The sequence below is a fragment of the Nocardiopsis sp. TSRI0078 genome, assembly GCF_001905145.1.
In the GTDB taxonomy this organism is placed as follows: domain Bacteria; phylum Actinomycetota; class Actinomycetes; order Streptosporangiales; family Streptosporangiaceae; genus Nocardiopsis.
In genome coordinates this window covers 1-205,698 of record NZ_LWLB01000037.1, presented here as the reverse complement: position 1 = coordinate 205,698, position 205,698 = coordinate 1, and the positions used below count along the sequence as shown (strand labels likewise).

The 205,698-nt window shown below is 73.0% G+C and carries 167 protein-coding genes and 6 pseudogenes; 83 read left to right on the top strand and 90 right to left on the bottom strand.

Going from position 1 to position 205,698, the window contains the following annotated elements:
• From A6A08_RS28080 to amiA, 5 genes and pseudogenes are all read right to left on the bottom strand, one after another.
• A pseudogene (locus tag A6A08_RS28080) lies at positions 1–988 on the bottom strand (hypothetical protein); the annotation flags it as partial.
• Positions 989–1,089: 101 nt separating this feature from the next.
• A complete protein-coding gene (locus A6A08_RS26690) occupies positions 1,090–2,436 on the bottom strand; it encodes a YcaO-like family protein (protein WP_073705417.1) in 1,347 nt (448 codons plus the stop codon).
• Positions 2,433–3,896: a CocE/NonD family hydrolase gene (locus A6A08_RS26685; protein WP_073705416.1), complete on the bottom strand. Its 1,464-nt coding sequence runs from the start codon at positions 3,894–3,896 to the stop codon at positions 2,433–2,435. Before A6A08_RS26685 ends, A6A08_RS26690 begins: the two co-directional genes overlap by 4 nt.
• The gene (locus A6A08_RS28415) at positions 3,893–4,183 is read right to left on the bottom strand and encodes a hypothetical protein (protein WP_199867056.1); all 291 of its coding nucleotides are present in this window, start codon (positions 4,181–4,183) and stop codon (positions 3,893–3,895) included. The genes A6A08_RS26685 and A6A08_RS28415 overlap by 4 nt, the downstream gene beginning before the upstream one ends.
• 614 nt (positions 4,184–4,797) lie before the next feature.
• Positions 4,798–4,914, bottom strand: coding sequence for a streptamidine family RiPP (amiA, locus tag A6A08_RS29040; protein ID WP_242422929.1), 117 nt, complete (start codon positions 4,912–4,914; stop codon positions 4,798–4,800).
• Positions 4,915–5,018: 104 nt separating this feature from the next.
• Between amiA and A6A08_RS26675 the strand changes: the two genes are divergently transcribed.
• Entirely contained in the window at positions 5,019–6,287 is a 1,269-nt protein-coding gene (locus tag A6A08_RS26675; RefSeq protein ID WP_073705414.1) for an MFS transporter, read from the top strand.
• 29 nt (positions 6,288–6,316) lie between these two features.
• Here A6A08_RS26675 and A6A08_RS26670 read toward each other — a convergent pair whose 3' ends face one another.
• Positions 6,317–7,087, bottom strand: a complete 771-nt coding sequence (locus A6A08_RS26670; protein ID WP_073705413.1) for a sugar phosphate isomerase/epimerase — start codon at positions 7,085–7,087, stop codon at positions 6,317–6,319.
• Positions 7,088–7,127: 40 nt separating this feature from the next.
• Entirely contained in the window at positions 7,128–8,387 is a 1,260-nt protein-coding gene (locus A6A08_RS26665) for an MFS transporter (RefSeq protein WP_073705412.1), read from the bottom strand.
• A gap of 69 nt (positions 8,388–8,456) precedes the next feature.
• Here A6A08_RS26665 and A6A08_RS26660 point away from each other — a divergent pair, with 69 nt between their 5' ends.
• Positions 8,457–9,416 carry a LysR family transcriptional regulator gene (locus tag A6A08_RS26660; RefSeq protein WP_073705411.1) on the top strand — a complete coding sequence of 320 codons (960 nt, stop codon included), beginning with the start codon at positions 8,457–8,459 and terminating at the stop codon, positions 9,414–9,416.
• Between the two features lie 242 nt (positions 9,417–9,658).
• Here A6A08_RS26660 and A6A08_RS26655 read toward each other — a convergent pair whose 3' ends face one another.
• The 6 genes from A6A08_RS26655 to A6A08_RS26630 all read right to left on the bottom strand — a co-directional run bounded on the left by A6A08_RS26655 (position 9,659) and on the right by A6A08_RS26630 (position 15,813).
• Positions 9,659–11,119 (bottom strand): aldehyde dehydrogenase family protein, encoded by a 1,461-nt coding sequence (locus A6A08_RS26655; protein WP_073705410.1) that lies wholly within the window; start codon positions 11,117–11,119, stop codon positions 9,659–9,661.
• Positions 11,120–11,217: 98 nt separating this feature from the next.
• Positions 11,218–12,021 carry an ABC transporter ATP-binding protein gene (locus A6A08_RS26650; RefSeq protein WP_073705409.1) on the bottom strand — a complete coding sequence of 268 codons (804 nt, stop codon included), beginning with the start codon at positions 12,019–12,021 and terminating at the stop codon, positions 11,218–11,220.
• A gap of 85 nt (positions 12,022–12,106) precedes the next feature.
• Entirely contained in the window at positions 12,107–12,934 is an 828-nt protein-coding gene (locus A6A08_RS26645; RefSeq protein ID WP_083609301.1) for an ABC transporter permease, read from the bottom strand.
• Positions 12,931–13,794 carry an ABC transporter permease gene (locus A6A08_RS26640; RefSeq protein ID WP_073705408.1) on the bottom strand — a complete coding sequence of 288 codons (864 nt, stop codon included), beginning with the start codon at positions 13,792–13,794 and terminating at the stop codon, positions 12,931–12,933. The genes A6A08_RS26645 and A6A08_RS26640 overlap by 4 nt, the downstream gene beginning before the upstream one ends.
• Positions 13,791–14,759, bottom strand: coding sequence for an ABC transporter substrate-binding protein (locus A6A08_RS26635; protein ID WP_073705407.1), 969 nt, complete (start codon positions 14,757–14,759; stop codon positions 13,791–13,793). Before A6A08_RS26635 ends, A6A08_RS26640 begins: the two co-directional genes overlap by 4 nt.
• Positions 14,760–14,850: 91 nt before the next feature.
• Positions 14,851–15,813 carry an ABC transporter substrate-binding protein gene (locus tag A6A08_RS26630; RefSeq protein ID WP_073705450.1) on the bottom strand — a complete coding sequence of 321 codons (963 nt, stop codon included), beginning with the start codon at positions 15,811–15,813 and terminating at the stop codon, positions 14,851–14,853.
• 706 nt (positions 15,814–16,519) lie between these two features.
• Here A6A08_RS26630 and A6A08_RS26625 point away from each other — a divergent pair.
• Entirely contained in the window at positions 16,520–17,224 is a 705-nt protein-coding gene (locus A6A08_RS26625; protein ID WP_073705406.1) for a GntR family transcriptional regulator, read from the top strand.
• Positions 17,225–17,332: 108 nt separating this feature from the next.
• Positions 17,333–18,280, top strand: coding sequence for a sucrase ferredoxin (locus A6A08_RS26620; protein ID WP_073705405.1), 948 nt, complete (start codon positions 17,333–17,335; stop codon positions 18,278–18,280).
• A gap of 121 nt (positions 18,281–18,401) precedes the next feature.
• On the opposite strand, the pseudogene A6A08_RS27230 reads toward A6A08_RS26620, so the two are convergent.
• Positions 18,402–18,701: pseudogene (locus A6A08_RS27230) on the bottom strand (VOC family protein); the annotation flags it as partial.
• Between the two features lie 76 nt (positions 18,702–18,777).
• A complete protein-coding gene (locus tag A6A08_RS26615) occupies positions 18,778–20,580 on the bottom strand; it encodes a serine/threonine-protein kinase (RefSeq protein WP_242422928.1) in 1,803 nt (600 codons plus the stop codon).
• A gap of 489 nt (positions 20,581–21,069) precedes the next feature.
• On the opposite strand from A6A08_RS26615, the gene A6A08_RS26610 reads away from it, so the two are divergent.
• The 3 genes from A6A08_RS26610 to A6A08_RS26600 all read left to right on the top strand — a co-directional run bounded on the left by A6A08_RS26610 (position 21,070) and on the right by A6A08_RS26600 (position 26,632).
• On the top strand, positions 21,070–24,096 hold the full coding sequence (locus A6A08_RS26610) for a glycosyl hydrolase (RefSeq protein ID WP_073705403.1): 3,027 nt from the start codon (positions 21,070–21,072) through the stop codon (positions 24,094–24,096).
• 161 nt (positions 24,097–24,257) lie between these two features.
• Complete coding sequence (locus A6A08_RS26605; protein ID WP_073705402.1) at positions 24,258–25,511, top strand: cytochrome P450; 1,254 nt, start codon at positions 24,258–24,260, stop codon at positions 25,509–25,511.
• Positions 25,512–25,525: 14 nt separating this feature from the next.
• Positions 25,526–26,632, top strand: coding sequence for an endo-1,4-beta-xylanase (locus tag A6A08_RS26600; protein ID WP_073705401.1), 1,107 nt, complete (start codon positions 25,526–25,528; stop codon positions 26,630–26,632).
• Between the two features lie 36 nt (positions 26,633–26,668).
• On the opposite strand, the gene A6A08_RS26595 is transcribed toward A6A08_RS26600, so the two are convergent.
• Positions 26,669–27,646, bottom strand: a complete 978-nt coding sequence (locus tag A6A08_RS26595) for an MBL fold metallo-hydrolase (RefSeq protein WP_073705400.1) — start codon at positions 27,644–27,646, stop codon at positions 26,669–26,671.
• Between the two features lie 119 nt (positions 27,647–27,765).
• Positions 27,766–28,614 (bottom strand): serine hydrolase, encoded by an 849-nt coding sequence (locus A6A08_RS26590; protein ID WP_073705399.1) that lies wholly within the window; start codon positions 28,612–28,614, stop codon positions 27,766–27,768.
• A gap of 44 nt (positions 28,615–28,658) precedes the next feature.
• Between A6A08_RS26590 and A6A08_RS26585 the strand changes: the two genes are divergently transcribed.
• The 4 genes from A6A08_RS26585 (at position 28,659) to A6A08_RS26570 (ending at position 32,878) form a co-directional block, all read left to right on the top strand.
• Entirely contained in the window at positions 28,659–29,633 is a 975-nt protein-coding gene (locus A6A08_RS26585; protein ID WP_073705398.1) for a LysR family transcriptional regulator, read from the top strand.
• A 189-nt stretch (positions 29,634–29,822) separates the two neighbouring features.
• Positions 29,823–30,752 (top strand): aminoglycoside phosphotransferase family protein, encoded by a 930-nt coding sequence (locus tag A6A08_RS26580; RefSeq protein WP_073705397.1) that lies wholly within the window; start codon positions 29,823–29,825, stop codon positions 30,750–30,752.
• A gap of 172 nt (positions 30,753–30,924) precedes the next feature.
• Positions 30,925–31,893, top strand: coding sequence for an alpha/beta hydrolase (locus tag A6A08_RS26575; protein WP_073705396.1), 969 nt, complete (start codon positions 30,925–30,927; stop codon positions 31,891–31,893).
• 19 nt (positions 31,894–31,912) lie between these two features.
• The gene (locus A6A08_RS26570) at positions 31,913–32,878 is read left to right on the top strand and encodes a helix-turn-helix domain-containing protein (RefSeq protein ID WP_073705395.1); all 966 of its coding nucleotides are present in this window, start codon (positions 31,913–31,915) and stop codon (positions 32,876–32,878) included.
• A gap of 250 nt (positions 32,879–33,128) precedes the next feature.
• Here the strand turns inward: A6A08_RS26570 and A6A08_RS26565 are convergent, their stop codons facing one another.
• Together A6A08_RS26565 and A6A08_RS26560 are read right to left on the bottom strand one after the other, a co-directional pair.
• Positions 33,129–33,830, bottom strand: a complete 702-nt coding sequence (locus A6A08_RS26565; RefSeq protein ID WP_073705394.1) for a pentapeptide repeat-containing protein — start codon at positions 33,828–33,830, stop codon at positions 33,129–33,131.
• Positions 33,831–33,905: 75 nt separating this feature from the next.
• Complete coding sequence (locus A6A08_RS26560; protein ID WP_073705393.1) at positions 33,906–35,477, bottom strand: PucR family transcriptional regulator; 1,572 nt, start codon at positions 35,475–35,477, stop codon at positions 33,906–33,908.
• A 260-nt stretch (positions 35,478–35,737) separates the two neighbouring features.
• Here A6A08_RS26560 and A6A08_RS26555 point away from each other — a divergent pair, with 260 nt between their 5' ends.
• From A6A08_RS26555 to A6A08_RS26535, 5 genes are all read left to right on the top strand, one after another.
• Complete coding sequence (locus A6A08_RS26555; protein ID WP_073705392.1) at positions 35,738–36,607, top strand: xanthine dehydrogenase family protein subunit M; 870 nt, start codon at positions 35,738–35,740, stop codon at positions 36,605–36,607.
• Entirely contained in the window at positions 36,598–37,113 is a 516-nt protein-coding gene (locus A6A08_RS26550) for a (2Fe-2S)-binding protein (protein ID WP_073705391.1), read from the top strand. The genes A6A08_RS26555 and A6A08_RS26550 overlap by 10 nt, the downstream gene beginning before the upstream one ends.
• Positions 37,110–38,492: an 8-oxoguanine deaminase gene (locus A6A08_RS26545; protein ID WP_073705390.1), complete on the top strand. Its 1,383-nt coding sequence runs from the start codon at positions 37,110–37,112 to the stop codon at positions 38,490–38,492. Before A6A08_RS26550 ends, A6A08_RS26545 begins: the two co-directional genes overlap by 4 nt.
• Positions 38,492–40,924, top strand: coding sequence for a xanthine dehydrogenase subunit D (pucD, locus tag A6A08_RS26540; RefSeq protein ID WP_073705389.1), 2,433 nt, complete (start codon positions 38,492–38,494; stop codon positions 40,922–40,924). Before A6A08_RS26545 ends, pucD begins: the two co-directional genes overlap by 1 nt.
• Before the next feature lie 197 nt (positions 40,925–41,121).
• A complete protein-coding gene (locus tag A6A08_RS26535) occupies positions 41,122–42,564 on the top strand; it encodes an NCS2 family permease (protein WP_073705388.1) in 1,443 nt (480 codons plus the stop codon).
• Positions 42,565–42,781: 217 nt separating this feature from the next.
• Here A6A08_RS26535 and A6A08_RS26530 read toward each other — a convergent pair.
• Positions 42,782–43,769, bottom strand: a pseudogene (locus A6A08_RS26530) (RNA-guided endonuclease InsQ/TnpB family protein).
• A gap of 243 nt (positions 43,770–44,012) precedes the next feature.
• On the opposite strand from A6A08_RS26530, the gene A6A08_RS26525 reads away from it, so the two are divergent.
• Positions 44,013–46,646, top strand: coding sequence for a molybdopterin-dependent oxidoreductase (locus A6A08_RS26525; RefSeq protein ID WP_073705387.1), 2,634 nt, complete (start codon positions 44,013–44,015; stop codon positions 46,644–46,646).
• On the top strand, positions 46,643–47,632 hold the full coding sequence (locus A6A08_RS26520; protein WP_073705386.1) for a xanthine dehydrogenase family protein subunit M: 990 nt from the start codon (positions 46,643–46,645) through the stop codon (positions 47,630–47,632). The genes A6A08_RS26525 and A6A08_RS26520 overlap by 4 nt, the downstream gene beginning before the upstream one ends.
• A gap of 53 nt (positions 47,633–47,685) precedes the next feature.
• Here A6A08_RS26520 and A6A08_RS26515 read toward each other — a convergent pair whose 3' ends face one another.
• The 4 genes from A6A08_RS26515 to A6A08_RS26500 all read right to left on the bottom strand — a co-directional run bounded on the left by A6A08_RS26515 (position 47,686) and on the right by A6A08_RS26500 (position 54,096).
• Entirely contained in the window at positions 47,686–48,636 is a 951-nt protein-coding gene (locus A6A08_RS26515) for a D-alanine--D-alanine ligase (RefSeq protein ID WP_073705385.1), read from the bottom strand.
• Positions 48,637–48,689: 53 nt separating this feature from the next.
• Positions 48,690–49,922, bottom strand: a complete 1,233-nt coding sequence (locus A6A08_RS26510) for a PLP-dependent aminotransferase family protein (protein ID WP_073705384.1) — start codon at positions 49,920–49,922, stop codon at positions 48,690–48,692.
• An 886-nt stretch (positions 49,923–50,808) separates the two neighbouring features.
• On the bottom strand, positions 50,809–52,107 hold the full coding sequence (locus tag A6A08_RS26505) for a GAF domain-containing protein (protein ID WP_073705383.1): 1,299 nt from the start codon (positions 52,105–52,107) through the stop codon (positions 50,809–50,811).
• A gap of 435 nt (positions 52,108–52,542) precedes the next feature.
• A complete protein-coding gene (locus tag A6A08_RS26500) occupies positions 52,543–54,096 on the bottom strand; it encodes a PucR family transcriptional regulator (protein ID WP_073705449.1) in 1,554 nt (517 codons plus the stop codon).
• 269 nt (positions 54,097–54,365) lie between these two features.
• Here A6A08_RS26500 and A6A08_RS26495 point away from each other — a divergent pair, with 269 nt between their 5' ends.
• The 5 genes and pseudogenes from A6A08_RS26495 (at position 54,366) to A6A08_RS29030 (ending at position 59,539) form a co-directional block, all read left to right on the top strand.
• On the top strand, positions 54,366–55,850 hold the full coding sequence (locus A6A08_RS26495) for a sodium:solute symporter (RefSeq protein ID WP_073705382.1): 1,485 nt from the start codon (positions 54,366–54,368) through the stop codon (positions 55,848–55,850).
• An 84-nt stretch (positions 55,851–55,934) separates the two neighbouring features.
• Positions 55,935–56,882, top strand: a complete 948-nt coding sequence (speB, locus tag A6A08_RS26490; RefSeq protein ID WP_073705381.1) for an agmatinase — start codon at positions 55,935–55,937, stop codon at positions 56,880–56,882.
• A gap of 4 nt (positions 56,883–56,886) precedes the next feature.
• On the top strand, positions 56,887–58,512 hold the full coding sequence (locus tag A6A08_RS26485) for a thiamine pyrophosphate-binding protein (protein WP_073705380.1): 1,626 nt from the start codon (positions 56,887–56,889) through the stop codon (positions 58,510–58,512).
• Positions 58,509–59,297: pseudogene (locus tag A6A08_RS29285) on the top strand (aldehyde dehydrogenase family protein); the annotation flags it as partial. The gene A6A08_RS26485 and the pseudogene A6A08_RS29285, both read left to right, overlap by 4 nt.
• A gap of 65 nt (positions 59,298–59,362) precedes the next feature.
• Entirely contained in the window at positions 59,363–59,539 is a 177-nt protein-coding gene (locus tag A6A08_RS29030; RefSeq protein ID WP_242422938.1) for a hypothetical protein, read from the top strand.
• Positions 59,540–59,591: 52 nt separating this feature from the next.
• Here A6A08_RS29030 and A6A08_RS26475 read toward each other — a convergent pair whose 3' ends face one another.
• The 4 genes from A6A08_RS26475 to A6A08_RS26460 all read right to left on the bottom strand — a co-directional run bounded on the left by A6A08_RS26475 (position 59,592) and on the right by A6A08_RS26460 (position 63,882).
• Positions 59,592–60,218, bottom strand: a complete 627-nt coding sequence (locus A6A08_RS26475; RefSeq protein WP_199867055.1) for a TetR/AcrR family transcriptional regulator — start codon at positions 60,216–60,218, stop codon at positions 59,592–59,594.
• A gap of 205 nt (positions 60,219–60,423) precedes the next feature.
• Positions 60,424–61,254 (bottom strand): dimethylargininase, encoded by an 831-nt coding sequence (gene ddaH / locus A6A08_RS26470; RefSeq protein WP_073705377.1) that lies wholly within the window; start codon positions 61,252–61,254, stop codon positions 60,424–60,426.
• Positions 61,255–61,439: 185 nt separating this feature from the next.
• Complete coding sequence (locus tag A6A08_RS26465; protein WP_073705376.1) at positions 61,440–62,744, bottom strand: PHB depolymerase family esterase; 1,305 nt, start codon at positions 62,742–62,744, stop codon at positions 61,440–61,442.
• 154 nt (positions 62,745–62,898) lie between these two features.
• Positions 62,899–63,882, bottom strand: coding sequence for a Ku protein (locus tag A6A08_RS26460; protein WP_073705375.1), 984 nt, complete (start codon positions 63,880–63,882; stop codon positions 62,899–62,901).
• A 185-nt stretch (positions 63,883–64,067) separates the two neighbouring features.
• Here A6A08_RS26460 and A6A08_RS26455 point away from each other — a divergent pair, with 185 nt between their 5' ends.
• Entirely contained in the window at positions 64,068–65,162 is a 1,095-nt protein-coding gene (locus tag A6A08_RS26455; protein WP_073705374.1) for a Zn-dependent alcohol dehydrogenase, read from the top strand.
• 73 nt (positions 65,163–65,235) lie between these two features.
• Here A6A08_RS26455 and A6A08_RS26450 read toward each other — a convergent pair whose 3' ends face one another.
• On the bottom strand, positions 65,236–66,081 hold the full coding sequence (locus A6A08_RS26450) for a hypothetical protein (protein ID WP_073705373.1): 846 nt from the start codon (positions 66,079–66,081) through the stop codon (positions 65,236–65,238).
• Positions 66,082–66,309: 228 nt separating this feature from the next.
• Here A6A08_RS26450 and A6A08_RS26445 point away from each other — a divergent pair, with 228 nt between their 5' ends.
• Positions 66,310–67,974: an FAD-binding dehydrogenase gene (locus A6A08_RS26445; RefSeq protein ID WP_073705372.1), complete on the top strand. Its 1,665-nt coding sequence runs from the start codon at positions 66,310–66,312 to the stop codon at positions 67,972–67,974.
• 74 nt (positions 67,975–68,048) lie between these two features.
• Here A6A08_RS26445 and A6A08_RS26440 read toward each other — a convergent pair whose 3' ends face one another.
• Complete coding sequence (locus A6A08_RS26440; protein WP_073705371.1) at positions 68,049–68,300, bottom strand: hypothetical protein; 252 nt, start codon at positions 68,298–68,300, stop codon at positions 68,049–68,051.
• 16 nt (positions 68,301–68,316) lie between these two features.
• Positions 68,317–69,225, bottom strand: coding sequence for an SPFH domain-containing protein (locus A6A08_RS26435; protein WP_073705370.1), 909 nt, complete (start codon positions 69,223–69,225; stop codon positions 68,317–68,319).
• Between the two features lie 107 nt (positions 69,226–69,332).
• Here A6A08_RS26435 and A6A08_RS26430 point away from each other — a divergent pair, with 107 nt between their 5' ends.
• Positions 69,333–69,830: a PH domain-containing protein gene (locus A6A08_RS26430; protein WP_073705369.1), complete on the top strand. Its 498-nt coding sequence runs from the start codon at positions 69,333–69,335 to the stop codon at positions 69,828–69,830.
• On the top strand, positions 69,827–71,626 hold the full coding sequence (locus A6A08_RS26425; protein WP_073705368.1) for a PH domain-containing protein: 1,800 nt from the start codon (positions 69,827–69,829) through the stop codon (positions 71,624–71,626). The genes A6A08_RS26430 and A6A08_RS26425 overlap by 4 nt, the downstream gene beginning before the upstream one ends.
• 65 nt (positions 71,627–71,691) lie before the next feature.
• Here A6A08_RS26425 and A6A08_RS26420 read toward each other — a convergent pair whose 3' ends face one another.
• On the bottom strand, positions 71,692–72,051 hold the full coding sequence (locus A6A08_RS26420; protein ID WP_073705367.1) for an STAS domain-containing protein: 360 nt from the start codon (positions 72,049–72,051) through the stop codon (positions 71,692–71,694).
• A 449-nt stretch (positions 72,052–72,500) separates the two neighbouring features.
• On the opposite strand from A6A08_RS26420, the gene A6A08_RS26415 reads away from it, so the two are divergent.
• Together A6A08_RS26415 and A6A08_RS26410 are read left to right on the top strand one after the other, a co-directional pair.
• Complete coding sequence (locus tag A6A08_RS26415) at positions 72,501–73,037, top strand: NUDIX hydrolase family protein (protein ID WP_073705366.1); 537 nt, start codon at positions 72,501–72,503, stop codon at positions 73,035–73,037.
• 109 nt (positions 73,038–73,146) lie between these two features.
• The gene (locus tag A6A08_RS26410) at positions 73,147–73,803 is read left to right on the top strand and encodes a nucleoside/nucleotide kinase family protein (RefSeq protein ID WP_073705365.1); all 657 of its coding nucleotides are present in this window, start codon (positions 73,147–73,149) and stop codon (positions 73,801–73,803) included.
• 83 nt (positions 73,804–73,886) lie between these two features.
• Here the strand turns inward: A6A08_RS26410 and A6A08_RS26405 are convergent, their stop codons facing one another.
• The 3 genes from A6A08_RS26405 to A6A08_RS26395 all read right to left on the bottom strand — a co-directional run bounded on the left by A6A08_RS26405 (position 73,887) and on the right by A6A08_RS26395 (position 77,282).
• Positions 73,887–75,101, bottom strand: coding sequence for an NAD(P)/FAD-dependent oxidoreductase (locus A6A08_RS26405; protein ID WP_073705364.1), 1,215 nt, complete (start codon positions 75,099–75,101; stop codon positions 73,887–73,889).
• A gap of 194 nt (positions 75,102–75,295) precedes the next feature.
• Complete coding sequence (locus A6A08_RS26400) at positions 75,296–76,237, bottom strand: 2-hydroxyacid dehydrogenase (protein ID WP_242422925.1); 942 nt, start codon at positions 76,235–76,237, stop codon at positions 75,296–75,298.
• 73 nt (positions 76,238–76,310) lie between these two features.
• Entirely contained in the window at positions 76,311–77,282 is a 972-nt protein-coding gene (locus A6A08_RS26395; RefSeq protein WP_073705363.1) for a pyruvate carboxyltransferase, read from the bottom strand.
• A gap of 385 nt (positions 77,283–77,667) precedes the next feature.
• Here A6A08_RS26395 and A6A08_RS26390 point away from each other — a divergent pair, with 385 nt between their 5' ends.
• The 3 genes from A6A08_RS26390 to ctaD all read left to right on the top strand — a co-directional run bounded on the left by A6A08_RS26390 (position 77,668) and on the right by ctaD (position 80,374).
• On the top strand, positions 77,668–78,246 hold the full coding sequence (locus A6A08_RS26390) for a pyridoxamine 5'-phosphate oxidase family protein (protein WP_073705362.1): 579 nt from the start codon (positions 77,668–77,670) through the stop codon (positions 78,244–78,246).
• A 177-nt stretch (positions 78,247–78,423) separates the two neighbouring features.
• Positions 78,424–78,633 carry a DUF3040 domain-containing protein gene (locus A6A08_RS26385; RefSeq protein ID WP_206780081.1) on the top strand — a complete coding sequence of 70 codons (210 nt, stop codon included), beginning with the start codon at positions 78,424–78,426 and terminating at the stop codon, positions 78,631–78,633.
• Between the two features lie 76 nt (positions 78,634–78,709).
• On the top strand, positions 78,710–80,374 hold the full coding sequence (ctaD, locus tag A6A08_RS26380) for a cytochrome c oxidase subunit I (protein WP_073705360.1): 1,665 nt from the start codon (positions 78,710–78,712) through the stop codon (positions 80,372–80,374).
• Between the two features lie 39 nt (positions 80,375–80,413).
• Here the strand turns inward: ctaD and A6A08_RS26375 are convergent, their stop codons facing one another.
• Positions 80,414–80,962 carry a transcriptional regulator gene (locus A6A08_RS26375; protein WP_073705359.1) on the bottom strand — a complete coding sequence of 183 codons (549 nt, stop codon included), beginning with the start codon at positions 80,960–80,962 and terminating at the stop codon, positions 80,414–80,416.
• Positions 80,963–81,036: 74 nt separating this feature from the next.
• Between A6A08_RS26375 and A6A08_RS26370 the strand changes: the two genes are divergently transcribed.
• Positions 81,037–82,311: an MFS transporter gene (locus tag A6A08_RS26370; protein ID WP_199867054.1), complete on the top strand. Its 1,275-nt coding sequence runs from the start codon at positions 81,037–81,039 to the stop codon at positions 82,309–82,311.
• 45 nt (positions 82,312–82,356) lie between these two features.
• Positions 82,357–83,118, top strand: a complete 762-nt coding sequence (locus tag A6A08_RS26365; protein WP_073705358.1) for a phosphotransferase — start codon at positions 82,357–82,359, stop codon at positions 83,116–83,118.
• On the opposite strand, the gene A6A08_RS26360 is transcribed toward A6A08_RS26365, so the two are convergent.
• A complete protein-coding gene (locus A6A08_RS26360) occupies positions 83,115–83,816 on the bottom strand; it encodes a class I SAM-dependent methyltransferase (RefSeq protein ID WP_073705357.1) in 702 nt (233 codons plus the stop codon). The genes A6A08_RS26365 and A6A08_RS26360 overlap by 4 nt on opposite strands.
• A gap of 459 nt (positions 83,817–84,275) precedes the next feature.
• On the opposite strand from A6A08_RS26360, the gene erm reads away from it, so the two are divergent.
• Entirely contained in the window at positions 84,276–85,100 is an 825-nt protein-coding gene (erm, locus tag A6A08_RS26355; protein WP_073705356.1) for an ErmE/ErmH/ErmO/ErmR family 23S rRNA (adenine(2058)-N(6))-methyltransferase, read from the top strand.
• 9 nt (positions 85,101–85,109) lie between these two features.
• The gene (locus A6A08_RS26350) at positions 85,110–85,583 is read left to right on the top strand and encodes a hypothetical protein (RefSeq protein WP_073705355.1); all 474 of its coding nucleotides are present in this window, start codon (positions 85,110–85,112) and stop codon (positions 85,581–85,583) included.
• Positions 85,584–85,610: 27 nt separating this feature from the next.
• Here the strand turns inward: A6A08_RS26350 and A6A08_RS26345 are convergent, their stop codons facing one another.
• A complete protein-coding gene (locus tag A6A08_RS26345; protein ID WP_073705354.1) occupies positions 85,611–86,300 on the bottom strand; it encodes a TetR/AcrR family transcriptional regulator in 690 nt (229 codons plus the stop codon).
• 131 nt (positions 86,301–86,431) lie between these two features.
• Here A6A08_RS26345 and A6A08_RS26340 point away from each other — a divergent pair, with 131 nt between their 5' ends.
• From A6A08_RS26340 to A6A08_RS26325, 4 genes are all read left to right on the top strand, one after another.
• Entirely contained in the window at positions 86,432–87,121 is a 690-nt protein-coding gene (locus tag A6A08_RS26340; protein ID WP_073705353.1) for a HEAT repeat domain-containing protein, read from the top strand.
• Positions 87,108–88,139 carry a HEAT repeat domain-containing protein gene (locus tag A6A08_RS26335; RefSeq protein ID WP_073705352.1) on the top strand — a complete coding sequence of 344 codons (1,032 nt, stop codon included), beginning with the start codon at positions 87,108–87,110 and terminating at the stop codon, positions 88,137–88,139. The genes A6A08_RS26340 and A6A08_RS26335 overlap by 14 nt, the downstream gene beginning before the upstream one ends.
• Before the next feature lie 286 nt (positions 88,140–88,425).
• Positions 88,426–89,253, top strand: a complete 828-nt coding sequence (locus A6A08_RS26330) for an ABC transporter ATP-binding protein (RefSeq protein ID WP_073705446.1) — start codon at positions 88,426–88,428, stop codon at positions 89,251–89,253.
• A complete protein-coding gene (locus tag A6A08_RS26325; protein ID WP_073705351.1) occupies positions 89,243–89,998 on the top strand; it encodes an ABC transporter permease in 756 nt (251 codons plus the stop codon). The genes A6A08_RS26330 and A6A08_RS26325 overlap by 11 nt, the downstream gene beginning before the upstream one ends.
• Before the next feature lie 12 nt (positions 89,999–90,010).
• Here the strand turns inward: A6A08_RS26325 and A6A08_RS26320 are convergent, their stop codons facing one another.
• From A6A08_RS26320 to treY, 4 genes are all read right to left on the bottom strand, one after another.
• Positions 90,011–90,835 carry an alpha/beta fold hydrolase gene (locus tag A6A08_RS26320; protein WP_073705350.1) on the bottom strand — a complete coding sequence of 275 codons (825 nt, stop codon included), beginning with the start codon at positions 90,833–90,835 and terminating at the stop codon, positions 90,011–90,013.
• 76 nt (positions 90,836–90,911) lie between these two features.
• A complete protein-coding gene (gene treZ / locus A6A08_RS26315) occupies positions 90,912–92,741 on the bottom strand; it encodes a malto-oligosyltrehalose trehalohydrolase (protein WP_073705349.1) in 1,830 nt (609 codons plus the stop codon).
• Positions 92,742–92,874: 133 nt separating this feature from the next.
• Positions 92,875–93,762: a putative RNA methyltransferase gene (locus A6A08_RS26310; RefSeq protein ID WP_083609300.1), complete on the bottom strand. Its 888-nt coding sequence runs from the start codon at positions 93,760–93,762 to the stop codon at positions 92,875–92,877.
• Between the two features lie 85 nt (positions 93,763–93,847).
• Positions 93,848–96,238: a malto-oligosyltrehalose synthase gene (gene treY, locus A6A08_RS26305; protein WP_073705348.1), complete on the bottom strand. Its 2,391-nt coding sequence runs from the start codon at positions 96,236–96,238 to the stop codon at positions 93,848–93,850.
• 220 nt (positions 96,239–96,458) lie between these two features.
• Between treY and pstS the strand changes: the two genes are divergently transcribed.
• Complete coding sequence (pstS, locus tag A6A08_RS26300; protein ID WP_073705347.1) at positions 96,459–97,604, top strand: phosphate ABC transporter substrate-binding protein PstS; 1,146 nt, start codon at positions 96,459–96,461, stop codon at positions 97,602–97,604.
• A gap of 41 nt (positions 97,605–97,645) precedes the next feature.
• Here the strand turns inward: pstS and A6A08_RS26295 are convergent, their stop codons facing one another.
• From A6A08_RS26295 to A6A08_RS26275, 5 genes are all read right to left on the bottom strand, one after another.
• Positions 97,646–99,244, bottom strand: a complete 1,599-nt coding sequence (locus tag A6A08_RS26295; protein WP_083609299.1) for a glycosyltransferase family 2 protein — start codon at positions 99,242–99,244, stop codon at positions 97,646–97,648.
• Positions 99,245–99,681: 437 nt separating this feature from the next.
• Positions 99,682–100,749 (bottom strand): IS110 family transposase, encoded by a 1,068-nt coding sequence (locus A6A08_RS26290; RefSeq protein WP_073705345.1) that lies wholly within the window; start codon positions 100,747–100,749, stop codon positions 99,682–99,684.
• Between the two features lie 606 nt (positions 100,750–101,355).
• Positions 101,356–102,348: a C40 family peptidase gene (locus tag A6A08_RS26285; protein ID WP_083609298.1), complete on the bottom strand. Its 993-nt coding sequence runs from the start codon at positions 102,346–102,348 to the stop codon at positions 101,356–101,358.
• A gap of 480 nt (positions 102,349–102,828) precedes the next feature.
• On the bottom strand, positions 102,829–104,727 hold the full coding sequence (locus tag A6A08_RS26280; RefSeq protein ID WP_073705343.1) for a S9 family peptidase: 1,899 nt from the start codon (positions 104,725–104,727) through the stop codon (positions 102,829–102,831).
• A 299-nt stretch (positions 104,728–105,026) separates the two neighbouring features.
• Positions 105,027–105,530 (bottom strand): Rv3235 family protein, encoded by a 504-nt coding sequence (locus tag A6A08_RS26275; protein ID WP_073705342.1) that lies wholly within the window; start codon positions 105,528–105,530, stop codon positions 105,027–105,029.
• Between the two features lie 153 nt (positions 105,531–105,683).
• Between A6A08_RS26275 and A6A08_RS26270 the strand changes: the two genes are divergently transcribed.
• The 5 genes from A6A08_RS26270 to A6A08_RS26250 all read left to right on the top strand — a co-directional run bounded on the left by A6A08_RS26270 (position 105,684) and on the right by A6A08_RS26250 (position 112,949).
• Positions 105,684–106,547, top strand: coding sequence for a glycerophosphodiester phosphodiesterase (locus A6A08_RS26270; protein WP_073705341.1), 864 nt, complete (start codon positions 105,684–105,686; stop codon positions 106,545–106,547).
• Positions 106,544–107,953, top strand: a complete 1,410-nt coding sequence (locus tag A6A08_RS26265) for an MFS transporter (RefSeq protein ID WP_073705340.1) — start codon at positions 106,544–106,546, stop codon at positions 107,951–107,953. Before A6A08_RS26270 ends, A6A08_RS26265 begins: the two co-directional genes overlap by 4 nt.
• Positions 107,954–108,257: 304 nt before the next feature.
• On the top strand, positions 108,258–111,260 hold the full coding sequence (locus tag A6A08_RS26260) for a DEAD/DEAH box helicase (RefSeq protein ID WP_073705444.1): 3,003 nt from the start codon (positions 108,258–108,260) through the stop codon (positions 111,258–111,260).
• The gene (locus tag A6A08_RS26255) at positions 111,257–111,985 is read left to right on the top strand and encodes a hypothetical protein (protein ID WP_073705339.1); all 729 of its coding nucleotides are present in this window, start codon (positions 111,257–111,259) and stop codon (positions 111,983–111,985) included. Before A6A08_RS26260 ends, A6A08_RS26255 begins: the two co-directional genes overlap by 4 nt.
• A gap of 127 nt (positions 111,986–112,112) precedes the next feature.
• A complete protein-coding gene (locus A6A08_RS26250; protein ID WP_073705338.1) occupies positions 112,113–112,949 on the top strand; it encodes an SAM-dependent methyltransferase in 837 nt (278 codons plus the stop codon).
• Positions 112,950–113,001: 52 nt separating this feature from the next.
• Here A6A08_RS26250 and pcaD read toward each other — a convergent pair whose 3' ends face one another.
• From pcaD to A6A08_RS26215, 7 genes are all read right to left on the bottom strand, one after another.
• Entirely contained in the window at positions 113,002–114,135 is a 1,134-nt protein-coding gene (gene pcaD / locus A6A08_RS26245; RefSeq protein ID WP_073705337.1) for a 3-oxoadipate enol-lactonase, read from the bottom strand.
• Positions 114,125–115,519, bottom strand: coding sequence for a 3-carboxy-cis,cis-muconate cycloisomerase (gene pcaB, locus A6A08_RS26240; RefSeq protein ID WP_073705336.1), 1,395 nt, complete (start codon positions 115,517–115,519; stop codon positions 114,125–114,127). The genes pcaD and pcaB overlap by 11 nt, the downstream gene beginning before the upstream one ends.
• 97 nt (positions 115,520–115,616) lie before the next feature.
• A complete protein-coding gene (gene pcaG / locus A6A08_RS26235) occupies positions 115,617–116,180 on the bottom strand; it encodes a protocatechuate 3,4-dioxygenase subunit alpha (RefSeq protein WP_073705335.1) in 564 nt (187 codons plus the stop codon).
• Entirely contained in the window at positions 116,177–116,941 is a 765-nt protein-coding gene (pcaH, locus tag A6A08_RS26230; protein ID WP_073705334.1) for a protocatechuate 3,4-dioxygenase subunit beta, read from the bottom strand. The genes pcaG and pcaH overlap by 4 nt, the downstream gene beginning before the upstream one ends.
• A gap of 236 nt (positions 116,942–117,177) precedes the next feature.
• Entirely contained in the window at positions 117,178–118,353 is a 1,176-nt protein-coding gene (locus tag A6A08_RS26225) for a thiolase family protein (RefSeq protein WP_073705333.1), read from the bottom strand.
• 102 nt (positions 118,354–118,455) lie between these two features.
• The gene (locus tag A6A08_RS26220; protein WP_073705332.1) at positions 118,456–119,211 is read right to left on the bottom strand and encodes a CoA-transferase subunit beta; all 756 of its coding nucleotides are present in this window, start codon (positions 119,209–119,211) and stop codon (positions 118,456–118,458) included.
• Positions 119,208–120,038 (bottom strand): CoA transferase subunit A, encoded by an 831-nt coding sequence (locus A6A08_RS26215; protein WP_073705331.1) that lies wholly within the window; start codon positions 120,036–120,038, stop codon positions 119,208–119,210. The genes A6A08_RS26220 and A6A08_RS26215 overlap by 4 nt, the downstream gene beginning before the upstream one ends.
• Positions 120,039–120,646: 608 nt before the next feature.
• On the opposite strand from A6A08_RS26215, the gene A6A08_RS26210 reads away from it, so the two are divergent.
• Together A6A08_RS26210 and A6A08_RS26205 are read left to right on the top strand one after the other, a co-directional pair.
• Positions 120,647–121,447 (top strand): IclR family transcriptional regulator, encoded by an 801-nt coding sequence (locus tag A6A08_RS26210; RefSeq protein WP_073705330.1) that lies wholly within the window; start codon positions 120,647–120,649, stop codon positions 121,445–121,447.
• Positions 121,448–121,598: 151 nt separating this feature from the next.
• Positions 121,599–122,480: an aldo/keto reductase gene (locus A6A08_RS26205; RefSeq protein ID WP_073705329.1), complete on the top strand. Its 882-nt coding sequence runs from the start codon at positions 121,599–121,601 to the stop codon at positions 122,478–122,480.
• Between the two features lie 648 nt (positions 122,481–123,128).
• Here A6A08_RS26205 and A6A08_RS26200 read toward each other — a convergent pair.
• Positions 123,129–123,650: a GNAT family N-acetyltransferase gene (locus A6A08_RS26200; RefSeq protein WP_073705328.1), complete on the bottom strand. Its 522-nt coding sequence runs from the start codon at positions 123,648–123,650 to the stop codon at positions 123,129–123,131.
• Positions 123,651–124,123: 473 nt separating this feature from the next.
• Between A6A08_RS26200 and A6A08_RS26195 the strand changes: the two genes are divergently transcribed.
• Together A6A08_RS26195 and A6A08_RS26190 are read left to right on the top strand one after the other, a co-directional pair.
• A complete protein-coding gene (locus tag A6A08_RS26195; RefSeq protein WP_073705327.1) occupies positions 124,124–125,950 on the top strand; it encodes a glycoside hydrolase family 13 protein in 1,827 nt (608 codons plus the stop codon).
• Between the two features lie 423 nt (positions 125,951–126,373).
• Positions 126,374–126,682, top strand: coding sequence for a hypothetical protein (locus A6A08_RS26190; protein WP_073705326.1), 309 nt, complete (start codon positions 126,374–126,376; stop codon positions 126,680–126,682).
• 474 nt (positions 126,683–127,156) lie between these two features.
• On the opposite strand, the gene A6A08_RS26185 is transcribed toward A6A08_RS26190, so the two are convergent.
• From A6A08_RS26185 to A6A08_RS26175, 3 genes are all read right to left on the bottom strand, one after another.
• Positions 127,157–127,915, bottom strand: a complete 759-nt coding sequence (locus A6A08_RS26185) for a thioesterase II family protein (protein ID WP_073705325.1) — start codon at positions 127,913–127,915, stop codon at positions 127,157–127,159.
• 1,011 nt (positions 127,916–128,926) lie between these two features.
• Positions 128,927–129,508: a dihydrofolate reductase family protein gene (locus A6A08_RS26180; RefSeq protein ID WP_073705324.1), complete on the bottom strand. Its 582-nt coding sequence runs from the start codon at positions 129,506–129,508 to the stop codon at positions 128,927–128,929.
• Positions 129,496–130,356: a metalloregulator ArsR/SmtB family transcription factor gene (locus A6A08_RS26175; protein WP_073705323.1), complete on the bottom strand. Its 861-nt coding sequence runs from the start codon at positions 130,354–130,356 to the stop codon at positions 129,496–129,498. Before A6A08_RS26175 ends, A6A08_RS26180 begins: the two co-directional genes overlap by 13 nt.
• 304 nt (positions 130,357–130,660) lie before the next feature.
• Here A6A08_RS26175 and A6A08_RS26170 point away from each other — a divergent pair, with 304 nt between their 5' ends.
• The gene (locus tag A6A08_RS26170; RefSeq protein ID WP_073705322.1) at positions 130,661–131,878 is read left to right on the top strand and encodes an MFS transporter; all 1,218 of its coding nucleotides are present in this window, start codon (positions 130,661–130,663) and stop codon (positions 131,876–131,878) included.
• Between the two features lie 55 nt (positions 131,879–131,933).
• On the opposite strand, the gene A6A08_RS26165 is transcribed toward A6A08_RS26170, so the two are convergent.
• Positions 131,934–132,230 carry a hypothetical protein gene (locus A6A08_RS26165; RefSeq protein WP_378699863.1) on the bottom strand — a complete coding sequence of 99 codons (297 nt, stop codon included), beginning with the start codon at positions 132,228–132,230 and terminating at the stop codon, positions 131,934–131,936.
• 32 nt (positions 132,231–132,262) lie between these two features.
• On the opposite strand from A6A08_RS26165, the gene A6A08_RS26160 reads away from it, so the two are divergent.
• Positions 132,263–132,898, top strand: a complete 636-nt coding sequence (locus A6A08_RS26160; RefSeq protein ID WP_073705320.1) for a hypothetical protein — start codon at positions 132,263–132,265, stop codon at positions 132,896–132,898.
• Between the two features lie 20 nt (positions 132,899–132,918).
• Here the strand turns inward: A6A08_RS26160 and A6A08_RS26155 are convergent, their stop codons facing one another.
• The 6 genes from A6A08_RS26155 to A6A08_RS26130 all read right to left on the bottom strand — a co-directional run bounded on the left by A6A08_RS26155 (position 132,919) and on the right by A6A08_RS26130 (position 139,647).
• Entirely contained in the window at positions 132,919–134,397 is a 1,479-nt protein-coding gene (locus tag A6A08_RS26155) for a BNR repeat-containing protein (RefSeq protein WP_083609297.1), read from the bottom strand.
• 22 nt (positions 134,398–134,419) lie between these two features.
• On the bottom strand, positions 134,420–134,737 hold the full coding sequence (locus tag A6A08_RS26150; protein ID WP_073705319.1) for an L-rhamnose mutarotase: 318 nt from the start codon (positions 134,735–134,737) through the stop codon (positions 134,420–134,422).
• Positions 134,738–134,914: 177 nt separating this feature from the next.
• A complete protein-coding gene (gene rhaS / locus A6A08_RS26145) occupies positions 134,915–135,979 on the bottom strand; it encodes a rhamnose ABC transporter substrate-binding protein (RefSeq protein WP_073705318.1) in 1,065 nt (354 codons plus the stop codon).
• Complete coding sequence (locus tag A6A08_RS26140) at positions 135,976–137,097, bottom strand: ABC transporter permease (protein WP_073705317.1); 1,122 nt, start codon at positions 137,095–137,097, stop codon at positions 135,976–135,978. Before A6A08_RS26140 ends, rhaS begins: the two co-directional genes overlap by 4 nt.
• The gene (locus A6A08_RS26135; protein WP_378699868.1) at positions 137,081–138,130 is read right to left on the bottom strand and encodes an ABC transporter permease; all 1,050 of its coding nucleotides are present in this window, start codon (positions 138,128–138,130) and stop codon (positions 137,081–137,083) included. The genes A6A08_RS26140 and A6A08_RS26135 overlap by 17 nt, the downstream gene beginning before the upstream one ends.
• Entirely contained in the window at positions 138,130–139,647 is a 1,518-nt protein-coding gene (locus tag A6A08_RS26130; RefSeq protein ID WP_073705316.1) for a sugar ABC transporter ATP-binding protein, read from the bottom strand. Before A6A08_RS26130 ends, A6A08_RS26135 begins: the two co-directional genes overlap by 1 nt.
• Positions 139,648–139,993: 346 nt before the next feature.
• Here A6A08_RS26130 and A6A08_RS26125 point away from each other — a divergent pair, with 346 nt between their 5' ends.
• Entirely contained in the window at positions 139,994–141,043 is a 1,050-nt protein-coding gene (locus A6A08_RS26125) for a LacI family DNA-binding transcriptional regulator (protein ID WP_073705315.1), read from the top strand.
• 471 nt (positions 141,044–141,514) lie between these two features.
• On the opposite strand, the gene A6A08_RS29280 is transcribed toward A6A08_RS26125, so the two are convergent.
• From A6A08_RS29280 to A6A08_RS28410, 5 genes and pseudogenes are all read right to left on the bottom strand, one after another.
• Positions 141,515–142,477 (bottom strand): LamG domain-containing protein, encoded by a 963-nt coding sequence (locus A6A08_RS29280; protein WP_338013144.1) that lies wholly within the window; start codon positions 142,475–142,477, stop codon positions 141,515–141,517.
• Between the two features lie 136 nt (positions 142,478–142,613).
• Positions 142,614–143,333 (bottom strand): annotated as a pseudogene (locus A6A08_RS29425) (LamG domain-containing protein); the annotation flags it as partial.
• 391 nt (positions 143,334–143,724) lie between these two features.
• Complete coding sequence (locus A6A08_RS26115; protein WP_073705314.1) at positions 143,725–144,366, bottom strand: hypothetical protein; 642 nt, start codon at positions 144,364–144,366, stop codon at positions 143,725–143,727.
• A gap of 144 nt (positions 144,367–144,510) precedes the next feature.
• Positions 144,511–144,822, bottom strand: coding sequence for a DUF6355 family natural product biosynthesis protein (locus A6A08_RS26110; protein ID WP_143181846.1), 312 nt, complete (start codon positions 144,820–144,822; stop codon positions 144,511–144,513).
• 46 nt (positions 144,823–144,868) lie between these two features.
• Entirely contained in the window at positions 144,869–145,315 is a 447-nt protein-coding gene (locus A6A08_RS28410; RefSeq protein ID WP_199867053.1) for a hypothetical protein, read from the bottom strand.
• 496 nt (positions 145,316–145,811) lie between these two features.
• On the opposite strand from A6A08_RS28410, the gene A6A08_RS26100 reads away from it, so the two are divergent.
• Positions 145,812–146,246 carry a GNAT family N-acetyltransferase gene (locus tag A6A08_RS26100; RefSeq protein ID WP_073705311.1) on the top strand — a complete coding sequence of 145 codons (435 nt, stop codon included), beginning with the start codon at positions 145,812–145,814 and terminating at the stop codon, positions 146,244–146,246.
• Between the two features lie 27 nt (positions 146,247–146,273).
• Here the strand turns inward: A6A08_RS26100 and A6A08_RS26095 are convergent, their stop codons facing one another.
• The 5 genes from A6A08_RS26095 to A6A08_RS26075 form a co-directional block, all read right to left on the bottom strand.
• Positions 146,274–148,073, bottom strand: a complete 1,800-nt coding sequence (locus tag A6A08_RS26095; protein WP_073705310.1) for an ABC transporter ATP-binding protein — start codon at positions 148,071–148,073, stop codon at positions 146,274–146,276.
• Positions 148,063–149,880: an ABC transporter ATP-binding protein gene (locus tag A6A08_RS26090; RefSeq protein ID WP_242422923.1), complete on the bottom strand. Its 1,818-nt coding sequence runs from the start codon at positions 149,878–149,880 to the stop codon at positions 148,063–148,065. Before A6A08_RS26090 ends, A6A08_RS26095 begins: the two co-directional genes overlap by 11 nt.
• Positions 149,881–150,642: 762 nt before the next feature.
• Positions 150,643–152,190, bottom strand: coding sequence for a tyrosinase family protein (locus A6A08_RS26085; protein ID WP_073705308.1), 1,548 nt, complete (start codon positions 152,188–152,190; stop codon positions 150,643–150,645).
• 251 nt (positions 152,191–152,441) lie between these two features.
• The gene (locus tag A6A08_RS26080; protein ID WP_083609296.1) at positions 152,442–153,365 is read right to left on the bottom strand and encodes an alpha/beta hydrolase fold domain-containing protein; all 924 of its coding nucleotides are present in this window, start codon (positions 153,363–153,365) and stop codon (positions 152,442–152,444) included.
• Between the two features lie 78 nt (positions 153,366–153,443).
• A complete protein-coding gene (locus A6A08_RS26075) occupies positions 153,444–155,687 on the bottom strand; it encodes a rhamnogalacturonan lyase (protein WP_143181845.1) in 2,244 nt (747 codons plus the stop codon).
• Between the two features lie 322 nt (positions 155,688–156,009).
• On the opposite strand from A6A08_RS26075, the gene A6A08_RS26070 reads away from it, so the two are divergent.
• Complete coding sequence (locus A6A08_RS26070; RefSeq protein ID WP_073705306.1) at positions 156,010–156,834, top strand: class I SAM-dependent methyltransferase; 825 nt, start codon at positions 156,010–156,012, stop codon at positions 156,832–156,834.
• A 70-nt stretch (positions 156,835–156,904) separates the two neighbouring features.
• Here the strand turns inward: A6A08_RS26070 and A6A08_RS26065 are convergent, their stop codons facing one another.
• Complete coding sequence (locus A6A08_RS26065) at positions 156,905–157,897, bottom strand: LacI family DNA-binding transcriptional regulator (RefSeq protein ID WP_083609308.1); 993 nt, start codon at positions 157,895–157,897, stop codon at positions 156,905–156,907.
• A gap of 205 nt (positions 157,898–158,102) precedes the next feature.
• On the opposite strand from A6A08_RS26065, the gene A6A08_RS26060 reads away from it, so the two are divergent.
• The 11 genes from A6A08_RS26060 to lanKC all read left to right on the top strand — a co-directional run bounded on the left by A6A08_RS26060 (position 158,103) and on the right by lanKC (position 171,525).
• Positions 158,103–159,383 carry an extracellular solute-binding protein gene (locus A6A08_RS26060; protein WP_073705304.1) on the top strand — a complete coding sequence of 427 codons (1,281 nt, stop codon included), beginning with the start codon at positions 158,103–158,105 and terminating at the stop codon, positions 159,381–159,383.
• A complete protein-coding gene (locus A6A08_RS26055; protein ID WP_073705303.1) occupies positions 159,380–160,402 on the top strand; it encodes a carbohydrate ABC transporter permease in 1,023 nt (340 codons plus the stop codon). The genes A6A08_RS26060 and A6A08_RS26055 overlap by 4 nt, the downstream gene beginning before the upstream one ends.
• Entirely contained in the window at positions 160,399–161,298 is a 900-nt protein-coding gene (locus A6A08_RS26050) for a carbohydrate ABC transporter permease (protein ID WP_083609295.1), read from the top strand. The genes A6A08_RS26055 and A6A08_RS26050 overlap by 4 nt, the downstream gene beginning before the upstream one ends.
• A 164-nt stretch (positions 161,299–161,462) precedes the next feature.
• Positions 161,463–162,092 carry a GTP cyclohydrolase II gene (gene ribA / locus A6A08_RS26045; protein ID WP_073705302.1) on the top strand — a complete coding sequence of 210 codons (630 nt, stop codon included), beginning with the start codon at positions 161,463–161,465 and terminating at the stop codon, positions 162,090–162,092.
• A gap of 5 nt (positions 162,093–162,097) precedes the next feature.
• A complete protein-coding gene (locus A6A08_RS26040; protein ID WP_242422922.1) occupies positions 162,098–162,826 on the top strand; it encodes a CDP-alcohol phosphatidyltransferase family protein in 729 nt (242 codons plus the stop codon).
• Positions 162,823–163,803, top strand: a complete 981-nt coding sequence (locus A6A08_RS26035) for a zinc-binding alcohol dehydrogenase (protein ID WP_073705300.1) — start codon at positions 162,823–162,825, stop codon at positions 163,801–163,803. Before A6A08_RS26040 ends, A6A08_RS26035 begins: the two co-directional genes overlap by 4 nt.
• Before the next feature lie 36 nt (positions 163,804–163,839).
• Entirely contained in the window at positions 163,840–164,223 is a 384-nt protein-coding gene (locus tag A6A08_RS26030) for a 6-carboxytetrahydropterin synthase (RefSeq protein ID WP_073705299.1), read from the top strand.
• A complete protein-coding gene (locus A6A08_RS26025) occupies positions 164,220–165,299 on the top strand; it encodes a glycosyltransferase family 4 protein (protein WP_073705298.1) in 1,080 nt (359 codons plus the stop codon). The genes A6A08_RS26030 and A6A08_RS26025 overlap by 4 nt, the downstream gene beginning before the upstream one ends.
• On the top strand, positions 165,296–166,084 hold the full coding sequence (locus tag A6A08_RS26020; protein WP_073705297.1) for a trans-aconitate 2-methyltransferase: 789 nt from the start codon (positions 165,296–165,298) through the stop codon (positions 166,082–166,084). The genes A6A08_RS26025 and A6A08_RS26020 overlap by 4 nt, the downstream gene beginning before the upstream one ends.
• Positions 166,085–166,223: 139 nt before the next feature.
• The gene (locus A6A08_RS26015) at positions 166,224–167,261 is read left to right on the top strand and encodes a lysylphosphatidylglycerol synthase transmembrane domain-containing protein (protein ID WP_242422921.1); all 1,038 of its coding nucleotides are present in this window, start codon (positions 166,224–166,226) and stop codon (positions 167,259–167,261) included.
• A 1,201-nt stretch (positions 167,262–168,462) separates the two neighbouring features.
• Complete coding sequence (gene lanKC / locus A6A08_RS29275) at positions 168,463–171,525, top strand: class III lanthionine synthetase LanKC (protein ID WP_338013143.1); 3,063 nt, start codon at positions 168,463–168,465, stop codon at positions 171,523–171,525.
• Here the strand turns inward: lanKC and A6A08_RS26000 are convergent.
• Positions 171,439–173,166: a SpoIIE family protein phosphatase gene (locus A6A08_RS26000; protein WP_073705296.1), complete on the bottom strand. Its 1,728-nt coding sequence runs from the start codon at positions 173,164–173,166 to the stop codon at positions 171,439–171,441. The two genes, lanKC and A6A08_RS26000, sit on opposite strands and share 87 nt — an antisense overlap.
• 355 nt (positions 173,167–173,521) lie before the next feature.
• Here A6A08_RS26000 and A6A08_RS25995 point away from each other — a divergent pair.
• Positions 173,522–173,734 (top strand): annotated as a pseudogene (locus A6A08_RS25995) (RidA family protein); the annotation flags it as partial.
• 143 nt (positions 173,735–173,877) lie between these two features.
• Here the strand turns inward: A6A08_RS25995 and A6A08_RS29010 are convergent.
• Positions 173,878–174,273 carry a S1 RNA-binding domain-containing protein gene (locus A6A08_RS29010; protein WP_242422917.1) on the bottom strand — a complete coding sequence of 132 codons (396 nt, stop codon included), beginning with the start codon at positions 174,271–174,273 and terminating at the stop codon, positions 173,878–173,880.
• A 589-nt stretch (positions 174,274–174,862) separates the two neighbouring features.
• Here A6A08_RS29010 and A6A08_RS25985 point away from each other — a divergent pair.
• Positions 174,863–175,165 (top strand): hypothetical protein, encoded by a 303-nt coding sequence (locus tag A6A08_RS25985; protein WP_073705295.1) that lies wholly within the window; start codon positions 174,863–174,865, stop codon positions 175,163–175,165.
• Between the two features lie 263 nt (positions 175,166–175,428).
• On the opposite strand, the gene A6A08_RS25980 is transcribed toward A6A08_RS25985, so the two are convergent.
• The gene (locus A6A08_RS25980) at positions 175,429–176,307 is read right to left on the bottom strand and encodes a LysR family transcriptional regulator (RefSeq protein ID WP_073705294.1); all 879 of its coding nucleotides are present in this window, start codon (positions 176,305–176,307) and stop codon (positions 175,429–175,431) included.
• A 90-nt stretch (positions 176,308–176,397) separates the two neighbouring features.
• Here A6A08_RS25980 and A6A08_RS25975 point away from each other — a divergent pair, with 90 nt between their 5' ends.
• A complete protein-coding gene (locus tag A6A08_RS25975) occupies positions 176,398–177,114 on the top strand; it encodes an SDR family oxidoreductase (RefSeq protein WP_073705293.1) in 717 nt (238 codons plus the stop codon).
• A gap of 949 nt (positions 177,115–178,063) precedes the next feature.
• On the opposite strand, the gene A6A08_RS25970 is transcribed toward A6A08_RS25975, so the two are convergent.
• The 3 genes from A6A08_RS25970 to A6A08_RS25960 form a co-directional block, all read right to left on the bottom strand.
• Positions 178,064–178,714: a hypothetical protein gene (locus A6A08_RS25970; protein WP_073705292.1), complete on the bottom strand. Its 651-nt coding sequence runs from the start codon at positions 178,712–178,714 to the stop codon at positions 178,064–178,066.
• Between the two features lie 151 nt (positions 178,715–178,865).
• Positions 178,866–179,579: a creatininase family protein gene (locus A6A08_RS25965; RefSeq protein WP_073705291.1), complete on the bottom strand. Its 714-nt coding sequence runs from the start codon at positions 179,577–179,579 to the stop codon at positions 178,866–178,868.
• 52 nt (positions 179,580–179,631) lie between these two features.
• A complete protein-coding gene (locus A6A08_RS25960; protein ID WP_083609307.1) occupies positions 179,632–180,153 on the bottom strand; it encodes a TetR family transcriptional regulator in 522 nt (173 codons plus the stop codon).
• 273 nt (positions 180,154–180,426) lie between these two features.
• On the opposite strand from A6A08_RS25960, the gene A6A08_RS25955 reads away from it, so the two are divergent.
• Positions 180,427–181,989 carry an MDR family MFS transporter gene (locus tag A6A08_RS25955; protein WP_242422931.1) on the top strand — a complete coding sequence of 521 codons (1,563 nt, stop codon included), beginning with the start codon at positions 180,427–180,429 and terminating at the stop codon, positions 181,987–181,989.
• Positions 181,990–182,163: 174 nt separating this feature from the next.
• Entirely contained in the window at positions 182,164–182,967 is an 804-nt protein-coding gene (locus A6A08_RS25950; protein ID WP_073705288.1) for an SAM-dependent methyltransferase, read from the top strand.
• Positions 182,968–183,046: 79 nt separating this feature from the next.
• Here A6A08_RS25950 and A6A08_RS25945 read toward each other — a convergent pair whose 3' ends face one another.
• Positions 183,047–184,291: a PP2C family protein-serine/threonine phosphatase gene (locus A6A08_RS25945; protein ID WP_199867052.1), complete on the bottom strand. Its 1,245-nt coding sequence runs from the start codon at positions 184,289–184,291 to the stop codon at positions 183,047–183,049.
• Positions 184,292–184,495: 204 nt separating this feature from the next.
• On the opposite strand from A6A08_RS25945, the gene A6A08_RS25940 reads away from it, so the two are divergent.
• The 4 genes from A6A08_RS25940 (at position 184,496) to A6A08_RS25925 (ending at position 188,397) form a co-directional block, all read left to right on the top strand.
• The gene (locus A6A08_RS25940; RefSeq protein ID WP_073705287.1) at positions 184,496–185,053 is read left to right on the top strand and encodes a dihydrofolate reductase family protein; all 558 of its coding nucleotides are present in this window, start codon (positions 184,496–184,498) and stop codon (positions 185,051–185,053) included.
• Positions 185,054–185,240: 187 nt separating this feature from the next.
• Complete coding sequence (locus A6A08_RS25935) at positions 185,241–185,531, top strand: hypothetical protein (protein WP_242422915.1); 291 nt, start codon at positions 185,241–185,243, stop codon at positions 185,529–185,531.
• 371 nt (positions 185,532–185,902) lie between these two features.
• Positions 185,903–186,850, top strand: a complete 948-nt coding sequence (bla, locus tag A6A08_RS25930; protein WP_073705285.1) for a class A beta-lactamase — start codon at positions 185,903–185,905, stop codon at positions 186,848–186,850.
• 341 nt (positions 186,851–187,191) lie between these two features.
• On the top strand, positions 187,192–188,397 hold the full coding sequence (locus tag A6A08_RS25925) for a zinc-dependent alcohol dehydrogenase (protein ID WP_073705284.1): 1,206 nt from the start codon (positions 187,192–187,194) through the stop codon (positions 188,395–188,397).
• A 254-nt stretch (positions 188,398–188,651) separates the two neighbouring features.
• On the opposite strand, the gene A6A08_RS25920 is transcribed toward A6A08_RS25925, so the two are convergent.
• The 4 genes from A6A08_RS25920 to A6A08_RS25905 all read right to left on the bottom strand — a co-directional run bounded on the left by A6A08_RS25920 (position 188,652) and on the right by A6A08_RS25905 (position 194,726).
• Positions 188,652–190,145 (bottom strand): rhamnulokinase family protein, encoded by a 1,494-nt coding sequence (locus tag A6A08_RS25920; protein WP_073705283.1) that lies wholly within the window; start codon positions 190,143–190,145, stop codon positions 188,652–188,654.
• Entirely contained in the window at positions 190,142–192,244 is a 2,103-nt protein-coding gene (locus A6A08_RS25915) for a bifunctional aldolase/short-chain dehydrogenase (protein WP_199867051.1), read from the bottom strand. Before A6A08_RS25915 ends, A6A08_RS25920 begins: the two co-directional genes overlap by 4 nt.
• The gene (rhaI, locus tag A6A08_RS25910) at positions 192,232–193,410 is read right to left on the bottom strand and encodes an L-rhamnose isomerase (RefSeq protein WP_073705281.1); all 1,179 of its coding nucleotides are present in this window, start codon (positions 193,408–193,410) and stop codon (positions 192,232–192,234) included. The genes A6A08_RS25915 and rhaI overlap by 13 nt, the downstream gene beginning before the upstream one ends.
• Before the next feature lie 698 nt (positions 193,411–194,108).
• On the bottom strand, positions 194,109–194,726 hold the full coding sequence (locus A6A08_RS25905; protein WP_242422913.1) for a LysE/ArgO family amino acid transporter: 618 nt from the start codon (positions 194,724–194,726) through the stop codon (positions 194,109–194,111).
• Positions 194,727–194,799: 73 nt separating this feature from the next.
• Between A6A08_RS25905 and A6A08_RS25900 the strand changes: the two genes are divergently transcribed.
• Both A6A08_RS25900 and A6A08_RS25895 read left to right on the top strand, forming a co-directional pair.
• Positions 194,800–195,696, top strand: coding sequence for a LysR family transcriptional regulator ArgP (locus A6A08_RS25900; protein WP_073705280.1), 897 nt, complete (start codon positions 194,800–194,802; stop codon positions 195,694–195,696).
• Positions 195,697–195,883: 187 nt separating this feature from the next.
• Positions 195,884–196,750, top strand: coding sequence for a TIGR03620 family F420-dependent LLM class oxidoreductase (locus A6A08_RS25895; protein ID WP_073705279.1), 867 nt, complete (start codon positions 195,884–195,886; stop codon positions 196,748–196,750).
• 118 nt (positions 196,751–196,868) lie between these two features.
• Here the strand turns inward: A6A08_RS25895 and A6A08_RS25890 are convergent, their stop codons facing one another.
• Positions 196,869–197,771, bottom strand: coding sequence for a serine hydrolase (locus A6A08_RS25890; RefSeq protein ID WP_073705278.1), 903 nt, complete (start codon positions 197,769–197,771; stop codon positions 196,869–196,871).
• Entirely contained in the window at positions 197,768–198,652 is an 885-nt protein-coding gene (locus A6A08_RS25885; RefSeq protein WP_073705277.1) for a LysR family transcriptional regulator, read from the bottom strand. The genes A6A08_RS25890 and A6A08_RS25885 overlap by 4 nt, the downstream gene beginning before the upstream one ends.
• Before the next feature lie 203 nt (positions 198,653–198,855).
• On the opposite strand from A6A08_RS25885, the gene bla (A6A08_RS25880) reads away from it, so the two are divergent.
• The 6 genes from bla (A6A08_RS25880) to A6A08_RS25855 all read left to right on the top strand — a co-directional run bounded on the left by bla (A6A08_RS25880) (position 198,856) and on the right by A6A08_RS25855 (position 203,743).
• A complete protein-coding gene (gene bla, locus A6A08_RS25880; RefSeq protein ID WP_073705276.1) occupies positions 198,856–199,782 on the top strand; it encodes a class A beta-lactamase in 927 nt (308 codons plus the stop codon).
• A 160-nt stretch (positions 199,783–199,942) separates the two neighbouring features.
• A complete protein-coding gene (locus A6A08_RS25875) occupies positions 199,943–200,293 on the top strand; it encodes a DUF3817 domain-containing protein (protein WP_073705275.1) in 351 nt (116 codons plus the stop codon).
• A gap of 142 nt (positions 200,294–200,435) precedes the next feature.
• Entirely contained in the window at positions 200,436–201,467 is a 1,032-nt protein-coding gene (locus A6A08_RS25870; protein ID WP_073705274.1) for a phosphatidylinositol-specific phospholipase C domain-containing protein, read from the top strand.
• A gap of 337 nt (positions 201,468–201,804) precedes the next feature.
• On the top strand, positions 201,805–202,614 hold the full coding sequence (locus A6A08_RS25865; RefSeq protein ID WP_073705436.1) for a peptidoglycan recognition family protein: 810 nt from the start codon (positions 201,805–201,807) through the stop codon (positions 202,612–202,614).
• A 67-nt stretch (positions 202,615–202,681) separates the two neighbouring features.
• The gene (locus A6A08_RS25860; protein ID WP_073705273.1) at positions 202,682–203,128 is read left to right on the top strand and encodes a MarR family winged helix-turn-helix transcriptional regulator; all 447 of its coding nucleotides are present in this window, start codon (positions 202,682–202,684) and stop codon (positions 203,126–203,128) included.
• 111 nt (positions 203,129–203,239) lie between these two features.
• Positions 203,240–203,743 (top strand): hypothetical protein, encoded by a 504-nt coding sequence (locus A6A08_RS25855; protein ID WP_073705272.1) that lies wholly within the window; start codon positions 203,240–203,242, stop codon positions 203,741–203,743.
• Between the two features lie 48 nt (positions 203,744–203,791).
• Here A6A08_RS25855 and A6A08_RS25850 read toward each other — a convergent pair.
• A partial coding sequence (locus tag A6A08_RS25850; protein ID WP_394328493.1) for an ATP-binding protein occupies positions 203,792–205,698 on the bottom strand: 1,907 nt, incomplete at its 5' end.

Below are 205,698 nucleotides of genomic sequence, written 5' to 3'. Positions count from 1 at the left end.
CGTCCGGTCGCGGTGGCGCGGACCGCCCCCGGGGCCGTGTGCCCGGGTACGGGGGCGGGGGGAGCCCGGGGCGCGCGCTCGGGCGGCCGAGGACCCTCTCCCACGCGGCGGTGTGGCGGGCCAGCAGGGCGCTCGCCGGGAAGCCGGGCACGGGCACGGGCAGAGGCCGACCGGAGCCGTCGGCGGGTCCGGCGGAGAAGGAGGAGAGCGCCGCATCCACCAGGTGCGCGGCGGCGCCGGACACCTCCGGAGGCGGCGGGCCCTCCCACTCGGCCGCGGGACCGGCCGCGGACCCGCCAGGGGCCGGCGCGGCCCTCCCGGTGGTGGGGGAGGGCCACACCGCCTCGCGCTCCCGGCCGGGGGCCCGGGCGTGCAGGTGGACGACGGCCAGGGGGTGCTCCGGCGCGGCACCGGGCCAGCGGACGGCCCCCTCGTGCCAGGGCAGGCGGGCGGACCTGGCCAGGGACGTGCCCGGGGCCAGCAGGGTGCGGGCGCGCAGCCCGCAGGCACGGGCGGCCGCGTGCAGGGCCGCGACCGCGTGTCCCAGGTCCAGCAGCACGATGGGCAGGGAGCGGGGGCCGTAGCGCCACACGGTCCGCGAGGGCACCAGGCTCAGCACCACGGCCGTCCCCTGGTGCGGGGAGGCGGCGGGTGCGTACAGAGCGTGGTCCAGCGCGTCGTAGCGCCAGACCGTCCCGGCGTGGAGCAGGTGGGCCTCCACCGGGTAGCGGCCCCCCGCCGAGGGGACCCGGCGCAGCCGCACCCCCCTCGTGCGGCGGCGGGGGTCGGCGGCCAGGGCCAGGTCGAGCAGCGGCCCCGGGCCGGGGCCGGGGGCGCGGGGCAGCTCCAGGGCGGGGCCCGGCCAGCGGCGGTGCTCGGGCGGGCGGTGGGACAGGCGCGTGGGGCCGGGGTCCTCGCCCCGCCAGGCGGCGTGCAGCGCCTCGGCCACGGGGTCGGGTGCGGTGGGCGGGAGGGGCGCGGGGTCCATGGGATTCACCGGGTTCGCGGGGCGGCGGGAATCGCGGGGGCGGTAGCGCGAACGTGCACGGAAGGGGCGGCGGCCGCGGGGGCGCACGCGCGGGCCCGGGGTCACAGGAACGGCGGCGGGGTCAGGACCACACCGGTGTCGGGGTCGGCCCAGCCGCGCTCGCGGGCCGCCTGCCGCCACCGGGGCAGGCCCAGGTAGCGAAAGGCCGCGGGGGCGTTGGGGACCAGTCCGGTGGCGCAGGTGCGCACGACCCGCCAGGGGGTGTGGGCGACGTCGGGCGTGGTCAGGTCCACCTCCACCACGCGGCACCCGTGCTCGGCCAGGCCGGCGCGCAGGTCGGCCTCGGTGGCCGAGGGCAGGTCGTCGACGCCGATGGTGCGCTCGGGGCGGGTGAAGCGGCGCAGGAACCCCTCCTGCACGCGCGGGTCGAGCCAGACCTGGACCTGGGCGCCCAGGTCGCGGACGCGTTCGAAGCGCTCCCCCGCCTGGTCGAGGTAGTCGCGCTCGGCCCGGAAGGGCAGGTAGAGCCCCCGGGCCAGGATTCCGGTGCGCACGGCCTCGAACACCCAGCCCCCGGCCTCGGTCAGCCCCAGGGTGAACACCCAGGTGTGGACGGCCTCCAGGACGGCCTTGACGCAGGCCTCGGCCGGGTCCAGGCGTGCGGCCCCTCCCCCGCCGACCACCCCGGTGTCGGGGTCCACGACCACGGCCGCCACACAGGCCACGGGGTGTTCGGTGGGCAGCCGCACCAGGTGAACGCGCAGGCGCGTGCCCGCGAGTTCGGCCGCCAGGCCGGGGACGGAGGCGGGGTCGATGGCGGTGGTGGGCCCGTCCAGGTGCCACCACAGTTCGAGGGCGTCGCGTTCGAGGAGTTCGAGCAGGCCGCGGCGTGCGGCGTCGGCGTGGTCGGCGCCGGTGGCGATCCCGGCGTAGTTGAGGTGGTGCAGGCGCGGCTGGTCGCGGCGCCGGCCGGTGTGGAAGTTGAGGTGGGCCCAGGAGGCGGGCACCCAGCAGTGGGCCCCGTCCTCGGTGCCGCGCACCCACAGCACCTCGGTGTCCTCGGTGAAGGGCCGGTAGGGGAAGCCGTCCTGCTCGTACTGCCAGGGGGCGAAGAAGGACAGCTCCGCGGGGCCGAGGTGGCGCTCACCCGCGGCGGTGAGCTCGGCGGGGGTCGCGCCGCGCAGGCCGGTGGGGACGCGGTTGCCGCAGTAGCGTTCGACGGCCTCGCCCAGGGCCGCGGTACGGGCGGAGTCGGTGTCGCCGAAGGCGGCTCCCATGCTGACCCGGTCGGCGGGCCAGGCGCCCAGGCGGCGGGCGTCGGCGACCTCGGCGGTCAGGCTCCGGTAGCGGGGCGGCATGCCGGGCAGCGGGTCGACGGGGACGAGGCGGCGCACGATGCCGCAGAGCGGGTCGATGAGCGCTTCGACGTCCAGGGCGGGGGCGGTCACGTGAGCTCCTCGGGGATGTCGCGGGGGTGGACGGAGTCGCTGCCGGGCGGGTACCAGGGCAGGCCCAGGCGCACCTGGTGGACGGTGCGGCGGCTGGGGAGCAGGTGCCGGGCGCGGACGGGGTCGGCGCCGGTGTGGGGGTTGCGGGCGTGTGCCGGCCAGTGGTGGCCGGCGATCTGGATCCGCAGGCGGGTTCCGGGGGCCAGGGCGGCGCCGACGGCGGGGGTCCGCAGGTGGAGGCGGCGCGGGCGGCCCGGGGCGTGGCGGTACCGGGCGATGGCGTGGGTGAGCGGGCGGGCGGGCCCGGACGTGCCGGGTGCCTCGGCCAGGACGCGCACGGACCAGTCGGCGTCGGGGGCGTCGGCGGTGACGCTCAGGTGCAGGTGCAGGGGGCCGCGCAGCTCTCCCGCGGGCAGGGGGCCGGTCCGTGCCTCGGCGGTGGATGTCGGGTGGGCGGTGGGCGTGTCGGAGCGCACCGGGCGGTGGGGGTCGGCGGTGAACTCCCCGCGGTCCAGGGGCGCGGGCACGCCGCGGGTGGGCGCGGCGCCGGCGTCCAGGCGCCGCCAGGCGCCGCGGGGGTCCACGGCGATGAGGGAGCGGCGGCCGGTGGGCGGTGCGGTGAGGGCCGCGCGGGCCCAGGCCAGGTAGCAGGCGCCGATCCGCCGCCCCGCCAGTGCGGTGCCCGGGGCCCGGGCGTCCAGGGTGTGTCCCCAGGGGCCCATGAGGAGGCGCACGGGTCCGCCCCAGGCGCGGGCCAGGTCCAGGGTGTGCGCGGCGAAGGGGTCCCCGGTGCCTCCGACCGCCAGCAGGGGGACGCGGGCGCGGGCGAGCTCCTCCCACAGCGGTGAGCGTTCGGGGGCCCGCCACAGTGCGTCCCAGCCGGGCGGGGCTGTGCCCAGGACGCGCCGGGGGATGTCGGTGGGCGGCAGGGCGGGCAGGTGCTCGCCGTGCTCCCGTGGGGGCCGGGGGCGTGCGGTGCCGCCGTGTTCGGTCCACCAGCCGACCCGGCAGGCCAGGCGGGCGGCTCCGCCCTTCTCCCGCGCGGTCTCGCCGGGGCCGAGGGCGGGCACGGCGGCCAGGACCCCGCGCACGGCCGGGTGGTGGGTGAGCGCGGTGGTCAGCGCGCAGTGGGCTCCGTAGGAGGCCCCGGCGAGCAGTACGCGCCCGTCGCAGGCACCGGTGTCCAGCAGGTGTTCCAGGACGGCGGTGCCGTCGGCGGCCTCGTGGCGGTAGGGCAGGAAGCGGCCCGTGGAGCCGTGGCGTCCGCGGACGTCGCCGACCAGGCACGCGAATCCGGCGCGCGCCCAGCCGGCGGCCTCGGGCAGCAGGGCGGCACGGTCGTAGGGGGTGCGGATGAGCACGGCCGGGCGCGGGGTGTGCGGGGCGCCGGTGCGGACCAGGGTGGCGGCCAGGGTGGTGCCGTCGGCGGTGGTGGTGTCCAGGTGTTCGGTGGTGGTCACGGCGCGCAGGTGGGGACGGGCAGGACCGGGTGGTCGTGGACGGCGCCGGAGTCGAGTTCCACGACGCGCAGGCGCCGGGTGCAGGGCAGGGCGCGGGGGGTAGGGTCCGCGTCGGGCGCGGGCGCGCCGGTGGCCCAGGCGCGCAGGTCGTGGACGGCCAGGGCGGTGATCAGGTGCACGTCGGCCGGGTCGAGGGCCTCCTGGCCGGTGACGGGTTCGGGGTCGTCCCAGTAGGCGCTCAGGTGGCGGTGTCCGGATCCGGCCGCGGCCAGGCGGCGGGCCCGCACGTGGGCGTGGGTGGGGTCCCCCGGTGCCGCGGTCAGGGGTTCGATCAGGGCGTGGCGGCCCTCGCGGCTGACGCGCAGGCAGGCGGTCCCGTGGCCGGGGAGGGTGTGCGGGTCGCTCCAGGCACGGGGAGCGGGGCCGTCGTGGATCCACAGCAGGGCGGCCAGGCCGCGGGCGGCCCCGGGCAGGCCGGCGGGGTCGAGCGGGCGGGGGTCGGCGCCCGCGCGGCGCAGGGCCGAGACGAGGGGGGCCGGATCGAGCGGGCGCGTGCCCGGTGGCGGGACGCCCGGGTGCCCGGTGGTGGCGGACGCGGTGAACAGGGTGCCGACGGGGGCCCGCTCGCGGGGCCAGGGGGTGCGGGCGCCGAGGTGGCCGGCGCGGGCGAAGGCCGTGAGGACGGGATCGGGCCGGCCTGTGCCGAGCGCGGTGCGGGCCGCGGCCAGGTCGGCGGTGTCCAGGGCGACGTCGAAGAGGGAGCCGTCGGCGGCGCGGAGCGCGGCCGTGCCGTCGGGGTGGGTGAACAGCGCCGCTCCGGGGCGCAGGCGGGAGGGGGTGATGGGTGCCTCCTGGGGGCGGGGCGGGGCCGCACCGGAAGGGGGCGGCCCCGCGTCGGGGGCTACTCGTTGTCGGTGTCGGAGGTGTCGAAGGGGTTCTCGACCAGGGCGTTGCTGTGGCTGGCGGAGTTGTGCGGCAGTTCGCGCTCCTGCTCGACGCGGACGAAGACGTTGTCCATCTCTGGTCCCTTTCTGTGTGGGGGTGCCGGCTGCCGACCGGACGGGACTAACATAATGAAAACCGTTTTCATTTTCTATACCAGGACAGGGTGACTCAGTTCACATGAATTCCGCTCCCCCGGGTTTTCGCCCGTACCTGCTCTCCCGCGCGGTGTCCACGGCCGGAACCCTCGTCGCCACCGTCGCCGTGCCGGTGCTCGTGTACCAGATGACCGGCTCGGCCGCCTGGACCTCGGCGGCCGCCGCCACGGGCGCACTGCCCTACCTGCTGTTCGGACTCCTGGCGGGCGCGGTCGCCGACCGCCTCGACCGCCGGCGCCTGATGGTGGCCTGCGACATGCTCACCGCCCTGGCCCTGGCCTCGGTCCCGGCGGCCTGGGCCCTGGGGTCGCTCACCCCCGCCCACGTCCTGGCCGCCTCGTTCGCGGTCCAGACCCTGTACGTGTTCTTCGACGCCGCGAACTTCGGCGCGCTGCCCGCCCTGGTCGGCAGGGACCGCCTGACCGAGTCCTACGCGCGCGTGTACGGCACCACCACGGCCGTGGAACTGGTGGTTCCGGCGCTGGCGGGCCTGGCGGTGGCGGTCTGGGCCCCCGCGCCGCTGGTCGCGCTCAACGCGCTGAGCGCGCTGGCCTCGGCGGCGCTGCTGCGCGCGATCACGGTGCCGCTGTCGCACCCGCGCCGGGGCGGGGCGGCCCGGGGGGTGCGCACCCTGGTGGAGGAGGTCCGCGAGGGACTGGGCTTCCTGTGGCGTGAACCCACCGTGCGGACGCTGACCCTGGTGGGCGCCACCCACTCCGCGGCCAGCGGCGCGTGGCTGGCGATGCTGGTGCCCTGGGCCGACCGGACGCTGGGGGTCGCGCCCAGCGGCGACCCCCGCCTGGCGGCCCTGTTCAGCTGCTGGGGGGTCGGTGCGCTGGCCGCCTCGGTGCTGGCGCCGAGGCTGGCCGGGGTACTGGGTGCGCCCAGGCTGGCACTGGGCGCCCTCGCGGTGTCCCTGCTGTGCGGGGTGATGGTGGTGCTGAGCACCCACTGGCTGTGGGCGGCGGTGTGCGCGGCGCTGTGGGGCGCGGCCTACTCGGTGGTGGTGATCAACGCGATCACCTATCGCCAGCGCATCAGCCCCGACCACCTGCAGTCGCGGGTGAGCACCACCGCGCGGATGCTCTCCTGGGGCGTGGGACAGCCCGTGGGAGCGGCGCTGGCCGGCGCGGTGGCGGTGACGGCGTGGGGGCCGCGCGGCGGCCTGGCCGCCGGGCTGGCGGTACTGGCGCTGGGCGTGGTGGTGGCGTGGGCGTCGCCGCTGCGCGCCGGGGCCGTCCGGGGCCCGGCCGCGGCCGAGGAGGCGGCCGCGGCCGGAGGGGGCGACTGAGGAGGCCCCCGGCACCGGCGGGGGACGGCTCAGGCGGTCTCGGCGATCCAGGACCGCAGGGAGGCGGCGTCGCGCAGGAAGGCCTCGGGAGAGTCGTCGGGGACGAACTCCAGGACCGCGTCGCGCCGGTCCCCGTCACGGGCCAGCAGCCCCAGGAGGGGCCGCCACAGGTCGGCGCGCTCGGCCAGGGGCAGGCGCTCGGTGAACCCGTCGGCTCCCCAGGAGAAGACGTGCACGTGGGCCAGGTCGGGCAGCAGGGCGCCCACCTGGGCCAGGCACTCGGCGGTGTCGGGCTCCTCGCGCGGCTGCCAGTGCGGGACCAGCCGGTGTCCGGTACCCGCCTGCGCGAGCAGGCGCGTGGCCGAGTCCAGGGTGTCGGTCAGCGAGTCCACGTGGTACTCCACCGTGACCGCGAGCCCGTGCTCGGCGGCCCGCGCGGCGCAGCGGCGCAGGTCGGCGGCCACACGCTCGCGGTCGGCCGGGGCGGCCTGGGCCGATCCCAGGACACCGGCCCACACGCGCACCCGCCGGGCGCCCAGGGCCGCCGCGGTCCCGAGGACGGGCGCGAGATCGTCGGGATCGCCGTGCCCGGCCTTGTAGTAGGACCCGTAGGTGCCGATGTCCAGCCCGGCGTCGGCGCAGAGCCCGCGCACACGCTCGGCCCGCGCGTACTCGCCGGGGCGCACGTGGACGTCGGCGCCCCACTCCAGCATGCCGAGGCGGGCCTGGGCGGCGAGGTCGACGACCTCCTCGCTGCTCAGGTGGCGGAAGGTGACCGAGGCCAGGCCGGGGACGATCATGGGGGCTCCTCCTGGAGGTAGGTGACAATGATTATCATAGTCACGCAGGGGTGGAGCCGGCCCCCGGCAGGGAGCGCAGGCGCAGGCCCACCAGCGCCGCGCTCGCGCACAGCCCCAGCGCGAAGACCACCGCGCCGCTCCAGCCCACGGTGTCGTAGACCAGGCCGCCCAGCCACCCGAACAGGCTGGAGCCCAGGTAGTAGGCCAGGGTGTAGACCGCCATGGCCTGGGCGCGCCCGGCCACCGCGCGGGCGCCCACCCAGGCCGAGGCGGTGGCGTGGGCGGAGAAGAAGGCGAACGTCAGCACCACCAGGGCAGCCAGCAGCCCGGGCAGGGCCGTGCTGAACAGCCCGCCCAGACCGGCGGCCATCAGCGCGGTGGAGGTGGCCAGCACGGCGTAGCCGCCCCGGCGGGCGACGGCGCCGCCGGCCACGGCCGAGCCCAGCATCCCCGCGGTGTAGGACAGGAAGAGCAGCGAGGCGGCGGCCTGGGACAGGGAGAAGGGCTCGCCCATGAGGCGAAAGCCCAACAGGTTGTAGACCGTCATGAAGGCGCCCATGAGCAGCAGGGCCTGGGCGTACAGGGCGGGCAGGCCGCGCGTGGCCAGGGCGGCGCGCAGGCGCCCGCCCATCCCGGGAGCGGCCGGCGCCGCCCCGGCCCGGGCCGCTCCGCCACCGGCGCCGGAGCGGCGCCGACCGCGGGGAAGCACCAGGGCGAACACGGCCAGTGCGGCCAGGCCCAGGAGGGTGTTGGCGGCGATCCCCCACTGCCAGCCGCCCAGGTCGGTGGCGAACCCGGCCAGCAGGCGCCCGCCCATACCGCCCAGCGGGTTGCCCGCGATGTACAGGCCCGTGGCGCGCGGGGCGTCGGAGGGGTGGATCTCCTCGGCCAGGTAGGCGACGGCGGCCGCGGGCACCCCGCCCAGTGCGGCACCCTGCAGGGCGCGCAGGCCCAGCAGCAGCCACAGTTCCCCAGCGAAGGGGGTCAGGCACCCCAGCACGGTCGCGGCCAGCAGGGAGACGGCGATGACCCGGGCGCGGCCGAAGCGGTCGGCGGCACCGCTCCACACCAGGGTGAAACCGGCCAGGCCGCCGGTGGCCAGGGAGACCGAGAGCGCGGCCTGGGAGGCCGAGGCGCCGAAGCCGTCGGCGATGGCCGGCAGGATCGGCTGGACCGACCACAGCTGGGCGAAGGTCGCCACGGCGGCGGCCACCAGCGCGACGACCGTGCGCCGGTAGGCGCTGGTGCCCGCACGGGGCCGGGTGTCGTGGTCGGGCGGCGAGGCGCTGGTCAGGGTCATGCCCCCACGCTAGGAAGACCCTTTTCATACGTCCAATACATGATTTCACGTTGCCCCATACTGAAATGCATGGAACGTGGAGAACGCCCCGACAGCACCGACGCGGACGCGCTGGCACGGGTACTGGCGCCGAGGCTGTGGATGGTGGCGGCGGTCGCCGCGACCGGACACATCACCCAGGCCGCCGAATCCCTGGGAATGCCCCAGCCCACCCTGAGCCGGGCGCTGGCCCGGGTGCAGGAGGAGCTGGGCATGGCCCTGGTGGAGCGCAGCGGGCGCGGGGTGCGCCCGACCCGGGCCGGACGGCTGCTGCTGCCGCACCTGGAGCGGGCGCTGCAGGACCTGCGCCAGGGGATGACGGAGCTGACGGGCGCCGAGGAGGGGCGGGTGGCGCTGACCTTCCTGCCCACTCTGGGGGTGGAGGTGGTCCCGGCCCTGCTGCGGGGCTTTCGGGCCGAGCACCCGGGGGTGCGCTTCTCCCTCACCCAGGAGCCCTGGGCCCAGTCGCTGCGCAGGCTCACGGCGGGCGGCGCCGACCTGGCGCTGACCTCGCCGCTGCCGTCGGGGCAGGGACTGGCGTCGGCGACGCTGCACACGCAGACGCTGCGGCTGGTGGTGCCCGAGGGACACCCGCTGGCACGGGAGCGGGAGCGGGGGGTGACGGGCGGCGCCGCGGCGCGCGAGGAGTTCGTCCTGCTCAAGCCGGGACGGGGCGTGCGCCACCTCACCGACCGGCTGAACGAGCGGGCCGGGTTCACACCCCGGGTGGCCTTCGAGGCCGACGACATCGCCACCGCGCGCGGGCTGGTGGCGGCGGGCCTGGGGGTGTCGGTCCTGCCCGCGCGGCCCAAGGGACCGCTGAGCGGGACGGTGGAGCTGCCGCTGCGTGGCGTGGACGCCCGTCGGCCCATCGGAGTGGTCTGGCCCGAGGAGGGTTCGGGCGGCGGGTACGAGCCCCCGGCGGTGGCGCTGTTCCGCGACTACGTGCGGCGGGTGGGCCCCAGCGTCATCCCCGACATGACCGGGTGAGGCGGGACCGGGCCATGCTCGCGGCCCCGGCCGTACACAGCGCCCGCGCCGTGGCCGTGGAGGCCGACCTGGAGCGCCCGGCCGCCCCCGCCCGAGTCCCCGGCACCGTCGAGGAGTCGGCCGGGCGGCGTAAGCGCACTGGTCATGCGCCCGCTGGGAGGCGACGGGGGACGTCTCCGTCCGGGGCCCGGGGGTCCCGCCGCACACACGGTACGCGTCCGGCGGGCCCCCGGGCCGCTCCCCTAGAAGGGGTAGCGCGCCGGGTCGGCCTGCATCGTCACCCACTGGGTCTCGGTGAAGGCCTCCAGGTTGGCGCGGGTCCCGCCGAACCGCGAACCCGTACCCGAGTCGCCCACTCCGCCGAACGGGGCGACGGCCTCGTCGTCCACGGTCTGGTCGTTGATGTGCACGATGCCGCTGGGCACCCGGTCGGCGATCTCCATCCCCCGCATCGGGTTGCTGGTCAGCACCCCCAGGGACAGCCCGTACTCGGTGGAGTTGGCCAGCTCCACCAGCTCGTCGATCGAGGAGAAGCGCACCACCGGGGCCACGGGGCCGAACACCTCCTCGGCGTAGGCCGGGGTCTGGGCCCGCACCCGGTCCAGGACGGTGGGCCGGTAGAACAGCCCCTCGTAGGTGCCGCCCGCGCGCAGCCGCGCACCCGCCTCCACGCTTCCCGTGACCAGAGCGTGGATCTTGTCGCGCTGCCCGGCGTCGATGACCGGCCCCAGTGCCGCGCCGTCGACCTCGGTGTCGCCCACGGTCAGCGCGTCGGCCCTGGCCGCCAGCCGCTCCACGTACTCGTCGGCCACGGCCTCGTGCACCAGGTGACGGCCGGTGGTCATGCAGATCTGCCCCTGGTGCAGGAACGACCCCCACGCGCCGATCGAGGACGCCGAGACCACGTCCACGTCGTCCAGGACCACCAGCGGCGAGTTGCCGCCCAACTCCAGGTGGGCGCGCTTGAGGTGGCGCCCGGCGGCCTCGCCCACCTTGCGCCCGGCCTGTGTGGAGCCGGTGAAGGAGATCACGCGCACGTGCGGGTCGGCGACCAGGGCCTCACCGGCCTCCGCCCCGCCCGGCAGTACCTGGAAGACGCCCTCGGGCACACCCGCACGGCGGAAGACCTCCGCCATGACCGCGCCGCCGCACACGGCCGTGCGCGGGTCCGGCTTGAGGATGACCGCGTTGCCCACGGCCAGCGCCGGGGCCACCGAGCGGATGCCCAGGATCAGGGGCACGTTGAACGGGGCGATCACCCCGACCACCCCGACCGGCACCTGGCGGGAGAAGCTCAGCCTCGGCTTGCCGGTGCGCAGGATCTCGCCGTGCGGCTGGGAGGCCAGGGCCGCCGCCTCGAAGCACTCCCCCGCCGCCACGTGCACCTGGAAGCCCGCCATCCCGGCCGCCGCCCCGCCCTCGCGGCGCAGCCAGCCCATGATCTCCTCGGAGTGGGCCTCCAGCAGGTCCCCGGCGCGGCGCAGCACGGCGGCGCGCTCCTCGAAGGAGGCGGCCGCCCACGCGCGCTGGGCCCGGGCGGCCCGGGCGCCCGCCTCGCGCACGTCCTCGGCGTCGGCGATGCCGGTGCGGCCCAGGACGGTTCCGGTGGAGGGCGAGACCACGGGGGCGTCGCCGCCCCTGGCCGGCGTCCAGGCCCCGGTGAAGACGGCGGAGGTGTAGTCCTCGGCGGCGATCAGGGTCACGGTGTCTCCTTCGACGGATTCGGTGCTCTCTGCGCGCACGGAGCGGAGGCGGGTGGCGCACGCGGGCCCGCCCCGTCCGCGGCGGTCGGTGTACTGGGCTAGGGCGCGACGGAGGCGGCGTCCTGGTCCGCCCCCGTGCCGTTCTTGGCCTGCTGGATCTGGGCGTAGACGCGGGCGCGCAGCTCGGTGAAGCGCTCGTCCTGGCGGGTGGTGAGCTGGTCGCGCTCGGTCGGCAGGTCGACGGTGATGTCGTCCTGTACCACGGTCGGAGAGGAGGACAGCACCAGCACCCGCTCCCCCAGGTAGACGGCCTCGTCGATGTCGTGGGTGACGAACAGCACGGTCACCCCCATGCGCTGCCAGATCTGGCGGATGAGGTCCTCCAGGTCGGCGCGGGTCTGGGCGTCCACGGCCGCGAAGGGTTCGTCCATCAGCAGGACCTGGGGCTCGTAGGCGATGGCCCGGGCGATGGCCACACGCTGCTGCATACCGCCCGAGAGCTGCCAGGGGTAGGCGTCGGCGAACCTGGTCAGCCCCACCGCCTCCAGCGACTCGTCGACCAGCTCGTCGCGCCGCCCGCGCGGGATCCGCTTCTCCTTCAGCGGCAGCTCGACGTTGGCGCGCACGCTCATCCAGGCGAAGAGGCTGCGCCCGTACTCCTGGAAGACCACGGCCATGCCCGGCGGCGGCGCGGTCACGCTCTGGCCGGCGAGCTCGACGGTGCCGCTGGTGGGCGGCATGAGCCCGGCGATGCACTTGAGCAGGGTGGTCTTGCCGCAACCGGAGGGGCCCACGAGGCAGACGAGTTCGCCCTCGCCGAGGTCGAAGGTCAGGTCGCGCACGGCCTCGACCGCGCTGGCTCCCCCGTTGTAGATCTTCTGCAGGCCGGTGACCTTGAGCATGGTGGGACGTTCTCCTTGGTGGTTCGTCGTGGCGCCCGGGCTCCCGGTGTACGCGCCCGCGCCGGCGCTGTTCGCGCTCATCGGCTCACTCCCCCCGGTTGGCGGCGCGCAGGCCGCGGTACCAGCCCAGGACGCGGCCCTCGGCGAGTTCGAACAGGGTCGACAGGACGAAGCCGACCAGTCCCAGCAGCACCATGCCCGCCCACATCTCGGGGATGGCGAAGGTGCGCTGGAACTGCACGATGGCGAAGCCCAGGCCGCTGGAGCTGGCGAACATCTCGCTGATGACCATCAGGATGATGGCCAGCGCCAGCGCCAGGCGCAGCCCGGCCATGATCTGCGGGCTGGCCGAGCGCAGCACGAGCACACGCAGCCTCGTGGTTCCGGTGATCCCGTAGCAGCGGGCGGTGTCGGCCAGGACGGGGTCCACCGCGCGCACCCCCTCGACGGTGTTGAGCAGGACGGGCCACACGCAGCCGGAGACGATGACCAGGACCTTCATGGAGTCGTCGATCCCGGCGAGCAGGATCATCAGCGGCACCAGGACGGGCGGCGGGATGGCCCGCAGGAACTCCAGGACCGGCTCGAACAGGGCGCGCACCCTGGTGGACAGCCCCAGCAGCACGCCCAGGCCCACACCCAGCACCGCGGAGACGGCGAAGCCGGCGGCCAGGCGGGCCAGGCTCGGCAGCACGTCCGCGAAGAAGCGCTCGGAGAACCACAGCTCGACGAACGCCGCGGCGATGAGGTCGGGGGTGGGCGTGTAGTAGCTGTCGGAGTTGGCGCTGGAGTAGGCGTAGAGGCCGATGAGCAGCGCGGGCAGCAGCAGCACGTGCACGACCTTGGTGCCCGCGCGCCGCACGGAGGCCCCGGCGCGGGACCCGGTGCTCGGGGCGGTGGACTGGCTGCTCATGCGGTGGCCTCCCCGCGGACGGACGTGTGCCAGCGCAGGACGCGGCGCTCCAGGGCGCGCACCCCGATGTTGATCAGCACGCCCAGGGCGCCGGTGGCGACGATGAGCGCGTAGACCGAGGAGACGGCGCCGCTGGACTGGGCGACGGCGATCTCGCGGCCGATGCCGGGAGAGCCGATGATCAGCTGGGCGGTGATGGACAGGATGAGGGCGACCGCGGCGGCCAGGCGCACCCCGGTCATCAGGTAGGGCAGCGTCGTGGGCCAGACCACGTGGCGGATCCGGGCCAGGCGGCCCAGCCCGTAGGAGCGGGCGGTCTGCTCGGCGACCGGGTCCACGTCGGCCACACCGTAGAGCACCTGGATGTAGATGAGCCAGAAGCAGGCGTAGACCACCAGGAGCAGGGTGGAGCGGATGTCGGTGCCGTACATCAGCACGGCCAGCGGGATGAGCGCCACCGACGGGATGGGGCGCAGGAAGTCCACCGTGGAGGTGGTGAAGGCGCGCACCCGCGGCAGGGCGCCCAGGGCGAAGCCGAGCACGACGGCGGCGACGAAGGCGATGGCCAGCCCCAGGGCCCACCCGAGGAGGGTGTCGCCGACCGCGGTCCAGAAGCCGGGTGTGGTGGCGCGCCGGGCCAGGGAGGCCAGGACCTCCGAGGCCGGGGGCAGGTAACGCGCGGAGACCAGGCCCGTGTGGGGCACGGCCTCCCACGTTCCCAGGAATGCCATGACGCCCACGGCGCCGAGGAGTGGTTTGCTGCTGCCCGTGCGGGCGGCCCCGCGCGGGCGGCGCCCCCCGGTTCCCTTGGAAGCCTCGGGGCGCCCGCGCGGGGGGCCTTGTGCGGTGGTTTCGGTCATCGGATGAAGGTGTCCAGGTCGAGTTCGGAGCCGATCAGGCCGTCGGTGACCATCAGTTCGGTGACGCTCTCCAGGGCACCGCGGTCGATCTCGGTCTCAAAGCGCGGCCAGCGCAGCTCGTCGATGATCTCGGGGTCGATCTCGGTGTAGGAGGTCAGGATCTGCTCGGTCTCGTCGGGGTTGGCCTCGGCGTGGGCCAGGGAGGCGTTCATGGCCTCGGTGAAGGCGTCGACCGTGTCGGGGTCGGAGGCGATGAGCTCGTCACTGGTGAAGTAGGTGGCGATGGACAGCTCGGGGTCGAGCTCGACGAAGTTCGCGGCGATGGGGGTGGCGCCCTGCTCCAGGGCGATGGTCAGGAAGGGTTCGACCACCCAGGCCGCGTCGACCTGGCCGTTGTCCATGGCGCCGACCATGTCGGGGAAGGCCAGTTCGACGAAGTCGATGTCGGTGGCGTCGCCGCCGTCCAGGCGTACCGAGTTCCGCACGGACGTGTCGCCGATGTTGCGCAGGTTGTCGATGGCCACGGTGGCGCCCTGTAGTTGGGCCGGGGCGGTGATGTCGCTGCCCTCGGGGACGACCAGGGCGCTGTAGTCGGTGTCGGCGTCGCCGGTGGTGGTCATGCCGTTGGCGACCACGGTCAGGGGCAGACCCTGTGCGCGGGCCACGATGAGGGAGACCACGTTGCCGAAGGCGAAGTCGAGTTCGCCGCTGACGATGCGGGGGACGGTGGTGGCGCCCCCGCCGCCGGTCTCGATGGTCACGTCCAGTCCCTGCTCCTCGAACAGGCCCTTCTCGACGCCGAGGTAGAGGGGGGCGACCGCGGTGATGGGCAGGACTCCGACCGTGACGGGGGTGAGCCCGCCCTCGGCCGTGCCGCCGCCGGTGTCGTTGCCGCAGGCCGTGGCGGCCAGGGTGAGCGCCGTACCGGCGGCCAGCGCTGCCAGGGCGGTTCGTGTCGCGGTCATGGTCTTCTCCTGCGAGGGAAACGGGGGATGGGGTGGAGTGCGCCGGGGACCGGCGGGGAGGGCGGGCGTCCTCCGGGCCCGGGGGACGGGGTCACTCCTGGGAGCCGTAGAGGGCGTCCAGTTCGGGCTCGGACTCGATGAGGCCGTCGGTGACCATCAGCTCGGCCAGGGTCCGCACCGACTCCTGGTTGATGTCGGCGGGGAAGCGGGGCAGGACCAGCTCGTCGATGACGCTCTGCTCGATCTCGGTGTAGGTGGAGATGATCCGGCGGACCTCGTCGGGGTTGTCCTGGGCGTAGGCCAGGGACTCCTCCAGGGCGGCGGTGATGTCGGCGAAGAGCTCGGGGTCCTCGGCCAGGCGCTGCTCGGAGGTGAAGTAGGCGGCCACCGACAGCTCGGGGTGGGTGTCGACGAAGTTGGAGGCGATCTCGCGGTGCCCGGCCTGGCGGATGATCGAGGCGAAGGGCTCCACCGCCCAGACCGCGTCGACCTGGCCGCTGTCCAGGGCGGCGGGCATGTCGGGGAAGGGCAGCTCGATGAACTCCACCGAGGCGGGGTCTCCCCCGGCCGCGCGCACGGACTGGCGCACGGTCGTGTCACCGATGTTCTTGAGGTTGTTGCTGGCCACGGTGAGGCCCTCCAGGTCGGAGGCGTCCTGGACGGGGCTGTCCTCGGGGACGAACACGCCGCCGAGGTCCGCGCCCTGCTCGCCGGTGGTGGTGACGCCGTTGGTGAGGGTGGTCAGGGGCAGGCCCTGATCGCGGGCGACGATGAGCGAGACGAGGTTGCTGAATCCCAGGTCGAACTCGCCGCTGACGACACCGGGCACGATGGCGGCGCCGCCGGAGCTGGACTCCAGCCGCAGGTCGATGCCGTGTTCCTCGAAGAAGCCCTGGTCCACGCCGAGGTAGACGGGGGCGACGTCGACGATGGGGATGACCCCCGCGGTGACCGTGGTCAGGCCACCGGAGTCGGAATCGGCCTCCGGTGAGCCGCACGCGGTGGCGGCCAGCAGTGCCGCGCCCGTGGTGAGGGCGGCCAACGTTCGGCGCATCAGGGACTCCAGCCGGTTCATGGGGCGCTACCGCCCGTTGTTGTACGTTTAGCGAACACGTGTTCTTCTGGCGAACATAAGTGATCCACTTCATCCGGTCAAGACAACGGAAGGGCACATTTCCAACTCGTGAACAGCCGGTGATGGGATGACCGTGCCTGGTCAGGACGCCTTCGGGGCCGCTTTGCCCTGCACGCGGAACCCCACTAGGCTCGGCCAGCGTTCGCGATATGAATGATCGTTCGCATAGTGAACGCCATGGGTGTCCGCACACCGGTCGGAGCGTTCAGGGCCCGCGGCGGGCACACGCACCGGCGCCGTCGGGGCGGGATCCGCCGGGCGGACGGGGGCGCGTCCGGTGCGCGCATGGAGAGGAGAGGGGGCCACCGCCTTCGGGCTTTCGCGCCCGCGGCCTCCGGCGTCATCGGCGCGCGGCCTCGACCCGGCCGTGGTCGGCCCGGACGCGGGCGCCTCGGCGGGGCGGCTCGACAAGGGGCGTGCCCGCCGTCCGGATCAGGACGGAACCCGGACAACGGGCACGGAAATCCCCTCGATTCCTCATCCTCGGACAGGGATTGTCCGGATGTCAACATTTGAACGTAGAAGTAAACCGGTGCCCGAGACGCCCCCCCCGCCTCCGGACGCACCCGTACACTCGACCCGGCGCCAGAGGGCACGGACCGGGGGCGGACTCGAAGGGAAAGCTATGCGCAGGGCGCGGCGGCGCGGACTGGCACACGAGGCGGCCGACCGCATCCGCGATGCCATCTTCGAGGGGCTGGTACAGCCCGGTGCGGCCCTGCGCGAGGTGGAGCTGGCCACCTCCCTGGAGGTCAGCCGCGGCTCGGTCCGCGAAGGACTGGCCATCCTGGAACGCGAGGGACTGGTACGCAGCGAGTGGCACCGCGGCGCCCGCGTGATCGACATGAGCCCCGCCGACGTGGACGAGGTCTACACGGTGCGTGCCGCACTGGAGCGTCTGGCCACCGGCACGGCGGCCGACCGTGCCACCCCCGAACGCCTGGCGGAACTGTCGGTCCTGACCGACGCGCTGGAGCGGGCCCTGGCCTCGGGCACCGACGCCCCCACCCTGCTCTCCCTGGACATGGCCTTCCACGACCGTGTCTACGAGATCGCGGGCAACGACCGCCTGACCCAGGCCTGGTACGGCGTGCGCTCCCAGGTGTACCTGTTCCAGCTGACCCGCATCCGCCTGGGCCACGCCCAGTACCGGTCGGTGGTGGTGGAGGAGCACCGCCAGATGGTGCGGATGCTGGAGCGGGGCGACACCCGCGCCCTGACCGAGGCGGCCGAGGAGCACGTGGACTCCGCACGGCGGGCGCTGGTACGGATGCTGGCCGCCCCCCGGCAGGAGCCCCGCGTGGAACGCCCCGGCGACGCCCCCGCCTGAATGCGGCAAGCACGGGATGGGTAGGCTAACCTAACCTTCACGACGCCGCGTCGCGCCCGTGCCCTGTCCACGGGCGCCGTGTACCCGCCACCCGATTGGACGTGATCCGTGCGCCTGCCCACCGCCCCGGACGGCAGCCGGGGATGCTCGGCCCTGGCCCGCTACACCGGCGAGCCGATCTCCGGAACGGCCGGACGCACCACAGGCTGGCTCCTGATCGAACACCCCGGCCCCTGGCGCCACCCCGCCTTCACCAGCCCCGGCCTGGACAAGGCCGTGGTCTCACGGCTGGCCGAGCGCATCACCGGCAGGGACATCAAACCCCAGCTCATCAAGCGCCCCGGCGACACCGGCCGCACCCGGACCGGGCGGCCCCCCAGGCGCGCCTACTTCGTGCACGTCAGCCGCACCGACCCGTGGGTGCGCCAGGTGGACTTCACCGATCTGGCCGAACTGCTGGAGTACGACACCACCGCCGTGGAGCGGCCCGAGCCCCCCTCGTTCGGCACCGCCGTGAACCACACCCTGTACCTGGTGTGCACGCACGCCAAGAAGGACCCGTGCTGCGCGGTGCTGGGCCGCCCGGTGGCCGCCGCGCTGAGCGGGGGCCGGGCCCAGGTGTGGGAGACCACGCACGTGGGCGGCGACCGCTTCGCCGCCAACCTGGTCGCCCTGCCCCAGGGGGCCTACTTCGGCCGCCTGGAGCCGGAGTCGGCACGGCGCACGGTCGCCGCCTTCGAGCGCGGCGTGGTGCTGCCCGAGAACTACCGGGGCCGGTGCAGCGACTCCTCGGCCGCGCAGGCCGCCGAGGCCGCGCTGCGCACCCGCCTGGGCGCGGTGGGCGTGGACGCGCTGACGCACCTGGACGAGGAGGAGACCGCCGAGGGGGTCCGGGTCACCCTGGGCCACGGCGGCGGCCTGTACACGGTGTCGGTGGCCGCGGTGGAGGGACCGGAGTGCCCGTCCACGTGCTCGGCGCTCTCCCCCACCCGCCCGGTGCACCACCGGGTGACCGAGATCCGCCGGGACCGCTCGGGCGCCTCCCTCCCCGGCTGAGGCGCGTCCTCAGGACCCGCTCTCCCCCATGGCCCGCACCTCCTGGTCGCTGCGCTCCACCGCAGAACTCGTTGCCCTCGGGGTGGTCGGCCAGGACGACGAACCCGTACCCGTCCCCGGTACGGAAGTCGGCCAGCCGCGTGGCGCCGAGCCCGACCAACCGCTCCACGTCCTCGTCGCGCCGCACCGCCGCCCCCAGGTCCAGGTGCACGCGGTTCTTGACCGCCTTGTCCTCGGGCACCCGCACGAAGAGCGGCCCCGGCCCCTCGGACGTGTGCACGGGCACCTCCTCGTCGCCCGGCAGGGCCCGGGGGTCCACCCGCCCCCGGAGTGCCCCCGACCAGAAGGACGCCAGGGCGTAGGGGTCGGCGCAGTCGAAGGTGACGTTGCGGATGTGGGTCGGCACAGGGTCTCCCGTCATCAGCGGCCCGGCCTCTTGCGGGCTCCCCGGGCATGCTCCCATTCCGGTCGGGCGCGAGGCGGCCCGGGCTCCGCCTCTAGCCCCAGAAACCGAAGCTGTACAGCAGCCCGTTGGTCGCCGCGACCGCCCCCAGCGCCAGCACCGCACCGGTGACGAAGGAGGCCCGCAGCGACCGCACCAGGTACTCCAGCGACACCAGGTTGTTGAAGATGAAATAGCCCAGCATGGTCGCGTGCCAGAAGGAGTCCATGCTCAACGGCTCGAAGGAGTAGGCCATCCCGTTCCACACACCGCTCTCGGCGGTGAACCACGACCACGCCAGCGCCGCGCCGTAACCCAGCGGGATCTGGATCAGCGGAATGATCAGCAGCGGCAGCAGCTTGACGAAACCCCACAGCCCCGGCTGGTCGGTGTGGCGCGCCTGTGCCTGCGCCCGGCGGGCCGCCTCCTGCTCGGCGCGCACGCGCTCGCGGTGGGCGCGCTCGGCCTCCTGGCGGCGGCGCTGCTCCAGCCGCTGCTCCTCCGCGCGCCTGTGCTGCTCCTGCTGGCGCTGCTGCTCCTCCATGCGGCGCCGGCGCTGTTCCTCCTGCCGGCGCAGCTGCTCCTGCTGCTGGTACGGGTCGGCGGCGGCCTCGGCGCGCGAGTCGCGCCGTGTGCCGTACAGATCGGCGTAGGGGTCCTCCCCGCCCGGGCCGCCCTCCTGCTGCCGGTAGGCGGAGACGGCCCCGTACCCGTGGGCGGTGGCGTCCTGACCGTACTGGGCGGTGGGCGGCACCTGCTGGGCGCCCGGGAACCTGGCCGTGGGCTGGTAGCCCTGCTGGTGGGCCTGCTCCCCCAGCACCGAGGTGGCGCCCTCCTCGGCCCCCGGCGCACCACCCGCCACCCGGGTGGGCCGGTCATCGTCCAACGCGTCCGACGCGGCGGCCCCCGCGGCCGCACCGCCCAGGGCGGTGGCCCCGCCCAGGGCCTCGGTGCGCTGGTGCGCTCCGGTGGCCCGCCCGTCGCCGGCCGAGACGGCCAGCGCCTTGTTGACCTTGGCGACCTGCTCCTGCACGCCCATCATCACGGCCGGGGGCAGCCAGGCCGGGCCCACGTGCACATCACCCAGGTAGTCCAGGATCTCCCCCGGCCCGGGACGCCCCTGCGGGTCCTTGGACAGGCACGCGGCGACCAGGTGGCGCAGCGACTCGGGAACGGCCGACAGGTCCGGCTCGTGGCTGATGATGCGCATCACCATGGTGGGCATGCTCCCCTCGCCGAAGGGACCGGTGCCCGTGGCGGCGTAGGCCAGCACGGCGCCGTAGGCGAACAGGTCGCCGGCGGGGGTGAGGGCCTCGCCCTGCACCTGCTCCGGGCTCATGAAACCGGGGGTGCCGATGACCGACTGCGTGGCCGCGGTCCCGTCGGTGGCGCGGGCGATGCCGAAGTCGATCACCCGGGGCCCGTCCTCGGCGAGCAGGACGTTCCCGGGCTTGAGGTCGCGGTGGATGAGGCCGACCCGGTGGATCTCGGCCAGCGCCTCGGCCAGGCCGGCGGCCAGTACGCGCACGCTGGCCTCGGGCAGCGGACCGTGCGCCCGCACCGCCTCGTCCAGGGGCAGGGAGGGCACGTAGGAGGTGACCAGCCAGGGCACCTGGTCGTCGGGGTCGGCGTCGATGACCGGAGCGGTGAAGGCGCCGCTGACCTGGCGGGCGGCGGTCACCTCGCGGGCGAAGCGCTGGCGGAAGGAGGTGTCGGCGGCCATGTGCGGGTGGATGCGCTTGATCGCCACCGCACGCCCCCCGGCCGAGCGACCGAAGAACACCTGACCCATACCGCCGGCTCCCAAGCGCCCGATCAGCCGGTACCGGCCGATGCGTTCGGGGTCAGTGCTCTCCAAGGGACCCAACGTCCTCATCCTCCGACTCTGCGCCTTGCTCTTGCACCCAGGAACCCCGTGAGCGGCGCCGACCGGTGGGAGTGGCCCCGCCGTCCCGCACCGAGGTACGGAGAAACCGCCGCGTCCGCTGCGGAGGAGCCCAGTCTAGGGGGTGGCGGGTCCCGCGGACGCGGTCGCCACGGGCCCGTGCTCCCGCCGCTGGTCCCAGACCCGGAACCTCGGGCCTTCCTCCACATGAGTGAAACGTTCTTATCCTGTAGCTGACCGCATACGCATGACGAACATCCACGTTTTCCCTGACAGAGGGGCAGTTTTCAAGAAAGCTTCCTAGATTCTCGTGAAAGCATTGATCAATCAGCGTGCTTGTTGGTAACTTCCCTGAAACGTTTTAACACGGTGGTGTCCCCCAGGGAACCGCCGACCATCCCCCGGGGGCGCCCCGCCCCCGCCCCTCTTCGGCACCGTGCCCACGGTGCGGAAAGGAAGACCATGCGCGAGACGACGAGCGCACATCCCGAGCGCTCCGGATTCACTCCCTCCCGCCGCTCCTTCATCGGCCTGGGCGCGGCGGTCGGCACGACGGCCGCCCTCCAGCCCGCCCTCGGCCTCCCGGCCGCCCACGCCGCGCCCTCCGACGGAGTGTTCGCCGCGGGCTTCGCCGCCCCCGCACGCACCGCCCAGGCCAGGTTCCGCTGGTGGTGGCCGCACGGCCTCGTCGACACCGCGGAGATCGAACGCGAGATCGACCAGGTGGCGGACGCCGGCTTCGGCGGCGTCGAGATCGCCGACGTCCACCACAGTTCCACCGAGCCGCTCGACCCCCGGGGACACGGCTGGGGCACCGCCCCCTGGCGGGAGGCGCTGGAGGCCGCGCTCGCCCGCGCCCACGAGCGCGACGTCACCGTCGACATCACCATCGGCCCCGCCTGGCCCGCGGCCCTGCCCACCATCACCCCCCAGGACACCGCGGCCGTGCGCGAACTCGCCCATGGCGTGCGCTTCCTGGCCGCGGGCGAGGAGTTCACCGGCGCGCTGCCCGAACCCGAGGTCTCCCCGGCCGAGGGGGTCGACGGACGCACGCTCCGCCACGTCCAGGCCCTGCGCCTGGCCGAGGGCGCCTCCGCGCAGGACACGCCCTGCGCCCTGGACCCCGCCACCCTGCAGGACCTCACCCCCTCCGTCCAAGGCGAGGAGCTGACCTGGACCGCTCCCGAGGGAGAGGACGCCACCTGGGCGCTCATCGCGTACTGGGAGCGCGGCTCCGGGCAGCGGCCCGAGCGCGGCCCGCACACCGAACCGGTGTCCTACGTGGTCGACCACTTCGGCGACGCCGGCACCCAGGCGGTCATCGACTTCTGGGAGGAGCGGATCCTCACCCCGAGGATCCGCTCCCTCCTGGAGGGTCCCGCGGGAGGAGCGATCTTCGAGGACTCCATCGAGATGGAGACCGACGCCACGCTGTGGACCCGCGACCTGCCCGCCGCGTTCGAACGCCACCACGGATACGACCCCACGCCCTACCTGCCGGTACTGGTCCGCGTCGACGAGGACAAGGTCTTCACCTTCGACCCGGTCACCGACCGCCGCGCCCTGGACGACTACAACGACCTCCTCTCCCAGCTCTACATCGACCACCACCTCACACCGCTGCGGGACTGGGCCCACGGGCTCGGGATGACGTACCGGATCCAGCCCTACGGCCTGCAGACCGACGCCGTGGCCAAGGCCGCCCTCGTGGACACCGCCGAGGGCGAGTCCCTGGGGTTCAATAACCTCGACGACTTCCGCTCCCTGGCCGGAGGCCGCGACCTCGCCGGGAAGAAGGTGCTCTCCAGCGAGGCCGGCGCGACCCACGGCGGCGCCCACAGCACCACCTGGGAACAGACGGTGCGCACCCTCGCACGCGAGTACGCCGCGGGCGTCAACCAGGCGGTCCTGCACGGCTTCTCCTACGCCGACGCCCCCGGCGCCCAATGGCCCGGCTTCGCCGCCTTCACCCCCTACGACGGCGGCATCGGATACGGCGAGTCCTGGGGGCCCCGCCAACCCACCTGGCAGCACGCACCCGACGTCGCCGGGTTCCTCGCCCGCGCCCAGCACACCCTCCAGTGGGGCACACCCTCGGTCGACGTCGCCTTCCTGCGCCAGAAGGGCTACGCGGGCTCGGGCTTCGGAGCCGCGCACTTCAGCAAGGAGGGGGTGCGCACCGGCTGGACCCACCAGTTCCTCAGCCCCCGGCTGCTGGAGATCACCGACCCGCACGTGGACGGCGGCAGACTCGCCCCCGACGGGCCGGCCTACAGCCTCCTCGTCTTCGAGGGCGACGCCTTCAACGGACGCGTCGCCACCCTGCCCGTCGAGACCGCCCGCAGGCTCCTCGGCTACGCCCGGTCCGGCCTGAGGATCCTCGTGGTGGGCGACTGGAGCGCACCCGAGGAACCCGGCATCGACCAGGAGGAGGCCCAGGAACTCACGGCCACCCTGCAGGAACTGCTCGCCCAGCCCACCGTGCACAGGGTCGACACGCGCGAACAGATCCCCCAGGGCCTGGACGCACTCGACGCGGCACCCGACGTGGTCTACGCCGAGGACTCGCCGCTGCTGCACACCAGGCGCCGGGGCGAGAACCTGGAGCTGTACTACCTCACCAACGGCTCCGACACCGACCCGGTCGACCACGACATCACCGTCTCCACCGGTGTCCGCGACGCCTACCCCTTCGCCCTGGACCTGTGGACCGGGCGGATCGAACCACTGCCCCTGCACCAGGCCGACCAGGGGCGCGTCAGCGTCCGTGTCCGCCTGGCCCCGGGCTCCTCCACCGTCCTGGCCCTGGCCACACCGCAGTGGACCACCCGCTTCTCCGACCCCGACGCCAAGATGCCACCGGGCCGGCTGAAGAAACTGCGCCTCGACCGCACCGACGCCGACACCGTGCGGCTGGCCGACGGCAGGGCCGTGATCCGGGCCGGCGAACCCGGCACCTACACCAGCACCTACGCCGACGGACGCACCGTCACCACCACCATCGACACGGTCGGCGCCCAGGTCGAACTGACCGGATGGCGAGTGGAGGTCGAGGACTGGCGGCCGGGAGGATCGACCACCGAGACCGAGGTCCACCTCCACGAGTACTCCCTCGACACGCTCGCGCCGTGGACGGACATCGACGGACTCGAAGAGGTCTCCGGCACGGGCCGCTACACCACGACCGTCGAACTGGGCGAGGCCTGGACCGGCGGACACGGCGCCCACCTGGACCTGGGAAGGGTGACCGACACCTACCGGGTCACGGTCAACGGCACGGAACTGCCGCCCTGCGACCAGCTCTCCCCCGTGGTCGACGTCGGCCCCTGGCTCACACGCGGGACCAACACCATCGAGATCGAGGTCGCCACCACCCTCCTCAACCGGATGCGGGCCTTTCGCCCCGACGTCTACGAGGACGCACGCCCCCAGGAGTACGGCCTCCTCGGACCCGTGCGGCTCCTGCCCTACGGCCAGGCCGAGCTGTAGGATCGCCGAGATGTAGGGTCCCGGCGGCCCGGGGCGCGTCCAACGCCCCGGGCCGCCGGGAAGTTCCCTGCTGGCCGCAGGCGGCCAAGTCCTCGACCTCCATGACCCCGCGGGGAACACGCGCCTAGTGTCGTTGGTACGCAGGGAGAGGACCCACGGCCATGCAGATTCTCGACGCCCTCCGCACCGACACCCGACTGCGCACCGCCCACGGACTCTCGTGGCTGGCCGCACAGGCACGGGACCACCCCAGCCGGCTCCTGCACCACCCCTGGCGCGACAACCCCTACCCCACCTACCGGCGGCTGCGCGACCAGGGTCCCTTCGCCACCAGCCGCCTGGGCTTTCGCACCGCGCACACCCACGAAGCGGTGAGCACGCTCCTGCGAGGCCGGGAGTTCGGCGTGGAGTCCCCCCGCCAAGGGGCACTGCCCGAACAGTTCGACGTCCTGGACCTGTCCTTCCTCATGAAGGACCCGCCCGAACACACCCGGCTGCGCCGGATCGCCCGGCCCGCCTTCAACCCGCGCCGGATGAGGCACTACCAGACCGAGATCGAGAAGATCACCCACACCCTGCTGGACGCGGCGGCCGCACGCGGCGACTTCGACCTCATGCGCGACTTCGCCCAGCCGCTGCCGATCGCGGTCATCAGCCGCCTGCTGGGCATCCCCGAGTCCGACGACGCCGAGTTCGTGCGCATCGGCCACACCGTCGGCAGCGCACTGGACGGCGCCCGCTCGGCGAGCCACCTGCGCAGGATCCGGCAGGCCACCGCACAATTGGACGCACTGTTCGAGCGGCTGCTGCACCAGCGGCGCACCGACCCCCGGGAGGACGTGATCTCCACTCTGGCCACCGAGACCGGCGACGGCCGCCTCACCGCCGCCGAGGCCAACACCATGTGCCGACTGCTCCTGGTCGCCGGGTTCGAGACCACGGTGAACCTCATCGGAAACGGGATGATGGCCCTGCTGCGCCACCGCGAGCAGTGGCGGCGCCTGGTGGCCGACCCCGAACTGGCCCAGGGCGCCGTGGAGGAGGCACTGCGCTTCGACTCCCCCGTGCAGATGACCACCCGCTGGGTCCAGGCCGACACCACCGTCCAGGGCCACCACCTCTCCAGGGGCGGCTACGCCCTGTGCCTGATCGGCTCGGCCAACCGCGACCCCGCACGCTTCACCGACCCCGACCGCTTCGACATCACACGCCCCGACGCCTCCGACCACCTGTCCTTCTCCGGCGGCGCCCACTACTGCCTGGGCGCCCCGCTCGCCCGCCTCGAGGGCGGGATCGCCCTGCGCGCCCTGGCCGAACGCATGCCCGACCTACGCCCCACCGCACGGCCCACCCGCCGGCGCACCAGCGTCGTACGCGCCCTGTCGGCCCTCCCCGTCACCACGGGACACCGGTAGAAGGGAGGGACCGGATGCGCGGCACACCCTCCGCCCGCCGACGGCACGCACCCGCCCGGGGACGCGAGGTCCTGCTGACGGCGGGGGTCCTGTGCGTGGTGGTCCTCGTGGTCACCGCGATCCTCGCGGTCGCCCTGCCCCGCCCCGAACAGGAGGGGCCCCGGGGAGAACTCCCCCGGCTGGCCCGCACACACGAGATCGACCTGGGAGTCGCGGTGGCGGTCAACCCGCTCACACACGACCCCGACTACCAGTCCGTGGTCACCGACAACTACACCTCCGTGACCGCCGAGAACGCCATGAAGTGGGAACACGTCCAACCCGAACGGCACCGGTTCGACTGGAGCGGCCCCGACGCCATCGTGGACTTCGCCGGGCGCCACGACCTCGACGTGCACGGACATACCCTGCTCTGGCACAACCAGCAGCCCTCGTGGCTCGCCCAGGGGGACTGGGACGCGCAGGAGCTGCGCGAGGTGATGCGCGAGCACATGGAGGCACTCCTGGGGCGCTACCAGGGACGCGTCACCTCCTGGGACGTGATCAACGAACCCTTCCAGGACAACGGCCCCCACCTGCGCGAGAACCTGTGGTACCAGGTCCTGGGCGAGGACTACATCGCCGAGGCCCTGTCCATGGCACACGAGATCGACCCCCGGGCCCGGCTGTACGTCAACGAGTTCGGCATCGAGGGCGGCAGTGCCAAGACCGACGCCATGTACTCCCTGGTGACCGACCTGCTCGACCGCGGAGTACCCCTGCACGGCATCGGCTTCCAGGGGCACTTCGTCCACGGCAACGTCCCCCCGGACCTGGCCGAGCACATGCGCCGCTTCTCCGACCTGGGGCTGGAGGTCAGCATCAGCGAACTGGACGTGCGCATCCCCGAACCCCCGCGGGAACAGGCCCTGCGGGAACAGGAGCAGGAGTACCGGCACGTGGTCCGGGCGTGCCTGGAGGTACCCCGGTGCGTGAGCGTGTCGGTGTGGGGGGTCAGCGACCAGCACTCCTGGATCCCCGAGTGGTTCCCCGGATACACCGCCGCACTGCCCTTCGACGAGGACTACGAACCCAAACCCGCCCTGGACGGCATGGTCGAGGCACTGTCCCGGCGCCCCTGAGGACGCCGGGAACACCCCCTTCCCAGGAACCCGGAACTAGAACGTGTAGGACGTCAGGTACTCGGGCACCACGACCCGGCTCCCGGGCGAGACCCGGCGCACCAGGGCGGTGAACTCCGCCACGCCCATGCCCTTCCCCGTGCCGTCCACCGGCGGGTTGACCAGCTCGCGCTCGAAGTGGTCCCAGTGCACCGGAACCACCGTCCCGGGCCGGTCCAGCGCCTCCAGCAACCGGGGCACGTACTCGTACGTGCTGGAGGTGGCGGGCAGCGCGACCATCGCCACGTCGGGCGCCAACCCGGCCACCTCGCGCTCGGCGAAGTCACTGGCGCCCATGAAGAACACCGAGGGACCCGACGGCGGGGTGACCTGGAAGGCCAGCGTGTCACCCTCGGGCAGGTCCGCGATGGTGGCGGGCTCCCGCGGCACCTCCACCCGCACACCCGCGAAGGCCACCGAGTGGTCGGCGTTGCGGCTGTGCCGGGAGGAGACGACCTCCACCACACACCCGTCGAAGTCCAGCACCTCCCCGCCGCGCACCGGGGCGACCTGCCCCACGGGAACCCCCATCGCCTGGGCCAGGTGGTACGTGGTCAGGGTGCCCACGATCCGGGCCCCGGTGGTGGTGGCGATGTGCGGCACGTCCGAGAAGTGGTCCCAGTGCGAATGGGTGACCAGGACCACGCCCCCGTCCCCGATGTCGGCGGTGTGCTCGTCGACCGCGGACGCGTCCACGGTCAGGGCCGTCCCGGGGTCGAACTCGCGGTCGGGGTCGAACAGGCCGGTGGTGAACCGGGTGAGGAAGGGGTCGACCAGCACCGACGACCGGCCGGGCATGTCGACACGCCAACCACTGGTGCCCAGCCAGCGGAAGACGGCCCTGCCGCCCCTCCCCCCGGAGGGCGCCCCCGATGCGGCGGTGGCGCCGGCGGGCGCCGCGGCACCCGCCAGCAAGGGGGTGAGCGCCCCGCCCGCGACCGCGCCCCGCAAGAATCCCCGTCGTCCGATCGTCATGTGCTGACCTCGTTCCCTGACTCGGTGGGTCCAACGGCGCACAGACAAGCACGGCCCCCGACAGAGCGTCCAATAAGCGGCACGACCAGCTCCGATAGGCGTTCGCCTATCGGAAGCGGTCAGCACCGCGCAGAGGTCCCCCCGGCTGTCCGGAAGCGGACACGCAACCGCTCCACGGCCTCACGCGCGGCCCGCCCCAGGGCCATGTCGGCCTCCAGGGCGGTGCGGTCGGGATCGGGGCCCACCGCGCACACCGCGACGGCGTAGCGCCCGCCGTCGGGGTACTCGACCACACCCGCCTCCATACGCAGCCCCGGCAGAGTCCCGGACTTGACCCCGACACGGACGTCGGGACCAAAACCCGAGGCGATACGGGTACGCACCAGCTGACGCGCCATGAGGTCGCGCACGAACGCACAGGCCCTCGGCGGAGCGGCCGCGTCGGTCCACACCAGCTGCAGGAGCCGGGTGATGTCGGCCAGGGTGCTGGAGGTGGTCCGTGAGGGGTCACGTGCCAGGAGGACGGCCGGATCGGTACCGGTGGCGTCGCTCTCGTCGAGCAGGGCGTGCAGCAGGGCACGGGGACCACCGGTGAAACGGGTGCGCTCCAGCCCCAGCTCCGCGGCGAGCAGCTGGACGGGCTCCACACCCACACGGTCCACGATCAGGTCGGCGGCGGTGTTGTCGCTGATGGTCATCGCCAGCAGGGCACAGTCACGCAGGGACAACTCGACGTCGTCGGCGAAGTCCGCGGTGCCCCAGCCCCCGAGCCGGGCGTCACGGCGCACCACCACCCGCTCGGTGGGATCCACGAGCCCGGTGGAGGCCTGACGGGCGAACTCCAGGACGATGAGGACCTTGGCCACGGAGGCCAGGACGACGGGATCCTCGGCCCCGTGGCCGACCTGACCGGTGCCGTCGACCTCACGCGCGTGGACACGGACGGCGGGGGCGCTGGTGGTGTTCACGGCGCTCACGCTAGCGCCCGCCGGCGGTGGTCTAGAGTCGGGCCGTGGATCTTGGACGGCACCTGCGGTACTTCCTGGTGGTGGCACGGGAGGAGCACTTCGGCGAGGCGGCCGCGGAACTGGGCATCGCCCAGCCCGCGCTGAGCCAGTCCGTGCGCCGCCTGGAGGAGGAACTGGGAGTGGCCCTGTTCGACCGCTCCCGCCGCCGCGTGGAACTGACCCCGGCCGGACGGCTGCTGGTCTCCCAGGCCCGCGACCTGGTGGCGGGCGAGGCACGCCTGCGCGAGACCATGCGACGGGTCCGCGACGGCGAACTGGGCACCCTGCGAGCCGCCGTACCGCCCGGCACACCGGCGGTCGCGCTGCGCGGCCTGGTGGAGCACATGGCCGAGCAGACACCGGGCCTGGAGGTGGACCTGTGCGAGATGGCCGGCACGGAACTGGTACGCGCCCTGAGCGGGGGATCGGTGGACACCGGACTGCTGACCGCGCCCTTCGAGGGAGCCGGACTCGTGGCCCAGCCGGTGCACCGCGCGGAAATGGGCGCGGTCCTGCCGCGCGGCGAGGCGCTGGCGCGCGACAGCGCCGTACACCTTCCGGACCTGGCGGGACGGGACCTGGTACTGCCCCCGCGCAGAGCCGCCCCGGTGTGGTTCGAACGCGTACTGGCGGTGTGCCGGGAGGGCGGCTGGATCCCCCCGCGCGTACGCGAGGCCGGCGACACCGAGTTCCTGCTGGGACTGGTGCTGGCCGGACGCGGAGTGGCCCTGGAGACGGCGGCGGTGGCCGCACGGGAGCCGCGCCTGGCCTGGCGGCCGCTGACCGGCACCCCGCTGCACCGGCGCACGGAGGCGGTACGCCCGGCCCAGGACGCCCACCCGGCCGCCGCGGCCTTCGCCGAGGCCGCCGCACGGGTCCTGTCCGACCCTCCCGGCAACAGCGGGTCGCTGACGGTCGGCGACGGACACCGCCCCTGGTCGCTGGTGTACGGGGAGGGCCCCATCACCCTGCCCGGATGACCCCGCCCCGGGGCCCGGGCCCGGCCGCGAGCCGCCCGGCACACCGGGAAACGGGTGCGCGGCACCGGACCACCGGTACCCTCGTGACCCGGACCAGGATCGGTGAGGTGTTCGGTATGCGCTAGACACGCGGCCCCCCGGCACTCCTTCGTCACCAGCGGTTCCCAGACGACGAAGGAGACGACGAACATGTCCCAGAACACGCCTCCGATCAGCGTGCCCGAGGAACTGGCCAGGTCGGTCGGCGACCTCTTCGGCCCCGAGTGGGTGGAGCGCCTGTCCCGCACGGCCGCCCGGCAGTGCGACCGCTGGAACCTGCGCCCCACCGGCGACCGCCCCCTGCACGGAGCGGTGTCCCTGGTCGTACCGGTACGGCGCGCCGACACGACCCCCGCCGTGCTCAAGGTGCTGCCCGTGGACCAGGAGAGCGAGGGCGAGCCCCGCGCGCTGCGCACGTGGGCGGGCCGCGGCGCGGTACGCCTGCTCGCACACGACCCCGCGAACGGGGCGATGCTCCTGGAGGCCCTGGACCCGGCCCGCTCCCTGGACGGCGTGGAGGTGGACCGGGCCCTGACCGTGATCGGCGGCCTGCTCACCCGGCTGAACGCCCATCCCGGCCCGGCCGGAACACGCACCCTGGGCCCGATCACCCACGCCCTCGTCGAACGCACCCGCCCCTTCCTCGCACACGAGCGCCTCGACCACCGGTTCCGGCTCCTGCTGGACCGCTGCTCGGCGACCGCCCGGGAGATGGCGTCCCAGCCGGGCGACCGGCTCCTGCACTGGGACCTGCACTTCCAGAACGTGCTGGCCCCGCTGCCGGGAACCGACCGGGAACCGTGGGTGGCCATCGACCCCAAACCCCTGGTCGGCGACCCCGGATACGAACTCCTGCCCGCGCTGCGCAACCGGTTCGCGGAGGAGGCCGCCCCGGGCGAGGAACCGCGGTCGGTGCGCCGCAGGTTCGACCTGCTGACCGAGGTCACCGGCCTGGACCGCGAACGGGCCCGCGCATGGACACTGGTCCGGGTCCTGGAGGACTGCGTGTGGCGCCTGGAGAGCGGCCGGTTCCGGACTCCGCACCCCCAGGTGGTGATCGGCGAGGCCGTGGCCGGCTGAGCACCGGACGGGGTCCGCAGGCGCCCGCGCCCTCCGGGCCCCGGCCCGCCGCACCTCCCCCGCACGAGGCCCCCCGCCGTGTGGCGGCACGCACCCGCCACACGGCGCTGCCCCGCCGACCCCCCACCCGGCCACAATGGTGACGCACCGCACACCCCACCAGGAGGCGCACATGCCGACCCCTCCCCCCTTCGACCCCGAACTGGCCGCGGTCCTGGCCGTGCTCCGCGACGAGATCCCCTCCCGACTCACCCCCGACATGATCCCGGACCTGCGCCGGCGGCGCGCCGCACAGGCCTTCGGCCCAGACGACGACCTCACCCTGGACGGCGCCTACACCGAGACCGGACACCACGCCCCCGGCCACGACGGCGCCGACGTGCCCCTGCTGCTGTGGCGGCCCACCGGAACCACCGCACCCGTGGGCACCCTGTACTGGATCCACGGCGGCGGCATGATCATGGGCACCCACCGGGGAGCGGAGATCCCCGCACTGCTGCAGACCGCGCACGAACTGGGCCTGGCCCTGGTGTCCGTGGACTACCGGCTCGCTCCCGAACACCCCCACCCCGCACCGGTGGAGGACTGCTACGCGGGCCTGACGTGGGCCGCCAAGCACGCCGACGACCTGGGCCTCGACCCCCGGCGCCTGGTGGTGGGCGGGGCGAGCGCCGGAGGCGGACTGGCCGCCGCCACCGCCCTGCTGGCCCGCGACCGGGGCGGCCCCGACCTGCTCGGCCAACTGCTCGTCTGCCCGATGCTCGACGACCGCAACGACTCGGTCTCGGCCCGGCAGATGGCCGGCACGGGCGTGTGGGACAAGGTCGCCAACGCCACCGGCTGGGGCGCACTGCTCGGCGAGGCGGCAGGCGGCCCGGACGTGCCCCCCTACGCCGCCCCCGCACGCGCACAGGACCTGTCGGGTCTACCCCCGGCCTTCCTGGACGTGGGTTCGGCGGAGACCTTCCGCGACGAGGTCGTGGACTACGCCTCCCGGATCTGGAAGGCGGGAGGCTCGGCCGAACTGCACGTGTGGCCGGGCGGCTTCCACGGCTTCGACAGCATGGCTCCCCAGGCCGCGCTCAGCCGCAGCGCCGCAGCGCAGCGCCTTCCGTGGCTGCGGCGGATCATCGGGGTCTGAACACGGGCACCATGAGGTCATGAGAGAGCTCCTGGGCAGGATCTCGGCACTGGACCCCGAGGCGGGCGCCGCCGTGAAGGTGATCGCCTACTTCGACGAACTGGCGGGAACGGGACTGGAACCGGTCGTGCGGGGCGCGGCCGTCCTGACCGGCGTCCCCGCCGGCTTCGTCGGCCCCGGGCGCGACCCGGCCCTGCGCGTCGCCCCGGACGGGTCGGTGGAGCGCGGCGCCCACGGCCCCGACCCCTCCTGGTGCTCGGTACGGGCGGGCGGCGGCGTGCTGTGGCTGGAACTCGCCGAGGAACCCGGCCCGGTGGAGGCGATGGTGCTGGAACGCGCGGCGGCGGCCGTGCGCGCCCGCATGGAGCGGACCGCGCCGATGGCGGGCGGGCGCGCGGCCCTGGCCGAGGCGCTGGTGGACCCCGGCCTCCCCGAGGAGCAGCGGGCGCGCGCGGCCCGCCGGTTCGGGATCGTGCCGGGCTCCCCGACCCGCGCGGTGGCGCTCCACGGCGGCGGAATCCGCGTCGTGGCCGCCGCCGAGGACCCGGGCGGCGAACGGGCGGGGGTGGGACCGGCCGTGGAGGCACTGGGGCTGCCGTCCTCGTGGGAGGACGCACGAAGGGCACTGCGCTTCACCGCCCGGGGCACGGGCACGGACCCGGGCCCCCGCGTGGTGTTCGCCGAGGACCTGGGCGGATTGTTGCTGCTGGCCGACACCGTGCGGCCGGGGGACCCGCCGGTACCCGACGTGGCGGCTCTGGAGCGGGTGGCCCGCGACGCCGCACCGCTGCTGGCGGCCCTGGAGGCGGTGGCCTCCTCCCCCAGTCTGCGGGCCGCCGCGGCCCGTGCGGGGGTGCATCACTCCACGCTGCAGGAGAGCGTGGGCCGGGCCGAGCGCCTGCTGGGCTGGCCGGTGCGCGAGGTGACGGGAAGGCTGCGCCTGCAGGTGGCTCTGGTACTGCGGCGGCTGCACCACCATCCCTGACGCTCGTGTCGGGGCGGTCGGCCGCCAGGCCCCTCCCCGCCCTGCCAGAGGCCGTGTGCGTTGACGCCATGGCCCGCATCTGCTGTTTCCGAGAACCCCGGACCAGCCACGGATGACGGAGTCGGGGACGAGGCCGGTGCCTTCCCGTGTTCTCCTCACGACATGTGCACACAGAAAAGAGAAGGCACCTTTACGGCGTAGATTCATTGCCGTGCCCGGAGCGCGGAGCCGGTACCGGGCACGGCGCCCGCTAGTCCACCACCGTGATGCCCAGGGCTGCCAGGATCGTGCCCGCCTGCGCGGGACTGACCCTGGCCCCCCGCAGGTACCCGGCCTGCTCCAGGGTGGGCTCCCCCAGGTCGGCGCCGCGCAGGTCGGCCCCCGCGAGCCGGGCGTTGACCAGGTTGGCCCCGCGCAGCCGCGAGTCCGCCCACACCGTGTCGCGCAGGTCGGCACTGGCCAGGTCGGCCTCGTCCATGCGCAGCCCCTCCAGGGTCCGCCCGCGCAGCGTGATGCCCTTGCAGCGGGCCAGCATCAGGTTGCAGTGGGCGAAGGTGTAGCCGATCCCCCGCAGGGAGGTCAGCCCCGCCCCGGTCATCCGGCAGCCGGTGAAGGCGGTGTCGGTGAGCAGCGCGCCCTGCCAGCGGGTGTTGGCCAGGTCCACCCGCTCGAAGCGGGTGTCGGTGCACTCGGCGTGCGCGAACACGGCGCCGGCCGCGCTGCCGCCGGTGAACCCCGCCCCCTCCAGGACGGCCCGGTCCAGCCGGGCCCCGTCCAGACGGCAGTCGTGGAAGGCGGCGTCGACCAGGTCGGCGCCGGACAGGTCCGCCCCGCTCAGGTCACAGCGGGTGAACACGCGCGGTCTGTCCGGGGGGCCGGCGAGGACGTCGCGCAGGTCGGCGTCGGACAGGTCCGCGTCCGTGGTCTCGGGGAGGGAGAGGTCTGTACTCATCGTGGGGACCCTAGCGGCAACCGGTGACACTTCCGCGCGCGGCACGCCCCCCGTTCCCGGCGACGCACCGGCCCCTCAGTCGCGGAGCTTGAGCGCCAGGAAGAGGTCCACCCGGTGTTCCAGGCTGCTCAGGTCCCGGCCGGTCAGGTCCTCCACCCGGCCGATCCGGTACCGCAGCGTGTTCACGTGCACGTGCATGGCGGCGGCGCAGCGCTGCCACGAACCCGAGTGGTCCAGGAACTGCTCCAGGGTCTGCACCAGCTCCGAGCGGTGGTCCCGGTCGTAGGCCAGCAGCGGGCCCAGCAGCCGCTCCCGGTAGGAGGACTGGACCTCCTCGGGGACCGAGGCCAGCAGCAGCTCGTGCGAGTCGATCTCGGCCCCGGCGATCACCCGGGAGCGGCCACCGCGCAGCTCGGCCAGGCGGCGGGCGTGGCGGGCCTCCACCGTGGCGCCGCGCAACTCGGGCACGCCCCGCACGGCCGAGCTGAGGCCGATGGCGAGCCGGTGGTCGAGCAGCCCTCCCTCCAGGACGCGGGCCCGGTGGAGCAGTTCGGCTCGGACCTCCTCGGCCCGGGCGCGGGCGTCGGCCTCCGAACCGCCGACGGGGACGACGGCCAGCGTGTCGTCGTCGCCGGTGACGACGGCTCCGGGGTGGTCGGCGAGCAGCTCGGTGACCACGCGCCGGGCCAGGTCGGGCACACGGGGCTCGGGCAGCATCACGGCGCTGACCACGACGTGGCCGTCCTCCCCGCCGCCGGACGGACCGGTGCCGCGCATGAGCTCGGTGACCTCGTCGAAGCGCTGGGCGGCCAGCAACCGGGAAAGCCCCTCCAGGTGGCGGGCGTCGGTCAGGGCGCGCTCCTCGGCGCGGCTGCGGGAGAGCACGGCGATGGAGGCCAGCTCGGCCACCGACTCGTGCACCTCCTCGGTCCAGGCGGTGTGGTCGCCCTCGCAGACCAGCAGCCAGGTGGCCAGGGGGTGGGACTCCTTGGTCTGGACGGGCAGGACCGTCAGCGTGCGTCCGCCCTCCCCGGGCGGGCGGACGGTGCACGGGAAGGACGGACGGGTCAGGACCCGGGCGGCGAGCCACTCGCGGTCGCCCTCGGGCAGGGGCTCGCCGGAGGCGGCGACGTGGCGTCCGGTGGAGGAGACGATCCATGCGGTCAGCCCGGCCTGTCCGGCGGCCTCGGCGAAGGCGCGGGGGAGGTCGGCGCCGGAGGCGACCTCCGCCATGAGGCGGCGGTGGCGGTCGCGGGTCTCGGCGATGGAGCTGAAGCGGTGCTGGGTCAGGGAGCGCAGCACCTCCTCGGTGACCGCGCCGAAGGAGGTCTCCGGGGGCACCTCCACCAGGGGCAGGTCGTGGGCGCGGCACGCCTCCACCAGGTCGGGCGGGACCTCGCCCAGGGCGGTCCCGGCTCCGAGGGCGACCGCCCCGGCGCCGGCGATGGAGGACACGAAGGCCTCGGAGTCCTCGGGGCGGGTGCGCCACATCATTCCGGTGAGGACGAACTCGCCGCCGCGCAGGTAGCGGGCGGGTTCGAGCAGATCGGTGGTGTAGGCCCACCGCAGTTCGCGGTGCGCGTGCTCCTCCCCCGTCAGAAACCTCAGGTGCAGCCGCCTGACCGCGAGCAGCTCACTGATCCGCATGGACGTCCCTCTTGTCGCTCGTGTGGTGCGCGGCGGCGACGGTGGTAGCCGTCACCGTCCCCGGGAACACCGCTTGTAGGAAACGCCCAACGATAACCGTTCGCCGAGCGGACACTTCATGTCTTCACTTGCTGGTAAGGATCGCGGTTCCAGTGGTGTACTTCACAGCACTACCCGACCAACCAGGGACAACGCGACTGACGAAGGACGCGCCGACCGCCTGCGAGCGGCGGCGAGAACGCGGCGACAAGAGGACCAGCATGGAGTTCCTGAGCCCCTCCACACTGGAGGAGGCACTCGAGGCGAAGAGCGCCCACCCCGACGCGGTACCCATCATGGGCGGCACGGACGTGATGGTGGAGCTCAACTTCGACAAGAGGCGCCCGCCCGCCCTGATCGACCTGGCCCGGATCCCGGAGCTGGCCGAGTACGGGCCCGACGGCGACCGTACCCGCCTGGGTGCGGGCGTGCCCTACACCAAGGTGATCGAGCACCTGTCGGGAACGGCTCCGGCCCTGGCGAAGGCCTCCCGCTCGGTGGCCTCCCCGCAGATCCGCAACCGGGGCACCGTGGGCGGCAACCTGGGCGGGGCCTCGCCCGCCGGCGACGCGCACCCGTCGCTGCTGGCCACCGACGCGGCCGTGGAGCTGGCGTCGGTGCGCGGCAGGCGCCGGGTGCCCGTGCGCGAGTTCTTCCTGTCGCTGCGCAAGACGGCCAGGCGCGACGACGAGCTGATCACGGCGGTGCTGCTGCCGGAGCCGTCGGGCCCCCAGCAGTTCGCCAAGATCGGCACGCGCAACGCGATGGTCATCGCGGTGACCTCCTTCGCGCTGGCCCTGGACGGCGAGCGCCGGTCCGTGGGCACGGGACTGGGGTCGGCCGGGCCCACGCCGCTGCGCGCCGAGGCGGCCGAGGAGTTCCTGGCCCAGGAGTTCGACTGGGAGAACGGCCGGTCGCCCTCGGAGGCCACCGTGCGCCGGTTCGGAGAACTGGTGGCCGCGGCGGCCCGCCCCATCGACGACCAGCGGGGCAGCGCCGAGTACCGCAAGCACGCGCTCTCGGTGATGGCGCGCCGCGCGCTGAGCTGGTCGGTCACCGACTACCGGAAGGGAGTCACGCGATGCGCGTGAGTTTCAACGTCAACGGCGAGGACGTGACCGCCGACGATGTGTGGCCGGGCGAGAGCCTGCTGTACGTGCTGCGCGAGCGGCTGGGGCTGCCGGGCAGCAAGAACGCCTGCGAGCAGGGCGAGTGCGGTTCCTGCACGGTCTACTTCGACGGTGTGACGGCGTGTTCGTGCATGATCGCCGCCGGGCAGGCGCAGGGACGGACCGTGCGCACCGTGGAGGGCCTGGCCGAGGGCACGGGCAAGGGCACCGAGCGGGCGCTGGGCACGGTCCAGGAGGCCTTCGTGGAGGCGGGCGCCGTCCAGTGCGGCTTCTGCACGCCGGGCCTGCTGGTGCAGACCGACGACCTGCTGGAGCGCACGGTGGGCGCGGGGATGCCCGCGCCGGGCGACGCCGAGATCCGGGAGGCGCTGGCGGGCAACCTCTGCCGCTGCACCGGATACGAGAAGATCATCGACGCGGTGCACCTGGCCGCCGAGCGCCGCGCCGAGGCCGGGAGCGGAGCATGAACGGAACCAGTACCGCCCCCGCGGCCGGCGGGGCCTTCGCCATCGAGGGCGCCCACGTGGTCACCGTGGACGGCGCCGAGTACGCCGACGGGCACGTGGTGGTCCGCGACGGCCGGATCGCCGCCGTGGGCGCGGGGCCCGCCCCCGGCGCCGAGGGCGTCGAGCGTGTGGACGGGCGCGGGTGCATGGTCACCCCTGGCCTGGTCAACACCCACAACCACCTCTACCAGTGGGCGACACAGGGACTGTTCGCCGACGGCACGCTCTTCGAGTGGCTGGTGGGCTCCTACGAGATCTGGGGCCGCCTGAACGCCGAGGTGGTCTCGGGGACCACCTCGGCCGGGCTGGCCCACCTGGCCCTGTCGGGGTGCACGACCGCCTCCGACCACCACTACGTCTACCCCTCCGGCCGGGGCGACATCGTGGCCGCGGAGGTGGAGGCCGCCCGCGAGGTGGGCGTGCGCCTGGACCTGGCCCGCGGGTCGATGGACCGGGGCCAGAGCCAGGGCGGGCTGCCGCCGGACGCCGTCGTGGAGTCGCTGGAGCAGGCCCTGGCGGGCACGGCGTCGGCGATCGAGACCCACCACGACCCCTCCCCCGAGGCCATGACACGGGTGGCGGTGGCGCCGTGCTCGCCGTTCTCGGTCTCGCGCGGGCTGATGGTGGAGGCCGCGGCGCTGGCCCGGGACAAGGGCGTACGGCTGCACACCCACCTGGCCGAGACCCTCGACGAGGAGGAGCAGTGCCTGGCCGAGTTCGGCTGCACCCCCGTGGAGTACGCCGAGAAGCTCGGCTGGCTGGGCCGTGACGTGTGGTTCGCGCACGCGGTGCACCTGTCCGACGAGGCGATCGGGCGGATCGCGGCCACGGGCACCGGGGTGGCGCACTGCCCCACCTCCAACGCCCGCCTGGGCGCGGGGATCTGCCGGGTCACCGAACTGCTGGACGCGGGCGTGAGCGTGGGGCTGGGCGTGGACGGGCCGGCCTCCAGCGAGCTGACCCCGCTGGCCGGTGAGATGCACCAGGCGCTGCTGATGGCCCGCGCCCGCAAGGGCCCCCAGGCCCTGACCGCCCGCCAGGCGCTGGAGATGGCCACCCTGGGCGGCGCCCGGGTGCTGGGCCGCGACGCCGAACTGGGTTCCCTGACGGTCGGCAAGCTCGCCGACATCGCCCTGTGGCGGATGGACGGATTCGGCTACGACGTGATCGAGGATCCGGTGGTGGCGGCGGTCTTCGGCCCCACACCGCCCCTGGAGCGGCTCTGGGTCGGCGGGAGCACCGTCGTCGACCGGGGGGAGCTGCGCACCCTGTCCGCAGAGACCGCCGCCGCGCGCGGCCGCGCGGCGCACCGAACCCTGACCCAGGAGGTGAGCCGCTGATGGCGGTGACGACCCGTACCGTGACGGACCTGTCCAGCACCACCAAGGACGGGGTGGGCGCCAGCCCGCGCCGCCCCGACGGAACCCTGAAGGTCACCGGCGAGTTCGCCTACTCCTCGGACATGTGGATGGAGGACATGCTGTGGGGGGCGACCCTGCGCAGCCCCCATCCGCACGCGAGGATCCTGGGCATCGACATCACCGAGGCGCTGAAGGTGCCGGGGGTGCAGGCGGTGCTCACCCACGAGGACGTGCCCGGCGAGAAGCACTACGGGCTGGAGCACCAGGACCAGCCGGTGCTGGCCTTCGACAAGGTGCGCTACAAGGGCGAGGCGGTGGCCGTGGTGGCCGCCGACCACCCCGAGACGGCCCGGCGGGCGATGGAGCGCATCCGGGTGGACTACGAGGTGCTGGAGCCGATCAGCGACTCCCGCAGGGCGGCGCTGGACCCCGACTGCCCGCTGGTGCACGAGCCGGGCACGATCCCCGAGCACCCCGAGTACAACCAGCGCGGCAACCGGCTGCGCTACCAGCCGGTCCGCACGGGCGCCTTCACCGGGGCGGCGGGGTCGGTCGAGCGCGAGAGCGGGATCCTGGAGCGGCTGCGCGCCGAGGCCGACGCGGTGGTCTCCTCCGAGTACGAGGTCGGCATGCAGGACCAGGCCTTCCTCGGCCCGGAGTCGGGCATGGCCGTTCCGGCCGAGGACGGCGGCGTGGACCTGTACGTGGCCACGCAGTGGCTGCACGTGGACCAGCGCCAGATCGCCCCCGCGCTGGGACTGCCCCAGGACAAGGTGCGCCTGACCCTGGCGGGCGTGGGCGGCGCCTTCGGCGCCCGCGAGGACCTGTCGATGCAGATCCACGCGTGCCTGCTGGCGCTGCACACCGGCAAGCCGGTCAAGTTCGTGTACAACCGCGAGGAGTCCTTCTACGGGCACGTGCACCGGCACCCGGCGAAGATGCGCTACGAGCACGGTGCGCGCGCGGACGGCACGCTGCTGTACGCCACGGCGGAGATCATCGTGGACGGCGGCGCGTACGCGTCGGCGACCCCGGCCGTGGTGGGTGTGGCCTCCTCCCTGGGCATCGGCCCCTACGAGGTGCCGAACGTGCTGGTGGACGCCTACGGGGTGTACACCAACAACCCGCCGTGCGGGGCGATGCGCGGTTTCGGCGCGGTGCAGGCCTGCTTCGCCTACGAGTCGCAGATGGACCGGCTCGCCGAGGAGCTGGGCATGCACCCGGTCGACCTGCGGATCAAGAACGCCATGTCGCAGGGCTCGCGGATCATCACGGGCCAGGAGATCGACATGCCGCTGCCCATGGCGGAGATGCTGGAGCGCTGCCGCGACCTGCCGATGCCGCCCGAGCGCGGCGAGCTGGCCGACCCCGCCGACCTGCGCACGCTGCCGGGCGGGGTGGCGGGCACCACGCATGGTGAGGGCGTGGTGCGCGGTGTGGGCTACGGCCTGGGCCTGAAGAACCTGTGCTTCTCGGAGGGGTTCGACGACTACTCCACCGCCCGGGTGCGGCTGGAGGTCATGGGCGGCGAGCCGGTGGTGCTGGTGCACACGGCCGCGGCCGAGGTCGGCCAGGGGCTGGTGACCGTCAAGGGCCAGATCGCCCGGACCGAGCTCGGCGTGGAGAAGGTGGTCATCGCCCCCTCCGACACCCAGGTGGGGTCGGCGGGCTCCTCGTCGGCCTCGCGCCAGTCGTACATGACCGGCGGCGCGGTCCGGACGGCGTGCGCGTCGGTGCGCGCGGAGGTGTTCGCGCTGGCGCGCGAGCGCGGACTCGTTCCCGAGGGGATCGCGGACACCGACCTGTCGCTATCCGGCGGCAAGGTGGTCTCGGCCACGGCCGGCGCACTGGTGTCGCTGGCGGACCTGCTGGGCGACTCGGCGCAGGGCGGCACGGTGGTCGAGCAGACCCGGGAGTACCACCACCGGCCCACCGAGATGCTGGACCCGAAGCTGGGCCAGGGCGCCTCGCACACCCAGTTCGGGATGTGCGTGCACCGGGCCGTGGTGGACGTGGACGTGGAGCTGGGCCTGGTGAAGGTGGTGGCTCTGGACGCGGTGCAGGACGTGGGCAAGGTGATGCACCCCCAGCAGCTGCTCGGACAGATCCAGGGCGGTTCCACCCAGGGGCTGGGTCTGGCCCTGATGGAGGAGGTCCAGGTCGCGGACGGGCAGATCCGCAACCCGTCGTTCACCGACTACCTGATCCCGACGATCCTGGACACGCCGCCGATGCGGATCGAGGTGCTGGAGCACCCGGACCCGCACTCGCCCTACGGGCTGCGGGGCGCGGGTGAGCCGCCGACGCTGTCGTCGACCCCGGCGATCGTGGCCGCGGTGCGCGCGGCGACGGGGAGGGCGCTGACGCACGCGCCGGTGCGCCCGGAGGACATCGTGGGCATCGACCTGTAGCCGCGGGGGCGGGCCAGGCCCGCCCCCTCCATGAACCGCCCGCCCCGGATCCGCCGGCGCCCTCGGCGCCGGGGCGGGTGTCCTTGCGGAACCTTGCGGAACAGCGTCGTCCCGCACAACCCTGATTGATCACCCGGAGTATCAACCCCCTTGCTCATGGCGATCTTCGCCATGCTCATCTCCCTCCAGGAGGGGACATGACCCAACTCAAGGACACCGGCCCCCGTACCGGGGACCGGTCCCCCACGGATCGATCCTGGCTCGACCGCTTCTTCTTCATCAGCGAGCGCGGCTCCACCCTCGGACGGGAGGTCCGCGGCGGACTCACCACGTTCATGGCGATGGCCTACATCATCGTCCTGAACCCGGTGATCCTCGGCGGGGTCCCCGACGTCAACGGGGACTTCCTGTCCCCGGCCCAGCTGACCACCATGACCGCCCTGGCCGCGGGGCTGGTCACCATCATGATGGGGGTGGTCGGCCGCGCGCCGATCGCCTGCGCCGCCGCCCTCGGGGTGATGGCGGTGGTGGCCTACCAGGCCGCCCCGGTCATGTCGTGGCCCGAGGTGATGGGCCTGGTCGTGTGGCAGGGCGTGGTCATCGTCCTCATGGTGGTGACCGGAGTGCGCACCGCCGTGATGAACGCGCTGCCGCACAACCTCAAGATGGCGATCGGGGTGGGCATCGGCCTGTTCGTGTCCCTGATCGGCCTGGCCAACGCCGGCTTCGTCAGCGGCGGCGACGGCAGCAGCCTGTTGCAGCTCGGCGCGTCGGGCGACGGCGGGAACCTCGCCGGCTGGCCGATCCTGGTGTTCGTGTGCGGCCTGGTGCTGGCGAGCGTGCTGCTGGTGCGCGGAGCGCCCGGCGCGATCTTCTACGGCATCGTCGGTGCCACGGTGCTGGCGGTCGTGGTCCACCAGGTGGCGGGCCTCGGCGGCGAGGACTGGGGCGGACGCGCGCCGGAGCTGTCCGGCAGCCCCGTGGCCGTGCCCGACTTCGGGCTGCTGTTCCAGGTCGACTTCTTCGGCGCCTGGACCACCGCCGGGCCGACCACCGCCGGGGTCATCCTGTTCACCCTGGTGCTGGCCGGGTTCTTCGACGCGGTGGGCACCATCCTGGCGATCGGGGCCAAGGCCGGCATCGCCAGGGCCGACGGGAGCATGCCCCGGGTCAACCAGATCCTGGCCACAGACGGGACCGGAGCCGTGGTCGGCGGCCTGACCAGTTCCTCGGCCACCCTGGTGTTCGTGGAGTCCACCGCCGGGGTGAGCGAGGGGGCCCGGACCGGGCTGTCCAGTGTGGTCACCGGGCTGCTGTTCCTCACCGCGATCGTGTTCGCGCCGGTGTTCTCCATCGTGCCCTCCCAGGCGGCGTCGGTGGCGATGGTGATGGTGGGAGCACTGATGATGGCGCAGGTCCGCGGGATCGACTGGTCGGACATGACCGTGGCCGTCCCGGCGTTCCTGACCATCGTGATGATGCCGTTCGCCTACGACATCGCCACCGGTATCGGCATCGGGATCATCGCCTACACCGTGCTGCGCTCGGCACAGGGCCGCTTCGGTGAGGTCGGCTGGCTGATGTGGGTGCTCAGCGCCGTGTTCGCGTTCCACTTCTCCATGCACGCCCTCGGGCTCTAGCGCCCGGGCCCGTGCGGACGGGGAGGCCGGGTCGCCGAGGGGCGGCCCGGCCTCCCCGTCCGCCGGTGCGGGTAACGACACTGTGGCCCCCGGCCAGCTACGGAGCCGTTCCCGTCCACCTCAGAGTGGGCGACGGAGGCCGCGGCCGACGGCTCCCCGGCGACAGGTGCTCACTTGACTTCCTCTTCTGCCTGGAGGCAGGAGACCGCGGAACCGCCTACCGGTGGTTCGGGGCCCGGGCCCCGTCACGGGTCGCCCCGTGGCCTTCCTGTTTCACCGCCGGTCGCCCCGTCCGGGAGGACTCCCGTTGAGGTCTCACACCAGCTCCGCAGGCAACCACCGCCAGCCCGGCGGCTTCGAGACTCTTCGCCGCGTTCGCATCCCGGTCATGGGTGGCCCCGCACCCGGGGTCGAGCACGCCCGGGAGGAGGGAAAGAACCGGTCCACCGCCACCAGGTCCCGCACGTACCAGGCGCACTTGTGGGCCAGCATCGACCGCAGCTCCCGCCAGGCCGCATCCGAGATCGCGCGGGCCAGGGTGCGGTTCTTCAGCAGGGCGCGCACGGTCAGGTCCTCGATCACGACCACGTGGTTCTCGCGGACGAGTCGAGACGTGAGCCGGTGCAGGAAATCCCGGCGTCCACACCGACCGCCGCACGCGGGGCCGGGGCGGTCTCGATCGTGTCCTCGCACAGCAGCGAGACGAACCAGCGCCCGGCCGCATCGCGCGAGACCGTCACCGTGGACGGCCGTGCCCCCTCGGGCAGAGGGCGCGACCACACGATGTCCAACGGGTCGGCCATCTTGGCCGGCCTCCGCTGCCCGTCGCGGTAGCGGAACGCGCTGGCGGTGTACTCCGCCGACGCCTTCGCTTTCTTGCGCGACTTGAACCGCGGGTACCGGGCGCGCTTGCCGAAGAAGTCGCGGAAGGCGGTGTGCAGGTGCCGCAGACCCTGTTGGAGGGGGACGCAGGAGACCTCGTTGAGGAAGGCCAGGTCCGGTGTCTTCTTCCAGGCGGTGAGCATCGCCAAGGTGTCGGTGTAGGAGATCCGCCGTTGCTCGGTGTGCCAGGCGTTGGTGCGTTCGGCGAGGGCACGGTCGCAGACCGGGCGCACGCACCCCGAACGTGCGCGACAGCTGCGCCGTCTGCACGGGGCGGGGTAGAAGCGGTACCTGAACGCCCGCTTCACGGTCCTGCTCGCCATGGGTCACACCGTAGCGGCCGCCCTGGCATGTTGTGAGCAGAACCCGACAGAAAGCGACAGGCAAGCCCAACAACCAGATGACGGCCGCGGCCGCGCCATCCACGCAGGCGGGTGCGGCGGGGACCGGTGCGCACGCCGACGGGTCTTCGGCGCATGCGGCCGCACACGTCGGAAACCTCGTTGACAGTCCCGTGACGGCGCACCTAAGTTGTCACCGTCAACTTCGTATCGAGGAAAGCTCCCATGAACGTTCGACTGAACGGCTCCTCCTCCCCCACCCCCGACTCCCCCGGCACCACCGCGGCCGAGCACATCCGCGACCGGCTCGGCCTGACCGGAACCAAGATCGCCTGCGGCACGGGGGTCTGCGGCGCCTGCACCGTCCTGGTGGACGGCGCCCCCACCGCCTCGTGCCTGCTGCCCGCCGAACGCCTGGCCGGCAGCTCCGTCACCACCGTGGAGGGACTGGGCGGGGACCACCCCGTGCAGCGCGCCTTCGCCGCCCACGACGCGCTCCAGTGCGGCTACTGCACGCCGGGGTTCGTGGTGGAGGCCTCCGCCTTCGCCGACGCCTGGCGCGCCGAGCACGGCGACGTCCGCCCGGACCGCGAGCGCATCGCCGACGCCCTGTCAGGGCACCTGTGCCGCTGCGGCGCCTACGAGGGGATCTTCGCCGCCGTGGCCGCCGCCTGCGCCGGGGAGTTCGACACCGAACCGGACCGCGACCCCCCGCGCGCGGACGCCCTGGACAAGGTCACCGGCCGGGCCCGCTTCAGCGGCGACCTGGCTCCCGAGGGCACCTGGGAGGGGGTGATCGTGCGCTCGGCCCACGCCCACGCACGGGTGCGGTCCGTCCACCCCGGCGGGGCGCGGAGCGAGACCATGCCCCAGCCCGCGGACGGACGGCCGGTGTTCACGGACCTGCTGGGCGAGGAGCGCCTGGTGCGCTACGTCGGCCAGCCGATCGCCGCCGTGGCCGCGCCCACCGCCGCCCTGGCCCGGGCCGCCGCCGAAGCGGTGCGGGTGGACTACGATCCCCTGCCCGCCGTACTGGACGCGGACGAGGCGCGCTCTGAGGACGCCCCGCAGGTGTACACCACGCGCGCCCAGCGCCGGGCCGCCCCCTCCTACGGCGAGGCCCCCACTCCCCCGTCCTCCTGGCGGGGCAACGTACACGGCCCGGCCTCCACCAGCTGGCGCGGTGCCACCGCCGTACGGCGCCTGCGCAGGGCCGGCGAGCGCGACGACCCGCGCCTGGTGGCCCAGGAGTACTCCACCGCCGTCCAGCTGCACACCCCGTTGGAGCCCCACGTGTGCGTGGCCTCCTGGGAGCGCGACGGCACGCTGACCCTGCGCGTGTCCACCCAGACGGTGGCCAAGGTCGCCCGGAAGGCCGCCGAGCGCTGGGAACTGCCGCCGGAGAAGGTGCGCGTGGTCAGCGAGTACGTCGGCGGCGGTTTCGGCGCCAAGAACGGCCTGTCGGCGGACGTGGTGGCCGCCGCGGAGCTGTCCCGGCTCGCCCACTCCCCGGTGCGCGTGTCCTTCGACCGCGCCGAGGAACTGACCGACGCCGGGCACCGCGCCGCCACGCGCACCCGTGTGGCGCTGCTGGCCGACCGGAACGGCGACCTGGCGGCGATGAGCGTGGACTCCCACGGGGACGGCGGCGTCGCGGTGGGCTCCACCACGGCCACGCTCGCGATGCTGGTCTACGGGCGCTCCCCGCGCAGGACGCGCGACTTCGACGTCGTCACCCACCGCCCGCCCGGACAGCCCATGCGCGCCCCCGGCGGCGCACCGCTGGCCTGGGCGCTGGAGCAGGCCGTGGACACGATGGCCGGGCGGCTGGGGGAGGACCCCCTGTCGCTGCGCCGCCGCTGGGACGGCAACCCCAAGCGACGGGCGCTGTACGAGCGGGTGGCCGCCCTGGACCTGTGGCGCGAGCGCCCGCGCGGGGCGCGCACCGGCCGGTTCCGGCGCGGGGTCGGCCTCGCTTCCTCCAACTGGCTCTACCTCATGGGGCCCAAGGCGCAGGTGGAGCTGTCGGTGCGCGACGGCGGCGTGGTGGTGCGCTCGGCCACCCAGGACATCGGCACCGGGATCCGCACGGTCCTGGGCGAGGTGGTCGCCGACCGCCTGGGAGTGCCCGCCTCCGACCTGCGTGTGGAGATCGGCGACAGCTCCTCGGTGCACGGCACCGGCTCCTTCGGCAGCCGCACCACCACCTCCATGGGGCCGGCCGCGGCCGAGGCCGCCGACCGGCTGCGCGCCGCACTGCGCGAGCACGAGCCCCGGGTCCCCGAGTCGGGGCCGGTCCCCGAGCACGCCCTCAAGGACGCGCTGGCCGCGGCCGAGGGTGTCCGGGTGGTCGGTGAGCGCGGCCGCGACCGCTGGGGGGCGCTGTCCCCGGACATGGACGACCTGGCCGTGGGCCGGGGCATGAGCGGCGCCGTGCACGTGATGGAGGTGGAGGTGGACACCCTGCTGGGCCGGGTGCGCCCCACACGGTGCTGGGCGGGGCTGGCCGTCGGACGCGTGTACTCCGAACGGCTGGCCCGCAACCAGTGCGAGGGCGCCGTGGTGCAGGGGGTGGGGTACGCGCTCTTCGAGGAGCGCCGCCACGACCCGGCCACCGGGGTGGTACTCACCGACAACCTGGAGGACTACCGGATCCCGGGCATGGGCGACGTCCCCGAGACCGAGGTGTACTTCCACCAGGAGGGGTTCGAACACGCCGCGGGCGCCGGGATCGGCCTGGGCGAGGTCTCGGTGGTGGGCGTGGCCGCGGCCGTGGCCAACGCCGTGCACGACGCCACCGGCTGGCGCCCCCACGACCTGCCCATCCGACCGGACCGACTGATCGGGGGACTCCGATGACCGCCACCGCACGACCCGAGGAGCTGGACGGGGCCCTGTCCCGGCTGGACGGAACGGGCGCCCTCGCGCGCGCGGGGGGCACCGACCTGACGGCGTGCCTGGCCGCGGGGGTCCTGGCCCCCGCGCCCGTGGTGGACCTGTCCGGTCTGGACGAGCTGCGCGGGGTGGAGTGGCGCCCCGACGGCTCGGCCCGGGTGGGCGCGCTGACCAGCGTGGGCGAGCTCCACACGGACCCCGGGCTGGCCGGGGCCTATCCGGCGCTGGCCCGCACCGCCCGGGAGCTGGCCACGCCGCAGGTGCGCACCACCGCGACCCTGGGCGGCAACCTGCTCCAGCGCAACCGGTGCTGGTACCTGCGCAATCCGGCCTTCGACTGCTTCCAGACGGGCGGGGACTCCTGCCCGGCGCGCGGGGGAGACCACCTGTACGGGGTGGTCGTGGACCAGGGGCCGTGCGTGGCGCCGCACCCGTCGTCGCTGGCGGTGGCGCTGCTGGCCCACGACGCGACGGTGCTGGTGGCCGACGGCCGACGGACGGAGATGGCGGTGGCGGACCTGTACGACGCCGCCGACCCGACCCGCGACCACGTGCTGGAGCCGGGCCGGGTGCTGGTGTCGGTGGCGCTGCCGGCCCCGGTGCCGGGCGAGCGGGCCGCCTACCGCCGGGCGACCGGACGCTCCCGTGCGGAGTGGCCGCTGGTGGAGGCGGTGGCCCGCCTGGCCCCCGCGGACGGGGGCTCGGGCCCGGTGTCCTCGGCGGCGGTGGCCGTGGGCGGGGTCGCGCGTACCCCGTTGCGGCTGCCGGAGGTGGAGGCCGCCCTGGTGGGCGCGCGCCCCGGGAGTCCGCTGGGCACGGGCGTGGAGGAGGCGCTGGAGGGCCTGGCCGGCCTGTGCTCCCCGCTGCCCGCGACCGGGTACAAGGTGGACCTGCTGCGCGCCACCGTGCGCGACGTCCTCGAACGGGCCCTGGACGCACCGGAGGCGTAGGGCGTGGAGCTGTACGGGGGCCGCCGGACGAAGGCGGCCCCCGCGCGCGTCCCCTAACCGCGCAGCAGTGCCTGGTGGGCCAGTTCCCGGCACACGACCGCGAAGTCCAGTCCGGCGGCGGCCGCCGCCATCGGGAACGTGGAGGTCTCGGTCAGGCCCGGGGCCACGTTGGCCTCCAGGAAGGTGACCCGGCCGTCGGCCTCCACGATGACGTCGGTGCGGGAGAAGTCCCGCAGGCCCAGGGCGCGGTGCGCGGTCAGCGCCGCCTCGGTGGCGGCGGCGACGGCGTCGGCCTCCAGGCGCGCCGGGCAGAAGAACTCGGTGCGCCCGGCGGTGTAGCGGGCGGCGTAGTCGTAGACCCCGCCGTCGGGCACGATCTCCACCGGCGGCAGCGCCACCGGGCCCTCACCGGTGTCCAGGACCCCCACGGCCAGTTCGGTGCCCTGCACCTGCTCCTCGACCAGGGCCGAGTCGCTGTAGGCGAAGCAGGACACCAGCGCGGACGACAGGTCCTGCACCGAGGTGACCGGGGTGGCGCCGAACGCGGAGCCGCCCCGGTCGGGCTTGACGAACAGGGGAAGGCCCAGCCGGTCGGCCAGCCGCTCCACCAGCGCCGGAGCGCCGAGGTCGTGGAAGGCCGACTTGGGCAGCACGGTGCCGCGCGGCACCCGCACGCCCCTCTCGGCCAGCAGCGCCTTGGCGGCGGGCTTGGAGTAGGCCAGGCGGCAGGCGCCGGGGCGGGCGCCCACGTAGGGCGCTCCGACCAGTTCCAGGACCTCCCGGATGGCGCCGTCCTCACCCGCCGACCCGTGCAGGACGGGGAAGACCACCTGCGGCGGGTCCTGGGAGAGGCGCTCCAGCAGGCCGGAGCCGACGTCGGCGACCTGGACCTCCACGCCCAGGCGGCGCAGCGCCTCGGCGACGCTGCGGCCGGAGTGGACGCTCACCTCGTGTTCGGGGGACAGGCCCCCGGCGAGAACGAGAACCCGGTCAAGGTCTGCCACGGCGCGGACCTCCTTCTGTGCTGCTGTCATGATGAAGTGCCCTCGCGAGGGTGTCAGGGCAGGTCGGCGGCGGGGGTCTGCGTACCCTCGGAGTTCGGGGCCAGGGTGGTGCCGAACGTATCACGCAGGTCGACCTCCCCCTCGATGGCTCCGACCAGGCGGCGCACGCCCTCGCGGATCTGCTCGGGTGTGGGGTAGCAGAAGCTCAGGCGCATGTTGGCCCGGCCGCGCCCGTCGGCGTAGAAGCCGGTGCCGGGGACGTAGGCGACCCGCTCGGTGACGGCGCGGGGCAGCATGGCCTTGGAGTCGATGCCCTCGGGCAGGGTGGCCCAGACGAAGAATCCGCCCTCGGGGCGGGTCCAGGTGCAGCCCTGCGGCATCATCGCCGTCAGCGCGTTGAGCATCGCGTCGCGGCGCTCTCCGTACATGGTGTTGAACGCCTTGATCTGCTCGCGCCAGGGGAAGGTGTCGAGGTAGCGGCGCACCACCAGCTGGTTGAAGGTGGAGTGGCTGAGCATCGCCGACTCGGCCGCCAGGACGAGCTTGGCCCGCACGGCGGCCGGGGCGAGCGCCCAGCCGATGCGCAGGCCCGGGGAGAGCGTCTTGGACAGCGAGCCCAGGTAGACGACGTTGCCCTCGCTCTGGGAGTAGAGGGTGGGCTCGGGGTCGCCGTCGTAGCGCAGCAGGCCGTAGGGGTTGTCCTCGACGATGAGCACGTCGTGGCGCTCACAGGCGTCGACCACCCTGGCGCGGCGCTCGGCCGACATGGTGATCCCGGCCGGGTTCTGGAAGTTGGGGACGGTGTAGAAGAACTTCACCGGCCGCCCGTCCAGCTCGGCGCGGACCAGCGCCTCCTCCAGCTCCTCGGGGATCACGCCCTGCTCGTCCATGCCCACGTGGCGGATGTCGGCCTGGAAGGCGGAGAAGGTGTTGATCGCGGTGACGTAGGTGGGGGCCTCGGTCAGGACGATGTCGCCGGGGTCGACGAAGACGCGGGTGATGAGGTCCAGCGCCTGCTGGGAGCCGACGGTGACGATGACGTCGTCGGGGCTGGCGGTGATGCCCTCCAGCGTCATGTAGTCGCAGAGCTGCTCGCGCAGGACGGGGTCGCCCTGGGCCGATCCGTACTGGAGCGCGGCCGCGCCCTCCTCGGCGACGACGTCCTTGACCAGTTCGCCGATCTGGTCCAGCGGCAGCGCCGCGACGTTGGGCATGCCTCCGGCCAGGGAGACCACCTCCGGGCGGGACGCCACCGCGAAGAGTGCCCGGACCTCCGATGCGACCATGCCCTGTGCTCGGCGTGCGTAGCGGCCGACGTGCGGGTCGATACGCGAGCCCTGTTGGCCGGGCTGCTGCTCTCGGTGGTCAGCGGACACGGTCCACCTCCGAAGGAAGGACGGTCTGTGGGGTCGACGGGATGTCGGCCGGGAACTTGCCGGTCCCGGGTTCGACGTCCTTGTCGCCCCCGTGGTTCACGCGGTGCCCCGTCCGCGTACGGGCCGCGGAGGGCCGGGGCGGTCGGATCGTCCGGGCCGCGGGCGAACGCGGCCCGGTAAATGCACAGAGTCTAGCCCAGCGGACGGACGCGGACACGGGGGGCTCCCTCCCCGTGCCGTTCACCACACCGGTCACGTCCGCCCCCTTCACCCCGTTTCATCCGGGGTACCCACCCTCCGCGGGCGACTCACGCGGCGGTGGCCAGAACACGGACCGTGTCTTTCCCGCTCGGCGCGCCCGCGTCCGGGGAGCGGCTGCCGGAGGGCCCCGCGGGATCGCCGGCCCGGGGGCCGCGCGGGCTCCGTCCTCCTGGGGGCCTCGCCCCGGGGCGTGTCCCGCCCCGGGGCGGTGCGCGGGGACGGGCCCCCACCCGTCTCCGCGCAACGCTGCGCCCCGGAGGTGTCTCTCCTCCGGGACGCACCGCCAGCGCAGTGGCCGCAGGGTTCCCCCGAATCCCGTGGGCGGCCACTCCCAGCCCCCGTGGCACCTCTTCCGTCTCTCCCCCGGGACCCCCCTCAAGGTCCGAAGGCCGTGAACGTGCCACATTCCCACCGGTGGCCGACCCGTCGTGCCCTCTCTCGCCCGACGACCGCCACCGGTGCGGGGCCGCGCACACTCAGTCCATCGCACGGGCGGCCGGACGGCAATGGTTGCACTAGGTTGCGGCACCGTCTCCTAGAGCCATGGCGCGGTTCCGCCGCGGAGCGCCTCGCGCAGCGCCCGCACACCCGGGGCCACCGAGCCGGGCAGCAGGCCCTCCGGGTGTTCGGGCCCGGACACCCGGACCCGCACCTCCTCGCTGAACCGGTAGGGCCGGCTCTCGATGATGCCGCCCAGGTGGCGGCGCACGCGGGAGAGCTCGGCGCGCACCGTCACCATGTGCCCGTCCGCGCCGAACACGTCCTGGGACAGCTGTGCGCCCGTGCGCCCCTCCCGGTGCACGGCCAACAGCAGCAGCAGTTCCGCGTGGCGGGGGGTGAGTCGGTGCGCCCACTCCCCGCTGGGGCCGGACACCACCATGGTCGGCGGGGACCCGGCCAGGTCGAGGGTGACCGTGGAGGGCGCGGACCGCTCCACCGGCCGGGGCCGGACCAGCCAGCCGCCGGGCAGGGGTTCCAGGGCACACTCCCCCAGCGCGGGCAGCCAGGCCGTGCCCACCTCCCGGTACTTGGGCAGCAGCACCCGCCGGACCGGCTCCATGTGGACCGCGGCCGCGGTCCACCCGGCGTCGTCCACCACCAGCGCGCGCTCGTTCATCCCGGCCAGCAGGGGCGCGGCCACCGAGCGCAGCCGTTCCAGGTGGGTGTGGTGGATGCTCTGCAGGTGCGCCTCGGCCAGCTGGGCCACCGCGCTGACCAGCGCCAGGGTGGAGGGGTGGATGGTGGACACCGGGCCGGTGACGTCGACGGCGCCGAGCAGGCGCCCGTCGCGGGGGTCGTGGATGGGGGCGCAGGCGCAGGTGAGGGCGTGCAGGCTCCGGACGAAGTGCTCGGCGGAGTAGACCTGCACGGGCCGGCCCACGGCCAGGGCGGTGCCGATGGCGTTGGTGCCGGCGCTGCCCTCGTTCCAGAAGGCGCCCTCCACCAGCCCCACCCGGTCGCCGACGGCACGGATGCGGCGGGACCCGTCCCGCCACAGGACCTGTCCGGAGGCGTCGGTGACCAGCATGATGTGGTCGGCCTCGTCGGCGACCGAGACGAGTGAGCGGCGGATCAGCGGCAGGACCTCGGCGATCGGGGAGGCCTCGCGGTGGTGCTGGAGCTCCTCCAGGCGCGTCATCCGGGGCGGCGGCGCGCTGTCGGGGTCGATTCCGAAGCGGCGCGTACGCCCCCAGGAGTCCTCGATGACCGGGCGCAGCGGGGCGGGCGCCGGACGTCCGGAGAACGCGGCCTCGTGCACCCGCCGGAGCAGGAGGGCGTGCTTGCGGGCGTCGGCCCCCGTGGGCAGGGCCGTGTCCAGCGGAGGAAACGACATGTGGCCCCCAGACCTCGGTTTCACAGCGGCGTTCACGGATCTCCTGCTTCGGCTTCGACGGGGCCGGGGAATAGGGGCATACGCTTCCTTTCGTGAGCCGGGAACGTCCCCGCTTCCGCCTCTCCACCGGATTATGCCCCACTCCGTCCGCCGATCCGACGGTGTTCTCGGTACCGGATACCAACGGAAAGCGAAAAGGGACCCCGCGTCCCGGTACGGAAGCCGCACGGCCCGCCCCGGCGCGGAACGGAGGCGGAGGAATGTTCACCCCGCCTTGTCCGCAGGAATCAGCCGCAGTGCGGCCGGAGTCGTGAAATAGGCCGTTATCATCCGATCAGCGCACCCGCCGGACAAGAAAGGCGGTGGTACGACATCGGGCACACGTATACGCAGTCAGTAAACTTTCACCGGATAACGGACGGATCCGTGCCTGGTTCAGTCGCCGGAGCTCCGGCGGGTCAGTGCGAACCACAGGCGCATGCGCTGCTCGGCGTCGGCCAGGTCCACTCCCAGGTCCCGTTCGATCCGGCCGATCCGGTAGCGGACGCTGTTGCGGTGGGCGCCCAGGTCGGCGGCGGCCCGGTCCCAGTTGCCGTGCCGGGTGAGCCAGGTCCGCAGGGTGCGGCGCAGGACGCGGGCGGAGTCGGTCTCCTCGGCCAGGGGGCCCAGGACACGGCGGGCCAGGTCGTCGGCGGCGGGCGCCAGGAAGGCCTCGAAGGGGTCGGTGCCCTCCTCCAGCAGCGGTCCGCCGACCGCGCGGGTACGGGCGAGCAGGGCCGCGGCCCTGCGGTCCGCGCCGGTCAGCTCCTCCGGCGGCACCGGTCCGCTCAGGGCGGCGGTCCAGCCGTGGGCGAGCAGCCGGTCCAGGTGGTCGCGGTGGGCCGCGTCGCCCCGGTCGGCGAGGACGGCGCGCAGCCGGTCGGAGTCCGCCTCCAGCAGACGGGTGCCCAGGGGCAGCGTGGTGGGCGGGGCGGGTCGTCCCCGTCCGGACGGGCGGGCGTGCAGGACCCGGTAGGCGCCGGGGCCGCGCCCGCCGGTCCCCGGGGACGCGGGGCCCCCGTCCCCGGGGGCGGCGAGCCCGGCCAGCAGCGGCGCGGTCTCCTCGGTGATCCCTCCCTCCAGGAGCAGCCCGGTGAGCAGGCGCTCCGGAACGGGCGGGGCGCTCCCCCGGGAGGTGCGTGCGAGCAGCTCCAGCAGGGCGGTCGCGGTACGCAGTACGGCACGGTCGGTGATGCCCAGCGGCTCGGCCCTGCCGACCAGGACCACACCGTGCTCCTCCGGTGGCGTGCCCACCGTGTGCAGGAAGACCTCGTCCCCCTCGGAGCGGGCCTTGGCACTGCGCGGCCCCCGGGGCCGGGTGAGCCGGTCGGTGAGCTCGCGCAGCTCCGGATCCAGCTCCCGCGGCGCGCCCGTGGTGCGGTGGGAGCCCTCCGGCACGGAGGCGGACGGGCGGACCAGGGCCGCCCAGCCGTGGAGGACCTCGGCGAGCACGCGCAGGACCCGGTCCACCGGTGCGTCGTCGGTGACGGCGAGCGCCAGGGCCTGGTGCGCCTCACCGAGCCGGCGCAGGTCGCGCAGGTGCAGCTCCTCCAGCTCGGCGCCGACGGCCTGGCTGACGGCCGCGAAGGGCGTGGGCCGGGGCACCTCGACCAGGGGCAGACCCCGTACACGGCACTGCTCGACCAGCCCGGCCGGGACGGTGTCGTGTACCGGGGTGACGCCGAAGCCGATCGCGCTGACCCCGGCCGCGGCCAGGGAGTCCACGTAGTCGCGCAGCCCGTCGCGGGCGCCGGGCAGGTTGACGCCCGCGGTGAGCAGCAGCTCCCCTCCGCGCAGGTAGGCGGCCGGGTCGACCAGCTCGCTGACCACCGCCCAGCCGATCCCCGGGTCGCCCGCCGCCACGACCGTGCCCAAGCCCAGGTCACGGCGGCCCACGACGGTGCTCAGCGGCACGGTGCGGCCGTCCGCCCGGGTCACGATCCCGCCCATGGCCTCCTCCTCGTCCGCGTCCCCGCCCGTGGCCCACACCTTCCCCCGCTAGGCGGGGCCGGACGAGGCCGACGCCCTCCCGAGCCTTCGCACGGGGGTGCGACGACCGCACTTCATGGATATCTCATCCATACGAAGAAGCGAAACTGTGCGATTCGTCCACTGGAGCGTGCCCTGGTGCCTGCCTAACCTGACCGGAGTTCGTGTGACCTGCGCCAACGTCGTCGCCGCTCACTCCCCACACGCACCCTCGTTCGTTCAGGAGCACCATGCACATCGACCTCGTGGTGATCGCCGCCTACCTGCTGGGCATGGTCGGCCTGGGCTGGTGGGGCATGCGCCGCACACGCGACAGGTCCGACTACCTGGTGGCCGGCCGCCGCCTGGGTCCGCTGATGTACGCGGGCACCATGGCCGCGGTCGTCCTGGGCGGCGCCTCCACCGTCGGCGGCATCGGCCTGGGCTACACCTACGGCATCTCGGGCGCCTGGCTGGTCGTGGCCATCGGCGTCGGCCTCCTCACCCTGCACCTGTTCTTCGCCAAGCGCATCTCCCGGCTGCGGGTCTACACCGTCTCCGAGATGCTGGACCTGCGCTACGGCGGCAACTCCCGGGTGGTCTCGGGCCTGGTCATGTGGGGCTACACCTTCATGCTGACGGTGCCCTCCACCCTGGCCTTCTCCACCATCTTCAGCGGCCTGTTCGACCTGCCGCGCACGGTGGCGATCATCCTGGGCGGCTCCATCGTGGTGCTCTACTCCACGATGGGCGGCATGTGGTCGGTGACCATGACCGACATGGCCCAGTTCGCGGTCAAGACCGTCGGACTCGTGCTCATCCTGACCCCGGTCGCGATCTGGTCGGCGGGCGGCTTCTCCGGGATGCGCGAGTCGCTGGCCCCCTCCTACTTCAGCCCCACCGCCATCGGCGGCGAGACGATCCTGACCTACTTCGTCATCTACTCCCTGGGCCTGCTCATCGGCCAGGACATCTGGCAGCGCGTCTTCACCGGCCGCAACGACAAGGTGGCCCGGACCGGAGGCGTCGGCGCCGGCGTGTACTGCCTGGTCTACGGCGTGTGCGGCGCGCTCATCGGCACCGCCGCCGCCGTGCTCTTCCCGGACCTGGCCAACCCCGACGACGCGTTCACGCTCATGGTGGACGCCACCCTGCCCGTGGGCGTGGCGGGCCTGGTCATCGCCGCCGCCCTGTCCGCGGTGATGTCCACCGCCAGCGGCGCCCTCATCGCCTGCTCCACGGTGACCTCCACCGACCTGTGGCCGCAGGTGCGACGGCTGTTGGGCCGCGGCTCCGCCCCGGGCGCCGGCCGCGGAGGCGACGAGGTCTCCGCCAACCGCGTCTTCACCCTGGTCCTGGGCATCGCCGCCATCGGCGTGGCCCTGGCGGTGGAGGACGTGGTCGCCGCGCTGACCCTGGCCTACAACCTGCTCGTGGGCGGCCTGCTCGTCGCCATCCTCGGCGGCCTGGTGTGGAAGCGCGGCACCCGCGCGGGCGCCCTCGCCTCCATGCTCGCCGGCTCGGTGGCCGTCATCGTCACCATGGCCCTGACCGGCCTGCTCGCCAACGAGCCGATCTACGTGGGCCTGGGCACCGCCCTGGTGGTCTACGTGGCCGTGAGCCTGCTGACCCCGCCCACCGACCCGGCCGTGCTCACCGCCTGGCAGAACCGCCTGCGGGGCGGGGACGCCGGCGAGGATCCGGACACCGAGCCCGCGGGCGCCACCGGCGCCTGACCAGGGAACCCACGGCCGCGGCGTGAGGAGCCGGCCGTGCGGCACCACCGACAGCACCGACCGAGAGAGGGACACCACCACCCGATGAACGCACCGATCGGACCCACCGACTCCAGCCTCGTACCGCGCTTCGCCGGACCGGCGACCTTCGCCCGGCTGCCCCGCATCGACCAGGTGGAGCGGGCCGACATCGCCGTGGTCGGCGTCCCCTTCGACACCGGCGTCTCCTACCGCCCCGGCGCGCGCTTCGGGCCCTCCTCCATCCGCGAGGCCAGCCGCCTGCTGCGCCCCTACAACCCGGGCCTGGACGTGTCCCCGTTCGCCACCGCGCAGGTGGTCGACGGCGGCGACATCGCGGTCAACCCCTACTCCGTCGGCGACGCCGTGGAGACCCTGGACGAGGCCGCCTCCCAGTTCGTGCGGGCCGGCACACGCCTGGTCACCCTGGGCGGCGACCACACCATCGCGCTGCCGCTGCTGCGCTCGCTGTACCGCCGGCACGGACCGATCGCCATGCTGCACTTCGACGCCCACCTGGACACCTGGGACACCTACTTCGGCGAGCCCTACACCCACGGCACCCCGTTCCGCCGGGCCGTGGAGGAGGGCATCCTCGACACCGAGGCCATCTGCCACGTGGGCACCCGCGGCCCGCTGTACGGCAAGAGGGACCTGGAGGACGACCGCCGGTTCGGGTTCGGCATCGTCACCTCCGCCGACGTCATGCGCAAGGGCGTGGACGAGATCGCCGACGCGCTGCGCCAGCGCATCGGCGACCGCCCGCTGTACGTGTCGGTGGACATCGACGTGCTCGACCCCGCGCACGCGCCCGGCACCGGCACCCCCGAGGCGGGCGGCCTGACCAGCCGCGAGCTGCTGGAGATCCTGCGCGGGCTGTCCACCTGCAACCTGGTGGGCGCCGACGTGGTGGAGGTCGCACCGGCCTACGACCACGCCCAGATCACGGCCACCGCCGCCTCGCACGTGGCCTACGACCTGGTCAGCGTCCTGGCGCTGAACCACGGGTCCTGAGCCCGTGGACGCGCGGCGATGCGGCGGTGACCTGGTCACCGAGACCCTGACCGCCCTGGGGGCACGGGTGGCCTTCGGCATCCCCGGACAGCACGCCCTGGGGCTGTTCGACGCACTGCGGCGGGCGCCCCGGCTGCGGTTCGTGTCCAGCCGGGTGGAGAACAACGCCGCCTTCGCCGCCGACGGGTACGCCCGCCGCACCGGCGAGGTGGCGCCCCTGCTGGTCTCCACCGGACCGGGCGCGCTGCTCACCCTGGCCTCCCTCCAGGAGTCCAGGGCGGCCGGCGCACCGGTGCTGGTGGTCAGCAGCCAGGTCCCGCGCGCGGGGCTGGGCGGCGGACGCCACGGATACCTGCACGAGCTGCCCGACCAGTCCGCCAGTTTCACGGGCGTCACCAAGTCGGTGTTCACGGTGCGGCACACCTCGCAGATCCCCTCGGCGCTGGCCGAGGCCTGGCGCACGGCCGCCAGTGCCCCGGCGGGCCCGGTGCTGGTGGAGATCCCGCAGGACGTGCTGCTGGAGACGGTCGTGACACCGCCCGTGGTGGACGTGGACCCCGTCCCGGAACCGCTGGTGCCCCGCGCCGAGGTGGTGGCCGAGGCCGCCCGCCTGCTGGACGGCGCCCGGCGCCCCGTCGTCCTGGCGGGCGGCGGCGTGAGCCGTTCGGGCGGGCAGGCGGCGCTGCTGGAGCTGGCCGAGGCGCTCCAGGCGCCGGTGGCCACCACCTTCGGGGGCAAGGACGCCTTCCCGTGGGACCACCCGCTCTCGCTCCAGTCCTGGATCGAGGACCGGCACACCACCGACTACCTGGAGGGCGCGGACGTGCTCCTGGTGGTGGGCTCGGGGCTGGGCGAGCTGTCCAGCAACTACCACACCCTCGCGCCGAGGGGCCGCGTGGTGCAGGTGGAGGCCGACCTCGGCAAGCTGGAGTCCAACCACCCGGCGCTGGGTGTGCACGGCGACGCCGCGCTGACCCTGGCCGCCCTGGCCCGGAGGGCGGGGCGCCGCTCCACAGACCCCGACGCGGCCGCCGAGGCGGCGAGGGTGAGGGCCGACGTGGCCGCCCGTCTGGACGCCCAGGACCTGGACGCGGAGCGGGCGGTGCTGGCGGCGGTGCGCGAGGCGCTGCCCTACGACGCCCCCAGCTTCTGGGACATGACCATGCTGGCCTACTGGGCGTGGTCGGCGTGGGACCCGCGCGGGGGCCAGGTGCACTCGGCGCAGGGTTCGGGCGGCCTGGGGTACGGGCTGCCCGCCGCCCTGGGCGCGGCGGCGGCCGGAAGCGGTCCCGTGCTGGCGGTCTCCGGCGACGGCGGCGCCATGTACTCGATCGCCGAACTGGCCACCGCACGCCAGCACGGCCTGGACGTGACGTGGCTCATCGTCGACGACGGCGGCTACGGCGTCCTGCGCGAGTACATGGAGGCCTCCTTCGGGGAGGCCACCCACACCGAACTGGCCCGCCCCGACTTCGCGGCGCTGGCCGCCGCCTTCGGGGTGCCCGCCACGGTGACCGGCCCCGAGCGGCTGCGCGAGGACCTTGCCGCGGCCCTGGCCGAGCCCGGCCCCAGCGTGGTCGTGCTGCCCATGGTGCTGGGACTGTTCGCCCCCACGCACCTGGACGGATGACCGCCGGGGGCCCGCGGGTCCCCGACGGCCGTCCCCGCTCCCGGGCACGAGGTGTCCGGGAGCACCACACCCCTCCCGTGTCCGCCGCAGGCCCCGGCCCGGCGGGCGCGGGAATCCACTCCCCGCGCCCGGAGCCCCCGGGCTCCACGTCCGGGTCCGCGCGCCAACGGCGCCGCGCGGGCCCGGGCGCCCGTCCCCCGACGACAAGCCTCCCGTGGCCGGCCACGGGAGCCTCCTCCCCGGAGCAAGCCGTGCCCACGCCCCTGGGTCCGGAGCCGACCGCCCCGAACGCACCGCACAAGCCGAGGCCGAACCGGGTGCAGGGCACCGCCGTGGTGGGCTGCCCGGCGCTGATCCTCGCGGGCACCTTGCCGTCCGACACCGTCAACGCCTCCGCCATGCTCATCGTGCTGCCCACCTCTTCCGTGGACGGTCATCCTCATGCTGGGCCGCCTGTTCCGGCGCGGGTCTTCGACGACGCCGACCCGGCCCGTACCGCCTCCGGCCTGGTGGCGGGCGCCTTCCTCAACGCGGGCCAGGGCTGCACCGCGGCCACCCGCGTACTCGTGCACGAGGAGATCCACGACGCTTTCGTGGCCGAGCCGTCCCGGCAGGCCACCGCACAGGTCACCGGAAGATCCTCCGAGGAGGCCGACGACTTCGGTCCGCTCGACAACGCCGACCAGTTCGCCCGCGTCAACGGACTACTGGAGCGCCTGCCCGGGCACGCGGTGGTGGAGCCCGACGGGCACCGGGTGGGAGAGGAGGGCTTCTTCCTGGCGCCGACCGTGGTGTCGGGGCTGCGCGCCGACGACGAGATCGTACGCGAGGAGGTCTTCGGCCCGTCACCGTGCAGCGGTTCTCCGACGAGGAGGAGGCCGTGCGCCTGGCCAACGGGGTCGACCAGAGGCTCGCCTCGGAGATGCCGCACGGCGAGTTCAAGCACTCCGGGTACGGCAAGGACCTGTCGGCCTACAGCCTGGAGGACTACACCCGCGTCAAGCACATGAGGAGCGCCCTGCGCTGAGGCGCATGCGCCCTGCGCCGGGGCACGGGCGTCCCGCGGCGGCCGGAACGGGTCAGGCGCCGCCGGCCCCGCGGCGGGTGCGCAGGTGGGACCAGGTCAGCTCGGTGACGTGTCCGGCCATGGCCTCGGGGGACTCCTCGGGGTGCTCCAGGAGCCAGTCGGCGAAGGCGTCGGCGGTACTGACCGCGACGCGCGCCAGCAGCTGGGCGTCCCTGGCGTCGAGGCCGCCGTAGTCGCCGCGCGTGCAGGCGGTGATGAGCCCGGCGACCTCGGCCACGACCCGGTCGCGCAGCCGGGCGGTCTCCTCCGCGAGGGGTCCGCCGCGCAGGGCGGCCCGCCGGTACAGCACGGTCCAGCTCTCCCGGTTGCCGGTGACGAAGGCGAAGAAGGCGTGCATGCCCCGGCGCAGGGGGTCCTCCCCCGCCGGGGCGTGCGGGTCGTGCACGGCGGCGCGCACGGCCTCGACGAGCCGGTCGGTCTCCCGGCGCACGCAGGCGGTGAAGATCCCCTCCTTGGAACCCAGGTACTGGTACACCGTGGGTTTGGAGGTCCCGGCCGCCGCGGCGATCTCCTCCATGCTGACCGTGTGGTAGTCACCGCGCGAGAACACGGTGACGGCGGCGTCGATCATCTGCTGTTCCCTGATTCGACGCGGGGGTCTGCTTTGTCTGGTCTTCACGGTTCCAGACTTTATTGCGGCGAAGGCGTACGGCCAGGGGCCGTCGTCACAAGCATGCTCCTTCCCCGCGCTCCCCGGGCTTTCGCACTTGTGTGACCTGTGGCTACCTGCGGTTCTCCCCTGCCCCGGAGTGGCGTTTCCCACATCCGTCCCCCTGCGCTGGTCGTATTCCGCACGAATGTGCGCGAATGGCGGCCGCCTTTCCTCAGACGTCCGCGTCGCGCAGTACCAGGGTGCAGCACTTGGCGCCGCCTCCGGCCCTGCGCAGTTCGTCCAGTTCGACGGGGTGGACGGTGTAGCCGAGGGCGCGCAGCCGGCCGGCCAGGTCGGTGGCCTCGGCGGCGATGACGACGTCGTGTCCGTCGCACACGGCGTTGAGGCCGAGCACGGAGGCGTCCTCCTCGGTGGCCAGGAGCGCGTCGGGGTAGAGCGCGCGCAGCACCCGCCGGCTTCCGGCGGAGAAGGCCCCGGGGTAGTAGGCGACCTGCTCCCCGGAGAGCGCGAACAGCGCGGTGTCCAGGTGGTAGAAGCGCGGGTCGGTCAACTGGAGGGTGACGACGGGGCGGCCGAGGAAGCGCTCGGCCTCCTGGTGCGCGGCCGCCTCGGTGCGAAAGCCCGTGGCGGCCAGGATCACGTCGTCCATGGTGACGAAGTCGCCCTCGCCCTCGTTGACGTGCTTGGGCTCGCGGGCCTCGGTGTAGCCCGCCTTGCGGAACCAGTCCAGGTAGGCCGGACCCTCGGGGGTGCGCTCGGCGCTGGCGAAGCGCGCGCCGTAGACCCTGCCGTCCACGACCAGGCCGCCGTTGGCGGCGAAGACCATGTCGGGAAGGCCCTCGACGGGGGTGATCTCGCTGACCCGGTGCCCCAGGGAGAGGTAGAGGTCGCGCAGTCGCTCCCACTGCCGGATGGCCCGTGCGCGGTCGACCCCCGCGTCGGGGTCCATCCAGGGGTTGATCGCGTACTCGACCGCGAAGTGGGTGGGCCGGCACATGAGGTAGTGCCGTGGAACCGGTGCCGAACCGACCGGCCGAGCCATGGAACCTCCCTGCACCGCGCGAAACGCTGGTCGACCCTCCGTGGTGCGCATGTCCACCACACCGTGGCCTCCACGCGGACGAAGGGAAGATACCCGCACCCGGGACCGGTCAACAGGGCGCTCCGCGGGGTTCGCGTGAACGGGGGCGGCGCGGCTCCTCCCGGGGGAGCCGCGCCGCGCCGGGGTCAGCCCGCGGAGCAGGCCGAGCCGTTGAGGGTGAATCCGGTCGGCCGGCCCGCGTCGCCGGTGTGGGTGGCCTGGTAGCCGATGCTCACACTGGCGTCGGGGGCGATGGTGGCGTTGTAGGAGACGTTGGCGGCGGTGACCGTGCCGCCGTCGGAACTGTAGGCGGCGTTCCAGCCGGAGGTGATGGCCTGGCCGTCGGGGAGGGTGAAGTCCAGGGACCAGCCGTCGAGGGGGGCGGTGCCGGTGTTGGTGATGGTCAGGGACGTGGTCAGGCCGGTGTTCCAGGCGTTGGTGGTGGCGGTGACGCTGCAGTCGCCGGTGCCCGGCTCGGGGTCGGGATCGGGGCCCGGGTCGGAGCCGGAGTCCTCATCAAGGCCGAAGAAGGTGATCGCGCGGGCCGCCATACCGCTCTCGAACAGGTTGTGGCCGGTGCCCTGCAGGCTGACGGCCTCCACGGGAGCCTGGTCGCCGGTGGCACCGTAGCGGGTGCGGGTCCAGCCGGGCCGGGGCTGGTCGGTGCTGTCCGGGGTCTGGCTGAGGCCGTGGACGTTGGTCCACTGCTTGATCTCCTCGACGAAGTTCACGTAGTCCAGGGTGTCGTCCTCGGTTCCGTGCCACAGCTGCATGCGCGGCCGGGGGCCGGTGTAGCCCGGGTAGGAGGCGCGGACCAGGTCGCCCCACTCCTGCGGGGTGCGGCTGATCGTGCCGGTGGAGCAGGCGTTGTTCCAGCCGGAGCCGTCGGTGGTGGCGAAGCAGCCGAACGGCACCCCGCTGAACGCCGCGCCGGCGGCGAACACGTCGGGGTAGTTGGCCAGCATGACGTTGGTCATCATGGCGCCGGAGGAGACTCCGGTGACGAACACGCGCTCGGCGTCGGCGTCGTGGGTGCGAAGGACGTGGTCGACCATCGAGTGGATGCCCACCGGGTCGCTGCCGCCGCCCCGGCTCAGCGCCTCGGGCGAGGACACGTCGAAGCACTGGCTGCTCCGCGTGACGGACGGGTAGATGACGATGAAGCCGTACTGGTCGGCCAGGGAGGCGTACTCGGTGTTCTGGTGGAAGACCGGTCCGGTCCCGGTGCACCAGTGCTGGGCCACCAGGACCGGGGGGTCCTCGGTGACACCGTCCGGTACGTAGAGGTACATCCGCAGGCCGCTGGGGTTGGGGCCGAAGTCGGTGACCTCGGTCAGGGTGGCGGCCGAGGCCGGGGGCGCGGTGATCAGGAGTGCTGCAAGCATGGGCAGGACGACGGCACCGAGTGTGCCGATCGCCCTGGTGACGATGTGCGTGCGTTCGTTGGTCACGTTCCGGGCCTTTTCCGACGGGGGGTCAGGGGGCGTTTTCTCGGGGCAACGGTCGGCGGCGGTTGTGGGAGCGCTCCCAAGCACTATCGGCTCGGCGGCGGGATCCGTCAACCCCCCGCTGCCGTCCCCGCTCGCGGCGCGGCCGAGGGGGACCTCAGGGACGGCGGCCGTCGGCACCGGTCAGCCCGACGGCCTCCTCCAGCTCGTCCCTGCTCATCTTCGACCGGCCCGGCACGTCCAGCTCCGAGGCCCGCTGGAGGAGTTCGCGCTTGGTGACCCGGCCCTCGGGCCTCCTCTCGACCCTGGCGCCACGCGCGCGCGTCCGCTCCCGCGTGACGCGCGACCGCGTACCCCTGCCGCGCTGTTCCGGCAGGCTCTGGCGCAGGGCCTCGTCGAGCCCGGACGCCTCCTCCGGGGGCGCGGCCTGCTCGGGGCGGTGGGTGAACGTGCCGCCCTTGGCCTTGGCCCGCACCAGGTCGGTCAGGCGCCGGCCGTAGCTGTCCTCGTAGTCCCGCGGGTCCCACTCGGTCGAGAGCGCGCTGACCAGTTCCCTGGCCAGTTCGAGTTCGCTCTTGGTCAGCGCCGCGTGGGCCACGGGCGGCATCACGTCGTCGGGCTCGCGGACCTCGTCCGGCCACCACAGGGTGGAGGCCGACAGCACGCCCCGGTTCGGTTCGATCAGGACGGGGGACTCGCGGTCGCGCAGGACGACGGTGGCCACGCCCGAGCGGCGGGTCTGCTCCAGGGCCGTGTACAGCAGCTGGTAGGGCTTGGCGTCGGCCGCCGCCCTGGGGGCGACGTAGTAGGTGGAGGCGTACCACAGCGCGTCCACGGCGCCCTGTGACAGGAAGCCCGTCAGCCCCATGGTGCGCGAGCCGTGCGGGAGGATCTCCTCCAGCTCCTCCGGTTCCAGGACCACGTACTCGTCCTCGGGCCCCGTCCTGGCCCCGCGCACGACGTCCTCGCTCGCGACCTCCTCACCGGTGCGCTCGTTGACGCGGACGTAGCGGATGCGGTCGGCGGTACCGCGTTCGAACTGGTGCAGCACGGGCCCCCTGCGTTCGCGCGCGCTGTAGAGACGCACGCCGATCGGGACCCTGCCGAACATCAGTGTTCCCACCCAAACCGGATTGACCATAACCCCCTCCTTCGCCTCCCATCATCACCGCCACCAGGCAAAATGTCTGTCCAGAACAGCAAAAGCCCGAAAAAGGCGAAGCGCCCGGGGCCATCCGGCGAAGCACGGATCCGTGCGCCCCCGACTCTTGACCGACCGGTCGGTATTGCTACTGTCACGGCAAGTCCCCGATTGGAGTTCCTCCCATGAGTACGACCGTCAAGGCCGCCGTCTTCTCCGAGCAGGGCGCCCCTCCGCAGATCCGGGACCTGGTCCTGCCCGATCCCGGCCCCGGCCAGGTGCGGGTGCGCCTGGCCGCCGCGGGCGTGTGCCACTCCGACCTGTCCCTGTCCAACGGCACCCTGGCCCAGAAGTGGCCCGCCGTGCTCGGCCACGAGGGCGCCGGAACCGTGGACGCCGTGGGTGAGGGCGTCACCGGCCTGGTGCCCGGCCAGCAGGTGATCCTGAACTGGGCGCCGCCCTGCCGCGAGTGCTGGTTCTGCGACCAGGGCGAGCCCCACCTGTGCGAGCACGCGCTGGACCGCGCGGCACAGCCCTACGCCGAGCTCTCCGACGGCACCCCCGTCTACCCGGGGCTGGGCTGCGGCGCGTTCGCCGAGGCCACCGTGGTGCCCGCCCACGCCGTCGTACCGCTGCCCGCCGGGATCGATCCGGCGGTGGCCGCGGTCCTGGGCTGCGCGGTGCTCACCGGCTGGGGGGCCGTCAACAACTCGGCGGGGGTGCGCGAGGGCCAGTCGGCCGTGGTCCTGGGCCTGGGCGGGGTCGGCCTGTCGGTGCTCCAGGCGGCGCGCCTGGCCGGGGCCGACCCGGTGATCGCCGTGGACGTCTCCCCCGACAAGGAGGAGCTGGCCCGGTCCCTGGGCGCCACCGACTTCCTGGTCGCCGACGACTCGCTGACCAAGTCCGTGCGCAAGCTGACGGGAGGCCGTGGCGCCGACCACGCCTTCGAGGTGGTCGGCTCGGCCAGGGTGGTGCGCTCGGCCTGGAGCGCGTCCCGGCGCGGAGGCACGATCACGGTGGTGGGCGTGGGCAGGATGGACGACGAGGTGTCGTTCAACGCCCTGGAGCTGTTCCACCAGGCCCGTACGCTGCGCGGGTGCGTCTACGGCACCAGCGACCCGTCCCGTGACATCCCGCTCATCGCCGAGCAGGTGCGCTCGGGGGAGTTGAAGCTGTCGGCGATGGTCACCGACGAGATCCCGCTGGAGGGCGTGCCGGAGGCCTTCGAGCGCATGGCCCGGGGGCAGGGCGGCCGGTCCCTGGTACGCTTCGGCGGCTGAACGCGGCGGGCTCCGGCGGTGCCGCGCGACGCGGCACCGCCGGAGCCCGTCCCCCGCGCGGGGCCCGGAGCGGTCAGCGCCCCGGCCGCCGCACGGGGTCGCCCCCGGCGTCGAGCATGGTGACCTCCATCGGTCTCGCCGCATGGGAGAGCCGGCGCCGTTGCCGGCGCAGCAAACGGCCGTAGAAGTAGGCGAACACACACCAGATGGCCACGGGCACGAGCAGGGAGCCCGAGGTCAGGAAGGCGTGGGACAGCGTCAACATCAGTCCGTACACGGCCATGGTGAACATCTGCTGGAAACCGTTCCCCCACTGCTGCCCGCCCAGGAGCAGCGCGATGGTGACGGCCGCGGCCAGCGGTCCGACAAGCACCGTGACCAGCGGATAGACGACCACGAAGAACACGGCCGTGGTGCACAGGCCGCCCAGGGCGGTGTACCACACCATCCAGCGCACCTCTGCGTCGGTCAGGTCGGCGAGCTGGATCCCTCCCATGGCCGGTTCGGCCGGCCTGGCGCCCTCCAGGTGCCTGGCCACCAGCAGGGCCGCAACGAACAGCGCGGCCCACACCAGGACCACGGCCGTTCCGATCCAGGACACGGGATCGTCCGCCAGCGGGGAGGGTACGTCGGGGTCGTATGCCTGCAGCCGGGGCGGGGTGATGCCGATGTCGGCCGGGGTGAGGACCCGGGCGGTGCCCACGAAGGCCGCGGCCGCGAGGACCTCGACGAAGGACAGGCAGGCCCCCAGGTGGTGGAGGCGCATCAGGGGCGAGGGGCGACCGGGCTCCGTCGGCTCGCCCAGGCGCCGGGCCAGGGGACGCGTCAGCAGGGGCTGGGCCATCAGGAACACCAGGGTCACGAACCCGATCAGGGTGGCGACCGGCCCGGGGTCGAGGGTCGGGGGATGGAAGTACACGGGGGAATCCTCTTCGGTCGACACGGTGTCACCAGCGCGAACGGGGCCGGGCGGGCTCCTGTGCGCGAGGGTCGCACGATTCTGTCCGACACCGGATTATTTGTCATCCGGTGACAAACAGTGTGTCGTGCGGCACACGTTCCCCTTGTCGGGCCGGGCGGGCGGGGGCACAGTCGTCACCACCGCGCACACCGTGCCCCGGGCACGGCCGACTGAGGGGAAGACCGTATGGGCAACGGAGACGACCACGCCGACGCGATCGTCGTCGGCGCCGGGCTGGCGGGCCTGGCCGCGGCCGCCGAACTGGCCGACGCGGGCAAGCATGTGATCCTGCTCGACCAGGAGCCCGAGCAGTCCCTGGGCGGCCAGGCGTTCTGGTCCTTCGGCGGGCTGTTCCTCGTGGACTCCCCCGAGCAGCGCCGCATGGGCGTCAGGGACTCGGCCGAGCTGGCCCTGCAGGACTGGATGGGCACCGCCGGGTTCGACCGCCCCGAGGACGCCTGGCCCCGCCGGTGGGCCGAGGCCTACGTGGACTTCGCCGCCGGTGAGAAGCGCTCCTGGCTGCACCAGCAGGGGCTGCGGTTCTTCCCCCTCGTGGGCTGGGCCGAGCGCGGCGGCTACCTGGCCGACGGGCACGGCAACTCCGTGCCCCGCTTCCACATCACCTGGGGTACCGGCCCCGGCGTGGTCGCGCCCTTCGAGAGGCGGGTGCGCGCCGCGGCCGAGCGCGGGCTGGTCTCGATGCGCTTCCGCCACCGGGTGGACGGGCTGGTGGTCACCGACGGAACGGTCACCGGCGTGCGCGGTTCCGTCCTGGCTCCCAGCGGCACCGAGCGGGGGCGGGCCAGCAGCCGCGAGGTGGTCGGCGACTTCGAGGTGTCCGCGCAGGCGGTCATCGTCACGTCCGGCGGGATCGGCGCCAACCACGACCTGGTGCGCCGCAACTGGCCCGAACGCCTGGGCACCCCGCCCGAGCACATGCTCTCGGGCGTACCCGAGCACGTGGACGGGCGCATGCTCGCCATCACCCGGGAGGCGGGCGGACAGGTCATCAACCCCGACCGCATGTGGCACTACACCGAGGGCATCCGGAACTGGGACCCGATCTGGTCCCGGCACGGCATCCGCATCCTGCCGGGTCCGTCCTCGCTGTGGCTGGACGCGACCGGCAAACGGCTCCCCGCGCCCTACTTCCCCGGCTTCGACACCCTGGGCACCCTGGAGCACATCATGAGGAGCGGCCACGAGTACACGTGGTTCGTGCTCTCGCAGAAGATCATCGAGAAGGAGTTCGCGCTGTCGGGCTCGGAGCAGAACCCCGACCTGACCGGCAAGGACATCGGCCTGGTCCTCAAGCGCGTGCTTCCCGGCGCACCGGGGCCGGTGGAGGCCTTCAAGCGCAACGGCGCGGACTTCGCGGTCGCCGACAGGCTGCCCGAGCTGATCGGGAAAATGCGCGAGATCGCGGGCGACGGGGTACTGGACGCCGACACCGTCACCCGCGAGGTGGTGGCCCGCGACCGGGAGATGGCCAACACCTTCACCAAGGACCTGCAGGTGACGGCCATCCACGGTGCGCGCAACTACCGGGGCGACCGCCTGGCGCGGGTGGCGGCCCCGCACCAGATCCTGGACCCCAAGGCGGGCCCGTTGATCGCGGTGCGCCTGCACATCCTCACCCGCAAGACCCTGGGCGGACTGCACACCGACCTGGACGCGCGGGTGCTGCGCGAGGACGGCACCCCGCTCCCGGGGGTGTACGCCGCGGGCGAGGTCGCCGGGTTCGGCGGCGGCGGGGTGCACGGCTACCGGGCGCTGGAGGGCACCTTCCTGGGCGGGTGCCTGTTCTCCGGCCGCACCGCCGGCCGGGCCGCCGCGGCCGCCCTGGGGTAGCCGGGCGCTCCCCCGCCGGGCCGTGGGGACGGATCCCTCCCCCGGGACCCACCCCCACGGCCCGTCCCGCCCCCTCACTCCGGCGGGGTGTCCTCCTCCCGGCCCGCCCCCCGGTCCGGCGCCTGCTCCGGCCCCGGCCTGCGAGGCCGCCCCCGGCGGGGGATCGCCCGGGCCTCCTTGGGCATGCGTCCCGCCTCGTCCAGCGCGCGGCGCAGGAGGAACTCGATCTGTGCGTTGGTGCTGCGCAACTCCTGCCCGGCCCACCGCGCGAGCGCGTCGTGGACGGCGGGGTCGAGCCGCAGCAGCACCTTCTTGCGCTCGGGCACGGCCACCTCACGCGGATTACTGGTACAGGGTCCCTGCGTTGACGACGGGCGTGGCGGGGCGGTCGGAGCACAGCACCACCAGCAGGTTGCTGACCATGGCGGCCTTGCGCTCCTCGTCCAGTTCCACCACCTCCTCCTCCGACAGGCGCACGAGCGCGCGGTCGACCATCCCGACGGCTCCCTCGACGATCTCCTGGCGGGCGGCGATCAGCGCGCTGGCCTGCTGCCTTTGGAGCATGGCCTGGGCGACCTCCGAGGCGTAGGCCAGGTGGGTGAAGCGCGACTCCACGATCCGCACCCCCGCGGCCTCGACCCGCTCGCCGACCTCCTGGGACAGCTGCTCGGTGATCAGGTCGGCGCTGCCGCGCAGGGACCGGCTGGTGTCGGCGTCGTAGGAGTCGTAGGGGTAGTTGCCCGCGATGTGGCGCACGGCGGCCTCGGTCTGGATGGAGACGAACTCGACGAAGTCGTCCACCTCGAAGGAGGCGCGGGCGGTGTCCTCGACCTGCCACACGATGACGGCGGCGATCTCGATGGGGCTGCCGGAGGCGTCGTTGACCTTCATGACCGAGGTCTCGTGGTTGCGGATGCGGGTGGAGACGCCCTTGCGCACGGTGAAGGGGTTGACCCAGCGCAGTCCGTCGGTGCGGACGCTGCCCACGTAGCGGCCGAAGAGCTGGACGACCTTGGCCTCGTTGGGCGCGACCATCTCCAGGCCGATGAAGAGCAGGAAGCCGGTCGCGGCGAGGACCACGCCGACGGCCACGAGGGGCACCGGCAGCCCGATGAGGGGCGACAGGGCAACGCCTGCGCCGACGAGGAACAGCAGGATGCTGACCACGGCCATCAGCATGCCGTTGACGCTGGTCGCGGGGTGTTCTCGGTACTGGGGCGTGTGGGCCGGGGGCTGGCCGGTAGCGGTCATGTCGTCTTCCGTTCTCTTCGTAATGATGACTCGAGAATAGCATTGTGATATCACTTTTGACAGCCGACGGCACGCCGGACCCCGAACGAGAAGGAAACGTGGACACGATGAGCGCCGACACCCCCCGACTGCGCCCGCCCCGACACCGTGTGGACACACGTGCGGTGTGGTGGTGGACGACCCGGTCGCTGGCCGTGGTCGTCGTCCTCACCGCGATCCCCGTGGTGCCCGCGCTCTTCTGGGAGCCGCCGCGCTTTTGGCTCCTGCTCGCCGCCACCGTGATCGGCGGGTTCGGACTGCTGGTCACCGTGGTCATGCCGCAGTGGCGCTACCGGGTCCACCGCTGGGAGGTCACCGACACCGCCGTCTACACCTCCAGCGGGTGGCTCTGGCAGGAGTGGCGCGTGGCCCCGATGTCGCGCATCCAGACCGTGGACACCGCGCGCGGTCCGCTGCAGCGGATGTTCGGACTCTCCAGCGTGACCGTGACCACCGCGTCGGCGGCCGGCCCGATCGAGATCGCCGGACTCGACCACGCGCTGGCCACACAGGTGGCCGACCAGCTCACCGACACCACACAGGCGACCCCGGGAGACGCGACATGAACCCTCCGGACGAACACCGCCCCGCGGCCGGGGAGGTCCCCCCGGCCGACCCCTCCGACGCACGCGGGGAGCAGGAGGCGGCCGCGCCCGCGGAGGAGGGCACCACCCCCTCCACCGCGGACTGGCAGCGGCTGCACCCGATCAGCGTGTGGGCCAGCACGGTCGTCGCGGGCGTCTTCCTCATCCCCTCCGCGGTCGTGGGCACCGTCGTCCTCGTCGTCGCGGGACAACCCCTGTGGGCCCTGGCCCCGGTCCCGGGCGCGCTGGCGCTCCTGGCGTTCATGACCTACCTCGACATGCTGCGCCTGCGCGCGACCCGCTACCGCGTCACCGCCGAGCGCATGGAGATGCGCTCGGGCATCATCGCCAAGGCCTACCGGTCCATCCCCCGCGAGCGCGTGCGCAGCGTGGACGTGGCGGCGCCCGTCTACGTACGGGTCTTCGGCCTGTGCTCGGTCACCGTCGGGACCGGCGAGAAGGTGGGGGCCGGCGCCGACCAGCTCCAGTTGCTCTACGTCACCGCCGAGCAGGGCGAATGGCTGCGCCGCGACCTGCTGTACCGGGGCGCGCCCAGGGCCGCGGGCCCCTCCGGGGGCTCCGCCGACGGAGCCCCCGGCGCGGGCGGGGAGGACGGGACCGAACTGGCCAGGCTCGACCGCCGCTGGTTCGCCTACGCCCCCGCGACCACCGCCACCATGGGCGTGGGCCTGGGCGCCATCACCGGCCTGCTGGGGCTCAACGCCCAGACCGGCGGGGCGGGGTGGGACTGGATCTCCGACCAGGCCGGGCTGCCCAGCATCTCGGAGATGTCCTCGTTCGTGATGGCGCGGCTCGTGCTCGTGGTGCCCCTGACACTGCTGGGGCTGCTGGTCTCCGGCGTGCTCATCCTGACCGCCGTGGCGGTGGAGACCTGGTGGGACTATCGCCTCACCCGGGAGGCCGACGGTACCGTGCGGCTGCGCAGGGGGCTGCTGACCAGCGTGTCGCTGTCGGTGGAGGGGCGCCGCCTCAACGGCGTCACCCTGCACGAACCGTTCGTGCTGCGCCGCGCGGGCGGGGCGGACGTGCGCGCGGTGGCGACCGGCCTGGCCGCCGCGGACGAGAAGAAGACCAGCGCCAAGAGCCGCCTGTCCCCGCCCATGCCGCGGAGCCGGGCGCTCGAACTGGCCGCCGACCTGATGCGCACCCCGGACTCGCCCCTGGAGGTCCCGCTGGTGCGGCACCCCCGGGCGGCGCTGCGCCGCCGCTTCACCCGGGCCACCGTCGTCACCGTGCTGGGCGCGGTGCTCGCCGGGACGCTGTCCTGGCTGCACACGCTGGCCAGCGAGGCCTGGTGGGATGTGGTGCACGAGGCGGAGCGGGAGTTCGTCCCCGTGCCGCTGGCCACGAGCACGGTGGAGGCCACCCCGGCCTGGGGATGGGCGGTGCTGGCGGTGCTGATCGCGGCGGTGGCGTTCTGGTACGCGGTCGGCTCCTACCGGGGTCTGGGCCACGGACTGCACCCGCGCTACCTCGTCGTGCGCCAGGGGATGGCGGTACGCGACACCGTGACGCTGGAGCGGTCGGCGGTGATCGGCTGGCGGATCACCCGGTCGCCGTTCCAGCGCAGGCTCGGCCTGGCGGACGTGGCGGCCACCACGGCCGCGGGGCAGGGGTCCTACGCGGCCAGGGACGTGGGCCTGGGCCAGGGCCTGTCCTGGGCCGGCGAGGCGGTACCGGAGCTGCTGGAGCCCTTCCTGGCGCGCGGAGACGGGCGGGGGGACGCGACCGCGGGCGAGGAGCCGTCCCGCGACTGAGGGCGCGGGGCCCGCTCAGGTCCTCGGCGGCCCCGGCGCCCGCCCGGGGGTGGGCGCCGGGGCCGCTAAGGACGTTCGGGAACCGTGTTGCGGATGGGGTCTCCGTCGACCCGCAGGCCGCTGGTGTGCGTGAGCGCCATCTCCAGGAGGGGATAGGTCTCGAACACACGGTCCATACCGAGGGCCTCGAGCACGCGCGCGGCGATGGGCGAGGGTTCGGCGAGGACCACGTGCCGCCCCTCCCGGGTGAGGCTCCTGTAGACCGACACCAGGGCCCTGACCCCGCTGGCGTCGAAGAAGTCGAGCCCGGACATGTCCACCACCAGGCAGTCGCACCGCGAGTCGTGCGCGGCCTGGAGCAGCCGGTCGCGCATACGGTCGGCGGTGGCGAGGTCGATCTCACCGTGGACGGGCACCACCGTCACACCCGTACAGGGAAAGCGCTCCTGGGCCGAGAACCGGGCATCCTTCGCCACTCGGGCCACCTCTCACCGAACGTAATCTTTTCACTACGCAACCGCGTACGAGATCGTAACCTCTCCAGAGAGGCCATGGGAGGCTTTCCGTGAGAAAAACCGGCGAAATCTCGCCGATGCGGCCTTGGGGCGGTCCCGTCCCACCCCCGGCGGGTGATCGGGGCGCCCCGAGGCCGGGCCCGCGCCCGGTGGCCCCCGCTCCCTGTTCTCGGACACTCCCGGAGCCGCACCCTCACCGTGCTTTACGGGCCCGTGTGCGGTAGGAAGCGGTACAGGCGGCACCTCGTGTCCGCGCCCCGTGGGCCGGTCCCGCCGGGCCGACCTCCAGGACAGCTAGAGAAGGGAGGGAGCGGCGGCCACGCCCCGGCCGACGGCCGGGACGCCCCGCCGCGTACCCGATGACCGAAACCGCCGACACCCAGCCCGGCTGGTTCTCCCCCGAGGAGTTGGAGAACATCCGCAGCCGCATGCCCATCCTCTACGTCCAGGCCGTACCCGTACGGGTGGACGAGGTGGGCCAGGTGACCCACGTCGGCCTGCTCATGCGGGCCACTCCCGAAGGCAGCTTCCACCGGTCGGTGGTCTCGGGCCGGGTGCTCTACCACGAGCGGGTGCGCGACGCCCTGCTGCGGCACCTGGAGAAGGACCTGGGGCCGGTGGCCCTGCCGCACGTCCCCGCCTCCCCGCAGCCGTTCACGATCGCCGAGTACTTCCCCACGCCGGGGGTCACCTCCTTCCACGACACGCGCCAGCACGCGGTCGCGATGGCCTACGTCGTGCCGGTCTCGGGTGACTGCCAGCCGCGCCAGGACGCGCTGGACCTCGTGTGGCTCACGCCGGAGGAGGCGGTGAGCCCGCAGATGCGCGAGGAGATGACGGGCGGCGAGGACACGCTGCTGCGCCAGGCGCTGGCCTACGTGGGCCACGCTCCCTAGACGTGCGGGCACACCCGGCGGCGGTGCGCGCACCGCCGCCGGGCCCGCGCGGTGCCGGTCGGGCCGCGCGCCCCGGCGCCGTGGTGGCCGGGCGCGTAAGCTCGTCCCCATGCCCGAACCGCTTGTCCACGACGCCGTCGAACTGGCTCGGGGGGCGGCCGCCGACGGGGCCCGCCGCGCAGTACTGGGCCTGGCCGGAGCCCCCGGAGCCGGAAAGTCCACACTCGCCCGCCACCTGGTGGCCGGGGTCGACCGGGAACTGGGCCCGGGTGCGGCCGGATACCTGCCCATGGACGGCTTCCACCTGTCCAACGCCCAGCTCGACCGGCTGGGCCGGCGCGACCGCAAGGGCGCCCCGGACACCTTCGACGCGCACGGTTACGTGGCGCTGGTGCGCCGCCTGCTGGAGGAGGCCGACCACCCCGTCTACGTGCCCGACTACGACCGCCGGCTGCACGAACCCGTCGCCGCGCGCCACGTGATCGCCCCGCACACCCGCCTGGTGGTGACCGAGGGCAACTACCTGGCCAGTGACGAGGAGCCCTGGGCGCGACTGCGCGGGCTGTTCGCGCAGCTGTGGTACGTGGAGGCCGACGACGAACTGCGTGAGCGCAGGCTGCACCGGCGCCAGACGGCGGGCGGGGCGACCGACGAGGCCGCCCGCCTGTGGGTGGAGCGCAGCGACCGCCCCAACGGGGAGCTGGTCAAGCGCTTCCGGGACAACTGCACGCGCGTGGTCGACCCGGGGCGCCTCGCGGAGGGCTGAGGGCACGGGCCCGCCCGGAGCCGCCTCCGGGGCCGCGGCCCCGGAGGCGGCTCCGGGCGCACTGTCGCGGTGGGCCCCTCCCCTCAGGCGACGCGGGCGTACTGGGCCCGGCCGCTCCTGCGGGTGAAGCGGCGGGCCGCAGCGCGCGTCAGGAACAGGTTCAGGCTCGCCTGCCCCTCCCCGCCGCCGCGCAGGCCCCCGTAGGCGGAGGCCACGATGTACTCCTTGTACCGGGCGGCGACCCGGCCGGTCAGGACGAACGGGCGGGGGCTGTCGTCGGCGCGCACGAACTGGACGAGTCCGTCGCGGCGTCCCAGGCTGACGCACTGGAACAGGTAGCCGAACGGGGCGGTGTCGGGCTCGCGCCCGGCCAGGCGCGCGGTGATCGCGTCGGCGGCGCTCCACCCCATGGGCAGGCCCATGGCGCACGACATCCGCAGCTCCCGCCCCCGTACCCCGGTCGCGTGTGCGGCGTCGCCGACCGCGTACACGTCGGGGTGGGAGACCGAGCGCTGGGTGGCGTCCACCAGGACGCGGCCGTCGCCGTCCACGGCGAGTCCGGCGTCGGCCGCCAGGGACGGAACGGCGAAGCCGACGTTGCACACCACGAGGTCGGCGGGGACGCGGTCGCCGCCTTCCAGCACGAGCCCGTCGGCGTCCACGGCGGCCACGGAGGTGTCCTCGCTCAGGTCCACGCCCAGGCGGTGCAGGGTGCGGCGTACGTGCGCCCCGCCCCGGGGACCGGTGCCGGGGGCGGCCCGGCCGCGGGTGAGGAGGTGGAGGCGCAGGCCGGGGTGGCTCTCGGCGAGTTCGGTGGCCACCTCCAGGCCGGTGAGGCCGCCTCCGACCACGGCCACCCGCTCGGGGCGCTCGTCGGCGACGCGCCGGGCGAGCGCCCGGGCCCGGTCGAGGCCGGCCACGGTCGCGGCGTACTCGCCGGCCCCCGCTACTCCGCCGGATCCGGCGGTGCTGCCCAGGGCGAGGACGAGGGTGTCGTAGGGGATACGGCGCGGGGTGCCGCCCACGCGCACGGTGACGACCCCGTCACCGGTGTCCAGTCCCTCGGCCCGGCCGACGACGAGGCCGACGCGGTCGTCGAGGGAGTCGGCCAGCGGGTGCACGCCGACGTCCTGTCCGGCGGCGACCTGGTGCAGGCGGACGCGCTCGACGAAGTCGGCGGTGGCGTTGACGAGCGTGACGCGGGCGTCGACCCGGTCGCGCCGGGCGTTGTGGGCGGCGCGCCGTGCCGCGGCGAGCCCCGCGTACCCCGCGCCGAGGACGACGATGTCGTGTGTCATGGAGGATCCCTTACCGTGTCGTGGACCGTCACGGCACATGACGGGGGAAGGGCCCCCGAGCGTGACATGTCCGTCCGTGGCGGCTCATCCCCCGTCCGGGTGGGGGGCTCCCCGCGTACGCCCGTGTGCCCCTCCGTGCCGCGGGACGGGCGGAACGGCGGCCGGCGGACCCGCACGGGTGCCCGGCCCCGGAGTCACACGATCCGGTGGGGCGGCTCCTGGCCCGCCGCGAAGGCCGCGACGACGGCCGCCCACTCCTGCCGGCGGCGCTCCTGGCACTCGCGGGTCCTGGCGGCGAAGCGGGAGCTGAGCACCAGGTTGTCCAGGCGGGGGTAGGGGTTGCGCTCGCCGACCAGGTCCAGGCCCGCGCCCAGGATGCGCCCCTCCTGGAGGGCTTCCGCCAGGGCGTCGGAGTCGAGGACCCCGTCGGGTGAGATGCTCACCAGGACCGCCGAGGGCTTCATCAGGGACAGCTCCCGCTCGCCCAGCAGACGCCGGGAGCCGGCGTTGAGCGGCAGGGTGAGGAAGACGGCGTCGGACACCGACAGGAGCTTGGTCATCTCCACCGGGGTCGAGCCCTCCACCCGGCGGGGGCTGCGGTTGACGTGCAGCACCTCCATCCCCAGGCCGCGCACCATGCGCGCCACCCCCGAGCCGATGTGCCCCATGCCCACGATCCCGGCGACCTTGCCGGAGAGCTCCATGCTCTCCTGCCCCGCGCACAGCATGTCGCCGCCGTGGACGCGCTCGTGGACCGGCACGATGTTCTTGGCGACCGCCGTCATCAGGGCGACGGCGTGCTCCGCCACCGCGTCGCCGGTGTAGTCGGCGGTGTTGCACACGACGACACCGCGCTCGCGGCAGTGGTCCAGGTCCACGTACTCCACGGCCGTGGTGGTGGCCACGACCAGCTCCAGCTCGGGCAGCAGGCGCAGCCTCTCCGCGTCCAGGTCCATGTAGGTGGTGACCAGGATCTGCGTGTCCGGGCGGCGCCGGAACTCCTGGGCCGGATCCAGGTTCCCGCTGGAGTCCTGGACCCAGTGCGCCTCCACATCACCGGACAGGCGGTCCAGGACCTCCGTGGGGATGGTGGGCTGTCGGTCGTTGAGCACGAGGCAGCGCTTGGGCCGGGTCAAACCGTTCCTCCGTGGTGGTGGTGCGGGCGCGGGCGGGCTCCGGCTTCCGCGGTCGGGCACGCCGACCGGGCCGTCAGTCCCTCCCCAGGATCTCGCCGACGTCCTTGTAGCGTTTCCAGGCCAGGCCCCGCAGGAACTCCTCGGAGCCCTCGCCGTGGGCCTCCCACACGTCGGGGGCCCACTCCTGTTCCAGGTTGTGCCGGCCGGTCAGCGGATACAGGTGCTGGAAGGGCGGCGGCTGGGGCATCTCCGCCGCCACGCGCTCGGCCAGGGAGGCCAGCCGGGGACGGTCCACCTCACCGACCAGGGCCAGGGCCTCGGCCAGGTCGGTGTTGCCGCCGCCCAGTCCGTAACCGTTGAGGGAGCCGTCGACGAGGTCGAAGCCCTCCTCCAGCGCGATCCGGGAGTTGGCGACCGCGTGGCCGAGGTTGTCGTGGGCGTGGAAGCCCGCCATGCCGGGCCAGGCCGCCCGCACTCCGGCGAACAGTTCGGCGGCCGCCTCGGGCAGCAGTGCACCGCGCGAGTCGGCCAGGTAGAGCCACTCGGCGATGCCCGACCGGTCGACGCGCTCGACCGCGGCGACCAGTTCCTCGGGTTCGTAGGCCGTGATGCTGATGAGGTTGAGCGAACAGGCCACCCCGGTGGCGCACACCGCCTCCGCTGCGGCGAGGACGTGGTCCACCCGTTCCACGAAGCAGGTCAGCCGCACCACGTCGAGCACCTCCGCGCGCGGGCGCAGCAGTTCGGTGACCTCCCGGGGGCTCCTGCCCTTCACGGCGAGCATGGCGACCACGCGGGTCCGCCCGGTGTCCTCACCGATCTGCCGCAGCAGGTCGGGCGGGCACTGGAGCACGGGTTCGAGCGCGGGGTCGTCGCTGATGTAGCCGACCTCCACGTAGGGCACGCCCACCTCACCGAGGACTTTGACGTGCTCGCGCACGGTGGCGTCGGTGAACCGCCAGCCGTTGAGGTAGCCGCCGTCGCGCAGGGTGACGTCGAGGATCTGTGGTCGCCGGAGTCCGGTGGCGGTGCGTCGAGCGGGCAAGTGTGCCTCCTGACAAGCGCCGGAATTCGCTTAGAGTAATGTGGCCACTACATACAGTCGCCAAACATCCGACCTTAACAGGAACCCGCCCCTTTCCCACCGATGTCGGTGCATGTGGCCCCTTCCTCCCCGCCTACACGTCTTCGGTGCTCTCACGGGCGGGACCGCTCCCCCGCTCCACTCGGGGCGGCCGCACGTGCCGTACCGGGGGGCGCGAGAAGCCCGTGCCCCCGCGTTCGGTTTGAGTCGTGGGCCCTGTCGGGTAGTCGGGGGACGGGGACCTCCGCCGCCCGACGGCACGGGCGGCCGGGCCACGCCCTCGGGCCCGCCACCAGCGATGACGGCGGAGGCAGAGAACGGGGGCACTCTTCTCGGGGGGCTTGTCATGGCCAGAGCAACGAGCGGCGCCGGAGCGGCGGGCAGGAGGCGGGAGGACCCGGCCACGGGACCGGTCGCACCGCCGCAACAGCGGGGAGCGCCCGACGAGTACGCGGGAACCGACCGCCTCGCCGACGAGCAGGAACTCCTGGAGGGGGCCGACCTCATCGAGGGCGACGAGGGGGCCAGCTTCACCGTCCTGGAACGGCAGACCTGTTTCAACCTGCTGAACACGCGCGACATCGGGCGCGTGGCCTTCACGATCCAGGGGGACGCCGCCCCGACGGTCCTGCCGGTGAACTACGCCATGGTCGACGAGGGCATCGTGTTCCGCTCCACCCTGGCGGGAGCCATCATGCGCCACGCGCGCGGATACGCCGCCTTCCAGGTCGACAGCCTGGACGAGGAGAGCCGCCAGGGGTGGAGCGTGCTCGCCGGCGGACGCTGCGAGTGGATCCGCGACGCCGACGAGCTGGCCCGCATCCCCCAGGGCCGCCTCCCCCTGCCCTGGGCCGAGGGCGCCCGCGACCAGGTCCTGAAGATCATCCCGGGCAGGCTGAGCGGAAGGCAGATCAGCAGGCACTGAGACCGGGGCGGCCCGGCCACCGCCGACGGACGGGCCGCCCCGGTCCCCCGCCGCGCCCATCCGCCTGCGGACGATTCGGTGGACACGGAGCAATGGACACCGAGAGAAGCGGTTCATAACTTAGGGTGTTCGCGCGAGGACGTGTCGGCGACAAGGGACCGGAAAGGCAGCATGTTCATGCCCAACGACGATGACGAGGTACGCCTGCGCGCGATCGAGGCGCACCTCGCCGCGGAGGACCCGGACTCCGCCCGGCGGCTGGAGGGCTACGCGGCGCGGATCGACGGCGCGCACCGCGCCGTGGGCTCCCCGCCCAACGGCGCGCTGCTGCTGATCTGGACGGGCATGATCGCCATCGCCCTCCTTCTCGTCATCGCCTCCCGGTGACCCCCCACGCACGGCCCGACCGCCGCGGTCGGCCCGCCACGCCCACACCGTCCGCACACGGACGAACGGAGGTCCGATGACCCGGACGCGAGAAGAGGCCGTGTCCGAGATCGCCGCGGAAGGGTCCGCGGCCGAGCCCGCGCAGGCCGGGGGCGGGATCGTCACGCGCTGGCTCTCCTCGACCGACCACAAGATCGTCGGCTACCTCTACATCATCACCTCCTTCGGCTTCTTCCTCGCCGGCGGGGTCATGGCGATGCTCATGCGCGCCGAACTGCTCTGGCCGGGGATGCAGGTCGTCGACACCGAGGGCTACAACGCCCTGTTCACCATGCACGGCACGGTGATGATGCTGCTGTTCGCGACGCCTTTGTTCGTCGGCTTCGGCAACGTGATCGTGCCGCTGCAGATCGGTTCGCCGGACGTGGCCTTCCCCCGGCTGAACATGCTCGGCTACTGGCTGTTCCTGTTCGGCGGCCTGATGGTGATGGGCGGGTTCCTGACCAACAACGGCGCGGCGAGCTTCGGCTGGTTCGCCTACACCCCGCTGTCAGGACCCGCGTACTCACCGGGGATGGGCGGCAACCTGTGGGTGATGGGACTGATCGTGTCGGGCCTGGGCACGATCCTGGCCTCGGTCAACTTCATCACCACGATCACCATGATGCGGGCCCCTGGGATGACCATGTTCCGGATGCCCATCTTCACCTGGAACATCCTGCTCACCTCGGTGCTGGTGCTGTTGGCCTTCCCGGTGCTCACCGCCGCGCTGGTGGCCCTGGGCGCCGACCGGATGGTGGGTACGCAGGTCTACAACCCCGAGCACGGCGGGGCGATCCTGTGGCAGCACCTGTTCTGGTTCTTCGGCCACCCCGAGGTCTACATCGTGGCACTGCCGTTCTTCGGCATCATCACCGAGGTGATCCCGGTCTTCTCGCGCAAGGCGCTGTTCGGTTACAAGGGCATGGTGGCGGCGACGATCGCCATCACCGGCCTGTCCATGACGGTGTGGGCCCACCACATGTTCGCCACCGGCGCGGTGCTGCTGCCGTTCTTCTCGTTCCTGTCCTTCCTGATCGCGGTGCCCACCGGCATCAAGTTCTTCAACTGGATCGGCACGATGTGGCGGGGCCAGCTCGTCTTCCCCAGTCCGATGCTGTTCGCGATGGGGTTCCTGGTGACCTTCCTCTTCGGCGGTCTGACGGGTGTGCTGCTGGCCTCGCCGCCCATCGACTTCCACGTCACCGACTCCTACTTCGTCGTCGGGCACTTCCACTACGTGCTGTTCGGCACGGTGGTCTTCGCGATGTTCGCGGGCTTCTACTACTGGTGGCCCAAGTTCACCGGGCGCTTCCTCAGCGAGGCCCTCGGCAAGTGGCACTTCTGGACCCTCTTCTTCGGCTTCCACGCGACTTTCGGCATCCAGCACCACCTGGGGGCGCAGGGGATGCCGCGCCGCTACGCCGACTACCTGCCCACCGACGGGTTCACCTGGATGAACATGCTGTCCAGCGTCGGATCGTTCGTCCTGGGGGCCTCGACCCTGGTGTTCCTCTGGAACGTGTGGTACTCCGCCCAGCACGCGGACCCGGTGGGGAGTGACGACCCCTGGGGTTACGGCAACTCCCTGGAGTGGGCGACCTCCTGCCCGCCGCCGCGGCACAACTTCACCTCGCTTCCGCGTATCCGCAGCGACCGCCCGGCCTTCGACCTCTCCCATCCCCGAGGACGGCAGGCGTAGGTCCGGTCGCGGCCTCCGGCGGCCCGCCCGGGGAGGACGTCAGTCGGCGGGGCGGTGCAGGAGGAACACCCCGGCGTAGCGGGGCTGGTCCGAGCGCTGGTCGTCGGTGGCCACGTACTCGTCCAGGACGGCGAGGATGCGGCGGTCCAGCTCCCGTACGTGTTCGTCGGACAGGTGCAGCACGAAGCGCGCGTAGGCCCGCACCGACTCCGGACCGGCCTCGTCCAGCTCCTGCTGGAAGGCCTCCACGGGTGCGGCGGAGACGGTGTCGGTGCCCGTGGGGGAACCGTCCAGCCACCAGGTCTGCCCGGTGGAACGGTAGGGCTTCTCCAGGGCGCCTCCGACGCCGGTGCGCACGGGGGCAGGCGAGAGCAGGCCGGCGTCCACGAGCCGGCGCACGTGGTACAGGACCGTTCCCGGGGTGGTCTCCAGCCGGTCGGCGAGCTCCTTGTTGGTCAGCTCCTGGGACAGGCAGAGCCGCAGGATGCGCACCCGCATCGGGTGGGCGAGGGCCTTGGCCTCCCGGACCGTGGCCGGACGTCGTGTGCGGGCACGGGGCACTGCCCCGCCCTGTTCCGGTTCACCCATGGCCCGAGCGTAACAACGATCGAGTTCTCCCGAATCGATTGAGTTTTCTCAATCGATCTGTCACTCTCAATCGCATGAAGAACCACACCCCCCGACACGTCGACTCCGCCCCGAGGTCCCCCACCGCGCCGCTGGGCGCCGCCTTCTGGAACCTGTGGGCCTCCTCGGCGCTGTCCAACCTCGCCGACGGCGTCCTGAAGGTGGTGCTGCCCCTAGTGGCGCTGCGCTTCACCGACTCCCCCCTCCTCATCGCCGGGGTGACGTTCGCGCTGACCGTCCCCTGGCTGTTCTTCTCGCTCCCGGCCGGGGCCCTGGCCGACCGGCTCGACCGCCGCCGGGTGATGCTCGGCGCCAACCTCGCCCGAGGACTGCTGCTCGGTGCCCTGGCGCTGGCGCTGGCCCTGAACCTGGGATCGATCTGGCTGCTCTACGCGGTGGCGCTGTGCGTCGGGATCACCGAGACCCTCTACGACACCTCGGCCCAGTCGCTCCTGCCCCAGGTGGTCGGCCGCGACCGGCTCCCGCGCGCCAACGGGCGGCTGCACGCCGCCGAACTGACCGCCAACCAGTTCCTCGGCCCTCCCCTGGGCGGCCTGCTGGTGGCGCTGGGCACGATGGTGTCGTTCACCGCCCCGGCGGCGCTGTGGCTGGTCGCGGTGGGGGCGCTGCTGCTGGTGCGCGGCCGGTTCCGGACCGAGCGGTCCTCGTCCACCACCATGCGCGCCGACATCGCCGAGGGGCTGCGCTTCCTGTGGCGCCACCGGATCCTGCGCTCGTTCGCCGTCATGGTGGGAGTGAGCAACTTCGGCACCAACGCCGCCTTCACCGTCCTGGTGCTCTTCGCGGTCGGCCCCGGCTCGCCCATGGGGCTGTCCGAACCCGCCTACGGCCTGCTGATGACCGCCGTCGCCGCGGGCAGCGTGGTCGGCGCCCTGGCCGCCGGACGGATCGAGGGGCTGCTGGGTCGGACCTGGACGCTGCGGGCCTCGGTGCTCACCTTCGGCGTGCTCGTCGGCGTCCCGGCGGTGACCGCCGACCCCTACCTGGTCGCGGGCGGCTTCTTCCTGGGCGGACTGGGCATCGCGGGGTGGAACGTCATCACGGTGTCCCTGCGCCAGCGGATCACCCCCGACCACCTGCTCGGCCGTGTCAACAGCGGGTACCGGCTGCTCGCCTGGGGCACCATGCCGCTGGGCGCGGCGGCGGGCGGGGTCATCGCCGAGCTCCTCGGCCTGACCGCGGTGTTCGCCGCCATGGGGCTGCTGTGCCTGACCCTGCTCGCCGGGCTGGTCCGGATGGACGACACCCGGCTTGCGGCCGCCGAGGGCGAGGCCGGGGGCGGCCGGTAGAAAACCGGTGGACTCCCCGCGCGCCCCGGTGGACCCTGGTGAATCATGACGGACACCGACGAAGAGGTCCTGGAGGGCGGCAACGTCGCCGACCGGGTGGTACGTGTGGGCCGGACCGTACGCAAGCCGTGGCTCCGGTCCTCCCCCTCGGTGACGGCCCTGCTGGAGTACCTGCGCCGGTGCGGTTACGATGCCTCGCCCGCACCGCTCGGCAGGGACCGACAGGGCCGTCAGACGCTCGAATACGCCCCCGGGACGATGGCCGACCGGATGGCGCCCATGACGGAGGAGGAGCTGCACCGTCTGGGCGGGACCATCCGTCGCCTCCACGACCTGACCGCCGCCTACCGGCCCGGTGAGGAACCGGTGTGGGAGGTGCCCATCCCGCACGAGCGCGAGGAACTGGTCTGCCACAACGACCTGGCGCCGTGGAACCTGGTGCGGGACGGCGACGCCTGGACGTTCATCGACTGGGACTGCGCCGGGCCGGGCACGCGCATGGGCGACCTGGGCTACGCGGCGCACGGTTTCGTGCCGCTGCACGAGGGCGGCGATCCCGAGCACGACGCGTGGCGGCTGCGCGCCCTGGCCGACGGCTACGGGTGCGGCGCCGACCAGCGCCGGGAACTGCCCGACGCGGTCCTGCAGCGGGTGCGCGGCATGTACGACCTGCTGGTGGAGGGGGCGCGGACGGGCCGCCAACCGTGGGCGCGGCTGCACGCGGAGGGGCACGCCGACCACTGGGGACCCGCGTCGCGGTACGTGGAGCGCAACCGCGGCGTGTGGCTGGCGGCGCTGCTGCGCTAGACGGGCGCGATCCAGACGAAGGCGGCCGAGATGGGATGTCCGCGAAACCTCTCCCACTTGGGCTTGGCCGCCACCCAGGTGTCGTCCACGGTGGCCTCGGACAGTTCGGCGAGGGTCCACCCGGCGGCCGTGGCGGTGCGCACGTGGTCGCTGATGAGGTGGACGTGGGTGGCGATGGCGATGTCCTCCCCGGATGCGTCGGTGTAGTGGGTGGGCATCCCCGAGACCATCGAGAACTGCGGGTGGTAGGCGACCAGCACACAGGTGCCGCCCGGTCTGACGAGTCGGCGCGCCTCGGCGTAGAAGGGCGCCAGGTCGGGCAGGTGCTCGTCGATGAGCGAGGCGATGGCCAGGTCGTAGGAGGCGCCGGGCAGGCCGGTGTCACGCACGTCGCCCCGGGTGAGGCTGTCATGGGCGCCGCGCTCGTGGGCCAGCGCCAGCATCCCGGAGCTGAGGTCGACCCCGTCGACGCGCTCGACGCCCCGGCCGCGCAGCCAGGCGCCGGTGCGGCCGGTGCCGCAGCCCAGGTCGGCGGCGCGGGTGACGGTCCGCCAGTCGGGAACGGTGAGCCCGTCGAGCAGGGCCAGGTCCATGGCGTCCAGGACGGAGTCCTCGTAGGTGCTCGACCAGCCGTCGTAGCCGGTGGCCACGTCGACGGTGCGGTAGTGGCGGGTGTCGAAGTCCGCGAAGACAGGCATGGGGGCGAGTATGCCGTGGTCGACGGTGTACGTGCGAACCGTTTTCCGACCGCCCCGCCCCGTCGGAAAACCCGTTGCCCGCGCTCCCGGAGGGCCTCTAGGTTGGCCGCCATGTGCTGCTTCTGCGCCGTCACCGGCCGGGCGTTCGCCTGGCCGGTGAGCGCCCACACCCATGTCCTTCGGCCCCGGTCCGCGCGCCTGGACCGGTAGTCGGCCCAGCCGCCGCGTTCCCCGGCCGCCGCGCCGCCGCACCGCCCCACGGTGACGGCGCCGCGGCGGCGACCGTGGTGCCCGCGGCGACCGCTTCCGTGTGACCCGCCGGTCCAGGCCCAGTCGCGTCCTCTCCCTCCCCCGGACGGGCTGCCCGGACCTCCTCGCTGTCGCGCGCGCCGTGTGGCGCGCCCGTTCGTGCCGCCCGTCCTCGTCGGCCGCCTTCCCGCGGCTGGAACGGACACCGCTGTGGCACGTACCGCGCGTTCTCCTCACACGGGTACCGGTGGCGACCGGCGCCGCCTCTCCCAGAACTTCCTGACCGACCCCTCCTGGGCCCGCCGCGTGGTGCGGACGGCCGGGGTGGGCCCCGACGACCTGGTGGTGGAGGTGGGTCCGGGGGACGGCGCCCTTACCCGCTTCCTCGCCCCGGCCGTCCGCCGGGTGGTCGCCTACGAGATCGATCCCCGGCTGGCCGAGCGGCTCTCGGAGCGCTACCGCGACCCCGCGAGCGGGGTGCGGGTGGTGCGGGCGGACTTCATCCGCGCGCGTCCGCCGCGCGGGGAGTTCCACGTGGTGGGCAACATCCCCTACGCGCGCACCGCCGACATCGTGCGGTGGTGCCTGGACGCGCACGGCCTGGCCTCGGCCACGCTCGTCACCCAGTTGGAGTACGCGCGCAAGCGCACCGGCGGGTTCGGGCGGTGGAGCCGGTTGACGGTGCTGACCTGGCCGGAGTGGTCGTGGTCGCTGGCCGGGCGGATCGACAGGCGGCGGTTTTGGCCGGTGCCCCGGGTGGACGCGGGACTGCTGGTGCTGCGCAGGCGCCGGACACCCCTGGTGCCCCCGGAACGGATGGGCGGCTACCGGCGCATGGTGGAGTCGGGCTTCGGCGGTGCGGGAGGGTCGCTGGGCGCTTCGCTGCGCCGTACTCGTCCCGCCCGGCGGGTGGACCGGGCCCTGGCGCGGGCCGGAATCGCGCCGGGCACCCCCGTGGGCCATGTGAGCCCGCAGCAGTGGCTGGAGGTGTTCGACGTGCTGGAGGGCGAAGGCGCAGCGGGTTCCCGTCGCTAGTATGTCCCTATGCGCGGTCACCCCTCCCTCCTCCTGGGCCTCCCCCTCCTCCTCACCGTCGTGGCGTGCGGCTCGCAGACGGTGTCCTCCGAGGATCCGGTGCCCTCGGACGGGGAGGCGGCGTTCGGGGAGTCGTACCGCGTCGCGTACCCGGTCGGCGCCTACGAACACGAGTTCTCGGGCGAGGCCGACGTCGTCTACACCGTCGAGGACGTCTCCTCCCCCGAGCCCGGACGGGTGGACTTCACCCTGGAGGTGGAGGTGCCGCAGCTGGGACGGGTCCTCGGGTTCGGCGACCTGCGGGTCGTGTGCGAGGCCGGGGGAACCGAGGCCGACGCCAGGGGCGAGGACCGGCCGGGCGAGACCGAGGCGGGCACCCACAGCTTCCCGCTGTGGTGCGAGGTCCCGGAGGAGACCGGGTCGCTGCGGATCGTGGTCGACGACGGCAACGAGGAGATGGTGTTCGCCGGTCCGGTCGGCTGACCGGACCGGCCCCGGGCGCTTCCGTGCTCAGTCCGCTCCGCCCTCCCCCGTCGACGCGTCCGGCCCGCCGGTGGACGCCCCCCGTCCTGTGGAGCCCGTCCTCTCGACCATCTCCAGCAGGCGGCCCAGTCCCTCCTCGAACTCGGCGTCCCAGTCGACCGGAAGGTCCAGCACCTCCCCGAGCCGGTGGTGCGCGGGCAGTTCCCGGGGGGACAACTGCTCACGGCGTCGCCGTGTACCGAGGTTGCCCTCGCCGAAGCGGCCGCTGACCTCGGAGACCGCGAAGCCCAGCACGAACGTGCTGACCATCCGTTCCAGGCCGGCCACCTGTTCACCCGGCACGCCCGCGTCCAGGAGCACTCCGTAGAGCGGGTCCACGACGCGCACCGCCTCCGGGAGCACGACGGGCCTGGTCAGCAGCAGGGGGAACGTCCGGGGGTACCGGCGCGCCACCGCGCGAGCGCCCCGCGCGCACACCAGTAGCCGCTCGCGCCATCCGAGCTCGGGGTCAGGCCGAGGCACCTCCGCCAGAACGCGGCCGACGAGTCCGTCGAGGAGGTCGTCCTTGCTCCCGAAGTACCTGTACAGGGCCATGGGGGTGAGGCCGACACCCGTCGCGATCGCGCGCATCGACACCGCCGGCAGCCCGTGCTCCTCCGAGAGGCGGAGGGCGACCTCCAGGATGTCCGACCGCCTTTCCTGCCTCACGTTTCCCATGGCATTAGTGTACAGCGTATATCCTTATTGTGTACGCGGCACGGAGACCCTGGCGCAGGACATGCTGAAAGAGTTGCCGGCCAGCATCGCCCACACGCTTGACATTGACACTGTGACAAGGTCTTGGCTGGATGCCGGAGGTGGTTCCCATCAACACACCGCATACGAACCCACCGGACACGCACCTGGTCGACGCTCTGTCCGCCAGCGCCCCGCCGACGCGTCTCAAGGCCGTCCTCGCGGTCGGCACCCGTCCCGACCCCGCCCTGGTCGACGCCCTCATGGCGCGGTGCGCGGTCGAACCCGACTTCTTCGTGCGCGACATGCTCACGTGGGCGCTGACCCGTCTCCCCCCGGACATCACCGTGCCCAGGCTGCGCGCGCAGCTGCGTTCGGAGCACGCTCAGGCCCGGAGCCAGGCATTGCACACACTGTCCAAGATCGGGGACGCCGGCGCATGGCCCGCGATCACGCGGTCCCTGCTGCGCGACTCCGACGACGAGGTCGCCCGGAGCGCATGGCGTGCCGCCGTCGCCCTCGTGCCCGAGGGGCAGGAGAAGGACCTGGCCGAGGAACTGGCCACGCAGCTCGGCCGCGGCGACCGGAGAGTGCGGCTCAGTCTGAGCCGCGCCCTCGTCGCACTCGGAGAAGCGGCCGAGCCGGTGCTCCGGGCGGCGACGGGAAGCGAGGACCCGGGCGTCCACGCGCATGCGAGCGCCACGGAGCGGCTCCTGCGCGACCCCGACGCCGGTCTCGGGCCCGCCGTCGACGAGGCGAGACGATTCGTCGCGCTCGGTGGGGAACAGCATGCTGATCGGTGAGGTGGCGCGCCGCTCGGGTGTGAGCACCAGGATGCTCAGGCACTACGACGCCCTCGGGCTGGTGCGGCCGACCGGCCGTACCGTGGGCGGCTACCGCGAATACGCCGACGAGGACATCCGGCGGATCTTCCACGTGGAGAGCCTGCGAACCCTGGGCCTGTCACTGCGCCGGATAGGACGCGTCCTGGAGGATCCCGGCTTCGCACCGTCCGCGCTCATCGGCGACCTCATCCGGGAAACCGAAGGGCGGCTGAGCCGGGAGCGGGAGCTGCTCACGAGGCTCCGCGCGGTCGACGCCTCAGAGCCCGCCGGCTGGGAGGACGTCCTGCGCATCGTCGAACTCCTGCACGGGCTCGGCTCGCCGAGCGCCGCACGGCGGCAGCAGACCGTACTGGCCCCGACCACGGATGTGCCCGCCCGGCTGCTGGCCGAGACGGTTCTGGCCGAATCCGATCCGAACGTCGCCGGGGCCCTGCGGTGGGCACTCGCGCGGGCGGACCACGGCGTTGCGGCGAGCCTGGCACCAGGCCTGGCCTCAAAGGACGCCGACGTCCGGCGGCGCGCGGTGCTGGCACTCGCCGAGATCCCCGGTGACGAGGCGGCCGCGCTGCTCGCGGACGCGCTCCAGGACCCGGACACGGTGGTCCGCGGGCACGCCGCCCTGGCGCTGGGAGCGCGTGGGATGCCTGAAACGGTGCCGGTACTCGTCGGTATGGTGGTCGATGGCGCGAACGACGTCGAGGCGGCCGAGGTCCTGGGGACGCTGGCACAGGTTCCGGACAGGGCGGACCGGATCAGGAACGCGCTGGTCGACGAGCTCGCCGCGCCTCACGGAGGTTCCGCGGTGCGGATGCGGCTGGTCCAGGCGCTCGCCGAGATGCCGGGTGCCGTCGCACTGGAAGCCCTACGGCGCTTGGCCGGTGACGACGACCGAGCCGTGGCCCGTACCGCGTCGTCCTTCGCGAGGATGATCGAAGAGCGTGCCCGCGACGGCGCCCGGGACATCGCGGATCCGTGAACCGCGACACGGGTGAGCGGACTCCGGGCCGGGACGAGGCCCACCCGCCGCCGGACTCCTGACGGGACCGCCAAGAGCCGACCGACGTCACCGGCGCCCCGGGCAGGGCCGCAGCGGCCTCCCCTCCCCCGCCCTCGTGCGGCACCGCCGGCAGTCCGTGCTCCTCCGGGAGGCGGAGGCGACCCCCAGAACACCCGAACGCCTTTCTTGCCCCACGCCCCCCATGGCGTTAGTATACAGCGTATATTTTGTTTGTGTACGCTGCATAGAAAGGCTGATGGAGAACATGCTGGAAGCGTTATGCCTGGACAGGGCGTTCGGCTCCGTCCACGCCCTGGACCAGTTCACCCTGGTCGCCGAATCCGGTGAGATCGTCGGGCTCGTCGGACACAACGGGGCCGGGAAGACCACGTTCGCCAACGTCGTCTCAGGAATACTGCGCCCCGACGGCGGACGGATCCGCGTCAACGGAAAGGCTCCCCGTGCCGCACGACGGCTCCTCGGCCTGGCCCCCCAGCACCTCGCGCTGTACCCGACCGTCACGCCCCGGGAGACCCTGCGCCTGTTCGGCGGCCTGTACGGCCTGCGCCGTCGGGACCTCGCCCTCGCCATCGACGAGACCGCCGAGTCGCTCCGCCTCACCGGATTCCTCGACCGCAGGGTGGGGGTGCTCTCCGGAGGCCAGCAGCGCCGCGTCCAGGCGGCCGCCGCCATGGTCCACCGTCCCTCGCTCCTGCTCCTGGACGAACCCACCGCCGGTGTCGACCCCGGGACCCGCCGGTCCCTCCTCGAGGCGGTGCGCGCCCGGGCCGAGCAGGGCACGGCGGTCGTCTACACCACCCACTACCTGCCCGAACTCACCGAACTGGGCGCCAGCATCGCCGTGGCGCGCCACGGTCGGGTCATCGCCCGGGGCGGGGCCTCGGAGGTTCTCGGCGACCTGCCCGGAGAGGTACGCCTGTCCTTCGACGACGAGGAGGTGCGCGTACCCACCACCGACCCCGCCGCCACCCTGGCCCGGATCCTCACCAGCACCGCCAGACCCGTCCGCGGCGTGGACCTGAGGCAGCCCACCCTGGACGACCTCTACCGGGCGGTGGCCCATGCGGACTGACACCGCCCGCCGGCTGGCGCTGCTGGTCCGCCACAACACGGTGCTCCGCCTCCGCGACCCCGGACACCTGGTCAGCTACCTGGTCATGCCGATGGTGCTCATGCTCGTCTTCAGCCCGCTCTACCAGGCGGCGCTGCCGGACGGCGGACGGGCCCAGGCCGTCATCGGCATGCTGGTGATGTTCTCGGTACTCTCACTCTCGGTCGTGGGCACCGCCCTGCTGACCGAGCGCACGTGGCGCACCTGGAACCGGTTGCGCGCGAGTCCGGCCTCGGTCGTCGAGATGCTCGTGGGCAAGGCGCTGCCCGTCTTCGTGCTCCTGGTCCTCCAGCAGGGGCTGCTGCTGCTCTTCGGCTCCCGGGTCGTGGGTATGCCGGTCACCGGAACGTTCGCGCTGATCCTGCTGTCGGTCTGCGTGTGGTCCTTCGCCCTCCTGGCGGTCGGCGTCGCGCTGGCCGGTTTCGTGCGCAGCCACGGAGAGCTCGCCGCCGTCAGCGACGTCGGTGCCCTGGCCGTGAGCGCCCTGGGCGGAGCACTCGCGCCGATCTCCATGATGCCCGCATGGGCCCAGGCCCTCGCCCCGCTCTCCCCCGGTCACTGGGCGATGGCCATGCTCGGGGCCGCCGTCGCCGGGGACACCGGCACCGCGCTCCGGGCGGCCCTCGTCCTCGTCCTCGTCGGAGTGGCCGCGGGCGCTCTGGCCTGTGTCCGCGTCAACCGGGGCTTCGGCGACCTGAGGGGTTAGAGGGACGCGTCCTCAGCGCAGGAAGTCCAGGAGGGCGGCGGTGAGTTCGGCCGGCGCGTCCTCCTGGACGAGGTGCCCGGCCCCGGCCAGCATGTGCAGCCGCGCACCGGGGATCGCCTCGGCGAGGCGCCGACCGCGTTCGGGCGGCAGCCAGGTGTCCTCCTGGCCCCACAGCACCAGCACCGGCAGGTCGAGGGCGGCGTACCCGTCCTCGACCTCGGCGGTGTGGCGCTCGTCGGCCTGGGCGATCTGTCGGTAAAACGCGGCTCGGCCGTCCGCGCCGAGCCAGGGTCGCACGAGCGCGTCCAGAGTGTGGGCACGCGGTTCGCGGTGCGCGGCCGAGGAGACGTAGGCGCGCACCAGGGCCTCGTGCAGGTGCGGGGGCAGCGCCGCGAACACGCCGGCGTTGGCGTTGACCAGGCGGAAGAAGTCGCTGCCCCAGGGTCGCACGCTGACCGCGTCGACCAGGGCCAGGCGCTCGTAGGCCACCTTGTCCAGGACCGCCGCGCGCAGGGCGACCGCGCCACCGAAGTCGTGCGCCACCACGGCGGGGCGCTCCAGCCCCCAGTGGTCCAGGAGCGCGGTGAAGGCGCCCTGCTGGGCGGCCAGGGACACGTCCTGCCCGTCGTACTTGGCCGAGGCCCCGTAGCCGGGCATGTCCCACACGTGGACGGTGTACCGGGAGCCGAGGGCGCGGGCGACGTGGCGCCAGACGTAGGAGGAGAACGGCGTGCCGTGCATGAGCACGAGCGGGGCGCCCTCCCCGAAGCGGGCCCAGCGCAAGGTCCCGTTGTGCGCCTCGAAGCTCTGGTCGAGTGTCCAGTCGTCGGCGTTCAAGAGGCCCCTTTCGTTGAGTCGCGGCGGCGCCAGAGTAGGGGACGGTGGTGACGGTCGGGGCGTCCCCGGTCCCCGGTCACACGCGCAGGACGGCGAAGGACTCCCCGGGTACGCCGACGGTGGTCCCGTCGGTCCTCGGCCGACCGCTGGCGAGCAGGAGTTCGCGCGGGGCGGCGTCCAGTTCCACCTCGGCGTCGTCGGCGTCCAGGTTGCACACCACCCGCAGGCCGCCCCGGACCAGGACGAGCCGGCGGCCGCCGCCACCGGCCACGACCGCGCAGCGGTCCAGGCGCGGGTCGGACAGTTCCGGTTCCCTCCTGCGCAGGGCGATGAGCGCCCGGTAGGTGTCCAGGACCCGTGCGTGGGGCCGGCCCCGGATCTGGGACCAGTCCAGGACCGCGCTGTCGCGGGTGGCCGGGTCCACGGGGTCGGGGATCTCCTCCTCCGCCCATCCCAGTGCGGCGAACTCGCGGCGGCGGCCGTCGCGCACCCCTTCGACGAGGCCGGGATCGGTGAAGGAGGCGAAGAAGGGCCAGGGCGTGGTGGCCGCCCACTCCTCCCCCATGAAGATCATGGGGGTGTGGGGCGAGCACAGCACGAGGGCGGCGCCGCACATGAGCAGGCCGGGCGGGACGTGCTCGCCCATGCGGTCTCCACGGGCGCGGTTGCCGATCTGGTCGTGGTTGCTCAGGTAGGCCAGGAAGCGGCTTCCGGGCACGCGCGCGGTGTCCACGGGCGCGCCGTGGGTGCGGCCCCGGAAGCCGGAGTAGGTGCCCGCGTGCCAGAAGGCGCGGGTGAGGGTGGTGGGCAGCGCCTCGGGGGCGGCGAAGTCGGCGTAGTAGCCGTGGGTCTCGCCGGTGAGGGCGACGTGCAGCGCGTGGTGGAGGTCGTCCGACCACTGGGCGGTCATGCCCAGGCCGCCCGACTCGCGCGGCAGGACGGTGCGGGGGTCGTTGCGGTCTGACTCGGCGATGAGGGACAGGGGGCGGCCCAGGGCGGCGGCCAGGGCGTCGACCTCCTCGGAGAGCCCGGCGAGCAGCGGGGTGGCCCGGTCGTCGCGCAGGGCGTGTACGGCGTCCAGGCGCAGCCCGTCCAGGTGGTAGTGGCGCAGCCAGTCCAGGGCGTTGTCGATGACCATGCGGCGTACCGGGTCGGAGTCGGGCCCGTCCAGGTTGAGGGAGGGGCCCCAGGCGTTCTCGCCGGAGAAGTAGGGGCCGAAGCGGGGCAGGTAGGCACCGGAGGGGCCGAGGTGGTTGTAGACCACGTCGAGCAGCACGGCCAGGCCGCGGGCGTGGCAGGCGTCGACGAGGGCCTTGAGGGCGTCGGGGCCGCCGTAGGGCTCGTGGACGGCCGCCCACAGGACGCCGTCGTAGCCCCAGCCGTGGGTGCCGTCGAAGGCGTTGACCGGCATGAGTTCGACGTGGGTGACGCCGAGGCCGACCAGGTGGTCGAGCCGGTCGGCGACGGCCCCGAGGGTGCCCTGGGGGGTGAAGGTGCCCACGTGGAGCTCGTAGACGACGGCGCCGGCCAGGGGTCGCCCGGTCCATGCGGTGTCGGTCCAGGTGAAGGCGGCGTGGTCGTGGACGCGGCTGGGGCCGTGGACCCCGTGGGGCTGGTGGAGCGAGCGCGGGTCGGGCAGGGGCCGGGGGTCCTCGTCCAGGAGGTAGGAGTACTCGGTGCCGTGTCCGGCCCCCTCGACATGGGCGCGCCACCAGCCGTCGTCGCCGAGCCGCATGGGAAGGTCCCGGCTCCCCGGGCCCTCCGGGCCGTCGGTGCCGTGCAGGCGCAGGCGCACGCGTTCGCGGTGGGGAGCCCAGACGGCGAAGTCGCCGTTGACGCCGCGCCCCGGGACGGCGGGCGCGGCGAGGGCGTCGGGCGTGGTGGTGATGGTCTCCGGTTCGCTCACGGAGGGTGCTTACCCTGCTCCCGCGTCCGCCATCCGCGGCCGTCCCCGATGCACCGCTTGTCCGTCTTGTGGGCCTTCCGGGCTTTCGCCGCTCACAGGGGCGGCGGCGCTCCGGGCCCTCGTCCGGCGGCCCTCAGGAACGCGGCCGGTAGGTGTGCAGGCGCACCGACGCGGTGACGGACACCGGAGCGGGCAGGGCCGCGATGCGCGAGCGCAGGTCCTGCGGGGCGATGTGCCGGGCGCTCGGCCCCATGCCGACGACGGTCGCGGCGTCCTCGTGGCCGAGTTCCATGGAAAAGCACAGGTCCTCGGTGCCGGCCGGGGCGAAGTGCCCGTGCAGGGAGTCGGCGAGGCGCTCCTCCTTGCGCGGGTCCACCTCCAGCAGGCCCAGCGCCTCACGGAGTTCGGTGAGGTGGTCGGCGGCCGGGACGGCCACCAGCAGCACGCCGTCGGCGCGCAGCACCCTGCGGAACTCGGCGGCGCCCCGCGGCGCGAACACGTTGAGCAGGGCGTCCGCCGAGGCGTCGCGCATCGGCAGTCCCCGCCAGGCGTCGGCCGTCACGGCACCGCCGCGCTCGTGGACCCGGGCCGCCTTGCGGGCGGCGAACTTGGACACGTCGACGGTCAGCCCCACGGCGTGCGGCAGGGCCTCCAGCACACGGGCCAGGTGGCGGCCGGTTCCGCCGCCGATGTCGGCGACCAGCGGTGCGGACGCGGTGAGTTCGCGGGTCAGGGCGGCGGCCAGCGCGTCGGAGATCCGGTCGTGGTGCCCCGCCTCCTGGAACCTCAGGCGGTCGGCGACCATCTCCCTGCTGTCGCCGGTCCCGGGCGGTGTGGCCCCGGTGAGCAGGCTGGCGTACCCCTCGCGAGCCACGTTGAAGCTGTGCCCGCCGGCGCAGGTGAGCCCGCGCTCGTCGAGGCCGAGTCCGCGCCCGCAGGCGGGGCAGGCCAGGGCGGCCGCCACGGAGTCGGGCATCCGCAGCCTGGGGCCGGTGTGGTGTGGGGTGTTCGCGCGCGTCATGATCGCGGTCAGCCTACCCGCGCGGACGCCCCGGCGGTCCGGCGTTCCCGCCCCCTCCTTCCGGCCGCCCTGTCCCGCTCGCCCCTCACTCCCTGGTCAGGACCGCCACCGGGTAGCGGTCGAGCACCTCGCCCAGGTGCGCCAGGGTCAGCCCGTCGGCGCGCTCCGGCGCGATGACACGTCCGGTGAGCCGGTCGGTCCACGTCCCCGGTCCCGAGGGCAGCGCCAGCGCGGTGTCCGCCCATCCCCCGGCCTCGGCCAGGGTCAGCGGCAGCCGTGTGGCGACCACCGCCAGGTCGGGGTGGCCGGCGCCCCGCGAGGTGCGCGCGAAGGCCAGGGCGTGGCGGTCGGCCGGTCCCGACGCGGCGAGCGGCAGATACCCTTCCGGGCGCAGTTCCCGGCGGACACGCAGGCAGGTGCGGACCAGGTGGAGCTTGGCCGCGCCGGTGGCGTCCACCGGCGGGCGCCACCCCTCCTCGAGACGGGCCAGCAGGTCGGTGCGGGCCTGGTAGTCGACGGGCCTGCGGTTGTCGGGGTCGACCAGGGACAGGTCCCACAGCTCGGTGCCCTGGTAGAGGTCCGGGACGCCCGGTCCCAGGAGCTGCAGGGCCTTCTGTCCCAGGGAGTTGCTCCATCCGGCCTCGCGCACCGACCCCACCACCGACAGGACCTCCCCCCGCAGGGCCGTGTCGCCCAGGACCCGGGCGGGCCAGGCGCGGACGCGGTCCTCGAAGTCGGTGTCCGGTTCGGTCCAGGAGGTTCCCAGGCGCGCCTCCCTGGCCGCCTTGAGCAGGTACTCGGTCAGGCGCTCCTCCCCGATCGGCCAGGCCCCGACCAGGGTCTGCCAGCCCAGCAGGTTGAGCGCGGGCTCGGGCAGGGCGCACCGCTCGGTCCAGCGGCGCACGGCCTCGGCGAAGGGCTCCGCCACCTCGGAGAGGGCGGCCAGGCGGGCACGCACGTCCTCCGAGCGCTTGGTGTCGTGCGTGGACAGGGTGGTCATGGTGTGCGGCCGGGAGGCCTCGCGGCGGGCCGCGCCGTCGTGGAACTCGTCCGGGGTGAGGGCGAAGTCGGCGGGGTCGCCGCCCACCTCGTTGAGGGCGACGAACCGGGTGGCCCGATAGAACGCGGTGTTCTCCGTACCCATGGCCACGACCATCCCGCTGGTCTGCTGGATGCGCCGCGCGGCCTCTCCGCGGGGGTCGTCGCGCACCCGCCGGTCGATGGCCTCCAGGTCGAAGGCCAGGTCGGGACGGCGCTCGGTGGCGGTCTCCACCGCCCGGGCCCAGTCCCGCCCGCCCTCGGGCAGGTAGGAGCGGTACACGTCGAAGGCGCACAGGAGCTCGGTGACGGCCTCCTCCCGCCGGAGCACCGCCTCGGTGGAGGGTGTCTCGTGCCCCTCGTGCGGCCGGGGCGGAAGCAGGGCGGCGATGCGCAGCACCTCGGCGCGCAGCAGTTCGGCGGCGGCGTGGCGGCGGGCCCGCACGTCGGCCTCCGCGACGTCCGCCTCCACCCCCTGGTCCAGTGCCAGGGTGGTCAGGTCGGCCTCCCCGGAGGGGTCGACGAACACCCCGCCGAGCTCGCGCAGGGCGTCGTATCCGGTGGTCCCGGCGACCGGCCAGGACTGCGGCAGGCTCTCTCCGGGCGCGAGGATCTTCTCCACCACCACCCAGCCGCCGAAGTGCTCGGCGAGCCTGCGCAGGTAGCCGCCGGGGTCGGTGAGCCCGTCCACGTGGTCCACCCGCAGCCCGTCGAGCTGGCCCAGCCGCGCCCAGCGCAGGACCTCGGCGTGGGTCGCGTCGAAGACCCCGGGGTCCTCCACCCGTACGGCGGCCAGTTCGCTGACGTCGAAGAAGCGGCGGTAGGTGAGTTCACTGTCGCCGCGCCGCCAGGACACCAGCCGGTAGTGCTGGCGCTCGTGCACCCGCTCGACCGGGTCGCCGGGGGCGTGGGTGCCCGGGGCGAGCGGGTAGCGCTTGTCGTGGTAGACCAGGCAGCCGTCGGCCAGGGTGAGCTCCGCCAGGGCGGCCCGTCCGCCGTCGCCGTCGTCGCCCAGCACGGGGACGAGGATCGGCCCGGCGTCGAAGTCGATGTCGAAGCAGCGCGCGTACACCGACTCCCGGCCGCGCGCGAGGACGTCCCACCACCAGGGGTTGGCGTCCGCCCGCACCACGGACACGTGGTTGGGCACGATGTCCACGACCACGCCCAGGCCCCGCTCGTGCGCCTTGACGGCCAGGGCCTCGCGGGCGGCGTCCCCGCCCAGGGCGGGCGAGACCCGGGTGTGGTCGACCACGTCGTAGCCGTGCTGGGAGCCCGGCGCCGCGGCGAGCACCGGGGACAGGTAGAGCGCGCCGGCTCCGAGCCGGTCCAGGTAGTCGAGCAGGCCGGCCGCGTCGTCCAGGGTGAACCCCGGACGCAGCTGCAGGCGGTAGGTTGACGTTGGAGCGGCGGCCGTGGACGTGTTGTTCGTGCTCATCACGCAGCTACCCGTGCCCGTCCCGTCCGCGTGTCATGCACTCCGGCACCGGTCCCGATGAGCGCCGTCCCACACGGGGCCGCCTTGGGGGTGGTGGTCCGGCGATGGTTAAATTCTTCGGCGGTGCTCCATCACCAGCGACGACGCGCCCGTTCGGGGGCGCGCGGCGGTGAACACAGGCCGAGGACCACCGACACCGACGAAGGGGATAGAAGCAGTCGTGCTCCCGTCCAACAAGCGCACCAAGACCGGCGCCCCGCGCCACGGCGGCGTCTACCGGGGCGCGGCGTCGGCCGCGCTGGCCGGTCTGCTGCTGGCCGTGACCTCCTGCGGCAGCGACCAGGCCGTTCCGGACAGCGCCGCGCCGGAGGTTCCCGAGGACCTGGAGTGCTTCTCCGGCAGTCTGTCCGGGGCCGGCTCCAGCGCCCAGGAGAACGCGATGACGACCTGGATCGCGGGCTACCAGTCGGCGTGCGAGGACTCGCGCGTCTACTACAACTCGATCGGTTCGGGCGGCGGGCGCAGCCAGTTCATCGACGGTGCGGTGGCCTTCGCCGGGACCGACGCGGCTCTGGACCCGGAGGAGAACGCCGACGCCCGGGAGCGGTGCGGCGGTTCGGACACCCTCAACCTTCCCTCGTACGTGGTGCCGATCGCCCTGGTGTTCAACCTGGAGGGCGTGGAGTCGCTGAACCTGCGCCCGGAGACGCTGGCGAAGATCTTCAACCAGGAGATCACCCGTTGGAACGACCCGGAGATCGCCGAGTCCAACCCGGACACGGACCTGCCGGACATGGCGATCACCCCGGTCAACCGCTCCGACGACTCGGGCACCACCGAGAACTTCACCAACTACCTGCACCAGGCGGCGCCGGAGGCGTGGCCGCACGAGGCGGGCGGCCAGTGGCCGATCACCTCCTATGAGTCGGCCCAGGGCAACAGCGGTATCGCCGACACGGTCAAGCGGGCCAAGGGGGCGATCGGCTACGTGGAGATGTCGCACACGCACGGCATGTCCACGGTGGACCTCGGCGTCGGCGGCGAGTTCGTGGAGATCTCCCCGGAGGCCGCCGCGAAGGTCGTGGCCGACTCCCCGCAGCGCGAGGAGAACCCCAGCGAGTACGACCTGGCGCTGGAACTGGACTACGGCACGACCGAGTCGGGCACCTATCCGCTGGTCCTGGTCAGCTACGAGGTCGTGTGCATGGACTACCCCGACGACAAGACGGCGCAGAGGGTCAAGGCGTTCATGAAGTACGTGGTGAGCCCCGAGGGCCAGCAGGCCGTCTCGGAGGAGACGGGGTCCGCGCCGGTCAGCGACGACCTGCGCGGGAAGCTGCTGGAGTCGATCGAGGTCATCAGCTGACCCGGGTGTCCGCGCGGCGGTGAGCGGTGGGGGCGGCCGGGCTACCGTTCCCGGCTCCTCCCCCTCCGGAGCCGGCGGCGGGCCCGCTCCCACCCCGCGCGCAGCCAGCCGCCGGAACGCGCGCCCCCACGGCGGTCCGCGTCCTCGCGGGCGTCGCACCTCCCCGGCGGCGGTAGCGGCGCGGCGATCTCCACCGGGCCCGGCCCGACACGCGGAGGCGGTGGCACCGACCGGTACAGCGACAGGTCGGTCAGCGTCTCCTCTCCCGCGTGGATGCGGTAGCGGCCGTGCAGTTCGGCGACCACGTCCCCCAGGTCCTCGCCCTCCTCGCACACCCGTATGGCCCGGGCCAGCGCTCGGGTGCGCCACAGCCGCACCCCGGCGTCGCGTGTGGGCGAGGTGGAGGAGAAGAGTTCGGTGAGGCCGGCGCGGGCGCGCTCGGCGCTGGCCAGCAGCCGGGACACGGCGACCTGGCCCAGCCCCCAGGAGACCGGGACCTGCAGCAGGAACGGCGAGGGAAAGCCGGTGCGGGGTGCGGAGTCGGCGAAGGAGACGCGGGGTTCGCTCAGGTAGTTGGCCTGGACCAGGCGCAGGTCCAGGCGGAGGCCGTCGACGGAGCGCCGGTCCTGCCCGGCGCCCTCCCAGTCGGCGACCAGGGTGACGGTCAGGTCGGTCTCGGCGCTGGCCAGCAGCCGGTCCACGCAGGCGCGGACCAGGTCGTAGGGGGCGCCGGAGACGTCGACGACGGTGCGCACGAGCGGGATGCGGCGCCGGTGGGCGGGTACACGCTCACGGTAGGCGTGCGGGTGCGGCATGGACTCGGCGAGCACCTTGGTGCGGAAGCGCTCGGAGGGCAGCCGGGTGCGTGCGGTGCCCGCGCGGCCCACGTGCCAGCCGGTGGCTGCGGGTTCGGGCAGCATGACGGCGCCCGCCTGCCAGAGCCGGTAGCCGAACTCGGTGTCCTGGCCCAGGTCGAGGCCGGGGTCGACTCCCCCGGTGGCCTCGTAGAGGCTGCGCCGCACGGCCGCCGCGGCGCCGAGGTAGGCGTGGAAGCCCAGGTGGTCGGCGTCGCGCAGACCGTCACTCTCCGTGAGGAGGCGGTGGATCCACTCGTGGTGCCGACCGGCGTCCAGGGCCCGGTGGAGTGCGCCGGTGCGGGCCAGGGCCAGGATCTCGGCGGGGTCGGCGGGGCCGGTGTCGGCGAAGCGGATCCGGCCGAGGGTGACCGCCTCGGCGTGCACGTGCTGCCAGCGGGCCTGGGCCTCGACGAACTCGGGGCACACGACCATGTCGGCGTCCATCCACAGCAGGACGTCGCCGGTACTGGAGTGGGCTCCGTAGGCGCGGGCGTATCCGGCGCCCCAGCCGCCGTCGGGCGCGGTGAGGAGGCGGCAGTGCGCCGGGCGCAGCGCGGGCAGCCGCAGGGGCGGGGAGGAGCGGTCGTCCACGACCACGACCTCCATCAGGTCCTGGGGGTAGGTCTGCGCGGCCAGGGAGGCCAGGGCCAGGTCGAGGCGCCGCTGTCCGCCGTGTGCCGGGATGACGACGCTGACGCGCAGGTCGGGGGTCCAGCGCCCGATTCCGGGCGGTGTCAGCACACTCCAGTCGTTGCGGAAGACGCGGGTGCGGACGCGTTCCACCCGGCCACGGTGAGACACCCCGTCAACGTGAGACCCTACGTGCTTATTCAGTGACACACAGTCACCATACTCCCGTTTGACTGCGCCGTGGAGGCCTTCGTACATGTGTCACGAAACGGTCGTCGAACGTCCCCGGTCCGGAAAACAGCACTGGTCGACAGTACTCCCTCCACGGGCCCCCGCCCCTGCCGGAACGGTCCGGTGGGTCCAGGCCTCCTACCTTCCAGGAGAAGGCGTGGTGGGGCTCGTCCATGCCGCAGCCGGTCGTCTCACTCAAGTTGGAGCGGTTGACCGTCACCCGGGAGGCTCCGCACCGCACCGGGGTGCCGTCCATCAACCGCGGTCTCTCGTGCCAGGCGGGTACGGCCCGGACCAGCCACATCGCCGCGGCGGACGGCGTCGGAGCCAGGACGCGCAGGTGGACTCTCCTATGTCTGTCAAGTAGGTAGCGGCAAGGCGCGGGCTGCGTTCAGGTGCCGGTAGATCTGTCTGGCGAGGTAGCGCTTGAGGCAGCGTTGGATCTCTTTCGTGGTGCGTCCTTCAGTGCGGCGTCGCTGAACGTACTCGCGGGTGGCGGGGTCGTGGGTCATACGGGTGATGGTCGCGATGTGCAGGGCGCGATTCAGGCGTCTGTCGCCGCCCCTGTTGAGTCGGTGGCGGACCGTGTTGCCTGACGATGCGGGAATCGGGTTCGCGCCGGCCAGGCAGGCGAAGGCAGCCTCTGAGCGCACCCGGCCGTGGTGCGACCAGGCGGTCAGGCAGACCGCTGCGGTGATCGGCCCGACTCCGGTCTTGTCCAGCAGCCTGGCCGCGGGGGTGGCGCGTACCAGGGTGTCGATCGAATCGTGGTTGGTGGCGAGCTCTTCGTCGAGAGCGACGATCCGCCTGGCCAGACGCACCGCCTCGGCGCGGGAGGTCGCGGCGGCCAGCGGCTCCTCGCGGATGCGCCAGCGGGAGAACTCGACGATCTGCCGGTTGCTCAGCGGGCGTCGGGCCTCAGCGCCGAGGTCCACAGCCCGCACGAGCGCGGTGAGCGCGTTGACGGCCGCGGTGCGTTCGCCGGTCATGTGGTCTCTGGCAGCGACCAGCACCCGCAGTGCGGCGCGTTCACCCTCACCGCGGCGCGGGTGCCTCAGTTGGTTCTCCTCCAGTGGCAAAGCGACCTCGGCGATCCTGCGCGCGTCCAAGGGGTCGGACTTGCCGACCCCGCGGTGGGCGCGGGCGTTCATGCGCGGCGCCTCCAGGACCTCGTATCCGGCCCCGGCCACGGCACGGGTGAGCTGGGCGCCGTAGGTGGCGGTGCCCTCGATCACCCACAGGGTGGCAAGGTCGCCGCCGGTGCGGCGGGCGGCCCAGGCGATCGCGCGGGCCATGCCCGCCTCGCTCGTGGGGAATCGGGCCGAGTCGACCTGCTGCCCGGTGGCGGTCAGGACCGCCAGGACGTGGTTGCGGGCGTGGGTGTCCACGCCGATGACGAACGGGTGGTTGTGCGCGACGATGCTCACGGCGGTCGGAAGTCCTTCCTGATCCAGGAACACGGTCCGGCCGCACGCGGCCGGCGCCGGCTTGGGGGAAGTCACTTCGGGGCAGCACTGTGACGGGCCACGACTCGACGGTCGGGCAATCTCCTGATCAGGACACCGAGGTGGGCCAGGGCGGCGCCGGCCGCTCCGGCTCCAGGACGGACAAGTCCACCGAAGGGCACCCAGGCAGGGCCAGCGATTGTATGAGTCACAACCTGGGCCGGAGCGACCGACATCTACTCTGACCGGCCAGTCCCAGACCAGCCACCCCAAGACTCACAGCGGTTGTACTCGTACCGGCAGGCCGGGCGAGGGAACAGGTGCCCGATCCTGCGGGGGGCGGTGCGCATCCAATGGCGTTCGGAACCACAACGGAGCAGGACTTGGGCGATGGCCAGGCACACCTGTTCGGCGTCGGTGGGCAGCCGGGACGGCCCCGGCGGGCGGTTTGGTTCCGCGCAGGGGCCACATGGCCGCCCAGATGGACGCGGAGTGCGGTCAGAAGGGCGTCAAGGTCAGTCCTCACACACCGGTCCTCGACGCCCTTCGCCATGCCCGCAGCCGGTTCAGGGAGTTCCCACCAACGATCTAGCCGACGCGGACCGCCACGGTGAAGACACCGTCCCAGTACGCCGCCAGGGAGACCTCCTCCAGCGGCTTGGACGGGTTGGATCCGTGGATCATGTTGCCGTTGCCGGAGTAGATCCCCACGTGGCTGGGGGAGGACTCGCTGTAGAAGAACAGCAGGTCTCCGGGCTGCACCTGGTCACGGGAGACGCGCGTACCGGCGTTGACCTGGTCGTAGGTGGTGCGGGGCAGGCTGACCCCGGCCTGGGCCCACGCGGCCTGGACCAGCCCGGAGCAGTCGTAGCCGTCGGGTCCGGTGCCGCCCCAGACGTAGGGCTTGCCGATCTGGGCGCGGGCGAAGTCCAGGACGGCCTGCACGTCGCCGGACACCGCGGCCGTGCCGCCACCGCCCGAGGAGGCCTCGGAGGCGGTCGGGTCCTGCCCGCCCATGCTCTCCAGGACCTCGGCCTGCTCCTCCAGGGCGGTCTCGCCCTCCTCCTGGGCCTTCTCGGCCTCGGTCAGCGCCTCGGCCGCGTCCTCCTCGGCCGCCGCGGCCTGGTCGCGCAGCTCCTCGGCGCGCTCCACCTCCGCGGTGTAGCCGGCCAGGACCTCGTCCTGGCCCTCGGAGAGGAAGTTCAGGTCGGCGATGTTCTGCAGGGACGCGTCCGGGGCGCCCTCGAACAGGACCGTGAAGAGGCTGTGGGTGGAGCCGGTGTAGGCGGTCTGGGCGATCCCGGCGACCTTGTCCGACTTGGACTCCAGTTCCTGCTGGGCCGTGTCGAGGCGCTCCTCGATGTCCTCCAGCTCGGCCTGGGCGGCCTCGTGGTCCTCCCCGGCCTGGTTGTAGGCCTCGTTGAGCTCCGAGAGCTCCTCCTGGAGCTGCTCGTAGCGCTCCTCGGCCTCCCCCCGGGTGGGTTCGGCGAGGGCGACGCCCGAGGACAGGACGACCGCACCCAGGGTGGCGCAACCGGCCGTCGCGATACGGCGCATGCTGGATTCGGGATTGCGAGTCAAGGGACCGACTGCCTTCCTCCCCATCACCCGTCTACCGGCGCAGGGCATCCCTGAGGCACGCCTGGGACAGGCGTGTGGGGATGTGGTGGGAGGGGGATCCCGGCTGGCGGCGTGCAAGAGGGGCCGCGTGAGATGCGCCGGTGCTTCTGCGACGGCCTCTGCTCCTGGGAAAGGACTGCTGACGAGCAGAGTGCGACGGAAACCGGACGCCGTCACCCTTGTGGTGACTAACGGGGGCGTTCCGGCCTGAGGGAACACTAATCCACCACAAGGGTCTGACGCGACCCTTTCGTTACCTTCTCTTGGGCAACCTTCTGAACTGCGACTCCATGGCAAGAGGCCCGGAAAGCCGCTCAGTGCGCCGAAACGGGGACTTATTCTCCCCGGTCAGACCACCCCAAAACAGGGTCAAGTCCTCCGGAAAAGTGATACGCATCACAGGAAGCGGAGGAAGGGGCGCACCCCTCCCCCCGGCACGCCTCACAGGTGGCGCTGCCACCAGTCCAGGATCGCCTCGAACCGGGCGACCCGGTGGCTGGGCAGCCCCGAGCGCGACAGCTCGTGCCCCTCCCCGGGGAAGAGCAGCATCTCCGTCTCGTGCCCGCGCCGCTTCAGTGCCACGAACAGGCGCTGCGCCTGCTCCAGTGGACAGCGCCAGTCCTCCTCCGAGTGGATGATGAGGAAGGGGATGCCGATCTGGTCAGCGTAGGTGAGCGGGCTCTCCTCGGCCCAGGTCTCCGGCGGCCCGTACAGCGGTTCGGGGAAGTACGCACCGATGTCGGAGGAGCCGTGGAAGCTCTCGATCGCGTTGACCGCGCGCTCGCTGATCGCCGCCCTGAAGCGGTCGCCGTGGTGGGCGGAGATCCAGGTGGCCATGAAACCGCCGTGCGAGCCGCCCATGACGCCCACCCGGGAGGAGTCGAGCCGTTCGTCCTTGAGCGCCTCATCCAGGAAGGCCAGGACGTCGGTGGCGGTGGTCCGCCCCACCGAGCCGATGACGGCCCGGCCGTGCTCGTGCCCGTAGCCGGAGGATCCGCGCGGGTTGCACATGACCACCGCGTATCCGGCCGCCGCGTGGACCTGGGCCTCGTCGAAGAGCTGGGGGCCGTACTGCGTGAACGGGCCGCCGTGGATCATCAGCACCACCGGGTGCGGGCCCTCTCCCTCGGGGAGCGCGACCCATCCGTGCACGGGCCACCCGTCGGCCGTGGTCGCCGTCAGCTCCGTCACCGGCAGCGGGTCCAGGGCGCCGGCGAACTCCGTGAGCGCCCGCGTGCCTGTGTCGGTGACCAGGACCAGCTCACCGCTGCTGCGCCCGTCGGCGACCACCGCGACGGTGACCCCGCCGGCGCTGTCGAAGGACTGGACCTGCACCCCGCCGCCGATGACGGTCTCGGGTTCGCCTCCCCCGAAGGGCACCAGGACCAGGTCCACCGCTCCCCTGTTCTCCGCCAGGCCGAGCAGCCCCCGGGCGGTGGCCTTGGGCCCCGCGGACATCCTGGGGTCCTGGGCGGGCGTCAGCCGGACGGGTGCGGCCGAGGCGTCGGCGGGAACCGACCACAGGGCGGTGGTCCGCCCCACGAAGTCGTCCAGGCCGGGGCCGAGCTCGTCGCCGCGGAAGTAGACGGTGGCGCCGTCCTCGGAGAAGACGCCCTCCTCGGCGTCCAGGGTCCCGGCGGTGACCCGGCGCGGCTCGGCGCCCTCCTCCGGCGCGCACGCCCACAGGTCGGTGACCAGGTCGGTGTCGCGGGTCGCGTGCCGCCCGGCGGAGAAGACCAGCTCGCCGCCGTCGGGGCGCCAGGCCACGGCCCGGTGGTCGACGTCGCCCCGGGTCACCTGGACCGGCTCTCCCACCTCACCGGAGGGGTCGACCGGCGCGGACACGAACACGTGCGAACGCCGGTCGTTGGTGAACCCGAGGCCGTCCAGCCGGTACTTGAGCCGGGTGATGCGCCGGGGCGGCTCCTTGCCCGGTTCGACGTCCACGTACCGGTCGGGTTCGGGGACCCGCGCGGTGTAGGCGATCCGGGTGGAGTCGGGGCTCCAGCGCGGGACGCCCGCGCCCAGCGGGTGGAAGGTGGTCTGCCAGGGCTCGCCGCCGTCGGCGGGCAGGACGTGGATCTGGGGGCGCTTGTTCTCGTCGGGGCGCAGGAAGGCGATCCACCGCCCGTCGGGAGAGAAGACCGGGCCGCTGTCCCTGGTCCCCCGGGTGAGCCGGGCGGGCGGGGCCGAGCCGTCGGTGGGGACCGACCACAGGGAGCCGAGGTAGGCGTCCTCCTCCAGGTCCGGCCGGGCCAGGGCGAAGACCGCCCGGCCGCCGTCAGGTGACAGGGTCGGCGCGCTGAGGCTGTGCAGGTGGACGATGTCGTCAGGTTTCATACACGGATGGCCGCCCCGGCGCGGGAAGCGCCGTGACCGCCCTCTCCTTTTCCTTCGGCGGTGGAACCGTCGTTCGGGGCCACCGCGTGCCAGGCACGGCGGGGCCACGTCGGGTGCCGCCGTTCGAACGCGGGACGCACCCGGTCCGGAGAGCGCCCCAGACGGACCCTATCCAGGCCTCTTATCGGAAATCCAGGCGCTTTTCCGACAAAGGGACAAAGGTCGGCGGACGAACACGGCTCCGGCGGAGGCGCGGGGGCCGGCCCGGCACCGGGCGACACCGGACCGGCCCCGCCCGGTCACCGCGCCGACTCGACCGGAAGGCCGCAGCGGCGGCGGCCGACGCCGTCGGTCTCCAGGTGCGTGCACACCCACCGGCCCTCCTCGCGCCGGGCGCGGAAGGCGAACACCCGCGAGCGCCGGTCGCAGCGGATCACGGCGCTGGCCTCCACCCCCTCGGCGTCGGGGCGCTGGTGGAACACCCGTGTCAGCCGGGGGGCGAGTTCGCAGGAGACCGTGCCGCGCATGCTGCGCAGCTCCTCGCGGACCGACACGGTCACATGGTCGCGCAGCACCTCGGTGGCGCGGCGGCCCACCAGGACCTCCGCCATGCGCTGGGCCAGCAGGTGCACGTCGCCGGGGGTCCGGTGGCCCGCCAGCACGGGGAGGCCGCGCCGGCGCGCGAGGGTGGGACGCGGGGGCACAGGGGTGCGCGCGAGGGTGCGGGCCGGGCGGTGGTGCGCGGACGCGGCACGGGCGCAGAGGGGGCGGGGGCAGGAGTGACAGGCGGGGGTGTGCGACATGAACAGGTCCCTTCCGGGAGGATGACGGTCGCCTTCACCCCTACACAGAGGCCGCACCCCCTCCCCCGTGCCACCTGGCATTCCAGGTTTTCGGTATCTGTCCGCGGATATGCCGACGGGCACATCGCGTGCCGTACCCGGCATACTGCAGACGTGACTGACGCCTACCTCTCCTCTTCCGTACCCGTGGCCCTCGCCCACCGAGGCGGGTGGCTCATCGACGACCAGGGCGAGCGCCGGACCGAACTGGAGAACACGGCCACCGCCTTCCAGTACGCCATCGACCTCGGCTACACGTACCTGGAGACGGACGTGCACGCCACCAGCGACGGCGTCCTCATGGCCTTCCACGACCCCACCCTGGACCGCGCCACCGACATGGCCGGCGCCATCGGCGGCCTGCCCCACCGGGAGGTCGCCCGCGCCCGCGTGGCCGGGCGCGAGCCGGTCCCGCTGCTGGAGGACCTGCTCGGTTCCTGGCCCGAGGCGCGGTTCAACATCGACCTGAAGGCCGACGCGGCCGTCCGGCCGCTGGCGGAGGTGCTGCGCCGCACCAACGCCTGGAACCGCGTGTGCGTGGGCTCCTTCAGCCAGTCCCGCCTGGACCGGGCACGGCGGCTCCTCGACCGCCCCATCGCCACCTCCTGCGGCCCCCTGGACGTGCTCCGGCTGCGTGCGGCCTCCCTGTCACCGCTGCTGCGCGCCCTGGCCGGCCGGGTCCCGGTGTGCGCCCAGATCCCCCTGTGGCACGGCTCCTTCCCCGTGCTCAGCCGGGACCTGGTCCACACCGCGCACCGGCTGGGCCTGCAGGTGCACGTGTGGACCATCAACGAGCCCCCGGTGATGGAGCGCCTGCTCGACGCGGGCGTGGACGGCATCGTCACCGACGACACCGTCGCGCTCAAGCGGCTCCTGGTGCGGCGCGGCCGGTGGACGGGCCGCACCTCACCCGCCCGGGCCGCCCGGGCCGCCGGGGCCGCCGGAGCCGGCAACGACAGTCCCCTCCAGAACGGATGACCTCCCCCATGACCGCTCCCACGGAGGCGGGCGCCCCCTCCACCGACCCCCGCCAGCGCAGACGCGAACAGCGCGGGTGGTACGTCTACGACTGGGCCAACTCGGTGTTCATCACCTCGGTGGTGACCGTGCTCATCGGCCCGTACCTGAGCAACCTGGCGTGCGTGTCGGCCGGGGCCGAGGACGCCGGGGCCTGCCTGGACCCGTCGCTGGCCCTCACCCCGCTCGGGCTGGACGTCCTCGCCCTCCACCCCAACGCGCTCTACCCGGCCCTGACCACGGTGGCGATCCTGCTGCAGATCGTGCTCCTGCCCACCGTGGGGGCGATGGTCGACCACTCCCGGCACAAGAAGCGGTGGCTGTTCTGGCTGGCCCTCGGCGGGTCGCTGTGCACCGCGGGACTGTACTTCGCCACCGACGGCTACCTGGTGGCGTCGCTGCTCTTCGTGCTGGCCAACCTGCTGTACGGCCTCTCGATCGTGGTCTACAACGCGTTCCTGCCCGAGATCGCCACCGCCGACGAGCGCGACCGGGTGTCGGTCACCGGCTGGGGCATCGGCTATCTGGGCGGCGCCCTGCTGCTGGCCGTCCACCTGGGCCTGGTGGTCAACGCGGACTCGCTGGGCGTCGGCGCGGACGGGGCCGCGCGGATCGCGTTCGCCTCCGTCGGCCTCTGGTGGGCCGGGTTCACCGTCATGGCGATCAGACCGCTGCGCAACCGCTACGGCGCCCTGGCCGCGCGCTCGGGGGGCCGTCCGAGGGTGGGGCCGTCACTGCGCCAGTTCGGGCGCACGCTCAAGGACATGCGCCGGTACCCCAACACCGTCCTCTTCCTCCTGGCGTTCATCTTCTTCAACGACGGCGTGCAGGCGGCCATCCGCTACGCGGCGCCCTTCGCCACCCAGGACCTGGGGCTGGAGCAGGACGCGCTGATCATCACCATCCTCATCATCCAGTTCGTGGCCTTCGGCGGCGCCTTCCTGACGGGCCGGGTGGCCCGCCACCTGGGGTCGAAGAACACCGTGATGGCCACGCTCGTGGTGTGGGGTGCGCTGGTGGCGGCGGCCTACTTCCTCCCGGCGGGGAACGTGCCTTTGTTCATCACCATGGGCGTGGGCATCGGCCTGGTGCTGGGCGGCACCCAGTCCCTGGCCCGGTCGCTGTACTCCCAGCTCATCCCCAAGGGCCGGGAGGCGGAGTACTTCAGCCTGTTCCAGATCTCGGACAAGGGGTCGAGCTTCCTGGGGTCGCTGACCGTGACCGTCGCGGTCTCCCTGACCGGCGGCTACCGGGTGGCGATCCTGTCGCTGATCGTGTTCTTCCTCGTCGGCGGGCTGCTGCTGTGGCGCACGCGCATGCGCGAGGGCATCGTCGCCGTGGGCAACGAGGTGCCGCGCAACCTCTAGGTCGTGTTTTCTGCATCATTTTCGGGCTCGCGTCCACCAGGCTGCCTCCCGCCGCACTCGTGAAGCACAACCAGGCTGAACTTCGCACCTCGCCTCGCGAGAGGGGGCCGGGCCCCCGCTGTGCGATCCTGCCGAGCCTGCGAGGCGGCGCACAGGAGGGGCGACGGCCGCTCACCGACCCGAAAGCCTTCGAAAAAACACTCCCTAGCGCGGTGTTTCCGCCGGGGCGCCCGGGCGCCGTGACGGTCCGTCGCCGGCTCCGGTCATACTGGGGCCGGTGATCGGCGAGGACGCGGGAGGTGCGGTGCGGGTTCTGCACGGCGTGTGGACCGGGGACGCGCTGACGGTGTGGGCCGAGACGGCCCCCGCCGCCGGGCCCCGGGCAAAGGACGCGGACGTCCGGGTGCGCCCTCACCCGTTCGCGCTGGACGCCCGCGGCCTGCACGCCCTCCTGACGGCCTCGGGCGGCGCCCCGACCGCGGCGCCCCGGGCGGGACACCTGGAACTGACCCTGCCCGGCGAGGTCCACGCCCCGTTCGCCTCCACCGATGCCCCCGGCTGCGCACCGGCGGCCCTGCACCCCTGGAGCGTGCCCGCGCTGCGGCTGGACGCCGCCTCCGCGGAGTCCCTCCTGGCCTGTGCCCCTCCCCCCGAGGCCCGGCTCGGCCCCTCCCTGGCCCACCTGCGGGCGGTCCGCGACTTCGCCGAGCAGGTGGTCGCCTCCGGATGCGTGCTGCCCGACCTGGTGGGCGACCCGCCCCGGGCGCGCTGGCGCCCCGCGCCCCTGGACTGGGCCGAGGAGCACCTGGCCGCGCTCACCGCCGCCCTGCCGCCCTCCGCGCGCGCCCACCTGCCCGGAGAGCCCCCGGACGCGGTCGCCCGCGCCTGCGTGCTCGCGCCCCTGGAACTGCTCACCGACGCGGTGGCCCGCCGCACGGCCCGCGCACCCCACCGCGACGCGGCCCCGGGCCCCGGCGCGATCGGGGAGTCCTCCCCCGGCCGGCGGCTGGCCGACGCGCTCACCGGCGAGCACCCCGGGGTCGACGCCGACACCGCCGCACGGCTGCGCGGCCCGCTGCGCGAGTGGCGCTCCCGGGTGCGCGGCGCGGGGCGGGCGGCGCTGCTGTTCCTGCTGCGCGAACCCGACCGCGACGGGCCGTGGACGGTCGAGTTCTGGGTGCGCTCGGTCACCGATCCCGGCCTGCGCCTGCCCCTGGAACAGGTGTGGCAGGGCGAGGGCGCCGCCTGGTTGCCCGCCGACGTGGGCACCACCGCACTGGCCGACCTGCGCCGGGCCGCCCGCCACCACCCGCCGCTGCGCCGCGCGCTGCGCGACCTGGCCCCGACCCGGATGCTGCTCAGCACCGAGGACGCCCAGGAGTTCGTGGCCGAGGCGGCGCCCCGGCTGAGCGGGGCGGGTTTCGCGGTGGTCCTCCCCGAGTGGCGGGCCAGGCCGGCCCTGGGTCTGCGCGTGACGGTCGAGGAGGCGCCCCGCAGGCGCGGAGGCAAAGGCGTGGGCCCCTCGGACCTGGTCAACGTGTCCTTCGAGGCCCTGCTCCGGGGCCGCGACGGCGAGGAGGCCGAACCGCTCACCGAGGACGAACTGGCCGAGCTGGCCGAGCTCGCCCGCCTCAAGCGCTCCCTGGTCCGGGTGCGCGGCCGGTGGATGGAGGTGGATCCCGAGCGGGTCGGCGCCACCCTGGACCTGCTCAAACGGCGCGGCGGCCACTGGATGCGCACCGACGAGGCCCTGCGCACGGCCATCGGCGCGCAGGACACGGCGCCCCTGCCCGTCACGGACGTGGTCGCCTCCGGGCCGCTGGGCGCGCTGTTGGACGGGGGCGCCAAGGCCGAGCCGCGCCCCCTCGGGAACCCGCCGGGGTTCCGGGGCACGCTGCGCCCCTACCAGGACCGGGGTGCGGCGTGGCTGCGCTTCCTGGGCGAACTGGGCCTGGGCGCGGTGCTGGCCGACGACATGGGGCTGGGCAAGACCGTGCAGCTGCTGGCCCTGCTCACCGAGGAGCGCGCGAAGGACGCCCCGCCGGGGCCGACCCTGCTGGTGTGCCCGGTCTCGCTGGTGGGCAACTGGCGGCGCGAGGCCGAGAAGTTCGCGCCCTCGCTGAGGGTGCACGTGCAGCACGGCCAGGACCGCCCCTCCGGCAACGCGCTGGCCCGCCTGGTGGGGTCGTGCGACCTGGTGGTCACCACCTACGGGGTGGTCGCCCGCGACGCCGAGGAGCTGTCGGGCATGCCCTGGCACCGGGTGGTGTGCGACGAGGCGCAGGCCCTCAAGAACCACGGCACGCGCCAGGCCCGGGCGGTGCGGTCGCTGCCCGCCACCACCCGGATCGCGCTCACCGGCACACCGGTGGAGAACAACCTGGGCGAGCTGTGGTCGGTCATGGAGTTCGCCAACCCGGGACTGCTGGGGTCGGCCTCGGCCTTCGAGCAGGCGGTCGGCGGCGAGGACGGTCCCGACACCGGCCTCGTGCGCCGCATGACCGGTCCGTTCGTGCTGCGCCGCCTCAAGACCGACCGGTCGATCATCGCCGACCTGCCCGAGAAGCTGGAGATGCGCACCTGGTGCACGCTCACCCCCGAACAGGCCTCGCTGTACAAGGCGGTGGTGGACGACATGGGCGAGCGCATGGCCGAGGCCACCGAGAAGGAGCGCAAGGGGCTGGTGCTGGCGACGATGACGCGGCTCAAGCAGATCTGCAACCATCCGGCCCAGTTCCTGGGGGACGGCTCGGCGCTGTCGGGGCGCTCGGGCAAGCTGGAACGGCTGGAGGCGATCCTGGGTGAGGCCGTCGCCGAGGGGGACAAGGCCCTGTGCTTCACCCAGTACGCGCGCTTCGGCGAGCGGTTGGCCCCCTATCTGCGCTCGCGGCTGGGGGTGCCGGTGCTGTGGCTGCACGGGGGCACCCCGCGGGCGGACCGGGAGGAGATGACCCGGCGCTTCCAGACCCTGGACGGTCCGGCGGTGTTCCTGCTCTCGCTCAAGGCCGCCGGGACGGGGCTGAACCTGACCGCGGCCAACCACGTGGTGCACGTGGACCGCTGGTGGAACCCGGCGGTGGAGGACCAGGCCACCGACCGTGCCTTCCGGATCGGTCAGCGGCGGGACGTGCAGGTGCGCAAGCTGGTGTGCGTGGGCACCGTCGAGGAGCGGGTGGACGAGATGATCGAACGCAAGAGCGCACTGGCCGACAGCGCCGTGGCCACCGGTGAGACGTGGCTGACCGGGCTCTCGGTGGAGGACCTGCGCGAGGTCGTGCGGCTGTCCCCGGAGGCGGTGGCCGGATGAGCACGTGGTCCTCCCTGTTCGCCGAGGCCCTGGGAGAGCCCGGGCGGACCTCCGGGGCCGTCCGGGTCGAGCGGCTGGCCGTGCGCCCGGGCGAGGTCGCGGGGCGGGTGCGCGGCCCGGGCGTGCACGAGGTGAGCCTGATCCGCACGGTCGTCCCCGAGGCCGAGTGGGAACGCCTGTGCGCGGCGCTGGCCTCGCAGCCGGTGTTCCGTGCCCGGGTGCTGGCCGGCGAACTGCCGGTGGCGGCGGCCCGCGTGTTCTCGCTGCTGGGGTGGGATCTGGTGCCGCGCGGGTGGGACGACCTGGTGGCGACGTGCTCCTGCGACCGGTGGGACTCCAGGTGCGCGCACCTGGCGGCGGCCGTGGCGGAGCTGGGCGCCGAGGCCGACCGCGACCCGTTCGCGCTGACCCGTTGGCTGGGTCGGGAGCGGCGTGCTCTCATGGCGCAGGTCAGAGCGTTTTCCACGACCGCAGCAAAAGGACCTTCGGGCGAAGAGGCGACATTCGGGGAAAACGGTGATGCGTCAGCATTCGAAATCGGTACCGAGTCCCCTTCCCCGCCGGACGCGGCGGCCCCGTCCTCGGCCGCCGCGTTCTGGGCCGCGCCCTCCCTTCCCGACCCGCCGAGCCCGCCCGACGGTGCCGGAGAGCGCGTCAGAGCCGCGGCCCCCGGGGTGATGGCCGATGATCTGCCTGGTTTCGGACACCCGCGGCCAGGACTCTAATGTGAACATGCGGCAACCGAATACGCACTTTGGACTTTGTCGACGAAAACTCCGGTAAGAGTGCGCGGGAACGGTTACCATTCGGCCAGAGAAAGCTCCTCCCCACTGCTCCGAATGGGTGTCCTCTATGACCGATCACTTTCCTCCCAACATCGACATGGAAACCCCCAGCATCGCACGCATGTACGACTACCTGTTGGGGGGCAAGGACAACTTCGAGGCGGACCGCAAGGCCTGTGAGGCGCTCGCGGACGGCATACCCGAACTGGTCGCCTTCGCCAACGACAACCGCGCCTACCTCTCACGCGCGGTCGAGTACGTCGCCGCCCAGGGGGTGGAGCAGTTCCTCGACCTGGGGGCCGGTCTGCCCACCGCCAACAACACCCACCACGCGGCCCAGCAGGCCAACCCCCGGGCCCGGGTCCTCTACGTCGACCACGACCCCATCGTGCTCGCGCACGGTCGGGCGCTGATCAGCGACAGCGCCGACACCGCCTTCCTGCTGGCCGACATCCGCGACACCGACGAGATCCTCGGGGCCCCCGAGACCGCCAGGCTCATCGACACGGACCAGCCCGTGTGCGTGATGTTGGTGTCGCTCCTGCACTGCCTGCCCGACGACAGCGACCCGTTCGGTATGGTGCGCTCGCTCATGGGCCGCCTGGCGCCGGGCTCGTGCGTCATCTTCTCCCACATCGTCTCCGACGACCCCGGCTCCGCCGTCTGGATGACCGACAAGATCCTGTCCTTCGGCACCCCCTGGGGACGGGTGCGCAGCCCCGAGGAGGCCTCCGTGGTCTTCGAGGGCCTGGAGCTGGCCAGTCCCTGGCTCGACGGGCGCGACGAGGGTCCCCGCGCGGTGGACTGCGCCACCTGGCGGATGCCCGGGGCCGAGCCCCGGTTCCGCCCGGAGGACCCCGAGGTGAAGCTGTGGGAGCTGGGGGGCGTCGCGTTCAAGCGCTGACCCGAAGGTTCCGGGGTGCCCGGCCCCAGAACCGGGCCGGGCACCGGAGGCCTCAGGCCTGTTCGGCGAAGACCTCCTGGGCGATGCCGAACGCCTTGTTCGCGGCGGGCACCCCGCAGTAGATCGCGGCCTGCAGGAACACCTCGCCGATCTCGTCCCGGCTCAGCCCGTTGCGCAGCGCCGCGCGCACGTGCATGGCCAGCTCGGCCCAGTGGCCGTGCGCGACCAGCGCGGTGAGCACCATGCAGCTGCGGGTGCGCCGGTCCAGACCCGGGCGGGTCCAGATCTCTCCCCAGGCGTAGCGGGTGATGAGGTCCTGGAACGGCTCGGTGAACGCGCTCTTGCGCGCCTCGGCCCGGTCCACGTGTTCGTCGCCCAGTACGGCGCGGCGCACCCGCATCCCCGAGGCGTGGCGGTCGGCGGACGCGAAGTGCTGGGTGAGCAGCGTGTTCACCTTCGTGCTCTGCTGCCAGGACAGCAGGTGCGCGGCCTCCTCCAGCACGGCCAGGCGCGCCCCGGGGACGCGCTCGGCGATCAGCTCGGCGTTCCCGGCGGGCGGCGTCGCCGGGTCGTCGGCTCCGGCGATCACCAGCGTGGGCGCCGTGATCCGGTGCAGGTCCTCGCGCACGTCGTAGGTCTCGATGGCCCCGCAGCAGCCCGCGTAGCCCTCCGCCGCCGTGGAGGCGATCTGCCCGCGCAGCAGGGAGACCTCCTGGGGGCGGGCCTTGGCGAAGTCCGGGGTGAACCAGCGCTCCACCACCGAGTCCGCCACGGCTCCGGTGCCCTCGGCGCGCACCAGGTCGGCGCGGTCCCGCCAGTTCCGGGCCGGGCCCATGTACGGGGCGGTGGCCAGCAGGGCCAGGCGGTCGATGCGCTCGGGGTGGTGGATGGCGAGCCACTGGCCGACCATGCCGCCGATGGACAGCCCCGCGTAGTGGGCGCGCTCGATACCCAGCCGGTCCATCAGCGCGATGACGTCGCCGCTCAGGTCGGCCATGGTGTAGGGGCCCTCGGGGACGGGCGAGTCCCCGTGTCCGCGGTGGTCGAAGCGGATCACCCGGAAGACGGTCGAGAGCGCCTCGACCTGCGGTTCCCACATCCGCGTGGTGGTGCCGAGGGAGCCTCCGAGCAGCAGGGGCGGCGCGTCGGCCGGTCCGCTCTCGGTGTGGTGGAGGTCAACGCTCATCGGGTGTCTGTACTCCTTCTTCGCTGTCGGTGTGTTCCGCGCGGCCTGTCCTACCCGTTCTCGCCCCGGTGACCCGGTCGGTGAGGACCGCGGCCGAGCCCAGGTATCCCGCCGGGTCGAGCAGGTCGCGGATCCGCTCGGGGGTGCGGGTGCCGCCGAGGCGTTCGGTGAGGACCTCGGCCAGGTCCCGTCCGGAGTCGACGGCCTCCCGGCAGGCGTCGGTGACCAGGCGGTGGGCGTCCATGCGGCCGAGCTCGGGCGCCAGGTCGGTGGTGACGCGCTCGGACAGGGCCAGGCCGCCGGTGGCGTCCAGGTTGGCCCGCATCCGCGCGGTGTCGACGTGCAGCCGGTCCGCGCTGGTGCGCAGCCAGGCCACGGCGGCTCCGGTGCGGCGCAGCAGGTCGGTCAGGGGCAGCCACTCGGCGTGCCAGCTCCCGGCGGCCCGCTGGTGCTCCTGGATCTGGGCGGCGAACAGGTTCGCGACGAGTCCGGGGGCCTGGCGTGCGCAGGCCAGGGCGCTGACGGCGGCGACGGGGTTGCGCTTGTGCGGCATGGTGGAGGAGCCGCCGACGCCGGGGCCGCCCTCCTCGACGAGCTCGCCGACCTCGGTCTGGGCCAGCAGCACGATGTCCTGGGCGGCGGTGCCGACGGCGCCGCAGACCCGGCCCAGGGCGGCGGCCAGCTCGGCGATCCGGCCGCGGTCGGTGTGCCAGGGCAGGACGGGCTCGGCCAGATCCAGGCGCGCGGCCAGGGCCGCGGTGACGGCGGGGCCGTCCCGGCCGAGGGAGGCCAGGGTGCCGACGGCGCCACCGAACTGGACGGCCAGGCGTCCTCGCAGTACGAGGCCGAGCTGGTCGGCGGCCTCCGACAATCCGTTGGCCCATCCGGCGGCGACCGCGCCGAAGGTGGTGGGCAGGGCCTGCTGGAGCAGGGTGCGGCCGGGCATGGGCGTGGTGCGGTGCGCCCCCGCGAGGCCGCGCAGGTGGTCGGCGAGGGCGCGCAGGTCCGACTCCAGTGCGCCGCCCGCGCGCCGGGCCAGCAGCATGGCGCCGGTGTCCATGACGTCCTGGCTGGTGGCGCCCCGGTGCACGTGGCGGGCCGCGTCGGGGTCGCTCTCGCGCACCCGCGCGGTGAGCTCCCTGACCAGGGGGATGACCGGGTTGCCGCCGCCGGCCGCGGCACGGCCCAGGCCGGCCGGGTCGTAGCGGTGGGCGGCGCAGGCGGCGGCGATGGACTCGGCCCGCTCCGGTGCCAGGGACCCCGTGTCGGCGAGGGCGCGTGCCAGTGCGGCCTCCACGTCGAGCAGGGCCTGGAGCCAGGCGGTGTCGTCGGTGAGTCCGGCTACGGGGCCGTGGTCGAAGACGCCGTCGAACAGGCCGGTCATGGGTTCCCCTCCGGGTCGTGGGCCGCCGGGCTGGTGTCGTGGCCGGAAGGGTCCACCAGCCCGGCCTCCGTGCGGACGGTCCTGTGTCCGCGGCACGCTAGATGTCGAAGAAGACGGTCTCCCCCTCGCCCTGGAGGCGGATGTCGAAACGGTACCCGTCCCCCTCACGGCGGGCGACGAGGGTGGCGCGGGCCCGCGGATCCTCGATGCCGGCCAGTACCGGGTCGGCGGCGTTGGCGGCCTCCTCCTCGGGAAAGTACAGGCGGGTGACGACCCTGTTCAGCATGCCGCGCGCGAACACCGAGACGTCGATGTGCGGGGCCTGGTCGCCGTGCGGGCCCGGGACGGCGCCGGGCTTGAGGGTGAGGATCCCGTAGCCGCCGTCGGCGTCGGTGGGGCAGCGGCCGAAGGCGCGGAAGCCGGGGTAGCTCCTGGCCCCGCGCGGGTCGTCGGGGTGGTCGAAGCGGCCGTCCGGGTCGGCCTGCCAGGTCTCGATGACGGCGTCGGGGACGACCTCGCCCGCGCCGTCGTAGACGGTCCCGCGGATCCACACCGCGCCAGGTGCGCCCTCGGCCACGGCGTAGGGGCCGTCGGGCCAGGGCAGGCCGATGTGCAGGTAGGGGCCGACCGTCTGGGCCGGGGTGGTGGGGTACGTGCTCACTCGTCGTCCTCCAGGATCTCTTCCTCGGACTCGAACGGGGTCTGTTCGCGTCCGCGCAGCACGATGTCCCAGCGGTAGGCCAGCGCCCACGAGGGTTCGGTGGTGTCGTGGTCGTAGCTGGACAGCATGCGCTCGCGGGCCTTGGGGTCGGGCACCGAGTTCCACATGGGGTCCTGGAAGAACAGCGGGTCGTCGGGGAAGTACATCTGGGTGACGAGACGCTGGGTGAAGGCCCTCCCGAACAGGGAGAAGTGGATGTGCGCGGGCCGCCAGGCGTTCTGGTGGTTGCCCCACGGGTAGGCGCCCGGGCGGATGGTGACGAACCGGTAGCGCCCCTCGGCGTCGGTCATGGTGCGGCCGACCCCGGTGAAGTTGGGGTCGAGCGGGGCGGGCCAGGTGTCGCGGGCGTGGCGGTAGCGTCCGCCCGCGTTGGCCTGCCAGACCTCCACCAGGGTGTCGGGGACGGGCTCGCCGTCGCTGTCGCGGACCTGGCCGTGCACGATGATGCGCTGCCCCTGGGGCTCCTCCTCGTGCTGACGGGTGAGGTCGTGGTCCAGCTCGCCGAGCCGGTCCTGGCCCAGGACCGGCGAGGTGATCTCGGTGAGCATGTGCGGGAGCAGGGTGAGCGGGCGCTTGGGGTGGCGCAGGGCCGTGCTCTTGTAGCCGGGGAAGTCCAGCGGGGGGTGGGTGTCGTGGTCACGGACGTAGCCGGGCACGTACAGACCGGACTGCGTGCGCTCCGCGTCGGGTGGGGTGGACATGACGGTGTTCCTTCGCTCGTACGGTACCGGCTCCCGGTGGCCCCCGAAGTGGTCCGGGCTCGTGCGGCCCCTGGTCCGGGCGGTCCCTCGGGTCTCGCCGGACGGGGAGGCGGGCGGTGCTGGCGCGGTCCCGCCTCCCCCGGGCCCTCGTTGCTGTTGTGTGGTGGCCCCCGCCTTCCGGCGGTACCGGTCCGGGCACCGCCGGGAGGCCCCCGTCCGCCGGGGTGGCGGGGCGGCTAGGCCTGGAGGACGACGGCCAGGCCCTGGCCGACCCCGATGCACAGCGCGGCCAATCCCCAGCCCCCGCCGCGTCGGCGCAGCTCGTGGGCGAGTGAACCGAGGATACGGGCACCGGAGGCGCCCAGCGGGTGGCCGATGGCGATGGCGCCGCCGTTGGGGTTGACGATGCCGGGGTCCAGCCCTCTCCAGCTGCGGACGCAGGCCAGGGACTGGGCGGCGAAGGCCTCGTTGAGCTCGACGGCGGACAGGTCGCCCCAGCCGATCCCGGCGCGTTCGAGGGCGATCTCGGCGGCGCGGACGGGACCGATGCCGAACACGTCGGGGTCGACTCCGGCGGCGCCGCGCCCGGCGATGCGGGCGATGGGCTCCAGGCCGACGGCCTCGGCGGCGGCGCGGTCGCCCAGCAGCAGGGCGGCGGCGCCGTCGTTGAGGGGCGAGGCGTTCCCGGCGGTGATGGTGCCCTCGGCGCGGAACGCGGGCTTGAGCCCGGCGAGCTTGTCGGCGGAGGTCTCACGGATGGACTCGTCGCGCTCCAGGTGCGCGTCGGGGACCTGGACGATCTCGTCGTCGAAGACCCCCTTGGCCCAGGCCTCGGCGGCCTTGGCGTGGCTGGCCAGGGCGAAGGCGTCCTGGTCCGCGCGGGTGATCCCGTGCTGCTCGGCCAGTCCCTCGGTGCCCTCGCCCAGGGAGACGGTCCACCTCCCGGGCATGCGGGGGTTGACCATGCGCCAGCCCAGGGTGGTGGAGTGCAGGGTGGCGTCGGTGGCGGGGAAGCCCTTGGCCGGCTTGGGCATCACCCAGGGGGCCCGGCTCATGGACTCCACTCCCCCGGCCACGGCCAGGGAGGCGTCGCCGACCTGGATGGCGCGGCTGGCCTGGATGGCGGCCTCCATGCCGGATCCGCAGAGCCGGTTGACGGTGACGCCGGGCACCGAGGTCGGCAGCCCGGCCAGCAGGGCGGCCATGCGGGCGACGTTGCGGTTCTCCTCGCCCGCTCCGTTGGCGTTGCCGAGGGCGACCTCGTCGACGGCGGCGGGGTCCAGGCCGGGCGCGCGTTCGACGAGGGCGCCGACGACGTGGGCGGCCAGGTCGTCGGGGCGGACCTTGGACAGGCCGCCGCCGTACTTGCCGAAGGGGGTGCGGACGGCGTCGAGGATGTGGACGTCGGTCACCGTGGGCCTCCTGGGTGTGGTGCGGCCGGAACGGGTCCGGCCGCGGACGGACTGGAACCTAACACTGTTAGGTAACTGTAGGCCGCGGGTCTCCCCGCGCCCTCAGGAGCCCCCGGTCAGGGAGCGCACCACCGACAGCTCGGCCTCGGTGGGCTCGGGGGTGACGGAGAGGTCCCCGGCCACCGCGAGGTCCCATCCGGTCGCCTCCCGGACCGCGTCCGCCTCCACCCCCGGGTGCACTCCGGTCAGGACGAGCTCGCGGGTGTCGGGGTCGGGTTCGAGCACGCCGAGGTCGGTGATCACCCGCATCGGGCCGGCACCGCGCAGCCCCAGGCGCTCGCGGTCGCCGGGACCCGAGCCGTGGCCGACCGAGGTGACGAAGTCGACCCTGTCCACGAAGGCACGGCGGCTGTGGCGCATGATCACGGTGACCTCGCGGCAGGAGGCGGCGATCTCGGGTGCTCCCCCCGCCCCGGGCAGCCGCACCTTGGGGTCGGTGTAGTCGCCGATGACGGTGGTGTTGATGTTGGCGTACCGGTCGATCTGGGCGGCGCCGAGGAAGCCGACGTCGATCCGCCCCGCCTGGAGCCAGTAGTTGAAGACCTCGGGGACCGAGACCACGGTGTCGGCGGTATCGGCGAGGATCCCGTCGCCGATGGACAGCGGCAGGTGGTCCGGGACGGTGCCGAGTGTGCCGGACTCGTAGATCATCCACAGCCCCGGCGCGTGCGTGCGGCGGGCCACGTTGGCGGCGGTGCTGGGCAGCCCGATGCCGACGAAGCACGACATCCGGTCGCGCAGCGAGCGGGCCGCGGTGACGGTCATGATCTCGTCGGAGGTCCAGGTCACGGTGGTCACAGGCCCCTCCCAGCGGGCTCGGGGGTGGCCGGAGCGGCGGTGAGCTCCTCCAGCCATGCGGTGAAGGCCTCGCGGTCGCGGCCGATGGCGTCCCAGGCGCGGTAGGCCTCGTTGTCGCGCTCGTAGTAGCCGTGGGCGTAGGAGGGCGCCGCGCCGCCGGGGGCGACGCTGACCCGGTCCACGACGCGCCCGGGCAGGATCACCTGGCCGGGGACGGGGTCGAGGGTGTCCACGACCTCCTCGACGGTGACCAGGGCGCGGTCGGCGGCCAGGACGGCCTCCTTCTGGATGCCGGTGATGCCCCACAGCTGCACGTTGCCGTCGCGGTCGGCGCGCTGGGCGTGCACGACGGCGACGTCGGGGTTGAGCGCGGGCACGGCGGCCAGCTCCTGCCCGGTGAAGGGGCAGGTGACGGTCCTGATGTTGGGGTTGTTGTCGACCAGGTCGGTGCCGCTGTAGCCGCGCAGGATGGCGAAGGGCAGGCCGGAGGCGCCCGCGACGTAGCGGTTGGCCATCCCGGCGTGGCTGTGCTCCTCGATCTCCAGGGGCACGGGCCACGAGGAGGTGACGGCGTCGCGGAAGCGGTGCAGCGAGCCGACGCCCGGGTTGCCGCCCCAGGAGAAGACGAGCTTGGCGGCGCACCCGGCGCCGATGAGCTGGTCGTAGACGATGTCGGGCGTCATGCGCACCAGCGTGAGGTCACGCAGGCCCTGGCGGATGATCTCGTGCCCCGCCGCCACGGGGATGAGATGGGTGAACCCCTCCAGGGCGACGGTGTCGCCGTCGTGGACGAGCTCGCGTACCGCCTCGTCCAGGGGCACGATCATGGGGCACTCCCGTTCGGATAGCGAATGCATGTTCTCACAGCGAACATCTTGGCTATGACGTTAGCGCCGATCCCGGGCATGGTCAAGGCACGTGTACACGCGCCGCGCGCGGGTGAGGCACGAGCCCGGCCCCGGAAGGGGCCCTCCGTCCCGGCGTCGCGCACGGGGCCTCCCGCCGTGCGCACGCGTAAGGCTCCCCGCCGGCGTGCGGTCGGCGCGCGCGGCGGCTCGGCGGCCGGGGCACCGGGTCGAGGACCGGGAGAGTCCCCGGACCGGTGAGGACAAGGGCGCGGTCACCGCCGAACAGGGCCTCGGGGCCGTCGTCGACGCGCTCGCCCCCACGCCGGGGCCGCGCGAAGGGGTGAGGCCCCCGGCGGTCCCGGGTAGGGGCGACCAGGCACCGTGGCCGGGCGGCCCCGAGAGCGCTGCCGCGCGCGTCCCGGCACGCAGCGGCCCGCATCGCCGGACGGTGCGGTGGGAACAGGGCGGGCTCCTGCCGAAGAGCGCGGAACGCACGCGAACCGGCTTTGCCACAACGCCTGTGCGGTATGAGAACCTTTCCGGGGGCTGCGGCCATCCGCCCCCGCACCCGAGACCAGGAAGAACAGATGCCGACCGAAGAAGATGCCCGCGGCGCCCACTTCGTGCAGTCCCTGGAGCGCGGTCTGACGGTCATCCGCGCCTTCTCCGCCGAACGGCGCTCCATGACGCTCAGCGAGGTCGCGCGCGAGACCGACCTGACCCGCGCCGCCGCCCGCCGCTTCCTGCTCACGCTGGTCGACCTGGGGTACGTGCGCACCGACGGCAGGCTGTTCTCGCTCACCCCGCGCGTGCTGGAACTGGGTTACGCCTACGTCGCCTCCGCCGGGCTCCCCGACGTGGCCCAGCCCCACCTGGAGGACCTGTCCGCACGTGTGCACGAGTCCGCCTCGGTGTCGGTGCTGGAGGGCGACGACGTGCTCTACGTGGCGCGCGTGGCGACCTCGCGGATCATGGCGGTGTCCATCCGGGTCGGCACCCGCTTCCCCGCCTCGGCCACCTCGATGGGCCGGGTGCTGCTGGCCGGCCGCGACGACCGTGAGCTGGACGCCTACCTGGGGCGGGCGAAGCTCGAACCGCTGACCAGGTTCACCATCACCGACCCCGCCGAGCTGCGCGCCGAGCTGGAGCGGGTGCGCGAACAGGGGTACGCCATCGTCGACCAGGAACTGGAGGAGGGGCTGCGCTCGCTGGCCGCCCCCGTCCGCGACGGGTCGGGCAGGGTGATCGCGGCCGCGAACGTGTCCGCGCACGCCAACCGGTCCTCGATAGAGGACGTGCGCCGCGACCTGCTGCCCGCCCTGTTGGAGACCACCGCGCGCATCGAGGCCGACCTGGCCTCCGTCGCCCGCCGCGACGCGGGCATGTGACACACCGGGTGCCTTGCGGGTGCCCGCACCTCCTGAGATCCTGCCCGCGACACCGGCCGGGGCACGGCTCCGCGCACGCGGGGACCGAGCGACGGCCCCTCCACCCGCACGTTCTGAGCAAGCGGCCCCAGCGCCGTCCGAAAGGGACACCGTGACCGACCTACACGCCACACCACGCATCGCCGAACTCTCGGGGACCTTCTCCCTCGGCGGCGACCTGCCGGTCCATCGCCTGGGCTTCGGGGCGATGCGCATCGTCGGCGAGGGGGTGTGGGGACCGCCCCGCGACCGGGACGAGGCGCTGGCGGTGCTGCGGCGCACGGTCGAGCTGGGCGTGACCTTCATCGACACCGCCGACTCCTACGGGCCGCAGATCAGCGAACAGCTGATCCGGGAGGCGCTCTACCCCTACACCGACGACCTGGTCATCGGCACCAAGGCGGGCTTCGCGCGCACCGGCCCGGCCCAGTGGCACAAGCTTGGACGCCCCGAGTACCTCAAGCAGCAGGTGGAGCTGAGCCTGCGCAACCTGGGCCTGGAGCGGATCGACCTGCTCCAGCTGCACCGCATCGACCCGTCGGTGCCGCTGGCCGACCAGCTCGGCGCCCTGGTGGAGCTGCGCGAGGAGGGCAAGATCCGGCACATCGGGCTGAGCGAGGTGACGGTGGACGAGCTGTCCGCCGCCCGCGCGATCACCCCCGTGGCGTCGGTGCAGAACCAGTACGCGCCGTCCTTCCGCCAGTCCGAGGACGTGCTGGAGCAGTGCGAGAAGGACGGGATCGCGTTCCTGCCGTGGGCACCGGTCGGACGCGGTGAGCTGGCGGGCCCGGACTCGCCGCTGGCCGCGATGGCCGCCGAGCGCGGGATCACCCCGGTGCAGCTGTCCCTGGCGTGGCTGCTGCACCGCTCGCCGGTGATGCTGCCGATCCCGGGCACGTCCCGGGTGGCGCACCTGGAGGAGAACACGGCCGCCGCCGCGGTGCGCCTGTCGGAGGAGGAGACCGAGCGCATCAGCCAGTTCCTCGGCACCTGACTCCTCGCTGTCCGAGGTGGGCTGACCGTTCCCCGGCGCCGCGTTCCGGCACGGGACCGCGGCGCTCCTGCCCTACGGGCACCAGGCGGTCCGCCGTGTCGGCCTCCGGGGCGCAAAGGACGCGCGGTGCCCTCCCACGGAGCACCGGGGCCGCGAGGGCCCGGTGCCACATCCGGTAGGCGGCGGCGACGGCCCGCGCGCAGCGCTCGGCGGTGGCCCCGTCCAGGGGGTCTCCGCCGGCCGGCAGCCGGTGGTACGGCGGCGCCGAGACCGCCCGGGCCACCTCGCGGGCCTCCCGGCCGGGCCCGCCGGTGGACGAGTACCCGCTCTTCGACGTGGTCGACGTGCTGGTCGAGGCCGCGGGGAGAGCGGCCGCACGGTCGTCCAGGCCGCGACCAACCGGCTGCCGCGGCGTCCCATCGCCGCCACGGTGGTCGTCCGCGCGCGACGAGGCGCGGCTGTGCGAGGATCCGGGCGCGGTCGGGTGGGAGCCGACCGCGAAGACAGGTGGGACGGCCGGACGCGGTGAGCCACCGGGAGGCCCCGTATCCGCGCTTTCCGTACCACCGGCAGGAGGGGTTCGCCCGGCCCGGCCCGCCGCTGTTCGCAGCCGGTCGGACCCCGGGCCCCGGCACGCGGGCGGGCCGGTCAGGCAGGACGCATGCGAAAGACCTGTAGCCGCATGTCGTAGTACTTCTCGGTCTCGCCGACCCACTCCATGCCCAGTTTGCGCGCAACCGCGATCGCCCGCTCGTTGTCGGGGCGCGCGACCGCGAAGACCTCCTCGATCCCCTGTTTGAACGCCCAGCCGATGAGCGCCTGGCTCGCCTCGGTGGCGTATCCCTGCCCCCACACGTCCGGGCGCAGCGCCCAGGTCAGCTCGAAGTCCTCCTCGAAGGGCGGGAGCAGCTTCAGCGACAGCCCTCCCACCAGCTCTCCGTCCTCCTCGCGGACGATGGCCCAGCGGCCCGCGGGAGGGACGAGGTTGGGTCCGGCCTCGATCCAGGCGTGCAGCACCGAGCGCATCGCGTCGGTGTCGTTCACCGGACGCCACTCCGGCGTCAGCCAGTGCGCGACCTCGCCGGCCCCGTAGATCTTCAGGGCCGCCTCGGCGTCGTCCAGCTGCCACTCCCGGATGAGGAGTCGGTCGGTCGGCAACTCAAGGCTCATCTCCCCACGGTAACCCGGGACAAATCGCCTGGACAGGGGTGAAGGTCAACAGCCTGAACGCCCTGCGGAACAGGCGCTCCAGCCCCATCCGAAACATGAGCGAGTCACTCCCCGGCCGATGCGTCACGACTCCTTTACATCAGGTGTCCGAACCATTATGGTTTCCCTCACTATTGGGAGCGCTCCCAGCATCCATCGCGCAGGAGCGCCCCCCGTAGCCGGAAGGTCCACGTCCGTGCGAGCTGCTCCCGGCTCCGGAACCGACGGCCTCCCCGCCCACGGGGACGGGCGGCGAGGTTCCCGTCCCGGACCGGGGACCGCTCCGCACGGCCGGGGCACCGGGGACGGGCTGGTGGAAAAGGATTCGCGGCGCCCGACTCCCGTTGCGATACTGGCCAGCCCGGACCGGGCCCCGCCACCTCCGCGGCGGGGCCCGGCCACGTGCGCAGACCACCAGCCCGAGGAGCCGCCCGGTGAAGTTCGTCCACGATCCCCACCACGACGGGTCGCCCGACCACGTCGGAGTCGAGGACGGACGGGCGAGGCTGCGCGTGCGCGTTCCCGGGGGCGCCGACGCGGTGTACGCCCGGGTGGTGGAGGACGGCGAGGCCGACATGCTCCCGGCCGAGCCGGTACGGACCTCGGACGAGGCGGTCTGGTTCGAGGTGACCGTGCCGCTGCGCCCGGTGGTGACCAACTACCGGTTCGCCATCGTGCGCGGCACCCGGTACACGTGGCTCGACCAGGAGAGCGCCCACGGACACGAGGTGACCGACGCCGGGGACTTCCGCCTGATCACCGGCCCGCAGCCGCCCGCGTGGGTTCCGGGCACAAGCGTCTACCAGGTCTTCCCGGACCGTTTCGCCCGTGGCGACGACTCCGTCGATCCCCCGGCCGAGCACCCCGACTGGGCGCTGCCCCGCTCCTGGGACGACGAGCCCTCCGGCTTCGGTGAGACCGCGGCCCGCGAGTACTTCGGCGGCACACTGGACGGGGTGCGCCGCCACCTGGACCACCTGTCCGAGCTGGGCGTGGAGGTGGTCTACCTGACCCCGGTCTTCCCCGCGCGCTCCACGCACCGCTACGACGCCTCCACGTTCTCGGAGGTGGACCCGCTGCTGGGCGGCGACCGGGCGCTGCGCGCACTGACGCGGGACGCGCACGAGCGCGGTATGCGGGTGATGGGCGACCTGACCACCAACCACACCGGGGACGCGCACGAGTGGTTCCTGGCCGCGCGGAAGGACCCCCGTTCCGCGGAGGCCGGGTTCTACCTCTTCACCGACCACCCGGACGGCTACGTGAGCTGGCTGGGCGTGCCCAGCCTGCCCAAGCTGGACTACTCCTCGGCCGAACTGCGGCGCAGGGTCTACGGCGCCGACGACTCGGTACTCGTGGACAGGCTGACCGGGGCGGACCCCCTGGACGGCTGGCGCATCGACGTGGCGAACATGACCGGGCGCAACGGCGCGCAGGACCTGAACCGGGAGGTCTCGGGCGAGATCGCCGCGCGGATGCGCGAGGTGGACGCCGAACGCGGCGGGGACGGATCGTGGCTGCTGGCCGAGCACTTCCACGACGCGGGACCGGACACCCACCACGACGGGTGGCACGGGGTCATGAACTACGCCGGGTTCACCCGGCCGGTGTGGAGCTGGCTGAACACCGGGCCCGAGGGGGTGCGGTACCTGCGCACGGACTCGCCGCTGCCCCGGACCGGGGCCGAGGAGGCGGTGCGGGCGATGCGCGCGACCAACGCCGGGCTGCCCTGGCGGGTGCTGACGCACAGCGTGAACGCGCTGAGCACGCACGACTCGGCCAGGTTCCGGACCGTGGCGGGCGGCGCCGGGAGGCAGGAGGTCGGGGTGGCGGCGCAGGTGACGCTGCCCGGCGTGCCGTTCCTGTTCGCCGGCGACGAGATCGGCATGGAGGGCTTGGACGGGGAGAACGCCCGCAGGCCCATGCCCTGGCACCGGCCCGGGGAGTGGGACCGGCGGACGCTGGACGCCCACACGCGGCTGCTGGCCCTGCGCCGGGAGCTGCCCGCGCTGCAGACCGGGGGCCTGCGCTGGCTGGACGCGGGGCCGCACCACATGACGTTCCTCCGGACGCTCGGCGGCCAGGTCGTGCTCGTGCACCTGGCCGACGGCCCGCACGAGCCGCTGTCCGCGGCTCTCGGGGACCTGGACGTCTCCGGTCTGGAGGTGGCCGCCCGGGGTGGCGGGGCGCGGGCGCGCCTGGACGGGCGGGTGGAACTGGCGTCGGACGGCCCCGGCTACGTCATCGCGCTCGGAACCTGACCGGAACCCGGCCCGCACACGGCTCCGCCGCACGAACGACCAAGGGCAGGGGAGGTCTCTTGACCGGCTCCACCAGTCGACACAGGACCTGTCTGGAGGAGCTGTTCGGACTCACCGGCCGTCGCGCGCTGGTGGCGGGAGGAAGCTCGGGCATCGGCCGCGGTGTCGCGGATGCCCTGCGACCCCTTGCGGTCCTCCAGCCGCTTGCGTCCCGGTCGAGTCGGTGGAGGCCCGCTGACCCCCGGGGGCGGCCCGGGGACCACCGCCGTGGTCCATGGCGCGCGTCGACTCACCTCCCAGACACCAGGGCGCTACGTTTTGCGAATGCCCGATCACTTGCGGTTGCGAAGCGGCGTGAACCGGGCTCTCACCCGGGCCCGGAACGGTGTCTTGCACCCGGCGAGGAAAACCCTGAGGAGATCCATGGCAGACCCCTTCGAACACGCACGCGCGCTTCGCGCCATGGTCTCCCTCGCCGTGTGCGTGGGGCTGGTCGCCACCGGCTGCGCGACCACCGATGACGGCGACGGCTCCGGGTCGGCCGAGACCTCGGGGTCGACCCCGGCGACCACCACCGGCGCCGGTGGTGCGAACACCGCCGAGGTGGTCGTGCTGTCGGTCGCCGCGCTCGCCGCCACCGCTTACGTGTTCGCCCTGAGACGGGAAGGTGCCACCGCCTCTGAGGCAGTCGACCACTTCCCGGACGACAGGGACCCCACCTCCCTTCCCTGAGCCGAACGCCCCGGAAGGAGCCCCTCCTCCCTCGGTCCGTTCAGCGATCCGACGCCGCCCGGTACCGATCCGCTCCCATCGGCCTCCATCGCACCTGGAACGAAACACGTGCGGGCACGCACCCGGCGAGCGTGGGCCCTTCCCACCATGCCCACCCCAGACCCGGCGTAGTCCCGGGCCTGGGAGATGCGACCCGTGACCGTCCTGTTCGACGGGGTGGTCGGGAGCGCGGACCGGGTCAACGACCTCGGTCGTCCACGGCCGGGGAGCCGAGCGTGCACCGACCAGCACCGCGGTGGCCCCCGAGGGGGCAGGGGGGCGTCCCCTGGTACCGCTGGGACGTTCACCGCACCCGCCTGGAAGACGACCGCGGGTCGAGGGCGCGACCCACGTCAGCGATCCCGCGTACGCGGGCATGGGCGTCCAGGCCTGGTCGACGCCGTCGGGACAGGCCGACCCCGGCTCCCGGGCCGGCTACGCACCCCGGGCCAGGGCGGTGTGGACGTCCTTGGTGATCCGGGTGGCCACGTCGCCGGTCCGGCCGACGAAGTAGAAGTGCTCACCGGGCAGCACGTGCCGCTCGACCGGTCCCTCGGTGTGCTCCTGCCAGGCGGCGAGGCGCTCCGGCGGGAAACCGGGGTCGTCCCGCCCACCGAAGACCGACAGCGGCACCCGCAGCGGCGGGGCGGCGGGATCCGGGCACCAGGTGTCGACCAGCCCCAGGTCGGCGCGGAACAGCGGCTCCACGGTGCGCCACTGGTCGGGGTCGGCCAGCGCGCTGGCGGGGATCCCGCCCATGCGGGCCACACCCTCGCGCAGGCGTTGCGAGGACAGCAGGTGGCGGGGCTCGTCCCGCTCGGGCCCGGGCGCCGGGCTCCACGCGGACACCCCGAGCCAGGCGGGCCGGTCCGGGCCCCGGGCTGCCAGCAGGTGGGTCAGTTCGTAGGCCAGGAGAGCGCCCATGCTGTGGCCGAAGAGCCCGAAGGGGCGGTCCAGTTCGGGGATGAGGGCCTCGTGCAGGTGGCGGGCCAGTGCGCGGGCCTCCCGGAAGGGCTCGGACCGCTTCGGACGCCCTCGCCCCGGTGCCTCCACCAGGCACACCTCCCAGTCGGACGGGAAGTGGCGCAACCACGGGCGGTAGCTCCGGGACGACCCGCCCGCGTGGTGCAGCAGGAAGAGCCGGAAACGGGCGTGGGGGACGGGTCGGGGCCGGATGAGGACGCCCTCGTGCACTGCTCTCTTCCTCACTGTCCGTATCCGTCAGGGGCCGTGGAGCCATCGGAACAGGGCAAACTTACCAGTCAGTAGTACCGACGGGTAACAACGGTGTCCCCCTTGTACCCGCCTCCGGGCCTGACGCCCGCGTGGCCCCCTCCGGGAGACTCCGCCGCACGGACCCGTGTGATGGCCACGAAGCCGTCCGCGCCTTCTTCGTTGCCCGCGGGCCAGACCTGTGACGATGCGCCACCATGCCGACATTCGCAAACCGAGGCGATCCACCGCAGTCCTTTTCGAAGCCAGTCAGTGGTGGACGCACGCACTTCCCGGCCCACGACCACCCGGCTCGGACAATGTCGGACGGCACGGAACCGCGACTACGAAGTTTCTTCCCTTTTGCCTGGAACATCCGGCAGTATCTCGTTAATAGGTGTATGTCCTGTTTCCTGGCTCACCTCACCAAGTCACGTACGCCTGGTCGCGTAGGGTCACAGGCTCCACCGAAATACACGAGGAGAGCACATGGACCCGATCCGCACCACGACGTCCACCGCCGCGACCTTGGCCTGCGGCGCCACTCTCGCCCTGGGCACGGCCGCACCGCCTTCGCCGAGGACCCGGTCCGCCGCCACCGCCGGATGTGGACTGCGGCGACATCCCGAAGAGCAGCTTCGAGGCCAGCGAGGGCGGCCCGCACCGTTTCGACGCCGACGACGGCATCGGCTGCGAGGAGGGTGAAGGCGCCACCTCTCCGAGCACGACTGCGCCGGCCCTCCTCACCCGGGTCGCGTAGCAACCCATGTGTTGACCGGGGATGATCGGAGTCCAGAACCACCCGAAACGGGCACGAACCACGCGACGGGACCAGACCAGCGCGAACACCGAAACCGATCTACTTCCTGACCAGCGGAAACACGGGGAAGGAGGATGGTCGGTCCGGGATCCGGCACTCCGACCGAGCGCCGGATCCCGATCACGCTTCGCCCTCGCCGCGGGCGCTGCGCGGTCCGGCCGGAGGCCCGGCGGTCATCCGGCGGAGGGCCTACCGGCCGGGGCGGGACGGTAGCAGAGGCGGACCACGCCCGAAGGGAAGGTCGTGGTGGCGGTGAGCTCCAGCCGGACGGGGCCGATGTCGTCGAAGATCCGCGACCCGGTCGCCCACAGGTAGGGGCTGACATTGAACCAGAACTCGTCGACCAGACCGTGGGCGATGAGGTCGCGGGCCAGTTCGCCGGCGCAGGGGACGATCAGGTTGCCGTCGTGTTCGTCCTTGAGTGCCCGCACGGCGTCGTCGAGGTCTCCGTCGAGCAGGGTGGAGTTCCACTCCAGCGGTGCGCTCAGTGTCCGGGAGGCGACGTACTTGGGCATGCCGTTCATCCGGGCCGCATACGCCTCGAACCCCGGAACGTCGGCGAGCTCGGGCCAGGCCTTGGACAGCCCCTCGTAGGTCTTGCGTCCGAGCACCATGGCGTCGGCCGCCTGCCACATCTCACGCCCGGCCCGCATGCTGTCGGGGTCGGTGACCAGCCACCCGCCGTGCGACTCGGGCGCCGGTGCCTCGAAGGCGCCGTTGACGGTCATGCCGGTGTTGATGATCAGACGTCCCACGAGATGCTCCTAGCGGTGCTGTTGGAGTCGTGTGTTTGCGCGGTGAGGGCCGCCGCGAGCTTGTCGAGGCTCTGGCCGAAGCCGATCTCGATACCTGCGATGAAGTCCGCGGAGTCGACCGTGCTGTCGGTGATCCGGTAATGGACGTCGAGGTCCGTGCCGGTGTCGGCGGGCCGGAGGCCGAGGTCGACGTGGGCGGTGAAGGCGGGGCCGCCGTCGGCGAGCACGGGGGAGAGCCGGTAGGCGAGGCGCTCCCCGGGACGCACCTCGTCGACGACTCCCTCCGCGTGCCCGGCGACCGGGTCGGAGCCTTCGGTGTCCTCGGCGTCGCGGTACTCGAGGACGATCCGCCCACCCGGTCGCGCCTCGAAGACGAGCTCGCAGACGCGCAGGTCGTCGGGTGTCCACCATCGGGTGAGCAGGAGGGCCTCGGTCAGGTGGTTCCACACCAGCCCGGGGCTGCCGGGCAGCGACCGCCGGAATCTGAACGAGCGGGCGTCGGCCCACCCCGGCTCCGTGGCGGCGAGCCGTTCCGTGTGCAGGCTGAGTCCGTAGCGGTCGTAGGTGGCGTGCGAGCCCTCGGCCCGGTCCGCGGTTGCGGCGAGCCGGTCGAGTTCGGCGGCCAGGTCCCGCAGGGGAGCGGACCGGAGCGCGTAGATACGGCGCCGGCCGGAGCGCTGACAGGTGAGGAGGCCGGCGCGCTCGAGGGTTTGCAGGTGCTTGGTCGTCTGCGGTTGGCGTGCTCCGGTGAGCTGGGCGAGGACGCCGACCGAGCGGGGCCGCTCGGCCAACAGGCTCACGAGCCGCCAGCGGGCCGGGTCGGCCAGCGCGGAGAGGAGTACGTCCATGGAGAGAAATATTCTCCATGGAGAATATTCGTGTCAAGGAATATCTTGGTCCGTTCGGGCGGATCCGGGGTCCGCCGGCCATACGGCGGTCTGCTCCTCGCCGTCCTTGGTGGCCGTCGGGCGCCGCGCCGCCCGACGGGCTGAGATACGCACGCGACTCAGGATCATCGATCTCCGAGGCTCTTCGTGAGCACACAAGACCAGCGCCAGAACCCGTGTTCGTGCTCGTCGACGGGAAAACCACTCGCCGAATCCGGCCGCGTACCGGCACACTGGGTGGCTTCTCGCCCATGGAGGAGGTTCGATCGGTCCGCGTGTACCGCCCCCGTCCCTACGCCACCGGGGGTTCCGGCTCTTCCTGGTCGGCAGGTGCGCCGGCGAACTCGGTTCGGAGATGTTCCCCGTCGCCATGGTGGGCCTGGTCCTGGCCGGGCACGGCCCCCTCGTCCTCGGCCTGGTCCTGGGCGCGCGCGGCGTCGCGGGATCCCTGTGCGTCCTGCTCGCGGGTGCCCTGCTCAGCAGGGTCCGCAAGTCCACCGCGCTGGCCGTCGACGGTCTGGTCCAGGCCGCGGTCATGCTCGTCCTCGCCCTCGGCCCCGACACGGCCGCCTGGCTCCTCGGAACGGCACTGCTCAGCGGCGCCGCCGGCTCCGTGAGCGAGCCCGCCGCCGGCTCGGCCGTGCCCCTGCTGGTTCCCGGGGGACACCTCCAGGAGGCCAACGCCCTGCGCAGCGTCGTGGGCCGCACCATGGGCGTCACCGGCCCCGCGGCGGCCGGTGTCCTGCTCACCGCCCTGGAGGCGCGGACGGTCCTCCTCGTCATCGCCGGAGCCTTCGCCGCCGGCGCCGCCGCACTGCTGCGCGTCCGCGAGGAGGCGCCCGGCCCCGACCGGGCCGCGCAGCCGATGGGCGTGAACCTCCGCGCCGGGCTCCGCGAGGTGGTACGGCGACCCTGGGTGCTGGCGATCATCGCGGTGGCCACCGTGCAGGCCCCGGCCACGCTCGCCCCCGGGTTCACCCTGCTGCCGATCGTGGTCGCCGACGCCTACGCCGAACCCGTCTACGGGCTGGCGCTGTCGTGCATGTCGGCGGGCCAGCTCCTGGGCGGGCTGGTCGCCGCCCGCTGGAGCCCCGCGCGCCCCGGCCTGGTGTCCCTGGCGGGGGTGCTGGCCTACCCGCTGGTCCTGCTGGGGCTGGCCGCGACCGTGCCCGCCTGGCTGCTGCTGACCGGTTACACCGCCACCGGCACGGGTTTCATGCTCTTCGGCGTGTACTGGTACACCGCCCTGCAGCGTGCCATCCCGCGGGACCTGATCAGCGTGGTCATCGGCTTCGACCAGGTGGGCAGCTTCGGACTCGAACCGGTCGGCTACGCGGTGGCCGGCACCCTGGCCGAGACGGTCGGCCCGCGCCCCGTGCTGGTGGGCGCCGCCGTGGTCGGTCTGCTCACCACGCTCGTCCCGCTGGCCGTGCCGGGGGTCGCCCGCCTGGCCGACTCCCCCGCCGCGGCGGCCGTGCGCTGACCCCCGCGCGGGGCCCGGATCGGCCGGAGGCGGCCGGCGCCCTTCGCGGCGGCCCTCAGGCCGAGTGGTCGACGCGTCCGCGCAGCCATCCCAGGGCGGCCGCCGCGGAGTCGCGCACTCCCCCGGCCGCCCCGCGCAGGCGGCGGCGCCACGCGGGCACCGCGGGAACCTCCTCCGTCTCCACCGGCAACGCCGACCCCGAGTCCTCGGCCAGGGCGACGCGCTCGCGCAGACGCTCCCTGACCTGCTCGGGCGTGTAGGCACGGCGCTGCCGCTGGTCCCGGACGATCACCGCACCGGTTGCCGCGACACCCACGAAAGCGGCCACTCCAAGGGCCTTCCACCAACGCATGTGCCTAGGCTAGCGGTGTGGCAGACACGAGCATGTCCCTGAGCGAGGCGCTGGAACTCACCCGGACCGGTGACGTCTGGGTCTTTCGAGGCACCAGCGTGGCGGACCGCGCCATCCAGATCACCACCAACAGCCCCGTCAACCACGTCGGCATGTCCATCGTGGTCGACGACCTGCCACCGCTGATGTGGCACGCCGAACTCGGCCGCTCCCTGCCCGACGCGTGGACCGGAAGGCACCAGCGCGGCGTGCAGCTGCACGACCTGCGCGACGCCGTCATGGTCTGGGGGCGCAGGTACGGCCAGCGCGGCTGGCTGCGCCAACTCGACCCCGAGGCGGACGGCGCGATGGAGGACGCGGCCCTGCGCACCGTCGCCCGGCTCGACGGCACCCCCTTCCCCTCCACCGCCCAGCTGGCCGCCCGCTGGGCGCGCGGGCGCCTGCCCCTGCGGCGCCTGCCCTTCGGCGGCCGGTCGCGCAAGCACGTCCTGGAGACCGCCTACTGCGCGGAGGTCATCGCCCTGACCTACGAGGCGATGGGGCTGTTGCCCGGTGGGAACCGCCCCGGGTACTACGACCCGGGACGGTTCTGGAGCGGTGACGACCTGCGTCTGGAGGGCGGGGCGTCCCTGGGCGGGGAGATCCGCGTGGACCTGCCCGCCGACTGAGCGGCGCCGCCCCTCGCCGGTCAGCCGAGCCGGAAGTCGGCCACCCGGATCGGCGTGGAGGGGCCTGGCCCGGCCTCCTGGTAGAAGACGGACAGCACCCCCTCCGAGGCCACCCGGGACTCGTCCACCAGTACCTCGCCGAAGGCGTCGATGTCCGAGCCGTCGTGGACCATGGTCCACTCGCTCCATCCGGTGTCGGCGGTGGCGGCCATGATGCGGCCGAAGGGCATGACCACGTAGGCCGTGTCGTCGGCGGTGAGCACCAGCCGGGAGCGGCCGAAGGCGTTCAGCGGCTCGGGCAGTTCCACCTTGTGCCACGTCCCCGCGTCGTCCCGGTGCAGGTGGAAGGTGCGCCCCTGCCGCCTGCGGTCGTCGACGAAGTCGGTCGAGCAGTGCCCGAAGCGCCCGGGCCGGTAGCTGATGACCACGTGCGGATTGCCCGCCGAGTCGACCGCCTGGGACTCCTGGTTCATGAGCGCGTAGTTCGGCGGCAGGGGGTCGACGACGTGACCGCGGGTGTCCACGGACACCCGGTGCGGGGTCCCGGTCACCGCGGCGACGGCGCCGCCGCCGGTGCGCCAGGTGCGTCCCCCGTCGTCGCTGTAGACGTATCCGGTGTCGTGGTTGGACAGCCCGCCCGGGTGGCAGAGGACGTCTCCTCCGGCCGCTGCCTCGCGCCAGGTGAAGGAGGCGTGCAGCCGCCCGTCGTCGCCGTACCCGATCCCGTGCAGGTACATGTTGCGGCTGTCGCTCACCGCCCCGTTGGCCTCGTAGGTTCCCTCCGGCGAGGACCAGGCGCCCAGGTGGGTCCACTCCCCGCCGGAGTACTCGGCGAGCTCCTGCGTCCCGTCGCCCGATCCGCCGGTGCGGTAGGCGAACTGGAGTCCGCCGTCCGGTGTGGGGACGAAGCGGGGGTAGGTCATCGCGCCGACGTCCAGGCCCGCCAGGTCGCGCCGGACCGGTTCGAAGGAGTCGGCGCGCCAGGGCGCCTCACCCGTGACCAGGCCCGGGGCCGACCTCGTGTAGAAGACCGGGGTGTTGTGGGTGTCCATTCCCACGTGCAGGCGCCCGTCCTCGGCGGAGACGCCCAGGGAGATGGAGTTGTGCGAGTCGTCGACCGTGAGCCGGTGGGGCAGGCGGACGGTCCGCCACTCGCCGCCGCCTCTGTCGAGGGAGCGGCGCGCGAGGATGGCGTGGCGGTCCTCGGTGTACCAGGCGGCGTACTGGAAGCCGCCGTGGGTGAGGATGCCCGACTGCTGGTAGGAGCCGTTGTTGACCAGGCCGTCGTAGGAGACGAAGTACAGGGCGTTCTCGTCCAGGGTCCGGCCGCCCAGGGGCGTGGCCGAGGGAGCGCCGGCCACGGCGGCCGTGTCGGTGGGTACGGCGGCGGCCGCGGTGGCGGCGCCCGGGCCGACGAGCGCGGCGGACAGTGCCAGCGCCAGCGCGCCGGGCACGGTGGTGGTCAGGGTACGCAGCGGTGAGCGGGGGGTGGGGGGCAAGGCGGTACCTCTCCGGTGGGGGTCAGGCCAGGTGGAAGATCTCGGTCAGCGGGACCATGCCCTCGTCCGGGCGGCCGGGCAGGTTCTCGAAGAAGGGCGCCATCTCGGCCTGCCAGCGGTCGTTGACCTCGGTCCTGGCCATCTCCTCCCGGGCACGGTCGAAGTCCTCGGTCTCCAGGTAGCCGACGACCATGCCCTCCTCGGTGCAGAACAGCGAGTAGTTGTGCCAGCCGGTGGCGCTGAGGGCCTCGCGCATCTCCGGCCAGACCTCGGCGTGGCGCTCCCGGTACTCGGCGAGGCGTTCCTTCTTGACCTTGAGGATGAAGCAGACGCGCTGCACGGGCGTCCTCCTGATACGTCGGATGTGATGCGTGGGATGGTCGGGACCGGCCAGAGCACTACGGACCGGGTCGGGAGCGGGCAGAGCGATACGCAACTCATGCGGACGGGGCGGGCGGGGTGTCCCCGGCCCGCCCCGCACACGTCGGGGCCGTGCGCCGGCCCGGGGCGGTCCGGATCAGAAGTCGAAGTCGTCCACGTTCTCGGCGTCGAAGACCTGCGGCGGGCCGAGCACGATCTCCCGGTCGGTCTCGAACGTGAACTCTCCCAGGTCACCGGCCGTGAAGGTCTCGCCCTCGGCACCGGTGATCTGCCCGGCCTTGAGCGCCGCGCCGGTGTACCCGGCCAGGTAGCCCAGGTCGTGCGGGTTCCACAGGGCGAACTGGTCGACGGTTCCGTCGTGCACGAACTCGCGCATCTGGTTGGGGGTGCCCAGGCCGGTGACGGCGACGTCCCCCTTGTACTCGGAGTCGCTGACGTAGCGGGCCGCCGCCGCGATCCCGACCGTGGTCGGCGAGACCACGCCGTCCAGGTCGGGGTGGGACTGCATGAGGCCCTGCATCTCCTGGAAGGACTCCAGGTCGTCGTCGTTGCCGTAGACGGTGTCGACCAGCTCCAGGTCGGCGTACTCCTCCTCCTTGAGCACCTCCTCCATCGCCGCGATCCAGGCGTTCTGGTTGGTGGCGTTGGGGGTGGCCGACAGCACCGCGAAGGTGCCCTCGCCGCCCAGGTCCTCGGAGATCATCTCGACCAGGGTCCGGCCGATGAGCTCGGTGGAGGACTGGTTGACGAACACGTCGGTGCAGTTGGCGTCGGAGTCGTAGCCGACGATGACCGCGCCGTTGTCGCGGGCCTCGTTGAGCGCCGGGCAGACCGCGTCGGGGTCGTTGGCGGCGATGACGATGGCGTCGCTGCCCGCCTGGCTGGCGGCGTTGATGTACTCCACCTGGGAGTCGGCCGTGGCCTCGGTGCCGCCGCGCTCGGTGGCCGTTCCGCCGACCTCCTCGACGGCCTCGGTGCCGCCCTGGTTGACGATCTCGAAGAACGGGTTGTTGAGCTGCTTGGGCAGGAAGTCGATCTTGAGACCCTCGGGGATCTCGGCGTTCGGGTCGGCGGTGCCGGTCGGGCCCGCGTTGTCCTCCTCCTGCGCGTCCTCGATGGTGGTGCCGCCGCATGCGGCGGTCATCAGCACGGCGAACGCGGACGCGGCCAGGAACAGGTGGCGTGGACGGGGTTCGGTCATGGTGCTTCTCCCTTGGTGGGGGCGGACGCGGCGGACGGCGCGGGCGCCGCTGCGGGGGACCCGGGGTCGGGTGCGCGCCTGGCGCGGACCCGGGCCACGAGGTTGGGGGTGACGACGGAGGCGATGAGGATCAGGCCGGTGACGATCTGCAGGACCTCGCTGCTGATGCCGAACAGCTGGAGGGCGTTGCGGATGGCGCCGAGCAGCACCACGCCGCTCATCACGCCGAGGACCGAGCCGATCCCGCCGAAGATGGACACGCCGCCGAGCAGGACGGCGGCCACCACCTGCAGCTCCAGGCCGAAGGCGGTGTCGGCGCGCGAGGTGCCGTACTGCAGGGTCCAGAAGACCCCGGCGCCGGAGGCGACCACGCCGCTGAGCGTGAACAGCCAGAACTTGGTCCAGCGCACCGGCACCCCGGCGAAGCGGGCGGCCTCGTCGTTGTTGCCGATGTCGAACAGGGACCGGCCGAAGGCGGTGGCGTGCAGCAGCACCCCGAAAAGCACGGCCAGGGCCAGGATCGCCACGGCGATCCACGGCAGGCCCTCGACGCCCAGGAAGGGCGCGCGGGCGCCGCTGATCCAGCTCTGGGGGTAGCTGGCCACGGCGCGGTCGCCGAGCAGCACGTAGGCCAGGCCCCGGTACAGGGCCATGGTGCCGATGGTCACGGCCAGGGACGGCAGTCCGCACACGGTGACCAGGAACCCGTTGAGGGCCCCCAGGGCCGCGCCGACGGCCAGGCAGATCCACAGGGCCGTCTCGATGGGCACCCCGGCCTCCCAGAGCACGCCCAGGGTGGCGCTGGTCAGCGCCAGCGTGCTGGCCACCGACAGGTCGATCTCGCCGGTGATGACGATGAGCGTCATCGGCAGGGCCATCAGGGCGATGGCGGCCACGCTCAGCACCAGGAAGTCGATGTTGCGCGCGGTGGCGAACATGTCCACGAGCAGCCCGGCCGCCAGCAGGGTGACCACGAGCGCTCCCACGACCGGCGCCTCGCGGGCCGAGAGCAGCGACCGGATCCGGTTCGCGGGACGTTCCCGCTCCCGGCTCGGGGCCTCCTTGGGGCCCCGGTCCGGAGCGGGCGCGGTGACGGTACGTTCAGGCGCCACGGGCACCTCCTCCTCGAAGCCTGCGCGCGGTACGCAGCGCGAGCAGCCGGTCCAGCCCGATGGCGGCCAGGATGAGCGCACCCACCACGGCCTGGTGCCAGAACTGGTTGATCTGCCAGATGGGCAGGGCGGCGGTGATGGTCGTGAGCAGGACCGCGCCGAGCGCGGCGCCGTAGACGGTGCCCACGCCGCCCGCGATGGCCACGCCGCCGACCACGGCCGCGGCGACGACCTGGAGTTCCATGCCGGTGCCCACGGTGGAGTCGACGGTGCCGTAGCGGGCGGCGAACAGCACGCCGGCCAGCCCGGCCAGGGCGCCGTTGGCGGCGAAGGCCAGGGTGATCCGGCGCGCCGCGGGGATGCCCGACAGCCGTGCGGCGTCGGGGTTGGAGCCGATGGCGTACAGCTCCCGCCCCGAGCGGTAGCGGGCGAGGTAGAAGCCCACGGCGGCGACCACGGCGATGGCGACCGCGGCGGGCAGGGGCACTCCCAGGACGCCGAAGCGGCCCAGGAGCAGGAAGGTGTCGGGCATGTCGTGGGCGTTGACCTGTTCGCCCCCCGCCCACCAGTGGTTGAGGCCGCGGTAGGCGTACAGGGTGCCCAGGGTGACGACCAGGGCGGGGACCTGGACGGTGGTGACCAGCAGGCCGTTGAGCAGCCCCGCGACCAGGCCGATGAGTACCCCGGCGAGCATCGCGACGGGGACGGGCAGGCCGGGGAAGGTCACGAAGAGCAGGCCGGTTCCGAAGGCCGACAGCCCCATGACCGAGCCGACCGACAGGTCGACGTTGCGGGTGATGAGGACGAGGGCCTGGCCGACTGCGAGGACGGACAGGACGGTGGCGCCCAGGAACAGGTCGCGTACGCCCTGGCTGGACAGGAACCCCGGGTTGTACGCCCAGGTGGCGGCGACGAGGATCACCACGGCCAGGAGCACGCCGAGTTCGCGGAACTGGATCCTGCGGCGCGCGGGGCGGGCCCCGGCCCGGGGCGGCGCTTTGGCGGCGGAGGTCTCGGGGGCGGCGCTGGGTGCGTTCATCAGGCGGCCTCGCTCGGTCGCTGTCCGGTGGCCGCGTACATGACCGACTCCTCGTCGGCCCCGTCGCGGTCGAGTTCGGCGGTGACCCGGCCCTCGTGCATGACCAGGACCCGGTCGGCCATCCCCAGGACCTCGGGGAGTTCGCTGGAGACCATGACGATGGCCAGCCCCTGGCCCGCCAGGGTGGAGAGCAGGCGGTGGACCTCGGCCTTGGTGCCCACGTCGATGCCGCGCGTGGGCTCGTCCACGAACAGCACGCGGGGCTCGGTGGAGAGCCACTTGGCCAGGACGACCTTCTGCTGGTTGCCGCCGGAGAGGGTGGAGACCGAGTCGGCGAGCCCGCCGAACTTGAGGTTGAGGCGCTCACCCCACTCCCGGGCCGAGTCGCGTTCGGCGCTCCGGCGCAGCAGTCCGAGCCGGCTGAGCGGCCGCCGGCGGGTGGCGGTGGCGTTGCGCTCGATGGAGGACTCCATGACCAGACCCTGCTGGCGGCGGTCCTCGGGGACCAGGGCCACTCCGGCGGCCATGGCGGCCCTGGGCCTGGCGGGGGGCAGGGGCCTGCCCTCCACGCGCACGGTGCCCGCGTCGTAGCGGTCCACGCCGAACACGGCGCGGATGACCTCGCTGCGTCCGGCTCCGACCAGTCCGGCCAGGGCGACGATCTCCCCGGCGCGCACCTTGAAGGACACGTCGGTGAACACGCCGTGGCGGGTCAGGCCGTCGACCTCCAGGACGGTCTCGCCGCGCTCGGCGTCCTCCTTGGGGTAGAGGCTGGCGACCTCGCGGCCGACCATGCGCCGCACCACGGTGTCCACGTCCAGGTCGGCTGTGGGGTCGCAGGAGACGAACGCGCCGTCGCGGACCACGGTGATGCGGTCGCACAGGGCGAAGACCTCGTCGAAGCGGTGGGAGATGAACAGCAGCGCCGCACCGGAGTCGCGCAGTGTGCGGGCCACGGTGAACAGGCGCTCGGCCTCCACGCCGGACAGGGCGGCGGTGGGCTCGTCCATGACCAGGACCCGGGCCTGGCGGGTGAGGGCCTTGGCGATCTCCACGAGCTGCTGGTCGGCGATGGAGAGTCCGCGCGCGGGACGGTCGGGGTCCATGTGGACTCCGAGGCGTGTGAAGACCTCCTCGGTGTCCCGGCGCATGCGCCCGCGGTCGATGGTGCGCAGGCGGGTGCGGGGCTGGCGGCCGATGAAGATGTTCTCGGCCACCGACAGGTCGGGGAACAGGGTGGGTTCCTGGTAGATGACCGCGACCCCGGCGCGCTGGGCGTCCACGGGCGCGGCGAACTCGGTGGGACGTCCGTCCACCAGCACCTGCCCGCCGTCAGGCCGGTGCACCCCGGCGATGGTCTTGACCAGGGTGGACTTGCCCGCCCCGTTCTCACCGACCAGCGCGTGGATCTCTCCGGAGCGCAGTTCCAGGGACAGCCCCCGCAGGGCCCTGACGCTCCCGAAGGACTTGGTGACGTCGATCAGGGCGAGGGGTGGGGGGACCTCTGCTGGGTCCACGTGCGCCCTCCTTCTCCGGTACCGGTTCGGCCTTGTTGCCGAACCTGGCAAAAACGTTTTAATATGAAGTGGATGTTAAGTGCCACACATCCTACCGTCAAGAGGATCACCAAGAATTCGCAGGTATCGCACCGGTAACGGACGTGGTGTCGGGCCGGAGCGAGCCGCACACGAGGGGTCGTCACGCCTGTGGTTCGCGAAAGTTATTGACACGTTTCAATCGGGGTGTGAGCATGAGGCACCCGGCCCCGGGACCGTGTACGCGCCCTGAGGATCACGGCCGGGTCAGTACGATGCGACGCGTTGTCACCCGACCGCCCGTCCGCACACGCCCGGGAGAAGCCCCTTGTCCAGCAGGTCCCGATCCGCCCGCCGCGTCGTGGGTATCACCGAGGTCGCCCGGCACGCCGGGGTCTCCCCCGGCACCGTGTCCAACGTCCTCAACCGCCCCGAGCGCGTCGCCGAGGCCACCCGGCTCAGGGTCGAGGCGGCCATCGCCGAACTCGACTACGTCCGCAACTCCTCCGGCAGCAGCCTGAGGTCGGGGCGCAGCGCGTCGGTGGGGCTGCTCGTCCTGGACGTCACCAACCCCTTCTTCACCGAGGTGGCGCGCGGCGTGGAGGACGAGGCGGCCGAGTCGGGGCTGGCCGTGGTGCTGCTCAACTCCGCCGAGGCCCGCGAGCGCCAGCAGCGCAACGTGCGCCTGCTCGCCGAGCAGCGCGCGGCCGGGGCCGTGGTGATGCCCGTCGACGACGACCTCTCGGATCTCGTGTGGCTGAGCCGTCAGGGCACCTCCTGGGTGGCCCTGGACCGGGGCGACGTCGCCGAGGACGTCGGGTGCAGCGTCAGCGTGGACAACCACGCCGGGGGCATGGCCGCCGGACGGCACCTGGTCGGGCTGGGACACGAGCAGGTCACCTTCCTGACCGGACCCTTCGCGATCGAACAGGTGCGTCGCCGCCACGAGGGGCTGCGCGCCGCCTTCGAAGAGGCCGGGATGGACCCCGACGCAGCGGTGCGGGTGGTCGAGCTGCCCCTGCTCAACCCCGCGCAGGGCGAGCGGGCCGTGGACAAGATCCTGGCCGGCGGGCCGCGGCAGCGCCCGCAGGCGGTGTTCTGCGCGAACGACCAGTTGGCGCTCGGCGTGATGAAGGGCCTGGGCCGGCGCGGCCTGCGCGTGCCCGACGACATGTCGGTGGTCGGCTACGACAACGTCGACCTCGCCGACCTGGTCCATCCCGGGCTGACCACCGTGGCCCAGCCCAAGTACGCACTGGGGAGGGCGGCGATGCGGCTGCTGGACTCGGAGCTGAACGAGGCCGAACACGTCCACGAGCGGGTGCTGTTCACGCCCGAGTTGGTGGTGCGGGGTTCCACGGCCGTCTACCGGCCCTGAGGCCCGGGGCGGGCCCCGTGCCGGTCCGGGTTCCCGTTCCGGCCCGGACGCCGCCCCGGGTTCGTCCGGCCCAGGCCCCGCGCTCCAGCAGCGTGACGGAGAGGACCCCCGCTCCAGCAGGTGGAGCGGGGGCGCGTGTTCAGGAAGGGACGAGGGTGGGAGGTGCTACCTCCGGCCGGGCACCGGAGTGACCGGAAAGGTCCGCTCGCGACGGTCGAAGCCGAGGTGGCCCGCTTCCCGGTTCTGGCCGCCCCGAACATCCGCCCCGTCCTGGCGCTCACAGACCTCGACACGGTGAGGCGGGTTCTCACTGTGATGCGCCTTGCGCCAGGCGTTCGGCGGCCTCTCCCGTGGCTTCGCGGAGCGGTCTGGCCGCGATGGCGCCGCGACGCAGCAACCGACGGCCGCGCCGGACCGAGGCCCGGCACGGCCGTCGTCACCTCACACGGCCCGCTCCTCGCCAGTCCTCGGTCAGCCCCGTATGTTGGGGAACTCACCCATGTACACCTGGGACAGGTCCCGGTCCTTGAGGACGCCCTGGTAGGCGTGGACGTCGTCGATGTCGCCGGTCCAGTGATGGGTGTTGGAGCCGCCGTGCTGGGCGCTGCCGATCCGGAGCGGGCCCTCGGCGTGCCAGGCGTGGTCCACCGCCACACGGGACTCCTCGAAGCCGTTGACGTAGAGCACCAGTTCACCGCTGGTGTGGTCGTAGACCCCCGCCAGGTGGGTCCACTCCCCCAGGCGGGCGGCCGTGCTGGAGTAGGCGTAGGTCCACCCGGTCGATCCGGAGGTGGGGGCGTCGTCGTGGGGGGCCGTCTTGAACACCCACGCCCCCCGGGACCCCTGGTAGCCCAGGTGGAAGGCGCTCTGGAACTCGCCGACCTGGCTGAGGGCGGTGGTGTCGACGCCCTCGCCGGTCTCGTCCAGGCGCACCCAGGCCGCGACGGTGAAGCTGCGGTCGGTGCGCAGGACGGGCCCGGGCGCCTCGATGTACTCGTCGGCGCCGTCCAACCGCACTCCGGGAGAGAAGGTGATGTCGTTCTCGGCGGTGTTCCACGCGGTGCGGGGGTCACCGTGCAGGGTGGCGTCGATTCCGTGGTCGGTGGCATCGGCCACGGTCGTGCCGTCCCACTCGTCGAGCTTCCACCGGCCCTCGGTCGCGATCGGGCGGTTGGCCAGGCGCCACACCTCGGAATCGGTCTCGGAGTCGGTCACGGTCTCGTCCGGGACGATGCGGTCCCACACCCGGATGTCGTCGAGGGCGCCGGGCCAGTGGTGGTCACCCGTGCCCTGGGACAGGGCGCGTCCGATGGCGAGGGGCCCCTGGGCGTTCCACGGCCCGGAGTGGGTGTCCGTTCCCTGTTCGACGCCGTCGACGTACAGGGTGATCTCGCCGGTCTCGTCGTCGTGGGTGCCCAGCAGGTGGGTCCACACCCCGACCTCGGCGGAGGCGGTGGAGGTGGCCGCGGTCCACTCCCGGGAACCGTCCCGGTACCCGTCCTCGGGGGGACATCTTGAACACCCACTGGCCGGTGTCGCCCTGGTAGCCCAGGTGGAAGGCGCTCTGCTGCGTGCCCTCCTGGGCGACGGCGATGTGGTCGTCGTGGGCGCGGTCCAGCTTGACCCACGCCGAGACGGAGAAGGACCCGGAGGTGTCCACGGTGGAGTGGTCGGCGGTGATCTCGTCGTGGGGGCCCGGATCGCCGTCGGCGCGGCCGCTGGTGTGCACGGCGGTGCCCTCGAGGCGCGGGGTGGGGTTGGTGTCGGGGTTCTCGGTCGCCCCGACCCGGCCGCGGACCCACTCCACACCGTCGGACAGGGTGGCGCCCTGGCCGGGGTTGGCGATGTCGGCGGCGCGGTCGCCCTGGCCCTCGTCGAAGGCGAAGTGGGCCACCGGATCGCTGGGCGGGGCGACCAGGAAGGAGTAGGCGAGTACGCAGTCGGAGGAGTTGCCGAAGGCGTCCACGGTGCGCGCGTAGATCCAGTTGGGTCCCGCCTGACGCGGGGTGAGGGTCACCGTCACCGGCCCGCCGGGTTCCTCGGGGGCGAGTTCGTGGACGCAGGAGCTGCCGTTGAGGGCGTAGAAGTAGCTCTGGACGTCCTCGTCCCCGTTGCTGGAGAAGGTGAACTCCCCGGGCTGGCCGGGTGAACCGTGGAACTCGTCCCCGGCGGGGTAGTCGGTGGAGGTGACCTCGGGGCCCTCTCCGGCGAGGGCGGGTGTGGACAGGGCAGGCAGCAGGAGCACCGACGCCAGAAGGGCGGCGACGCGTGCCCGAGCACGGCGGGGCATGGCAGGTCTTCCTAGCCCAGGGTGGGGGATCACCTGTCGGGGACCGCGCCGTCGGGACACGGTCGGTGGCTGCCCTGGGACGGGAGGTGAGGCTAACAGGCGTAGGAGAACATCTCCCGAGTAACCCACATCACATCAAGACGCACGCATCGGAGACGACATGGGCACGAACACACCCAGACAGAACCTCGGTTCACCATGGCCACATTCGGCCATGAACTTGACGTTTGGTTCCACGGCGGCTGTCACCAGCACGAACACGCGGCACGGCACCGGAGGCACGCTGTGAGCTCCTCCGGCGCCACCGGGTCCTCCACCGTGCTCGCTGCCACATGCCTCACCACTCCCCCTGCGAGGGGCCCGAACCCTCCCCACGCGGGGAAGCGGGGACTCAGAACGGGTACGCCGCCACCCTGCGCAGCAGCTCGCCGGGATCGACCGTGGAGTTGACCCCGGCCACGACCTCCTCGCTCAGGGGCCGCCCCTCGAAGACGGCGCGCACGGAATCAAGACTGAGGGAGCACTCGTAGTAGTCCTGGAAGTGCTCGTGGTGGTACGCAGCGGGATTCTCATCGCACAGACCGCCCAGCAGCCACCCGGAACCGTCGTCCCGCCCCCCGTCGACCCCGGTGCGCCAGGAGGCGTCCCCGGGCAGACGCCACAACAGGGCGCTCACCGACGACTCGTCGCCGCCGTGGAAGTCGGGATCGGCCAGGAAGGGCGCGAACTCCGCGGGCAGGGCGTCGACCGTCCCCGGCCAGAACTCCTCGTCGTTGGCGTAGGGGCTCGTCTGCGACTCGTGGTCGAAGCAGCGGATGACACCGGCCGTGTCCGAGAGCGCGACGGCGTACTCGTCGCCTCCTCCGTTGCTCATCGTCCCCAGGTCCCACCCCGGCCGCCAGTCGGAGAGGAAGTCGTACTTGCGGTGGCGACCGTCGGGATTGATGAGGAACTCCAGCAGCGCCGTCCTGCGGGACAGGTCACGCGCGGTGGCCGGGTCGGGCAGGTGGCGGGCGGTCTCGGGTGCGTTCATGGGTGTATCGAAGCACGCACCCGTGACAGAGGCCGACCGCGCGTCGCACCGGCGGCCGCGCGGAAGGGGCCCGCGCGGCCGCCCCGATCCCCCGTCAGGGTCCGGACGCGGGCGACATCCCCCTTGGCCCGGCGGGACCGCGGGTCACCGCGGCGGAATGGTCACGGGAGAACAGCCGACCCCGCCGATGTAGTGGGAGCCCCTGATGAACCAGGTGTCCCCGAGGACGGTGTCGCCCGGAGCCACGCACTGGTAGCTCTTGCCCCCGAACACGTCGGTGGTCTCGATGCGGACGGTGGTGTTCCCGCAGTGGCGGTAGACGGCCTTCCCGTTGTCGTTGTCGTTGTAACCGCACGCCAGGGCCGAGGCGGGCGAGGCCATGGTCGCGGTGAGCAATCCCGCCGCGACCGCTCCCCCCGCCAGGACCGACACGTATCGTCGCCACTTACCAGACACAGGCACCCCCGAAGAACAGTGATCATTACCGAGAGCGACAGTACATTCACCCGTGAGCACGGCGCGTTCGTTGGCCGCTTTCGGCCACACGCCATCCGCCGGGTTTGGGGCCCGCCCGGGAGAGCCTCCCGCCTCCGGCCCCGGCCGCCTTCGGCGCGTCGCCGTGCCAGCTCGCGGCGGCGGGCGTTCGGGGGCGGCGGTCGACGGCCCACACGAGCAGGGCGAAACCCGCCGCGATTCCGAGCATGGTGACCCCTCCCCGCGGCCAGTAGATGTGGCTGTCGAGGAGGGACACAGCAGAGGCCAGCAGCAGAACCGAGCCGTAGAGCGTCGTCGGCCCGTGCCGCAGGCAGGCCGCGACGCCCAGGGCGAGGACCCCGGCCAGGAAGGCGTAGGTGCCGACGTGGCCCAACTCGTTGCCGATGCCGTACAGCGGCCGGACCAGCGGCTCCTGGTCACCCTCCACCGCCCACACGAGGGCCCCGGTGGACACCCCCGCGACGGTGTCCAACGCGGTGTAGAAGACCGCGTAGAGGAAGGAGCAGATCCAGACGAGGACGACGGCGGCACCGGGGGCGTCGCGTCCGGGGCCCCCACAGGGGCAGGAGCAGGCCGACGGCCAGCAGGGGGAAGAGCGGGAGCAGGCCGATGTGGAGCCAGGTCCACAGGTCGGCGGTCTGATCGGTGAGGTGGTGGGGGTGGAACAGGCCCAGGACGGCGAGGAGGAGGGGGACGGCGCAGACGAGCGCGATTCTCGCTGGGGTTCGCATGGTCCGAAGGTAGGCCGCCGCCCTGGGCCCTGCCGGGCGTGAGACCACATGGGCCCGGGGCCGTACCAGCACCACCCGTGGCCGGCCCGCGGGCCGGCCACGGGTGCGAGGCCCCGCCCCGCGTCGACGCCCGAGGGCGTGATGCGAAGCTCCACGGACTGCCGGCCTTCTGCCACGACCCCTCTCGGAGACCGTGCCGGCCTGACAAGATGGGAAACCATGTCCTACGACCTTCGCGTGCGTTTCCCCGTCGACGACGAGGAGCTGTCGCGTCTGCACGCAGAAGCCTTCGACCACGGCTACACGCCGGTTCCCTGGGCTGAGCGGCTCCAACGGCACAGCCGCTCGTGGGCGGGGGAGTTCCGTCAAGGACGTCTGGTGGGATTCGTGCACGCGGTCTGGGACGGGGGCGGCCACGCGTTCCTCCTGGACACCGCCGTCGCCCTGGACATGCGGCGCCAGGGTGTGGGCGGCCGTGTCGTGAGGGCCTTGGTCCAGGACCTGGAGGAACTGGGCATCGAGTGGGTGCACGTCGACTATGAGCCCCACCTCGGGAGGTTCTACCGTCAGGCGTGCGGTTTCGGCCCTACTCAGGCCGGCCTGCTCCGTCTCGACCAGGTCGGGACTGAGCGGGACACGGACTGCGACGGCTAGGGCCTCCAGGAGGGGAAGCCACGGCGGTCACCCCTCGACACGGTAGGCGCGGGCCTGGATCCCGTACAGTTCGGCGTAGCGCCCTCCGAGTGCGATGAGTTCCTCGTGGCCGCCCTGCTCGCACACTCGGGCCCCGTCCAGGACGACGATGAGGTCGGCCATGCGCACGGTGGAGTAGCGGTGCGAGACCAGGAGCGTGACGCGGTCCCGGCCCTTGAGGGCTCTGGCACGCTCGGCGTACTGCTCGAACAGCAGGTGCTCGGTCTCGGCGTCCAGGGCGGAGGCGGGTTCGTCCAGAAGCAGGAGCAGAGGGCGGTCGCGCATGTAGCCGCGGGCGAGTGCGACCTTCTGCCACTGCCCCTCGGACAGTTCGGCCCCATCGGCCCAGGTGCTGCCGAGCTGGGTGTCCAGCCCCCGGTCGAGCCGATCGACCAGGCCACGTGCGTCCGCGCGCTCGACGGCCCGGTCGACGGCCTCCGCGTCCTCGGCCCTGGCCAGGTCGCCCAGCCCGATGGACAGCCGCAGCGGGTACTCGAAGCGCGCGAAGTCCTGGAAGGCGCCCGAAAGCCGTTCACGCCACGCGTCGGCCGGCATGTCGGCCAGGGCCGCGTCGTCGACGAGGATCCTCCCGGAGTCGGGTTCGTACATCTTCGCCAGGAGCTTGACCAGCGTGGACTTTCCCGCCCCGTTCTCACCGACGACGGCCACCACCGCTCCCGCCGGAAGGTGGAGCGTGACCTCGTCCAGGACCCGCCGCTCCGTCCCGGGGTAGCTGAACGAGACCCTGTCCAGGGTGATGCCGGCGCGCATCCGTTCCGGTGGGGGGACCTGGCTGCTTTCGGCCGAGCTGGAGGACAGCTCCTCCAGCCACAGCAGGCGGCGCCCTCCCTCCAGCCAGATCGTGCGGAGGAAGTGGACCTGGCTGAGTGTCTGGCCGATGTACTGTGCCAGGCGACTGCCCGCGGTGAGGAGGAGGACGACCTCGGCCGCCGAACCGCCGCCCAGCGCCACCCCGGCGACGGAGCCCGCGAACGCGCAGCCGAAGACCGTGAGCGCGGCCGTCTGCCACGCCGTGGTCGTCCAGCGGACCCGGGACATGGTCCGGTGGCGTGCGGCCCAGGCCTGGTGGCGTCCCGTGCGCACCCTTTCTCTGGCGCGGGCGACGCGGAGCTCACGCCCGGGGGAGGCCTTCGTGCCCAGCAGGAAGAAGTGCCGCGCCAGGCGCTCGTGGTGTCCGGCCCTCTCCTCCAGCGCGTGCTCCACGCCTCCGCGCCAGTGGGAGACCACGGCGGTGGGTACCGCGAACAGGCCCAGCAGGCCCAGCAGAGGGTGGACGGTCATCAGCAGCGCCATGGTCAGGGCCAGGCGCAGGACGGCGCCGACCGCCTGGAACAGGTACTGGTAGACCTCGCTCAGCGTGTCCGCGTGATCGCGGAGCAACTGGACGCGGTTGACGTAGGCGGGGCGTTCGTGGTGATCCAGGGAGGGGATGCCGCTCTGCAGCCGTACCACGTGCGCTTCCATGAACACCGCGGCACGGTCGGCGAAGCGGCGGTCGGCCCTCTCGCTCAGTACGCGCAGCAGCCAGCTCAGGGCGGCCAGCGCGCCCAGGAGCACGGAAGCGGTGATCACGTTGACCTGGTCTCCGGAGGACACCGAGTCCGCGAGCATCGCCAGGACGGCGGCGATCAACACGTCGGGCAGGGCGGCGCCGACCGTCGTGGCGAACGCGACGACGATGAGCCCGGGTGAGGCCGCCCAGCCCAGCCGCAACGTACGGCCCAGCGACCTCCAGGACGAGGGCAGGGGGTGGTCCTCAGTCGGCACTGCCGGCTCCGTCCTGGTCTTCGGTGAACCGCGCGGCCTGAAGACTGAAGAGCCGTGCGTAGGTTCCTCCGAGGGTCATGAGTTCGTCATGGCTCCCGAGTTCCACGACCCTGCCCCGGTCCACGACACAGATCCGGTCGGCGCGTCGGACCGTGGAGAAACGGTGGGAGATGAGGACGGTCGTGCAGCCCCTCGTGGCCTCCAGTACGCGGTCGAAGACCTCGGCCTCGCCGCGCACGTCCAGCTGGGCCGTCGGTTCGTCGAGGACGACCACCCCGGCTCCCCCGCCCACGGCGCACAGGACCCGGGCGAGGGCGACCCGCTGCCACTGTCCTCCGGAGAGATCGGTGCCGTTCTCGTACCCCGGGGAGAGAATCCTGTCGAGGTCGCGCAGGTCCGCGGCGCCGGCGGTCGCCAGGGCTTCGAGGACCTCCTCGGGCGCGGCTCCCGGAGGGGCCACGTTGTCCTTGAGTGAGAGCTCGTAGCGGATGAAGTCCTGGAAGATCGCGCTGATCCGGCGGCGCCACGACTCCAGGTCCAGGTCCCTGAGGTCCGTGCCGTCGACCTCGACCGCCCCGGAGACCGGATCGTAGAGGCGGCACAGGAGCTTCACCAGAGTCGACTTCCCCGCGCCGTTGACACCGACCACGGCCAGCGAACCGCCGGCCGGAACGGTGAGGTCGAGACCGTCGAGGACAGGTGAGGACATGCCCGGATAGGCGAAGGTCACGTCGCGGAACCTGATCTCCGCCGCGGGCATCCCCTCCGCCGTCGCCCGGCCGGAGACCACACTGCGGGCCGCGGGGCTCGAGGACATCGCCTCCTCCACGCGCAGCACCGACACGACCCCGTCGGAGGCCAGGGACAGGGCCCAGTTCAGGCCGCCGAAGGCCAACGCGCTGGCTCCCACCGCCGCGTAGGCGAAGGTGCTCACCTCGCCCAGGCCGATGGCGCCCGAGGCGGCGTCCCGTCCCAGGCACCAGAAGAACAGCCCCCCTGACACCGTCAACGCCACCACCGTCCAGCGCATCGGCTTCCGCCGCAGCCGGGTGGTGTGCCACCGCAGCTCGACGAGGGCCCGGCGCTCCGAGGCGAAGCGGTCCGTCAACCAGCTCGCGAGGCCGAAGAGCCGGATCTCCTTGGCGGCGGGAGAGTCCACCGCCAGCCTGTAGGAGTACTCGGCGCGGCGCTGGGCGTCGAGGACCTCCCCCGTGCCGCGGTCCCACCGGGTGCTCTCACGGAGCAGCCAGTGCGTGGAGAGCCAGGCACCCCCCACCAGGAACGGTGCCCACCACGCGTAGGCGGCCAGGACCACCGCCTGCGCCAGGCCCGAGACCGCCTCCACCAGGCCGCCGGCGATGAAACCCATGGACATGTGCAGGGGCGGTCCGCTCATCCCGAGGTCGAAGTCCCGGGCGGCGGTCAACTCGTCCATGCGCTCGCGGTCTTCCAGGTGCGCGACGCCCTCGGGGGTGCCCGCGGCGACGAGCAGGCGATCGTGTAGACGGTCGGAGACGTGCTCTCCCAGGAGGGAACCGACCTGGGAGTGCAAGGGGGTCAGGAGCTGCATCAGGACGAAGACCACGCTGATCAGGAGCAGCGGTGTCAGCAGCGGGGTGCCCTCGGCGATGGCGCCGATGAGCGCTCCGACCGCCAGGACGAAGCCGGCGGGAAGAATCCCCTGGAACAGGATCAGCGCCCACCACATCGCGGTGAGCCTCGGGTGGGACTTCCATAAGGTGCCGAAGAAAATCCATTCCCTCCGCGCCTTGAGCAGGGCCATCGGTCCGCGCTTTTCAGGGTGCACCACTTCTTCGGCGGCAGGAATGGTCACCCCGTGTACCAGCCTTTCTCTGGGCGGCCCTCGATTGGCAGGAGACTGCTTCGCGCGACTGCCGGGTGTTGAGAGGAAGGCAGCAGGACGCGCCCGCCCTGTCATGAATCGGCGACGTGAAACCTATCTTCGGCTCCGTCGGGGTGTCAACTCAATTTGGCGGGAAAAACCATCTCGTGAGCATCCCTATCACGTAGCTGAACAACCGCGATGGGTACGGGAAGGCCGTCCGCGTCCGCCGTTTCACTACGGGGTCCCGGTATCCTTCGACGAGTCATCGAATACTTCCTTCGACCGTGGCCTGGAGAACCTTACGTACTACCCGCGGTGATCACAGACATGTTGTTCGCGCATTCTTTGATGGGGAAGGCTTCTTCGGTGGTCCCGGAATCTCTGATGGGAGGAAGGGGCTCGGTTGCCGCGACAGCAGATCAGCGTGTCGGCGATGCCGGCGCGGGCCAGGAAGTGCCCGGACCTGCGCCCATGCCGGCGGTGCGGACGGCGGCGTCCGGCCGGCCATGGTGCGCTCGGCCCGCCACCGGTGTCGTCACGGCGCCCAGGCGGCCGCCCCGTCCGGTTGCACCAGGTCGGCGACCGGGCTGACCACGGCGAAGAAGGGTACGTCCATGGGCACGGTGGGCGGGCGAACCGCCGCCATGAGCCGTTCGACGGCCGGCGCCCTCGGCCCGGTCGCCGCGGCGACCGGGCCGAGGAACGCGGCACCGCGGCGGTGCGTCAGACCACCGTGAAGGCGGCGCGGGCGAAGCGCGGGGCGGCCCCGGCGACGGCCTCCGCCTTCGCCAGCGGCCCCGGGACCACACGGACCGCGGGCATCTCGTCGCCGCTCCAGGCCTGCTCCGGCAGCTGCCGCAGCGTCTCGGTCACGTCGAAGGAGAGCCTGGTGCCGCCGGTGTGTGCGGCGTGGGGGCCGACGTTGCCGAAGAACGCCAGGTGTCCCACGAAGGCGGGCCCGGCGGGGTCGGTGTCCGACTCGTCCCCGCCGAGGAAGACGCGGAAGGCGGTACACGGCGCCGCGTCGGCGTGCACCCCCTCGAAGGTGAGCACGACCCGGTCGCCTGGTCCCACCGCGGTCTCGAAGGTGTCCGTGCCACCCGTCTCGCCGCCGGGCGACAGGGTGAGCGGCTCGGCGCCCAGGTGCGTCACCTCCTCGGTGACCGAGAACGTGGGCGCGGTCGCCCCCTGCGGCACTCCGGTGACCAGGAAGGCCGACGGCACCTCGCCGCTGCCCGTGCCGTCGGTCAGCGACTCGTACATGTAGGCGTCCCGGGGAAAGGCGAAGACCGGGCCCTGCAGCGTGCGCTGGTCGCCGTTCTCGTCGCGCAGCAGATAGGGCAGATCGGGGTCGTCGGGCGCGTGCTTCGGGCGCGCATCGGGCCACTGCCAGCTCAGGGGCACCTGGCGCCTGGTCAGCCAGGCGGTCCAGAAGCGGTCGATGTTGGCGTGGTGCAGCCAGAACACCGGGTCCCCGGCGGCCGTCGGCACCGCGCCCATCAGGCCGCCGGTGCTGACGTGCACCAGGTCGTGCGGGGAGCCCTCCAGCGCCCGGGAGAAGCCGACGCGGCCGATCTCCTGGTCCTCCGGCAGCCAGAAGAAGTCCTCCCGCATCGCCACGGCCGGATCGACCTCGTCGAAGGGCATGGGCTCGTCTCCCAGGCAGCGGCCTCCCGTGTCGAACGGCAGGTACAGCGGATTCTCCCCCTCCTCCTGGCCCCGGGGGTCGTGGATCCTGCGCTGCCGGAAGGGCAGCGGGATCCTGCGCCACTCCTCCGAGGCCGCCGGGTCGCCGCCGGACACCAGGTGCGCGTAGTTCCAGTACGGCAGCGCCCAGTCGGCCATGTCCTTCCGGCCCAGCTCGTCGACGATGACGTTCCGTACGATCCGCTCGAAGTAGTACACGTACCAGCGGTGCCAGGGCAGGAAGTACCGGTCCCCGTGCGGGCACTGGCTCCACTCGGGGGGATCGCTGCGCTCCCGCTGGGGCTTGCCGTGCGTGTACCACTGGAACTTCCAGGAGTTCGGCTCGGTCTGCGGCTGCCCCTTCATCCAGCCGACGGCCTTGGCGTACCAGTACAGCTCCGGTGCCCAGGCTCCCGTCCCGGCGTCGAACAGCCCGGCCACGTCCTTGCGTACGAACCGGCTCCGCGCCGGCTGCGCGGCGCCCGCCCGCCACCGCGGCGCGGCCGCGGCGGCCACCTGGGGCAGTCCCGCGACGAGGGCGACGGCTCCCGTTCCCGCGAGCAGGGAGCGCCTGGACACGTTCATGTGGTTCCTCCGGGTGATTCTGGTGACCCCGCGCAGGTAACCGGCGTGCGTCTCCGCTCGCGCGAGGTGAGTACTGACGGCCATCAGGTAATCACGCAGGGAGGTAGTGGGCCGGGCGAAAACACCGGCTCCCGAGAAGAAGGACGCATGGGCTTTGAACTGCGCGAAGGCGGGACCGTGGAGGGCATCGGCCCTGCCGTGGGAGGGCCCCGGCACACGTCCGGAAGGCTCCCGCGGGCCCGAACCGGGCTCTAGTCCGCCGGTCCGGCCGCCCGCGCGACGTGCCCCGCGATCACGCGGTAGGTCTCACGCGCCGCGTCGTCGTGGCTCACGTCGTACCCGTGGTCGCGGCCGCGCACCTCGTGGAGTGCGGCGAGCGCGCCGACCCGTTCGAGCCGCTCGGCGTACCGGACCCCCTCCGCCCGGAGGATGTCGTGCTCGGCGACGACGACCACGGCGGGCGCGACACCGGCGAGGTCGGCCGTGTCCGTGGGAGCCGCCGGGGAGGCCAGCCGGTCCCGGCCCGCCTCCGGGCCCGGGAGGTAGCAGGTGCTGAAGACCTCCCCCATCCAGGGCCGCAGCATGGGCCGGTCCACGGGCGAGTGCTTGTCCTGCGTCCGGACCGTCAGGTCCAGCGACGGATAGTGCAGCACCTGCAGCCTGACCAGGGAACCGCCGTCCTCCAGGTCCAACCGCGCTGCCGCCGCGGCCAGGGCGCCGCCCGCGCTCTGTCCTCCGACGGTCAGCCGGGCGCCGTCCCAGCCGTGGTCGCCGCCGTGGGCCGCCGCCCACCGCACGACCTCGTACGCCTGGCGGGGCGGTGCCGGGAACGGGTGCTGCGGGGCGACCGCGTAGTCCACGTTCAGCACGACGACCCCGGCCTCGGCCGCCAGCGCGCGGCACAGCGGGTCGTCCATCTCCGTCCACCCCAGCACGAAGCCCCCGCCGTGCAGGTTGACGTGCACCGCCGGAGTGCGGGGGCCGGGCTCGGGGCGGTAGACGGTGACGCGCGCCGGTCCGTGCGCGGTGGGCACGGTGAGCGGCTCGGTCCTTCGCGGGTACTCGGGGAGTCTCGCGTGGGCGCGCCGGGTCGCGCGTCGCTCGGCCAGCGACATACCCGCCTGCATCGAGCGGGCCACCAGGCGCGCCACCCGCGGCCGCCTCATGATCGTCATGGCGAGCCACGCTACCAGCGGCGCCGTTCGGACACCCCGGCGGTCCCGGGCGGTGGCCGCCGCCCGGGACCGCTCTTCCTACCTCGCCCTCGGGTACCGGGCCCCGGGGACCTCCACGCGCGCCCAGTCGGTGTCCGAGCCCAGGTGGAAGCTCGGATAGGCCGGCTGGTTGTAGCCGCTCTGCTGCCCGGCCACGCCCACCCGGTACTGCGGGTCGTGCATGAGGGTGTGCAGCTTGCGGCCGGTCACCTCGGTGCTGGTGAGGACGCGCAGCGCCGTGCTGTCCTCGGTGCGCACGACCAACTCCTCGCGCCAGTCGCCGAGCACGTCGGCGACCAGGGCGGGATTGCCCTTCGTGCCGTTGTTGGTGTGGGTGCCCCCGGCGGTGAGCAGGGTGCCGCGGTTCCAGTCCTCGATCCTGGGGTCCTGTCCCCCCTCGACGATCTGGGTGGTCATGTCCGCGGCCCAGCGGATGCTCATGTTCGTGCCGGGGGTCCGGTCACCGAGGAACTCGCCGTCGGCGCTCCACAGACCCGCCTCGATGTCGTCTCCGGGCGGCATCGAGGACCAGACCTCCAGTCCGGGGACGTCCGGGTCGATGTCGCCGGCCATGCCCCGGCCGGTGTCCGTGCCGGTGTACCCGCCGAAGAGCACCTCTCCGGTGGCGGCGTCGCGCATCGCGAACCCGTAGGGCACGCTCGCGGAGCCCTCGTGCACGGTCCAGGCCTCCAGTCCGTCCCGCTCGGGGTCGAGGTCGCCCACGTGCATCGCGTCGCCGTGGCCGAGCTTGACGTACTCGCCCGCGACGCCGCTCTCGGGGGGACCGTAGTCGTAGGAGGAGTAGAGCAGGGACCCGTCGTCGTCCAGCGTCGCGGCGCCGTAGACGATCTCCTGGCGCCCGTCGCCGTCCACGTCGGCCGCGCTGAAGGAGTGGAAGCCCTGGCCGGCCAGCGTCCCCGTCTCGGGGTCGGTGCCCTCGCCGCCGTGCGGGGAGGCGTTGAACGGGTTGTCCATCGGAACGTGCCCGCTGTCCGCGAGCCAGCGCCTGCGGATGGACTCGCCGTCGAAGTCGTAGGCCGCCACGGCCGCGCGCGTGTAGTAGCCCCGGGCGAACACCGCCGACGGGCCGGTGCCGTCCAGGTAGGCCACGCCGGACAGGAACCGGTCCACCCGGTTGCCCGGCTCGATGCGCGACATCGCGTAGTCGCCCCACATGAGGCCGTCGTCGCCGCGCCCGGGCTCGTAGCGGACGGTGTCCAGCTCCGCGCCGGTCTCGCCGTCGAACACGGTCAGGTACTCGGGCCCGTTCAGGACGAAGCCTTCGAAGCTTCGCAGGTCGTTCCTCCCGCTGCGCGAGGGCGCGTACTCGTCGACGAGGAAGTCGGCGAGGGACTCGGCGTCCTCCCGGCTCAGCGGGTAGTCGTGGCGCGGCTCCTCGCCGAAGGCCTCCTCCAGGGTCCGCGGCCAGTTCCCGGCCACGACCTCGGGGTGCTCGTGCCAGCCCAGGAACATCTCCACGACGTGCTCGCGGTAGTCCTCGGCGCTCATCCGGTAGTCGTCGCCGTGCCCGTACCCGGCCTCGACGTCCTCCTCCGGCATGGTCACGTAGTCCTCGGCCACCTCGCCGTCCTCGCCGAAGGCCAGCGATCTGCTGCCCGGGGCGGTCTTGAGCATCAGCTCCGAGCGGCCGTCGCCGTCGAGGTCGTAGACCAGGAACTGCGTGTAGTGCGCGCCCGAGCGGATGTTCACGCCCAGGTCGACGCGGTGCAGCAGCTCGCCCTCCTGGGTGTAGGTGTCCACGTAGGTGTTGCCGGTGTAGCCCTTCTGGGAGACGTCCTTGGAGTTGGTGGGGTCCCACTTGACGACGAACTCGTAGCGGCCGTCCCCGTCGACGTCGCCGACGCTCACGTCGTTGGCGGTGTACTCGTACTCCTCACCCGCCGGGGTCGTCCCGCCCTCGGGCCTTTGCAGGGGCAGGTCGTGGTGGCCCTCGGCCCACACGGACGCCTCGCCCCCGGGCCCGGTCCCGGGTCTGCCCCGGGGCACCGGGACGACCCTGTACTCGGAGTCCTCCGTGCCCTCCTCATCCAGGAAGTTGGTGCTGTCCCGGACCAGTCCGACGACCTTCCCGTCCCGGTACACCCGGAACCTCGCTCCCCTGAGCCCCGAGTCCGTGTGCCCGGTGACCTCGGATGCCAGCAGGCGCCAGCTCAGGAAAACGCCTTCCGCGACATCGACCGCGACCAGGCCCCGGTCCAGCTGTTCCAGCTGGACTCCGGACCTCTCCCGCGGCTCGGCCAGCGCGGTGGTGCTCGCCGCCATCAACACCGCGCATGCGCCTGCTACCAGTGGACTCGCTCTCAGGACGAAACGTGGGGGGATGCCCATGGGTACGCCTCCTCTACGGCTGGGGGGTGGCCCACCCTATAAGGCAAGCGCTTTCCAACCAAGACCCGTACGCACCACGACCTTCCCTGTGGGAACAGGGAGTCACGGTGGACCTGCTGCCTCGTGTGCGTCCCGGGCACCACCCACGGCACCCGACCGCATCGACCGGACGAGGCCGCGGAACCCGCCGGGAGGGGCGGACCGCCGCGCGAAAAAGGTTTGCCGGCACGGCATGGTCCGCTTCTAGGATGCCGGCATGAGCGACACCGACAGCACCGCCGACCTGGTCGAGGGCAACCGACGGCACTGGGACGAGCGGGTCCCCATCCACACCGCGAGCACGTTCTACGACCTCGACGGGTTCCGCGCCGGCGCCGACCCCCTGGACCGGTTCCAACTCGACGAACTCGGTGACGTCACCGGCCTCGACCTGGCCCACCTGCAGTGCCACATCGGCCTGGACACCCTGTCCTGGGCGCGCCACGGCGCCCGCGTCAGCGGTCTGGACTTCTCCGAGCCGGCCGTCCGGGCGGCGTCCGCCCTCGCCGACGAGATCGGCCTGGGCCACCGGGCCAGCTTCGTCGCCGCCGACGTCCACGACGCCGTCGACGCGCTCGGCGCGGGCGCGTTCGACGTCGTCTACACCGGCACCGGCGCACTGATGTGGCTACCCGACATCGACCGCTGGGCCCGTACCGTGGCCGGCCTGCTGCGCCCGGGCGGACGGCTCTACCTGGTCGAGTTCCATCCGCTGACCGGCGTTCTCGACGACGGTGACGGCGTCACCGCCGTGCGCGACTACTTCGCCCGCGAGGCGTTCACCTACGAGACGGCGGGCTCCTACGCCGACGGGGAGGCCGAGACCGCGCACAACACCGCCACCGAGTGGCACCACACCCTCGGCGACGTCATCAGCGCCGTCGCCGGGTCCGGGCTGCGGATCGAGTTCGTCCACGAGCACGAGACGATCGCGTTCCGGCGCTACGACGCACTCGCCGCCGACGGTGCGCGCTTTCGCTACCCCGAGGGGTCCGCGCGCCTGCCGCTGACGTACTCGCTGGCCGTCTCCGCGCCCGCCTGACGCCGCGGCCGGAGACGTTGCGGCAGACCCCGGCAACCACCCGTCCGAGGCACGCCATAGGTGGCGGCTCCTATGAGGCGGACGGCGGGGCGCTGCTGCCCCGCACCACCAGGTCGGTCGCCAGGTCCAGGCGCAGGTTGGCGGGGGTGGCCCCGCGTGCCAGGGTGAGCGCCATCCGGGTGGCCTCCTCGGCCATCTCGGTGAGCGGCTGGCGCACGGTGGTCAGCGGCGGCCCCATCCAGCGGGCCACCGGCAGGTCGTCGTAGCCGACCACGCTGAGGTCCTCGGGGATGCGTGTCCCCAGCTCGCGTGCGGCCTCGTACAGCCCCATGGCCTGCAGGTCGTTGCCCGCGAAGACGGCCGTGGGCGGATCGTCCAGCCGCAGCAGCTCCCGGCCCCGGTCGCGGCCGCTCTCGACGTGGAAGTCGCCGTAGCGGATCAGGGCGGGGTCCGGAGCCAGGCCGGCGGAGTCCAGCGCCGAGGAGTAGCCGTCTATGCGGGCCTTGCTGCACAGTACGTGCCGGGGCCCGCCGACCACCCCGATGCGCCGGTGCCCGAGTTCGAGGAGATGGCGGGTGGCGACCAGGCCCCCGTTCCAGTTGGCCGACCCCACCGAGGGCATGTCGGGCCCGGGGTCGCCCGCCGGATCGACCACGACGAAGGGGATGCCGCGGGCGGTCAGGCGCGTGCGCTGTTCGGGCGCCAGGTCGGAGAAGACCAGGATCGCGGCGGTGGACTGGCGGGCGAGCACCGCGTCGACCCAGTCGTCGCGCGGGGTCTGGGCGCCTCCGGACTCGGTCAGCACGACGCTGAGGCCCTCGGCGCGCGCCACGCTCTCCACACCGCGGATGACCTCGACCGCCCAGGCGCTGTCGAGCTCGTGGAAGACGAGGTCGATCATGGAGGAACGGCCGCCGCCGGGGCCCCGGCGGCGCCGGTAGCCGTGGCGGCGGATCAGTTCCTCCACGCGTGCCCTGGTGTCGCTGGCCACGTCGGCCCGCCCGTTGAGCACCTTGGAGACCGTCGGCACCGAGACGCCGGCGGCTTCCGCAATTTTCGAGATCGTGACCGGCTCCGAGAGGCTCGTGCGCGCGGAGTCGGGGGTCGGGTCTGCACTCACGATGCCTGATCCTACGCGGTCGCGCGTGCGCTGTGGGAATCCAGGTGACCCACCTCTCACTTGCCTATTGACGCTCCACGTCACGCCGCGTACATTCGGGCGCAAATATTTCGAAATACTTCCCGATAGTTTCGGAAGAGGAGTGGCCATGAGAACCCCCCGCCTAGGCTCCGTCGCCGGAGCGACGGCGCTCTGTCTGCTCGCCGCCACCGCCTGTTCAGGCGGCGGTGGCGGTGGCGGCGACGACCGCATGCACGTGTGGATGTACCAGGACACACTGGTCGTGGTGCAGGAGGGCGCCGTCGAACGGTTCAACGAGGCCTCCGAGACCGAGGCCGTCATCGACGAGGTGCCCGGTGACAACTACGAGGAGCGCCTGCGCACCGCGATGGGCTCCAGTGAGCGGCCCGACGTGTTCTTCAACTGGGGCGGGGGCAGCATCGAGCCCTACGTCGAGCAGGACATGCTCCAGCCCCTGGACGACATGCTGGCGGACAACCCCGAGTTCGCCGACTCCTTCATCCCCTCCATCCTGGAGGCGGGCCAGGTGAACGGCGTCCAGTACGGCATCCCGCTGCGCGGCACCCAGCCGGTCATCCTCTTCTACAACGAGACGGTGTTCGAGGAGGCCGGCGTCGAGCCCCCCGAGACCTGGGAGGACATCCTGGGCCTGGTCGACACCTTCAAGGAGGAGGGGGTCACCCCCTTCGCCCTGGCCGGGGCCGACCCCTGGACCGAGCAGATGTGGCTCCAGTACCTCGTGGACCGTATCGGCGGGCCGGAGGTGTTCGCACGCATCGTGGAGGGCGACTCCGAGGGCTGGCGCGACCCCGCCGTCCTGGAGGCCGCCCAGATGGTGCAGGAACTGGTGGACAACGGCGCGTTCGGCGACTCCTACGCCTCGGTGAGCTACACCGAGGGCGCGGCCTCCACCCTGCTGTCCGAGGGCCGGGCCGCCATGCACCTGATGGGCTCGTGGGAGTACTCCACCATCCTGGACCAGGACGAGGAGTTCGCGCGGGAGAACCTGGGGTACGTGGAGTTCCCGCCGATCGAGGGCGGTGAGGGCGACCCCGACAACGTGGTCGGCAACCCGACCAACTTCTTCTCGGTGACCGCCGAGACCGACCACATGGACGCGGCGCTGGAGTTCCTGACGTACACCTCGGAGGAGGAGTACGTGGCCGACATGGTGGAGAACGGCGAGGTGCCCACCACCACCAACGCCGAGGAGGCGGTGGCCGACAGCCCCAGCCCGGACTTCGCCACCTTCCAGTACGAGATGGTGCGCGACGCGCCGCACTTCCAGCTCTCCTGGGACCAGGCGCTGCCGCCGGAGGTGGCCACACCGATGGTCACCGAGATCGAGTCGCTGTTCAACGGCCAGAGCACGCCCGAGCAGTTCGTCGACGCGCTGGCGGCCCTGTGACCGGCCGCTCCAGCAGCCAGGCGACCGGTGGCACCATGACCGGTGACCCGGCGGCCGAAGGCTCCGGGGCGGGCGGCCGCCCGCCCCGGGGCCCCCGGCCCGGCGGTCCGCGCGGCGGAGCCGCCGCGCGGGCCGCCGTCCCCCGCACGGGGCGGCCGGGTCCGCTGTGGGCGGTCCCCGGGCTGCTGTACTTCGCCTTCTTCGCGGCCCTGCCGATGATGCTGGTGGCCTACCTGTCCCTGACCTCCTGGGGCGGGCTGGGCTCACCCCGCTTCATCGGTCTGGAGAACTGGTCGCGCCTGGCCTCCGATCCCCTGATGCGCAAGGCCGTGGGGCTGAGCCTGCTGCTGACCGCGCTCTCCTGGGCCGTCCAGACCCCCATCAGCCTGCTGCTGGGAGTCTGGGCCGCCGGTCGGCAGCGCAGCCGCGCGGTGCTCTCGGCCATCTTCTTCCTGCCGCTGCTGCTCTCCTCGGCGGCGATCGCGATCATCTGGCGGGCCCTGCTGGACCCCAACTTCGGCCCCCTGGCCTGGCTGGGTCCGCGCCTGGGCCTGGAGTCGGTGAACCTGCTGGGCGGGTCGAACAGCGCGTTCCTGGTGATCGTGTTCGTCAGCGCATGGCAGTTCATCCCGTTGCACATGCTGCTCTACCAGGGGGGCGCCCGGCAGATCCCGCCGTCGCTGTACCAGGCCGCGGAGATCGACGGGGCGGGACGGCTGAGGGCGTTCTGGCACATCACGCTGCCGCAGCTGCGGCACACCGTCACCACGTCGTCGGTGCTGATGGTGGTGGGCTCGCTGACCTACTTCGACACCGTGCTCATCATGACCGGGGGCGGTCCCGGAACCAGTACCACCATCGTCCCGTTCCTGATGTACCGGTCCGGTTTCGAGAGCTGGGAGCTGGGCTACGCCAGCGCCGTCGCGTTCACCCTGGTGCTGGTGGCGACGGTGGTCTCCCTGCTGATGGTCCGCTTCACCGGCTTCGGCAACATGCGCAGTACCCGGGAGGGAATGTGAGCGTCCGTCTGGCCGAGAGGCCCTCCTCCGGACAGCGCCCCAGCGGTCGGAGCCCCGCCGCCCCGCGGTGGCGGCCGGGCCGCCACCGCCCCAACATCCTGGGCTGGCTGGGCGCGCTGGCGTGGCTGGCCATCGTGGGGGTGCCGCTGTACGCGCTGCTCGTGGCCACGGTGCAGCGCGCGGAGAACTACACCGCGGAGGGGCCGCTCGCCCCGCCCTCGGACCCGACCCTGGGCAACTACGTCAGGGCGGTCGAGAACGGGGTCCTGGGGTTCGTGCTCAACACCGCGGTCGTCACCGTCGCGGTGGTGGCGATCGTGCTGGTGCTCGCCGCCATGACCGGGTTCGCCGTGGTGCGCTCGCGCACGCGGTGGACCTCGGGGGTGTTCCGGATGTTCCTGCTGGGGCTGGCGATCCCGTCCCAGGCGGTGATCATCCCGGTGTACCTGATCATCATCGAGCTGGGGCTGTACGACACGCTGACCGCCATCGTGCTGCCCACCGCGGCGTTCGCGCTGCCGGTGTGCGTGCTGATCCTGGTGGGGTCGATGCGCGACATCTCCGAGGAGCTGTACGAGGCGATGGCCCTGGACGGCGCGGGTTCGGTGCGCACCTTCCTCCAGCTGGTGGTGCCGCTGTCGCGCTCCGGACTGAGCACCATCGGCGTGTACGCCGCGCTCCAGGCATGGAACGGGTTCCTGTTCCCGCTGATCCTCACCCAGTCCCCGGAGAACCGGCTGATCACCATGGGCCTGTTCGAGTTCCAGGGCGAGTACCGGGTGGACGTGCCCGGCCTGCTGGCCGCGGTGGTGCTGGCGACCGTGCCGCTCTTCCTCGTGTACCTGTTCGCACGCCGCTCCCTGGTGCAGGGGATGATGGGGGTCGGCGGCAAGTAACCCTGACGAGGCCTTCCCCGGCCCCTCCCGCCCGGTGGCCGCGGCCGCACGCGCCTCCCCCGGCGCCCCTTCTCCCCGGTGCCCCGTCCCCTCGGGTTTGGCTCCCCCGAGGGCGGGGCACCGGGCGTGTGTGGCCGCCGCCGCGCGGTGGAACAAGGGAGTGTATGAGCGAACAGAGCATGGATCCGGCTTCTGTTGCGGAGTCGGAGCTGGCCACCCGGCGTGGGACCTTCCGCGCGGTGGCCTTCCGGGACCCTGTGGACGGCCAGGAACACGTGGCCCTGGTGTTCGGTGAGGTCCTCGGCTCCGAGGAGGTGCTGGTCCGTGCGCACTCGGAGTGCCTGACCGGGGACGCCTTCGGAGCGCTGCGCTGCGAGTGCGGCGACCAGCTGGGGGCCGCCCTGGACGCGATCGTGCGCGAGGGGCGGGGCGTGCTGGTCTACCTGCGCGGACACGAGGGCCGGGGTATCGGCCTGGTGGCCAAGGTGCGCACACTCGCCCTGCAGGACCGGCTCGGCCTGGACACCGTGGACTCCGCGACCGAGCTGGGGCTGCCGGTGGACGTGCGCGACTACGGCCCGGCGGCGCGGGTACTGCTGTACCTGGGGGTGCGGTCGGTGCGGTTGATGTCGAACAACCCCGACAAGGCGCGCGCCCTGGACGAGTACGGGATCAAGATCGTGGGGCGGGTCCCCCTGCTGATGCCCGCCCGGGCGGAGAACGTGGCGTACCTGACCGCCAAGCGCGACCGCCTGGGGCACGACCTGCCGCACCTGGACGGAACGCCTGGTTGAGCCCCGTGGACGAACGACCGGCCCTGCTGACCGCCGCGTGCGCGCAGGCGGCGGTGCTCGTGGTGCTCACGGTGGCCGTGGGCCTGGGAGCGGCGGGCTGGGCCGCCGGGACCGCCTACCTGGTCGCGGGTGCGGCGGTGCTGGCGTGGGCGATGCGCCGCGCGGGCCTGGGCGCCCTGGGCCCCGCCGACCTGGTGACGCTGGCGCGGTCGGTGCTCATCGGCGCGGTGGCCGCGCTGGTGGCCGACGGCGGGCACGTGTGGCCGGTGGTGGTACTGGCCGCGGTGGCGCTGGCGCTGGACCTGGCCGACGGTCCGGTGGCGCGGTGGACCCGGACCGAGTCGTCCTTCGGGGCGCGGTTCGACATGGAGGCCGACGCGTTCCTGATCCTGGTGCTGAGCGTGCACGCGGTGGCCGCGCTGGGGCCGTGGGTGGCGGTGGTCGGCCTGATGCGGTACGCGTTCGTGCTCGCCGGGCACGCGGCTTCGTGGCTGCGGGCGCCGCTGCCGCCGAGCCGTGCGCGCAAGGTGGTGGCCGCCGTCCAGGGGGTGGCCCTCGTGGCGGCCGTCGCGCCGGTCCTCCCCCACCGGGGGGCGGTCGCCGTGGCGGCCGGTGCGCTGGCCGTCCTGGTGTGGTCGTTCGGCCGCGACGTCCTGTTCCTGTGGCGGAACCGGCCCCCGGTCGGGACCGCCGCGCCGGCCGCCGGCACGGGAAGCGAGCGAGGAGGAGCATGAGCCGTACGGCACGGGCGTTCTGGGTGAGGGCGCCGGGTGAGGGCGAGATCCGCGAGGAAGCGCTGCCCGACCCCGGGCCCGGGGAGGTCCTGGTCCGCACCCTGTACTCGGGGGTGAGCCGGGCCACCGAGGCCCTGGTCTTCCGTGGAGGTGTGCCGCCGAGCCAGTACCGGCTCATGCGGGCGCCCTTCCAGGAGGGGGAGTTCGACGGCGCGGTCAAGTACGGCTACCTCAGCGTCGGGGTGGTCGAGGAGGGAGCGCCCGGCCTGGTGGGACGCACGGTGTTCGCCCTGTACCCGCACCAGACGCGGTTCGTCCTCCCCGAGGAGTCGGTGCGGTGCGTGCCCGAGGATGTCCCGGCGCGGCGGGCGGTACTGGCGGGGACGGTGGAGACCGCGGTGAACGCGCTGTGGGACGCCCCTCCCCTGCTGGGCGACCGGCTGACGGTGGTCGGCGCCGGGATGGTGGGCTGCTGCGTGGCGCGCCTGGCCGCCGGCGTGCCGGGGGTACGGGTGCAGCTGGTGGACGTGGACCCCGCGCGGGCGGAGGCCGCCGAGCGGCTCGGCGTGGAGTTCGCCCTGCCGGAGGAGGCCGCGGGCGGACGCGACCGGGTCTTCCACACCAGTGCCACCCAGGCCGGGTTGGCGCGTTCGCTGGAGCTGGTCGCGGCCGAGGGCGAGGTGGTCGAGCTGAGCTGGTACGGCGACCGGCAGGTCCGTGTACCGCTGGGCGAGTACTTCCACTCGCGCCGTCTGACCGTGCGCTCCAGCCAGGTCGGCGCGGTCGCGCCCGCGCGCCGGGACCGGCGGGGCCACGGAGACCGACTCGACCTGGCGTTGGAGCTGCTCGCCGATCCCGCCTTCGACTCGCTCGTCACCGGTGAGAGCCCCTTCGAGGAGCTGCCGTCGGTGATGCCGCGCCTGGCCGGGGGAGAGCTGCCCGCCCTGTGCCACCTGATCGTCCATCCGCGGCCGTGAGCGTCCGCGACCGACAACCACCGAGGGAGCACGTTCGTGTACAGCGTCACCGTCCGCGACCACATCATGGTCGCCCACAGCTTCCGGGGCGAGGTGTTCGGCCCCGCCCAGGGACTGCACGGGGCCACGTTCGTCGTGGACGCCACCTTCCGCCGCCGTGAGCTGGACGAGGACAACATCGTGGTGGACATCGGCCTGGCCACACGGGAGCTGAAGGCCGTGCTCGCCGGACTCGACTACCGCAACCTGGACGAGGACCCCGACTTCGCCGGGGTGAACACCAGCACCGAGTTCCTGGCCGGGGTGATCGCGGACCGGCTGGTGGAACGCCTCGACGCGCGGGCGCGCGGGCTGGACGGGATCGCGGTGACCCTGCACGAGTCGCACGTGGCCTGGGCCGGCTACGAGCGGGACCTGTGACCACCGTCCTCGTCGTGCCGCCGGACTCGGTGCCCAGCGGCGGCAACACCTACGACCGGCGCCTGGCCGAGGCGCTCGCCGGGCTGGGCCGGCCGGTGCGCCGGATCGTCGTCCGCGGTGACTGGCCCGGCGCGGACGCCGGCGCCCGCGCCGGGCTCTCCCGCGTGCTGGCACGGGTCCCCGACGGCGCGGCGGCGGTCCTGGACGGGCTGGTCGCCTGCGGTGTCCCCGAGGTCCTGCTCCCCCACGCCTCCCGGTTGCGGCTGGTGGTCCTGGTGCACCTGCCGCTGGCCGAGGGGTGCGGTCTGTCCCCCTCGGCCGCACGCGACCTGGACGCCCGGGAGCGGCGGGTGCTGCGCGCGGCCGCCGCCGTGGTGGCCACCAGCCGCTGGGCGGCACGGCGGGTGGCCGACCGCCACGGGCTGGACCGGGACCGGGTGCACGTGGTCGAACCGGGCGTGGACCCGGCACCGCTCGCCGCCGGCGGGGACGGCACGCGGTTGCTGTGCGTGGCGTCGGTGACCCCGCGCAAGGGCCACGAACTGCTGCTGTCCGCGCTGGCCCGGCTGGTGGATCTGGAGTGGGAGTGCGCGTGCGTCGGCCCGGTCGGAGACCTGTCGGCCGACTCGGAGGCGTCGGCCGCCTACGCCGAGCGCCTGCGCACCCTGTGCCGCGACCTCGGCCTGCGGGAACGGGTGTCCTTTCCCGGCGCGCTCCGGGGAGAGGAGCTGTCCGCCGCCTACGCCCGCGCCGACCTGCTGGTGCTGCCCTCGCACGGGGAGACCTACGGCATGGTCGTGACCGAGGCGCTGGCGCGCGGTGTCCCGGTGGTGGCCTGCGAGGTGGGCGGTGTGCCCGAGGCCCTGGGCCACGACCCCCGGGGAGAGCGGCCCGGCGTGCTCGTTCCTCCCGAGGACGCCTCCGCGCTGGCCGGGGCGCTGCGCCGCTGGCTGACCGGGGCGGACCTGCGCGGGCGACTGCGGCGTTCCGCCCGCCTGCGGCGGGAGGGGTTGGCAGGATGGGAGCGGACGGCACGGAACATGGCCGCCGTCCTGGACCACGAGGAGCCGCGTTGAGTACCACCGGGGTTCCGGCGTTCGCGCCGGAGTGGCTGGCGCTTCGGGAGAACGCCGACGCCGTGGCGCGCGCCACCGAGCCGCCCACGCTCCTGTACGGGCACGGGCGGGTGGTGGCCGACCTGGGGTGCGGTACGGGCTCGCTGGGGCGCTGGCTGGCGCCGCGCCTGCCCGGACCGCAGCGCTGGGTGCTCTTCGACCGCGACCAGGCCCTGCTGGACCTGGCCCGGGACGCGGTGCCCGCCGCCGAGGTGGTCACGCGGCGGCTCGACCTGGCCTCGCTGCGGGCCGCCGACCTGGACGGGGTCACGCTGGTGGTGGCGTCGGCGCTGCTGGACCTGTTCACCCGCACGGAGCTGGAGACGCTCGCCGGGGCGGTCGCGGTGACGGGGTGCCCGGCGCTGTTCTCGCTGTCGGTGACGGGCCGGGTGGACCTCTCCCCCGCCGATCCGCTCGACCGGTCCTTCTCCAAGGCCTTCAACGCCCACCAGCGGCGGGAGGGGCGTCTGGGCCCGGACGCCGCCGGAGTCGCCGCCGCGGCCTTCGGGCACCTGGGGTACGGGGTGCGCGCCTATCCGAGCCCCTGGCGGCTCGGTCCCGGCGAGGCGGAGCTGACGCGGGCCTGGCTGCGCGGCTGGGTGGGCGCGGCCGTGGAGCAGGACCCGTCGCTGCCGGGGACGGAGTACCTGGCGCGCCGTCTGCAGGAGTGCTCACGGGGAGGACTGGAGGTCGTGGTCCACCACACGGACCTGCTGGCACTGGCCCGGCCGCCGGAGGGGCGGTGACCGTTGACCACGCGGAGGCCCGCCCCGGTGCGCCGCGGGGGGAGGACCTGTTCCGGAGCGGCGCCGCCCTTCCGGGGCGGGAGGGACCGCCGACCATGACGGGGAACGGGAGACTCCGGGGCGGATGGGACCTCCGACGGTGACGGACACGGGAGGCGGAACCACAGGGGACGGGACCGGCGCTCCCGAACGCCGCACGCACCGCTGGTGGACGGTGTGGGCGCGGACGCTGGCCGGGTTCGCCGTCCTGGCCGCGGTCGTGTGGTGGTACCCCGTCGAGGCCTTCACCGACGCCGTGGAGGCGGTCGACGTCCGCGGGGCCCTCGCGGCGCTGGGCATCGGCTCGGTGACCACGACGCTGTCCGCCGCACGCTGGCGGACGGTGGCGTGCGGGGTGGGGCTGCGGCTGCCGCTGCGACGCGCGGTCGCCGACTACTACCTGGCCGTGTTCCTCAACGCGGTGCTTCCCGCCGGGGTGCTCGGCGACGTGCACCGCGCCTTCAGCCACGGCCGCTACTCCGGCGACATGGGCCGCGGCGTGCGCGCGGTGGTGCTGGAGCGGATGGCCGGGCAGGCGGTGCTGGCGGCCACCGGCGCCGCGCTGCTGTTCGTCCTGCCCGCCGCCCTGCTCGGCCCCGGGCTGCGCGCGGTCGGGGTGACGGCCGGGATGGTCGCGGCGGTCGCCCTGGTCCTCGCGGTCGGCCTGCGCGTGGGCCGCTCGCGCCGGCCCCGGTGGTGGCGTGCCCTGCGCGCGGCGGAGGCCGACGCCCGCGCGGGGCTGTTCGCGCGCGGGCCCCGGGTGGTGGTGCTGTCGGCGGCCGCGCTGGCCGGGTACGTGTCGCTGTTCCTGGTCGCCTCCCGCCTGGCGGGGGTCACCGCGCCGGCGCTCCAGCTGGTGCCGCTGCTGGTCCTGGCCCTGCTGGCGATGAGTCTGCCGGTGAACGTCGGCGGATGGGGGCCGCGCGAGGCGGTCACCGCGCTGGCGTTCGGTGCCGCGGGCCTGGGATCGCGGGAGGGGCTGACGGTGTCGGTGGTCTACGGGCTCCTGGCCCTGGTCGCCGCCCTGCCCGGCGCGGTGGTCCTGCTGGCGCGGCTCGTCCGGCGCCGCCAGGTGCCCGGCGAAGGACTCCACGAGGGCGGCGAGCAGGGCCCGCCCCTTGGCGGCCGTGGCCAGTGAGGGACGACCCACCACCCCCGAACCGGTGTAGGGGGCCAGCCCCACGGTGAGCATGTGGTCGCGCCCGCCCGTGGTGTGGTCGGCGTTCCCCTACCCCGTCCGGACCAGCTCGGGACGGGTGTGCAGGAGCACGGAGGTCTCCAGCTCCCCGGCACGCACGTCGCGGTTCTGCTCGCCACCGCCGGATCCATCGGCGCCCAGAGCCGGCGCAGGCCTGCACGGACGGCGTCCCGGGGGGGCGGAACCGCCCTTGCACACCCGGCGCCTTCCACCGGACCGGCCCCGGAGACCGCCGCCTTCGAGCCCGGTCCCGCCCCGAACGGCGGTGCTCGGAGAAGACGAGCGGCCGAAGGAGATCTCGGCACACACCGGTTCTCCGGGGGACGCGCACTAAACGCACCGAACGGCCCTCTCTTTCCTGAAGGCCCCGCGAGCAGTCCTTTCTACGGCGAAAAAGGTTCCTACCGGCGCGCGCCCGCAGTGGTTGAGAAGTTTCCGCACCCATCCCGCAGCGGCCCGTCCAGCAAGTCCGGAAAGAACGGTACAGAACTCGGCAAGAACGGTTCCCCTCGAATCCAGCAAGGAGGAACGAACGGCCGCGCACCCGAAGGAACCCGCCATCTCCGCGGAAGGGGATTCCTTCGTCCAACGGCCTGTTGAGCGCGGATATCCCCTCGGATACCGCCACCCCCGTGACGCCCCCACCGGCAGGCGCCCGGCGGATTTCCGAGTTCACGCGGCCCACCCTCACCACCCATCGGAGAACCTCCTGGTCAGAGCCCCGCGCGCCCTTGAACAGCTCCAACCTCCCTGTTCACATCCGTTACAGACCTCTCAAACCTTCCTGAATCCGCAGATGACCGACAAAAAGCCAATAACTCCAAAAAAGCCGCGACAACAACTCCTCACCGCCCCCACCTGCAATTATTCACCGCACCCCGGACATTGAAATCATTCGACACGGGAAGCGGCGAAGAGGATCTCGCGCAAGCCGAAGGATGGCACACTCCCACTGAATCCGCTGGCAGGAGCGCTGAATGCACACAGAGAACGCCGAGAAGGGCACCCACCCGAACTCCCATAAGTTAATATCGAGTAAGCAAGGGGCCCGAAAAAATACATGCAAAGGTATGAACCCAGAGATAACCCCTATGCCACTATCTGGAATGCCACTGACCGGGACGACCGTGAGGGAGTTCGTATGATCAAGGGGTACGGTGTGTTCTGCGACGCCGACCGCCACTTCTACGACTCTCCCCACCGTCTCTGGTCGGGCTCCGGCGCCTCCGGGACGGCCGGCGAACGCGACCGGGTCTTCGAGGCGGCCGAGCGTCCGGTGCCCGAAGGATGGCAGAGCCACCGCGCCGGCGACTGGCTGGCACTGCGCCCCGTCGAGCACCACCTGCCGGACCAGGGATGGAAGATCCACGTCTCCGCCTGCCTGGACAACGCGGAACCGGTCCTGGCCCGGGTCTGGGACTACTGCGTGGAACGGGGCGTCTCCTTCAAGTTCGTCCCCACCCGGTACCTGCTGCACAACCGGAACGCCAAGTACGCCGATCGCGGGGCCAGCGGGAAGTTCATCACCGTCTACCCGGCCGACGACGACGAGTGCGCCGCGGTCGCCGCCGGTCTGGACGCACTCGTGGGCGGCGAACCCGGCCCGTACGTCCTCAGCGACGTACGCTGGAACGCGGGCCCGGCCCACCTGCGCTACGGGAGCTTCACCAGACGGCACTGCTACGACGAGCACGGCGAGCCGGTGCCCGCGCTGGAGAACGCCGACGGCGTACTCGTGCCCGACCGGCGCGGCCCGGTCTTCCACACGCCGGGGTGGGTGACCACCCCCGACTTCCTCCGTCCGCGCCTGGAGGCGCGCGGCGCCGTCGACGTCACCGGTCTGCCGTACGACATCGAGCGCGCCCTGCACTTCTCCAACGGCGGAGGCGTCTACGCGGGGCGGGACCGGCGCACCGGTGAGCCCGTGGTGCTCAAGGAGGCCCGGCCGCACGCCGGCCTGGCCGCCGACGGCGCCGACGCGGTACGCCGCCTGGAACAGGAGCGCACCGCCCTGGAGCGCCTCTCCGGACTGGCCTGCACCCCCGAGGTCAAGGACGCCTTCACCCTCGGCGACCACCACTTCCTGGTGATGGAGTACATCCAGGGCAAGCCGTTGAACTCCTTCTTCGCCCACCGCCACCCCCTGGTCGAGGCCGACCCCGCACCGGAGAAGCTGAGGGAGTACGGCCGGTGGGCGATGCGCCTGCACGGCTTGGTGGAGGAGACCATCGAGGCGGTGCACGCGCGCGGCATCGTCTTCAACGACCTGCACCTGTTCAACATCATGGTCTCCGAGGACGAGTCCTCGGTGGTGCTGCTCGACTTCGAGGCCGCCGAAGACGCCGACGCGGGCGGCCGCCAGACGGTCGCCAACCCGGGGTTCGTCGCCCCGCGCGGGCGCCGGGGCTTCGATGTGGACCTGTACGCGCTGGCCTGCCTGCGCATCGCCCTCTTCCTGCCCCTGACCAGTGTGCTGGCCGTGGACCGGAACAAGGTCGGGCACCTGGCCGAGGAGGCCGCGCGTGTCTTCCCCGAGGCCCGGGAGTTCCTCGACCTCGGCATGGCGGAGATCCTGCGCGACCCGGACGGCGGGCCGGGGGCGGGCACGCCCTCGGAGTGGACGCGCCCGGCGGCCGCCGGCGCGCACGACCCCTACCCGCCGGCCGAGCCGGGGGACTGGCCGCGCAGCCGCGACTCGATGGTCCGCGCCATCCTCGTCTCGGCCACCCCTGACCGGGACGACCACTACTTTCCCGGCGACATCGCCCAGTTCTCGACGGCGGGCGGCGGGCTCTCCTTCGGCTACGGCGCCGCCGGGGTGCTCTACGCCCTCGCCGAGAGCGGCGCCGCACGGTGCCCCGAGGCCGAGGAATGGCTGCTGCGGCACAGCAAGGGGCCCGCGTCGGGATCTGCCCTGGGCTTCTTCGACCGAGCGGCCCTCGCCCCAGGGCGCCACCGTCGGGGACGCGATCGCGTCGGGGGCCGAGACCGCTCCGGTCGAACGCGTACGGTCGGCCGCGCGGGCGGCCGGAGCCGACGACTTCGTCCGGGCACTCCCCCGGGGATACGCCACACCGCTGGACGAGGCGCCGCTCTCCGGCGGGGAGCTGCAACGGCTGGGGCTGGCGCGGGCGTTCGCCCACGCGGGACGGCTGATGATCCTGGACGACGCCACCTCCAATCTCGACACAGCGACCGAACGGCAGGTGGACCGGGCGCTGGCGCACGAGGTCCGCCCCGACACCCGCGTCGTCATCGCGCACCGGCTGTCGTCGGCTCTGCGGGCCGACCGGATCCTTGTCCTGGACGGCGCGGGTACGGCGTTCGGCACGCACGAGTCCCTGCTGCGCGACTCCCCGCTCTACCGGGACCTGACGGGGCACTGGAACGCGTCCGGCTGAGCGCCCCGGGGCCGGGGCCCGGGGCGGGGGGCCCGGGGCGGGGGCCCGCACTCGAACCGGCGTCCGCGGTGTCCATGCGCTCCCAGGCGTGCTGGTGCGCCTGGCCCTTGCCGGGGTTCAGGTGCTGCTTCGGGCGTCAGGAGACGCGGACGGTGGTCAGCCGGTCGTGGGCACGCTCCCTCGGTGTCACCGCCTCGAGGTCACAAGGACCCCGCTCCGGGTTCACCCAGGGTGCAGGTGGACGGCGGTCCTGTCCCCCCGGGCTCGCGATGCCTGCCGGATACGCTCACACAGGTCCTCACGTAACCGTCCTGCGGCCTGCTCGGGTGGGCGCCAACCGAAACCGCGTAGTTCCTCGTCTTCAGGGCATGGCCCCCGGGCCGGGTCCGGGGAAGTGTCCACCTCCGGGTCCGAGAGCGGAACCCGGGCCTGTCGGGCGGGGAAGGTCAGCACCGCCTCGTGTGGACTACCGCGGCCAACGCGGGAGAATTCGACCGACGGCCGTGCACCATCTCGCCCGCTGGCCGACCTCACAGGTCACCACCGCAGTGCGATGCGGGGGCACCGAGCGAGGGCAACCTCCCCAGAGAGTGACGGGAGGCGATTCCGGCACACACCCCAGCCTCCATCACACCCGGAGCGAAACACGGTTCCACCTTGTCAGGCGTCACGGATCCGGCGAACGTTCCCGGTCAACCCACCGGAGGCCACCGGCTTCACCTGTCGCTCGCCTCTGCTGGGATGCGGATGGCGAGCAATGCGGCATCGTCGTCATTGGTACCTGGCCGTGCGCGCTCCAGTAGGTGATCAGCGAAGGAATCCAGGGAGCGGTGCGCAAGGGACGCCGCGTGCTGGCGCATGCGTCTCAAGCCCGTGTCCAGTGACTGCCCTCGGGCTTCGACCAGGCCGTCCGTGTAGAACAAGAGCGTCGATCCGGGCGGCAGGACGATGCGCGCATCGGTACGCGGCCGCGACACCCCCGCACCGAGAAGGACCCCGCTTCCCTCTTCGAGGTAGTGGGTTATACCGTCATGATGGATGAGCAGGGGCGGGGGATGGCCGGCGCTCGCCCACAGCAGTTCCCACTGTCCGACCTCGTTGACCTGCAGATGGGCCAGGATGAGGGTGGCCATGAAGACGTCACTGATGTGCTCGAGGGCTTGGTCCAGGCGCTCGATCGTGCGATGAGGGGCTTGCTCCTGGGCCCAGGTATAGGCTCGGAGCATATTGCGAAGCTGAGCCATGCCGGCCGCTGCTTCCAAGTCGTGACCGACGACATCACCGATGACCAGAGCCGTGTCGCCGCAGGGCAGAGGGAACGCGTCGTACCAGTCACCGCCGACGTGTGAGACGTCCGGAGCAGGCAGGTACCGAGCTGTCATCTCCAATCCCGACAGCTGCGGGAGTTGGGGCAACAGGTAGCGTTGCATGGTCTCGGCGACTTGGCGTTGGCGCTGGTAGTGGCGTGCGTTCTCCAGGGCGATGCCGACGCGCCGGGCGATGTCCTCGAGGAGAGCGAGGTCGCTCCGGGCAAAAGGATGATGCGAGCCCACGCGCCCCAGAGTCATAGCGCCCAGCACTTCGCGGGGCCCGCGGATGGGAGCGATGGCCGCGGTGTTGATACCTGTCACCTCGAACAGCTTGCGCTGCTCCACCGCGATACCCGTATCGGGCGGCCCAGAGTAGATTTCACGGTTGACGAGGGTGGAAGCGGCGCCTCGCAAGGCTTTGGACAGGGGCATACTCGAGGTTTCGGGCACCGGAGGCATCGGCCCCTGCAGGTCTTCGCGTACTGTGATTTTCCCGTTATCCGCGTGGGCCACCAGAGAGCGAGAAACCTCGTCGCCCTCGGTGATCAAGTCGATGACCACCCAGTCCGCGAGGCGTGGAAGTATCAATTCCACCACCCGCATCAAAGACTTTTCCGCATCAACGTTGCTGATCAGATGTGCGGTGGTGTCGGCCAGCAGAGCCAGTCGTTCTGTTTCCGAAAGTGTCCGTCGGGAGAAGGCGGACCGCGCGGGATTCCCCTCGTCCTGCTCGGCGGCCTGGAAGACGATCAGCTCGGTGATCTGAGAAGTGTCGGAGGCACAGGGGACAGCGGACCATGCCACAGGAAGAAGCGTGCCGTCGCCTCGCTGGAACCAAGCCTTTCCGGCGCGGGAGAAAGGACTTGACAGCTCCCCATGGGAAACGTCGAGTTTTTTCTTGGCGACCATATTCCCTTGGGCGTTACGGTGCAGCAGTTCCTGGGCGTCGTGCCCGAGCATGTCACTGGCGGAACGGGCCAGCAGCTGCAGAGCAGTGGCGTTGACCGCGACGAGGCGCTCCTTCTCGTCGACGGCGTACACGCCCGCGCTTACGCAGTCCAGCGCATCTTCAAGGAACCGGTGTTGATCTGACACATCGGCCGAATCGCTGCATGTATCAGGATTATCGCTCACAGCGACTCCTTATCTCATGGACCCGCCCGCACACCTGCCCTGGTCGAGGACCGAGCATACCCGGCGCCTACGCCTGCGAAGGGCCACCCTGCGCAGGCAGGGAACCAGAGACACTCATGTCTGTTTCGTGTGCGAGACAAGTCTCACGACGGCCAGTATCCGGGGAGGCTCTGGCGTTCACGGCTCTTCTCCGACACCGGACTACAGCCCCATGAACACCTCAAACAACTTACAACACGACACCCATGTGCAGTGACCTCGGCTCACTTCGGTAGACACGGAGGAGCGTGCGGCGTCGGTCCGCGTACCCTGGTCAACGCCCAGACTCCCGAAGCAGCCGTCGTCGCGGCGACCGGTGACCTGTTCGGACAGGACGTCTCCCCCTGGCACTGGAAACACCCGGCCCCTGTACTGCTCCGGGCAGACCGCGGTGAGCGGCGGCGGTGAGCCCCAGCACGCCGGGGACATGGCGGCGCAGTCGGCGCTGAGCCCAGAGAACCTGAAGGCCGTTCTCGGCGAGGCCGGCACGTCCCTCGCGAACCTCGTCCGGCTCAACGTCTGCGTCACCGGTTTTCCCGAGCAGGGCCAGGAGCAGCCACTGTGTGGGGCAGAGCTGGTCGAGCTACTCCCCCGGCCTTCCTGACGATCACCGAGTGACAAGAGGCATCCCGGCAGTCTCCAGAGACCTCCCCTCTCCACAGAACACAGAAGTCACCAGGAGTCAGGCGGAACCTGGCGCAGGGAAAGAGCCAGCCTGCGTCGTTCTCGATCGACTTCGATGACAGCCACCGAGAGTGCCTCACCGACCCGGGCCACCTCCTCCGGAGCTTTCACCGGCGCTTCCGTCAGCTCTCGCAGATGCACCAGGCCCTCGACACCGTCGGCCACCTCCACGAAGACACCGAACGGCACGAGCTTGGTGACTCGCCCATGAAACACCCGCCCCTCCCGCACACTGTCGGCGAACAGCTGGAACGGGTCGGGCTGCATCGCCTTCAACGACAACCGGGCCTCTCCGTTCGATGTGTCGAAACCGAGGAACTCGCACGAGACACGCTGACCGACCCGAACGATGTCCGAAACCTCGTCGAAGCGCCGCCAGGACAACGCGGCGTAGGAGATGAACCCGACGCCGGGGAAGGCGGGGTGGCCGGTCCTTCGTCCAACGCCACGAACACGCCGAACGACTCGATCGACGCGATCACGCCGGACAGGACCTCACCGCGGCGGAGCCCCTTGAGGAATGTCCACAGTTGCGGGTTCTCCGTGGCGGCCGTCGACAGCCGGATCCGGCCCGCGTCCCGATCGACGGCGATCACCTCAGCAGTGACACGCTGCCCGACCTCCACGGCCCTGGCCGTGGCCGCGAACCGGGTCCAGGAGAGGTCCAACGGCCCGATCACACCCAGCGGGCGTCCAGCAGTTCCGTCCAGGGCCGCTGCCACGGCACCGTCGCGGGTCACCTCGGTGACGGTCCCGACGCAGTGCTCGCCGAGGCGAACCGTTGCCAAGAAAGCCTGATCATCCGACGCTTCGTACATGGCACCACAGCCTGTCAGAGGAAGTCCTGAACGGGCCTGCCGATGCGCTTTCGCACCGCAGCCGTGGCCACTGGACCTGACTCCACGTAGGTGACGGCAACCAGGGTGTGCTCGGGGGCGTCCCACATGGAGACCCCGGTGTTGAGGAGAGACACATGTCCCCTGTCCAGATCGTCCGCACGGTGGCCACCGCCCTGATCGCCGGTGGCGTGACCCTCGGGTTGGTCCCCGGCGGATCGTGCGGAGCGGGGTGGTGGGCCCCGTCCGGCGTCGGCGACTCCTTCGGATGGTTCGCCTATACGGAGATGCCGCCCCCCGCCATGGTGAGCGGTGTGTGCGGGACGGCCATGGCGCCGGTGGGATCGTGGGCGATCGCGTTGGTCGTGGTCGGGGCGACCCTGTTGGCGGGAGTGTGGATCAACACCTCGTACCCGCCCAAGGACATGTCCGAGAAATAGGTGCCCCTCCGCCGTGTGACGGAAGGTGGCACCCGGCTCATGAGGACCTCGCGAGGTGCCATCGGACGCCGCCGGGGGCCGATGTGTGCTCCGCAGTGCAAGGTCCGGTACAGGTGGGCGGGCACCTCGCGGAGCATTTCGCCGTTCCGTGACCCGGAGCCCTGGCCGGACGGGGTACCCTCCGGGAAACCCGGTGAGACGGTGGAATCATGGTGCGGGATCCGGGTCAAGGCGAGCAGCACGGTACCGATAGCACGGAACGGTCAACCCGTGGGTGCAGACAGTGTGGTGCCGTAAAGCGCGGATGCTGTGCGAACGAGCGCTGCGACCGCTTGGGAGCGGCTACCCGGCGGCCAGGCGATCACCGTGGTGACATCCGGTGCGTCGACGACGGGCACCGCGACGTGCTCGGGCCACTGCCAGGCGCGGCTGGAGGCGGGAATGACAAGCAGCGTCTTACCGAGCGCCACGAGCTGGGCGAGCTGTGACTGGGTGCGTACCTCCGGTCCGGGCCCATCCGGATACGACCCGTCGAGCCGCGGCCACCTGGCGATCGGCAGGTCCGGAACGTTCTGAGCCTCCACCAGCGTGATCTGATCGCGTGAGGCGAGCGGGTGGCTTGCCGGAAGGAGCGCGACCTGGCCTTCGACGTAGAGGCCTTCGGTGTCGAACCCGGCGAGGTCGTCGAACGGGTGATGCATGAGTGCCACATCAGCGCGCCCGCTGCGGAGTAGCCCTGCCTGCTCACCGACCTCACACAGAATGACGTCGATCGGCGCGGCATCGGGTGCGGTCGCAACCGCGTCGAGGAGCCGTCGCAGCACTTCGTGGGAAGCTCCGGCCTTCGTCGCGAGCGCCAGCGGCCGTTGGGAGTTCCCGGCGCGTCGCGTCCGGCGAACAGCGGCCTCGACCGTATCGAGGGCCGCTCTGGCCTCTCGGAGCAGCACCGTGCCGGCATAGGTGAGCGCCACGCCGCGTCGGTTCCGATCGAGGAGCCTGACGTCGAGCCGGTGCTCCAACTGGCGGATCGCGCGCGAGAGCGGGGGCTGGGCGATCCCGAGCCGCTCGGCGGCGCGCCCGAAGTGGAGCTCCTCTGCGACGGCGACGAAGTACCGGAGCTCGCGGGTCTCGACATGGTCCACGCCGGCAGCTTAACGGCTTATACCGGATAGGTATCACAGCGGACCAGATCGGTGTTGGACCCCGGGAGCGCAGCCTCCGAGTATGAACACATGAGCGACACGAAGGTAGCGCTGGTCACCGGCGCGAACAAGGGAATCGGTTTCGCCATCGCCCAGGGCCTCGGAGCCGTCGGCTTCAGGGTCGCGGTGGGGGCACGTGACGATGCGCGGCGCGAAGAAGCAGTGGAGCACCTGCAGGCCGCAGGCGTCGACGCGTTCGGGGTCGCCCTCGACGTCACCTCCGACGGCAGCGTCGCCGCAGCGGCGGCAACCATCGAAGGGACGGCGGGACGCCTGGACGTGCTCGTCAACAACGCGGGTATCGCCGGCCGGACCGACGGCGGCAGACAGGATCCGACGACACTCGACCTCGACGTCGTGCGCACCGTCCTCGAGACCAACGTGTTCGGAGTCGTCCGGGTCACCAACGCGGTGCTCCCGCTGCTCCGCCGCTCGGACGCACCGCGCATCGTCAACATGTCGAGCAACATGGGCTCGTTGACGATGCGGACAGGACCGCTACTGGCCGCGTACGCACCGTCGAAGACCATGCTCAACGGCATCACAGCCCAGTACGCCCGCCGGTTCTCCGACACGAACATCATCGTCAACGCCGCCTGCCCCGGCTATGTGGCGACGGACTTCACCGGCTTCAACGCCCCGCGGACTCCCGAGCAGGGGGCCGCGATCGCGATCCGGCTCGCCACCCTGCCGGATGACGGACCGCGCGGCGGGTTCTTCGACGACGAGGGTGTTGTCCCCTGGTGACAACGAGCGGAAGGGGCGGCGGCCGTTCCGTGCCGGGTGTGATGGAAACCCTGGCGCGTGTCGGCACGGGGGTGGATACGAACGGCGACCGCCCCGGCCCGCTCCCAGAGCTTTCAGATGAGCGCTCAGCCGCTTCCAACGGCGTGGATGACATGGGCACCGCTTCCTGGAGGTGCGGGGGTCGGGTCTCCTCTATGTGGCCAGTGGCCCGTGAAGACCTCGCGAGGTGCCATCGGATGCCGCCAACCGCCCATGTGTACTCCGTTTGTGCTCCGCAGTTTCGGACTGGGACGACACCAGGTGGCATCCCTTAGCAAGAAACGACAGCGGTGATCGGGTGGATAGTGACGAAAGGGCACTCTGTGGCGTGTGAAGGCACGAAAGCGCCGGACTTCTCATCCGATGGCTTCGGTCGGCTTCGGGGAAGTTCCATGGTCAGGCTCCGCAGCAGCCAGAGCGGACCGGAGAGCGCCGTCGTCTTCCCCCACTGCGATCCTGACCGTCGTTCACTGCTGACAACTCCCAGGAACGCACACCGATCGTCTTCAGGATGTGTTCGGTCCTCTCGCTCCATACCTGCAAGCCCTCGTTCCTTGGTCGGCCCTCCCCAACATTGCTTGTGACCGAAGCGTCCGACGACCTGTGTCCTGGTCGGCGATTCGCCACTGCTTTCTCCTGCTTCCCGGCCTGCGGCCACACCTGTCCCGGAACGGCACCAAGGTCCCACGGGTTTCCCACCACCAGTCGGGTGCACAATCGGCGACTCACTCCCGGCAGACCACCGCTCGTACCGATGTCCTCAGGCAGCCCTTGCGGGCACGGCGAATGTCGCCAAGCGGCGTCACGGAGGCACCACGACCGTTCCGTCCGCCGACGGCGGGTGCAGGGCCGCCCGCCGTCGCGGATCGCCGTGCACCGCACGGACACGAGTTCGTGCAGGTCACGCAGGTCATGCAGGGGTTGGATCGCTGCCCATATGCCGCGCGGTGAGTGCGAGTCCGGCGATGAGCGCGACCTCGCCCAGGTTGCCCACCACCAGCGGCGCGTGGGGCACCGCCGAGACCGCGAACATGGTCGCGGCGCCCAGCAGCATCCATCCGCTGCGCGCCCGCACCAGCAGCGCCGCACCGACCAGGACCAGCACCACGATGGTCGCCACGGACGGGACCGGCACGGCCGGCTCGGCGGCCGAGTAACGCAGTGCGTCGCCCCCACGGCCCGGCACCAGGGTGAGCCCGACGAGATCGACCACGACACCGTAGACGACCAGCGCGGCCGCCAGCACGGAGAACCCGGCGTGGGCCACCCGTGTGCGCGCCCAGGCGAGCCCGAGGTCGCGGGCCGCCCCGACCGCGAAGACGACCAGGAGCGGAGTGACCAGAGCGTGCACGACGAAGCGCGGCAGGTTCAGTGCGAGCAGGAGGTCACCGGCGCCGAGGGAGGAGCCCAGCGCCACGATCGCGTTGTCGTAGACGAGTCCGGCGGCCACGGCCGCGACCAGCCAGGTGTGCGTGGAGCGCCGTACGAGCGCCAGCCGGACCAGCCAGACGGTCAGGCACAGGTGCGCCAACGCGAACGCGGCGAAAGCGGAAGAGGTCACCGATGGCCCTTCGGCTCGTTTGACGAGATGACAGCCATCCGGGGCTTGCTCTCGGGCCCTGCCCGGGCGGGCCTGCCTCATGCGCGCGTACGCTCCGGGCCTCGGGGCTCGGGGGAAGGGGCGCCGACCGGTCCGTCCGCCCGGGCCCCCCTCACCCGTGCGGCTCGTCCAGCGCCGCCAGGTACCCGGCGAAGGACTCCACGAGGGCGGCGAGCAGGGCCCGCCCCTTGGCGGCCGTGGCCAGTGAGGGACGACCCACCACCCCCGAACCGGTGTAGGGGGCCAGCCCCACGGTGAGCATGTGGTCACGCCCGCCCGTGGTGTGGTCGGCGTTCCCATACCCCGTCCGGACCAGTTCCGGACGGGTGTGCAGGAGCACGGAGGTCTCCAGCTCCCCGGCATGCATGTCGCGGTCGTTGTCGGTGGCCATCCCGGCGGCGACGCGGGCGGCCTCCCAGTCGTGGGGGCCGGGGAAGAGCGCCATGCGCCCGCTCGACTCCTGGACGAGGTTGGCCAGCACGTGGTTGCCGCCGTGGCCGTTGACCAGTACGAGCCCGGTGTCGCCGAGGGAGGCGGCGATGTCCCTGGCGAACGCGTACAGGGTGGGCGCGGAGACGCTCACGGTCCCGGGCCAGGCGGCGTGCTCGTGGGAGCAGCCGACGGTGACCGGCGGCAGCAGGCGCAGCGGGTACGCGTCGGCCAGGTGCCGGGCCAGGTCGCAGGCGATGACGGTGTCGGTGACCAGGGGAAGGTGGGGGCCGTGCTGTTCGAGGCTGCCGACCGGCAGCAGCGCCACCCGGGCGGCCCGTTCCCCCTCCTCCGCGCTGGTCGTCAACGGCAGCAGGGACAGTGTCAGGTCGTCCATGGGCACCAGTATTCCCACGGATCCGGCTTCCGGCCCCTCCGGACGCGGGGCCCTAGCGGTCGAACGATGCCTCGGCCTCGTCCAGGACCTCCTCGACGACCTCCAACAGGTCGCGCGACTCCTCCTCGTCGATCCACGTGTCCAGGCCCACGCGCAGGCCGGCGAGGAAGACGGCGACCAGGAGTCCGGGGCGCGGCCCGCCCGGGCGGGCCCGTCCGGCCAGGGACTCCTCCAGCTCGCGGGCGAGCACGGCGTGGTCGGTGAGCTGCCGGGCCAGGAGCGAGGGGTGCTTGCGGGCCATGCGTGTGCGCAGGGCCCATCCGCGGTCGGGCCAAGGGCTCCAGGACGCGTAGAGGTCCCGTGCACAGGCGCGCAGGGCGGTCCAGGCCCCCTCGTCGGCGGGACGCTCGCGCAGCGCGTCCACCAGGGCACGCGTGTAGAGCCGCTCGCCGTACAGAACGGCGTCTCCCTTGCAGGCGAAGTAGTTGGAGAAGGTCCGCCGGGAGATGTTGGCGGCCTCGGCGATGGCCTCGACGGTGACCTGGTCGAACCCGTGCTCCACGGTGAGCCGCATCGCGGCGGTGTACACCGCTCGCCGGGTTTCGTCCTTTTTGCGTTCCCGGAGTCCCCGTGTCCTGTCCACGGTGTTATTCTACATGGAGTGCAAAAATGCTGACCCTGCATTTTTGCCGCATGTGCATCCTTCCAGCAGTCTCCGCGGCCACCGGTGCCGCGCCTTCCTTCCCGCAGAGGTCAGCCCTTGAGCACTCCACGTCCCCTGCCCGAGACCGGGCGACCGCCGATCCTGCGCTCCCTGAGCGGGCTGCTCACGGTGCTGGGTGTGACCATGCTCAGCAGCACGATCGTGTCGGTCGCCCTACCGCAGATCGTCGGTGCGCTGGAGGGCACCCAGTCGCAGTACACGTGGGTCGTGACCGCGGCGCTGCTGGCCTCCACGGCCTCCACGCCGATCTGGGGCAGGCTCGCCGACCTCTTCGACAAGAAGAGGCTCCTGCAGCTGTCGATCGTGCTGTTCGTCCTCTCCTCACTGCTGTGCGGTTTCGCGCAGACCACCGGCCAGCTGATCGCGTTCCGCGTCGTGCAGGGGCTGGGTATGGGTGCCTCCCAGGTCCTGGTCCAGGTGATCATCGCCTCGCTGGTCAGCCCCAAGGAGCGCGGACGCCTCAACGGCTACATCGGCGCGGTGATGGCCGTGGCGACCGTCGGCGGGCCGCTGATCGGCGGTCTGCTCGCCGACCTGCCCGGCCTGGGATGGCGCTGGTGCTTCCTCATCGGCGTGCCGTTCATGCTCGTCGCCCTGGTGGTGCTCAGCCGCACGCTCAAGCTGCCCGACGTACGCCGCCCCAAGACCAGGGTGGACTACGCGGGCGCCGCGCTCATCGCCTCGGGCGTCAGCCTCCTGCTGCTGTGGGTGACCTTCGTGGACGGCGACTTCGCCTGGATCTCCTGGCAGTCCGGCGCCATGGTCGGAGGAAGCGTCCTGCTGCTCTCCCTGGCCGTGTGGGTGGAGTCGCGCGTGGCACAGCCCGTCGTGCCCCTGCACCTGGTCGTGCGGAGGGAGACGGCCATCGCCATCCTGGCCAGCGCGGCGGTCGGTATGGCGATGTTCGGCGGCGCGGTCTTCCTCGGGCAGTACTTCCAGCTGGCACGCGGGTACTCCCCGACCCAGGCCGGCCTGCTGACAGCCCCGCTCATGCTGGGCACCATGGTCTCGGCGACCGTGTCCGGGCGCATGGTCTCGCGTTCGGGCCGGGTGAAGCCCTACGTGGTCACGGGCATGGTGATGCTGACCCTGGGCTTCCTCCTCCTGTCCACCATCGACGAGGGCACGTCCCTGGCCGTCGTCTGCGGGGGCATGCTGCTGATGGGACTCGGGGTCGGCATGTCCATGCAGAACCTGGTCCTGGTGGTGCAGAACTCCGTCCCACTGCGCGAGATCGGCGCGGCCAGCGGCACGGTGACCTTCTTCCGCACCCTGGGCGGCACCATGGGCGTGTCCGTGCTGGGCGCCTTCCTGGCCAACCGGGTCGCCTCGAACATCAGCGAGGGCGTGGCGGCCGCCGGGATCAGCCCCACGGCCGGGGGCGGGGACGCCGGCACCCTGGACCTGGCGGGCATGCCGCCGTTCCTGCGCGAGATCGTCGAGGGCGCCTACGGCTCGGCCACGGGCGACCTGTTCCTCGTCGCCACGGCGATCGGCGTCTTCGGCCTGGTCACGGCACTGTTCCTGCCGAGGGTCCGGCTGCGCGACAGCGTCGACCTTCCTACGGAGGCCCGACCGCGGGGGTCCGCCGAGAGTGCGAGGACTCCGGAGGCGGAGGCGCCGGTGGAACCGCCCGCCGCATCCGGCAAGGCGGCGAAGGACGTCGGTGCACCGGCCGCCGACTGACCGGATCCGCGCAGGAGGGGCCCTTCCCGGTATCGCCCCCGGGGAGGGCCTCCCCTGTTCCGGGCGCCGGGCGCGAAGCCCGCAGCGGCAGGGGTTCCGGGTTGCGAGCACATGGCGGACACACAAGACTGCGCGTACCGCTTGTTAGGGATTGTCCCCCTTGAGAGGCCCCCCATGACGGACACCCCGATCGACACCGGCGTCGCGCACACCGCACGGGTGTGGAACTACTGGCTCGGCGGCAAGGACAACTATCCCGTCGACCGCGAGGTGGGCGACACCATCAGGGAGCTCATGCCGCAGGTCGTCGAGGCCGCCAGGGGAGACCGCCTCTTCCTGCGCCGCGCGGTCACCCACCTGGTCCGGGAGGAGGGGATCCGCCAGTTCCTCGACATCGGCACCGGGCTGCCCACCGCCGACAACACCCACGAGGTGGCGCGGGCACACGCCCCGGACTCGCGCGTGGTCTACGCCGACAACGACCCCCTGGTGCCGGCCCACGCGCGCGCCCTGCTCGTGGGCACCGACAGGGGGCGGACCCGGTTCGTGGGATCGGACCTGCGCGAGATCGACACGGTGTTGGCGGCCGCCCGCGAGACCCTGGACCTGGACCGCCCCGTGGGCCTGACCCTGCTGGGGACGATGGGCCACTTCGGCGACCTCGACGAGGCCCTGGGCATCGTGCGCACCTACATGGACGCCCCGGCACCGGGCAGTTTCCTGGCCGTGTGCGACGGCGTCTTCGACGGCGCGGAGGCCGTCGCCGACGAGCGCGCCCTGGAGGCTCTGCAGCGCTGGCAGGAGAGCGTCGCCCAGCCCTACCACATGCGCTCGGTGGAGGAGTTCGGCCGGTTCTTCGACGGGTTCGCACTGGTCGATCCGGGGATCGTCTCCGTCACCCGGTGGTGTCCCGAGCCGGTCGAGGCCGGCGCGGTGCGCGACATCCCCCAGTACTGCGGTCTGGCCCGCAAGGCCTGAGCCCGTCCCCGGGCGGGGCGGGTCCTTTCCCGAACCGCCTCGGGCGGAGCGCTCCGCCGTCCGGGCCCGGTCCGGTTCCTCAGGGGCCGTGCCACTGCAGGAGGAGGACGGTGGCGTCGTCCTGGAGCCGTCCTCCGTGGTAGTCCATGACGCTGTGGATGAGGCGCCGCAGGGTCTCCGGCACGGGAAGGCCGCCGGCGTGCTGGCGGATGATGAACTCCAGGAACCGGTCGATACCGAACTCGCGGCCGTTCGCGTTGCGCGCCTCCGTGATGCCGTCCGTGTACAGCAGGACGCGGTCGCCGGGCTGCAGCTGCTCACGGCACGCCGTGACCGGCAGGCCCAGGTCCGAGCCCAGCGGGTGGGAGGGTTCGCACTCCATTCTGCTCACCCACCGGCCCTCCCTGATGACGAAGGGCGGCAGGTGGCCGTGGTTGGTCCAGGTGAGCAGGCCGGTGCGCGTGTCCAGGTCGGCCAGGACCGCGGTGACGTAGCGCGTCTGGGCGAAGAAGCCGTCGCCGGCGGCGAGGTTGTACTTCTGTCCGAACTCGGTAAGCAGGGTGTCCTCGATGCCCGCGGCGACCGCCGGCAGGTCACCGCCCTGGCGGCGGTGGTTGCGGCAGGCCGCCACGGCGAGGTTGGCGGTCAGCCCGGCGGCGGTGTCGTGCCCCATCGCGTCGAAGATGGACACGTGCACGTTCCTGTCCGCCATGCCGTAGTCGAAGGCGTCGCCGTTGACCTGGTAGGCCGGTTCCAGGGCGGCGTCGACGGTCACGTGTTCGTCGGTGTAGGTGCGCGGCGGCATCAGGTTCCACTGCATCTCGGCCGCCACGCTCATGTCCTGGGTCCGGGTCAGCCTGGCGTAGGAGTCGCTGTGGACCCGCTTGCTCACCAACAGCAGCGCGACCAGGGACGCCAGGTTCCACATGAGCCGGTGGATCCGTTCTCCGTCGGTCGAGGTCTCCACCCACAGGAGTCCCACCCGCTCGGTACCGTCCAGCATCGGCACCCACCACTGGTGCCGGTCGTCCTCCTCGGTGGAGGCGCGAAGGACCCTCACGGTCTGGAAGGCGCGTCCCGCCAGCGTCCCCTCGATGCGCAGCGGTGTGCGCTCCCCGCCGGGATCCTGGCCGGCGTCCGCACCGCGCCCGGTCATCAGCACCAGCGCCTCCTGGCGCACGTCGACCACGTAGACCAGGACCCGATGCATCCCGACGGGGGCCGCATGGTCGGCCACGTGACCCGGCAGGTCCTCCATCGCCATCGTGTGGCTGGCGGCGAGCAGACCGCCGAACATCAGCTCCGCGGCGTTGGACTCCTCCATGGCGGGTCCGTCCTCTCCACGGGCGGTTCAGGCCCGGGCCGGTGCGCTGGTCCTGTCACACCAGGTCATAGACGTTTTCCTCGGACATGTCACACACGAACACGGCGGCCGACCGAAGAGCGGCCCCGAAATGACGTGGGCCGGTCCTAGAGTCGGTCCCGTCCTTCCCCGGAATGCGGGGAGATCCCGGTGAGGAGTCGTGTCATGGGTCAGCTTGTCCACTTCGTCCACCAGTCGCTGGACGGCTTCATCGAGGGCCCCGGCGGGGAGTTCGACTGGCCGGAGATGGGGCCCGAGCTGTCGGCCTACTCGCAGAGCCTGAACGACACCGCCGACGCCTTCCTCTACGGCCGCGTCGTGTGGGACATGATGTCCGGATACTGGCCGCGCGCCGAGGAGCTGTCCACCCACGAGCACGACCTGGCCTTCGCGCCGGTCTGGCGGGACAAGCCCAAGGTCGTGGTCTCCCGCACCCTGGAGAGCGCGGACTGGAACACCCGGGTGATCGGGCGGGACGTCCCCGGGCGGATCGCCGCGCTGAAGGAGTCGGGGACGAACCTGGTGCTCTTCGGCGGCTCCGGGTTGGCCGCGACCCTCACAGAACACGGACTGATCGACGAGTACCGGATCGTGGTCCACCCGGTCGTCCTGGGCGGCGGCAGGCCGGTCTTCCAGGAGCCGAAGGAGCGGCTCGGGCTGGAACTCGTCGAATCTCGGGTCTTCGACTCCCGGTCCGTACTGCTGCGCCACCGCCGCGCCTGACGTGCCGCGAGGGGCCGTGCCGCGCGCCCGGGGGTTTCCACCGGCCGGGGTACGGGCAGCCTGCATGCACACGGCGTGTCGGACGCGAAGAGCGCGGCGAGCGGCCGGAGAGCCCGCGGGAACGCGTGGGCACGGCCGTCCGGAAAGAGGGAAGCGAGGGAACGTGACATTGGCGATTCTCGTGGCGATGACGATTGCGGTAGCGGTGTGCGTGGACACCCTTGTTCCCCTGGGGAGCAGGAGCGGCCTGGGAGTGCGCAGGGGGGCGGTGCAGAGGACCGTCGCGGCCCTGTTCGGCCGCCGGCGCGCGGGTGCCCCCGCCGACGACCGGCGGGAGGGCGCGGGAAGCGGCCGGAGCGCGGAGCCGGCAGGGTACGGACTCGCGGTCGCGGCGCCCGGCAGGCACCGCGCCTGGAGCCGGGGCCCCGCACGGACGGGTCGGCCGCGCCGCGCCGCCGTGAGGGCCTCCTCCGTCTGACCGAAGGGCGAACGCGGCCGGTGCTCCTCCTGAGCACCGGCCGCGCTGTTGTCCAGAGCCCCACGGGTTCGGCGCGCAGCCGCCGAACGGTGGTCTCGGACCCGCTTCTCACGGGCGGGGGAGCGACCCAGGACGTCGCGGACGACGGGACCGCCGCCGGGGCGGTCCATCCCCCAGGGGAAAGGGGGCATCGAGGAGCCGCCGGTCCTGGCGGACCTCGGACATCCGGGGAAGGCGGGTCCGGCCCGAGCGCGGACGACGCCGCCCGGTGCGGACCTGCGCGCCATGCCGCCGCCATCGTCGACAGCGCGCCCACCAGCCGCGAGAATTCCGGGAGTCACCACCCGCGTACGGAGAGAAGGTGCTTCGCGGTGCCGTGGTCCACGACTCGCCACGCCGCGTTGGCGGCGCTGGCCCCGATCGTCCTGGTCCCGCTCACCGGCTGCTCGCCCTCCGCGGATCCCGCCGGTCCCGCCGCTTCGCCGCCGTCGGCCGAGGCCGCCGGGACCTCCCGGCCCGCGGAACCTCCCGCCCCCATCCGGATGGACCCCGAGTTCGAGCGCCTCGAAGAGGAGTTCGACGTCCGGCTCGGCGTCCACGCTCTCGACACCGGCACGGACCAGGTGGTCGAGTTCCAGGCCGACGAGCGGTTCGCCTACTGCTCCACCTTCAAGGCCCTGGCCTTCGGTGCCGTGCTCGACCGGACACCGGTCGACGAACTCGACCGGGTCGTCACCTTCTCCGAGGAGGACCTGGTCTTCCACTCCCCCGTCACCCGGGAGCACGTGGCCGACGGCATGACGCTGCGCGAGATCGGCGACGCCGCGCTGCGCCACAGCGACAACACCGCCTCCAACCTGCTCATCGAGGAGCTCGGCGGCCCGGAGGGGCTGGAGGAGGCCCTACGGGGGATCGGCGACGACGTCACCCGTGTGGACCGGGTCGCGCCGGAGATGGCGCAGGCCGTGCCGGGCGACGTCCGCGACACCAGCACCCCGCGCGCGATGACGGCCAGCCTGCGCGCGTTCGCCTTGGACGACGTCCTGCCCGAGGACAGGCGCGGCGTCCTCGTCGACATGATGCGCGCCAACACCACCGGCGACGACCTGATCCGCGCCGGGGCCCCCGAGGGCTGGACGGTCGGGGACAAGACCGGTGCGTGCGGCTACGGCACCCGGCACGACATCGGTGTGCTGTGGCCGCCGGAGGGCGATCCCGTCGTCCTGGCGGTCATGTCCAGCCGCGACGAGGCGGGCGCGCAGTACGACGACGCACTCATCGCGCGGGCCACGGAGTTGGCGGTCGGAGCCCTCGACTAGGTCGTGTTTTTTGCATCATTTTCGGGCTCGCGTCCACCAGGCTGCCTCCCGCCGCACTCGTGAAGCACAACCAGGCTGAACTTCGCACCTCGCCTCGCGAGAGGGGGCCGGGCCCCCGCTGTGCGATCCTGCCGAGCCTGCGAGGCGGCGCACAGGAGGGGCGACGGCCGCTCACCGACCCGAAAGCCTTCGAAAAAACACTCCCCCGACCCCGTAAACCGGCCGCCGCCCGGGCGGCGGCCGGTTTACGGGGTCGGGTCCCGGGTAGCCGCCGCACCCAACGACTGTCCACCGCTCAGGGCGGCGCGAACGCGCCCCCGCCGCTGGTTGGGAGGAAGACCATGAAGGCCGTCGTGTGGCATGGCATTGGCGACATCCGCCTGGAGGACGTGGCAGAACCGAGGATCGAGCACTCCCAGGACGCCATCGTGCAGATCACCACGAGTGCGATCTGCGGCACCGACCTGCACATGATCCGAGGCACCATGCCGGGTATGGTGCCGGGCACCGTCCTCGGTCACGAGGGTGTCGGCGTGGTGACCGAGGTGGGCTCCCAGGTGCGCAACTTCCAGCCGGGCGACCGGGTGGTCATCCCCTCCACCATCGGGTGCGGAACGTGCAGCTACTGCCGGAGCGGCTACTTCGCCCAGTGCGACAACGCCAACCCCGGGGGCAGCCGCGCGGGCACGGCGTTCTTCGGAGGGCCGGAGTCCACCGGTTCCTTCCCCGGCCTCCAGGCCGAACGGGTCCGCGTTCCCTACGCCAACGTGGGACTCGTCAGCGTCCCCGAGCGGGTGAGCGACGAGGAGGCCGTCCTGGTCTCCGACATCTTCCCCACGGCGTGGTTCGGCGCCAAGCTCGCCGAGATCACTCCGGGTGACACCGTCGCGGTGATGGGCTGCGGCCCCGTGGGGCTGTTCGCCGTGCTGAGCGCCTACCTCCAGGGCGCGGGACGCGTACTGGCGGTCGACGGAGTCGGGAGCCGGTTGGAGCAGGCCCGCCTGCTGCACGCCGAGGTGATCGACTACACCAAGGAGGACCCGGTGGCCACCCTCGTGGAGCTCACGGGAGGCATCGGCCCGGACCGCGTGATCGACGCCGTGGGGGTCGACGCGGAACAGCCCAAGCAGGGGCCGGCGGTCCAGGAGGACCTCAAGGAGCAGTTCGCGGCGGAGGTCTCCGAGCTCGTGCCCAAGGCCCGGCCCCAGGGTGACACCTGGGTTCCCGGCGACGCGCCGTCCCAGGCCGCGCGGTGGGCGGTGGACGCGGTCGCCAAGGCGGGGACCCTGTCCGTCATCGGCGTCTATCCGCCGACGATGACGCACTTCCCCATCGGGGCGGCGATGAACAAGAACCTCACCCTGAAGATGGGCAACTGCAACCACCGCACCTACATCCCCGAGCTGCTGGAACTGGTGGCCGGCGGCAGCGTCGACATCACCTCGGTCCTCACCCAGGAGGTGCCCTTCGACGAGGTGGTGAACTCCTACCGCGCCTTCGACCACCGCGAGCCCGGCTGGACCAAGGTGGCCGTGACCACGGCCTGATCCGTCCGCTCCCTGAGGCGGGGAGACAGAGCCGCGTGGCCGGCGTGCGCGCCGAGAGCGGGAAACGGCCGGCGGTGCCCCGCCTTCCAGGGGCGGTAGGGCCGGAAACGGTGATCCGACCGGCGGGGGCCGGGGTAGAGCCCCCGTACGCCCCCCGCCACGCACCGGTGGAGCCCGCAGCGACGCTCCGTCCCATGGGTGCCTCGGAAGCGGTGAGGGGCCGCCGGGGCTGAACCCACCGGCGGCCCCGGGCCTCAGCCCCGGAGCCGCCGCTCGGCGGCCTCCCACGGGGCCTGCGGCCCGGTCGGCTCGTAGCGGCCGACCTCCGTGGAGTCGGCGACGATCCGGCGCAGGTCCGCCAGACCGCCCTCCACCGTCCCGACCGCGCGGGCCTGCACCAGCAGGTTGCCGATGGCGGCGCCCTCGGTGGGCCCGGCGACGACCGGCAGCCCCACGGCGTCCGCGGTGAGCCGGCACAACAGCTCGTTGCGCGACCCCCCGCCGACCACGTGGACCACCTCCACGTCCGTCCCGCTCAGCTCGGCGGCCTGGTGCACCGCCCTGCGGTAGGCCAGGGCCAGCGAGTCCACCACGCACCGCGCCACCTCGGCCTCGGTCTCCGGCGGGCGCTGCCCGGTCTCCGCGGCGAACGCGGCGATCCGCGCGGGCATGTCGCCCGGCGGCAGGAACCGGGGATCGTCCACGTCCACCACGCACGACAGCGCGGGCACGCGGGCGGCCTCCCGCAGCAGGTCGGCCAGGTCCACCTCGCGCCCCCGTTCGCGCCAGACGCGCAGCGACTCCTGGAGCAGCCACAGACCCATGACGTTGCGCAGGTACCGGACCGTGCCGTCCACACCCAGCTCGTTGGTGAAGTTGGCGGCCCGCCCGGCCTCCGTGCGCACGGGGGCCTCCAGCTCCACCCCGACCAGCGACCACGTCCCCGAGGAGACGTAGGCGAAGTTCGGTGTGGCCGCGGGGACGGCCACCACAGCCGATGCGGTGTCGTGCGAGCCCACCGCCACCAGCGGCGTGCCGTCGGGTCCGGCTCCTCCGGCCGTGTCCCGGATGGTCCCGACGACGGTGCCGGGCTCGACCAGCGCGGGCAGCAGCTCCCGCGCCGGGACGCCGAAGCCCTCCCGGAGCAGGTCCAGGCACCGGTCCGCCCAGCGCCGCGTGTGCACGTCCACCAGGCCGGTGGTGGAGGCGTTGGTCAGCTCGGCGACCCGCTCCCCCGTCAGCCAGTACCCGAGCAGGTCGGGTATCAGCAGCAGGTCGCGGGCGGCCGCGAGCTGGGCGTCCCCGGAGGCGGCGGCGAGCTGGAACACCGTGTTGAACGGCTGCACCTGCAGCCCGTTGACCGCGTACAGCTCGTCGGCGGGCAGGTGCGCGAACACCCGCTCGGGCGCCCCGTCGGTGCGGGCGTCGCGGTAGTGGACGGGATTGCCGAGCAGGGCGCCGTCGGCGTCGAGCAGGCCGTAGTCCACCGCCCAGGAGTCCACCCCGGCCGAGGCCAGCCCGTGGGGCCCGGCGGCCCGCCGCAGTCCCAGGACCACGCCCGCGTACAGGGACAGCACGTCCCAGTGCAGGGTGGAGCGGCTCCCCGAGGGCACGGTCACCGGCCCGTTGGGGAAGCGGGCGACCTCCTCGGTGTGCAGTCGGCCGTCCTCGATCCTCCCCGCGATGACCCGCCCGCTGGAGGCGCCCAGGTCGACGGCCGCGTGGACCGCCGTGCCCCCGGCGCTCATCGCAGGAACGCGGCGGCGACGCCGCTGTCCACGGGGATGTGCAGGCCGGTGGTGTGCGACAGCTCCCCGGCCGTCAGCGCGAACACCGCGTTGGCGACGTGCTCGGGCAGCACCTCGCGGCCCAGGATGGTGCGCTTGGCGTAGAACGCGCCCAGGTCCTCCTCCTTGACCCCGTAGACCTTGGCCCGCTGGGCTCCCCATCCCCCGGCGAAGATGCCCGAGCCGCGCACGACCCCGTCGGGGTTGACGCCGTTGACCCGGATGCCCTCGCCGCCCAGTTCGGCGGCGAGCAGCCGCACCTGGTGGGCCTGGTCGGCCTTGACGGCGGAGTAGGCGACGTTGTTGGGCCCGGCGAACACGGCGTTCTTGGAGGCGATGTAGACGATGTCGCCACCCATGCCCTGGGCCGTCATCACGCGGGCGGCCTCGCGGGAGACCAGGAAGGACCCCTTGGCCATGACGTCGTGCTGCAGGTCCCAGTCGCGCTCGGTGGTCTCCAGCAGCGGCTTGGAGATGGACAGCCCCGCGTTGTTGACCACCAGGTCCACCCCGCCGAAGGCCAGCGCGGCCTCCTTGAGGGCGCGGGCCACCGCGTCGGCGTCGCTGACGTCGCAGGCCACGCCCACGGCCGTGTCCGCGCCGCCGAGCTCGGCGGCGGCCTCGGAGGCCTTGTCGGCGTCCAGGTCGGCCACGACCACGCACGCGCCCTCGGCCGCCAGCCGGGCGGCGATCGCCTTGCCGATGCCGCTGGCCGCGCCGGTGACCAGGGCGACCCGGGTGGCGAGCGGCTTGGGCTTGGGAAGGCGGGCCAGCTTGGCCTCCTCCAGCGCCCAGTACTCGATGCGGAACTTCTCCGACTCCTCGATGGGCCGGTAGGTGGAGACCGCCTCGGCACCGCGCATGACGTTGATGGCGTTGACGTAGAACTCGCCCGCCACGCGCGCGGTCTTGGCGTCCTTGCCGAAGGAGAACATGCCCACGCCCGGGACCAGCACGATCGCCGGGTCGGCACCGCGCATGGCGGGACTGTCGGGGTCGGCGTGGCGCTCGTAGTAGGCGCGGTAGTCGGCCCGGTACTCCTCGTGCAGCTCGCGCAGCCGGGAGACGGCCTGCTCCAGCGGTGCGTCGGCGGGCAGGTCGAGCACCATGGGGCGGACCTTGGTGCGCAGGAAGTGGTCGGGGCAGGAGGTGCCCAGCGCGGCCAGGCGCGGGTGCTCGGCCGAGGCCAGGAAGTCCAGGACCACGTCGCTGTCGGTGAAGTGGCCGATCTGGGGGTGGTCGGTGGAGGCCAGGCCGCGGATGACGGGGGCCAGCGCGGCGGCGCGCTCGCGGCGCTCGGCCTCGGGCAGGGCGCCGTAGCCGTCCAGGGCGGGGCCGAAGGGGTCGGGCCGGCCGTGCTCCTCGAGGAAGCGCTCGGCGGTGTGGATGATCTCCAGGGAGTTGGCCTGGCACTGCTCGCTGGTCTCGGCCCATGCGGTGATGCCGTGGCCGCCCAGGACGGCGCCGATGGCGTTCGGGTTCTCCTCGGCGATCCGGGCGATGTCCAGGCCGAGCTGGAAGCCGGGACGGCGCCAGGGCACCCACACCACGCGGTCGCCGAAGCACTCACGGGTCAGGCGCTCGCCGTCGGCGGCGGTGGCCAGGGCGATGCCGGAGTCGGGGTGCAGGTGGTCCACGTGCGCGGCGCGCAGCAGGCCGTGCATGGCGGTGTCGATGGAGGGTGCGGCGCCGCCCTTGCCGAACAGGCAGTGGTCGAAGGCCGCGACCATCTCGTCCTCGCGCTCCTCGCCGGGGTAGACGTCCACGAGGGCGCGCAGCCGGTCCAGGCGCAGCACCGCCAGGCCGTCCTCGGTGAGGGTGCCCAGGTCGCCGCCGGAGCCCTTGACCCACAGAAGGTCGACGGGCTGTCCGGTGACGGGGTCGGTGCGCGTGCCCGCGGCGGAGGTGTTCCCGCCCGCGAAGTTGGTGTTGCGCGGGTCCGAGCCGAGGGTGTTGCTGCGGGCGAGGAGCTGTTCGACGACGGAGTCGGACACGGTGTCTCCCTGTTCGGTACTGGTGCTGGGCTCTGGCGTGGTCGGCGGCCGGCTCACGCGCCCCACCCGGCCTGGGCGCCGCCCTTGCGCTCCTCGACGGCGCGCTCCACGTAGCCGGAACGGGCGTGCGCGGCCATGGGGTCGGGGTCCAGGCCCTGCTCCTGGCGCAGGTCGGCGAGCATGGGGCGCACGTCGGTGTTGTAGGCGTCCATCAGGGCGGCGTTGGCGGCCAGGACGTCGCCCTCGCGCTGGGCGGCGGCGAGCGCGTCGGAGTCCACGAGCAGGGCCTTGGCGGTGGCCTCCTGCACGTTCATGACCGAGCGGATCTGCCCGGCGATCTTGGGCTCGATGTTGTGGCACTGGTCGAGCATGAAGGCGACCCCGGTGTCGGCGTCCAGGCCGCCGCCGCGCACGACCTCGTACATGATGCGGAAGAGCTGGAAGGGGTCCGCGGCGCCGACCATGAGGTCGTCGTCGGCGTAGAAGCGCGAGTTGAAGTCGAAGGCGCCGAGCTTCCCGGCCCGCAGCAGGAAGGCGACGATGAACTCGATGTTGGTGTGCGCGGCGTGGTGGCCGGTGTCGACGCAGACCACGGCCTTCTCGCCCAGCTCCAGGCAGTGGGCGTAGGCGGTGCCCCAGTCGGGGACGTCGGTGGCGTAGAAGGCGGGCTCGAAGAGCTTGTACTCCAGCAGGAGGCGCTGGTCGGGGCCGAGCCGGCCGTAGACCTCGGTCAGGGCCTCGGCGAGGCGGTCCTGGCGGGCGCGCAGGTCGTCCTGGCCGGGGTAGTTGGTGCCGTCGGCGAACCACAGCTTGAGGTCGCGCGAGCCGGTGGCGTCCATGACGTCCACGCACTCCAGCAGGTGGTCGACCGCCTTGCGGCGCACCGCCGGGTCGGGGTTGGTGACGCTGCCGAGCTTGTAGTCGTCGTCCTGGAAGACGTTGGCGTTGATGGTGCCGATGCCGATGCCCAGGTCGCGGGCGTGGGCGGCGAGCGCGGCGTAGTCGTCCACCTTGTCCCAGGGGATGTGCAGGGCGACCGTGGGCGCGACGCCGGTGAGCCGGTGCACCTGGGCGGAGTCGGCGACCTTCTCCCAGGGGTCGCGGGGGACGCCGGGCTGCGCGAACACCTTGAACCGGGTCCCGGAGTTCCCGAAGGCCCAGGAGGGGAGTTCGATGTGCTGGCGCCGCAGGACGTCCAGGGCGTCCGCGCGGCGTTCGGGGAGTGCTGCCACGGTGGGGCTCCGTTCGGGGAGGGCACGACCGCCGGTGGGGCCGGCGAGTGAGGTAATTGAATCGTTTCACTCAGGTTTCGCTGAAACTACCCCCAGCTCTTCTCACATGTCAAGACCTACGCACGAGGCCCCCTGCCCAGCGGGAGCCTCTGATCTTGAAACGTTTTATGACCAGGGCGCGCACGGTCCCGAACACCGGCGCCGTGCCGGTTCCCGCGGGCTGTGCGGGGACCGGCACGGGGGCGGCCGCGGACCGCCGCTCAGGCGCGCCCGCCGCCTCCGCCTCCACCGCCCGCGGAGTACCCTCCCCCGCCGACGGAGTCCGACCGCGGGGTGAGGCTGCTCCGCGGCGACCTGTCCCAGCGCCGCCGGTAGTCCCCGTCCCGGAGGAGGACGGAGCTTCTCCCCTTTCAGCAGGTACCCGCCGACAGCGGGCGGCAGGTCCTCCGGAAGCCCCTCGGGGAAGGCCCGCCGTCCCCCGGCCCACCTGCCCCAGGCACCGCGCAGCCGCCCGACACCCCCTCGCGCAGCCGGTGAGGACGAGGGAGAGCGCCGCCGGAGGAAGTACGCGGAGGACGGGTGACACGACCGGCATGGGAACCTTCGCTGCGGGGAAGGGGCGGGGACGCGCGCGACGGTACCCGAGTCCGCGCGGTCGCGGGGGCCCGTGACCGCCTCCGGCCAGCCCCTCCCCCGCCTCAGCCCAGCGCCATGCGCACGCCCAGGGTGAGCATGACGGCGGCGATGAGAGCGTCCAGGACGCGCCAGGCACCCGGCCGGGCGAAGAGGGGGCGCAGCATCCGCGCGCCGAAGCCGAGGCCGAGGAACCACACGAGGCTGCCCGTGACGGCGCCCGCCGCCCACCACCAGCGGGCGCCTCCCTCCTGCTGGTTGGCGAGGGAGCCGAGGAAGACCACCGTGTCCAGGTACACGTGCGGGTTGAGCCAGGTGAGCACCAGCGCCGTCACCACCGCGGTCCGGCGGCCGTCGCGCAGGGCGCCGCCGACCACGAGCACGCCCGGCCGCAGGACCCGGCGCGCCGCGGACAGGCCGTAGACGATGAGGAACCCCGCGCCGAGGAGGCGGACCGCGTGGACCGCGAGGGGAGCGGCCTCGACGACCACCCCGACGCCGAGGACGCCGCACGTGATGAGCACGGCGTCGGACAGGGCGCAGACCAGCACCACCGGCAGGACGGTGCTCGTGCGGCCCTCGATGCCGATCCGCAGGACGTAGGCGTTCTGTGCGCCGATGGCCACGATGAGCGCCAGCCCGGTCCCGAGACCGAGCAGGGCGGGAAGAAGTGTCGCGTTCACCGTCCGAACGTTAGGAGCGCACACCCCGTGCAGTAAAGCTAAACTTTCTTAGGATCCATGAGAAAGGCTTCATATGTCGTTCCAGTTCGACCACCTGCGCACCCTGACCGCCCTGGCGGAGGAGGGCACCTTCGAGTCCGCCGCGCGGCGGCTGCACGTGACGGCGTCGGCGGTCTCCCAGCGGGTCAGGGCGATGGAGCAGACCGCGGGCAAGGTCCTGGTGCAGCGCACGAACCCCGTCCGGACCACCGCTGCCGGGGACGTCGTGCTGCGCTACGCCCGCCAAGTGCTGCTGCTGGACGCGGACGCCACCGCCGAGCTCCGGTCGGGCGGCCAGGAGCGCGGCCGGGTGTCGGTGCCGCTGGCCGTCAACGCCGACAGCCTGTCCACCTGGTTCCTGGAGGCACTGGCCGACCTGCCCGCCGACCTGGGCGCGGTGTTCGAGGTCCACCGCGAGGACGAGGAGCACACCACCTCCCTGCTGCGCTCGGGGACGGTGATGGCCGCCGTGACCTCCACCCCCGAGGCGGTCCAGGGATGCACCGTGGCCGGGCTCGGCGCGATGCGCTACCACGCCGTGTGCAGCCCCGGTTTCGACGAGGAGTACCTGGGCGGCCGGGCGGACCCGGAGCTGCTCCCGGACGCCCCGGTGGTCAACTTCGACCGCAGGGACGACCTGCAGGACCGGTTCCTGCGCGAGTCCGCCGGAAGCGGGTCCCGCGGGCCCCGGCACTACATCCCGGCGTCGGAGGACTTCGCCCGGACGGTCGTGCTCGGCCTCGGCTGGGGTGTGGTGCCCGAACGGCAGTGCTCGGCCGACATCGCGGCCGGACGCCTGGTGGCACTGGCACCGGACCGGCCGGTGGACGTGCGCCTGTACTGGCAGCGGTGGAACCTGCGCTCGCCGGTCCTGGACGCGGTCTCCGAGGCCGTGCGCGCGGGTGCGGCGGCCCACCTGCGCCCCTTTTGACCTCACTCCCGTGGGCGAGGGGGTTCACGGCTCACCGCCCGCTCGCCCGGCGGCGGCCGGGCAACGTCCGTCCCGCCGGCCGAACGCGGGTGGTGCCCCCGCGCGGGGGTAGGACACTCCCCGTGTCCGCTCGGCGGACCGCCGGGGACGGCGGTCCGGCCGACACCACCGTCGAGGAAGGCCCGACATGAGCCCGAACGCCACCGCCGTCGACCTGGGGACCTTCGGAGTCTGGGTCAAGAGGACCGATCTGACCGCCGACGTGGCCGCCGGGATCGAGCGCCTGGGCTACGGCGCCATCTGGGTCGGCGGCTCTCCCGGCGCCGACCTGCCGGAGGTGTCCGCCGCCCTGGACGCGACGTCGCGGGTCGCGGTCGCGACCGGCATCGTCAACATCTGGTCCGCGGACGCCGAGGCCGTGGCCGCCTCCTTCCGGCGGATCGAGTCCGAGCACCCCGGGCGGTTCCTGCTCGGCATCGGCGCGGGGCACCGCGAGGCGAACGGCCCCGAGGCGGCCAGACCCTTCCATGCGGTGGTGGACTACCTGGACACCCTGGACGGGGGCGGGGTCCCCGCGGACCGGCGCGTGGTCGCCGCGCTGGGCCCGCGGATGCTCGGGCTGTCCGCGGAGCGCGCCGCCGGGACCCATCCGTACCTGGTCAACCCGGAGTTCACGCGCACCGCGAGGAAGGCGCTCGGTGAGGGCCCGCTCCTGGCCCCCGAGCACAAGGCGGCCCTCGGCGGCGACCGCGAGTCGACCCGGCGGACCGCCAGGGAGGGGTTGAGCGTCTACGTCGACAACCGCCTGACCAACTACCTCGCCAACTTCCGGCGCCTCGGCTTCTCCGACGCCGACTTCGCCGGCGGCGGCAGTGACGCACTGGTGGACGCCATGGTCGCGCAGGGCGAACCGGAGACGGCGGCGGCGGAGCTGCGCGCGCACCTGGAGGCGGGCGCGGACCACGTCGCGGTCCAGCCGCTGGCCGCCGACGGCGACCTCCTGTCGGTGCTGGCCCGGCTGGCTCCCGCCCTCGGCCTCCCCGCGCGGGGCTGAGACCGCCGGGCGCCGTCGCGGTGCCGGATCGGCCGGGGCCGCGCCCCGGGCCCCGGCGCCGCGGTCCGCGGGAGCCACCGCGCGCGAAGCACGCGGAGGCGGACCGCCCGTCCCGGGGCTATCCCGCGCGCAGGTGGTCGCGCAGGGACCGCGCCACCCTCGCCATGAGCGCCTCGGCCCCCGGCTGCTGGAAGGCGGGCACGCGCGACTCGGTCAGCACCGCGACGGCGAAGGCCTGGCCGTCGGCGTGCTCGACCACCCCGACCTCGTGGCGCAGGTTGAGCAGGCTCCCGGTCTTGGAGAACCACCGGGAGGCGTCGGAGGCGAAGTCGGGTGCCAGCCGGTGGCGCAGGACGTTGTCACCCATCAGCTCGCGCACCCGCGCGGCCACGTCCGGGTCGATGGCCGAGGGCCGCCACAGCGCCTCCAGCAGGTCGGCGAACGCCCGGGCCGACCCGGAGCTGGCACGGGTGACGTCGAGCTGCGCGATCCGGTGCCCCCGCCCGGCGGTGCCCTCGCCGATGGCCAGCAGGTGGGCGAGGTGGACCTCGTCGGGGTCGAGCCGGTTGGCCGGCGTGTCGCCGATGTCGCGGATCGTCTGCCGCACGGTGATGCCGCGCAGGCCGGCCGCGCGCAGCGACTCGGCGACCCGCGCGGGCGGCGTGAGGTCGAACAGGACGTCCGTGGCCGTGTTGTCGCTCAGGCACGTGCTGAGGTAGACCAGGTCCTCGACGCTGACCCGGACCGGGTGGCGGAACTTGGTCAGCCCGGTGTGTCCCGGGACGGCGCTCCTCCCCGGCTGCACGAGGAGCTGTTCGGCGCCGTCGATCTCCCCCGAGCGGACGCGTTCGAGCGTGGCGACCGCGAGCGGGACCTTGACGAGGGAGGCCGTCGAGAACTCCAGGTCCGGCTCGATGCCCAGCTCCTCACCCGTGCTCAGGTCCCGCACGAGGAAGGAGCCCCGCAGGCCCGCCTCGTCGAGTTCTCCGCGCAGCTCGCGGATCAGGGCCGTGGCGCTCATACCGGCTCCTCCCCCGCGCCCAGGCACCGGGCGATCGCCCGCCCCAGGAGCGTGCGCAGGCGCTCGGCCTCGTCCCCGGTCTCGGCGGCCGCGTCGTAGCCGCGCGCGAGGCGGACCTCGCCCGTGGGACGCCAGTACAGTCCCAGCTCCTCGGCCTGCCGGGGGGAGCACAGCAGGAGGTCGTCCGAGCCGAGGACCTCCGCCGCGGCGGAGGCCAGGGAGGCGGCGACGGCCACCTGCCCGGGCCGCAGCCCCAGGGAGTCCCGCAGGCGGGTCAGGGGGTCGCGCACGTGGGGGACGTCGTCCTCGGGCTGGAGCCAGACGCGGCGTCCTCGCGAGGACAGCCTGTCGCGGGACAGGCGCAGGGTTTCGAGGTAGACGACCTCGGCGCGGGGCTCCCCTGCACCCGCCAGGCCCAGCGGGACCGACCAGGCGGCCTCGTCCGGCGGTACGCCCACCAGGGCCGCGCGGACCTCCCGAAAGCCCAGGAGTTCGGCCCGCGCGGCGGGCGCGGCGGCCCGGAAGTCCAGGTGGACGCCCTCCTCGCGGGCCTCGGCTCCCAGGAGGGCGAGGTCGCGTGTGGCACAGGTCTCGGGCACGGCCAGGCGCAGCGGCCGGAGCATGGCCCTCTCGGCGTCGTGCTCCATCTCCTCGGCCAGCTGGACCAGGCGCCTGGCCGAGGGCAGCATGTCGCGGCCGAACCGGGTGAGGGCCGCCCGGCGGGTGGAGCGGTCGAACAGGCGCGCGCCCAGGTGCTTCTCCAGGGCGGCGATACGTCTGCTGGCGACCGGCTGGGGTATGCGCGCGGCGGCGGCCCCGAGGGTGAAGCTGCCCCTCTCGCCCACGTTCACGAACGCCTTGCAGGCGCCGACGAGATCCATGACACCACACTATGCGTTTCTGGCATGGAAATGGACGTTTCCGTCTTGGACAGCATCATTGGCCGTGGCCAGACTGTGGGACGAGGCCACCCGACCGGGGTGGCGGTGCGCGCGGTGTCGGCGCTTCCGAGCGGTTCCCTTTTTGAACTATTCGGTACATAAAAGCGCTCCGCGCGCCCACCCAGGACAGGAAGTGCAGGGAGATGTTGCTTTCACCCACACGGCGCACCGGACTCGCGGCCCTGGCCGCGTTCGCCCTCGTCCCCGTCACCGCCTGCGGGCCGTCCGGCTCCGACCCGGCCCCGGAGGCGGAGCGGTCGGCGGCGGCCCGGCCCTCCGACGCCTCCGCCGAGCTCGCCCGGGAGTTCGAGCGGCTGGAGGAGGAGTTCGACGCGCGGCTGGGCGTCTACGCGGTGGACACCGGCACGGAGGAGGAGGTCGCGCACCGCCCCGACGAGCGGTTCGCCTACTGCTCCACCCACAAGGCGCTCTCCGCGGGCGCGGTGCTCCAGCGCAACACCCCGGAGGAGATGGAGGAGGTCATCACCTACACCGAGGATGACCTGGTCAACTACGCGCCGATCACCGAACAGCACGTGGACACCGGGATGACCCTGATGGAGGTGACCGACGCGGCCGTCCGCTACAGCGACAACACCGCGGCCAACCTCCTGTTCGAGGAGCTGGGCGGCCCGGACGGGTTCGAGGAGGCGATGGAGGCCGTCGGCGACGACGTGATCGAGGTCGACCGCGTGGAGCCGGGGCTGAGCGAAGCGGCGCCCGGGGACATCCGGGACACGAGCACGCCGCGCGCCATGGCCGAGAGCCTTCGGAAGTTCACGCTCGGGGACGCGCTGCCCGAGGACCGGCGCGACGTGCTCACCGACATGCTCATCAACAACGTGACCGGGGACGAACTGATCCGCGCCGGGGTCCCCGAGGGCTGGGAGGTCGGCGACAAGACGGGGAGCGGAGGCTACGGGACGCGCAACGACATCGCCGTCCTGTGGCCCCCGGAGGGCGACCCCATCGTCCTCGCGGTCATGTCCAGCCGCGACGAGGAGGACGCCGAGTACGACAACGCGCTGATCGCCGAGGCGGCCGGGGTCGTCGTGGAGGCCCTGGCCTAGCGGCCGCGCGGTGCGCACGCGCGGCGGACGAGGCCGAGCGTGCGCACCGCCCGCCCCCGGAGCGGGGCACCCCGAAGGGTGTCCTAACCTGGGAGCGGTCCGGACCGGGAAGGTGTCCGGCAGCCGTCGGCGTCCGGCCGCAACGAGTCCGAGGAACAGCGTGAGCATCAGTCCCCGTGTCACAGCGACCGTCTTCCGCGTGGTGGCGGTCATCGAGGCCCTGACCTGGATCGGCCTCCTGGGCGGCATGTACGTCAAGTACCTGGGCAGCGGCAGTGAGGCGGGCGTGCACCTCTTCGGCCCCCTGCACGGCGGGGCCTTCGTGGCCTACGTGGTCGTCACCGTCGCCGCCGCGCTCCACCTGCGCTGGAGCCTGTGGCCGACCCTGGTGGCCCTGGCCGCGTCCGTGCCCCCCGTGGGCACCCTGGTCGCGGACTGGTGGCTGCACCGCACCGGGCGGCTGACGCCCCGTGCGAAGGAGCAGGGCCGGGCCACCGAACCCGTGGCCTGACCGGAGTCCTTCGCGGGGTCCGACGGGACTTCATCTCCCGTTGGGCCCCGCGCCATTTTCCGGCATATCACCCTTTGCGCACACACGGTGACCTGTGCTTGGTTGACAACCAGTCAGTAACCCCCGCTGCGGAAGGACCCCCATGCCCCCCGCTCGCACGGCCGCGCTCACCTGCGCCGCGTTCGCCCTCACCCTGACGGCCGCCGTCCCCTCCAGTGCCTCGGCCGCCGAGGGCGCCCTCTCCCGGACCACCTCCGTGGGCGTGCACAACGCCTACCAGACGGGCACGTTCCCCTACTTCGCCGACGCCCTGGACTCCGGCGCCGGACTCCTGGAGCTGGACGTGTGGACCGACGAGTGGTTCGGCACCTGGCGCGTCAACCACGAGCTCGTCGGCCAGGACAACAACTGCGCCGGGGCCGCCTCACCCGACCGGCTGCGCGACGGCGGCGACGGCGACCTCGCCGACTGCCTGCGCGACGTGCGCACCTGGCACGAGGCCAACCCCGGCCACCGGCCGCTGCTGCTCAAGATCGAGATGAAGAAGGGCTACCACGCCGCCTCGGGGCTGGGCCCCGCCGAGTTCGACGCCCTCGCCGACCGGGTCCTCGGCGACGCCCTGTTCCGCCCCGGCGACCTGCTGGGCGCCCACTCCACCCTGGACGAGGCCGTGCGCGCCGACGGCTGGCCCTCCCGCGACGCCCTGGCCGGGAGGGTGATCGTCTATCTGACACCCGGCACCTTCGAGAAGGGCAACCCCTTCGACGACCTGTGGACGGACGAGGAACAGGCGGCGCGCCTGCGCGACCTGGCCGCCGAGGGCGCCCTGGACCGGGCGGCCACGTTCCCGGCCGTGCTGGGCGCGGCGGGCGGGGACCCGCGCGAGCGCTACGCCGAGGACCTGCGCCCGTGGTTCGTGGTCTTCGACGGGAGCGCCCCCTCCTACACCGGAGGCATCGACACCTCCTGGTACGGGCGCAACGACTACCTGCTGGTGATGACGGACGCCCACGCGGTGTCCCCGGCGATCGACCCGCGCACCCCCTCCGAGGACGAGGCCGCCGCCCGCGTCCGCGAACTCGCCGGGGCGGGCGCGACCGCCGTCACCAGCGACTGGGCAAGCCTGCCCCATGTGCTCTCCATGGTCGTCCCGCACGGCTCCGGCCTGGGGTGAGACCACCCGGGCCCGTCACGGGAGGGGATCGCGGCGCACGACCGCGGTCCCTTCTCCGCGTTCAGGCGGGGAACCGGAAAAGACGTGTCGAGGACCGTGGAAAGACCCCGCCAAGAGGCGGGGACGGAACAGGGGAAACCGCACATGTCCGCCCTATCGTTTCTCCGCAGTGCTTGTACGCATTCACCCGTTCGCGTCCACCGGGCCAGGGGCCGGTCCCGGCCGTCCGACGACCGGGGCCCACCGCGTCACCCTGTCGCGCGCCGTGGACGTCCCGCGTTCCCCGACGAACCGGAAAGCCGCCACACGAGCCGCGAAGGACCCAGCCATGACCGCCATGAACAGCACCCACCGGCCAGGACCGAACAGACGCACCGTCCTGCGCGGTGCGGCCGCGGCCTCGGGCGCCGCCGTCCTCGGCGGGGCCTTCGCCCCGGCCGGCGCCGCGAGCGCCTCCGCCCAGGTGGTGGAACCGTCCCTGTACACCCGGGCCGACTGGCGGGCCCGCCCGCCCTCGGGCCGGGTCCAGATCCTGTCCGCCCCGCCCCGCTACGTCGTGGTCCACCACACCGCGACGGCCAACAGCACCGACTACTCGCTCGACCACGCCCTGGCCCTGTCCCGGGCCATCCAGAACTTCCACATGGACTCCAACGGGTGGCTCGACACCGGGCAGCAGCTGACCATCAGCCGCGGCGGCCACATCATGGAGGGCCGCGCCCACAGCCTCGCGGCCGTCCGCGAGGGCAGCCACGTCCTGGGCGCCCACGTGGCCAACAACAACAGCACCTGCATCGGCATCGAGAGCGAGGGCCTCTACATGAAGGAGGGACCCACCACGGCCCTGGCCGACTCGCTGGTGGCGACCCTGGCGTGGCTGTGCGGGGCCTACGGGCTCGACCCGCACCGCGCGATCCTCGGCCACCGCGACTTCAACGCCACCGCCTGCCCCGGCGACGTGCTGTACGCGATGCTCCCCGAGCTCCGCGAGGCGGTCGCCGAGGTGATGCGGGCCCCGGCCGTGGAACCCGGTGCCCGCCGTGAGTCCGACGACGAGGGCCCCACCTACCCGCCCGTGCCCGAGGACGAGCCCGAGCACGCCTTCTACCACGGCCCCGCCCGGGGACCGGACGACCTCACCCGCTAGCGCGAGCGCGCCGGGAGGGCGGGACCGGTGTGCGGGCCCGCCCCGCGCGGTGGGAGAGACTGGGAGGGTGAGCACCGAGAACCGTCGCCCCGGTCCGCCCGCGACCAGCCCGTCCATCATCATCCTGACCCTGGCGCGCAGGGTCGAGGCCGAACTGAACACCGCGCTGGCGCCCCTGGACCTCACGGTGGCCCGGCTCGGGCTGCTCGGCCACATCGCCGGGGTTCCGGGCGCCTCCTTCAGCGAGCTGGCGCGGATGTCCGGCATCACGGTCCAGAGCGTGCACGGCTCGGTGAGGGCGCTGGCCGCCGCCGGGCTGGTGCGCGACCACACGGCCCGGGCCGGGACCGCCTCGGCGATCGAGATCACGACCGAGGGCGCCCGCCTGCTCGACGCGGCGAGGGAGGCCGTGTCGGCGGTGGACGCCGGGATGTTCGGCACGGACGCCGATCCCGTGCAGCGGCGGGTGGGCGAGGCCGTGCGCGCCGCGTTCGGCGCTCCGGGCGCCCCCTGACCGGCACCCTCCTTCCCTGGTGACCGTTTCCGGGGACGTGGACCGGCCCGTGCTTCAGGCTGCCTGAAGCACGGGGTAGGCTTCAGGCAGCCTGAAGGATGTGGAGACCCCATGGAACACCTGCTGCTCTCGGTCCACGTACTCGCCGCCATCGTGTTCGTCGGCGGCTCGGCCGTCGCGACCAGCCTCTTCCCGCGGTTCGCGCCGGTCGCCGGCGGTGTCCCCGCCTCCGTCGCCGGGGACACCGCCGACCCGGCCGCGGACACGCGCTCCGGGGCGCGCTCCCCCGGTGAGCGCAACCCCGCCGTGGCCGCCCTGCTGCACCGCATCACCCGCGGCTACGCCGTCGCCGGGGTGACCGTCCCCGTGGCCGGGATCGCCCTGGCCCTGTTCCAGGGCCGGATGGGCGAGATCTGGGTCACCGTCGCGATGCTCCTGACCGCCGCCGCGGGCATCCTGCTCGCCGCGCAGATCCACCCGCGCCAGCGCGACGCGCTCCGCGAGCCGGGCGACCCCCGGGAACTGCGCACGCTGTCGATGCTCGCCGGGATCTACAACCTGGTGTGGGCGGTCGTCGTCGTGCTCATGATCGTCCGCCCCGGCGCGGCGGAGTGACCGGCGTGACCGTCCCGCGCCGGATCCGCGTCCGGGGCGGCCGCCCGGTCACTCGGCCGACCGACCGGTGATCCGGTCGACGTCCCAGCGCTCGGCGGCCGTCAGGGGCGCCCCGGCCCGTTCGCGCAGCGCCTCGGCCCGCCCCAACAGCTCCACCGCCCGGTCGTGCCCACCCGCCAGCGCGGTCGCCCCGGCCAGCCCCTCCAGCGCCAGGGCGACCGCTCGGGGGTCCCCGCTGCGCTCGGCCTCCGCACGGGCCTGCCCGTGCAGCTCCAGCGCCTGTTCCGCGTCGCCCCGCTGCTCCGCGACGAAGCCCAGTTGCGTGAGGATGAACGCGGTGCCGATCCGTCCGTCCGCGTCCCGGTTCCACTCCAGGCGGCGCAGCAGCGACCGTTCGGCCCGGTCCAGGTCGCCCCGGCGGCGGGCGGCCAGGACGATCCCGGCGTCCGCGAACTGCTCGCCCACCACGTCCGCGTTCTCCTCCGCCACACGCAGGGCACGCTCGTGCAGGGCGTCGGCGCGGTCCAGGTCACCTTCGAGCAGGGCCACCCGTCCCAGCCCGGACAACTTGAGCGAGACCGTGTGCCACAGCCGCAACTCCTCGGCGATGCGCAGCCCCTCCCCGTGGAGCCGGGCCGTCTCGTCCAGGTCTCCGAGCGCCTCCGCGATCTGGGCGAGGGTGTCGGAGGCCTGGAGGATCCCCCACCGGTCACCGAGTGCACGCAGGACGCGCTCGCCCTCCCGCGCCCGGCTCCGCGCACCGGCGAGGTCACCCCGCGTGAACGCCGCCTGGGCCAGGCTGACCAGGGTCACCGCCGCCCCCCAGGCGTCTCCCGCCCGGTGCAGGTCCCCGTGGGCCCGCTCCACCCGGGCGGTCGCCTGGACCGTGTCACCGAGGCCCCAGCGGGTGAACTCCACGAACCAGGCCAGCCGCGCGCGCGTCGCCGGGTCCTCCGCCCGCTCCAGGTCCTCGTGGACGGTGGCACGCCGGTTCCCGTCGTCCTCGGAGGCGGGTACGGCCAGGGCGGCCCGCCACACGCGCGCCTCGGCCACGGCTTCGGAGGGGCCTTGGGGAACGGACAGGGCCTCGTCCAGGGCGGTGCGCGCCTCACCGGAGCGCCCGCGCAGGTAGCGGTACCAGGCCGGGGCACAGGCCAGGCGCAGCGCCAGGCGGGCGTCCCCCTCCTCCACCGCGAAGGCCAGAGCCGCACGCAGGTTCGCCGACTCACCGTCCAGGCGCCGGAGCCAGTGGGCCTGGTCGGGGCCGCGCAGCCGTGCGTCGGCGCGGTCGGCCAGGTCCGCGAAGTGGGCGGCGTGCCGTGCCCGTGTCCGGCGAGCCTGCCCGGCCTCCTCCAGCCGTTCGAGGGCGTAGGCGGCCACCGACTCCAGCAGGCGGTACCGGGTTCCGGCGGGGTGGTCGGCGGCCACGACCAGGGACCGGTCCACGAGCGCGCCGACCAGTCCCAGCACCTCGCCCGCCGGGACCGTACCGGTGTCGGAGCACACCGCCTCGGCGGTGGCCAGGTCGCAGCCGTCGGCGTGTACCGCCAGGCGGCCGAGCACCGCGCGCTCGGGCGCGGAGAGGGGCTCCCAGCTCCAGTCGATCATCGCCCGCAGGGTGCGCTGGCGGGCGGGAGCGTCGCGGCGGCCGGCTCCGAGCAGCGAGAAGCGGTCGTCCAGGCGTGCGGCGAGGTCTGCCAGGCTCACGTGCCGCAGCCGGGTGGCGGCGAGTTCGAGCGCGAGGGGGATGCCGTCCAGGCGCCGGCAGACCGCGGCCACGTCCGGGGCGGTGCCGGCGTCGAGGGTGAACGGGGCCGCGGCCGCGCGGGCGCGCTCGGTGAAGAGCCGTACCGCGCCGGAGGCGGCGAGGACCGCGGGGTCGTCGACGCCGGGTTCGGGCAGGTCCAGCGGCGGCACCGCGTACACGTACTCGTCCGTCACGTCCAGGGGGACCT

Excerpts from the sequence above, each read along its gene's own strand:
- amiA (WP_242422929.1), bottom strand. The coding sequence starts at position 4,914 with ATGGACAACGTCTTCGTCCGCGTCGAGCAGGAGCGCGAACTGCCGCAC.
- A6A08_RS26675 (WP_073705414.1), top strand. The coding sequence starts at position 5,019 with ATGAATTCCGCTCCCCCGGGTTTTCGCCCGTACCTGCTCTCCCGCGCG.
- A6A08_RS26670 (WP_073705413.1), bottom strand. The coding sequence starts at position 7,087 with ATGATCGTCCCCGGCCTGGCCTCGGTCACCTTCCGCCACCTGAGCAGC.
- A6A08_RS26665 (WP_073705412.1), bottom strand. The coding sequence starts at position 8,387 with ATGACCCTGACCAGCGCCTCGCCGCCCGACCACGACACCCGGCCCCGT.
- A6A08_RS26660 (WP_073705411.1), top strand. The coding sequence starts at position 8,457 with ATGGAACGTGGAGAACGCCCCGACAGCACCGACGCGGACGCGCTGGCA.
- A6A08_RS26650 (WP_073705409.1), bottom strand. The coding sequence starts at position 12,021 with ATGCTCAAGGTCACCGGCCTGCAGAAGATCTACAACGGGGGAGCCAGC.
- A6A08_RS26645 (WP_083609301.1), bottom strand. The coding sequence starts at position 12,934 with ATGAGCAGCCAGTCCACCGCCCCGAGCACCGGGTCCCGCGCCGGGGCC.
- A6A08_RS26640 (WP_073705408.1), bottom strand. The coding sequence starts at position 13,794 with ATGACCGAAACCACCGCACAAGGCCCCCCGCGCGGGCGCCCCGAGGCT.
- A6A08_RS26635 (WP_073705407.1), bottom strand. The coding sequence starts at position 14,759 with ATGACCGCGACACGAACCGCCCTGGCAGCGCTGGCCGCCGGTACGGCG.
- A6A08_RS26630 (WP_073705450.1), bottom strand. The coding sequence starts at position 15,813 with ATGCGCCGAACGTTGGCCGCCCTCACCACGGGCGCGGCACTGCTGGCC.
- A6A08_RS26625 (WP_073705406.1), top strand. The coding sequence starts at position 16,520 with ATGCGCAGGGCGCGGCGGCGCGGACTGGCACACGAGGCGGCCGACCGC.
- A6A08_RS26610 (WP_073705403.1), top strand. The coding sequence starts at position 21,070 with ATGCGCGAGACGACGAGCGCACATCCCGAGCGCTCCGGATTCACTCCC.
- A6A08_RS26605 (WP_073705402.1), top strand. The coding sequence starts at position 24,258 with ATGCAGATTCTCGACGCCCTCCGCACCGACACCCGACTGCGCACCGCC.
- A6A08_RS26600 (WP_073705401.1), top strand. The coding sequence starts at position 25,526 with ATGCGCGGCACACCCTCCGCCCGCCGACGGCACGCACCCGCCCGGGGA.
- A6A08_RS26595 (WP_073705400.1), bottom strand. The coding sequence starts at position 27,646 with ATGACGATCGGACGACGGGGATTCTTGCGGGGCGCGGTCGCGGGCGGG.
- A6A08_RS26580 (WP_073705397.1), top strand. The coding sequence starts at position 29,823 with ATGTCCCAGAACACGCCTCCGATCAGCGTGCCCGAGGAACTGGCCAGG.
- A6A08_RS26575 (WP_073705396.1), top strand. The coding sequence starts at position 30,925 with ATGCCGACCCCTCCCCCCTTCGACCCCGAACTGGCCGCGGTCCTGGCC.
- A6A08_RS26570 (WP_073705395.1), top strand. The coding sequence starts at position 31,913 with ATGAGAGAGCTCCTGGGCAGGATCTCGGCACTGGACCCCGAGGCGGGC.
- A6A08_RS26565 (WP_073705394.1), bottom strand. The coding sequence starts at position 33,830 with ATGAGTACAGACCTCTCCCTCCCCGAGACCACGGACGCGGACCTGTCC.
- A6A08_RS26560 (WP_073705393.1), bottom strand. The coding sequence starts at position 35,477 with ATGCGGATCAGTGAGCTGCTCGCGGTCAGGCGGCTGCACCTGAGGTTT.
- A6A08_RS26555 (WP_073705392.1), top strand. The coding sequence starts at position 35,738 with ATGGAGTTCCTGAGCCCCTCCACACTGGAGGAGGCACTCGAGGCGAAG.
- A6A08_RS26550 (WP_073705391.1), top strand. The coding sequence starts at position 36,598 with ATGCGCGTGAGTTTCAACGTCAACGGCGAGGACGTGACCGCCGACGAT.
- A6A08_RS26545 (WP_073705390.1), top strand. The coding sequence starts at position 37,110 with ATGAACGGAACCAGTACCGCCCCCGCGGCCGGCGGGGCCTTCGCCATC.
- pucD (WP_073705389.1), top strand. The coding sequence starts at position 38,492 with ATGGCGGTGACGACCCGTACCGTGACGGACCTGTCCAGCACCACCAAG.
- A6A08_RS26535 (WP_073705388.1), top strand. The coding sequence starts at position 41,122 with ATGACCCAACTCAAGGACACCGGCCCCCGTACCGGGGACCGGTCCCCC.
- A6A08_RS26525 (WP_073705387.1), top strand. The coding sequence starts at position 44,013 with ATGAACGTTCGACTGAACGGCTCCTCCTCCCCCACCCCCGACTCCCCC.
- A6A08_RS26520 (WP_073705386.1), top strand. The coding sequence starts at position 46,643 with ATGACCGCCACCGCACGACCCGAGGAGCTGGACGGGGCCCTGTCCCGG.
- A6A08_RS26510 (WP_073705384.1), bottom strand. The coding sequence starts at position 49,922 with ATGGTCGCATCGGAGGTCCGGGCACTCTTCGCGGTGGCGTCCCGCCCG.
- A6A08_RS26505 (WP_073705383.1), bottom strand. The coding sequence starts at position 52,107 with ATGTCGTTTCCTCCGCTGGACACGGCCCTGCCCACGGGGGCCGACGCC.
- A6A08_RS26500 (WP_073705449.1), bottom strand. The coding sequence starts at position 54,096 with ATGGGCGGGATCGTGACCCGGGCGGACGGCCGCACCGTGCCGCTGAGC.
- A6A08_RS26495 (WP_073705382.1), top strand. The coding sequence starts at position 54,366 with ATGCACATCGACCTCGTGGTGATCGCCGCCTACCTGCTGGGCATGGTC.
- speB (WP_073705381.1), top strand. The coding sequence starts at position 55,935 with ATGAACGCACCGATCGGACCCACCGACTCCAGCCTCGTACCGCGCTTC.
- ddaH (WP_073705377.1), bottom strand. The coding sequence starts at position 61,254 with ATGGCTCGGCCGGTCGGTTCGGCACCGGTTCCACGGCACTACCTCATG.
- A6A08_RS26460 (WP_073705375.1), bottom strand. The coding sequence starts at position 63,882 with ATGGTCAATCCGGTTTGGGTGGGAACACTGATGTTCGGCAGGGTCCCG.
- A6A08_RS26455 (WP_073705374.1), top strand. The coding sequence starts at position 64,068 with ATGAGTACGACCGTCAAGGCCGCCGTCTTCTCCGAGCAGGGCGCCCCT.
- A6A08_RS26445 (WP_073705372.1), top strand. The coding sequence starts at position 66,310 with ATGGGCAACGGAGACGACCACGCCGACGCGATCGTCGTCGGCGCCGGG.
- A6A08_RS26435 (WP_073705370.1), bottom strand. The coding sequence starts at position 69,225 with ATGACCGCTACCGGCCAGCCCCCGGCCCACACGCCCCAGTACCGAGAA.
- A6A08_RS26430 (WP_073705369.1), top strand. The coding sequence starts at position 69,333 with ATGAGCGCCGACACCCCCCGACTGCGCCCGCCCCGACACCGTGTGGAC.
- A6A08_RS26425 (WP_073705368.1), top strand. The coding sequence starts at position 69,827 with ATGAACCCTCCGGACGAACACCGCCCCGCGGCCGGGGAGGTCCCCCCG.
- A6A08_RS26415 (WP_073705366.1), top strand. The coding sequence starts at position 72,501 with ATGACCGAAACCGCCGACACCCAGCCCGGCTGGTTCTCCCCCGAGGAG.
- A6A08_RS26410 (WP_073705365.1), top strand. The coding sequence starts at position 73,147 with ATGCCCGAACCGCTTGTCCACGACGCCGTCGAACTGGCTCGGGGGGCG.
- A6A08_RS26405 (WP_073705364.1), bottom strand. The coding sequence starts at position 75,101 with ATGACACACGACATCGTCGTCCTCGGCGCGGGGTACGCGGGGCTCGCC.
- A6A08_RS26390 (WP_073705362.1), top strand. The coding sequence starts at position 77,668 with ATGGCCAGAGCAACGAGCGGCGCCGGAGCGGCGGGCAGGAGGCGGGAG.
- A6A08_RS26385 (WP_206780081.1), top strand. The coding sequence starts at position 78,424 with ATGCCCAACGACGATGACGAGGTACGCCTGCGCGCGATCGAGGCGCAC.
- ctaD (WP_073705360.1), top strand. The coding sequence starts at position 78,710 with ATGACCCGGACGCGAGAAGAGGCCGTGTCCGAGATCGCCGCGGAAGGG.
- A6A08_RS26375 (WP_073705359.1), bottom strand. The coding sequence starts at position 80,962 with ATGGGTGAACCGGAACAGGGCGGGGCAGTGCCCCGTGCCCGCACACGA.
- A6A08_RS26370 (WP_199867054.1), top strand. The coding sequence starts at position 81,037 with ATGAAGAACCACACCCCCCGACACGTCGACTCCGCCCCGAGGTCCCCC.
- A6A08_RS26365 (WP_073705358.1), top strand. The coding sequence starts at position 82,357 with ATGACGGACACCGACGAAGAGGTCCTGGAGGGCGGCAACGTCGCCGAC.
- A6A08_RS26360 (WP_073705357.1), bottom strand. The coding sequence starts at position 83,816 with ATGCCTGTCTTCGCGGACTTCGACACCCGCCACTACCGCACCGTCGAC.
- A6A08_RS26350 (WP_073705355.1), top strand. The coding sequence starts at position 85,110 with ATGCGCGGTCACCCCTCCCTCCTCCTGGGCCTCCCCCTCCTCCTCACC.
- A6A08_RS26345 (WP_073705354.1), bottom strand. The coding sequence starts at position 86,300 with ATGGGAAACGTGAGGCAGGAAAGGCGGTCGGACATCCTGGAGGTCGCC.
- A6A08_RS26340 (WP_073705353.1), top strand. The coding sequence starts at position 86,432 with ATGCCGGAGGTGGTTCCCATCAACACACCGCATACGAACCCACCGGAC.
- A6A08_RS26335 (WP_073705352.1), top strand. The coding sequence starts at position 87,108 with ATGCTGATCGGTGAGGTGGCGCGCCGCTCGGGTGTGAGCACCAGGATG.
- A6A08_RS26330 (WP_073705446.1), top strand. The coding sequence starts at position 88,426 with ATGCTGGAAGCGTTATGCCTGGACAGGGCGTTCGGCTCCGTCCACGCC.
- A6A08_RS26325 (WP_073705351.1), top strand. The coding sequence starts at position 89,243 with ATGCGGACTGACACCGCCCGCCGGCTGGCGCTGCTGGTCCGCCACAAC.
- A6A08_RS26310 (WP_083609300.1), bottom strand. The coding sequence starts at position 93,762 with ATGACGCGCGCGAACACCCCACACCACACCGGCCCCAGGCTGCGGATG.
- treY (WP_073705348.1), bottom strand. The coding sequence starts at position 96,238 with ATGAGCACGAACAACACGTCCACGGCCGCCGCTCCAACGTCAACCTAC.
- A6A08_RS26280 (WP_073705343.1), bottom strand. The coding sequence starts at position 104,727 with ATGAAACCTGACGACATCGTCCACCTGCACAGCCTCAGCGCGCCGACC.
- A6A08_RS26275 (WP_073705342.1), bottom strand. The coding sequence starts at position 105,530 with ATGTCGCACACCCCCGCCTGTCACTCCTGCCCCCGCCCCCTCTGCGCC.
- A6A08_RS26265 (WP_073705340.1), top strand. The coding sequence starts at position 106,544 with ATGACCTCCCCCATGACCGCTCCCACGGAGGCGGGCGCCCCCTCCACC.
- A6A08_RS26255 (WP_073705339.1), top strand. The coding sequence starts at position 111,257 with ATGAGCACGTGGTCCTCCCTGTTCGCCGAGGCCCTGGGAGAGCCCGGG.
- A6A08_RS26250 (WP_073705338.1), top strand. The coding sequence starts at position 112,113 with ATGACCGATCACTTTCCTCCCAACATCGACATGGAAACCCCCAGCATC.
- pcaD (WP_073705337.1), bottom strand. The coding sequence starts at position 114,135 with ATGAGCGTTGACCTCCACCACACCGAGAGCGGACCGGCCGACGCGCCG.
- pcaB (WP_073705336.1), bottom strand. The coding sequence starts at position 115,519 with ATGACCGGCCTGTTCGACGGCGTCTTCGACCACGGCCCCGTAGCCGGA.
- pcaH (WP_073705334.1), bottom strand. The coding sequence starts at position 116,941 with ATGTCCACCCCACCCGACGCGGAGCGCACGCAGTCCGGTCTGTACGTG.
- A6A08_RS26215 (WP_073705331.1), bottom strand. The coding sequence starts at position 120,038 with ATGATCGTGCCCCTGGACGAGGCGGTACGCGAGCTCGTCCACGACGGC.
- A6A08_RS26210 (WP_073705330.1), top strand. The coding sequence starts at position 120,647 with ATGCCGACCGAAGAAGATGCCCGCGGCGCCCACTTCGTGCAGTCCCTG.
- A6A08_RS26200 (WP_073705328.1), bottom strand. The coding sequence starts at position 123,650 with ATGAGCCTTGAGTTGCCGACCGACCGACTCCTCATCCGGGAGTGGCAG.
- A6A08_RS26190 (WP_073705326.1), top strand. The coding sequence starts at position 126,374 with ATGGCAGACCCCTTCGAACACGCACGCGCGCTTCGCGCCATGGTCTCC.
- A6A08_RS26175 (WP_073705323.1), bottom strand. The coding sequence starts at position 130,356 with ATGGACGTACTCCTCTCCGCGCTGGCCGACCCGGCCCGCTGGCGGCTC.
- A6A08_RS26165 (WP_378699863.1), bottom strand. The coding sequence starts at position 132,230 with ATGCGTTGGTGGAAGGCCCTTGGAGTGGCCGCTTTCGTGGGTGTCGCG.
- A6A08_RS26160 (WP_073705320.1), top strand. The coding sequence starts at position 132,263 with ATGTCCCTGAGCGAGGCGCTGGAACTCACCCGGACCGGTGACGTCTGG.
- rhaS (WP_073705318.1), bottom strand. The coding sequence starts at position 135,979 with ATGACCGAACCCCGTCCACGCCACCTGTTCCTGGCCGCGTCCGCGTTC.
- A6A08_RS26135 (WP_378699868.1), bottom strand. The coding sequence starts at position 138,130 with ATGAACGCACCCAGCGCCGCCCCCGAGACCTCCGCCGCCAAAGCGCCG.
- A6A08_RS26115 (WP_073705314.1), bottom strand. The coding sequence starts at position 144,366 with ATGAACGCACCCGAGACCGCCCGCCACCTGCCCGACCCGGCCACCGCG.
- A6A08_RS26100 (WP_073705311.1), top strand. The coding sequence starts at position 145,812 with ATGTCCTACGACCTTCGCGTGCGTTTCCCCGTCGACGACGAGGAGCTG.
- A6A08_RS26085 (WP_073705308.1), bottom strand. The coding sequence starts at position 152,190 with ATGAACGTGTCCAGGCGCTCCCTGCTCGCGGGAACGGGAGCCGTCGCC.
- A6A08_RS26080 (WP_083609296.1), bottom strand. The coding sequence starts at position 153,365 with ATGACGATCATGAGGCGGCCGCGGGTGGCGCGCCTGGTGGCCCGCTCG.
- A6A08_RS26075 (WP_143181845.1), bottom strand. The coding sequence starts at position 155,687 with ATGGCGGCGAGCACCACCGCGCTGGCCGAGCCGCGGGAGAGGTCCGGA.
- A6A08_RS26070 (WP_073705306.1), top strand. The coding sequence starts at position 156,010 with ATGAGCGACACCGACAGCACCGCCGACCTGGTCGAGGGCAACCGACGG.
- A6A08_RS26060 (WP_073705304.1), top strand. The coding sequence starts at position 158,103 with ATGAGAACCCCCCGCCTAGGCTCCGTCGCCGGAGCGACGGCGCTCTGT.
- ribA (WP_073705302.1), top strand. The coding sequence starts at position 161,463 with ATGAGCGAACAGAGCATGGATCCGGCTTCTGTTGCGGAGTCGGAGCTG.
- A6A08_RS26035 (WP_073705300.1), top strand. The coding sequence starts at position 162,823 with ATGAGCCGTACGGCACGGGCGTTCTGGGTGAGGGCGCCGGGTGAGGGC.
- lanKC (WP_338013143.1), top strand. The coding sequence starts at position 168,463 with ATGATCAAGGGGTACGGTGTGTTCTGCGACGCCGACCGCCACTTCTAC.
- A6A08_RS25985 (WP_073705295.1), top strand. The coding sequence starts at position 174,863 with ATGTCCCCTGTCCAGATCGTCCGCACGGTGGCCACCGCCCTGATCGCC.
- A6A08_RS25975 (WP_073705293.1), top strand. The coding sequence starts at position 176,398 with ATGAGCGACACGAAGGTAGCGCTGGTCACCGGCGCGAACAAGGGAATC.
- A6A08_RS25965 (WP_073705291.1), bottom strand. The coding sequence starts at position 179,579 with ATGGACGACCTGACACTGTCCCTGCTGCCGTTGACGACCAGCGCGGAG.
- A6A08_RS25960 (WP_083609307.1), bottom strand. The coding sequence starts at position 180,153 with ATGCGGCTCACCGTGGAGCACGGGTTCGACCAGGTCACCGTCGAGGCC.
- A6A08_RS25955 (WP_242422931.1), top strand. The coding sequence starts at position 180,427 with ATGCTCAGCAGCACGATCGTGTCGGTCGCCCTACCGCAGATCGTCGGT.
- A6A08_RS25950 (WP_073705288.1), top strand. The coding sequence starts at position 182,164 with ATGACGGACACCCCGATCGACACCGGCGTCGCGCACACCGCACGGGTG.
- A6A08_RS25945 (WP_199867052.1), bottom strand. The coding sequence starts at position 184,291 with ATGGAGGAGTCCAACGCCGCGGAGCTGATGTTCGGCGGTCTGCTCGCC.
- A6A08_RS25940 (WP_073705287.1), top strand. The coding sequence starts at position 184,496 with ATGGGTCAGCTTGTCCACTTCGTCCACCAGTCGCTGGACGGCTTCATC.
- A6A08_RS25935 (WP_242422915.1), top strand. The coding sequence starts at position 185,241 with ATGACGATTGCGGTAGCGGTGTGCGTGGACACCCTTGTTCCCCTGGGG.
- A6A08_RS25925 (WP_073705284.1), top strand. The coding sequence starts at position 187,192 with ATGAAGGCCGTCGTGTGGCATGGCATTGGCGACATCCGCCTGGAGGAC.
- A6A08_RS25920 (WP_073705283.1), bottom strand. The coding sequence starts at position 190,145 with ATGAGCGCCGGGGGCACGGCGGTCCACGCGGCCGTCGACCTGGGCGCC.
- A6A08_RS25900 (WP_073705280.1), top strand. The coding sequence starts at position 194,800 with ATGTCGTTCCAGTTCGACCACCTGCGCACCCTGACCGCCCTGGCGGAG.
- A6A08_RS25895 (WP_073705279.1), top strand. The coding sequence starts at position 195,884 with ATGAGCCCGAACGCCACCGCCGTCGACCTGGGGACCTTCGGAGTCTGG.
- A6A08_RS25890 (WP_073705278.1), bottom strand. The coding sequence starts at position 197,771 with ATGAGCGCCACGGCCCTGATCCGCGAGCTGCGCGGAGAACTCGACGAG.
- A6A08_RS25885 (WP_073705277.1), bottom strand. The coding sequence starts at position 198,652 with ATGGATCTCGTCGGCGCCTGCAAGGCGTTCGTGAACGTGGGCGAGAGG.
- bla (WP_073705276.1), top strand. The coding sequence starts at position 198,856 with ATGTTGCTTTCACCCACACGGCGCACCGGACTCGCGGCCCTGGCCGCG.
- A6A08_RS25870 (WP_073705274.1), top strand. The coding sequence starts at position 200,436 with ATGCCCCCCGCTCGCACGGCCGCGCTCACCTGCGCCGCGTTCGCCCTC.
- A6A08_RS25865 (WP_073705436.1), top strand. The coding sequence starts at position 201,805 with ATGAACAGCACCCACCGGCCAGGACCGAACAGACGCACCGTCCTGCGC.
- A6A08_RS25855 (WP_073705272.1), top strand. The coding sequence starts at position 203,240 with ATGGAACACCTGCTGCTCTCGGTCCACGTACTCGCCGCCATCGTGTTC.